The following is a 224,249-nucleotide window of genomic DNA, read 5'->3' on the forward strand; positions in this document are numbered from 1 at the left end:
TCCCAGTTCTACATCGACCTCGCGTCGGGCCCGTTCTACGGGTTCAACCGGCCGGGCGCGGAGGTCTCCCAGGGGCTGATCGACAACTGGTGGCGGCAGGGGATGACGGGCGCGGCGAACGCCCACTACGAGTGCATCAAGGCCTTCTCGGAGACCGACTTCACCGAGGACCTGAAGAAGATCGAGGTGCCGGTGCTGGTCATGCACGGCACGGACGACCAGATCGTGCCGTACGACGACTCGGCTCCGCTGACGGTGAAGCTGCTGAAGAACGGCACGCTGAAGAGCTACGAGGGCTACCCGCACGGCATGCTGACGGTCCATCCCGACGTGCTCGGCCCGGACATCCTGGAGTGGCTCACGTCGTAGCGGGCGGCGGGGTGTTCGTAAGGCGGCGGCCCGTCTCCCCCGGCATCCCCGGCGACCGGGCGATCTCCTGCCGGGCCGCCTCGATGATCCCCAGCACGGCCGCCGCCGCCGCGTCCGGGTCACGGGCCTCGACGGCCCGTACGACGGCCCGGTGACCCGGCAGCGAGGCCTCCACCGCGCCCGGGGTCTGCGTACTGATGTCGAAGCTGTGCCGCAACGCGATCTCCACGGCGCGCCCGAGGGAGCCGAGGAGCCGGTTGCCGCCGGCGTCCAGCAGGGCCCGGTGGAAGGCGATGTCGGCCTCGACGTAGCCGCCGCGCGCGGGTGACGCCGCCGCGGACTCCATCGCGGCCAGGGCGTCGTGCAGGGCGCGTACGTCGTCGGGGCCGGCCCGTTCGGCGGCGAGGCGGGCCGCCTCGGGCTCGACGATGCGGCGCAGCTCGCCCGTGTCCCGCAGCAGGGCCGCCGCGTCCCCGGCCTGTTTCCAGCGCAGGACGTCGGGGTCCAGGTGGTTCCAGTGGTCCGGGGGCAGCACGCGGGTGCCGGTGCGCGGCCGTACCCGCAGCATGCCCTTGGCCACCAGCGACTTGACCGCCTCCCGCAGCACTCCGCGGCTGACGCCGATCTCCGAGGCGAGGGCGTCCTCGACCGGCAGCGGAGCGCCCGGCTGCCACGCGCCGGCCACGATGCGCCGCCCGAGTTCGTCGGCCACGCGCTGTTGCATGGTCGGGAAGTTCGTGTCGATCTCCGTCCACCCCCTGGACGCCATTCATCGAATCATTTAATGATTGAGGTCCAGGGTAGCGGGGTCCGCGCTCGGCCACGCCCCATCCGCGCCGCGGACGACGCCGGAGCCACGGGAGTGTGCGTATGACCGACCGCCGGAACACCGACCGCCGCAGTCAGGCCTGGTTCGGCGCGCGGGGACGCAGTGGCATGCTGTACCGCTCGTGGATGCGCAACCAGGGCTTCGGGCACGAGGTGTTCGACGGGCGCCCCGTCATCGGCATCGCGACCAGCGCCTCCGAACTCGCCCCGTGCAACGCGCATTTGACGCGCGTCGCGGAGGCCGTGAAGCGCGGGGTGTGGCAGGCGGGCGGTCTTCCGCTGCAGTTCCCGACCATGGCGACCGGCGAGACGCTGATGCGCCCCACCGCCATGCTGTACCGCAACCTCATGGCGATGGAGGTCGAGGAGCTGATCCGGGCCAACCCGCTCGACGGGGTGGTGCTGCTGTCCGGCTGCGACAAGACGACCCCCGCCATGCTGATGGGCGCCGCGAGTGTCGACCTGCCCGCGGTGATGGTGACCGGCGGGCCGATGCTCAACGGCAAGTACCGCGGCCAGGACGTGGGTTCGGGCACCCATGTGTGGAAGTTCGAGGAGGACCTGAAGACCGGCCGGATGACCGAGGAGGAGTGCTTCTTCGCCGAGGGGTGCATGGCCCGCTCCGCCGGTCACTGCATGACGATGGGCACCGCCTCGACGATGGCGTGCGTGGCCGAGGCGCTCGGCATGCAGCTTCCGGGCTCGGCGGCCTGGCCGGCGGTCGACTCGCGGCGGATGGAGACCGCGCAGGCGGCGGGGCGGCGCATCGTCGACATGGTGGAGGAGGAACTGCGGCCCTCGCGGATCCTCACGCGGGAGGCGTTCGAGAACGCGATCCGGGTCAACGCGGCCATCGGCGGCTCCACCAACGCCGTCATCCATCTCACCGCCCTCGCCGGACGCGTGGGCGTCGAACTGGACCTGGACGACTTCGACACGCTGGTCCGTGAGGTGCCGACGCTGGTGAACCTGATGCCGAGCGGCACCTACCTGATGGAGGACTTCTGTTACGCGGGCGGGCTGCCCGCCGTGATGGCCGAACTGCTCGGCGGCGGGCTGCTGCACGGCGGTCCTGTCACGGTCACCGGACGCACCGTCGCCGAGAACACCGCGCGGGCCGAACGGGCCGGCTCCGACGTCATCACCCCGCTCGACGCGCCCTTCCAGCCGGCCGGCACGGGCATCGCCGTCCTGCGCGGCAACCTGTGCCCGGACGGCGCCGTCATCAAGCAGTCCGCCGCGTCACCGCACCTGCTCACCCACCGCGGACCCGCCCGCGTGTTCGACTCCCCCGAGGCGTACCACGCCGTCGCCGACGATCCCGCCCTGGACGTCGACGAGAACACCGTGATCGTCATCCGCAACGCGGGCCCCAAGGGCTACCCGGGGATGCCCGAGGTCTCCAACGTGCCGTTGCCTGCGAAGCTGTTGAAGGCGGGGGTCACGGACATGGTGCGCGTCTGCGACGGCCGGATGAGCGGCACCGGGTACGGGACGGTCGTGCTGCACGTGGCGCCCGAGGCCGCCGTCGGCGGACCCCTCGCGCTGGTGCGCGACGGCGACCCCGTCGTCCTCGACGTCCCCGGCCGCACCCTGCGCCTGGACGTCGACGACGCCGAACTCGCCCGGCGCGGGCAGGAGTGGACACCGCCCGCCGACCGGTACGCGAGTGGCTACACGTGGCTCTACACGCAGCACGTCGAACAGGCCGACCGGGGCGCCGACTTCGGCTTCCTGCGCGGCGGGCGCGGCCACGAGGTCCCCCGGGACTCTCACTGAGCCAAGGCCCCTTCCGCCCTGAGGAGAGCATCGACCGTGGAATCGGCAGCAGCGCGCCCCCGTCCGGTCCTCACCGCCGGCTCCGTCCTGCCGGAGGACGCGGACCGCGCCGCCCTCGTCGCGCGCGTCGACGACCCGGAGGCGGGCGGACCGTGCGTGGCCGCGGTGCGCGGCGAGCACGTCGTCGACCTGACGGCCCTCGCACCCACCGTCTCCGGTCTGCTGGAACGCGACGACGCGGTCCAGGTGGTCCGCGAGGCGGACGGCGGACGCACCTGGCGCCTCGACGCCCTCCTGGCAGCCCCGCCCGGCCGGCGTGACGTGCCGCGTCTGCTCGCCCCGGTCGACCTCCAGGTGATCAAGGCGGCGGGGGTCACGTTCGCGCGGAGCCTGCTGGAACGCGTCATCGAGGAACGCGCGGGCGGCGACCCGGCGCAGGCCGCGCGGGTACGGGAGCGCGTCCTGCGGGTGATGGGCGGCAGGCTCGACGGCATCCGGCCCGGCTCACCGGAGGCGGCCGAGGTGAAGGACCTGCTGGTCGCCGAGGGGTTGTGGTCGCAGTACCTGGAGGTCGGGATCGGGCCGGACCCGGAGGTGTTCACCAAGGCGCCCGTGCTGTCGGCGGTCGGCACCGGCGCGGACATCGGCGTGCTGCGCGCCTCCGTGTGGAACAACCCCGAACCGGAGGCGGTCCTCGTCGTGGACTCACGCGGCCGGGTACGCGGCGCGGCCCTCGGCAACGACGTCAACCTCCGCGACGTCGAGGGCCGCAGCGCCCTGCTGCTGTCCCGCGCCAAGGACAACAACGCGTCCTGCGCGATCGGCCCGTTCGTCCGCCTGCTCGACGACGGCTTCGGCATCGACGCGGTACGCGACCTCGACATCGGCCTGCGGATCGACGGACCGGACGGCTACCTGCTGCGGGGCAGCAGCTCCCTGCGCGAGATCAGCCGGGACGTACTGGAGCTGGTGTCCGCGACGTACGGCGCACACCACCAGTACCCGGACGGCTTCGCCTTGTTCACCGGCACGCTGTTCGCCCCCACGGAGGACCGCAAGGCACCGGGTGAGGGCTTCACCCACGAGTACGGCGACGTCGTCCGGATCTCCAGTCCCCGGCTGGGCGCGCTGGTCAACACGGTGGTCCCGAGCGAGGAGGCGGCACCGTGGACGTTCGGGGTGGGGGCGCTGATGCGGAGCCTTGCCCGGCGGGGGTTGCTGTAGCGCGGGGACGTCAGTGCCGCGTCGGCCGGGCCTTGGCCAGTGCGGCCGTGGCGGTCTGCTCGATCTTCGCGAAGCGGGCCGCGCGGGCCTTGTCGTCGGCCGGCTGCTCGTTCTCCGCGCGCACCCCGGTGCGGCCGTCCACCGTCTCGCGCAGGATGTCGGCGTGGCCGGTGTGGCGGATGGTCTCGCCGAGGACGTGCACCATGACGGCGAACAGGGTCGTGTTCGGACACGGGTCCGCCCACCAGGGCACATGGCCGGGGGTGTCGAGGGCCAGCGCGTCGATCGTCGCGTCCGCGTGGTCCCACGTGCGCCGGTAGAACGCGACGATCTGGTCACGGGTCTCGTCCTCGGCCGCCCAGTGGTCGCTGCCGTCGGAGTCCTGCCACCGGCACAGGGGTTCCGGGGAGGGGCGGTCGAAGACCTCGCCGAAGTATCTGGCCTCGACCGTGGCCACGTGCTTGACCAGGCCGAGGAGGTTCGTCCCGGTGGCCGTCAGGGGGCGGCGGGCGTCGTATTCGGACAGGCCGTCCAGTTTCCAGAGCAGCGCCTCACGGTCCCGCCGCAGTCTCGTGTGCAGGGCGTCCTTCGCGACATCGTCGATCACGCGGCCGAGACTGTCATGGGCCGTACCGTGCCGGTCCGCCGGGTCGCCCTCTGCCGAGGGGGGGCGGGGTGCGCGGCCCCCTGACGTGTGCCGCGCACCCCGCGGTTCAGGCGGTGGCCGGCTTCTGCGCGATCGTGGCGTGCAGGCGCCGTGTGTGGTCGACGTGGCGCTCGGGTCCCGTGAGGACGACCCGGGCGGTCAGGCGCGGATCGGCGCTGGAGGCCGCCGGCCTCAGCTCCAGCGCGCCCGGTTCGACCACACGCCTGCCGTCACGGCCCGTGAAGGAGGCGAGGTCGGCCGGGACCGTGACGGTCAGCCGCCGGGCCTCCCCGGGTTCCAGGGTGACCCGGGTGTAGCCGACGAGGCGCTGCACCGGCTGGACGACCGAGGCGACCGGATCGTGGAGGTAGAGCTGGACGACCTCGGTGCCGGACCGCTCGCCGGTGTTGCGGACGGTGAAGGCGAGGGTGAACTCGCCGTCCGTCGGGGCCTCGTGGGCGTCCACGGTGAGGTCGGTCCAGTCGAACCGCGTGTACGACAGGCCGTGGCCGAAGGGGAACGCGGGGGTCGGGTCGACGTTGGACGCCTCGTTGGCGTGGGCGAGCCGCGCTCCGAGGTAGGTGCCCGGCTGGGAGCCCGGTGCGCGCGGCACGCCGACCGGGAGGCGTCCGGACGGGTTGACCCGGCCACTGAGCACCCCGGCGATCGCATGCGTGCCTTCCTCGCCGGGGAAGAAGGACTGCACGATCGCAGCCGACTCGGTCACCGCGCGCCCGAGCGCGTACGGGCGTCCCGCCAGCAGCACGGTCACCACGGGCGTCCCGGTGTCGAGCAGCGCGTCGAGGAGCTGCTGCTGCGCGCCGGGCAGGTCCAGTGTCCCGGCGTCGCATCCCTCGCCGCTCGTGCCGCGTCCGAACAGGCCGGCGCGGTCGCCCAGCGCCACGACGGTGACGTCGGCCTCGCGTGCCGCCCGTACCGCCTCCTCCAGGCCGGAGAGGTCGCCGTCGTCGACGCCGGTGCCGCGGACGTGGGTGATGCCGGCGTCGGGGAACTCCGCGACGAGCGTCTCGCGCAGGGTGGGCAGGCCGATGCCGAGCGGTGTGCCGGGGTGGCGGACGCCGATGTGCTGGGGGAAGGAGTAGCAGCCCAGCACAGCGGTGGGCTCGTCGGCGTTGGGGCCGATGAGGGCGATGCGGCGGGGCCGGCCGAGCGGCAGGGTGCCGTCGTTGCTCAGCAGCACGACCGCTTCCTCGGCCAGCGCGCGGGCCAGGGCGCGGTTCTCGGGGCTGTCCAGGTCGACATGGCCGCGCAGGGTCTCCGGGTCGTCCGGGTCCGTTCCGTCGAGGGCCGCCGGCACGGGGTTCCAGTCCGGGTCGAGCAGGCCGAGCGCGGCCTTCTGGGTGAGGACGCGGCGCAGGGCGCGGTCGACCAGTTCCTCCGGGACGCGGCCGTCGGCGACGGCCTCGGTGAGCGGTGCGCCGTAGGTCTTGACGTTGGGCAGTTCGACGTCGATGCCCGCGTGGAGCGCGGTGCCGGCGGCGTCCGCCCAGTCGGCCGCGACACCGTGCAGGATCTTCAGGAAGGCGACGGCGAAGTAGTCGGCGACCACCGTGCCGTCGAAGCCCCAGGTGTCCCTCAGCAGTCCGGTGAGCAGGGTCTCGTCGGCCGCGGAGGGCACGCCGTCGGTGTCGGTGTAGGCGTTCATCACGGAGCGGGCGCCGCCCTCGCGGATCGCCATCTCGAACGGCGGCAGCACCACGTCGGCGCGCTCCCGCGGCCCCATCGAGGCGGGCGCGAGATTGCGTCCGGCGCGGGAGGCCGAGTAGCCGGCGAAGTGCTTCAGCGTGGCGACGATCCCGGCGGACTCCAGCCCTTGGACGTAGGCGGTGCCGATGGTGCCGACGAGGTACGGGTCCTCGCCGATGGTCTCCTCGACGCGGCCCCAGCGGGCGTCGCGCACCACGTCAAGGACGGGCGCGAGGCCCTGGTGGACGCCGACGGCGCGCATGTCGCGGCCGATGGCGGCGGCCATGCGCCGTACCAGGCCGGGGTCGAAGGCGGCGCCCCAGGAGAGCGGGACGGGGTAGGCGGTGGCGCCCCAGGCGGCGAAGCCGGCCAGGCACTCGTCGTGCGCGAGGGCGGGGATGCGGAAGCGGTTGGAGGCGGCGATGCGGGCCTGGGTGCGGGCCAGGGAGAGCGCGCCCAGGGCGGGGTCGACCGGGACGGTGCCGAAGGGGCGGGTGAGCTGGCCCAGGCCGGTGGGCAGGAGCGCGTCGAGGTCGACGGCCTCCTCCATGTCGTGCTGGTGCGGGGCCACTTCGCCGCCCTCGTCGGAGGCGCCCACCCACACCCCGGACAGCTGGGCGGTCTTCTCCTGAAGGGTCATGGCGGCGATCAGCGCGTCGACGCGTGCGGCGACGGGGGCGGTCGGGTCGTTCCAGAGGGAGAGGGCGGAGGGGTTCTCCGCGGCCACGTCGGTGTTCACGTTCCTCCTCCGCCCGCCGGGCCCCGGTCCGGGGGCGGGGCGGGCGAACCGGTGGTCGGGTGGAAGTCGGGGCGGGGTCGTACCCGCCGGTGCCGGTGCGGGTCAGCGGCCGAATCCCGCGGTCAGGCCGCTGAGCAGCTGGCGGCGGCCGAAGGCGTACAGCACCAGGACGGGCAGGGTGGTGAGGACGACGGCGGCCAGCACGGCCGGGACGTTGACCCCGTACTGGCCCTGGAAGGTCCACAGGGCGAGCGGCAGGGTCCTGCGGTCCGGGCTCTGGGTGAGGACCAGGGGCAGCAGGAAGCCGTTCCAGATGGTCAGCGCGTTGAAGATGGTCACGGTGAGGAGGGCGGGCCGGGTGAGCGGCGCCGCGAGCCGCCACAGCGTGGTCCATTCGGTGGCGCCGTCCACGCGCATCGAGTCGAACAGTTCCTTCGGCACGTCACGGATGAAGTTGGCGAGGACCAGGACGGACAGCGGGATGGCGAAGGCGATGGACGGGAGGATCAGCGCGGCCAGGCTGTCGTAGAGGTGCAGTTTGATGATGATGAGGTAGACCGGGATGACCGTCGCCTGGAGGGGGATGGCCAGTCCCATGAGGAACAGGCCGTTCATGGCGCGCAGCACGCGCATGCGCCAGCCGCGGACGATGGCGTAGGCCGCCATGAAGGAGACCAGGACCGCCGGTATCACCGCTCCGGCGGTCACGACGACGCTGTTCACGAAGTACCGCAGGAAGTCGGACTCGACGACCATCCGGTAGTTGTCCAGGGTCGGGTCGGCCGACGGTACCAGCGGGTTGCTCGCGTAGTAGCGGCTGCGGTCCTTGAGGCTGGTGATGAGGGTCCAGTAGAGGGGTACGGCGACGACGGCCAGCCAGAGCCAGCCGGCCAGTCCGCCGAGCCAGTTGCGCCGGCGGGCCGCCGGGCGGGAGCGGCGCGGCCCTTCGGGGCGGGTGACCTTCTCGGGCCGTCGGGTCGTGGTGAGCGTGGTGGTCACGTCAGGAGGCCCCCTCGAGTTGGCTCGCCGCGGCGTCCCGGCCTCCGAGGCGGCGCAGCAGCAGGGCGAGGGCGAGGCCGACGAGGACCAGGATGACCGCGATGGCGCTGGCGGGTCCCATGAGGCTGGCCTGGAATCCCCGCTTGTACATGTCCAGTGCGAGGACCCGGGTGGCGTCGCCGGGGCCGCCCTCGGTCAGGACGAAGATGAGGTCGAAGAAGGTCAGCGACCCGACGACCATCAGGGTGGACGAGGTGATGATGGTGTACTTCAGCTGGGGCAGCGTGATGCTGAAGAACTGCCTGACCCGTCCGGCCCCGTCCAACTGCGCTGCTTCGTAGAGGGACTTCGGGATCTGCTGGACGCCGCCCTGGTAGATCAGGGAGTGGAACGGGATGAACTGCCAGGAGACGACGAAGATGACCACGCCGAACGCGAGTCCCGGCCGCCCCAGCCAGTCCTGGCTGAGCGCCTGGATCTTCAGTCCGGCGCCGAGCCCGAAGTTCGGGTCCAGCAGCGCCTCGTAGGCGATGGCGATGGCGGCGGAGCTGAGCATCAGCGGGACGAAGTAGACGACGCCCAGCACCGCGCGGTACCGCTGGCGTCCGGCGAGGAACGTGCCGAGCAGGATGCTGAGCGGTGTCTGCACGGCCCAGGACACGGCCATCACCAGGAACGTCACCCAGAGGGCATGCGGCAGCCCGGGGTCGGTGAGCACCGCACGCCAACTGGTCAGCCCGGTGAGGCGGATGGAGCCGATGCCGTCCCAGGTGGTGAAGCTCAGCGCGAAGACGCCGACCAGCGGTACGACGGCGAACCCGGTGAAGAGCAGCAGCGCCGGCGTCGCCAGCCAGGGCAGGATGCTGCGCTGGGGGCGACGGACGCCCTGCTTGGCGGTGAGCGTGCTCATGCGGCGGTGACCGCGTTGAGGTTGGAGGCGAACTGCTGCGGCGAGATGGACAGTTGGAAGAGCTTGACGATGTTGTCGAGCAGCGTCTCCGCGGCGGTGGGGCTGAGCGCCTGGTCCCAGGACTGCACGAACACCTTGGCCTTGCTGGCGATGTCGTACGTGAACTGCAGGAACTCGGCGTTGTCGGAGGCGGCCAGCAGCTTCTCCGTGCCCAGCCGGATCGGCACCGACCCGTTGCCGATCCACTGTTTCACCTCCTCCTCCTGGAGGATGCCGGTGGCGAAGAAGTCCTTGGCGATCTTCTTCTGCTCGGCGCTCGCCTTGGCGGAGACGGACAGGTACTGCGCGGGGTTGCCGACGGTGTTGCTCAGGTCGCCCTTGCCGCCCTCGACGGCCGGGAAGGTCATGAAGCCGAGCGAGTCGCTGGACACGAAGTCGCCGCCGTCGGCCTGCTGGATGCCGTACGACCAGGCGCCGTGCAGCATCATGGCGGCCCGGCCGGTGTACAGCAGGGCCTGGTCGGCGTTGGAGTCCGCGGTGATGGAGGAGAAGCCCTTCACGAATCCGTCGGCCTTCACCAGGTCCTGGAGCGCCGTGAGCGCCTTCAGGGCGTCGGGGTGCGACCAGGCGTTCTTCTCGCCTTCGATGGCGGCCTGGAACACCTCGGGCCCGCCGATGCGGTCGAACAGGAACTCCAGCCACATCATGTTGGTCCACCGGGACTGCCCGCCGAGCGCGAACGGGGCGATGCCCTTCGCGTTGAACTTCGGGACCAGGGCCATGATGTCGTCCCAGGTCTCGGGCGGCTCCACCTTGACCTGGTCGAACACCCTCTTGTTGTAGTAGAGGACGATCGGCTGCACCGTCTCGCAGGGCATCGCGTAGATCTTGCCGTCGACGGTCGCCGCGCCGAACGAGGACGGGAACAGTCCCTTCCTGACGTCGGGGTTCTCGTCGAACCACGGGGTGAGGTCCTCGACCTGCCCGGCCTCCGCGTAGGCGCGCAGGGTTCCGCCGCCCCAGCCCCAGATGACGGTGGGCGCCTGTCCGGCGCCGATGGCTGTCTTGATCTTCGTCTTGTAGGCGTCGTTCTGGAAGGTCGTGTCCTCGATCTGCGTGTCCGGATGCGCCTTGTTGAAGGCATCGACGGCGCCGGCCCTGACTCCTTCCTGCGGCTGTCCGTTCAGGTACCAGTAGGTGGCGGCACCGCCCTTGCCGGGGCCCGAGGAGCCGCCGCAGGCGGCGAGCGCGGCCGAGACGGGCACGGCGGCCGCCAGGCCGAGAAGGGTACGTCGGGAGAGCGCCATGATTTTCTCCGCACTCGAGAGCCGTCGGCTTCTCGTGAGTCGTGGAAAGGTTTTCGAAAATCACTTCGTCTAGCTCTGTTCGAGCAAGCTAGGTTTCGGGCTGATGCGGTGTCAAGACGCGTGCACGGGCGGTGCGGCACGGGCATGTCCCTTGTGAAACAAGGGTTTGATCGCCCTGGCTCAGGTCGCGCACAATCCGAAACTGTTTCGAAATGATCCGGTGAAAGGCGTTGATGACGCGGCGGCTCCGGACTGTCACACTGTCGGTGCGCTCCGTGCCGGGCCGTCGGGTCCGGCGGTGTTCGACGGTACGGTTGGGCGGATCCGTCCGTGTGACCGGCCGGACCGGCGGGTCACCCCCCGGTGGCCCAACAGCTGAGAGGAACCGATGCGACCGAACGCCCGGCGCACCACCTTGGCGGACATCGCCCAAGCGGCTGGGGTCTCCGTCGCCACCGTGTCCAAGGTGGTCAACGGCCGTGGCGACGTGGCGCCCCACACCCGCGTGCGCGTGCAGGAACTGCTGCACCGGCACGACTACTTGGCGCCGGTGTTCCGCCACAGCGAGGCCGTCGAGAGCCCGACGATCGAGGTGCAGTTCAAGGGAAGCCTCAAGTCGTACGTCGCGGAGGCCCTGGAGGGCATCGTCGACGCGGCCGCCGGGTCGGGGGCGTCGGTGGTGGTGAGCAAGGCGTCCGGCGCCCCGCACTGGGCACGGGACCTGGTGTCGGCCGGCCGCCGCGCCGTCATCGCGGTCACCAGCGTCCACACCGCCGCCCACCTGAAGGAACTGGCGCGCTCGGGGCTGCCGTTGGTGGTGCTGGACCCCTTGCACCTGCCGGACAGCCGGGTGCACAGCGTCGGTGCGACCAACTTCGCCGGGGGCCTGTCCGCGACCCGGCATCTGCTGTCCCTGGGGCACCGCCGGATCGCCTACCTCGGCGGACCCGCCATGGCCGTCTGCAACCAGGCCCGCATGCACGGTTACCGCGCGGCCATGGAGGCCGAGGGCGCCCCGGTGCCGGACGCGTACGTCCGGCCCGGGGAGTTCACGTACGAGACGGGTCTGGCCGGGGCCGCGGCGCTGCTGGACCTGGACGAGCCGCCCACGGCGGTCTTCACGGGCAACGACGAGATCGCCCTCGGCGTCGTCGAGACCGCCCGCGCCCGGAGCCTGCGCGTCCCCGAGGACCTGAGCGTGGTCGGCTTCGACGACACCAGCCTCGCCCAGATGGCCTCGCCGCCCCTCACCACCGTGCGCCAGCCGCTGCGGGAGATGGGGGCCGCCGCGCTGCGCACGGCGCTGCGGCTGGCGAACGGGGAGAAGGCCGAGTCGCATCACATCGAACTGGCCACGGAGCTTGTCGTACGGGCGTCGACGGCGCCGCCGCCCGAGGCCGGGTGATCCCTTCCGGGCACGCCGTCCTGGTCCGTCGGCGTGGCCAGGACGGGTGCCCGCCCGTGGCGAGGGTGCTTGACTGACCCCATGTCATCGACTCTCGGCGTGCCCCGCCCCGATCAGGCCTCCTACATGCTGCGGGCCGCCGCCAGCGACGTGGGCCGTCTGTACAAACGGCAGTTGGTGGACCTGCTGGACGTCCGGGAGGGCCACACGGTCCTGGATGCCGGGTGCGGTCCGGGCACCGATCTGCCGACGCTGGCGGAGCGGGCCGGGGCGACGGGCACGGTGATCGGCGTCGACCGTGACCCGGCCATGCTGGCGCAGGCGCGTGAGCGGACGCGGGGACTGCGCCGGGTGGAGATCCGCGAGGGGGACGTGCTCGATCCGCCCGTCGGTCCCGGCACCGTGGACCGCGCCAAGATCGACCGGGTGCTCATGCACGTCGACGACCCCGCGACGGCCCTGGCTCAGCTGCACCGTGTGACCCGGCCGGGCGCACGCGTCGCCCTGGCCGAGCCCGACTGGGACACGCTGATCGTCGACGCCGAGGATCTGGAGACGAGCCGCGCCTTCACCCGCTACACCACGACGGAAGCGGTCCGCCACGCGACGGTCGGACGCGGTCTCGCACGTCTCGCCGAGCAGGCGGGCTTCGCTGTGGAGACCGTCCTCGCCACGACGCCGGTGTTCCGTGACGTCGAGGAGGCGGACCACACGCTGGGCCTCGGCCGCAACATGGAGGCGGCCATCGCCGCGGGGTACGTCGACCGGGAGCGCGGACGCCGGTGGTTCACGGGCCTGGCGCAGGGGACCTTCTTCGCGTCCTTCACGCTCGTCACGGTGGTCTGCTCGCGCTGATGTCCAGGCGGGACCGCCACGCCCGGTGGCCGGGCGTGGCGGTCCACGACACGGAAGGCTTCAGGGTCCGGTAGTCACCGCGGGCAGGCCACCCCTAGTCTGCCGCTCATGCACCAGCCCCGAAGACGCGACCGGCGGCCGTCCCGCCGGGTGCCGCCGAAGCCGGCCCCGCTCCCGCCCTACCGGCTGCCCGCCGCCGGCGCCGACGTCGTCCTTGTCGGCTTCTTCTCCTCCAGGCAGAGGGACTTCGAGACGGTCATGGCGTCGGCGGCCGCGCAGCTCACCGCGCACGGCGCCCGTGTCGTCACGCGGATCGTGCAACGCCGTGGTGTCTCGGACGGCGGGGCCCGGAACATGAGCCTTCCCTACTCCTCCCGCACTCTGCTGAGTCATGGGAAGGTCCGCGAGGTGGCTCACGCCGCCGATCAGGACGGCGTCGGCGCCGTCGTCTTCACCACTCCCCTGACGGAGCGCCAGCAGCGCACGCTGACCGGCCTGCTCGGACGCCCCGCCGTGAGTCTCGCCGGCCTTCTCCGGTCCGCACAGTCGCCGGCCTCTGGCGGAGGGCGCCGGCGCGGCTGACTCGCCGGCCCGCGGCACGCGCAGCCTCAGCCGAGCCCCCGGTGCGCCGCCCACAACGTCCCGGCGTGGCCGGCCGCTTCGGCGACCAGAGAGGCCAGGGCCGGGTCGTCAGGCACCGGGAACGAGACGTACGCGCCCCGGCCGCCGCCGACCGGGCGGCCGTACGCCTTCACGGCGAGATGGCCGTCCGGGAGGAGGCGGACGTTGAGTGTGGTCAGCCGGAACTCCTGGCCACGCCGTGTGTCCGTCCAGCGAAGCGTCTCGGGGATCGTGACGTTGATGGCCAGAGCGCTCACTTCAAGATCGCTGCTCATGGACGGATGCTCTCACGCGCGTGGCGCGGGGCACAGGTGCGTGCACCGTACGACACCAGCGGAGCGGCGGACGGCCCAGCGTGGCACGACAGGTCACCGCGAGGCGGGAAGACTGGGGAGCTGGAGCGAAAAGACCCGTCTGAAGGGAAGGGTCATGACTGGTTTCCGGGACTTCCTGACACGGTTCCGGCCGGCTGCCTCGCCCGGCCGGGCCGCACCGACGGGCGTCCCCGCCGACCGTTCCGCGGAACTCCGCGCGGAACTCGCACCACCCCTCTCCCTCTTCGAACGGACGGAGGCGGAGGCGCGGAGCGTACGCGAGCAGGCCGCCGAAACCGCCGCGTCACGCCGTCGTGAAGCCGAGCGGCAGGCGGGGGCCGTGGTGGCAGAGGCCCGTGAGGAGGCCCGCCGGGTGCGGGCACGCGCCGCCGAGCAGGTGCTGCGTACGGCCGAGAGCAGAGCGGCCGCGCTGCTCGCCGAAGCGGACCGTGAGGCTGCCGCCGTCCAGGACCGGGCCAGGGACCGGATGCCCGGGCTCGTGGACCGTGCCGTGGCCCTGGTGCTGGAGGATCTCGCGACGGAGCAGACGGCGCCCGCATCCGCGGAGAGTCCCGGGACGCCCGGCCGGGAAGGTCACGAGGAGGGGACTTTGTGATGGGCGCCGGGTGGGTGGCCGGCGTGACCCGGGCCCGCGCCCTGCGGACCAGGTGCCTGGGTCCGGAGGACGTCAAGGAGGTGGCCGGGGCCCGCACGCTCGACGACGCCCTGCGCCGTCTGGCTGCCACTCCTTACCGGGGCGGCCTCGCACCGTCGGCCGGTTCCTCTCCCGCCGAGGCCCAGCGGGCGGTCACGGCGACCCTGCTGTGGCACTTGAGGATCCTCGCCGGCTGGCAGCCCGCGGCCGGCACGGAAGCGGTCCGGGCGCTGGCCGCCGGGTTCGAGATCCGCAACACGGAACGCCATCTGAGCACCCTGGTGGGCGACGCGTCGCCGCCGGGCCCGGACCGTCCCCGCCCCTCCCCCTACCGTCTGGGCGCGCTGGCGATCGCGTGGACGCGGCTCTCCGCCACCCGTACCCCGGCCGAGCTGCGCAACGCGCTGACGGCTTCGTCCTGGGGCGACCCCGGCGGTGACTCCCCTGCCGCGGTCGCCACCGGCATGCGGGTCTCCGCGGCCGTACGGCTCGCCGGTGCCGCGCCCGACGCGGCGCGCTGGGCGGCGGCCCGGCTCGCCCTGCTGGTGGCCCGGGAGGTGTTCGTCGTGGGCCGCCGCCTCCCGGACGTCTCCGCTCACCGGGCCGCGCGCCTGCTCGGGCCCCGTGCGGTGGAGGCGCGCTCGTACGCCGGCTTCCGGCAGGCGCTTCCGGACACCGCGGGATGGCTGCTGGAGGACGTCGGCGAGGCCGCGGATCTGTGGCGGGCCGAAGCACGGTGGTGGGACGCCGTCGAACGGGACGGGCGGGACATGCTGCGCCGTTCCCGGTTCGGTCCCCGGCCGGTCGTGGGAGCCGTGGCCCTGCTGTCGGCCGACGCGTGGCGCACGCGCGGCGCGCTGGAACTGGCCGCCCGCGGCGGCCGAGGAGACCAGCCGGCGGAGGTGCTCGATGTTCCGGGCTGAGTCGGTGGTCCCGGTCCGGATGCGCCGGGTGGCCGTCGTGGCGCCGGAGCCGGCGCTGCGGGAGACCCTGGTGCGGATCGCCGAGGCGGGCTGTGTCGAGATCGACCTGGCCGTCGACGGCGGGCCGGCCGTCCATGGGCCGGCCGCGTCGCGTCTGCAGCGGTTGCGCGCCGGGCCAGGACCGGCCGTGCTCAGCGCCGCGCCGCCCGACCTGGACGCCCTGGAGCGGGAGGGCCGCGCGGATCTGCTGGCGGGTGAGGCACAGCTGGAGGAGCGGCTCGGCGGTGCGGTCCGGCACGGTGCGGTGGCGGCCCTGGCCGGGTGGTGCCCGGAAGCGGAGATGGAGGCGACGGCCGCGCGCATCGCCGGGGCCGGAGGTGCGCTGGTGCCGCTGCCCACCCCCCGCGGTGTCGATCCGCCCACCCTCCTGACCGGCGCGGCGGAGAGACCCCCGGACCGTCGGCCGCGCACCGTGCTCCGCTCCTTCACACCGCTGGTCACCACGTACGGAACCGTTCCCTACGCCGATCTCGACCCCACGTTGCCCGCCGGAATCGCGTACGTGGTGATGTTCGGCCTGATGTTCGGCGACGCGGGGCACGGGCTGCTGCTGGTTGCCCTCGCGCTCGTGTTGCGGGCCGGACGGCCGCGCCGGGCGGCGGCGCTGCGCCCGCTGTGGCCGTTCGTCGCCGCGGCCGGGCTGGCCTCCGCGCTCGCCGGGCTCGCATACGGCGAGTTCTTCGGCCCGACCGGTGTCCTGCCCGTGCTGTGGCTGGCACCGCTGGACGAGCCCACGCGGCTGCTGACCGCCGCCGTGGGGCTCGGCGCCGTACTGCTCGCCCTCGCGTACGGCGCGGGGATCGTCAACCGTCTCCGGGAGGGCGGCCCCGCCGCGGCGCTGTACGCGACGTCCGGCGTCGCCGGGGCGGCGGTCTACCTCGGTCTCGCCGCGCTCGCCGGCTCCGTGTGGCTGGGGCAGGCCGTGTACGGGGTCGTGGGCGCCGCGGTCGTCGCCGTCGGGCTCGCCTTCGCGGGTGTGGGTGTGTACGCGGGCACGGCGGGTGGTGCGGGCGGCGCCGTGCAGACCGGCGTGCAGTTGTTCGACGCGGTGGTGCGGATCGGCTCGAACGTCGTGTCGTTCGCACGGCTGGCGGCCTTCGGGCTCACCCATGCGGCCCTGGGGGCGATCGTCTGGGACGGTACGACCTCGTCGGCGGGCCGGGGTCCGGCGGGCGTCGCCGTGGCAACGCTCGTCTTCCTGCTCGGCAACGCCCTGGCCTTCGCGCTGGAGGCGCTGGTGGCGGGGGTCCAGGCGTTGCGTCTGGAGTTCTACGAGCTGTTCTCCCGGCTCTTCGAGAGTGAGGGCCGCCCCTTCAGACCCTGGCGTCCGCCCGTGCAGCACCTCACGGGCCCGGCCGGTGGGACCGGGGCGTCCGAGGCGCGGGCGACCACCGGACGCGGTCCGGTGAGGAAGGAGGAAGCGTGATCACCTGGCTCCTGGCCCTGCCCGTCCTCGTGGCGGGGTTCGTCGCCGTACGCCTGGTTCTGCGGCGGTCGGGCCGCACGGCGCTGTGGTGGATGGTCGGCGCCGACGCCGTCCTGCTCGTGGCCGCCACCGTGGTGCTGACCCTCGCGGCCGGAGGAGGCTCCGCCCAGGCCGCGACCTCGGCCGCGCAGGACTCCGGCTCGGGCTCCGCGGCGCTGATCGGTGCCGCGATCGCGGTGGCCGCGTCGACGATCGGGGCGGGCATCGCGGTGGCGTACACGGGTGCGGCGGCCCTGGCGGCGCTGAGCGAACGGCCCGAGCTCTTCGGCCGTGCCATGGTCATCGTGGGTCTCGCCGAGGGCATCGCCATCTACGGGCTGGTCGTCGCCGTCATCCTCGTCGGCAGGGCATGACCGTGGGCCGCGTCGCCGCCATCGGTGAGCCGTCCCGGGTGGGCGGCCTGGCCCTGGCCGGAGCGGTGGTGCTCGTCGCCGACGGCCCCGAGGCGGTGCGCCGGGCCTGGCGGGACCTGCCGGAGGGCGTCGACCTGGTGATCCTCACCCCGGCCGCCGCCGAAGCGCTTCGGTCCGGCCCCGCGGCTCCTGCCGGGCGCCGGCCGCTGACCGCCGTGATGCCGCCATGAACCAGGCGCCCGACCGGACGGCGGACGCACTCCACCCGGTGCGGGCGGAGCTGCTGCGGGCCGCCCGCGCCGATGCCGAAGCGCTGCTGGCCCGCACCGGGCAGGAGACGGCCGCCCTGCTGGACCGGGCACGTGCCGAGGCGCGGACCGTCCTGGACGAGGCCCGCCGCCAGGGAGAGGCCGACGGCGCGGACGGCGCCCGCGAGCTCCTTGTCAGGGCCCGGCGGAAGGCCAGGTCCCGCACGCTGGCCGCGCGCCGGGAGTCGTACGACGAACTGCGCCGGGAGGTCACCGCACGGGTCGGCGCCCTGCGCCTGACCGACGGTTACGCCGATCTGCTGGAGCGGCTCGGACATCGCGCCCGTGTCCTCCTCGGCCCCGACGCCGAGGTGACCGGGCATCCCGAGGGGGGCGTGCTGGCCCGGGCGCCGGGGAGACGGGCCGACCTGTCGTTGCCCGCGCTGGCCGAGCGCGCGCTGGACCGGCTCGGAGGAGAGGTGCGGACCCTGTGGGAGACCTGACGGAAGACCTCGGGGGTGCCCGGCGGACGGCCTCCCGGATCCTGCGCGTCACCGGGCCACTGGTCGAGGCGGAGTACACGGAGGGTGTCGCCATGCACGACCTGGTGTCGGTCGGCCCGGCCGAACTGCCCGGCGAGGTCGTGGCGATCAGCGGGGACGTGGTCACGATCCAGGCGTACGAGTACACGGGCGGGCTGGCTCCGGGGCACCCCGCGCTGCCGCAGGGCCGTCCGCTGTCGGTGCGCCTCGGTCCCGGACTGCTCGGCGGCGTCTTCGACGGTCTGCTGCGCCCTCTTTCCGCGGCCGGCGACTGGCTGCTGCCCGGCACGCGCGGCCAGGCGGCCGGGGACAGCACCTCGGCCTTCTCCCCGCTGGTGGCGACAGGCGAGCGAGTGGCCGAGGGCCAGGCGCTCGGGGAGCTCGGCGACGCGGGTCCGGTGCGGCTGAAGGTCCTCGTGCCGCCCGGCCGCGGGGGCACGGTCGAGGAGGTCGCCGGCGCCGGCCGGTACGCCGGAGACGCCGTGGTGGCCGTGGTGGGCGGCACCCCGGTGACGGCCGGCGCTCCGTGGCCGGTGCGCCGGCCGCGCCCCGTGCGCGAACGCGTCGGCAGCCGTGAGGCCTTGCACACCGGGCAGCGGGTGATCGACCTGCTGTTCCCCGTGGCCCGGGGCGGCACGGTGGCGGTGCCGGGCGGTTTCGGCACCGGCAAGACGATGTTGCTTCAGCAGATCGCCAAGTGGTGCGACGCGGACGTCATCGTCTACATCGGCTGCGGGGAGCGCGGCAACGAGATGGCCGACGTCATCAGCGAACTGTCGGAGCTCCGGGATCCGCGCACGGGCGGTCGTCTCGCGGACCGCACCGTGGTGATCGCCAACACCTCCAACATGCCGATGATGGCCCGGGAGGCGAGCGTGTACACGGGCATGACGGTCGCCGAGTACTTCCGGGACATGGGCCTGGACGTGGTCGTCATCGCCGACTCGACCTCCCGGTGGGCGGAGGCGCTGCGCGAGTTCGCCTCCCGTACCGGCGCGCTGCCGTCCGAGGAGGGCTACCCGGCCGGACTGGCGTCCGCCATCGCCGCCTTCTACGAGCGGGCCGCCACCGTGACCACCCTCGGCGGGGACCGCGGCTCGGTGACGGTGATCGGCGCCGTCTCCCCGCCCGGCGGGGACATGACGGAACCGGTGACCGCGTACACGGAACGCTTCGTGCGCTGCCTGTGGAGCCTCGACCGCGACCTCGCCTACGCCCGCCACTACCCGGCGGTCTCCTGGGCGGGGTCCTTCTCCCGGGACGTGCCGGTGCTGGCCGCCGGACACCGGGCGGCCGGTGATCCGGCCTGGGCCGGGCGCCGCGACCGGGTGGGGGCGGTGCTGACGGAGGCCGACCGGCTGGCCGATCTCGTCGACCTGATCGGCATCGCCGCCCTGCCCGCGCGGGAGCGCGTCAGCGTGCTGGCGGGGAGGCTGGTCCGCGAAGGGGTGCTGCAGCAGAGCGCCCTGTCGGAGCGGGACGCGTACTGCGGCCCCGGGAAGACGGCCGCCCTGGCCGACGCCGTTCTCGCGGTCGTCGACCGCTGCCGCGAACTCGTGGACGCGGGCGTCCCGGCGTCCACGGTCGAGGGCATCGACTTCGGTCCGCTGCTGCGCGCCCGCGAGGACACCGGCCCGCACGACGTCGCCGGGGTGGCGGAGCGGCGCGAGGCGATGCTCGCGCGGCTGGGGGACGTACGCCCATGAACCCGTCGGGCGGGATCGAGTACACGACGGTGCGCGAACTGCGCGGGCCGCTCGCGATCGTGGGGGGTGTGTCGGGGATCGGCTGGGACGAGGACGTACGCATCACCCTGGCCTCGGGCGAGGTGCGTCACGGTGTGGTGCTGGACGCCGACCGTGACCTGGCGGTCGTCCAGGTGCTGGAGGGCACGTCGGGCATGGACCCGGCGGGTGTCCGGGCGGCCTTCTCCGGCAGCCCGCTGCGCGTTCCGGTCGGCACGGACTGGCTGGGCCGGGTCTGCAACGGCCGGGGGGAGCCCCTCGACGGCGGCCCGCCGGTGTTCGGATCCCGCCGAGCCGAGGTGAGCGGCGCTCCCGTCAACCCGGTGCGGCGTGAGCCGCCGTCCGATCCGGTGCTGACCGGGGTGGGTGCCGTCGACGCCCTGACGACGCTGGTGCGCGGGCAGAAGCTGCCGGTGTTCTCCGTGGCCGGACTGCCGCACCTGGAACTGGCCGCGCAGATCGCGGCGCAGGCCACCGCCGCCGGTGAAGCGTTCGGCGTCGTCTTCGCGGGCATGGGACTCACCCACGCCGACGCCTCCTTCGTACGCGACGCCCTGGAGGAACGCTCCGCGGCAGGAGAACTGGTCCTGCTGCTGAACACCGCCGACGACCCGGTGATCGAACGGATTCTCACCCCGCGCATCGCGCTCACCGTCGCCGAGCACCTCGCCTTCACCGCGGGGCGGCACGTCCTCGTCGTGATGACCGACATGACGACGTACGCCGAGGCGTTGCGGGAGGTGTCCGCCGCCCGCGGGGAGATCCCCGCGCGTCGCGCCTACCCCGGCTACCTCTACAGCGACCTGGCCTCCCTGTACGAACGCTGCGGGCGCATCCGGGGGCGGCCGGGATCGGTCACCGTGCTGCCGGTGCTCACCATGCCCGCGGGCGACATCACCCATCCCGTGCCCGACCTCACCGGCTACATCACCGAGGGCCAGATCGTGCTCTCGCCCGAGACGCACGCGCGGGGCGTGTATCCGCCGCTGGACGCGCTGTCCTCGCTGTCCCGGCTGATGCGCAAGGGCGCGGGAGCCGGCCGTACCCGTGAGGACCATCTCGACGTCGCGGCCCAGCTGCTGGCCGCGCTCGCCCGGGCCCGGCAGGTCCGTGACCTCGCGGACCTCGTCGGCCGGGCGGCTCTGAGCCCGACCGACCGCCGGTACCTGGACTTCGAGGAGGCGTTCCTACGGGACTTCGCCCACCAGCGCAGCGACGAACCGCGCGACCTGGACACCGCGCTGGACCGCGCCTGGCGGGCCCTGCTCACCCTGCCCCGCGGCCAGCTCTCGATGCTTCCGGCGCGGCTGCTCGACGCCCACGGTGCGAAAGACCTCGACGAGCCTGACGAGGAGGCGCCGTAATGACCCCCGCCCGTCGTACTCCGCCCGGCCGTGCGGGACGGCTTCGTCTGCGGCACAGTCTCGACGTCGCCGAGCGCGGAGCCGACCTGCTGGAGCAGAAGCTGCGCATCCTCCGCGCCGAGCACGAGCGGCTGCTGCGCGCGGAGGCGGCGGCCGGCCAGACCTGGCGGGAACTGCTCTCCGAGGCCGAGACATGGCTGCTCCGGGGGCTGCTGCTGGGTGGGGAACAGGCCCTCGGCTCGGCTGCGGCGGGCATCGCCCCCGCCGAGGTGACGGTCCGCTGGAGCGTCTTCATGGGGGTGCGCCGTCCGGCGTCGGTCTCCGTGTCCGTGCCGCCCCGCCCCGCCACGGCCGCCGCACCCTCCAACACGGCCCTGGTGCATGCCGAGGCCTCCTACGCCGACGCCGTGCGCGCCGCGGCCGAGTACGCCGCCGCTCACGCCGCGGCCGAGTCGGTGGGCGCGGAGGTCGCGGGCACCCGGCACCGGGTCCGTGCCCTGCGCCGCCACTGGATTCCCCGTCTGCGGGAGGAACTTCACCGGGCAGGCCTGGCCCTGGAGCAGTCCGAGCACGAGGACGGCGTCCGCCGGCGCTGGGCCGCGGGCGCCGCCGACCGGCGACCGTCGGCGTGAGCGAACCGGTTCTGGGAGGACCCCGGAGGGTCCTCCCAGGACACGCATGCGGTCAGCGATGTTCTTCAGCGGTGCCGTCCTCGTGGGCGCGCTCCGCCGGCGGGTGTCCTTCCTCCTTCCGTCCGGGTCGAGTGCGCAGCAGGACGACGACGGCGGAGGCGGCCGCGACGGTGGACAGGCCGAGCAGCAGGACGCGGTCGGGGATCGCGCCCGCCCACCGGGAGAGGCGTTCCTCCCAGGCGAACTCCGCGTCCACTCCCATCAGGGACGGCAGGGCGGAGGTGCCGTCGAACGCCAGGAAGAGGACACCGAGCAGGATGAACATCGTGCCGCCGGCCAGGGAGGTGGTGTGCAGCGGTACTCTCCCGAGGTGGATCACCCGGCCGCGCAGCCACTGCCGGCGTCCGAGGTCGTAACGGTCCCACAGGGCGGCGAGGACGAACATCGGTACGGCCATGCCCAGGGCGTAGACGGCCAGCAGCGCGCCGCCCCGCCAGGGGTTGCCGCCCATGGCCGCGACGGTCAGGACGGCGCCGAGGATCGGCCCCGCGCAGAAGCCCGCCAGGCCGTAGACCGAGCCCAGCGCCAGCACGGAGGCCGCGGATCCCGAGCGGCGCCCGCCGGCTGCCTGCTGCAGGCGGCGCGAGCCGAACCCGCGTCCCAGCACCTGGGCCACGCCGAGCGCGATGACCAGCCAGCCGCCCGCCGTCACCAGGGTGTCCCGGTGTCCGTAGAAGAGCCGCCCGGCGAAGGAGCCGGCCACCCCCAGCGGCACCAGGGTGAGGCAGAGTCCGGCGTAGAACAGTGCCGTGCGGCCCAGGAGCCGGGTGCGGCTGGTGAAGGAGTACGCGAAGAAGGCCGGCAGCAGCAGGGCCGAGCAGGGGCTGAGGAGGGCCAGCAGGCCGCCCAGGAAGGCGACCAGCACCCCGGGGTCACTCATCGCCGTCTTCCTGCTGCCGGGCCTGTTCGGCGGCCTCGTCGATGATGCCGGTGAAGACGTCCGTGGGCTGGGCGCCGAGCACCGGCCGTCCGTTGATCAGGAACGCGGGCGTACTGGTGACCCCGATGCCGTAGCCCTCCTCGCTGTCCCGGGTGACCGCCTGGTGGGCGGCCTCGGAGGCCATGTCCTTCTCGAACCGTGCGAGGTCCTCGACGCCGGCCTTCCGGGCCATGGCGAGGAGGTTGTCCTCGCTGAAGTCGCCCGCGTTGCGCCGGCGCGGCTCGGCGTAGGCCTCGTCGTGGAACTGCCAGAAGCGGTTCTGCTGTCCGGCCGCCCAGCCGGCTCGTGCGGCCTGGTCGGACTCGGCGCCGAAGACGGGGAAGTTGCGCCACTCGATGCGCAGGATGCCCTTGTCGACGTAGTCGCGGACCAGGTCCGGCTTGGTCTCGCGGGCGAACCGGCCGCAGAAGGGGCACTGGAAGTCGGAGTACTCGATCAGCACGACGGGCGCGTCCGGGCTGCCGAGGGCGAGCGGATCGTCGGCGTCCCGGCGGGCCAGGGTGAGCAGCTCCGGGTTCGCCGGTTCCTGTGCCTCGGGGGTCGACACCGTGGCGGGGGCGGCCGTACCGGCGGTGCCGCGACCGAGGGCGAAGGCGAGGACGGCGGTCACGACGGCGGTGGCCAGCGCGATCACGGCGAGGACGCGTCGGGTGCGGCCAGGTCGTGGCCGCCGGGTTCGGGAAGACGCGGAGGGTGTGGAAGTTCCGGGCATGGTGGTGCTCCGAGGGGTGAGAAAGAGTGAGCAGAGCGTGTGTACGCGGGGGCGGCGAAAGGCTCAGCGGCGGACGGGCACGGGGCACGCGTCGGCCGTGGAGAGCCTGCGCAGGGCCGCCTCGGCCAGCAGGACGAGGGAGACGACGGCCACCAGCGGTTGCAGCGGGGCCCAGTAGGTGAGCGCTCCGGAGGCGCCCAGCAGGACCAGGACGAGCTTGTTGCAGACGGGGCAGCCCACCGCCAGCAGTGACAGCAGGCCGCCGGCCGACCCGAGCCGGCCGACGGTCTTCGCGGACGGATCGTCGCGGTCCGCCGGGGCTCGGGAGCCGCGCGGCCGTGCGACGAAGGTGGCCAGGACGAGTCCGGCGAGCACCGCGGTGGCGGCGAGCACGGGGTAGTTCCACCACTGGACGGGGACGTAACGGGAGAACAGGGGCGAGGGCACCACCGCGGTGGGTACGCCCACCAGCACCGTGGTCACTGCGGCTCCGGCTGTGGCGGCGGCCCACTGCGGGGACTGCCAGGCGGCCAGCGTCGCTCCCGCCCGGCGCAAGGACCGGGAGGAGGGCATGAGAAGGACTCCGTTTCGCTGAGGAGGTGAAGGGACACGGCACGCGGGCCGGTCTAGATCCTCAGGACGGAGAGCTGTACCAGGGCGGAAGCAGGAGGCGCGGCCCTCGGCCAGGCGCCCGCGGGGTCGGGGTCTGCCGGCGCGGCCGGTGTCCGGTTCTGCTCGCGTTCCGGTGCCGGCAGCGGCACGGACGGGCGGGAGCCGTCGTGGGTGGAGGCGGCGTCGGGGGTGGCCTGCTTGCCGCAGTGCCCGCGGCCCGACGACGCGGAGTCGGCCGTCTCATGGAAGGCAACGGCTTCCACGACATCGAGACTGCCCTGCTCCGCAGCGGTCCGGCCGGCGAGGGGTCCTGCTGCGGGCCGTACGTCGGCTGCGGCGGAGGCCGGTTCGGCGCGGACGGGTTCCGCCGCGGACTGCCCGGCCGCACACAGGGACGAGACCAGCACGGCGACCAGCACCAGCACGCAACGCAGCACGGAACCCGCTCTGTGGTGCGAAGAAGGCACTGTCATCGTGAGAGCTCCGTGACGCGACACCGCTGACGGGAGCCCACGATAGGGCATACGGGCAGGGGTATGCGCCTGCGGGTCGCGAAGCCCCCGGACGACCGGCCGACGACACTTCTCGCGTGAGGCGCATCACAATCGGATACCCCCCGGGGCATAAACCCGATCCTGTTACGGTTGAGCTCAGGCATACCCCCCAGGGTATTTCTGAAGGCAAGTGAGCAGGAGTTCCCCGCATGGTTCCCGAGATCGGCCAGCAGCGGTTCGCCGAGGCGCAGGCGGCAGGCGCCCTCGTCGTCGACGTCCGTAACAGCGGCGAGTACCGGGCCGGACACGTCCCCGGCGCCCGCTCGGCACCGCTTCCCAACCTCCCCCTGATCCTCAGCGAGCTGCCCAAGGACCGTCCGGTCTACGTGATCTGCCAGAGCGGCGGCCGCAGCGCGCAGGCGACCTCCCTGCTCCGCGACTTGGGCTACGACGCCCACAGCGTCAGCGGCGGCACCGCCGCATGGATCGACGCCGGCCGCCCCGCCGCCACCGGCGACGAGCCCGGCGCCCCCACCGCCCCCGCCACCTCCGAGGAGACGCGATGATCACCGTTCTGCCCGTCGAGACCCCCGGCCTGGGGGACCGCACCTACCTCGCGCACGACGGTTCCGTGGCGCTGGTGGTCGACCCCCAGCGCGACTACGACCGCGTCACCGCACTGGCCGACGCCGCCGGAGTGCGGATCACCCACGTGTTCGAGACGCACATCCACAACGACTACGTCACCGGCGGCCTGGCCCTCGCCCGCGAGGTGGGCGCCCAGTACCTGGTGAACGCCGACGACGAGGTCTCCTACGAGCGGACCCCGGTCCGCGACGACCAGGTGATCGAGGTCGGCGACACCATGCGGGTGCGGGCGATCCACACGCCCGGCCACACCCACACCCACCTGTCCTACGCGCTGGAGGCGGGCGGCGAGCAGATCGCGGTGTTCACCGGCGGCTCCCTGCTGTACGGCACCACCGGGCGGCCGGACCTGCTCGGCCCGGACCACACCGACACCCTGGTGCGGGCCCAGTGGCGCTCCGCCCACCGGCTGGCCGAGGAACTGCCGGACGAGACGGCCGTCTACCCCACCCACGGGTTCGGCTCGTTCTGCTCCGCGACCCAGGCCTCCGGTCTGTCCAGCACCATCGGCGAGGAGAAGCGCACCAACACCGCGCTGACCGCCGACGAGGAGGCCTACGTCCAGCAGCTCCTGGCCGGCCTGGACGCCTACCCGGCCTACTACGCCCACATGGGCCCGGCCAACTCCGGCGGCCCCGGCAAGCCGGACCTGTCCGCGCCGTCCGTGGCGGACCCGGCCGAGCTGCGGCGCAGGATCGAGGACGGCGAGTGGGTGGTCGACCTGCGCGACCGCACCGCCTTCGCCGCCGGGCACCTCGCCGGCAGCCTCAACTTCGGCCTGGACGGACAGTTCGTCACCTACCTGGGCTGGCTGATCCCGTGGGGCACCCCGCTCACCCTGCTCGGCGAGACCGCCGACGACGTGGCCGAGGCCCAGCGCGAACTGGTCCGCATCGGCATCGACCGCCCGGCCGCCATGGCCACCGGGAGCCCCGACGACTGGGCCGGCGGCGAGCCCCTGGCCTCCTACGAGCGGGCCGGCTTCGGCGACCTGAAGGCCGCCCTCGGGAGTGACGACCTCGTCGTCCTGGACGTGCGCCGCAACCAGGAGCGCGCCGAGGCGCACATCCCGGGCTCGGTGCACATCCCCGTCCACGAGGTGCCGGGCCGCCTCGAGGAGATCCCCGCGGGCCGCGTCTGGGTGCACTGCGCCGGCGGCTACCGCGCCGGAGTCGTCGCCGCGCTGCTCCACGCCCGCGGCCGTGACGTCGTCGCCGTCGACGACAGCTTCGACCACGCCCTCGACCTGGGGCTGGGCCTCCTCGCCTCCGACACCCCCGAAACCCCCGACACTCACGACAACCGACAGGAGATCAACGCGTGACCACCCCCACCACTCCCCGCAGCCTGACCATCGACGACCTGCGCACCCGGCTCGACTCGGCCAACCCGCCCCGGCTGCTCGACGTCCGTTCCCCGGCCGAGTTCGAGGGCGCTCACATTCCCGGCTCCTATAACGTCCCGCTCGACACCCTGCGCGAACACCGCGAGGAGCTGACGAAGCACCTGGACACCGACGTGGTGCTGGTCTGCCGCTCCGGCCAGCGGGCCGGCCAGGCCGAACGCGCCCTCGCCGAGGCCGGGCTCCCCGGTCTCGCGGTTCTGTCGGGCGGTATGACGGCCTGGGAGAAGTCCGGCGCCCCGACCAACTACGGTCAGGAGCGCTGGGACACGGAGCGCCAGGTCCGCCTGGTCGCCGGCTCGCTGGTGCTGGTCGGCGCAGTCGGCAGCTTCTTCGTACCCGGTATGCAGGCGCTGTCCGCGTTCGTCGGCGGCGGGCTGGCCTTCGCCGCCATCAGCAACACCTGTGCCATGGGCGTGATGCTGTCGAAGATGCCGTGGAACCGCACCCCGTCCTTCGACCCGCGCAAGGCCGTCGCCCAGCTCGCCGACGGCAGGTGACGGTCATGACGCTGACGCTCGTCCTGGTTCTCGCGCTGCTGGTCGGCGTCTCCCTCGGGCTGCTCGGGGGAGGCGGGTCGATCCTGACCGTCCCGCTGCTGGTCTACGTCGCGGGCATGGACGCCAAGGAGGCCATCGCCACCTCCCTGTTCGTCGTCGGCGTCACCTCCGCCGTGGGCATGATCAACCATGCCCGCGGCGGACGGGTCCGCTGGCGCACGGGCGTCCTGTTCGGAGCGGCCGGCATGGCCGGCGCCTACACCGGCGGGCTCATCGGCGGCCACATTCCCGACGTCGTCCTGCTGATCGCCTTCGCGGTCATGATGATCGTCACCGCCGCCGCCATGCTGCGGGGCCGCAAGAACGCCGGCCCCGACCGGGCGCACCAGCAGCTTCCGGTGGGGCGGATCCTGCTGGACGGCGCGGCCGTCGGCCTGGCCACCGGTCTGGTCGGCGCGGGCGGCGGCTTTCTCGTCGTCCCCGCCCTGGCCCTGCTGGGCGGGCTGCCGATGCCGGTGGCCATCGGCACCTCCCTGCTGGTCATCGCGATGAAGTCCGCCGCGGGCTTCGCCGGCTACCTGTCGAGCGTCCAGATCGACTGGACCCTGACCCTGGCCGTCACCGGGTTCGCCGTCGTCGGCAGCTTCGCCGGAGCGCGGCTGGCCGGGCGCGTCCCCGCCCACGTCCTCTCCCGGCTCTTCGCCTGGTTCGTGCTGGCCATGGGCACCTTCGTCCTGGTCCAGCAGGCCCCCGCCCACATAGCGGTCCCGATCCTGGCGGCCGTCGCCTCGCTCGGCGCCGGTGCGGGCGTCTGCTACGGCTTCGTCGCCCGCTGTCCGCTGCGACGCGCCGTCCACCGGGTCTAGCGCGCGCCCGGCCTCCCCTCTGCCCCGGTGCTCCGCCCTTCGGTGCGCCGGGGCAGCGGCATGCCGTGCCGCCCGGGGAATGCCCCGACCCGGTCCGGCGTTCTTTACCCCAGGGGGTATCAAAGGCCGTCAGTCCGGCTACTCCGGCACATCGGAAGGAATCGCATCATGAGCACCGTCGCACTCACCGCCGCCGACTTCGAGAGCACGGTCACCGGCAACGACATCGTCCTCGTCGACTTCTGGGCCGCCTGGTGCGGACCGTGCCGGATGTTCGCCCCCGTCTACGAGAAGGCCTCCGAGGCGCACTCCGACATCGTCTTCGGCAAGGTCGACACCGAGGCCGAGCGGGAGCTGGCCGCCGCGGCGGACATCACCTCGATCCCCACGCTGATGGCCTTCCGCGACGGCATCCTGGTCTTCTCCCAGCCCGGCGCCCTGCCGCCGCAGGCGCTGGACCAGTTGATCACCGCGGTGCGCGGGCTCGACATGGCCGAGGTCCGCGCCTCTCTCGCCACCCGGAGCCCCGGTCGGTGACCGCGCCCGGTCCCGGACCGGCTTCGCGAAAGGAAGAACCCATGGTCCAGCTCCCCGCCGACCAGGTGCGGTCGGCCGCCAACCGGCTCAAGCGCGCACAGGGCCAGCTCGCCGGCGTCGTGCGCATGCTGGAAGAAGGACGTGACTGCGAGGAGGTCGTCACCCAGCTCGCCGCGGTCAACCGCGCGCTGGACCGGGCCGGTTTCGCCATCGTCGCCAGCGGCCTCAAGGAGTGCCTGAGCCAGGAGGGCGGGGCCGACAGCCTCGACACCCAGAAGATGGAGAAGCTCTTCCTCTCCCTCTCGTGACCCTCCGGCCCGGGCGGGTCAGCTGCTCAGGAGAGGGCGGCGAGGGCGGCGTCCAGGCGGGCGGTGGCTTCCTCGGCGACGGGCCCGAGGGCGTCGAGACCCGTGAGGGTGACCATGGTGCCCGGGTCGAGGGCCTGGACGAGCATGTGGTCGCCGTCGCGGCGGACGACGACGTTGCACGGCAGAAGCAGACCGATCGAGCGGTCGGCCTCCAGAGCCCGGTGGGCGAGGGGCGGGTTGCAGGCGCCCAGGATCAGGTACTCCTCCATGTCGTGGTCGAGCTTGGCCTTGAGGGTGGCCGTCACGTCGATCTCGGTGAGAACGCCGAATCCCTGGTCGGCCAGGGCCCGGCGGACGGCCGCGACGGCGGTGTCGAAGTCGGTGGTGGCCAGGCGGACGGTGAGGTCGTAGGACACGGTGCGCTGCTCCTTCGGTGCGGAATACCTGATTCCCTTGATACCCCTCCGGGTACCCGTCGCCAGGGAAGCGATACCGGACGGGGCGTCCGGCCCAATGGAATACCCCCCTAGGTATTACTGCTAGGGTGGGTGGGTCGCCCGATACCCCCCGGGGTACACCGTCTCATGTATGAGGAGCCGTAGTCGTGTTCTTCGTCGACACCCTGGAGTTCGAGGGCCTGGGCAACCGCAGCTATCTGGTCGGCGGACCCCGTGCGGCGGTGGCCGTCGATCCGCCGCGTGACGTCGACCAGGTGATCGCCGCCGCGGCGAAGCGTGGTGTGCGCATCGCGTATGTGGCGGAGACCCATGTGCACAACGACTACATCACTGGCGGACCGGAGCTCGCCCGGATCACCGGCGCCTCCTACCTGGTGCCGGCCGCGGCCCATGTGTCCTTCGCCCGCACCCCGGTCGCCGACGGCGACACCGTGACGGTGGACGAGGGCCTGGTGCTCCGCGCGCTCGCCACTCCCGGACACACCCCGCACCACACCTCCTACGTCCTGAAAGAGGACGGGCGCGGTGCGGCGGCGTTCACCGGCGGGTCGCTGCTGATCGGCACCGTGGGCCGGCCCGATCTGGTCGAGCCCCGGCTGACCGAGGAGCTGGCGCGTGCCCAGCACGCCTCCGCGCACCGGCTGGCCGACGAGCTGGACGACGAGGTGCCGGTGCTGCCCACCCACGGCTTCGGCAGCTTCTGCTCCTCCTCGCAGGCCGAGGGGGACGCGACCACGATCGGCCGGGAGCGCACGGCCAACGACGCGCTGACCCTGGACGTGGACACCTTCGTCGCCGAGATGCTCGCGGGGCTGGACGACGTGCCCGCGTACTACGCGCACATGGGTCCTGCCAACGCCGCGGGCCCCGCGCCGGTCGACCTCACCCCGCCGGGGCGCGCGGACGCCGGGGAGATCGCCGCCCGGCTGGCCGCGGGTGAGTGGGTGGTGGACCTGCGCAGCCGCACGGCCTTCGCCGAGGGGCATGTGGCCGGGTCGTTCAACTTCGAGGGCGACGGCAAGCTCGCCACCTACCTGGCCTGGCTGATCCCGTGGGGCAAGCCCGTCACCCTGCTCGCCGACACCCCGGAGCGGATCGCCGACGCGCAGCGGGAGCTGGCCCGGGTCGGCATCGACCGCCCGGCCGCCGCCGCCACCGGCGACCCGGCCGCCTGGATCCGCGAGGGCGAGCGGCTCGCCTCCTTCCCGCGGGCCCGCTTCGCCGACCTGGCCGAGGTGCGCGGGCGCGGCGAGGAGGTGGTGGTGCTGGACGTGCGCCGCGACTCCGAACGCGCCGCGGGACACGTGGAGGGGGCGGTGCACGTCCCGGTCCACGAGCTGTACGGCCGTCTCGACGAGGTGCCGTCCGGAACCGTGTGGGTGCACTGCGCGGGCGGGATGCGCGCGGCGATCGCCGCCTCCCTGCTGGACGCCGCCGGACGAGCCGTCGTCGCGGTCGACGACGGCTTCGACGCCGCCCGCGAGGCGGGCCTGACCGTGACCCGCCCCTGATCAACCGTCCGCTCACCCCAGCCAAGGGCACCACCATGTTCCTCTTCCGCCGCGGCACCGGCCGCCTCACTCCCGACCAGGCCCGCAGCCGCACCGACGACGGCACCGCCGTGCTGCTCGACGTCCGTGAGACACCGGAGTGGAAGGCCGGGCACGCACCCGGCGCCGTCCACCTGCCCCTGACCCGGCTGCTGGCCGGGGCCGCCCTGCCACCAAACGCCCAGGGCCGGCCGGTGGTGGCGATCTGCCGCTCCGGGCACCGCTCGCAGCAGGCAGCGAAACTCCTGGCCTCCCGCGGCGTCGACGCCGTCGACGTCACCGGCGGCATGAACGCCTGGGCGAAGGCCGGACTGCCGGTCGTCGACGAGCGCGGACAGGGCGGCCGGATCGCGTGAGCGCACTGGTCCTGGCCCTGATCGCGGGGGCCGTGGTCGGCCTGGCACTCGGCGCGCTCGGCGGCGGCGGCAGCGTCCTGGCCGTTCCCGCCCTGATCTACCTGCTCGGCTTCTCCCCCGCCGCGGCCACCACCGGCAGCCTCGTCATCGTCACCGTGACCTCGCTGACCGCGCTGTACGCCCATGCCCGCGCGGGAAACGTACGGTGGAGAGCCGGCGCGGCGTTCGCCGCCGCGGGCCTGCTGCCGGCCGCGCTGGCGGGAGCCGCCGCCGGACACCTGCCCCAGGCCGTCCTCACCCTCGCCTTCGCGGTGGTCGCGGCCGTCGCCGCACTGAGGATGCTCCGGCCCGCCGATCCGGCCGGCGGGGAGCCCCGATCGGTTCGGCCGGGCAGGGCCGCCGCGGCGGGGGCGGGACTGGGCGCGCTGACCGGACTGCTGGGCGTGGGCGGCGGTTTCCTCGCCGTGCCGGCCCTGGTCACCGTCCTGGGCTTCGAGATGCGGGCCGCCGTCGGCACCAGTCTGCTGGTCATCACGGCCAACTCCCTGGCCTCGCTCGCCACCCGCTCGGGGGCCGCGATCTCCCTCGACTGGGCGGTGATCGGCCCCTTCATCGCGGCCGCCGTCCTGGGCGCGTGGGACGGCAAACGCCTCGCCGCGAAGGTCTCAGGACCCGGCCTGCAGCGCGTCTTCGCGGTGGCCCTGCTGGCCGTGGCCGCCTTCATGCTCGCCGACGCGGTGACATGAGCCGGTGCTCAGGCCGGAGCCGGTGCTCAGGCCAGCGACAGGAACAGCTTCTCCAGGCGGGCGCGCATCACGTCCCGGTCCCCGTTCACCTGTCCGCCCTCCGCCATGCAGTGCTGCAGCCCCGTCGCGATGATCGCGAAACCGGCCCGGTCCAGCGCCCGGGAGACCGCCGCGAGCTGCGTGATCACGTCCTCGCAGTCGCGCCCCTCCTCGATCATCCGGATGATCCCCGCGATCTGGCCCTGCGCCCGCCGCAACCGGTTGAGTACGCTCTTCAGCTCTTCGGCCGCCATGTCCAGTTCCACGCATCCTCCTCCATCAATACCCCTTGGGGTATTCTAGTCCCTTCGGCGCTTCTTCCGGACGAAGAGACGAAAAGCCACCTCACGCACATGAGCACCCACCATGGTCGTCGGTTCCGTCCAGCCCGCCGAGCCGTTGAAAACCTACGCCGTCGGTGCGCCGTGACCACCGCCGGTCTCACGGAACGGACCGGCCACACCCATGTCACCGTCCTCGGCGACGGCCGCCCCACCCCCGCTGAACGACCAACCTGCCCCACCGCGCCCGGCGGCTGCGGGGCCGCGGGCTGCGTCCTTCGGACCTCACGGAGGGCCGGCCAGCCCTCGCGCGGTGGCCGCGCAGCGGCTATGCCGGAAGGAGGCGAGGGATGCGCTCAGGTAGGCGACCAGGGAGCACAGGATGTCCGAGAAGCGATCATGCCGACGAACGGGAGCCGGACTGCTCCCCTTCGTGACAGCGTCCGCAGCGCTGGCGTTCTACACGCTGCGGTGCCGGCCGAGGCTGCTCACCTGGGGTGCGACGCAGGATGAGATCGCCCGCGCGTACCCCGGCGACGAGCTGGTGCCCGACCCCGACGGCACCTCGACGATGGCCACCGACCTTCCGGCACCCCCGGAGCAGGTCTGGCCCTGGCTGGCGCAGATGGGGTACGACCGCGGAGGCTGGTACAGCTGGGACCTGCTGGACCACTACGGACACCCCAGCGCGGACCGCATCGTGCCCGAGTGGCAGAAGCTGGAGGAGGGCCAACGCCTCAAGGCCTCTCGTGACGGTACGTACTGGTTCACCGTGGCGCTGCTGGAGCCGGACCGGACCCTGGTGCTTCGCTCGGGTCTGGACCTCTCCGGAGGGCGGTCCTTCGACCCGCTGACCGAGCCCTTGCCGCAGGCGCGGCTGGACGGGATCTGGGCGTTCCACCTGCGGCCCGCGCCCTTCGGTGAGACGCGTCTGGTGGTCCGCACACGCGGTCGGGGCCGTCCCCGGTGGCTCACGCGGCCTTTCGACCTGACGCTCGGCGAACCCGCGCACTTCATCATGCAGACCCGCCAGTTCCACAACCTGCGCACCCGGGTCGGCAGGGAGACATGACCCGGGAGTACCGGGCCTCGCGCCATCCCGTCCGTGTACCCGCATGGCCCTGTGAGGCGGGCCGTAAGCCCCATGGCACCAGGACGTCACCGGGGTGAGTCTGGAGGGAGCGAGAACGCTTTGGACTCAGGAGGCACAGTGGGTGGTTTGGTGATCGTCGGCGTGGACGGGTCGGCGTCGAGTCTCGCCGCGGTGGAGGCGGCCGCGCGGGAGGCCCGGCTGCGGACGGCCGCCCTGAAGGTGGTGCACGCCTTCCTGTGGCCCGCCATGCATGTTCCCCTGGGCCCGTCGCCTCTGGGGCCGCCGGAGGGCGGGATGCAGAACATGGTCGACCGTCTGGTGGCGGAGGCGGTGGAGCGTGCCCGGGCCGCGGCGCCGGAGGTGGAGGTGTCGCACGCCGTGGTGACGGGAGAGCCGTTGACGGTGCTGGAGGCGCAGTCGCGTGCCGCCGATCTGGTGGTCGTCGGATCCCGGGGGATGGGCGGGTTCGTCGGGCTCATGGTGGGTTCGACGGCGGTGCATCTCGCGGCGCACGCGCGCTGCCCCGTGCTCGTCGTGCGCGAAGAGGCCCCCGTGGACGGTCCCGTCGTCGTGGGCGTCGACGGCTCCCCCGCCGGGGACAAGGCGGTGGAATTCGCCTTCCAGGAGGCCGAGCTGCACGGGAGCACCCTGATCGCGCTGCACGCCTGGACCACGTGGAACGCGCCGCTGCCCGCCCCCCAGGATCCGACCGAGCCGTACGCGAACCCGGCCGAGGCGCTCGGCCAGGAGGAGAAGCGTCTGCTGTCGGAGGCACTGGCCGGGCACCGGGAACGGCACCCGGATGTCGCCGTGGAGCACGAGACGGTGCACGGTCCCACCCGCGAGGCACTGATCGAGGCGAGCCGGACCGCCCGGCTGGTGGTGGTCGGGGCACGGGGACGCGGCGGCTTCTCCGGGCTGCTGCTCGGATCGGTCAGCCAGGCCCTGCTGCATCACGCGCACTGTCCGGTCGCCGTGGTGCGGGGAACGGCCGCCCGTCACTGACGACGGCCGCCCGTCGCGAACCGCTGACCGGTGAGGAACGCCATGATCCACGCCAACCCCGCCGACGACACCCGCCGGGCCGGCTCGCGGAAGCCGGCGCCGGGGCCCGCCACGGAACCGGCGGGACCGTCCTGGCTCGAACCCGTCCTCCTGGCCGTCACGGCCGCGTCGCTCCTCTCGGGGGGCATCCTCTGGCTGCTGGGCCACGGCGACGCCGCCGATCTGTGCTGGGCGCTGGGCACGGCGTTCGCCGTCGTGCCCGCGACCGGCTGGGTGGTGGCCGCGCTGCGGCGCGGCCACGCGGGAGTGGACCTCATCGCGGTCCTGGCCCTCGGCGGCACCCTGGCCGTCGGCGAGTATCTCGCCGGGGCCCTGATCGGTCTGATGCTGGCCACCGGGCGCGCGCTGGAGGCCGCCGCGCAGCGGCGCGCGTCCCACGATCTGCGGGCGCTGCTCGCGCACACGCCCCGCACCGCCCGTCGGCGCACCGGGACCGAGGTCCGCCCGGTTCCCGTCTCCGAGGTCGCCGTGGGGGATCTCCTCGTCGTCGGCGCGGGCGAGGTCGTCCCCGTCGACGGGCAGGTGGCGGGCCCGGCGGCCGTCCTGGACGAGTCGGTGCTCACGGGCGAGTCGGCACCGGTGGAACGGAAGCCCGGGCAGCCGGTGCGCAGCGGCGTCGTGAACGCGGGCGGGGCCTTCGACCTGCGGGCCACGGCGACCGAGCAGGACAGCACCTACGCCGGGATCGTGCGCCTCGCCCGGCAGGCCGGCGCGGAGGCGGCCCCCGTCGTCCGCCTGGCCGACCGCTACGCGGCCTGGTTCCTGCCCCTCTCGGTGGCGGTGGCGGGGCTGGCCTGGCTGCTGAGCGGCTCCGCGGTGCGGGCCGTGGCGGTGCTGGTGGTCGCCACCCCCTGCCCGCTGCTGCTCGCCGCCCCGGTGGCGATCGTCTCCGGTCTGTCCCGGGCGTCCCGGCTGGGTGTGGTGGTCCGGGACGGCGGCGCGCTGGAGCGCCTGGGGCGGGCCCGCACGCTGCTCCTCGACAAGACCGGCACCCTCACCGGCGGACGCCCGCGCGTGGTCGACGTGACCGCGGCCCCCGGCTGGAAACCCGCCGAGGTGCTGCGGCTGGCGGCCACGGTGGACCAGTACTCGCCGCACGTCCTGGCCCACGCCATCGTCGACGCGGCCCGTGAGCGCGGGCTGGAGCCGTCGATGGCGACGGATGTGTCGGAGGAGGCCGGCCGGGGCGCGTACGGCGTGGTCGACGGGCGCAGGACGGCCGTGGGCCGTCTGGAGCCCACCACGGTGGTCCCGGAATGGGCGCGGGCCGCGGAGAACCGGGCGGTGCTGGACGGCGCCGCCGTCGCCTGGCTCACCGTCGACGGCGTTCCCGCGGGAGCCGTCATGCTGCGTGATCCTCTGCGCCACGACGCGCCACGCGCCCTGAGGCGGCTGCGCTCGGCCGGCATCGACCGGATCGTGATGCTCACCGGCGACCGGCCCGAACCCGCCCGCGAGATCGCCGCCGTGCTGGGCCTCGACGGCGTGCGGGCCGAACTGACCCCGGCCGACAAGGTGGCCGCGGTCCGCGCGGAACGTGGGCGTGCCGTCACCGTCATGGTCGGCGACGGGGTGAACGACGCGCCCGCGCTCGCCGCCGCGGACGTCGGCGTGGCGATGGGCGCGCGGGGTTCCACCGCCTCCTCCGAGGCCGCGGACATCGTCCTGACCACCGACCGTGTGGACCGGCTGGCGGACGCCACGTCGATCGCCGTGCGGTCGCGCCGTATCGCCGTGCAGAGCGCCTTGGGCGGCATGCTGCTGTCGCTGGTGGCCATGGGCGCGGCCGCCGTGGGGCTGCTGCCCCCGGCCGTCGGCGCGCTGCTTCAGGAGGGCATCGACGTGGCGGTCATCCTCAACGCACTGCGCGCCCTGCGCGTGGGCCAGGGCGCCCGGCCGGCCCTCGAACCCGCGGCCGAGGCCCTGATCCACCGCTTCGCGGCCGAGCACGAGGATCTGCAGGACGTGCTGCAGGCCGTGCGTGACGCCGCGGCCCGGCTCTCGGAGCCCGGCGGGGACGGGCAGGCCCTGGAGTCGGTGCGCGAGGTGAACCGGCTGCTCACCGAGCGGCTGCTGCCGCACGAGTCCGCTGAGGAACACGAGCTCTATCCGGCTCTCGAACCGGTGCTCGGCGGGCCGGAGGCGACGGCGACCATGAGCCGCGCCCACGCCGAGATCGAGCGGCTCGCCGGGCGGGTGGCCGCCCACCTGTCGCTCGCCGACGCACAGGGCGCGCTGGAGCCGGAGCAGCTCGAGGACCTGCGTGCCTGTCTCTACGGTCTGCACACCGTGCTGCGGCTGCATTTTACGCAGGAGGAGGAGAACTACTTCTCCCTCGCTCCCTGACCGCGCCGTCAGCCGCTCTTCAGCTCGCGGCCGATTCCCGCGGCCCATGACTCGATCCGGCCGAAGTCGCGGAAGTCCCCGCCCTTTCCGTCGCGCAGGATCATCCGGGCGACCCAGCCCTTCGCGCCCTCGCGCAGACAGCCGCCGAACGTGACGTGGTCCCGCGCGTCGAGGCGGACCACGGCCTTCTGCACCCAGGGCACGGGCGGTATGTCCCGCTCCGCCGCGGAGGCGTCGAGCGGCCCGCTGCTGAAGAGCCACAGCGGACGGCCGGCCAGCTCCTTGCCGTGGCGGCGGACGAACCGGCGGGCGTCCCGGTGCCAGCGGCCGGCGTACAGTCCGCCGCCGACCACGACCGCGTCGTAGGACGCGGCACTCGCGACGGACCCGGCAGCCCGCGCCTCGGCCGTGAGCCCTTCCTCGCGCAGGACTCCGGCGACGGCCTCGGCGATCTCCGCCGTCGATCCGTTCGTCGTCCCGTAGGCGACCAGCACCTTCTTCGCCATGGCGGTCCGCCTCCTTCCACGGCCCCACGCGACAGCGGCCGGCGCTCCCTATCATGGCGCGCGGCCGGTCCGTCGGCAGCCGGAGCGCGCCCCGGTCTCTTCCTCCTTCTCCCCGCCGGACCGTGCGGACATCTGACGCGCCCCTGTTCAGACCCGTTGCGGAACGACGGCGACCGGGCACTGGGCGTGGTGCAGCAGAGTGTGCGCGACCCTGCCGAGCTGGAGACCGTGACGGCCGTGCCGCCGCATGGCTCCGACGACGACCAGGTCGGCGCCGGCCGACGCCTCCAGCAGGACCTGGCGGGGAGGGCCTTCGACCGGTGTGCGGGTCACGTCGACGTCCGGGTGTTCCCGCACCGCCTGGAGCAACGCCTCGTCGAGGTTGGCCGACGCGCGTTCCTCGTGCGCGGACGTGCCGTCGGCCGCGGTCCGGGGGCCCTCGTGCCCGGGAGCCGGGCGGCGCCAGGCGCGCACGGCGTGCAGGGCCGAGCCGCCCACCGCGGCCTCGCGGAAGGCGAACCGCACGGTCTCCAGGCAGTGGGGCAGGTCACCGACCCCGACCACCACGCGTCCGAAGACCCCCTGACGGTTTCGCTCCCCGCCACGGACCACGACGACCGGGCATGTCGCGCGGGCGGCCACGCCGAGCCCGACCGACCCCAGCGTCAGCCCGGCCAGCTCGCCGCGCCCCCGGGAGCCCACGACCAGCGACCATGCCTCGTGCCCGGCCGACAGCAGTGCCGACACCGGGTCCTCGGGGAGCACGTCGCCGGACACCTTCACCTCCGGACGGCGCAACCGGGCACGCTCCAGTGCGGAGGCGACGATGTGCTGGGCGAGGACGTCACCGGCGGGGCGCTCCCGTGCGAAGGACGGGACCCTGCCTTCGTACCGTTCCCACAGTGAGGCATGGACCAGCCGCAGAGGCAGCTCGTGCCGCGCCGCCTCCTCCACCGCCCAGTCCAGGGCCGCGAGGCTGGGATCGGAGCCGTCGACCCCCACCACCAGCGGAAGTTCCATGGCCGCCACCCGCCTTCCTCTGCCGCCGCTCACAAGACGCTTCGCACACAACCGTCGCACCGCCCTCGGCCCGCCGCGACCTCCGCACGGCTTCCGTGGGTCCCGCCCGGCCGGCCCGGTCCGGTGCACCGCCCCGCCCGTGCCGCCGTGGGCGAGGGCATCGATACTGGGGTCACGGCATCGGTGGAGTCGTGCGGTGACGCGGGCGGTCGTGGAGTCACCGGAGTCCTAAGGGACCGGCCGGCTTGCGGGCCTCCCCTCGGCGAGCCGTCCGTCGGCGGACCCACCACAAGGAGGTGCCCCCCCATGGACGTCCTCGTCGGTTACGCGACCGCCCACGGATCCACCCGGACGATCGCGGCGCGGATCGCCTCCGTGCTGAGCCGTGCGGGGCTGACGGCCGAGGCCAGGCCCATGGAGGAGGTCGAGGACGCCGGCGCGTACCGCGCGTTCGTCCTCGGCAGCGCCGTGCACGGACAAAGCTGGCTCCCCCTGGCCCGGCAGTTCGTACGGGACAACCTTGATGTGCTCGGCGCCCGGCCCGTGTGGATCTTCAGCGTGGGGATGCCCGCGGCACTGCGCGGGCCGTGGCGACGTCTGGCTCCCCTGGAACTGCCCACCGTCGAGCACGGGCTGCCGTCGAATTTGGGGCACCGCGGTCACCGCCTGTTCTCCGGGACCATCGGGCGCGACCAGCTCCCCCGCTCCGGACGCGTGTTCTTCCGCCTGGTGGGCGGACGCTTCGGCGACTTCCGGGACTGGGCGGCCGTCGACGACTGGGCGGCCGGCATAGCCGGTGAACTCCGCCCCGCTCCCTGACGCCTCCCTGACACCCGCGTGACGCCGCACAGGTCGTCGTTCGCGTCGGCCTTCTTGAGTCGCCGATGCCGGCGGGCGGCCCGACAATTGCCGTATGGCCCGGCACAGCGCACACGCGAACGATCCGGCGACCCTGACGGTCAAGGGGCGGGACGTCAGGCTGCGCACCATCGGCTTCGTGCTGCTGGCCGGCCTGGCCATCTGGTTCATCGCCGCCAACACGAAGTCGGTCACCATCAGGCTGTGGGTCCCCACCGTCACGCTCCCGCTGTGGAGCGTCCTCACGGTCACGCTTCTCGCGGGCATGATCCTCGGTCTGCTCGTCGCCCACCGGCGCTCCCGCCGCTAGCGGCCCGCGGCGGAGGCGCCCGTCTTCAGCGGTTCAGTAGTGGGGTACGACGGCCACGGGGCAGACCGCCTGCTGGATCACGGCGTGGGTCACCGGGCCGGTACGCGCGATGCTGAGACGGTCGGTGAGCCGGTGTCCGACGACCAGCAGCTCCGCTCCGGACGCCGCCTTCAGCAAGGCGTCGGAGGGTTTGCCGTCCACCACCGTCCGGTGGACCTCGACATCGGCGTACTTGTCGCCCCACACCTGCGTCACGGCGGTGAGGAACTGCAGCCACTCCTCGGCCCGCTCCGGATCGCCAACCAGACCGATCTCTCCCGGGCCCAGGGTGAGGGGGTCGGGAGCGCGCCAGGCGTGCAGGACGCTCAGCCGCGCGTGACGCGCCCGGGCCGCCTCGAAGGCGAACTCGATCACCTCGTCGCACGGTTCCGTGACATCGACGCCGAGGACCACGTCCCGCCGGCCGCTGGGGGCCGCTTCCTGGGTCTCCCCCGCCGTGTCGTCGGCCCGTACGAGGACGACGGGTCCGGTGGCCCTCGCCACGACCTCGCGCGCGACCGACCCCACCAGCAGTCCGGTGATGCGGCCCAGCCCGCGCGAGCCCAGCACCAGCGGCTCGGCGTCGGCCGACGCCTTCACCAGGGCGGCGGAGGCAGGCCCCTCGACCTGCTCGTCGTACACCCGCACGTCGGGGCAGGCCGCGCGCACACGTTCCTCCGCCTGTCGCAGCAGACGCCGCGCCCGGTGCCGCCCGGCCGCGTCGGTGATCTCCGCCTCCCCCGGGCGCGGGTGCCAGTTGCGCACATGCAGCAGCCGCAGCGGCCGTCCGCGGAGAACGGCCTCACGAGCCGCCCACTCGGCGGCGGCGAGGCTCTCGGGGGAACCGTCGATCCCGACGGCAACAGGTGCAAGCATCACGCCCACCTCCAGAAGACCTTCCCTCTGTATCAGCGTCACGCGGGAGCGGTGTCCCGTACAGGGGCCGCCGGGTCCACCCGCGGGGATTTCCGGAGGCCCTGTCGGCACCGTGGCCGGGGCCCTTCGGCCCTACGGCCGGCGGACGGGCGGAGGTGTCATGGAAGGGAACCGAGGGCCAAGAAGACACGGAGAAGCGGAGTGAGACCGCGCACCGTGCAATGAGGATCCGCAAGAAGCGGGCGGCCCTCGGTTCCCTCCCGGCCGACGTGCGACCGGCTCCGTGCTCCGCGACCCTGGAAGGCGAGGGCGGCGCCGCGAGGAGCACCTATGGACTGGGAAACGATCCACAAGGACACCGCACCCGTGGTCCCGCCCCGTCTCACCGACTACGAAGAAGCCCGGGCGGCGTTCACCTGGGACCGGGCGCGCGGCGCGCTGGCCGGGCTGCCGGGCGGCGGGCTCAACATCGCGCACGAGGCGGTGGACCGGCACGCGGTGTCCGGGCGGGCGGACAAGGTCGCGCTGCGGTGCATCGCGAGGGACGACGCCGTCACCGACGCGAACGTACCGGTGTGCGTATCGACGACGCGGACACGCCACAGCTCACCACGCTGTCCGGAAGCGCCGACTTCCTCGTCGCCCACGCCCCGTGAGCGCTGTCGCCGTCGCCCCGGCGCGGACCGGGTGACCGGTCACGAGGAGGGTTCCGGCAGCTCGCGGTGGAGCACGACCTCGAGGACACCGGTGTCCGGTCCGTGCGAGACGACCTCGTAGGCGTCCTTCACGCGCTCGAGGGGGAACCGGTGGGTGACGAGCGGGGAGACCGTGAGGCGTCCGTAGGCCAGCAGGTCGAGGAGCCAGGGCGTGGAGGAGGTGTCGACCTGGCCGGTGCTGATCGTGACGTTCTTGCACCACAGGGCCTCGAGATGGAGGGTGACGGGCTTGCCGTGCATGCCGACGCCGGCGATGTGCCCGCCCGCGCGCACCACGCGGGTCGCCAGGAGGAAACCGTCCGGATCGCCCGTGGCCTCGATGACGACGTCGGCGCCGGGCCCGTCGGAGAGCTCGGCGACCATCTGCCCGGGGAGTTCGGCGGCATGGGCGCCCATACGGGCGGCGTACGCCAGTCGGGACGGCGACAGGTCCACCGCGACGATCCGCCGGGGCGAGTACAGACGGGCCAGGGCCACTGCGGCCAGGCCCACAGGACCCGCGCCCACCACGACGACGGTGTCCCCCGGGCCCACGTGTCCGTTGCGCACCCCGACCTCGTAGGCGGTCGGGAGGAGCTCGGCGAGCAGGACCGCCTCGTCGAGCGGGAGGTACAGGGGCCGGCGGTGCGTGGAGGAGTCGGCGAAGGGAACACGGACGAACTCGGCCTGCGTGCCGTTGATCTCCCGGCCGAGGATCCATCCGCCGCCGCCCCGGCACTGTCCGTACATGGCGTCGTGGCAGGACGGGCAGTGCCCGCATGCCGACACCGACGACACGATCACCTGGTGTCCGGCACGCCGGGTGCGCACGGCCCGGCCGACCTCCACCACCTCGCCGACGGCTTCGTGACCGAGGACCGTCCCCGGCGTCACCTCGGGAAGGTCGCCCCGCAGGATGTGCAGGTCGCTGCCGCAGACGGTGGTCGCGTCGACGCGCACGATCGCGTCGGTGTCCTCCTCGATCACGGGATCGGGAACCGTGTCCCACGACGTCCGCCCGGGACCGTGGTAGACCAGTCCGCGCATGGCCGCTCCCTCGCTCGGCGTCCCCTCTCCACCGTCACCCCCCGGGGACCGCCGGGCAACACGGCGCCTCGCGTTCCCCTGGCGTCACGAGGCGATCACGCGGACCGCCGTGACCTTGTACTCGGGACAGGAGGTGACGGTGTCCGCGTGGCCGGAGGTGAGGCGGTTGACCCCGCTCGCCGGGAAGTGGAAGGAACAGAAGACCTGTCCGGGCGCGGTCTGTTCGCCGATGCGGGCGACGAGCCGGGCCCGGCCGTGCCGGCTCTCCAGGGTGACCGGCTCGCCGTCGCGTACGGCGTACCGGTGGGCGTCGTCGGGGTGGAGGTCGAGGAGGTCGACGGGGTCGAGGACGATGTTCGCGCCGCGTCGGGTCATGCTGCCGGAGTTGTAGTGCGCCCAGCGCCGTCCGGTGACCAGGATGAGCGGATAGTCGTCGTCGGGGTGCTCACCGGGCGGCAGATAGGGGGCTGCGGCCAGGTGGGCGCGGCCGTCGGCGGTGGCGAACCGGTCCTGGTAGAGCTTCGTCTCACCAGGGCGGCCGGGATCCCGGCAGGGCCACGGAACGGCGCCTTCCCGGTCCAGCCGGTCATGGGACACCCCGGCGAAGACGGGGGCGAGGCGGCCGCACTCGGCCAGGGCGGCGGCCGGTGTGGGGCAGCCGAGGCCGGCGCCCATGGCCGACGCGACGGCGTGCACGACGTCGAAGTCGCTGCGGGCCTCCCCCGGCGGGGGCACGGCGGGGCGCACCCGCTGGAACCGGCGGTCGAAGTTGACGAAGGTGCCGTCCTTCTCCAGCCAGGACGCGACGGGCAGCACCACGTCGGCACGGCGGGCGGTCTCGGACAGGAACAGTTCGCTGCACACGACGAGCGGGCACGCGTCCAGGGCCGCGGCCACCTCGTTGGCGTCGGGATCGGTGGCGCACACGTCCTCCCCGATGACCCACAGCGCCCGCAGCTCTCCCGTCCGCGCGGCGGCGAACATCTCCGGGATGCGCAGACCGGGCCGCCCGGGCACCGGGACGCCCCACACCGCCTCGGCGCGGGCCCGTGCCGTCGGGTCGACCACCTTGCCGTAGCCGGGCAGGAGGTCGGGGAGCGCGCCCATGTCGGAGGCGCCCTGGACGTTGTTCTGACCCCGCAGGGGGTTGACCCCGTACCCCCGGCCGGTGCCGACGGCGCCGCGCAGGATCGCCAGATTGGCCAGGGACCGCACCCCGTCGGTGCCGTGCAGGTGCTCGGTGACCCCCAGGCCGTAGACGATCGCGGGGCACTCGGCCTCGCCGTACAGCCGGGCGGCGGTGACGAGGTCGGCGGCGGGGACACCGGTGATGTCCGCGACCCGGTCCGGCGGGTAGTCGGCCAGCAGCTCGGTGAGCCGGTCCAGTCCGGTGGCCCGCTCGCGCAGGAACTCCTCGTCGGTGAGCCCTTCGGCGAGCAGGACGTGCGCGAGTCCGTGGAACAGCGCCACATTGGTGCCGGGGCGGGGTCGCAGGTGCACATCGGCGTGCTCGGCGAGGCCCACGGCGCGCGGATCGGCGACCACCAGCCCGGCCCCGCGCAGCACGCTGCGGAGCAGCCGTGCCCCGACCACCGGGTGGGCCTCGACCGGGTTGGCCCCCACCACCAGCAGACAGTCGGACCGTTCGACGTCGTCGAAGCCGTCGGTGCCGCCGGACAGGCCGAAGGACGCGGTCAGGCCGGCCGCGGACGGCGAGTGGCACAGGCGAGAGCAGTTGTCGACGTTGTTGGTGCCGATGACGGTCCGCATGAACTTCTGGACGAGGTAGTTCTCCTCGTTGGTGGCACGGGCGGAGGAGATCGCCGCCACGGCGTCCGGGCCGCCGTCCGCGAGGGCCGCGCGCAGCCCGCGGGCGACATGACCGAGCGCCTCCTCCCAGCCGACGGGCTCCAGGCGGCCACCACGCCTCAGGAACGGCCGGGTGAGCCGTTCGGGAGAAGTGAGAAATCCGTGGGTGAAGCGGCCTTTGACGCAGGCGTGCCCCTGGTTGACCGGGCCGTCGCGGGCCGGGAGTACGGCTGTGACCTCGCCGCCTGCCGTGACGACGTCCAGGGTGCAGCCGACGCCGCAGTATCCGCAGGTGGTGCGGGTGGCGGGCGGCCGGTGGGCGGAGGTGGTCCCGCGTGCCGGGCCGGGTTCGGCGAGCGCACCGGTGGGGCAGGTGTCGACACAACCGCCGCACGCCACGCAGTCGGACTCGGCCCAGGGCCCGCCGGTGCCGGGGGCGACCACGGTGTCGGCGCCCCGGCCGGCCAGGGTCAGGGCGAAGGTGCCCTGCACGTCGGCGCACATGCGGACGCACCGGCCGCAGGCGATGCACAGGTCCCGGTCCAGCCGGACGTAGGGGTGGGAGTCGTCCCCGCCCCGGCCGCCGGCGCCCTGCGCCGTGTCGGGGGCGACTCCCGACGACCGGCAGACCTCGGCCAGTTCACTGGGGTTGTCGTCGGAGAGGGCACGGGGCGGCAGGGCCGAGACGATGACCTCCACCGCCTCCCGGCGCAGCCGCCGTAGCTCGTCGGTGCCGGTCTCGACCTGTACACCGGGGTCGGCCGGGGTCACACAGGCCGCCACGGTCCGTCCGTCGGCGGCCACGAGGCAGGTACGGCAGGATCCGGCCGGGGAGATCCGGTCGTCGGAGCACAGCGAGGGCAGATCGATCCCGGCCGCCTTCACCGCCGCGAGCAGGGAGGCCCCGTCGGGCACGGTGACGCCCGTGCCGTCGACGCGGATCTCGACTCCGGTCATGGTCCCCATCCCGCCAGTCGGTCGCCGTAGACGCGGGCGAGGCTGTGCACGGCGGGCGGGATGCGCCGTCCGAACGCACACAGACTCGCCTCGGCCAGGACATGTGCGAGCCGCTTCCACTCGTCGCCGGGACCGGTGCCGGCGCCGGCCAGTTCCAGGCCTCGGCCCGAGCCCACCCGGCAGGGGGAGCACGCGCCGCAGCTCTCCGCCGCCGCGAACTCCCACACGTGCCGGAGCAGGTCCTGCGGCGCGACGTGCTGGTCGAAGGCGACCAGCCCGGCATGGCCAAGGGCGGCGCCGCGGGCCGCCAGGCCGGCCGTGGTGAGCGGCACGTCCAGTGCGTCGGGGGCCAGGAACCCGCCGAGGGGGCCGCCCACCTGGACGGCGGTCAGCTCACTGCCCTCCTTCAGCCCACCGCCCAGGTCGGTGACGATGCGCGCCAGCGAGGCGCCCAGCTCCACCTCGTACACCCCCGGCCGGGCGAACCGCTCCGAGAGACAGACCAGTTTCGTGCCGGTCTCCTCCGGCGTTCCGCGCCGGGCATGGGCTTCTCCGCCCCGGGCGACGATCCAGGGGACGGCCGCGAGGGTCTCCACGTTGTTCACCACGGTCGGCTCGTCCCACAGCCCGCGGGCGGTCGGGTAGGGCGGGCGCGGCCGGGCGCAGCCCCGGTCCCCTTCCAGACTCGCGATCAACGCGGTCTCCTCACCGGCCACGTACGATCCGGCGCCCTCGACCACCCCGACGTCCAGGGTGGTGTCCGTGCCGTGCACGCGGGGGCCGAAGTGCCCGTCGGCGTAGGCTTCCGCGGCCGCTTCCCGCATCCGTGCCAGCGCCTGCGGATACTCGGAACGGACCAGCACCACCGCCCGGCGGGCGCCGCAGGCGAAGCAGGCCAGCGCGAGCCCTTCGAGCACCCGCCGCGGGTCGGCCTCCATCAGCAGCCGGTCGGCGTACGACCCGGGGTCCCCCTCGTCGCCGTTGGCCACCACCACGGTGCCGGGCGTCCGGCCGGCCGCCTCCCACTTCGCCGCCACCCGGAAGCCCGCTCCCCCACGTCCGCGCAGCCCGGAGGCGGCGACCTCCCGCCGGACCCGGGCGGGGTCGCCGGCCGTCACGATCCGCGGCCACACCTGCCACGCCGGTTCACCGGCGACCGCACCCGCCAGCAGCACGGGGTCGCCGGTGTCGTCGGCCACCGGGATCCGAGGAGCGGTGGGCGGCTCGCGCCCTGCCAGCTGTCCGGGGAGCGAGGGCCCCGTGCAGGGCGTGGCCCCGTCCAGCGCGGCGGGGCCGGCGTAGCAGTACCCCAGGCAGCGGACGGCCTGCAGCGAGGTCCCGCCGTCCGGTGAGACGGCGCCCGCGGTGACGCCCAGTTCCTGCTCGACCTGGGTGACGTGCCGTCCCGCCTGCGCGGCGAAGCACGCCGTCGCCGTGCAGACCCGCACATGGCGACGGCCGTGGGGGGCGCGGAGGTCGGCGTAGTAGGCGGCAGGTCCGAGTGCTGCGGCTGCGGGGAGGCGCAGACCGGCGGCGACGGCCGGGGCCCAGCTCCCGGGGTCGGCCGTCGTGCCCTTCCTGACCTGGGCCAGACGTTCGACCAGCCGCTCACCGGCTTTCCCGCGTCGTTCCGAGAGGGCTCGGAACGCGTCGAAACGGCCGGTGGGACGCATGACAGCCATGTCTTCATCGTGGCGGCAGTGACACGGCACCACAATCCGGGCCCGGCGCCGCGTCCCGGGACCCGTCCGGAACCACGACGACGGGGCAGGCGGAGTGGTGCAGCAGTCCGTGAGCGACCCGGCCGAGCTGCAGCCCGACGTGTCCGTCCCCACGTCGTGCGCCGACGACCAGCAGGTCCGCCCGGTACGAGGCCTCCAGGAGGACCCCGCGGGCGTATCCCTCTACGGTGCGCCGGTACACGCGGAGGTCCGACGGGACGTGGCGCAGCGCCGTGTCGAGTTCCTCGGCCGCGCGCTTCTCGTGGAGGCGGGCGGACTCACCGTACGCCAGGGGGTGGTCGGCGGACTCACGCACGGGGCACCGCCAGGCCCGTACGGCCTCGAGAGCCACCCCTCGTCGCCGCGCCTCCTCGACGGCGAAGCGCACGGCCGCCGATGCCTCGACGTCCTCGCCCACCCCGACGACGACACGGCCGTGCACCGGCGGCGCCGCCTGGTTGTCATGGCTGCCGCGCAGCACGACCACCGGGCAGTCGGCGTGGGCGGCGACGGCCAGGCTGACGGAGCCGAGCAGCAGCTCGGCGAGCCCGCTGCGGCCACGCGTGCCCACGACCAGCGCGGCAGCGTCGCGTCCCTCGCGCACCAGGGCGTGCTCCGGTTCCTCCGGCACCACGTCGGCGGTGACCCGCAGGCCGGGGTGACGGGCACGGGCACGCCGGGCACCGGCGTCGGCGATCTCCCGTGGCGTCGGCGGCCCGGACGGACGGCCGACGTCCCGGGCGAGCGCGGCCCCCTCGTACCGGTCCCACAGGAAGGCGTACACCACCCGCAGCGACACCTCGCGCAGCACTGCCTCGTCAGCCGCCCAGTCGACGGCGCGCAGGCTCGGCTCCGAGCCGTCCACGCCCACGACCATGAACTCGCCGGCGTCTCGTCCTGCCGCTGCGTCCATGATCCTCAGTCCTTCGTGGGGCGCGGTGCGCCGGGGATCAGTGCGGCGAGGCGATGTGCTCGGAGACCGAGACGACGCCGTCCACACTCCGGCACAGCCTCTCGATGACGGGAATCAGCATCTTGATGTCGACAGACCCGCCGAGAGTCACCCGTCCCTCGTGCACCTCTACCGTGACCTGTTCGGCTGCGGGGCCCAGCGTCCGCCGGAGAACGTCTCCCGTGATCTCGTCCTGGATGGCGTCGTCGCGGCGCAGAAAGATCCGGAGGAGATCGCTCCGGCTGACGATGCCCTGGAGCCGGTCGGTCTCGTCCACCACGGGCAGCCGCTTGACGTCCTGCACCGCCATGAGACGGGCCGCCTCGACCACGGTCCACTCGGGTCGCGCGCACACGGCGGGGGCCGACATGAGTTCCTCGGCGCGTGTCCCCTCGGCCTTGGCCCGCTCCCAGGCCTCGAGGTGCGGGATCGGCGTCCGCCCTGACGGGTCGGGCTGGGAGGACGACTTGCGCAACAGATCCGCCTCGGACACCACGCCCATGGGCCGGTCCAGCTCGTCCACCACCGGCACCGCGGTGACGTCGTTGTCTCTCAGCAGCTCGACGATCTCCTTGAAGGGCATGTCACGCCGCGCCCGGACCACGTTGCGGCTCATCAGCTCTGCGACCGTGCGGTGCTGCATGGTGTCGCCTCCCTGGTCAGCCCTGCGGACACGTCTCGCGTCACAGCCTCATTGTGAGGAGACGGCGGCCTCCGCGCGACTCCGGCCGTGCCGTCGCGGAGGCTCGGCCGCGCGCCCGCCCCACGGCGGGATGACGCGAGGCAATTTACGAAGAATAATTCGCGTATTTCTTGACGGGTAAGGCGGAGGCGAGTGACGCTTGAGTCATCCCCCGACACCACCGGCACTTCCCGAAGGGGGCCGCCGTGCTCCATCAGCCCCTCACTCACCCCGCGATCCCTGCCGACCGGGTCTCACCGGTTCCTCCGCCACGTCCGGTGACCGCTCTTCTGACGGACTCGGTCCAGGACGTCGCCGTCATCGACACCGCTCTGCGACTGGCCGTCCCGCTCCGGGCGCCGCTGCTGCTCGTCGCCGTCCTGCCGCACGCCCGCCCATCGGTCACCGCCGAGGCGGACGCGTGTGCAGCCCGTGCGGTGGTGGGCAGGGTGCTGCCCAGGGTGCGGCGGGCCGGCCTGGACCACATCCCCGTCGTCCACCGCGTCGCGCCGCGCGGCACCCGGCTGCGGGCGGCGGGCGCGGTACTCGACGTCGCCGCCCGCCACTTGTCCTCGGTGCTGGTGGCCGCCGCCCGGGGACCGGCCGGACTGGACGCCCACCTCCTGGCCGAGGCCTCCGCCCTGCGGTGCGGCCCGTTCGTGCACACCGCCGCGCCGACGGCCTGGACTCCGTCCGCAACCCAGCGGTACCGCCCCGGCGCGAAGGACCGGCCGACAGCCCCCACTGGGGAGGCTTGAGGGGCATCCGCACCGCAGAATCACCGTTATGAGTAGATTCTGGTCGGTCCGGAGACCGTCCCCGGCCTCGGGCCGGCAGGCCCCTCAGGTGAGCCGCTCACCGCAGCCGGCCCGCATGCTGGCTCTGGCCACGGCCGGCTTCATGACCGGCTTCTGGGCGTGGGCTCTGCTGGGACCGCTCGGCCCGACGCTCCGTGAGGACCTGGGCCTCAGCTCGTTCCAGCAGTCCCTGGTGGTGGCCGTGCCGGTCGTCGTCGGCTCGCTCGGCCGGATCCCGGTCGGAGCACTGACCGACCGCGTGGGGGCCCGCCGGATGTTCCCCCTCGTCTGCGCCCTCACCATCCTGCCCGTGCTCTACCTGGGGCATCTGGCCGACTCCTTCGCCGAGTTCCTCATCGGCGGCTTCTTCCTCGGGCTGGGCGGCACCACGTTCGCCGTCGGCGTCCCGTTCGTCAACGCCTGGTACCCGCCCGAACGGCGCGGCCTGGCGCTCGGCATCTTCGGCGTCGGGACGGGCGGCACCGCCGTCTCGGCGTTCACCACCGTCCAGCTGGCCGACGCCGTCGACCGGAGTTTCCCCTTCACCCTCGTCGCGGGCATCCTGGCCGTCTACGCCGTCACCGCCCACTTCCTCCTGCGCGACCACCCGGCACGCGCCGTCCCGGGCGGCTCGCTCCTCGCCCGCACCACCGCCACCATGCGGATGCCCACCGCCTGGCAGCTGGCCTTCCTCTACGCCGTGGGGTTCGGCGGGTTCGTGGCCTTCAGCGTCTACCTTCCCACCTATCTCACCACCGCCTACGATCTCGGGCGTTCCGACGCCTCCCTGCGCACCGCCGGCTTCGTCGTCCTCGCGGTCGCCGCACGCCCGGTGGGCGGCTGGCTCTCCGACCGGTTCCATCCCACACCCGTACTCATCGGGGCGTACGCCGCCATCACCGCGCTCGCGCTCCTCGCCTCCCTCCAACTCGCGCTGATGCCCTTCGGCACCCTGGCCTTCCTCGGCATGGCCGCGGCCCTGGGAACCGCCTCGGGCGCCGTGTTCGCCCTGGTCGCCCGCGTCGTGCCCGCCGGCCAGGTCGGATCGGTCACCGGTCTGGTCGGCGCCGCCGGCGGACTGGGCGGCTTCTTCCCGCCTCTGGTCATGGGCGCGGTGTACAGCGTCTCCGACGACTACACCTGGGGATATCTGCTCCTGGCCCTCATCGCCGCCGCCGCGTGTGCCTTCACCGCGACCGTGATCCGGCACCATGCCCTGCCTCCGGACGTACGCGGGCGAGGCGCCTGACACCAGGTGCGAGCCGGAAGCGGCCGGCCTCGCGACGGCCGCGCGTCAGCTGCGTGCGGGAGCTCGGACACTGCGGCGCCGGGCGGACGGAACGGCTCTCGGCGGGAGGACCCCGGCCCGGGTTGCACGGCGGCTATTTGCGGCGATCGTGGAGTCATGCGGCCGCCGGCGAGGTGCCCTGACGAGGCGAGACGAGGAGGACTGCGGTGCCTGAGACCCCCCACATCGTCAGCGATGTGATGACGCAGACGGTCGTGGCCGTCGGACGCGACGCGCCCTTCAAGGAGATCGTGCAGACCATGGAGAGCTGGAAGGTCAGTGCCATGCCGGTCCTGGAGGGCGAAGGACGTGTCGTCGGCGTCGTCTCCGAGGCCGACCTGCTGCCCAAGGAGGAGTTCCGCGAGAGCGACCCGAGCCTCTTCGAGCAACGCCGGCGCCTGTCCGACGTCGCCAAGGCCGGGGCGGTGACGGCGGAGGAGCTCATGAGCACACCCGCCATCGCGGTCCACGCCGACGCCACCCTGGCGCAGGCGGCCAGGATCATGGCCGTCCGGCACGTCAAGCGGCTGCCCGTGGTCGACGACATCGGCATGCTCCAGGGCATCGTCAGCCGAGCCGACCTGCTGAAGGTCTTCCTGCGGCCGGACGAGGAGATCGAGGAGGAGGTGCGCCGCACCGTGGTGTCCTACCTCTTCCCGGCCGTCAGCCACGCCATCCACGTGAACGTGCACGAGGGAGTCGTCACGCTCCGCGGGCACATCCATGACACCTCGCTCATCTCGGTCGCCGTACGCCTCGTGCGCGCCGTGGAAGGCGTCGTGGACGTCGTGCCGCAGCTCACCGGTGAGTCAGCCGGCCGGGACGGGCCCGGGTCACCCCAGTGACCGTGGGCGAGGACGGCCGCCGGCCGGCGGATCAGGGCTGGATGTCGAGGACGTCCGACACCGGGCGGCGCGGCGTGCTCGGTCCTCCGGGGCCGTACCCCAGGCGCAGCAGCATCTGGGCGCAGCCCGTCCCGGACACCGGATCGCGCAACGGCCAGCGCAGGTCGCTCCATTCGATGGGCTGGGTGGCGAAGGAACTGGACAGGCCCTCGAGGGTGGCCAGCAGCAGGACGCGCTCCATGGCCTGACCGGCGCGGAGCCAGTCTTCCGTGTGGTCGTTGCCCGTGCTGATGAGGGCCAGTTGAGGAGTGTTCTCGAAGTCCGCGGCGTCACGGCCCGCCACCCTCCGGAGACCCTCGAAGTCGCGCATGGGGGCCCTGCCCCCACGCTTGCGCGGACCGAAGGCGTAGAGCGGGACTCCGTCGTCGGCGGTGTCCGCCGACGGGGCGTCGGTACGCGTCCAGCGCGCAAGGTCCTGATCGCTCCCGGGGTCGGTGATGTTGCGTGCCTCGGCCTCCTGGATCAGTTCCAGCACCTCCCGCAGATGCCATGAGGCCGGGAAGCTCAGCACCGCTCCCTCGACGCGAGCGGCTGCGCCCAGGGCCTCCCGCACGCGCTGGGGGATCTCCCTCTCCTCGAACGGGAAGCGACTGCTGTGCCGCCGGCGGATCGCGGGATACAGCGCGCCGAGTCCGCTCTCGTCGGCCGCGGCGCCGGTCAGCCGCACTCGGGCGAGCAGCGTCCGGTCGGTGGGGTCCGGCAGCAGCCGGGTCTCCGGGGACCAGCCGTCGTGGGCCGCGGCGACCCGCAGGTTCAGCAGGGCGGCGCCGCAGCCGAGGTGGAGGGCGCGTGCGCCGGGGTCGGAGTGCGGCATGCCGCGCTCGAGGTCGGCGTGGAGGTCGAACGTGCGGCTGTGCCGGAAGTAGCGGAACAGCCAGGGCTGCGCGTTGTGCATCGACGGGGCGGCGGCAGCGGCGTGGACCAGGGCCGTCACCTCCGCGTCGGCCGGTGCCTGTCGGCTCACGGGAACCTCCCTCGCGCGTCGGCGGCCTCCGGCCGCCTACTGGTCGGCCGGGGTGATGCGCCGGCCCGTGAGACGCGTGGGCCGGATCGACACCCACATCTCGCGTGCGCCGCCCGCCCAGGGGTCGGTGTGTGCCCGGTGGGCGAGCCTACGCACGGCGTCGGGCTCCGTGACGACGTTCGCGGGGCCGACCGCGAGCACGCTCCAGCCCTGGCTCATCGCTTCGTCCACGTGATCGACCTCGAAGGCGACCTCGGTTCCGACAGCCGCCGCGGGCACGGAGTCGGGCGTGGTCCGGAAGACGATCGCGTCCTCCACGGTCTCGTAGTTGACCGGAACGACCGCGGGACGGCCGTCGGGCGTCGACACCGCGATGCGCCCCACGCCGTGCGTGGACAGCAGGCGCCGGCATTCCTCCGGGCGGAGGTCCCGCAGCTGCGGTCGCAGCAGGGCGTGTCCCTGACCGGGTGGCAGGTCGACGCCTGACCCGCGCAGGGCCGTGACGGTGGTGCCCAGCGCGTCGGCCAGCCTGAAAAGAGTCGCCATGGTCGGATCGGCCGACCGTTCCTCCAGGTACGCCAGGTACTCCGGCGACATCCGGGCGCGGCGGGCCGTCTCCTCCCGGCTGAGCCCGCGCCTCCGGCGTTCGACGGCCACGCGCCGGCCGATGTCACCGGGGCCGGGCGTCCCGGCCGGCCGAGGAGCCGCGGACACGGCCTCCGCCTCGCCCGTGTCCGGCGGGGAGGACTCGCGGGCGGACCGCCCGTGCTCCAGGTGCTTGATGTGTGCGTCGGGCCCGGGGGACACGAGCGTCACGTCGTCCGTGTCCGACCAGCGCACGTCGTACGGGGGTGTCCCGTCCTCGTGGTGGAGTCCGACGATCTCGCCGTCGCGCCTGGCCGCGCCGGTCCTCCGGCTTTCGATGACGAGCCGGTCGCCGAGGTGAGCTCGCATGATCGCCGCCCTCTCCTCAGAATGATGCTGTATCCAACGTGCCACGCGGGACACGTCACCGCACGGGACGGCCGGCGGACGCAACCCCGGCTCAGCCGGTGTTCACGATGCGCGGCGCCTCGATGTCGCGCTCGGCGGTGTTCAGCAACCGCCGGGCGAGGTTCTCCACGGCCCGGCCCGCGGCCAGCTCGTCGCCGATCTCGGGCACGTAGGCGTCCGCCGGGTGGCAGTGCGCGGTGCCGCGGCCGGTGAGCGCCGTGGTGCCGGTGTCCAGCACCACGTGTGCCCGCGTGGTGCCGTCGTCGTCCTCGAAGAGGTGGAGTCGCATGGTCCACTCCGTCGTGTGCGGCATCGCTGTCCTCCTCAACGTGCGGCCCCCGAAGGCGGCAGGCCGGTGCACCGCTTCCGGGCCCCTCCGGTCCACGATGCGCCGGGGAGGGGATTGGGGTACTCCTCGTAGGAGGAGCCCGCTGCGCCCGGCATGCCGGCGACGTCCGGACCATCCACCCGTCGGGGACGCGTCCACTCTCGTCCCCGTCATTGCCAGCTTCGTACGAGACGGAGGCCGCCGCCATGCAACCAGTCGTCACCGTGGGCCTGGACGGGTCACCGGAGAGTCTTGCCGCTGCTCGCTGGGCCGCCGACGAGGCCGAGAAGCGCAAGCTCACCCTCCGTCTGATGCACGCCTGGCCGCTCCTGGCTCCGGAACCGACCCACGTCCCCTCCGAAGTCGACCAGAACTACTGGGCGAAGCGTCTCGTCCACACGGCCCAGGCGGAACTCCAGGCGCGTCATCCGGGCCTGTCCGTCGTCGGGAACCTGGTCGCCGACGACGCCCAGAACGCGCTGCTCCAAGCAGCGACGGAGTCCGAGATGCTCGTGCTCGGTTCGCGAGGGCTGGAGCCCGTCCAGAGTTACTTCCTCGGCGATGTGAGCATGCCCGTCGTGGCACGGGCGGAGCGTCCGGTAGTACTGGTCCGCGGCCCGAGCGACGGGGAAGGGGCGGCACCGGCACCCGCGGAGCGCGTGGTCGTGGCCCTGAAATTGCACGGTTCGTCCGACGACCTGCTCGACTTCGCCTTCCACAGCGCTGCCGCCAGAGGCGTTCCCCTCCAGGCCGTCCACGGCCGGAGCGTGCCACTCCACGCACGCGTTCCCTGGGGCGTGGACCACCACGTCACCGAGGAGATCACGGGGGACGCGCAGAAGGAACTGGGCAAGGCGCTTCGCCCCTGGCGCGAGAAGTACCCGCAGGTGGACGTGGTCGAGGGCATCCGTCTCGACAGCCCTGCGAAGGCCGTCGTCCGAGCCGCCGAAGGCGCCGCGCTGCTCGTCGTCGGCCGACGCGAACACCGTCCGGGCCTGGCGCCCCACCTGGGTCCCGTGGCTCAGGCGGCCATTCATCACGGGCGCTGTCCCGTCGCTGTGGTTCCGCACGCCTGAGCCCTGCAACCGCGGGGGGCCGGCGGGATCGGCCCCCCAGGTCTCGCGCGGGGCGAGCAGGTGGTGCGGGGAGCGTAGGTTCGTCCTGCGCGGTTCACTGGAACGCCGCGTGGATCTCCTGTTCGGTCGCGGAATGGGACACCAGCAGGAGCTCGTCCCCCGCTCGCAGGCGGATCGCCGGATCGGGCACGGTGGGCTGTCCGTCACGGACGATCGTCGCGACCACCGTCCCTTCCGGGAGGCCGACCTCGCCGAGGGCCCGGCCCACCGCCCTGGACCGGGGCGTGATGGCGGTTTCGATGACGTCGACGCCGGCCTTGCTGAGCCGCAGCAGGGCGACCGTGTCGGTGGCCCCGGTGGCCTCCTCGATGAGGGAGATCAGCGGGGTGGCGGCGGGTACGGCGACGTCGACGCCCCAGCGCGCGTCGAACAGCCAGGCGTTGTCGGCGTCGTTGACGCGGGCGGCCACGCGGGGCACCGAGAACTGCCGTTTGGCGAGCAGGCTGATGACGAGGTTGTCCTCGTCGTCCCCGGTGGTGGCGATGACCACGTCGGTGGTCAGCGCACCGGCGTGTTCCAGGAGGGCGGGTTCGCACGCGTCCCCCGCGACCAGCAGCACGCCGGGGAGGCGGCCCTGGAGTTCGGCCACGCGGTCGTCGTCGCTGTCGATCAGGGTGACCTCGTTGCGGGCCGCGGAGAGCACCTGGGCGATCTGGGTGCCGAGGCGTCCCGCGCCGGCGATGAGCACGTTCACGTCCCCAGCTCCTTGTCGAGGAAGCCGCGCAGCCGGCCGAGCGCGGTGGCGGCGACGGCGAAGGTCACCAGGTCGCCCGCGCGTGCGGGCGTGCTGTGCGCGGGGACCAGGGAGCGACCGGCACGGGTGACCTCGACGACGCGTATCTCGCCGTCCACGTCGAACTCCGTCAGCCGCCGCCCGATGAGGTAGTCGGGTACCTCGGAACGGACGAGCAGCGTCTCTCCGTTGCCGAAGCTGAGTTCGGGGCTCAGGTGGCGGTGCAGCAGCATCTGGTGGATCTGGTGCACGGTCCAGCGGACGCTGGCGATCGTGGGGATGCCGAGTTCGCGGTAGATGTCGGCACGCCGGGGATCGTAGATGCGGGCGAGGACGATCGGCACCCGGTAGGTCTCCTTCGCCGTCCGCGCGCAGACGATGTTGCTGTTGTCCCCGGAGGTGACGGCCACGAAGGCGTCCGCGTGCTCGATCCCGGCGGCCCTGAGCACCGCGCGGCTGAAGCCGTTGCCCTCGTGGAAGCGGATGCGCGGGCTGTCGGGCAGCCGCCGGGCCGCCTGGCCACGCCGGTCGACGACCTGCACGTCGTGTCCTTCCGCGGCGAGCAGGCCGGCGAGGGTGGAGCCGACCCGTCCGCAGCCGACGACGATCACCTTCACCGTGGGTCTCCTTTCCCGCGGGCGGCGCGGCGCAGCCACCCCTTGCGGGCCTCGTCCGCGAGGAGGGGCAGGGTGCCGAGCCCGGCCAGGACCGCCCAGTCGGCGGCGTCGAGCGGGGCGGTGTTGAAGACGGCCTGCAGGGGCGGCGCATAGCTGATCGCGACCATGAAGGCGACACCGAACCCGCCTGCTGCCAGCAGGGCGGGATTGGACAGCAGACCTGCTTTCAGGATGCTCTGACGATCGGTGCGCACCGCCAGGGACACGAAGAACTGGCTGAGCACGATCCCTCCCTGGGCCAGCGTGACGGCCTCCCGGTAGACGGGGTGGTCCTCCGTGAAGTCGTCGAACGGGATGCCGGCGGAGTGAATGTGCCAGAAGAACACGGCGCACACTCCGAGCGCCTGGATGCCGCCGAGGAAGAGGATGCGTCCCACGACGGAGGCCGAGAACAGCCGCTCGCGCCGGGAGCGGGGCGGGCTGTCCATCACGTCGGGCTCGGGCCGTTCCGCGCCCAGCGCCAGGGCCGGCATCACGTCCGAGCCCAGGTCGATCGCCAGGATCTGCACCGCGCTGATGGGCACCAGCGGGAATCCCGCGAACGTCGCCGCCAGGACCGGGCCGAGCTCGCCGATGTTGCTGCTGAAGACGTAGATCAAGAACTTGCGGATGTTCCGGTACACGGACCTGCCGAGCCGCACCGCCGCCGCGATGGACGCGAACGAGTCGTCCAACAGCACCATCGAGGCCGCCTCCCGGGCGACATCGGTGCCCGAAGCGCCCATCGCCACGCCGATGTCCGCGTGCTTGAGCGCGGGGGCGTCGTTGGCTCCGTCGCCGGTGACCGCCACCACCTCGCCCCGGCGCTGGAAGGCGGTGACCACGCGCATCTTGTGCTCGGGGCTGACCCGGCACAGCAGCAGGTCCGAGGGTTCGGCGAGAAGGGAGTCGAGCGCTTCGTCGTCCATCGCGTCGAGCCGGGCGCCCGTCACCACCACCGGATCGGGCCGCCGTACGATGCCCACCCGGCGGGCCACGGCCTCCGCGGTCAGCGGGTGGTCGCCGGTGACCATGACGACCCGGATGCCGGCCCGGCGGCAGGCGGCGACCGCGTCGGTGACCTCCGGACGCGGCGGGTCCAGCATGCCGACCAGTCCCAGCAGCGTCAGCGCCGACTCGGCCTCCTCCTGCACCGGGCGTGGCCCGTCCAGCTCCCGGCGTGCGACGGCCAGCACCCGCAGCCCTTGCGACGCCAGCGCGTCACCCGCCGCGGCCACCGCCGCCCGGTCCTCCCCGGTCAGCCGCCGATGCCGCCCGTCCCACTCCACGTCGGTGCACCGCGCCAGCAGCTCTCCGGGCGCTCCCTTGACGCACGCCTGGTAGCCGTCGCCGGTCTTGTGCACCGTGGTCATCAGCTTGCGGTCCGAGTCGAAGGGGAACTCCGTCACCCTCGGTGCCGCCGCCTCCTCCGCGCCCAGATCCAGACCGGCCTTGTCGGCGACGACGAGCAGGGCACCCTCGGTGGTGTCGCCGAGCACGCGCCAGTGCTCCCGGGGCCCGGTGGGTGCAACGAGCCGGGCGTTGCTGCACAGGCCCGCCACCCGCAAGAGCTCGCGCACCGGCGCGGCGTCGGCGACCTCGCCGCTCGGCTCGTACCCCACACCGGTCACGGGGTGCGGCGCGCCTCCCGCCCACACCTGGGTGACGGTCATCTCCGCCTGGGTGAGCGTCCCGGTCTTGTCGGTGCACACGACCGTGGTCGACCCCAGGGCCTCCACCGCCAGCAACTGCTTGATCAGGGCATGGCGGCGTGCCATCCTCCGCACGCCGATCGCCAACGACACCGACAGCGTCGCGGGCAGTCCTTCCGGCACCAGCGCCACCATCACCCCCAGCGCGAACACGAAGAGGGTCACCACGGACTCCCCGGTGGGCAGCCGCACGGCGAACATCAGGGCACCGATCGCCAGGGCGGCCCCCGCCACCCGCCGCGCCATGGAAGCCACCTGGAGCTGCAGGGGCGTCTTCTGCCGCGGTGCGGCGGCGGCCAGCCGGTAGATGCGCCCGAACTCGGTCGCCTCGCCGGTGGCGAACACCACGGCGCGTCCGGAGCCGGCGACGACGTCGGTCCCCATGAACACGCAGTTGCGGGCCTCCACCAGCGGTCCGGCGGCCACCGGGTCGGCCGTGCGGTCCACCGCGTTGCTCTCCCCGGTCAGCGGCGCGTTGTTCACGGACAGCTCGTGGGCCTCGAGGACCCGGCAGTCCGCCGACACGGCGTCCCCGGCCTCCAGCACCACCACGTCACCCGGCACCAGCTCCCGGGTGGGCAGCTCCAGCCGTTCACCGCCGCGCAGCACACGGCAGGTGTGCGGCACCATCGCCTCCAGGGCCTGGGCCGTTCGCTCGGCCGAGTACTCCTGGGCGAAGCCGATGGCGGCGTTCAGGACGACGACGCCCAGGATCGCCACCGCGAGCCGGAAGGTGTCGACGTCACGCGACTCCTGAAGCGCGTACGCCAGGAAGGTGATCCCCGAGGCGATGATCAGCACCACGGCGAAGAGATCCGTGAACTGCGCACCCAGCTGCCGCCACACGGCGCGGCGCCCCGCGCGCGGCAGTTCGTTGGCCCCGTACTTCTCCAGCCCGTCCCGTGCCTGAGCCGCCGGCAGGCCGCGCCGTGAGGTTCCCAGCGCGGAGAAGACCTCACCGGCGGGGAGTTGCGACACCGCGGAACGCGTGCCGGAACCGGACGTGGTGCCGACCGCCTCGCCCTTCCTTCCGCCCGTCACCGGTGGGTCCGTACTCGCGTGGCCGCCGCTCATGACCGGCGGCGTTGTCTCGTCGTGCGACGGGCCGGCCGGCAGCGACCGGTACGTCCGGGAGGCCGGTCCCGGGCCGTTCGCTGCCTCACGCCGGGACCGTGATGACGGGACAGCCGGCGTGGTGCAGTACTCCCTGGCTGACCGAGCCCAGCAGCATGCCGGTGAACCCTCCGCGCCCCCTGGTTCCCACGACCAGGCCCAGGGCGTGTTCCGAGGCTTCCGCCAGGACCTGCACCGGGTGCCCGCGGACGACCTCGTGGTGCAGTTCCACGTCCGGGTACGTCGCGGTGCGGCCCGCGACGGTCTCCGAGAGCACCCGGCGGCACTCCCGGACCGCTGCGTCCTCGTCGAGGACACCGAGGAGCGGCGGATGCCACACGTACAGGGCCCGCAGGTGCGCTCCGCGCAGGGCCGCCTCCTCGAACGCCACGTCCACCGCCGCGGCCGCGTGCGGGCTGCCGTCGACGCCGACCACGAAGTAGGCGGGCTGCTGGGTGACGTGCTCCGGTTCCGGCACCACCGCGACCGGGCAGGGGGCGTGGGCGGTGAGCGGGAGGATCACGGAGGAGGAGGACATCTCGCGCCGTCTGCTCAGATGCCAGGAGCCCACCACGACCAGGGCGGCGCCGCGAGCCTCCTGGCGCAGGACCCACGCCGGCTCTCCCTCCGCCAGCAGCGTCGACACCTCCACCTCCGGATGCCGGGACCGGACAAAGGCGACGGCCTCCTCGAGCACCTGATCACCCAGCTCGTGCAGCGCCTGGTTCCACTCCTCCCAGGACGGCCGCGTCTCCCCCGACCGGTACCCGCCGGTCGGCACGCCCTGGGCGTGGACGAGCCGCAGCGGCAGGCGCCGTCGGTCCGCCTCGTCGGCGGCCCAGGCGAGGGCCAGCCGCTTCGAGGGGTCCGGGTCGACGCCCACCACGATCGGCCGACGCCCGTCCGCACCAGCCATGGCACCTCCCGCGATCTCCCGCCATCTGTCCGTTCCCCCGTGCTTCCAGCCTCTCCCGTGCCGCCGGGTGCCGCCACGCCACGGCTCTCCCCAGCCTGCGCTCGCGTACCCCCGGCCGGGTAGGAGCCGAACGGCCCATCGGTCCTGGACCATCCAGCCCCAGAGCGCCGCCTCGGGCAGAGGGACGATGCAGGTGAAGGCAGGAAAGTCCCGGGGGCCGTCGGGCCCACGGCCGCCGACAAGCCGGAGCAGGTGAGTGGCGATGATGTTCTGGTACGACCACGACGTCAGTGGATGGGGCTGGTTCGCGATGTCGGCCGGCATGATCCTGTTCTGGGCACTGATCATCACCGTTGTCGTGCTGCTCGTCCGTGCTCTCAACAGCCCTCACGAGCACACCCACACCCCCGTCGCGCCCACGCCCGAGGACATCCTCCGGGAGCGGCTGGCCCGTGGGGAGATCAACGAGGAGGAGTACCGGCGGCGCCTGAACGCACTGCACGCCGGCCCTGCCGCCAAAACCTGAAACCCGCTGTGATCGCCGTCCCGGGCGGGCGGACCTGCCGGGCCGGGAGCGTGGCCGGACAATGGAAGAACCATGGTCGGGGCTGTGGCCTGCTGCGGCGGACGCCGTCGCGCACGACGTGCCCGCGAACGGCCCGGCCGGTCTCTCCCGCATCACCCGGCACGGGAGAGGCGAGAGGAAGGCGGTCGTCATGACCAGCATCACTCACCGCATCGCCACCCTGTTCCGGATCAAGGCCGACAAGGCGCTGGACCGGGCCGAAGACCCGCGTGAAGTCCTGGACTACTCCTACGAGCAGCAGCTTCAGATGCTGCAGAGGGTGCGACGTGGCGTGGCCGATGTGTCGACCAGCCGCAAGCGCGTCGAGCTGCAGGTGAACCAGTTGCAGCAGTCCACGGGCAAGCTCCAGGACCAGGCGCAGCAGGCGCTCGCGGCCGGCCGTGAGGACCTGGCCCGTGAGGCGCTCACCCGCCGGACGGCCGTGGTCTCACAGATCACCGATATGCGGGAGCAGCAGACATCCTTGCAGGCACAGGAGGAGAAGCTGACCCTGGCCGCACAGCGCCTGCAGGCGAAGGTCGACTCGTTCCGCACCCGCAAGGAGACGATCAAGGCCACCTACACCGCGGCGGAGGCTCAGACCAGGATCACCGAGGCGGTCACCGGCATCGGCGAGGAGCTGGGTGACGTGGGCCTGGCCACGCAGCGCGCCCAGGACAAGACGGAGCAGATGCAGGCCCGCGCCGGTGCGCTGGACGAGCTGATCGCCTCCGGGGCGCTGGAGGACGCCACTCTGCCGGCCGGGCGTGACGACATCCAGGCCGAGCTCGAGCGTGTGAGCGCCGGTCAGGACGTGGAGATCGAACTGGCCCGCATGAAGGCACAGCTCCCGGCCGCCTCCACAGCCGCGGCAGTGGAGGGTCCGCAGGCCCCGAAGAACCCGACGGACCAGGAGGCGACCTCATGATCATGCGGATTCTCGGCGAGGGCCAGTACGAGGTCACCGACGAGCACCTGAACCGGCTGAACGAGCTGGACACCGTCCTGCAGTCGGCTGCCGACGCGGGCGACGAGGCGGCGTTCACCACCGCCCTGTCGGCCCTGCTGGACGCGGTACGCAGTCTGGGCACGCCCCTGCCGGACGAGCGGATCACGCCGTCCGACCTGGTGCTGCCCGACGCGGACACCAGCCTCGCCCAGGTACGGGCACTGCTGTCCGACGAGGGTCTGATCCCGGGGTGAGGGCACGATGCGCAGCCGTTTCGAGCCCGACCGGCAGCTGACCGCCCGGATGGCGGTCACGATGTTCCTGCTCGGGCTGGTGTACGTGGCGTTCATCGCCGCGCTGATCGTGTTGCTCAAGTCCGTCGTCCTGGTGGTCGTCATCGCCGCCGGGCTGCTGCTGGCCCAGTTCTGGTTCTCCGACCGGATCGCCCTGTACGCGATGCACGGCCGCCTCGTCACGGCCGAGGAAGAACCCCGACTGCACGGCGTGATCGACCGGCTGTGCGCCGCCGCGGACATGCCCAAACCCCAGGTGGCCGTCTCCGGGATGGACATGCCGAACGCGTTCGCCACCGGTCGCAACGCCGACCACGCCGTCGTCTGCGTCACCACCGGGCTCCAGCGCCGCCTGACGACCGAGGAGCTCGAAGGCGTCCTCGCCCACGAGCTCTCCCATGTCGCGCACCGTGACGTGGCGGTGATCACCATCGCCTCGTTCCTGGGCGTGCTCGCCGGGCTCATCGTCCGCTTCGCCTTCTACTCGCAGCTGTTCGGCGGGGCCCGGCGCGACCAGAACACCGCGGCGCTGCTCGCCCTGGTGATGGCGGTCTCCGCCCTCGTCTACGCGCTCAGCTTCCTGCTCATCCGGGCGCTGTCGCGCTACCGCGAACTGGCCGCCGACCGCGCCGCGGCCCTGCTGACCGCGAAGCCCTCCGCCCTGGCCTCGGCTCTCACCAAGGTCAGCGGCGACGTCGCCCGTATCCCCACCCAGGACCTGCGCACCGCCCAGGCGTTCAACGCGTTCTTCTTCACCCCCGCCCTCGGTCCTGGCACGGCGGTGGCCAACCTGTTCTCCACCCACCCCAGCCTCGAACGCCGCATCGAAGCCCTCGCGGAGATCTCCGCCGAGCTGGGCGAACCGGGCAGCCGGACGCCATGAGAAGGAGCTGAAACCGTGGGTTTCCTGGATTCCCTGCTCGGCCGGTCCAGGCCGGTCAAGCCCGACCTGGACCAGCTCTTCGGCCTGCCCTCCGCGGCGATCACGCTGCAAGCGGCCATCGGCTTCACCCCGGCCGGTGCGGGCTCGGTGTGCTTCGCCTCCATCGAGGGCGGAGCGTTCGCCCAGGTCCAGCAGGAGGTACGGGCCCTGCTGGACGCCGACTCCGAACGATCCGGAATGCCCGTGGAGTTCAGCCGTGACGACTACGGGTACTCATGGCTGCTCTCCCGCCGCGACCCCGACAGCTTGCCGGCTCTGGTGAGCGACCTGCACGCGGTGAACACCGCCCTGCAGGACAGCGGCTTCGGACCCCAGCTCCTGTGCTCCCTGGTCTCCTTCCGCGACGCCGAGCTGCGCCCCCTGGCACTGGTCTACCTCTACAAGCGCGGCACCTTCTACCCCTTCGCTCCACTGCCCGGCCAGAAACGCGACAACCCGCTGGAACTCCAGGTCAAGGCAGTGGTCAAGGACGACCTGCGCATCGAGCAGGACCTGAGGCGCTGGTTCCCGCTGTGGGGCGCCCCCGGCCTGTGACGGGGCCGCGACGTCATCCGCATCCGGGGAGGTGCCCCCTGGAAGCAGTCGTCGCCCGTCAGGACGACGGCAGTCCTGCCCCCCCCGGGTCAGCGCGCCCTCCCCCGCGGCTTCAAGGGTGCGTTCGGCAGCTCCGGCGCCGGCAGGGGAGACCCGTCGTACCCCTGCACCTCGCCGAAGCGTGATCCCTTCGTCCAGTCCTCGCGAGCTTGTGCGATCTCGTCATGCGACCGTCCGATGAAGTTCCACCACAACACGCCTCATTACGGCGTCTCCGCAGGTGAAAGCCACATCGACGCGGCCGAGGGCTCAAGGTCAACCTGGGCTGTCGACGTTGAACAGCCAACAGCCCTCGCTACCTGGCCAGCCGTCACTTCCGGGTGATTCGCCACCCACACAAGGGCCTTCTGGCCGCGCAGCAGAGCCTGCTGCTTCTGGGTAACGACGAAAAGCCCAGCAGCGCAGAGGCAAAGACATAGGGCAGTCGAGACGCTGACGAGGTCGCCCTACAGCGACGCCGTAACGGCGTTCATTGCCCCCATCGCGAAGAGGACGGGGGCAGCGTATCGAAGGCATCCGAAATGGGTCAGGGGAATCTCCTAAAGGGCTGGGCCACCAACTGGCGGCCGATAAATCGGAGGTGTGCAGATTGCCATCTGGATGCGCTCTATTCCAGTCCTGTTCCGAGGATTCCTGTCTGCCGAGAGCGATGCCGACTGTTGCCCGTTTTCGCCTACCGTCTGAGGCGATCGCCATGTTCGCCACGTACGTCTCCCTGGCGGTCTGTGAACGTTCCCGAGGCCCGGGGGCGGGCGGCAGGATCGCGGACCTCTGCAGGCCGCTGGCGAGCGGGGAGTATCTCTCGGATCGTGGACCAGGCGCACGGAACCGCAGGGCGCCTTGGGCGGCGGTGGGCGGCGTCCCGCGACAACGTGGATCCCCGCGTACTTCCGGCTCTACCTGACTGTAACTCGCAGGTCCTCGCCCCGATCTCACTAAAACGACGTCACGCAATCGCTGCCCCTCCTCGCCAAGGTCCCGTCCGTTGCGGGCCTGGTCGGGCGGCCGCGTCGGCGGCCGGACGTGGTGCTCGGCGACCGCGGCTACGACCACGACAAGTACCGTCGGCTCGTGTGGGCTCTGGGCATCAAGCCGGTGATCGCCCGACGCGGCACCCCTCATGGTTCGGGGCTCGGAGTGCACCGGTGGGTCGTCGAACGCACCCTCGCCTGGCTGCACGGCTTCCGGCGCCTACGCGTCCGCTGGGAACGGCGCGACGACATCCACGAAGCCTTCCTCGGCCTCGCGACCTGCCTGATCACCCACCGGCACGTCCAACGCCTTTGTTAGGACCTCTAAGAGAGCGTCACCGTGAAGCCCCGGGAAGTTGCAAACTCGCAGGTCAGCACAGCTCATGCAACGATCCACGCAGGTCAGCGCATTGAGGGCGACGACTTCAAGAAGATCTCCTCACTCTCGGAGCATGAGGAACCGGGCTACCACCGCTGCCTATAACCCACCAACGCACCTGACCGACACGCTTAACAAGTAGTACAGCGCCTCTGGTATGCACGTAGGCCGTTCGATGATCTCCAGCGTGCATCCCCAAGCCCTTGTGCCAGCCTCGCTCAGCGCCCCCGCACTCGTGCAGCGCGCTCTTTCCTTTCCGCCGTTCGCAGCAGCTCCTCTTGCTGAGCACGACCCGCTTCGGCGACGGCAGCGAGAGCCGGGACGCGAATGGAGAGGTCTGTGAAGTAGTCGATGAGATGTTGGTGTCTGGCCGAATCCTCTCCCCACCATGAGTCGACCCATGCGACGTCGGCCGCGATGTGTGCGGCGGGTACGCCGTGGTCGAGGAGAAGTGGTCCGAGGCTTTCCAGTGTTTCGTTCCGCTGGCCCGCGAGGGCTTCGAGAAGCTTGTCGGGAGTGACCACATCATCCCTGATGAGCTGCTCTGCCAGGTTGCGGTCGGCGCCTACAAGCTGGACAAGTGGGCTGTGGCCGATGCGTGGAAGGTCGACACAGCGGACGGTAAGGCGATAGCGATGGCTTCGTGGAAGGCGGTCCAAGTGCAGGTCACACCCGTGGGGCTCGGGCGCAGCGAAGTAGCCCTGCTCGGCCATTTCGTCGAGGCGCGCGGTGTACCACGTTTCCAGCAGATCGGGGTCGTGCTCGGCAAGGTGGGCAAGGAGTTGGCCGGCACGCCACTCGTCGTGCTGGGGTAGATCCTCGGGGCGGATGCGGCGTACGGCATCACACCAGGTTGCTCGCCATGCGTCCGGTAGTGAGGGGCCGTGGGGTTGTCCGATGGCGAAAATGACCGCCGTGCTGCCGGCGACGACAGCGTCCGGGTGGCGCAGGAGACGGTGCAGTACCTCGTGCGGCTCGTCGCGGAGGAAGATCGAGTCGAGCAGCCAGGCGTCTTCGGCGCGCATCTTCGCGACCACGAGCTGGGCAGCAGTGTCGTCTGTACCTCGTCCGAGGACGGTGGAGATGACGCCGGTTCTGAAGCGGGGATCATCCAGCGCAGAGGTGAGGACCTCAGCAGACAACGTGTCGGGGGAAGTCGTGAGCCATCGGCTCAGTGCGGCTCGGTAAATCGGCGGGCTGGCAGCTGCCGTTGCCGCTGCGTGCCAGGCGGCGGGGTCGGTGAGGTGCGGCACCATGTGGTCGGCGACCCAGGTGCCGCCTCCGTGGTCTCCCGCGAGCTCGGATTGCTCGGCCAAGGCGATGAATCGCGCGACTCCGGCGGTTGGGCCGAGGGCAGCAATCCTATGGGCGAGAGATTCCACTGCGCGGACGCTGCCTGGGGCGGTTTCGTCCTGGTGGCCCGTGGCGTCCCGACGACTCCAGCCGATGAAGGACTGCATATCTGGATCGATGTCCAGTGCCGGGAGGTTGCTTCCTTCGTCGCCGGTCCGCGCGTATGCGGCGTTGAGCATGCGTCGAGCACGGAGAGCGAGGCCGGGAGAGGCCTGGAGCAGATGATGCAGGGTAGCCAGCATGCGAGTTCCTCCCTTCGCTCCCTGGTTCTTCTGTTCCCTGCTCGGTTCGCTGTTGTGGGGAACGAACCCTGCACCGAGCCGTACCCATGAGGCGGCCAGGTCCAGCAGAGGAACAACCGCGGCGGGGGCGCTGTTCAGGCCGTCCTGTCGTTCGGTTTCCTCGATCACGGGCGCCACCTGGTCCCACAAGGAGATGAGACGGGCCAGGTTTTCGGCACTTTCCACGCCCCGGGCGAGTGTGACCGTGTTGGGACTACCGGGGTCAGTCCAAGTCCCAGACGTTTCGGCGGAGAAGATGCTTGCGAGCACCTCGGTGGCTACACCCCAGTCAGCTGGAGAGCGGTGAGTACGCAGCCACTCAAGGACGGGCCTCAACAGCAGCCCTCGAACCTCGAACACGGTCCCGAAGTCCGGGTCGATCGTTTTGGCCACGTCGTCGAGCACACGCAGTGGGTGCTGTGGAGTGGAGTGGCGCGGGCGCTCGTCGCCCACGGCAAGGTCGAGCAGAGCGGTTATGGCTTCAGGCAATAGATACTGCGTCGCCGACTGTGCGAGCTGCCGAGCAGCTGCGTCAGCTTGCCGGTCCGTGATGGTGGCGTTCATTGGCTCGTCACGCGGGGCCGCGAGGATCACATGCGCCTGGGTGACCGCGAACTGTGCAGCCTCTCGGTCCAGACGGGCGTATTCGGACACCAACGAGAGGGTGCCGGTGTCCCACTCGGTCGGTGCGGGCAAGGCTCGCACCCAGTTCTCGACTGCCGTCCGAGCGTCCGAGGAGACTGAGACGCGGGCTGCGGAGATAGCGGCGGAGACGAGGTCGCGGCTCCTGGTGGGGAAGGCGTCGCAGAGAGTGGACCACGGCCTGTTTGCCGGACGTGTGAAGAACCACCGGGCAATCAGTGGCGCGCGCAGGGCTGGTTGCAGCCGCCAGAAGTCGTGCACCGTCTCCACGAGGCCGTGGCGCGCAAGGCGCTCCATCAGGCCGGACATTCTGGCCGGCGGCTCGCCGACGAGCGGCGCAAGCGCGTATAGCGTCTCGCTTGAAGCCCCTCCCAGGGCCGCTACACAAGCCAAAACGTCGACGGCTGTCTCGGTCTCGGTGATACGGCGGAGATGGCGCTCTACGTTGGCCAAGTGTGCTGCGCCGTTGGCTACCTGGCCTCCCCCACCCGTTGTGAACAGCTGGCACAAGGTGACGGCCCACCCCGGTCGTCCAGCCGCCTGGTCGAGAACTGCCGCCCGGGCCCGGTACCCAGTGACGCCCAGAGAGGTGACCAGGGCGTTCATGTCGGATCGCTCCAACAGGTCAATGTCAAGGCGGACAGCGCCGGGCAGGGCCGCCGTCACCTCGTCTGCTCTGTCGGGCCAGGTGGTCGCGACGATGGCGAAAGCATGTTCCGCACTGTGGCGCGCCCGCCGCAGCACACGCATCTCGTCGAAACGAGTGTGGGCATCGTCCACGACCACGGCGGCAGGGCAAGAAGTCAGTAGCTCGTCCAGGATGCGGTCCGCTTGTGCCTGTTCTAGGTAGGCGACCTTGCCTGTGAGCTCAACGGTGAGCCGGGTTTTCCCCACACCCGGCACGCCGGCCAGCACGACATCCCGGCCGCTGGTAATGGCGTCGTCGAGCTTGGCCAGATCCGCCTCTCGGCCAATGAGATCGGTGTGCTCAGCGCCGTCTTCCGGCAGCTCCAGCGGCCGATCAAGCAGGGCCTCCAGCTCTCCTCTGACGCCGAGGAGGTGGAACCTCCACATCGGCTCCTTGGACAAGCGCGAAGCGAACCAGTCCCGGGCATAGATGTGCGGCGCGGGGAGGCCACGATCTGCACACAACCGGTCCAAGGAGGCGCGCCTGGTAGCGTCGACAGGCTGTGAGCAGGCCATCACAATCAGATCGGCTTGCACGCCCTCTTCACTCATACGACGAAGGCCCGTGCGCAGGTTCGCCACAGGATCACCCGTAGTCACGAGCAGACGCCCACGGGCGTCCGCGTCCTGAGGTCCCCATGGAAAGTAGATGTCGGCGTCGCGACCGAAGTCATGCCCACCCTCGACCGCGGACAGGCCCGGATACTGTGATTGCAGGAGCGCACAGGCGCAACGCTCGAACTCCGTTGGATGGATGGCTTGTTCATCCATCGCCCGGCGCACGCGTGCAATGAGATCCATGATTATTCATGCTACGCGCACTGACGTCCGTACACCCCATCCGGCGGTGACCCCAGGCCTGAAGGAAGATCGCTCCAGGCATGCATGGGAACGGCCCAGGCAAGCACACGCCGAGGCGAGATCTTTCCACGCGGTCTGACGGCTGCAACGCCACTTGCAAGGCACACCGGCTCTGGTCGCGGACGCACGCAGACCTTACGCCGACGTCCCGGCATCGCCAGCTCCTGGACGGGTTCCAAGCGCCCTTTCCACGGCAGATACCGCTTCGGCCAGGCTCCGAAAGACCTGAGTGCTTCGCCCGAGCCGTCTCGCCCCCCGCGCCAGTGGCTCACGCATCTGCCGCTCACAGACGACGAAGTCGGCATAGCCGGCCGCGCAGGAGAGATAGACCATGTCGATCACGTCATTCGGCTTCCACGTGGTGCCCCGGTTGAGGTGACGTTCATGGAGCATCTCCCGGAAGAGGCCCAGAGCCGGAAAGGAGGCCATCTTCTGGACGGGCTGAGAGCCTGTGCCCCAGTCCTTCAGCTGCTCTGGCGTCATTCCTGCGGCGAAGGATTCCTCGGCCACCTTGTTCCGCAGGTCGCTGAGGAGCCATGCGTCGATCGCCTTGCGCTTCTGCTGAGCATCGCCGCTTTGGGTGTCCAGCCAGTCACTGAACTTCTGGTTCGTCTCCGTCCAGCCACGCTCAGGACCACGCTCCCCACCTTCCGAGTCCAGCATGGTGTCGATCAAACTCACGGCAGAAACAAGCGCCTCGTACTGGAACGCCGCCATCGGTGGAAAATCCGCCGGCGCCGAAGCGGGAACGAAGCCTCTCGCGGCCGAATGAATCGAGTTCGGCTCCAGCGTCACGACCGGCGCCATCACCTCAGACTGCCCGAGCTCCGCACGGAACATCAGACGGATTTCATCCCGCCACACCTGCAGCGGATCCCGCAACTGCCAGCCCCTGCTGAACTCAAGAATGGACAGGCCTAGACGATAGCGCCCCTCCGCGTTCGACCACTTGGTCGTCTCGTAATAGTGCCCTGACGAAGCAGGCAGGATGATCTTGCGCTCGGCTGACCACTGCGCAAGCCGAAGAGCCGCGACTCGATCATCCGCCGTCCCGCTCCGCTGCCCGCTCATCGCATCGCTTACGAGGCGCCATTTGTTCTGATCCAGATAGACGACGAGCCGTCCGGCCAACTGGTCGGCTCGGTCAAACCGGGGGAGCTCGAACACGATGCTGTCGCCCTTGAGAGTCTCCACAACCAAGCCTTCGAAAGTCGGCGGGTAGGAGACCCGAGACAGCAGACTTGTCGGTTCGAACAAACGGCCAGGCAGCGGCAGCCGCGCCTCTTTGCCGTCGGACCTGACCAATACGAGGGCGTCCGAACCACGATCGGCCGTGATCATCACGATGGGCAACTCGTTTGGGCTCTCCATCCGCTCATGATGCACAAGCAGCGGCGCCAAGGACACGGCGGTCCGATGATCGGCACTGCCTCGGGGTGCGGGCTGGGCATGCCAGATCGCCTGCACGACCACCAGGCGAGGAAGCCGTTGCCCCCAGAGACGTGCCTGATGAACCGTCAGTAAAGCTAGCAAAAGGTCAGCATTCAGCTGACCAGACCTGCTCGCACACGAGCACACCCTGGAAGCACACCCGCTGACTGCGCGACTACGGGAGGGTCTGCGATACGCCCCCTCCCGCAGTCGCGGCGACAGCCACAGGCATAGCCGGGCGTCCCTCGTCCCTCCATCGACTCGACAGAGAAACCGGAGGTCAGCGGCGCGCAGGGTTCTTGCGCGGGGCGATCCGGGCGTTGGGGAGGGCGGGGGCGGGGAGGCGGTCGCCGGGGTAGCCGTCGACCTTTCCGAAGCGGTCGGAGGCCTTCTCCCACTCCTCGCGGGCCTCGGCGATGTCCTCGTGGCTGCGGCCGATGAAGTTCCACCACATGATGATCTCCTCGCCGAAAGGCGGACCGCCGAGGAGGATCGTGCGGGCCGGGTCGGACCCCCGGTTGGTGAGGGTGAGGGCGGTGCGGCCCGGAGCCGTGTACCCCAGGGCCGCTCGTTCCACCGGTGTGTCCTCGACGAGGACGTCGCCGGTGTCGACGAGCACCCCGTGTTCGAAGGCGGGGTCGACGTCCAGCACGAGCCTCGCGCCCGGGAAGACCGTGAGTTCCGCGCCCAGCAGCGGCGTGAACGTGCGGACCGGTGACGTCGCGCCCGCGAGGGTGCCGAGGAAGACGCGGGCCTCGCCGCCGTTCAGGGCGACCGGGTGCGGGACGTGGTGCTGGAAGTCCCGCTCCGTGCCGCGGTGTTCGTCGGGCAGCGCCACCCACAGCTGGACCCCGTGCAGGATCGTCGTGTCCGGCGTCGAGACCTCCGAGTGGGCGATACCGTGGCCGCCGGTCATCAGATTCAGCTCGCCGGGACGGACGTAGGCGTGGCTGCCCAAGCTGTCGCGGTGCTCGATCTCCCCGCTGAACAGCCAGCTCACCATCTGCAGACCCGTGTGCGGGTGCGGGGGGACGTTCATGCCGCCGGTGCGGGCGACGTCCTCGGGACCGTAGTGGTCGGCGAAGCACCAGGCGCCGATGAGCGACCGGGCCCGCTGCGGCAGGGTGCGCCGCACCCGCATCGCGCGCGGGCCGCCGAGCGGCACGTCACGGGCCCCGAGGATCTCGAGCTCGGCCGGACGGTCCGCCTCGGTCCCGCCGCCGCACCTCATCTCCGCCGGTCGTGTCTCCGTGTTGCTCATGCCGGTGCCTCCCACCGAGGACGTTCGACCTTCAAGGAAGTTCGATATTCAACATTCTCCGCACGGACGACTATAGGCCGCCGGGCGCCGCCACGCCCGCGGAAGAGCCCCGGAGACCGGAACCGCCCCGCCGTTCACGCCTCGGCCGGCACCGGCCTGCGCAGCAGATAGCCCGCCGCCGAGATCACCAGCGCCGCCATGCAGGCGATGAAGACCAGCCCCGCGTTCTCCAGCCCCAGCGGTTCCGTCAGCAGGCCCACCCCGATGACCGGGACCGAGATGCCGGCGTACGCCACCACGAACAGCGACGAGATCACCGCCGCCCGCCGGTCCGGAGGGGACGCCCGGCTCACCGCGGTCAGCGCCCCGCGGAACGCCAGCCCCTGGCCCACGCCGCCGACGAGCGCGCTCGGCACCACCAGCGCCAGTGAGTCCCGGTGCAGGGCGCCCGCCAGCAGGGCGAGGCCCGCGAGCAGGCCGGCGCAGCCCAGCGGGAGGGACCGGCGCACCCCCACGCGGCCGACCGCCGTCTGTCCGGCGATGGAGGCGAAGAACGCCGTCGCGACGACCGCGCCGCTCACCGCGTGGTCGGTCACGCCGAGGTACCGCGCGAGGAAGGCGGGGCTGACGGAGGTGAACACCCCGAACAGGGCGAAACCCACGAACGCGGCGGCCGCCGCCGGCCCGAACACCGCCCGCACATGCGCGGGCACGCCGGGGCGCTGCGGCCGTACGGTGCGCAGCGGGCGCAGGTCCCCTACGGTCTCCGGCAGCCCGAGCAGCACCGCCACCGAGCAGGCGACCAGGGTCAGGTGGACGGCGTACGGCAGGTGGAGCGGCCAGGGGGCGTACTCGGCGAGGACTCCGGCGAGCAGGGGGCCGCAGCCGAGGCCGCCCATGTTGACGGCCGTGGCGACGAACGTGGCACGGGAGGCCCGGCCGGGCGGGGCCGACTCCATGACGTAGGCCGTGGCGGCTCCGGTGAACAGGCCGGCCGACAGGCCCGACAGGAGCCGTCCGGCGTACAGCCAGGCGATGTCGGCGGCCAGCAGGAAGCAGACGGCGCTCCCGGCCGCGCAGGCCAGGCCCCAGAGCAGGACCGGGCGTCTGCCGACGGCGTCGGAGGCGTTGCCCGCGAGCAGCAGGGCCGCGATCACCGCGAAGGCGTACACCGCGTACACGACGGTGACCGTCAGCTCGGAGAAGCCGAACTTCTCCTGGTAGAGCGGGTACAGCGGGGTCGGCAGCGTGGTGCCGGTCATGCACACCGCGAACACGGCGCCGCCGAGCAGGCACGCGCGCCATCCGGGCCGGTCTCCGGTCATGCCCCGACGCCGGCCCCGGAACGGCCGGCGGCCCGCCTCGGCACTCCGACGGCGAGGCCGTCCGGGAAGCGGGCCGCCGCCGTGATCACTCGAACACAATTTTGCATGCCGTGCATTTTTGCATAGCATGCACACCATGACGGGGAACGACGCCGCGGGCGGCGGGCTGCGGGAGCGCAAGAAGCGCGCCACGCGCGCCGCGCTCGCGGAGGCGGCGGTGCGGCTGGCCGCCGAGCACGGGGCGGACCAGGTGACGGTCGAGGCGATCAGCGCCGCGGCCGGTGTGTCCGTGCGGACCTTCTTCAACTACTTCGACTCGCGCGACGACGCGTTCGTCGTCGTGGACGCGGACGCCAGCGGGCGCGTACGGCGGGCGTTCCTCGCCGCACCGCCCGGGCTTCCGCCGCTGGAGGCGCTGCGCGAGGCGCTCGCCGCCGAGCTGAGGGAGGCGGAGCGGCAGCACGAGCTGTGGAGCCTGCACGCACGCGTGCTGCGCTCCGCCCCGCATCTCCTCGTGCGCAACCTCGGCGCGCAGATGGCCGACGAGTCGGGGCTCGCCGAGGCGATCGCCCGGCGGATCCGCGCCGGGGGCGACCCGGACGCCGCCGGCGCCCCGCCCGAGGACGACGCGGACCGCACCGCTCCTGAGCTGTACCCGCGGCTGCTCGCCGCGGTCGCCGGCACGGCGGTGCGGGTGAGCGTGCAGCACTGGTGCGAACGGCCGGACGAGGTGTCCTTCGCCGGCGTGTTCCGCGAGGTGTTCGACCTGCTCGCCGCCGGTCTGCCGGCCCCGGCCCGGTAGGCGCCGGACCGTTCGGGGCGCCGGACCCCACGGCACACCGGCCCCTCCCCTCCCCCACTTCACGTCCGCCCCTTCCGGGGCGTGATCCCGCTTGTCCCACCGATCCGTGAGAGAGACGACCGTGACCGCACCACAGGCGCCCGACGCGGCGCCGCCCACCGCCATGACCAACCGGCAGATACTCCAGGCCATGTCCGGGCTGATGGCCGGTATGTTCGTGGCGATCCTGGCGGGCACCGTCGTGGCCAACGCGCTGCCGACGATCATCGCCGACCTGGGGGCGAGCCAGTCCTCGTACACCTGGGTCGTCACCGCGGAACTGCTGGCCATGACGGCGACCGTGCCGCTCTGGGGCAAGCTGTCCGACCTGTTCGACAAGAAGCTGCTGCTCCAGCTGTCGCTGGGTATGTTCGTCGTGGGCTCGCTGCTGGCGGGCTTCTCCCACGGTGTCGAACTGCTCATCTTCAGCCGTGTCGTGCAGGGCGTCGGCGCGGGCGGTCTGACCGCGCTGGCCCAGGTCGTCATGGCGGCGATCATCCCGCCCCGCCGGCTCGGCAAGTACGCCGGCATCTTCGGCGCCGTGTTCGCCATCGGCACCGTCGCAGGACCGCTGGTCGGCGGTGTGCTGGTGGACACCTCCTGGCTGGGCTGGCGCTGGTGCTTCTTCATCGGCGTGCCGTTCGCGCTGCTCGCCATCGCGCTGCTGCAGCGCACCCTGCGTCTGCCAGCGGTGGTCCGCCGTGAGGCGAAGATCGACTTCCTGGGCGCCTTCCTGATCGTGGCGGGCGTCTGCGCCCTGCTGATCTGGGTGACCCTGGCGGGCAACGAGTTCGACTGGGCCTCCTGGCAGACCGCCGCGCTCACCGGCGCCGGTGTGCTGCTGCTGGTCGCCGCGGTGTTCGTCGAGGCGCGGACGGCCGAGCCGGTCATCCCGCTGGACATCTTCCGCAACCGCACCGTCACGCTCACCACGGTCGCCAGCCTGCTGGTCGGCGTCGCCATGTTCGGCGGCACCGTGTTCCTCTCCCAGTACTTCCAGGTGTCCCTCGGCAAGTCGCCCACCGTGGCGGGTCTGATGAGCCTGCCGATGATCTTCGGTCTGCTGGTCTCGTCGACCGTCGCGGGCCAGCTCATCAGCAAGACCGGCGTGTGGAAGCGCTACCTGGTGGCGGGCGCGGTCGTCATGACCGCCGGTCTGGGCCTGCTGTCCACGATCGACGCGGACACCTCCTTCACCCTGCTCAGCGTCTACATGGCGGTGCTCGGCATCGGCGTCGGCATGCTGATGCAGAACCTGGTGCTGGCCGCGCAGAACGACGTCCCGGCCGGCGAGCTGGGCGCCGCGACCTCCGTGCTGTCCTTCTTCCGCAGCATGGGCGGCACCATCGGCACCAGCGTCCTGGGCGCCATCCTCGCCAACCGGGTCGCGTCCGAGATGACCAAGGGTCTGGACGCCGCGGGCATCCCCTCGGGCGGCGAGGGCGGCGGCAGCGGGGAGGGCAGCGTCCCCGACATGTCCACCCTGCCCGAGCCGGTGCGGCAGATCGTCGAGCATGCCTACGGCGTCGCCACCGCCGACCTGTTCCTCATCGCCACGCCGTGCGCGCTGCTGGCGCTGCTCACCGTGGTGTTCATCAAGGAGAAGCCGCTGAAGACGACCAGTGGCATGGAGCGCCTCGCCGAGGAGGCCGGCGCCGCGACGGACAGGGACAGGACCGTCGTCGGGAGCTGAACCCCGTCTCGCACGGGGCGAGCGCCCCACGGCCCGTACGGGCCGTGGGGCGCTCGCCCGTTTCCGGCAGGGCGGCTCACTGACCGAGGGGCGGTTCCTCACGGCGGGAGCTGTACGTTCCGGTGAGGGCGGTGCGGTCCACCGGGGCGGTACGGTCCTCGGGGGCGGTACGGTCCGCCACGAGGCGCGCCCGGCCGGACCGCCCGGGCGGTCCGTCCCGTCCGGTGCGGGGCACTGCCGCCCGCGCACGGGCCAGGACCGGGCCTCGCGGGGAACGGAGGCCGTCGAGGCGGTCCCGTCCTTCACGCCACCGGTCCGTGCCGCCGCGTGGGCTGCGGCACGGACCCGGCGACGCGAAGCGGCACGGACCCGGCGACGCGAAGCGGCACGGACCCGGCGACGCGACGCGGCCCGGACGCGCGGACACGGCGGGCGCCGGAGCCAGGGCGCGAAGGCGCCGCCGCACCCGCCGCCGGAGGCCCGTCCGGAGCCTTGTCATCGCCCGGTCACGGCGTGTATAACGTTGTAAAACTTGAGCCCAGCGGCTCGGCACACGACTCAAGGTGACGGTTCCGCATCCGCACCGGCCACCGCGTCGGGCCGCTCACGAAGGGATTGCCGTGCGGGTCAGCCTCAAGGACGTCGCCGCGCACGCGGGGGTCTCCATCAAGACCGTCTCGAACGTGGTGAACAACTACCAGCACGTCACACCGGCCATGCGCGAGCGCGTCCAGCGGTCCATCGACGCGCTCGGCTACCAGCCGAACCTCGCCGCGCGCCACCTCCGCAAAGGCCGCACGGGCATCATCGCGCTCGCGCTGCCCGAGCTGGGCAACCCGTACTTCGCCGAGCTGACCGCCTCCGTCATCGACGCGGCCTCCCAGCACGACTACATCGTGCTGCTCGACCACACCGGCGGCTCGCGCGACCAGGAGCTGCTGGTGAGCCAGGGCTTCCGGGCCCGGGTCATCGACGGACTGATCCTCAGCCCCATCGAACTGCGGACCGAGGACCTGCGCGACCGCGACCAGGACGTGCCGCTGGTGCTGCTCGGCGAGCGGGACTACGACCTGCCGTACGACCACATCGCGATCGACAACGTGGCCGCCGCCCGTGACGCCGTGCGGCACCTGATCGAGCTGGGGCGCCGGGAGGTGGCGTTCATCGGCGCCCGGCGCGACCGCAGCGAGCCGGCCCAGCTCCGTGTCCGGGGCTGGCGCGAGGAGCTGACGGCGGCGGGACTGCCCGCCGACGAGGGGCTGGTCGCGGCCGTCGACGGCTGGGGGCACGCCGACGGGGCGCGGGCGATGAGGCACATCCTGGACAGCGGTCGCCGGCCGGACGCGGTGTTCGCCTACAACGACCCGATGGCGATCGGCGCGATGAGGGTGCTGCACGAGCGGGGGCTGCGGGTCCCCGAGGACATCGCCGTGGTCGGCTTCGACGACGTGATCGAGGGCCGCTTCGGCGCGGTGACCCTCACATCGGTGTCACCGGACAAGGCCGCGATCGGCCGCCTGGCGGTGGAATCGGTCCTGGCCCGCCTGGGCGACAACGCGCCCGCACCGCGCCGCATCTGGGCGGACTACCAACTGGTCGAGCGGGAGAGCACGTCGGGGCGTCCAGGCGCGGCCACGCCCTGACGCGTCCGGCGCGCCACGCCGGCAGCCCCGGAATCGGATCACAGTACGCGCTTACCGCGGGCGCGCGCTTCCGCGCGCCCGCAACTCCCTTCGAGGCGCCCCCTCCTCACCTTGTGCGCGAGGGGTTTACAGCCCTCTTCCAACGATGTAAAACCTCCTTGGCGGCGCACCGGACGCCGTTGTGCACAGGGGGAGCAGCTCCACCATGCGCGTCCTTCAGGCTCCCCAGTTCCCTTTCAGCGTCACCCGGATCGGGGTCACCATGCAGCGCACCACTCACCGTTCCCTTCTCCTCGCCCGTCCCGTGCTCGTGGCCTTGGCCGCCGCCGTGGCCCTCACCGCGACGTCCTGCGCCAAGTCGGAGGACGACGCGGCGGACGGCAAGAAGTCCACGGCCGCCACCGACGCAGGCCAGAAGGTGGCCGAGCCGAAGCCGGGCAGCAAGACCTGCGCCATCGACGCCTACGGCGGCAAGAAGATCGATCTGAAGGACGCCACGGTCGGCTTCTCCCAGTCGGAGAAGGAGGCCAACCCCTTCCGCATCGCCGAGACGCAGTCCATCAAGGACGAGGCGGCCAAGAGAGGCGTCAAGCTGCTCACGGCCAACGCCCAGTCGCAGTTCTCCAAGCAGATCAGCGATGTGCAGGACCTGCTCGCCAAGGGCGCCGACCTGCTGGTGATCGCCCCGCTGAACTCCGACGGCTGGGACCCGGTCCTCCAGGCCGCCGCGGCCAAGAAGGTCCCGATCGTCACCATCGACCGGAAGATCAACGCCACCGCCTGCAAGGACTACGTGTCCTTCATCGCCTCGGACTTCGTGGAGCAGGGGCGGCGCGCCGCCGACCAGATGATCGAGGCCACCGGCGGCAAGGGCGAGGTCGCGATCCTGCTGGGCTCGGCGGGCAACAACGTCACCACCGAGCGCACCAAGGGCTTCAAGGAGCGGGTCGCCGAGAAGGCCCCCGGCCTGAAGGTGGTGTTCGAGCAGACCGGCGACTTCACCCGCGAGAAGGGCCAGCAGGTCACCGAGCAGCTCATCCAGTCGAAGCCCGGCATCAAGGGCATCTACGCGGAGAACGACGAGATGGGCCTGGGCGCGGTGGCCGCGCTGAAGGGCGCGGGCAAGAAGGCCGGCGACGTCAAGATCGTCACGGTGGACGGCACCCGCAACGCCGTCCAGGGCGTCGTGGACGGCTGGATCAGCGGTGTCATCGAGTCCAACCCGCGGTTCGGACCGCTGGCGTTCCAGACGCTCGACGACTTCACCCAGGGCAAGGAAGTCCCCCAGGACATCATCATCCAGGACAGCGCCTACGACAGCGACAACGCCCAGCAGGACCTCGGCAAGGCCTACTGATCCCGTCGCGGGGGCCCGCGCCACGCCGGGCCCCCTGTCCGTCCGTCACCCTTTCCCATCCTGGAGGCACAGGTGGCTCCCCCCGCCGAAGTCCTCGCCGTCCGCGGACTGAGCAAGACGTTCCCCGGCGTCCGGGCCCTGGACGACGTGGACCTGACCCTGCACGCCGGTGAGGTCCACGCCCTGATCGGCGAGAACGGCGCCGGCAAGTCGACGCTCATCAAGCTCCTCACCGGGGTGTACCGGCCCGACGCCGGTGACATCGTTTTCCAGGGCCGGCCGGTCTCCTTCGCCACCCCGCTGGAGGCGCAGAAGGCCGGCTTCTCGACGATCTACCAAGAGGTCAACCTCATCCCGCTGCTCAGCGTGGCGCGCAATCTGTTCCTGGGCCGCGAGCCCCGGAACCGTTTCGGTCTGCTCGACTTCGCCCACATGCACCGCGAGGCCGAGGAGACGCTGCGCGGTTACGGCGTCCGCGTCGACGTACGGCGGCCGCTGCGCAGTCTCGGCGTGGGCGCGCAGCAGATGGTCGCGCTGGCCCGTGCCGTGGCGAGCGAGGCGCGGATCGTCATCATGGACGAGCCGACGTCGTCGCTCGAACCGCGGGAGGTCGAGACGCTGTTCTCGGTCATCCGCCGGCTGCGCGACGAGGGCATCGCCGTCGTCTACGTCAGCCACCGCCTGGACGAGCTGTACGCCGTGTGCGACACGGTGACCGTGCTGCGTGACGGCCGGCGCGTCCACCACGGCAGACTCGCCGACCTGGACCGGCTGTCCCTGGTGTCCACGATGCTGGGCCGGGAGCTGGGCGAGGTGCGGTCGGAGGGGCTGACGAAGTTCACCGGCGACCACCACGCCACCGACAGCCGGCCGGTGCTTCAGGCCACGGACCTGACGGTCCCCCACCAGCTGCACGGCGTGTCGGTCAGCATCCGGCCCGGCGAGGTGGTCGGGCTCGGCGGGCTGCTCGGCTCCGGGCGCACCGAGACGGCGAAGGCCATCTCCGGTGCGCTGCCGACGAGTTCGGGCCGAGTCGTGGTGGCGGGGACGCCCCTGCGCGGGGGGTCCACGCCGGCCGCCATCCGGGCGGGCGTGAGTCTGCTGCCGGAGGACCGCAAGAGCGAGGGCATCGTGCCCGGACTGTCGGTCCGGGAGAACATCTCGCTGGCCGTCCTCCCCCGGCTCTCCCGCTTCGGGCTGGTGTCCGAGGCGCGCGTCGACAGCATCGTGAACACGTTCATCGAGCGGCTGCGCATCAAGGCGTCCTCGCCCCAGCAGAAGGTCGGCGAACTGTCCGGCGGCAACCAGCAGAAGGTGCTGCTCGCCCGCTGGCTGGCGATGAACCCGAAGGTGCTGCTGCTGGACGAGCCCACCCGGGGCATCGACGTCGGCGCCAAGGCCGAGGTGCAGAAGCTCGTGGACGAACTGGCCGCGGACGGCCTGGGCGTCCTGCTCATCTCCTCCGACCTGGAGGAACTGATCGAAGGGTCCGACCGCGTGGTCGTACTGAAGGACGGTGCCGTCGTCGGCGAGCTGACCGGCGACGAGGTCACCGAGGACAAGCTGATGCGGACCATCGCCGGGGACGCCCCGGCACGGGACGCGGTCGAGGGGGCGGCCACCGATGGCTGAAGCCGCTCTGAAGACCGTCCCGCTGGACAAGGCGCGCGCCCTGCAGTGGCTCCAGACGTACGGCGTGTACGCCGGCGTGGCGCTGCTGCTGGTCGTCAACATCGTCATCACCCCGCACTTCCTGTCCGCGGAGAACTTCCGCACCCAGGCCGTGCAGGTGGCGCCCGTCATCATCGTCGCGCTGGGCATGGCCCTGGTCATCGGCACCGAGGGCGTCGACCTGTCGGTGGGCGCCGTGATGGCGCTCGCGGCCTCGGTGACCGCCCTCTACCTGGGCTACGGACTGGTGCCGGCGCTGCTCGTGGTGGCGCTGTTCGCCGCCGGCGTGGGCCTCGCCAACGGGGCGCTGGTGGCGCTGGTCGGGGTGCAGCCCATCGTGGCGACGCTGGCCCTCATGGTGGGCGGGCGGGGCCTGGCGCTGGTGCTGCTGCCGCAGCTCGAGGACCTGCGCAACCCGCAGCTCGCCTCGCTCGGTTCCGGCGACGTGCTGGGGATTCCGTACCTGATCCTGATCGCGGCCGTGCTGGCGCTGCTGGTGGCGTTCACGGTGCGCCGCACCACGTTCGGACGGCAGCTCCTCGCCATCGGCGACAGCCGTCCCGCGGCGCAGCTCGCCGGCCTGCCGGTGCGCCGCGTGCTGATCGTGGTGTACGTGGTGTCCGCGCTGCTCGCCGCCGTGGCGGGCGTGCTCGCCACGGCCCGGCTGCAGGCCAGCGACCCGACGTCGCTGGGCAACCTGATGGAGCTGTCCGCGATCACCGCCGTCGTGGTCGGCGGCACGCCGCTCACCGGCGGCCGGGTCAACATCGCCGGGACGGTGGCGGGCGCGGTCCTCATCCAGCTGCTCACCGCCACCCTCATCAAGCACGATCTGCCGCCGTCGTGGACGCAGATCGCGCAGGCCGTAGTGATCGTGGCCGCGGTCTACGCGGCGCGGGGACGGGGGAAGCGATGACCGTCACGAAGACACAGGCGCCGGTGAGCGCGGACGACGGCACGCAGGCGGCGGGCGCCGAGCCCGTGGGGCCGGCGCGGTCCGAGCGGCTGAGCGCCCTGGTGCAGCAGCACGGCGCGCTGGCGGTGCTGGTCATCGTCTCGCTGGTGGCGACGTTCAGCTTCGACTCGTTCGCGACCGGCGACAACGTCAGCAACATGGCGACGAGTTCGGCGTTCCTCGCGATCGTCGCGCTCGGCATGACGTTCGTGATCATCACCGGCGGCATCGACCTGTCGGTGGGCTCGCTGTTCGCGCTGGGCGGGGTGCTGGCGGCCTGGGGTTCCCGGCACGGGACGCTGGTGGCGCTGCTGCTGCCGCTGGTGGTGTGCGGGGCGGTCGGCGTGGTCAACGGGCTGCTGGTGGCCCGGTCACGGCTGGCGCCGTTCATCGTCACCCTGGCGGCCATGCTGGGCGCCCGGGGTCTGATGCTGGCGATCACCGACGAGGGCGCGAACACCTACCTCATCGGCAAGGGCTCGTTCCTCGCCGAGCTGGGACAGGGCACCACGCTCGGTCTCGGCAACCCGGTGTGGATCACGCTGGCGCTGTTCGTCGCCGGGGCGGTCGTGCTCCGCCGCACCCGGTTCGGCCAGCACGTGTACGCGGTCGGCGGGAACGAGGACGCGGCGGCGCTGATGGGCGCCCCGGTGGCCCGTACCAAGATCCTCGTCTACACGCTGTCCGGGGTGCTGGCCGGCCTCGCCGGGGCGCTGAACGCCGCATGGCTCGCATCCGGGGTGACCATCCTCGGCAACGGCATGGAGCTGGAGGCGATCTCCGCCGTGGTCATCGGCGGCACCCTGCTCACCGGCGGGCTCGGCTACGTCAGCGGGTCGCTGGTCGGGGTGCTGCTGCTGAAGGTGATCCAGAACGTCATCAACCAGATCGGCTCCCTGGACTCCTCCTACCAGCAGGTCGTCAGCGGCGCCTTCCTCGCCGTGGTGGTCGTCGCCCAGACGTGGCTGGGCCGCCGACGGCAACTCCTGTAGACCCCGGACGCGGCGGCGGGACGCCCTGGCTCCCGTCGCCGCGTCCGGTACGGCGGCCGGTCACGCTCCTCGCGCAGCCGGCCGCTTCTCGCACGCGCACGTCTCCCACCCCCACTTCCCGAGGAGTGACGATGCGTAGAGCACTCGCACCCGTCCCGCCCGCCGGCCACAGACGCCGGTGGACGGCGACCGTCCTGGCGGTGGCGGCCCTGCTGGCCGCCACCGCCCTCACCGTTCCCGGCGCCGCGACCGCGGCGCCGGCGGCGTGGGCGCCGAAACCCGCCCCGATGACCACCCCATGGACCGGCCAGGTCCCGGTCGACAACCCGCTGCCCGAGTATCCGCGCCCGCAGCTCACCCGCCCCGACTGGGCGAATCTGAACGGCATCTGGGACTTCGCCGTGACCTCGGCGGACGCCGGCCGGCCCGCCGCGTTCCCGGAGCAGATCCGGGTGCCGTTCGTCGCCGAGTCGGCGCTCTCCGGCATCCAGCGCCGCATCACCCCGAACGACAAGCTCTGGTACAAGCGCGCCTTCGTGGTGCCGTCCGGCTGGGACGGCCGGCGCGTCCAGCTCCACTTCGGCGCGAGCGACTGGCGCACCACCGTGTGGGTCAACGACCGGCAGGCCGGGACGACCCACGACGGCGGCTACGACGCCTTCTCGTACGACATCACCGATCTGCTGAACCGGGGCGGCGCCAACACGATCGTCGTCTCCGTGTGGGACCCCACCCAGACCGGCGGCCAGGCGGTCGGCAAGCAGCGGCTGAACGACGTCCAGCCCCATCCGGGCGGAGGCATCTTCTACACGGCCGCCTCCGGCATCTGGCAGACGGTGTGGCTGGAGCCCACGGCGGCGGCCCACATCACCCGCCTCGACATGGTGCCCGATCCGGTGAACAACCGGCTCAAGGTCACCGTGCGGGGAGCCGGGACGAGCGGCCACCAGACCCGCGTGACCGTCTCCACGGGCGGCGCCACCGTCGGCACGGCCACCGGTCCGGCCGACACGGAGTTCACCGTCCCGGTGCCGAACGCCCGCCGCTGGACGCCCGACGACCCGTTCCTCTACGACGTGCGCGCCGACCTGCTGTCCGGCTCCACGGCGGTCGACTCCGTGGGCAGCTACACCGGCATGCGCACGATCGGACTGGCCCGCGTGGACGGTGTGCCGCGGCCCGTGCTCAACGGGCAGTTCGTGTTCCAGACGGGCACCCTGGACCAGGGCTACTGGCCGGACGGCATCTACACCGCGCCGACCGACGCGGCCCTGCGGTTCGACCTGCAGAAGCACAAGGACCTCGGCTTCAACATGGTGCGCAAACACATCAAGGTGGAGCCGCAGCGCTGGTTCTACTGGGCGGACCGGCTCGGTCTGCTGGTGTGGCAGGACATGCCGTCCATGGAGCGCACGCCCGACGCGGCGGGGCGTGCCCAGTGGGAGACCGAGTACCGGCGCGTCATCGACCAGCACCGCAGCTCCCCGTCGCTGGTCATGTGGGTCGACCAGAACGAGGGCTGGGGCCAGTACGACCAGGCGCGGATCGCGAACGAGGTGAAGGCGTACGACCCGTCGCGGCTGGTGGACAACATGAGCGGGGTGAACTGCTGCGGTGCCGTCGACGGCGGCAACGGCGACGTCGTCGACCACCACGTGTACGTGGGCCCCGGCACCACCGTGCCCGACGCGAACCGGGCCGCGGTGCTCGGCGAGTACGGCGGGCTGGGCTTCAAGGTGGCCGGTCACGAGTGGTACCCGGGCGGCGGTTTCAGCTACGAGGATCAGCCGTCCCCCGCCCATCTGGACAACCGGCTCGTCGGGCTCCTGGACGGCATCCGCGAGGTGCGCCTCCCGCGGGGCCTGTCCGCCGCCGTCTACACGGAGATCACCGACGTGGAGAACGAGGCGAACGGGCTGCTCACCTACGACCGTCAGGTGGTCAAGGTCGACGAGGCGCGGGTCCGGGCGGCCAACCGGGCGCTGATCGACGCCTCCCGCTCGCCGTCCGCCCCGGTGACGCTGCCCACGGGCCAGTTCCGTTCCCTGCGCGTCACCACCCCCGGCTACACGGACCGCTATGTGCGGCACAAGGACGGCGCCGTGTTCACCGAGGTGGTGAACGGCGGCAGCGAGGCGCTGCTGAAGGCCGACGCCACCTGGCGGATCGTCCCCGGCCTGGCGGACGCCTCCTGTTCCTCGTTCGAGTCGCGCAACTACCCGGGCGAGTACCTGCGGCACCGCGACTCCCGGGTGTACAAGGAGGGCGGCAGCGGCGACCTGTTCCGCGCGGACGCCACCTTCTGTCCGGTGCGGGGCGCGAACGGCGGGGTGAGGCTGTCCGCGTACAACTTCCCCGGGCAGTATCTGCGCCACTACGGCGCAGAGTTGTGGCTGGCGGTGCCGGGCGGCACGCGCGCCTACGACTCCCCCGCCCTGTTCGCCGAGGACACCACCTGGGCGGTGGAGGCGCCCTGGACACCCTGAGCGGTGTGTGACGGCAAGGCGAGAGGGGGCGGACGCCGTGGCGTCCGCCCCCTCGTCGCGGAAGGTGTTACGGCTTCTCCGCCTCGTGGAGGGCGGTCACCTCCTCGGCGGTGAGCGCCTTGTCGTAGGCGTGCACCTCGTCGACGGAGCCGTTCCAGAAGTCGGTGTCGTCACCGTTCCACTTGGCGCGGCCCACCGCGAGGGGGCCGGAGCCGACGTAGTTGGGGCCGCCGGTGACGGTCGCCGCCTTCGTGCCGTCGACGTACAGGGTGATCTGGTTGGTGGCGCCGTCACGCACGCCCACCAGGTGGTACCAGCGCCCGAGTTCGGGCCGGGTCTCCAGGCGGGCCCGCCTGCCGTCGGGGGTGCTGAAGGCGAACGCGCCCTGCCCGTACTGGAGGTAGAACGGGCTGGCCTGGCGCCGGCCGTCCTGGCTGACGGCGGTGGCGTAGTTGCCGGGCAGCGCGTCGAGGGTGACCCAGGCGGAGACGGTGTAGCTGCCGGTGGTGTCGAGGACCGGACCGTCCGTCTGGGCGAACTGGGTCTGCCCGTCGAACTTCAGCGCGCTGCCGCTGACTCCGGTGGTCCAGGTGGCGCCCCCGGTGAGCGTCAGCGCCTTGCCGTTCGGACCCTCGTCCTCGGCCGTGGTGCCGGTGCCCTCGTCGAGGGACCAGTGGCCGCCGCCCTTGAGCTGCTCCCGCTGACCGGCGGAGGCGCCGGCGGCGATCACCTTGAGGTTGATCTCCCGCACCTGCTTCGGGTCGACCTTGATCTCCCTGCGGTCGTACGTGTAGAGGCCGTTGAGCTCGTTCTCCAGGTCGGTGATCTGCGTGTACACGGAGCCGGACAGCTCCGCGGCCGCCTGGTCGAGGTAGAACCTCTCGGTGTTCTCGACGTACTTGCGGGTCAGCGCCTCCTTGCTGTCCACGCCGCTGTAGATGACGGTGGGCGGGCCGGGCCACATGTGCCCCGGGGCGCGGAGGGTGAACCCGCCGTGCTCGCCGTCCATCGCCGCGCGGTGGTCGGGGAAGGGCGGGTCCTCGTTGTTGTAGTCGTGGTGGTCGATGATGTCGCCCGTGCCGGAGTCGCCCTTGCTGTTGCAGCAGTTGACCCCGCTGTGGGCGTTGACGACGCGGGACGGGTCGGCGGCCTTGACGGCGTCGGTGAGCCTGCCGGTCTCCTCCCGGTCCCACTCGCCCCAGCCCTCGTTGAAGACGATCCAGCCGATGACGGAGGGCGAGCTGTGGTGCTGGCGCATCATCTCCCGGCCCTGCTCGACGAAGGCCTGCCGGCCCTTCGCGCTGGTCAGGTTGCCGGAGACGAAGTCCTGCCAGACCAGCAGGCCCAGCCGGTCCGCGTGGTAGAACCAGCGCGGCGACTCCACCTTGATGTGCTTGCGGACCGCGTTGAAGCCGAGCCGCTTGTGCGCCTTCAGGTCGAATGCCAGGGCGTCGTCGCTGGGCGCGGTGTAGAGCCCGTCGGGCCAGAAGCCCTGGTCCAGGGTGGCGAGGGAGAACACGGGCTTGCCGTTGAGGACGAGCTTCTTGTAGCCGCCCACGTCCTCGATGCCGATCTTCCGCATGCCGAAGTAGCTGTCGACCGTGTCGGTGGACCGGCCGTCCTTCAGCGTGACGTCGAGGTCGTAGAGGTACGGGTCGTCCGGGCTCCACAGGTGCTGGCGGGCGACCGGCAGCCTCAGCTGCTCGTTGGCCGGACCGGTCACCTTGCCGACGACCCTGCCGCGGTGGTCGCGGGCCACGGCCTCGACGCGCGCCGTGGCGGACGCGCCGGCGGACTCGACGGTCACCGCCAGGGTCCTGGTGTCGATGTCCGGCGTCGTGACGACGTTGTCGATGGACGTCTCGGCGACGGGCTCCATCCAGACGGTCTGCCAGATGCCGGAGGACTGGGTGTACCAGATGCCGCCGGGGCTGGTGGACTGCTTGCCCACCGGCTGGTCGGGGCCGCCGGTGTCGGTGACCGCGACGACGATCTCCTGGGGGCCCTTGCTCTTCAGCGCGTCGGTGATGTCGGCGCTGAACGCGTTGTAGCCGCCGGTGTGTTCGGCGACCTTCCTGCCGTTGACCCAGACGCGGGCCTCGTAGTCGACGGCGCCGAAGTTCAGCTTGAGCCGGTTCTTGCCGCTCTTGCCGGTCTTCCAGCTCTTCGGCACCTCCACCAGCTTGCGGTAGAACATGTGGTCCTCGTGCCGCTCGATCCCGGAGAGCAGCGACTCCGCCGGGAACGGCACGATGATCTTCTCGTTCAGGTTCTTGCCGAAGACGGGCTGCTCCCCCGCCTTCGCACCGCTGAACTGCCAGGGCCCGTTGAGGTTCTTCCAGTGCGTGCGGACCTGCTGCGGGCGCGGGTACTCGGGCAGCGGGTTGTTCGTGTTCACCTTGTCGCCCCACGGGGTGGTGAGGCGGTGGGTGGACACGTTCTCGGCGTAGCGGGCGATGCGGGGCACGGCCTCGCCGCCGGCCGTGAGGCCGCCCTCGCCGTCGTAGACGACGCGGACCGTCTGGGCCTTCTGGATCGCCTCGGAGAGGGTGACCTGGAGGGAGTTCCGGTCGCCGGGGACCGCCTTCACCGAGGTGATCGGCATGGCGGTGGTGTCGGCCTCGACCTCGAGGTGCTCGGCCACCTGCGCGAGGTCGCTCACCGGGCCGTCGAAGCGGGCGCGCAGGGTGCGGCCGTCGCGGCCCACGGTCAGCTCGACCGGGTAGACCTCGAAGTCGGCGGGCGGGGTGAACGCCGTCATCGGCACGAGCTGCTTGGCGAGCGTCGGCGTGGACCAGCGCAGGTACATGTTCGACCCGCCGAAGTCCTGGAACATCTCCAGGCGGAAGTCGTACGTCCTGCCCGCGGTCAGCTTCACCGGGGCGCTGGTCTGCTCCCGGTCCCAGTCGGGCTCCCAGTGGTCGATGACCGGTTCGCCGTCGATGTAGAGGCGGAAGCCGTTGTCGCCGATGGCGTGGAAGGTGTAGTCGTCGGTCGCCGGGGCCTCGATCTGGCCGGTCCAGCGGGCGGTGGTGTGCTCCGTCCGGCCGGTCAGCTCCTCGAACGTGCTGGTGAGACCCGCGAAGTTGATCTGCGGCTCGAGCTGGGCGCCGCCGAGTTCGGCGAAGTCCCGGGCGCCCGGCGCGGACATGCGGAAGTACTCGCCCTTCAGCCCGTGCACCGTGACGTCGGCGTCCGCGGCCCGGGCGGCGGAGGCGCCGCCGGCCGCCGCCGGTGCGGCGGCCGTCGCGGCGGGCGCCAGGGCGCCCGTGGACAGGGCCAGCGCCGTCACGGTCAGCACGGCCCACCATCTGGATCTCGGGCGGGTGAGTTGTCTGGTCATCGAACCTTTCCTCGCGCTGGGTGCATGGGGCCACGGCGGAACGAGGGCGCGGCCGTCCACTCCGCCGACAGTTCTTCCAACGTTGGAAATCCGGTGTGCAGCGGAATGACAACACGCTGCGCGACGGCTGTCCAGGCTTTGCGCGGAGGTGACTGTGCGTCAACGGAGGTTCGGAGTACCGATGGTGGCCGCCCCCCGGCAAGGGCGGCCACAGTCCGGGTCAGTCGCCCGCGTCGGCGAACGGGCCGTCGGCCGCGAAGGCGTGGGCGGCGAACCGCTGCCCGATGAGCCGGTGAGCGGCCGCGTCCGGGTGGAGGCCGTCGGGCAGCGGGAGTTCGGCGTGGTCCGCCTCGCCGTACAGGACGCGCCCGTCGAGGTGGTGGAGGTTCGGGTCCTCCTTGGCGCGCGCCGCCACGACCCGTTCCAGTTCCTCGCGTACGACGTTCAGCGTCAGCTTGCCCTCGGCCCGCTCCTCCGGGTCGCCGGAGGCGGTGAACGCCAGCTTCCCCTCGGCGAGCCGGCGGAGGTCGAACGCCGTGGGGCCGGGCGTGTCCTCGTGCATGGGGCACAGGATCGGCGAGACGACCAGCAGCGGGGTGTCGGGGTGGCCGTCGCGGATGGTGTCGAGGAAGCCGTGCACGGCGGGGCCGAACGCGCGCAGCCGCATCAGGTCGGTGTTGACCAGGTTGATGCCGATCTTGAGGCTGATCAGGTCGGCCGGCGTGTCGCGCAGGGTGCGGGCGACGAACGGGTCCAGCAGGGCGCTGCCGCCGAAGCCGAGGTTCACCAGTTCCACCCCGCCCGCGGCCGCGGCGAGCGCCGGCCAGATGGTGGTCGGGCCCGCGGCGTCGGAGCCGTGGCTGATGGAGCTGCCGTGGTGCAGCCAGGTGCGGCGTCCGGAGGCGGGCGCGGGCTCCACCGGGGCATCGGTGCGCAGCGCGACGAGCGCGGTGAGCTCGTTGTACGGCAGCCAGATCTCCACGGTCTTGCCGGTTCCGGGCAGGCCGTCGAAGCGGACGGCGCCCGCCGGTCCGGAGCTCATCTCGGCCGTGCCGGTGGACATGTCGACGGTGACCGTGTTGCCGCCGGTCGCGGACGCCTGCCCGGCCGGCCGGCCGTCGACGAGCAGGTCGTACAGGCCCTCGGGGCGGGGCGGGGCGCCGACGTAGACGCGCTTGGTGGGGACGGTCTCCAGTTCGACCACGGTGGCGCGGGTGCGGAAGACCAGGCGGACGCCGGAGGGCTGGGACTCGGCCATGGCGAGCTGCCCGTCGGCGCACTGGGCGCGCGCCCACGCCGGCAGGCGGTGCGGCAGCAGTCCGTCGGGGGTCTCCTCCAGTTCGAGGGCGCCGCGTACGAGGTCGGGGGTGACGGGGGTGGTGTGGGTGACGTGGGGCGCGGAGGGCATGTCTCGGTCCGTCTTTCGGGGGTCGTGGGGGGGGGCGTGAGGGGGCGCCCGCGGGTCAGGGCGCGGGCGGCCAGGTGCGCAGGAGGGCGTCCAGCGCGTCGAGGACGCGGGACCAGGTCTCCTCCGTGTCGGGGGCGCTGTGGCTGAAGCCGCCGCCCATCTCGATGCTGACGTAGCCGTGGAAGACGCTGCCGAGCAGGCGGACGGCGTGGGTCTGGTCCGGTTCGTCGAGGTCGTAACCGCGCAGCAGCGCGCGGGTCATCCTCGCGTGCCGTACGCCGGCACTGGCCGCGGCGGTCTCCGGGTCGAGCCGGAACTGCGCGGCCGCGTACCGGCCCGGGTGCTCGCGCGCGTAGTCGCGGTAGACGTTCGCCAGGGCGACCAGGGCGTCCTTTCCGGCCCGTCCGGCCAGCGCGTCGGCGGCGCGGTCGGCGAGTTCCTCCAGGGCGAGGAGGGCGATGCGGGTCTTGAGGTCGTGCGAGTTCTTCACGTGCGAGTAGAGGCTCGCCACCTTGACGTCGAAACGCCGGGCGAGCTCCGAGACGGTCACCTGCTCGAAGCCCACCTCGTCGGCGAGTTCCGCGCCCGCTCTGGTCAGGCGTTCGGTGGTGAGTCCTACGCGCGGAGCCATGGCCGTCCTTCCGTTCAGCTACAGCGAGTGTGCCCGAGCCTAAAGGCTTTAGGCAAAAGACGGAGGGGTGAAGCTGCTCACACGGCGGATGCGGGCCGTCGAGGGCTGATCGCGCAGTCGCCCGGCGCCCGGTCGGGGCGCCTCGGCGATCGGCGTTTCGGCCAACACGCTCCGCGCTCCCGGGCCCTGCGCCCAAGGACGCGTACCCCGGCCGCCGTGTGCCGCACGGAAAGGACGTCGTCCGAACACGTGTGTTCGATACCGGCGCCCGTCTCGTTGAGTCTCGTGCCGTCGCCCTCCACCCCTCTGACCAGCAGGGAGAAGTGCCGTGACCCGACCGACCACCCGTGCCGTCCCATCCCCGCCTCCCGCCGAGATCACGTTCTCCGGCCACCAGTCCGTGAACCCGCTCGGCCAGGCCGGCTTCCGCGCCCTGTGCGCCCAGCTCCCCTCGGTGCTGCGGCGGATCTGCGTCATGGCGTGGCGGATCGACCGCCGGGCCGTGCTCCTGCTCCTCGTCTGCCAGCTGCTGACCGGGGTGTCGGCGGCCGCCCTGCTCACCGCGACGGCCCGGGCCATGGGCCCGCTGCTGGGTTCCGGCGCGGCCGGCGACCGGCTGCGCGACGCGCTGCCCGCGCTGGTCGTCGTCGCGGCGGCGAGCGCCGTCGCCCGCGCGTCGGCCGCGCTGGCCTCCTACGCCGAGCGGCGCATCACGCCGCGGCTGACCACGGAGACCGACTGCGCGCTGGTCGAGGCCGTGTGCCGGGTGGAGGCCGAGGCGTACGCCGTGGACGGTTTCGCCGACCGCCAGGAGGCCGCGGAGATGGGCGTCATGCGCACGCACGTGATGGTGATGGACGCCCAGCGCTTCATGGCGGCGCTCATCAGGATGGTCACCGCCTGCGGCGTCCTGTCGGTGCTCAACCCGCTGATGCTGCCTCTGCTCCTGCTGGCCGTCGCCCCGGCCGGCGCAGGCGCCGTCCTCACCGCGCGCGTCGACTACGAGATCCACTACGCGAACATCGCCGACCGCGCCGTGCGCGGCATGACGCGCTGGTGGGCGACCACGCCGAAGTACGCCGACGAGGTCCGCGCCAACGGCATGACGGACTACATCCTGTACTGGTACCGCGCCCTGTCCGAGCGGGTGGACGAGCGGTCGCTGTCGGCGGCCCCGCGGACCCTGCGGATCGCCCTGCTGTCGTCCCTCGCCGGAGGCGCGTTCCTGGTGCTGACCTGGGCCGCGCTCGCGTGGCTCACGGCCACCGGGCGCATCGCCCCGAGCGTCGCCGCCACGGCCGTGATCGCCGTGCAGACGACCCTGGCCGCGCTGTCCCAGGTCGTGATGAACGGCGCGGCGGTCTTCCACACCAGCCTGTACCTCAGCGACATGCAGGCGTTCCTCGACGACGCCGCGGCGCGCGCTCCCCGGCGGGGGCGGAAGGAGGTCGCGTCCCCGGTGCGGGAGATCCGCCTGGAAGAGGTCACCTACCGCTACCCGGGCAAGGAGCGGCCGGCCGTGGACGGCGTGTCGCTGACGCTGCGGCGCGGTGAGATCCTCGCCGTGGTCGGCGTGAACGGGTCCGGGAAGAGCACCCTGACCCGCCTGGTCACCGGCATCCACCTCGCGGACAAGGGCCGGGTCACCTGGGACGGCGTCGACCTCGCCGGCGCCGACCCGGCGTCGGTGTGGCGGTGCACCGGCCTGGTGCCGCAGATCTTCGCCCAGTGGCCGCTGCGGGTGCGGGAGAACGTGACGCTCGGGCAGCCGCGCGGCGCGGACGACGACGAGGTGTGGGAGGCGGTCGACGCCGTCGGGATGCGGGACGCCGTGGAGGGCCTGTCCGCCGGCCTCGACACACTGCTCGCCCGGGAGATCTTCGGCGGCGCCGAGCTGTCCGGCGGCCAGTGGCAGCGGCTGGCCTGCTCAAGGGCGCTGTACCGGCGGCCGCCGCTGCTGATCCTCGACGAGCCGACGTCGCAGATGGACCCGCGCGGGGAGCACGGCATCTTCGAGCGGATCAAGGCGATCGCGGGCGACCGCATCACGATCGTGGTCACCCACCGGCTGGAGAACACGAAGATCGCCGACCACATCGTCGTCCTGGAGCAGGGCCGCATCACCGAGCACGGCACGTACGACGACCTCGTGCACGCCGGAGGCACCTTCGCCGACCTGCTGAGGCTGTCTCAGGACCGGTGAGCGAGCCCGGTAGGGGCCCCATCGCGATCAGGTGTCGCCCGCGTCCGTCGCCGGCGCGTCCTCGCGCAGTACCGGTGCGCTGCGCACCAGGCGCAGGGCCGTGGTCAGCAGGAGGCCCCCGACGACGTTGCCGAGGACGGCCCAGCCCAGCCAGGCCAGCCAGTCGGCGTATCCGTAGGACGTGCGGCCGGCGTGCAGGCCGCCGAACGCGATGAGGGAGTCCAGGACCGAGTGCCACAGGCCGAGTCCGGCCAGGACGAACGCGGCGGACACCGACGCGGTGATCTTCCCGGTCATGGACTCGGTGCCGTGGTGCATCCGCGTCATGAGGGTGATGACGCCGCCGCCCAGCACGGCGAGGCAGAAGGTGCCCAGGCTGTACCCGCCGTCGACGAACCGCGCGCCCGCCTCGGCCGCAGTGGAACGCAGCTCCGGGAAGGCCCGCATCACGATCCACATGAACGCCCAGCCGCCCGCCAGGTTCATCACCAGGACCGTCACCCACAGGCGCGCCAGGTCGAGCCAGGTGGCCGCGCCGGCGATCACGGTGCTGACGGGGACGAGGAAGCCCTCGGTGAACAGTTCGCTGTGACCGAGCAGCAGGGCGATCAGCCCCACGGAGAAGGCCAGCCCGGCCAGGAGGTCGCTGCCGGTCTCGTGCTTGACGAACAGCAGCGTCATGACGCCCACGCTCACCTCGATGCCGCCCAGCAGCGCGGTGGCCACCAGCGACGCCCAGGTGCGGTGCAGACGCGGCCGGCCCTCGGCGACGATCCGTTCCGCCGCCTCGGCGACGCGCCGCTCCCCCGGGCCTGCCATGACCTGGTCGTCAGGCTCCATGACGGCCTCCCCCGGCCGGCTTCCCAGGGTGGGCGGCCACAAACCGGCACCATGACCCCGGCCGGTCTCGTGGTCCCCCGGCATGGCTCAGTGCGTTGCGGGGGACATACGATGCCGTCATGATCCACCCTTCGGATGACCCTCGGCGACGGGCGATACTCAGCGGTTCGGAGTTCGAGGAGCGGATCGGCTACGCCCGTGCCGTGGTCGACGGCGACCGGGTGCACGTGTCCGGCACCACGGGCTTCGACTACACCACCATGACGATCTCCGACGACGTCGTGGAGCAGGCCGAGCAGTGCCTGCGCACCATCGGCGCCGCGCTGGCGGAGGCCGGGTGCACGTTCGCCGATGTGGTCCGGGTGCGCTATCTGCTGCCGGACCGGGCGGACTTCGAGCCGTGCTGGCCGGTGCTGCGCCGGTGTTTTGGCGAGGTGCGGCCGGCCGCGACGATGATGGTCTGCGGTCTCGCCGATCCACGGATGAAGATCGAGATCGAGGTGGACGCCCGGCGGCCGGCCACCGCCGGCTGACCCGCCCGGCCCCGTCAGCCCTCCGTCGGGGTCAGCAGCACGAAGTCCGCCTTGAAGGGGTCGAGACACAGGGCCATCCGGCCGACGCCCTCGGCGTCCACGGGGCCCATCTGCACGGTGCCGCCGTTCCCGCGGACCTGGGCGACGGCCGCGTCGCAGTCGGCGACCGCGAAGACCGGGTGCCAGTAGGGCCGCCCGCCGGCCAGGGACAGGGCGTCCTCGCCGACCTCCAGCAGGCCGCCGTGCATCCGCTCGTCGGGCAGGCCGGCCGGGGTGATCATCGTGTACGTGCCCTCGCCACCCGGCATCGGCATGTCGGTGAACCGCCAGCCGAAGACGTCGCCGTAGAACCGCCGCGCCGCGGCCGCGTCGCTGGTGTACAGCTCGGTCCAGCACAGGGAGCCGGGCGCGTCGACCAGGTCGACGCCCTTGCTCTCGCCGGGCTGCCACACCGCGAACTGGCCGCCCAGCGGGTCGCTGTACTGGGCCATCCGCCCCCACTGCTCGATGTCCATCGGCGCCACGCGCACGGTACCGCCGCCCGCCTCGACGGCCCGGGTCGTGGCGTCCGCGTCGGAGACCGTGTAGTAGATCATCCAGGCGGGCCGGGCGCCCTCCTCGGTGAGCTTGCCGAGGCCGGCGACCATCTTGCCGTCCTTGCGGAACATGCCGCCCTCGACGCCCTCGCCCATCGGCTCGAGGTCCCAGCCGAGGACGGAGCCGTAGAAGGAGGCGGCGGCCGGGACGTCGGGGGCGCCGAGGTCGAGCATGCAGGGCGAGCCGGGTGCGAAGTCAGTGGTGATCACCGTGAGGTCCTTTCGGAGACTCCGTTCGGTCTCAGCGTGCCACCGGGCCGCCCGGCGCGCCCTCCGGCTTCGCCGTCCGGGGGTCCCGGACGGCGAAGCGCCTCGCACGTGTGCCTACGCCTCCCGCTCCGCCGTGCGTGTGGTGAACGGCAGGACCAGCCGCGAGGGGTGGGCGGCGTCGCGGTAGATCTTGTGGGTGACGGGGCGGCCGACCGGCAGGTGGAAGGCGTCCGGCGGGAGCAGCGCGTTGTGCGCGTCGGCGAGCGGCTCGTTGTTGGACAGCTCCGCGACCAGCTTGTGGCCCGGCAGGAACGTCGCCGCGAACGGGTACACCCGCAGCACGTACTCCTCGACCTTCCCCGGCTCGACCGGCACCGCACGGGTGTGCGGGTGGTAGGGGTCGCCCTCGGTGGTGCGCTCCTCGTCCAGCTCGCGGTGCGAGGCCTTGAGGTAGGCCGTGGTGATCAGCTGCCGTGTGCCGCCGGGGGCCTCGTCCCACAGGCGGAGGATGAAGTTGGTGTCGGGCTGGTCGATCTCCGCGAAGAGGTGCGCCGCGCCCTGGCCGATCATCTCGGTGGGCTCGGTGAACGGCTCGGTGCTCCAGCTGAGGATCTCCACCGTGTCGGTGACCGTCAGCGGCGCCTGGTAGAAGCCGTCGGGGGCGGCGTGCTCGGCGGTCATCGGCTCGGGCTCGAAGGACAGCTTGTGGCGCGGGCGGAGGTGGAGCGGTCGGTGCTCGACCGGCTTCGGCGGCCACTGGGCGCCGGTGACGTACTGCCGGGTGCCCTCGACGTGGACGGTGACCGCGGGCTCGTCCATGACCCCGTTGTCGACGCCCTTGATCCAGTACTCGTACCAGCGGAACATCTTGTCGTGCTCCTCGACGAAGGGGCGCGACTGCATGGGCGGGTAGGGGCCGATGTCCAGCTTCTTCGGGCCCTTGAGGCGGTTGAACAGCTCGATGGTGCCGTCGATGGTCCAGCCGCGGCCCTGGTCGATCTGGAGCCAGACCGGGATGTCGATGTTCGGGGCGAGGGTGACCGGGTTGCGCTCCTCGTACCACTCGCCGTCGACCTCGTTCATGACGATGTCGAACCAGGCCTCGTGGTTCTTGGGGTAGGTGAGGACATGGACGAGGTTGGGCCAGGCGGCGACGTCCGGGTCCTTCAGCCGCTCCTCGACCCGCTTCTTGATCTCCTCGGGCGGATACGTCTCCAGCATGCGGGACTTGACGCCGTCGGTGAACGCCCAGCCGGAGTCGCCGCCGCGGCCCTCGCGGGCGGCGCGCGGCATGAACCACATGACGCCGCCGTGGTACGTCGTCTCGTAGAAGTCGTAGTGGCCGCCGCTGACGAAGATCGCCTTGAGGGACGGCGGGCGCTCGGCCGCGGCCAGGACCTGCATGGAGCCGAAGTAGGAGATGCCGATCATGCCGACGTTGCCGTCGCACCACGGCTGCGCGGCGACCCACTCGATGAAGTCGTACGCGTCCTGGCCGAGGGAGACGCCGCCGGCGTTGTAGTTGCCGATGTGCTCGCCCTCGGAGTGGCCCGAGCCCCGCAGGTCGCCGATGACGTGGACGTAGCCCTCCTGGACCACCCGGGCGATGTCGCCGGCCTCGATGCAGCCGTCCCACATGGGGCTGGGCCGGCGCTGCGGCGGGGTGGTCAGGGCGAGCGCCTGGAGCTCCTTGCCGTACGGACTGAGGGCCACCAGCGCGGGGCGCGGGGTGTCGTGGTCGGGGCCGCTGTAGGCGTCCGCCGCGAGGGTGACGCCGTCGCGCATCGGCACCCGGAGATCCTTGCGGACGGTGATGGACCGCTCGCCCGCGCGGATCGTACGAAGGTCGGTCATGGGGGGTGCTCCTGTCACACGTGCTGTTCGTGATGCCTGCGGTAGCCGGCCAGGGAGGTGAAGAACGGCGACGGCTCGAGCGTGGGGTCGCCGGTGTAGCCGAGTTCCCCGGCGACGGACGCGAACGGCGAGTACGGCGAGTCCGTCTCCTCCGGCCCGGCCTCCAGGCAGCGGCAGGCGGCGCCGGCGACCCGGTCCTCGATCTCCAGGCTCTGGGTGACGGCCTCCCGTGCCTCCGCCTCGTCGAGTTCCACGCCGTACGGGGTGCCGTCGGCGCGGCGGTAGGGGTGCCCCAGGTAGAGATTGCGGGGGCGGACCACGTCCCGCAGCCGGACGAGGCTCTCGCGGTAGGCGACCGGGTCGGTGTAGCCGGGAAAGCCGTTGGCGGCGCCGTGGACCTGGACGGCGTCGCCGGTGAACACCGCCCGCTGCCCGTCGACGACGTAGGCGACCGATCCCGGGGTGTGGCCCGGGACCGCGTGCACCGACACGGTGACGCCGCCGCCGAGGGAGAGCGTCTCCCCGCCCTTCACGAGCAGGGTCGGCTCCATCTCGCCGGAGGTGACGGCGTCCGCGGCCGCCGTCACCTTGGCCTCGCCCTCCGGGTCGTTCAGGTACCGCCCGCGTCCGGCGAGGTACTCCTCGACATGGGCCCGGCGCGAGCGCAGCAGGGGCGCGTCCGCCTCGTGGATCACCACCTGCGCGCGCCGGCCGGTGAGTTCCCACAGGGCGTGGGCCCCGCCGACGTGGTCGATGTGCCCGTGCGTCAGCAGGATCCAGCGGACGTCCTCGATGCGGCGCCCGATCGCCTCGAGGGCGGGCGCCATGCCCTCCGCGGGTGAGGAGGCGATGCCCGTGTCGACGATCGCCGGTTCGGGCGCGTCGACGAAGAAGCTGTACAGGCCGAACCGTCCCCAGGGCGAGACCAGCGGGTGGACGGCGACCGCGTCGTGCGTCATGGTGTTCCGTTCCTCTTTCCGGCCGGCGGTCAGCGACGGTTCAGGAAGTCGCGCGTCTCCCCGAAGACCCGGTGGTACTCGGGGATCCAGGAGAAGTGCTGGACGAAGCCGTGGCCCGCGCCCGGGTAGCGGCTGACGGTGGCCGCGACGCCGGCCGCGCGCAGCCGCTCGCCGTACAGCTCGCCCTCGTCGCGCAGCGGGTCGTGCTCGGCGGTGACGACGAGCGCGGGCGGGAGGCCGCTCAGGTCGGTCCGCTTGATGGGTGAGACCAGCGGGTCGGCGGGGTCGGCGCCGCTGTCCAGGTAGAAGGCGTTGAAGGGCTTCAGGCCGGCCGTCTCCAGGCCGTAGCCGGTCGCGTTCTCCCGCAGGGACGGGTAGCGGTCGGCGTCGAAGTCCAGGTCCAGGGACGGGTAGTAGAGGATCTGGTGGGTGATGCGGTCGAAGCCGTCGTCGTGGGCCCTGGCGGCGACGGCGGCGGCGAAGGTGCCGCCGGAGCTGTCGCCGGCGACGGCGAGGGTGGCGCCGTCCCAGTCCAGGCCGGAGTCCTCGCCGGCGGCCCAGCGCACGGCCGCGTAGCAGTCGTCGAGGCCGGCCGGGAAGGCCGCCTCGGGCGCCAGGCGGTAGCCGACGGAGACGACCCTGAGCCCGGTCTCCTGGGCCAGGGAGCGCGCGACGTGGTCGTGCGTCTCCAGGCTGCCGAGGAAGAACGCGCCGCCGTGGAAGTAGACCAGCAGGCCGTAGGTGTCGGCCTCGGCGGGGGTGTAGACGCGGACGGGGACCTCGCCCGCGTCCGTCTTCGCCGTCACGTCCTGGACCGCGTGCAGCGGGAGGCGCTCCTCGACGGGCGGGAGGTGCGCCTCGTCGGCGGCGCGCATCGCGACCGGGTCGAGGGGCCCCTCGGGCGGGGCGGGCAGGGCCGCCAGGAACTCGGCGATCTCGGGATGCAGTGTCACGGGGTCACTCCTGTCCGGCGGTGGCGGGCCTCTGGCCCGGGAACACCTCGTCGATCTCGTCCTCCGTCCAGCCCTGGCGGGAGATGCGCTGGAGCTCGTCGGTCACCGGCTTGCGGGTGGCCTGGTACAGCGCGAGGGCCTCCTTGACGGAGCCCGCCTCGCGCAGGGCGTCGGCGAGCGCGCCGCCGTCCTCGATGGCCGAGTTGGCGCCCTGCCCCTGGTGGTGGAGCATCGAGTGGGCCGCGTCGCCGACCAGGACGACGGAGTCGGAGTGCCAGGTGCCGACGGGGTCGATGTCGTACACGGCGCGGATGTTGACGGTGTCCATGTCGAGGTCGCGGGTGATGTTCACCAGCCGCTCGTCGAAGCCCTCGACCGTGCGGAGCAGGTCCTCCTTGGTGACCTCGGGCGCCCAGGTGCCGTCCGGGTGGAGGGCGGTGATGCCGAAGGAGACCTGGCCGCGGTGGCGCAGCGGCAGCAGGTAGATCTTGGTGCCGCGGCCGATGTACATGCGCAGGTTGTCGTCGACGACCATGCCGTGGGCGTCGTCGACGGAGATCACCGTGCGGTAGGCGTGCTCGCCGGCGAAGACCGGGGCCTTCTGGCTGAACAGCTGGTGGCGGACGACGGACCTGATGCCGTCGGCGCCCACGACCAGGTCCGCCTCGGCCGCGGCGCCGTTGGCGAAGGTGAGCGCGACGGAGTCGCCTCGGTCCTCGATCGTCTCCAGCTTGTGCCCCAGGTGCACCATGCCCTCGGGGAGGACGCCCATGAGGGCGTCGATGAAGTCGCCGCGGTGGATCAGGTGGGTGTGGGTCTGCTCGCCGGCGGCGGGCCACGCCTCCTTCATGATGGGGTCGCCGGTGGCGGTGAGGATCTCGAAGTAGTCGCTGGGGGAAGTCACTTCGGCGATCGCGTCGAAGACGCCCCACTCGCGGAAGCGGTTCATGGTGGCGGGGCGCAGGCCGATGCCGGCGCCGACCTCGCGGATCCGGCTCGCCTGCTCGTAGACGTCGACGCGGGCGCCGAGGAGGCTGAGGGCCTTGGCCGCGGCGGCGCCGCCGTAACCGGCGCCTATGACGGCGATCTTGAGGTTCTGGAGGTCCGAGAGCTGCATCGTTGGTCTCTCTACTTCTGAAGGGTCAGGAAGGTGGCAGGGTTGTCGACGAAGATCGTCTTGATGGCGGTCTCGTCGAGACCGGCGGCGCGGAGGTCCGGGATGAGGTCCTCGAAGATGTAGTTGACGGTGTGGCCCTTGACGCCGGGCCAGCCGAGCGGGGAGCAGTTGGCGTCGGCGGAGGCGAGGACCTGGCCCAGGCGGCGGCCGCCGTCGATGAAGCGCAGGAAGTGGTCGAGGCGTTCCTTGCGGGGGCGGGCCCAGAACGGCGGGTCGGGCAGTTCGGTCTCGTAGCCGAAGGTGTCGAACCCGATGCGCCCGCCCTTCTCGGCGATCCAGACGTCGCGCGTCTTCTCGGCGTTGACCCCGTCGTCGACGTGCCCGAACAGCACGCGGTGCAGGGGCAGTCTCTCCTCCTCGAAGATCGTGATGGCGTTCTCGGCGTCGATCGCGAGGTGGGTGAGGACGGGGGCGCCCGTGGTGAGGGCGGCGCGGGCGGCGGCGCGGTAGATGCGCTTGTCCAGCCCGGTCATCCGGCCGCCGCGGCTGACGCCGACCTTGATGACGCCGGCGAGGCTGCCCGTGGTGCCGATGCCGACGGTGATCTCGTGGACGAACTGCCGCGTCAGGTAGTCGACGTCGGCGTTCGCGAAGTGCGGCAGGGCGGTGTCGCCGCCGACGAAGCCGGTGCAGGCGACGATGTGCACGCCGGTCTTCGCGGACAGGGACTTGTAGTGGTCGACGTCGCGGCCGTTGCAGATGCCGGTGGCGTCGACGAAGGTGCCGCCGCCCAGTTCGTGGAAGCGGCGCAGCTTGGGGACCGTCTCCTCGTAGCGCTGCTCGGGGGTCTTCCACCACGTGGTGTCCAGTTCGGAGCCGGGCATGCCGTACCCGATGTGCTCGTGGACCGCGACGAGGCCCAGTTCCTCGGCCGGGACGGGACCCAGGACCGTGTTCACTCTCGACACAACACTCACCTTTGAGAAAGAGATTCGATGGTCGTATCCGCCGGCGTGCTCAGCGCACCGACAGCAGGTCCCGCGGGTTGTCCACGAGAATCCGCCGTACGTCGTCCTCGCCGAGGCCCTTGTCCTCCAGGAGCGGGACGAAGTCGGTCAGGAGGCGGCTGTACGGGGTGTCGTTGCCCGGGTGTCCCTTGGCGACGCCGGTGGCGCCGGCCGAGAGCAGGACGCGTCCGGTGAGGCCGGCCTCCGCCAGCTCCGCGACGAGGGCGACGCGTTCGGCGTCGGTGAGGTGCTCGTCGTCCTCGGTGCCGACGTGGTCGAGCACGACGTACGCGCCGCGGCGGGCCACCTCCAGGGGGGCGCCGGCGGCGACGGCGTCCTTGCGGTCGAGGCCGCCGACGACGATCCGGTCGGCGGGGAGCTTCTCGTCCAGGACCACGTCGAGGTCGTGCAGGGCGTCCTTGCCGTGGCGGAGGGAGACGGGGACTCCGGTGGTCAGCGCGGCGCGGGCGGCGCCGCGGAAGAGGCTCTCGTCGGTGGCGGTCATGCCCGTGCGGGTGGCGGCGGTGGCCACCAGCCCCGCGGCGCCGCGCCGTTCGACGCGCGGGACGACCATGCCCTCGGTGACCTCCCGGGCGAAGAGGTCGGCGAACTTGTCGGCCGGCCACGGCGTGGGCGGGTTGGTCTGCGGGGTGAGGAAGTAGCCGCCGAGCATCTCCTCGGGTCCCTGGCCGGTGGAGGCGACGATGTGCACGCCCGTGGTGCGGGCGAGGGTCTCGTACAGCCGGACGTCGCGGCCGTGGAACATGCCGGTGCTGTCGACGATCGTGCCGCCGCCGTGGGCGCGGAAGTCCGTCAGCTTCGCGGCGAGGATCTCGAAGATCTCGGCGCGGTCGAGGGTGATGTCGTAGGCGTGCTCGGCGCCCGGCACCACCGAGAGCAGCGCCTCGTGGACCGAGACGACGCCCAGCTCATCGGCAGGCACCGGGCCCAGGACGGTGTTCACGGTGGTGCTCTCGACGCTCATGCGCATGCCTCACAGGTCGGTGTGGGGTGCGTCCTCGCACCCTGTGGCTGTCGTCACGGTAGCCATTCGCTTTACATGACGTCAATGAAGCGAACACCACGAAAAAACAATGTGCTACGGGTTGCGCGGGAGTCGCCGCACCCCTTCACCGGGGCGGCACGGAGCGGCATCATGCACGGCGTGCATGGAACGGCATGCGAAGCATTCACTTGTTCGATGCGGGGCCGGACATTTCACTGAGGGCATGAGCACCCCACCCACCTCGGACGTCGATCTCTTCGCCGACGACGTCGTTCTCGACCCGTATCCCGTCTTCGCCGGCCTGCGGGAACAGGGCCCCGTCGTCCACCTCCCGCGCAACGACGTGTACGCGCTCACGCGGTACGACGTCGTCCGCGACGCACTGGCCGACTGGGAGTCGTTCTCCTCGGCCTCGATCGCATTCAATCCGATGGCGAACGAGGCGCTGACCGGCACCTCACTCGCGTCCGACCCGCCCGTGCACACCCAGCTGCGCGCCACGCTGACCGAGAACCTCTCCCCCAGGGCACTGCGCGGCCTCAAGGGGCAGATCGCCGAGAAGGCCGACGCCCTCGTCGCCGATCTCGTCGCGAAGGGCTCGTTCGAGGCGATCGACGCGCTCGCCCGCGCCTTCCCGCTGGAGGTGGTCGCCGACCTGATCGGCTTCACCGGCGAGGTGCGCGCCAACATGCTGCGCTGGGGCCAGGCCGCCATGGAGGTCCTCGGCCCGCTCAACCAGCGCACCGCGGAGAACTTCCCGGTCGCCGGCGAGCTGTACGCCTGGTGCTCCCAGGTGAAGGCGGAGGACCTCGCGGAGGGCTCCGTGGGCTGGGGCATCTTCGACGCGGAGGCGCGCGGCGACATCCCGCCGGACACCGCCGGGCACATCATCCACCAGTACCTGGGGGCCGGGGTCGACACGACCATCGCGGCGATCGGCAACATCGTCGCCCTGTTCGCCCGCCACCCCGACCAGCTCGCCCTGGTCCGCCAGGACCCGACGCTGGTGCCGGCCGCCTTCAACGAGGTGCTGCGCTACTGGGCGCCCGTCCACGCCTGGGGCCGGCGCGCCACCAAGGACGTCACCGTCGCGGGCGCCGACATCCCGGCGGGCGCGCAGGTCGCGGTCCTCTTCGGCGCCGGCAACCGCGACCCCCGTCACTACGCCGACCCGGACGCGTTCCTCGTCGAGCGCAACCCGGTCGACCATCTGTCGTTCGGCTACGGCCCGCACGGCTGCGCGGGACAGGGACTGGCCCGTCTGGAGGCGCACGCCGTGATCGACGCGCTCGCCCGGCGGGTCGACCGCCTGATCGCCGGACCCGAGGTCCGTGTCCCGAGCAACACCACCCGGAGCATCGACAAGCTCCCCGTCCTGGAGGTGATCCCCGCATGAGGATCGTTCTCGACCGCCCCCGCTGCGAGGGCCACGGACTCTGCGAGGAGGCCGCACCGCAGCTGATGCACCTCGACGACGAGGGCGAACTCGTCCTGCACCGCGAGGAGATCGACGAGGCGGACGCCGCCGCCGCGAACGCCGCCGCCCGGGTGTGCCCGGTCGCCGCGCTGAGGATCGCGTGAGCACCGCGGCCCCGTCGCGCGTGGTCGTCGTCGGCAACGGCATCGCCGGGCTCACCGCGGCGGACACCCTCCGCGAGGCCGGCTTCGACGGTGAGCTGACCGTCGTCGGCGACGAACCGCACCCCGCGTACAGCAGGCCCGCACTGTCCAAGGCACTGCTGCTCGGCGACGACGGCCTGTCGTCGCACGCACTGCCGCCGCCGGGGCACGGCGCGACGGAACTGCTCGGGGTGCGGGCCACCGGCCTCGACTGCGAGCGCCGGCTGGTCACGCTCGACGACGGCACGGCCCTGCCGTACGACCGGGTGGTGCTGGCCACCGGCTCGCGGGCGCGGCGGCTGTCGTCGCTGCCCGGAGAGCTGACGCTGCGCGGGCTGGACGACGCGCTGGCGCTGCGGGCCCGGCTGGCGGACAAGCCGTCCGTGGTCGTGGTGGGCGGCGGCCCGCTCGGCATGGAGATCGCGTCCGGCTGTCTGGCGGCCGGCTGCGCGGTCACCCTCGTCACCCAGGGACCGCCGCTGATCCTCCAGCTCGGCCCGTATCTCGCCGACGTGTTCGCGCGAGCCGCGCGGGAGCGCGGGCTGACCGTGGTGGACACGGTCGCGGCCCGGCTGGAGGGCGGCGAGGGGGGCACGCCCCGGGTGGTCCTCGCGGAGGGCGGCGTCCTGGAGGCGGAGGTGGTCCTCACCGCCGCCGGGGACGTGCCCAACACGGAGTGGCTGGCCGGGTCGGGGCTTCCGGCCGGCGGGCCCCTGCCGGTCGACGGGCGTGGCCTGGTGCGCCCCGACGTGGCGGCCGTCGGCGACCTCACGGCGTTCCCCACGGCGCGGGGCGTGCGGCGGGTACCGCTGTGGAGCAGCGCGATCGAGCAGGCGAAGACCGCGGCCCGCGCGCTCCTCCGGGGCACGGAGGTTCCGCCGCTGGACCTCCAGCCGTACTTCTGGACGGAGCAGTTCGGGCTCACCCTCAAGGCGGTCGGCGATCTGCCGGTGGAGGGCGAACCCGAGTACGTCGACGGGCGGCCGGGCGGCGGACCCGCGCTGATGCGCTGGTCGCGGGAGGACGGCAGCGCCGCGGCCGTGGCGCTCGACCACCGCATCCCGATCCCCCGACTGCGCCGGATGACGAAGGCTGCCGCGTAGGGTTCACCGCATGAGCACGGAGGAACGGGGCATCACCGGTTCGGGTCTGGACCGGCTGGCATCGGTCAACCTCAACCTGCTGGTGCCCCTCCTCGCCCTGCTCGAGGAACGCTCGGTGACCCGCGCGGCCGAACGCGTCGGCCTCTCCCAGCCGGCCATGAGCCACGCCCTGACCCGGATGCGCCGGATGCTGGGCGACGAACTCGTCGTGCGGCAGGGCAGCGGCGTCACCCTCACCCCGCGCGCCGTGGAACTCCTCGAACCGCTGCGCGCCGCCCTCCAGCAGACCGCGCGCGTGGTGAACCTGCCGCACTTCGACCCGGCCACCGACCGCCGGGTCATCACCGTCGCCATGACCACCAGCACGGCGTTCGTCGTCGGCCCCCGGCTCGCCCGGCTGCTGGCCGAACGCGCCCCGCACGCCACCCTGCGCGTGCGGACCTTCACCGTGCCGACCGAGGCGACCTTCGTCGAACAGGGCGTGGACGTGGTGCTGCTGTCCGAGGGGCACCACGCGCCGCATCCGCGCGAGCGGCTCTACGACGACCGCCTCGTGGTGGTCGCCTCCCCCGACAGCCCGCCGGAAGCCGACGCGCTCACCCTGATCAGCACCCAGCCGCACATCGTGGTGGACACCCGGCGGCGGGTCTTCCCCTACGCGGAGCTGGAGGAGCGGGGCATCCCCTACCGGGTGGGCCTGCTCAGCTCCGACTACCTGCTGGTGCCGTTCCTCGTCGCCCGGGCCGGCGGCGTCGCCCTGCTGCGGCACCAGGTCGCCACGGCCATGCGGGAGCTGTCCGACCTGCGCATCGAGGAGTTCCCCTTCCCGCTGCCGGGGCTGGGGATCGACATGGTGTGGAACCCGCGCCTGGCCGACCAGCCGTTCCTGGAATGGCTGCGGGAGCTTCTGCTCGACGTCGCGGCCGGCCTGTGAAGGACCCAGCGGCGGCCGGTCAGTTGAGCAGGCGCACCCAGCTGGCGGCCAGCTCCTCGATCATCTGCTCGCGGCTGATCTTCCAGTCGGAGCCCTGCCAGTGCTGGGCGACGTAGTCCAGCTCGGCCATCGCGAGGACGCCCCGGAAATGCCGCTGGTGCGGCTCGAGACGGCCGGCCGCGGTGAGTCCGTCCTCGATGTCGGCGATGGCCTCTTCCAGCCAGCGCTCGACCAGGTCGGGCAGGTCCGGGTCGACCACGGCTGCGTCCCGGCCGATGCGGATGATCGGGCGGACGGCCGGCCACAGCTCGACGGTCCGGCGCAGCCACGCCGTGATCGCCTCCTGCGTGCCCTCGGCGACGGTCTCGACGAGGTCGCGGGCCGTGGAGCCGTGCTCCGGGGAGCGGACGCGCTGCAGCGTCTCGTTGAGCTGCTCGTCGATGAGCGCCCGCATCAGGTCGCTGCGGGAGGGGAAGTACGCGTAGAACGTGACGCGGGTGGTGCCCGCGGCGGTCGCGATGTCGTCGACCGTGGTGGCGGCGTAGCCCTTCGTCTTGAACAGCTCGAGTCCGGACTCGAGCAGCAGACGACGGGTCATCTGCTTCTGTGCCTCACGAAGGTTCGCCATGCGGGGATCCTAACGCGGTCCCGCACGGCGGACATACGCGCTGCACGTGTTCCGGCCTGGGCGTACAGCCGGGGCGGGGAGGGTCATCCCCGCAGGTCGACGCCGAGACGGTCGCGCAGCTCGGCGAGGGAGACACCGTACGTCTCCAGCGCCTTCACGCCGTCGGGGCCGGGCTCGAAGACGCCGTGGTCGGTGTAGACACGCCGGACGCAGGCCTGCCCGGTGAGCGGGTAGGTGCAGGCGGGGACGAGCTTGGGAGCGCCGTCCCGGGTGAACAGCTTCATCATCACCAGCACCTGCTTCGCGCCGACCGCGAGGTCCATGGCGCCGCCCACGGCGGGGATGGCGTCGGGGTCGCCGGTGTGCCAGTTGGCCAGGTCGCCGTGGACGGACACCTGGAAGGCGCCGAGGACGCACACGTCGAGGTGGCCGCCGCGCATCATGGCGAAGGAGTCGGCGTGGTGGAAGTAGGCCGCCCCGGGCAGTTCGGTGACCGGGACCTTGCCGGCGTTGGTGAGGTCGGCGTCGATGTCGTCGCCGGTCGCCGCCGGGCCCATGCCCAGCATGCCGTTCTCGGTGTGCAGCACGATCCCGGCGTCCGGCGACAGGTGCTCGGCGATGCGGGTCGGCTGGCCGATGCCGAGGTTGACGTAGGAGCCGGCCGGGATGTCGCGGGCGATGCGGGCGGCGAGTTCGTCGGTGGTGAGCGGGGCGCGGTCGGCACGCTCCAGCACGGAGGACGTCATCAGCGGGCCCCTTCCACGGTGAGTCGGCGGGCCTCGGCCCGCACCAGGCGGTCGACGTAGATGCCCGGGGTGACCACGGCCTCCGGGTCGATCTGCCCCGGCGCCACGATCTCGGTGACCTGCGCGACGACCGTGGCGGCCGCGGTGGCCATCACGGGGCCGAAGTTCCGGGCGGTCTTGCGGTAGACGAGGTTGCCCAGGGTGTCGGCGCGGTGCGCGGAGATCAGCGCCACGTCGCCCTTGACCGGGTACTCCAGGACGTAGGAGCGCCCGTCGATCTCGCGGGTCTCCTTGCCCTCGGCGAGCGGGGTGCCCACGCCGACGGGGCTGTAGAAGGCGCCGATGCCGGCGCCGCCCGCCCGTATCCGCTCGGCCAGGGTGCCCTGCGGGACGACCTCCAGCTCGACGCGTCCGGCCCGGTACAGCTCGTCGAAGACGTAGGAGTCGCTCTGCCGGGGGAAGGAGCAGATCACCTTGCGCACCCGGCCCGCCTTGAGCAGCGCGGCCAGGCCCACGTCGCCGTTGCCGGCGTTGTTGGAGACCACGGTCAGGTCGCCGGCGCCCTGCCGGATGAGGGCGTCGATGAGGTCGAACGGCATGCCGGCCAGTCCGAACCCCCCGACCAGCACCGTGGAGCCGTCCTCGACGCCGGCCACGGCCTCGTCGGTCGTGGCGGCGATGGTCGTCGTCATCCCTGGCTCACCTCGTCGGTCACGTTCTCCAGGACCACGGCGAGGGCCTGGCCCACGCCGATGCAGACGGCGGCCACGCCCCAGCGCTGCCTCCGCTCGCGGAGCACCGTGGCGAGGGTGCCGAGGAGCCGGCCGCCTGAGGCGCCGAGCGGGTGGCCGAGCGCGATGGCGCCGCCGCGCGTGTTGACGATCTCCGGGTCGACGCCCCAGGTGTCCACGCAGGCGAGCGACTGTACCGCGAAGGCCTCGTTGAGTTCGACGGCCCCGACGTCGCCCCAGCCGATGCCGGCCCGGCGCAGCGCCTTCTCGGCCGCCCGCACCGGGGCGTACCCGAACTCCCGCGGCTCGACGGCGTGCACGCCGCGTCCGGCGACGCGGGCGAGCGGCGCGAGGCCGATCCGGCCGGCGGCCGCCTCGGTGCCGAGGAGTACGGCGGACGCGCCGTCGCTCAGCGGGGAGGCGTTGCCGGCCGTGATGGTGCCGTCCGGACGGAACGACGGCGTGAGCGCCGCCAGCTTGTCCGCACTGGTGCCGGGGCGGATGCCCTCGTCCCGGGTCAGGCCCTCGACGGGCAGCACCAGGTCGTCGTAGAAGCCCTCGTCCCAGGCGGCCGCGGCCAGCCGGTGCGAGCGGACCGCGAACGCGTCCTGCCGTTCGCGGGAGATGGCGAACTTCTCCTGGAGGAGTTCGTTGCACTCGCCGAGGGAGACCGTCCACTCCTCCGGCATCGCCGGGTTGACCAGGCGCCAGCCGAGGGTGGTGGAGACGGCGGTGACGTCGCGGGCGGGGAACGCGCGGTCCGGCTTGGGCAGCACCCAGGGCGCGCGGGTCATGGACTCCACTCCCCCGGCGACGACGACGTCCGCGTCGCCGGACTCCAGGGTGCGCGAGCCGATGATCGCCGCGTCCAGACTCGAGCCGCACAGCCGGTTCACCGTCGTCGCGGGCACGCTCACCGGAAGTCCGGCGAGCAGCACGGCCATGCGGCCGACGTTGCGGTTGTCCTCGCCGGCGCCGTTGGCGTTGCCCCACACCACGTCGCCGACGTCGGCGGGGTCGAGGCCGGGCGCACGGTCGAGCAGTCCCTTCAGCGCGGTGGCGGCGAGGTCGTCGGGGCGTACGCCCGCGAGACCTCCGCCGAAGCGGCCGAAGGGGGTGCGGACGGCGGCGTAGGGGTGGGCGTCGCTCATGCCGTGCCCCTGGCGGGGACGGGCTCGCCGACGTCGGCGGAGTCCAGGGGGATCGGGGTGAACATCTCCGGTTCCTGGTCGGGGGTGAGCGCGGTGGGGCCGTACAGCCAGTCGGTGAAGGAGTAGTCGTAGGTGTCGCGGGCGCGGAGCAGGGCGTTGCGCTGCTCGCGGGCGAGGCCGTCGAGGTGCCACAGCTCGCCCCACTTCCGGGAGGTGGTGAGCACCCGGCGGCAGTGTTCGGGGCGGACGGCCTCGTAGGCGGCGAGCGCGGCGGTCCAGTCGACGGTGCCGTCCTCGGCGCGGTTGCGGGCGACGTGCTCGCCCAGCACCCAGCCGTCCTCGATCGCCATGATCGCTCCCTGGGCGATGTACTGCAGCGGCGGGTGCGCGGAGTCGCCGAGCAGGGCGATGCGGCCGTGCACCCACGTCATGACCGGGTCGCGGTCGAACATCCGCCACCACTTGTCGCGCCACATGAACGGCAGGCCGTCACGGACGAAGTCGCAGGCGCCGGCGAAGGCGGCGTCCACTTCGTCGGGGGTGCCCCAGTCGTCCTGCCCGGCCAGTGCCTTGGGCGACTCGAACACGGCGACCTGGTTGAGCATCTCGCCGCCGCGCAGACCGTAGTGGACGAAGTGGCAGCGTGGTCCGATGTACACGACGACCTCGCTGAGGTCCACGGACCGCACCCGGGGCTGCTCGGCGGGGACGGTGCCGCGGTAGGCGACGTACGCCGAGGAGACGGGCCGGTCGTCGACGAGGAGCTTGCGGGCGGCCGAGTGCAGGCCGTCCGCGGCGATCACCAGGCCGGCCTCGTGGGTCTCCCCGGAGGCGAGGGTCACGCGGGCCCCGCCGTCGGTGTTCTCGTACGCGGTCACCGTGGCGTCGTTGACCAGCTCCACCCCGGCGCGCTCGCAGGCGCGCAGCAGCAGGCCGTGCAGGTCGCTGCGGTGGATGACCAGGTACGGACAGCCGTACCGCTCCTCCAGGTGGCGCAGGTCGAGCCGGGTCAGCTCGGAGCCGTCGACGGCGTCGCGCATGACCATGGCGTCCGGGACGACGCCGAGGCTCTTGGCCTCGTCCAGGAGGCCGTAGTCGTCGAGGATGCGGGTGCAGTTGGGGGCGAGCTGGATGCCGGCGCCGACCTCGCCGAAGGCGGGGGCGCTCTCCAGCAGGCGGACGGTCTGGCCCTGACGGGTCAGGGAGAAGGCGACGCCGAGGCCGCCGATGCCGCCGCCGACGACGAGCACATCAGGGTGGGACATGGCACTCACTTCTTTACAGCCAGGGGCCGAGCTGGGGGGCGTCGGCGAGGGTGTGGGGGCGGCCGGCCAGCCAGGCGGCGACCTCGGGCAGCGGGCCCTCGGGCAGCGGGCCCTCGGGCAGCTCGTCCAGGCCGCGCCTGCCGCGGATCTCGGCGACCAGGGCGGTGAGGAAGCCCTTGGGCAGGTCGGCGAAGGTGACGACGCCGGTGCCGAGGTCGACGGCGTGGACGCACACCTCGCGGGCCCGCATCCACGGCAGCTCGGTGGCGGGCACGGTGCGGCCCTGAGCGGTGACGACCTGGTGCCGCCACTGCTCGCCGGTGAGTCCGTCCAGGCCCGCCGCGAGCTTCCGCGCGGAGTCCGCCAGCCAGGAACGCAGCTCGTCGGCCGTCAGGGCGGGGCCCTTGGCGATGCCGGCGGCGCGCTCCTCGGCGGAGGCGTACATAGGGGTCTCCTCGCCGGTGGCCGCCCAGCGCACCAGGTTGCCGAGGGCGTCGGCGTTGGCGGCGACGTGCGCCGCCAGGTGCTTGCGGGTCCAGCCGGGCAGCACGCTGGGCGCGGAGAAGGCGTCCTCGCCGAGGCCGGCGACGGCGTCGAGCATCAGCTCGGTGCCGGTGCGGGCCCAGGCGCGGGCGTCGGCGAGGGTGCGGGCGGGCGCGGTCATCCCGCGACCACCTTGTTGACGCAGGCGCCCAGGCCGGTGATCTCGGTGACCACGGTCTGGCCGGGGAGCAGGAACACCTTGGGGTCGCGGGCGTTGCCCACGCCGGCCGGGGTGCCGGTGGCGATGATGTCGCCCGGGTTGAGGGTGATCACGGTGGAGATGTACCGGACCAGGAAGACCGGATCGAAGAGCAGGGTGCCGGTGTCGTCCTGCTGCATGACCTCGCCGTCGACGGTCGTGGTGACCTGGAGCGCGGGGCGGACCCCGCCGACCTCGTCGGGGGTGACGACGTAGGGGCCGACCGGGGTGGTGGCCTCCCAGATCTTGCCCTGGGTCCACTCGACGGTGCGGAACTGCCAGTCGCGCAGCGAGATGTCGTTCATGACGGTGAAGCCGGCGATGGCGTCGGCGGCCTGCTGCTCGTCGGCGCGGCGCACCCGCTTGCCGACGACGACGGCGAGTTCGACCTCCCAGTCGAGGGCGTCGGTCTCGTCGGGCTTGACGATGTCGTCGCCGGCGCCGATCAGGGTCTCAGGGAACTTCGGGAAGAGGGTCGGGTGGCTGGGCAGGTCCCGGCCCATCTCCTTGATGTGGTTGGTGTAGTTGTGGCCGACGCAGACCACCTTGGAAGGGCTGGGGACGACCGGCGCGAAGTCGGCGCCCTCGACCGGGTAGGCGGTGCCGGACGCGCCGGCCGCCTGGTTCCGCCAGTCGTCCTGGGCGAACAGTTCGCCCAGGTCGGAGTACCCGAGGTCGACGAGGCTCCCGCCGTCGAGGCGTACCGCGCGGGTGCCGTCGGCGGTGCGGAGGGTGGCGAGCTTCATGTCAGGCGTCCTTCTGGGTGCGGGCGAGCTTGAGCGCCTCGAAGACGGGCGCGTCGGAGAAGCGGAACAGGTCGAGGGCGCCGGAGTCGGAGTCGGAGCCACCGGCCTCGGACTTCGCGGAGAAGGGCTCCCAGGACGGGACGACGAACAGGTCGCCGCGGGTCACCGTCCAGGACTTCCCGCCGACGGTGACCGTGCCGGAGCCGTCGAAGACCTGGTAGACGGACGAGCCGGTCTCGCGCACCGGCGCGGTCTCGGCGCCGCGGGCGACGCGGTGGAACTCGGCGCGGATGGTGGGCAGGACGTCGGAGCCGTCGTGCGGATCGGTGTAGCGCACCGCGGCGTGGCCGGGCTCGACGGTGCCGCCGAAGCCTTCCTTCTCCAGCAGCAGCTGGTCGCGCAGGGCGGCGTTCGTGTACTCCCACTTGTAGGACAGCAGGGGGCTGCCGGGCGTGGTGGGCGTGGCCGACAGGGGGCGCAGGCCCGGGTGGCCCCACAGCCGCTCGGAGCGGGAGCGCTCGGGCGTGATGCGCTCGGCGTCGCTGATCTCGTCGCGGCCGAACTCGAAGAACTGCGCCTCGGTGACGTACTGGAAGGGGATGTCCAGGCCGTCGATCCAGGCCATCGGCTCGGTGGTGGCGTTGTGGTGGGCGTGCCAGTTCCAGCCGGCCTGCGGCAGGAAGTCGCCGCGGTTCATCGGCACCGGGTCGCCGCCGACGACCGTCCATACGCCCGAGCCCTCGACGACGAAGCGGAAGGCTTGCTGGGTGTGGCGGTGCTCCGGGGCGTCCTCGCCCGGCATCAGGTACTGGATGGCGGCCCACAGCGTCGGGGTGGCGAAGGGCCGTCCGCCGAGGGAGGGGTTGGCCAGGGCGATGGCGCGGCGCTCGCCGCCGCGGCCGACGGGAACCAGGTCGCCGGCGCGCGCGGCCAGCTCGCGCAGCGTCTCCCAGCGCCACAGGTGCGGCACGGCACGGGAGCGGGGATGGGCGGGCATCAGGTCGCCGATCTCGGTCCACAGCGGGACGAGCAGCTCCTGTTCGAAGCCCCGGTACAGCTCTTCGAGCGCCGGGGTGACCTCGGGCTGCCCCGCCGCGGCGACTGCCTGGAGCCGGACCGGGGAACCCGTTGCGGTGTCTTGGGCGATGGAGGACTGAGTCACGGCACACAGACTGCTCGGTGTCTTCAGAGAGAACATGGAGATTCTGGAGAGCAGAATCGCGAGGAAGCAGCACCATGGACAAGCCGCTCAAGACGCCGCCGCCGTACCCCATCGCCAGCGTGGACCACGCGCTGCGGGCGGCGACCATCCTGCAGATGGAGGGCGGTGCGACCGTCTCGGAGATCGCCGAGCGGCTGGGCGTGGCCCGGTCCACCGCGCACCGGCTGCTGGCGATGCTGGTCTACCGGGACTTCGCCGTGCAGGGCGAGGACCGCACCTACCGGGCGGGGCCGGTGCTGGAGCTCGCCGCCCACTCCCAGTCGCTGGTGTCACGGCTGCGCGCGGCGGCGCTGCCGCATCTGCGCCGGGTGGTGGACCTGCTGGACGAGACGGCGAACCTGATCGTGCGCACCGGGGACACCGCGCGGTTCATCGCCGGCGTGGAGTGCGGGCAGGCGCTGCGGGTCGGCTCCCGCGAGGGCATGGTGTTCCCGGCCCACCGCACGACGGCCGGGCTGCTGCTGCTCGCGGACCTCACCGACGAGGAGCTGGACGAGGTGTACGCCGAGGAGCGCTACCGGGAGCGCCCGGCCGAGCGTCCCGATCTGGGACGGCTGCGGGAGGAGCTGCGGCGGCTGCGGCGCAACGGGTTCGCGGTGAACCAGGAGCGCTCGGAGCGCGGCCTGGTGGCCGTGGGCGTGCCGGTGCGCGACCGGGACGGGACGGCACTGGCCGGCCTGTCGGTGTCGATGCCGGGCGTGCGGTACGACCCGCACCGGCTGCGGCCGCTGGTCGCGACGCTGGACGCCGCCGCGCGCGCCCTCGAACGGGATCTGGCCACGCGGGACTGAGCGGCACGCGCCCGCACCCGCGCCGCTCCCACCCCCGGCCCCACTCGCTCGACAGTCTGGACGATGCTCATACAGCGAGACGTTTCACTGTTGATTGCGCATATTTCATTGACGTGACGTAAAGCGAATGTCATTCTCCCGGCATCGCGTCCGTTTCGCGTCGTGTTCGTCTCCCCCACCGCGAACCCCGGACCGACCATCCACGCTCTCCGGGCTCCCGCTCGCTCACGGGACGCCGTCTTTCCCAGCCAGGGAGAAATCAGCAATGACGCTCGACAACGGGACGACGACGTCCCACGGCCCCACCGCGGGGGCCGCCCGGAACCCGGGCTACGCGGGAACACTGGCTGCCGCCTGCGCCGCGGTGTTCGTGGCGCAGGTCGCGAACGCCCTGCCCGTCTCGCTGAACGGGCTCTTCCAGGAGGACCTCCAGACGCGCGGGTCCCAACTCACCTGGATCACCGCCGCGTTCATGATCGCCGTGGTCTGCTTCGAGTTCACCTTCGGTGTCCTCGGCGACCTCTTCGGCCGGCGCAGGCTCGTCATGGCCGGTACCGCCCTCGTCGTCGCCGGCAGCACGGTGGCCGCCCTGGCCCCCACCGTGCAGGTGCTGTGGGTGGGCGCCGCGCTCAACGGTCTGGGAGCGGGCGCCATGTTCCCCGGCTCCCTCACCTCGATCACCGCCGTCACCCGGACCGCGAAGGAACGGGCGAGTTCGGTGGCGCTGTGGAGCGGCTTCCTGTCCGCCGGCGCCGCCGTGTCACCGCTGATCGGCGGCATGTTCGCCAAGATCGGCTCCTGGCGCGGCTCCTTCTGGGTGCTGGTCGTCCTCGCCGTGGTCAGCATGGCGCTCACCGCGCTGCTCGCCACCGAGTCCAAGGCGCCCGAGGGCCGCAGGCTGGACGTCCCCGGTCAGATCACCTTCGCCATCGGCCTGATCCTGGTGCTGTACGGCGCCGTGGAGGGCCCGGAGTCGGGCTGGACCACGCTCCCCGTGATGCTCGCCTTCGCCCTCGGCGGTGTGTTCCTCGCCGGGTTCGTGCTGGTCGAACTGGGCGCCGACTCCCCGATCTTCGACCTCAAGCTGTTCCGCAACCGGGCCTTCACCGTGTCGTCGGTCGTCGCGGTCATCGGCATGCTGGCCTTCCTCGGCGCCTGCTTCTCCACGAGCATGTGGCTCGGCCCGGTGCAGCACCAGGACCCGATCCGTGTGGCGATCCCGTTCCTGCTGCTCCAGGGCCCCGCCTTCGTGCTCATCCCGCTGGTCTCCCAGCTGCTGCACAAGGTCGCCCCGGGCTGGCTGCTGACCTCGGGCTTCGCGCTGATGGCGGCCGGCAGCCTGCTGTTCACCGGGCTGGACGTCACCGACACCTCCCTCATCCCGTTCCTGCTGCCCTCCGCCCTGATCGGCATCGGTTTCGCGCTGACCGTCAGCTCGGTGACCGCCGTCGCCCTCAACAGCGTGCCGCCGCAGCTCGCGGGCATGGCCAGCGCCACCACCAACATGCTGCGCGACCTCGGCTTCGCGCTCGGCCCGGTCGTCGTGGGCGCGGTCGCCCTCAGCGGCGCCGGGTCGGCCTTCGCCGAGAGCCTGGCCGGCACCGGTCTCCCGGTCGCCCACGCGCAGGCCGCCGCGGAGATCGGACGCGAGGGCGGTCCGATCGCGGTGAACAGCCTGCCCGAGGGCGTCCCGGGCTCCGCCGCCCACGACCTGGCCCTTCAGGCGCTGGGCAGCGGCTTCTCCACCGCCTACCTGGTGTGCGGCATCGCGGCGGCGGCCGCCGCGCTGCTCACCGCCTTCGGCATGATCGGCATCCGCGCCCGCGGCGGCTCGGCCGAGGCGGACTCGCTCGACGCGGTGACCTCCGGCCGGGCGTCCGGCCGGCAGCCCGCGGCACGGTAGGCGCCCCCACAGGGGTGTGGCCGGGTCCCCGTGGGCCCGGCCACACCCGTGTGCTCACCCGTGGCGTGTCAGCTCAGCGGTGTGATGCTGATGTTGCGGTACCGCACCGCGTTGCCGTGGTCCTGCAGCCGGACGGCCGCGGCCGCCGGGCCCTCGGGGGCGCCGCCGCCGGTGGGGCCGTCCACGGCCACGTCGTCGTGGACCTTCTTCCCGTTCCACACCACCGTGATCCGCGCGTCGGACGTCTTGTTGCCCTCGGCGTCGTAGCGCGCGGCGCGGAAGACGACGTCGTACGACTGCCACGTCTCCGGCGGCCGGGCGGCGTTCACGTCGGGCGCCTTCTTCTGGTAGATCGCGCCCGCCTCGTCGGTGGCGAGGGTGGTGTCGCCGTAGGAGTCCAGGATCTGGATCTCGTAGCGGTCCTGGAGGTAGACGCCGCTGTTGGCGCGGTCCTGGCCGGTGACGTCCGGGGGCAGCTTCGGCAGCCGGTACTCGATGTGCAGCCGGAAGTCGTCGTAGCTGTCCTTGGTGCGGATGTCACCGCAGCAGACCTCGGCGGCCCCGCCGTCGACCGGCCACTGCACCGGGCGTCCGTCGGTGTGCTGCCAGCGGTCGAGGTTCCGGCCGTCGAACAGGGTGACCGGGGCGCCGTGCCGGTCGACGGTGAGGAGGTCCAGGTTGACGTGCCCGGTGTCGCCCTCGTCGACCCGGTAGGCGACGGTGTTGTGCCCGGCGCGCAGCCGTACCGTCTCCCGCTGGGTGGACCAGGTGTCCCAGTCGCCGGTGCTGCGCAGCCCGGTCTGCTTGATCTTGCGTCCGTTGACGTACAGGGAGACGGACTTGGTGCCCTGGAAGGGGTTCGGACCGTTGGAGTAGCGCAGGCCCACGTCGTAGGAGCCGGTCCGGTCCACGGTGACGTCGAAGGTGGTGGTGGCACCCTGGGTGCCGTACCGGTCGACGAAGCCGCTGCCGGAGTAGCCGCGGTGGTCGGTGTTGATGCCGGCCGCCCCGGTGAGGGTGGCCTCCTCCGCCTCGTACACCGGGCCGGGTGCGGGTTCGGCGCCCGGGAGGGCGTTGAGGGTGTACCAGGCCTCGGTGCTCCACAGGGTCTCGCCGGACGCGGAGCTGAACGGACGCGGGGAGCGCAGGTGCACCACGCGGCCGGGCTTGAGGCCGTCGATGGCCAGGGTGACCTTCCTGCGGTCGGCGGACAGCTGCGCCGAGGTCACCTCGAGGGTCTCCTCGGCGATCTTGGGACCGCCGTAGTCGCGGGTCGGGGTGTAGCGCCACTGCTCGGCCCGGTAGTGGCTCACCAGGTCCTCGGCGGTCTCCTGCGACAGGGGCTGGGTGTACTCGACCTCGAAGCCGCCCTTGCGCACCCGCATGGCCTGGATGTCGAAGGTGTTGCCGCCGTTGGGCGTGAGCTTCTGCAGGCCGAACTTGAGCTTGCCCTCCTGGCCCCAGTTGCCGTCGGCGCCCAGACCGCCCACGTAGATCGCGCCGTCGGGGCCCATGCTGATGCGGTTCACGCCCGCTTCGAGGCCCTGGGTGAAGCGGAACACGGCTCCCTGGTACTGGCCCTTGACCTTCTCCAGGTAGGCACGCTGGAGCCCGCCGTAGGTGACGTCGCCGAACAGCATCTGCCCCTTGAAGCGCCCCTTGGTCAGATGAAGGGGCGTGCTGGGCGAGTTGGCGATCTCGTTCTGCGGCAGCCACAGCACCGGCTGGGTCACCGGTTCCTTGTCGAAGGGGCCGGCGGGGTTGGTGTAGTGGTTGAAGAAGCGGTCCTGCTGGACGTGGACCAGCTTGGACGCGGGCAGCCAGCCGCCCTGGTTGTCGGTGACGAACATGCCGCCCCCGGGCCCCCAGCCGATGCCGTTGGGCGTGCGCAGCCCGCCGGCCAGGTAACTGACCTTCCCCGTCTTCTTGTTCACCTTGACGGTGACGCCCCGGCCGGGCGCGGGCTGCGGGTCGCTGGTGGCGCCGCCGTAGTCGATGGCGACGGACAGGTTCAGGTAGAAGTACCCCTTGTCGTAGAGGAGTCCGAAGGCGAACTCGTGGAAGTTGCCGCCGTACGGCCAGGTGGCGACGGTCCGGGACCGGTCGAGGGAGCCGTCGCCGTCGCTGTCGCGCAGCTCGGTCAGCTCGTGCTTCTGCGAGACGTAGACAGCGTTGTCAACGACCTTCAGTCCCATGGGCTCCTTGAGCCCGCCCGCGATCTTCGTGGCCGTGACCTTGTCCGGGCCGGTGTTCCCGGTGGCGTGGTCGAGGACGTAGATCTCGCCGGCCGTGTTGTCGGTGCCTCCCCAGGTGCTCACCAGCAGCCGGCCGTCGGGGAGCCAGTCCATGCCGGTGACCTGCGGTTCGAAGCCCTCGGGACGCAGGTCGGTGAGGGTGTGGTCGGGGCGTACGGCGTTCAGCGGCAGGCCGTCGCCGGGCGAGTCGGTGATGCCCTCGCACTCCTTGCGGCCCGGCGCGGTCACCCGCACCACGCCGGCGTCGGTGCTCAGCGCCTCGTTCGGCACGGTCGTGAAGGCGTCGGCGCCCGGCGGGCGCCAGGCCAGGGTGAGCTGCTGGCCGCCGCCGCGCTCGAAGTGGTCGATGCGCAACGCGTGCATGCCCTCGGTGAGTTCGACGGTGCCGTCCTTGGGTTCGGCGCCGTGCAGCCCGTCGTGGTCGATCACCACCTGGCCGTCGATCAGCAGCCGGGAGCCGTCGTCGCTGGTCAGCCGGAAGGTGTACGCACCGGCGGCCGGGACGTGGACGTTGCCGGTGACCTGGCTGACGAAGTTGTCGGCGAACCCGCCGAAGTCGTCGGCCGCGCTGAAGTCGACGACCGGGGCCAGCCGGTCGACGTTGGGTGTCTGGCCGGGCTTGAGGGTGCAGATCTTCTCGAGCGGGACCTGCACGTCGAACACGCGGAGCGTGACGCCCGGTTCCTGGGGCGGTACGTCGGCCTGGGCGGCGGCGCCCGGCCGGGCCGAGGCGAGGGGCGACCCCCACACGCCGCCGGCCAGGAAGGCGCCGACGAGCAGGCCGGTGAGTGATCTTCGGACATGCCGGTACAGCCGTGCGTCCATGCTGCTGCCTCCTGCTGGGTCGACCGGAGGGCCGGACAACTCCGGTGGGGAATACGCGTTTTCGCGAGTACGCCAACGGTTGCGCCGACACGCTAGGAGACTTCTGCTCAACTCGTCCATACTTTGTCATCGACGAGTTCAAAGTTCTTCACGCGGACAACGAAGAGGCGGGTCCCGGGGGTTGCCGGGACCCGCCTCTTCCGGAACGCCGGACGGCCGGGGCGTGTCTAGGGCTTGCGGGCCAGGCCGCCGTGCTCGGCGATGACCTGCGGCTCCGGCGCGTCCTCGTCCGGACGCCACTGCTGCACGGACACCACACCCGGCTCCACCAGTTCGAGTCCGTCGAAGAAGGAGGTGATCTCCTTCACCGTCCGCAGGTTGTACGGCACCGCGCCGCTGGAGTTGTACGCCTCCTGCGCGCGCTCGAAGACCGGGTCGATGCCGCGCGAACCGTCGTTGACCGACAGGAAGCTGCCGGACGGCAGGGCGGCCATCAGCCGGTCGACGACCGAGCGTGCCTCGTCGTAATCGGCGATGTGGCCGAGGATGTTGCTGAGAATCAGCGCGGTGGGACGCGAGAGGTCCAGGGTGCGGCTCGCGGCCTCCAGGATGCGCTCGGGCTCCCGGACGTTCGCGTCGACGTACGCCGTCGCGCCCTCGGGCGTGGAGTAGAGCAGCGCGCGGGCGTGGGCCAGGACCATCGGGTCGTTGTCGACGTAGACGATCCGGGACTCCGGGGCGATCCGCTGGGCGACCTGGTGGGTGTTGTCGGCCGTGGGGAGGCCGGTGCCGATGTCGAGGAACTGACGTATGCCCTGCTCACCGGCGAGGTACGTGATGTTGCGGCGCAGGAAGGCGCGGCTGCTGCGGGCGATGGTGACGATGCCGGGGAAGACGGCGGTGTAGGCGTCGCCGGCCTCCTCGTCGACGGGGTAGTTGTCCTTCCCTCCCAGCCAGTAGTTCCAGATGCGGGCCGAGTGCGGCACCGAGGTGTCGATCTTCTGCTGTGCGGATCCGGGCGTCGTCGCGGGGTCGGTCATGAGTGCCGTCCGTACTGTTCCGAGAGCTGTTGTCGCCGCTCAATCTACGGTCCCACAGCTCGCCTGCGCAGGCTTGTCCGAAGGCCGCCGGGCGTGCGTACGGGGCCGCACGTCGCGCTCGACGGCGGCCCCGTGGACGGCATATGCCGAGGGCATGACCCACCCGCTGATCGGGCGGCTTGGATCAGGCGAGTTCGGCCAGGAGGTCGCCGCCCTCCACCTGCTGGATGCGGTTGATCGCCAGCCGGGACACCGTGCCGGACTTCGGGGCCGTGATGGCCGCCTCCATCTTCATCGCCTCGATGGTCGCCAGCGTGGCGCCGGCCTCCACCTGGTCCCCCTCGGCGACGGCGAGGGTCACCACACCGGCGAAGGGCGCCGCCACATGGCCCGGGTTGGCGCGGTCGGCCTTCTCGGTGACCGGCACGTCGGAGGCCGCGGCGCGGTCGCGGACCTGGATCGGCCGCAGCTGGCCGTTCAGCGTGGCCATCACCGTGCGCATGCCGCGCTCGTCCGCGTCGCCGATCGCCTGGAGCTCGATCAGCAGCCGGACGCCCGGGTCGAGGTCGACGCCGTACTCCTTCCCCGGGCGCAGCCCGTAGAAGAAGTCCTTGCTGTCCAGGACGCTGGTGTCGCCGAACGACTGGCGGTGCGTCTCGAACTCGCGGGTCGGGCCGGGGAACAGCAGCCGGTTGAGCGTCGGGCGCCGGTCCTTGGCCAGGCCCTCCCGGTCCTCGGCGGACAGCTCCGGCGCCGGCTTGGGCTCCGCGCGCCCGCGCAGCGCCTTCGTGCGGAAGGGCTCGGGCCAGCCGCCGGGCGGGGTGCCCAGCTCGCCGCGCAGGAAGCCGACGACCGAGTCGGGGATGTCGAAGCGGTCGGGCTTCTCCTCGAACTCGCGCGGGTCCACGCCCGCGCCGACCAGGTGCAGGGCGAGGTCGCCGACCACCTTGGACGACGGGGTGACCTTCACCAGCCGCCCCAGCATCCGGTCGGCGGCCGCGTACATCGCCTCGATGTCCTCGAAACGGTCGCCGAGGCCCAGCGCGATCGCCTGCGTGCGCAGGTTGGAGAGCTGGCCGCCGGGGATCTCGTGGTGGTAGACGCGCCCGGTCGGGGAGGCCAGACCCGCCTCGAACGGCGCGTAGACCTTGCGGACGCTCTCCCAGTACGGCTCCAGGTCGCCGACCGCCTGGAGATCCAGGCCGGTGGGCCGCTCGGAGTGGTCGGTGGCGGCGACCAGCGCCGACAGCGAGGGCTGCGAGGTCGTGCCTGCCATCGAGGCCACCGCGCCGTCCACCGCGTCCGCGCCCGCCTGGACCGCGGCGAGGTAGGTGGCGAGCTGCCCGCCCGCGGTGTCGTGGGTGTGCAGGTGCACCGGCAGGTCGAACTCACGGCGCAGCGCCGACACCAGTGTCGCCGCCGCGGGCGCCCGCAGCAGGCCCGCCATGTCCTTCACTGCCAGCACGTGCGCGCCCGCCTCGACGATCTGCTCGGCCAGGCGCAGGTAGTAGTCCAGCGTGTAGAGCCGCTCCGACGGGTCGGACAGGTCGGCGGTGTAGCACAGGGCCACCTCCGCCACGGACGTGCCGGTCGCGCGGACGGCGTCGATGGCCGGCCGCATCTGGGAGACGTCGTTGAGCGCGTCGAAGATGCGGAAGACGTCGACGCCGGTGGCCGCCGCCTCCTGCACGAACGCGTCGGTCACCTCCGTCGGGTACGGCGTGTAGCCCACGGTGTTGCGGCCGCGCAGCAGCATCTGGAGGCAGATGTTCGGCACGGCCTCGCGCAGGGCGGCGAGCCGCTCCCACGGGTCCTCGGCGAGGAAGCGCAGCGCGACGTCGTAGGTGGCGCCGCCCCAGCACTCCAGGGACAGCAGCCCGGGCAGGGTGTGCGCCACCACCGGGGCGACGGCGAGCAGGTCCTTGGTGCGGACCCGGGTGGCGAGCAGCGACTGGTGGGCGTCGCGGAAGGTGGTGTCGGTGACGCCGATGGTCGGCGACGCGCGCAGCCAGCGGGCGAAGCCCTCGGGGCCCAGCTCGGCGAGGCGCTGCCGGGAGCCGGCCGGCGGCTCCCCCGCGGGCACCTCGGGCAGCTTGGTCAGCGGGTCGATCAGCTCCGGCCGCTCGCCGTGCGGCTTGTTCACGGTGACGTCGGCAAGGTAGGTGAGCAGCTTGGTGCCGCGGTCGGCGGAGTGCCGGGCCGTGAGCAGCTCCGGGCGCTGCTCGATGAACGAGGTGGTGACCCGCCCGGCCTGGAAGTCGGGGTCGTCCAGCACGGCCTGAAGGAAGGGGATGTTGGTGGCGACGCCGCGGATGCGGAACTCGGCCACCGCGCGCCGGGCGCGGCCCACCGCGGCGGTGAAGTCACGTCCCCGGCAGGTCAGTTTGACCAGCATGGAGTCGAAGTGGGCGCTGATCTCCGTGCCGGCGTGGGTGGTTCCGCCGTCGAGGCGGATGCCGGAGCCGCCGGGCGAGCGGTACGCGCTGATCCGGCCGGTGTCCGGGCGGAAGCCGTTGGCCGGGTCCTCGGTGGTGATGCGGCACTGCAGCGCCGCGCCGCGCAGGGTGATCGACTCCTGCGACAGTCCGAGGTCGGCGAGCGACTCGCCGGCGGCGATGCGCAGCTGGGCCTGCACCAGGTCGACGTCGGTGACCTCCTCGGTGACCGTGTGCTCGACCTGGATGCGCGGGTTCATCTCGATGAAGACGTGATGGCCGTCGCGGTCGAGGAGGAACTCCACGGTGCCGGCGTTGCGGTAGCCGATGTGCCGGGCGAACCGCACGGCGTCCGCGCAGATCCGGTCGCGCAGCTCCGGGTCGAGGTTGGGCGCCGGGGCGAGCTCGATCACCTTCTGGTGGCGGCGCTGCACGGAGCAGTCCCGCTCGAAGAGGTGGATGACCTCGCCCTGACCGTCGGCGAGGATCTGCACCTCGATGTGGCGGGGCTCGACGACGGCCTTCTCCAGGAACACGGTGGGGTCGCCGAACGCGGAGGCGGCCTCCCGGGACGCGGCCTCGACGGCTTCCCGCAGCTGGGCGGGGTCCTCCACACGGCGCATGCCCCGGCCGCCGCCTCCCGCGACCGCCTTCACGAACACGGGGAAACCGATCGCGTCGGCGGCGCGCACGAGTTCGTCGACGTCGGTGGAGGGCGCGGAGGATCCGAGGACGGGGACGCCCGCCTCCCGGGCCGCGGCCACGGCGCGCGCCTTGTTCCCGGTCAGCTCCAGGATGCGGGCGTCGGGGCCGACGAAGGTGATGCCCGCGTCCGCGCAGGCCTTGGCCAGCTCGGGGTTCTCCGACAGGAATCCGTAGCCCGGGTAGACGGCGTCGGCGCCGGCCCGGCGCGCCGCGCGCACGATCTCCTCGACGGACAGATAGGCCCGGACCGGGTGTCCCGGTGCGCCGATCTCGTAGGCCTCGTCGGCCTTCAGACGGTGCAGCGAGTTGCGGTCCTCGTACGGGAAGACGGCAACGGTGCGCGCACCGAGTTCGTAGCCCGCGCGGAACGCCCGGATCGCGATCTCGCCGCGGTTGGCGACGAGCACCTTGCGGAACATGGTCGGTCCCTTCAGCCTGCCGGTGACGATCACCATCGTGTCCGCGGCAGGGGCGATACGCCATGTGAGCCGGGCCACTCGTTCCGGCGCGCCGGGGACAGGGGGCCGCCATACCGGGACGTACGGGGGTACGGGTCGCAGACGTACGGGGCCACAGAGGGAACGTTTCCCCTGTGGCCCCGGCGCCCGGTAGGCGCGCGCGTGCGTGCCGTGTGCTACTCGGTGACCTTGAGCAGCTTGTTGGGCGTGCCGGTGGTGGGGTTGCTGATCGCGTCGGCGGTGGCGCCGTCGGTCAGCGCCTCGGCGACGGCTGCCGGGTCGGCGTCGGGGTGTGCCGCCAGGTGGACGGCGGCGGCGCCGGCCACGTGCGGGGAGGCCATCGAGGTGCCGGAGATGGTCTTGGTGCCGGTGTCGCTGTCGTTCCAGGCCGAGGTGATGCCGGAGCCGGGCGCGTACAGGTCGACGGACTCGCCGAAGTTGGAGAAGTCCGACTGGGCGTCGTCCTCGGTGCTGGAGGCGACGGTGAGCGCCTCGGGCACACGGGCGGGCGAGCCCTGGCCGGCGTCGGCGGACTCGTTGCCGGCGGCGACCGCGAAGGTGACGCCGGAGGCTATGGCCCTCTGCACGGCCGCGTCGAGCGCCGGGTCGGCGGCGCCGCCGAGGCTCATGTTGGCGACGGACGGGCCCTTGTGGTTCTCGGTGACCCAGTCGATGCCGGCGACGACCTGCTCGGTCGTGCCGGAGCCGTTGTCGTCGAGGACTCTCACGGCGACCACCTTGGCCTTCTTGGCCACGCCGTGGCCGGCGCCCGCGATGGTGGCGGCGACGTGCGTGCCGTGGCCGTTGCCGTCGTCGGCGCTGTCGTCGTTGTCGACGGCGTCGTAGCCGTGGCTGGCGCGCCCTTCGAAGTCCTTGTGCGTGATCCGCACGCCGGTGTCGATGACGTACGCGGTGACGCCCTCGCCCGCCTGGTCGGGGTAGGTGTACTTGCTGTCGCCCGCGGTGTCCTGCTGGTCGATGCGGTCCAGGCCCCAGGAGGGCGGGTTGTCCTGCGTCGCGGTGGTGCGGTACGTGCGGTTGGCGACCACGGCGCCGACGGCCGGGTCGGCCGCGAGGCGCTTCGCCTCGGTCGCGCTGAGGCCGTCGGCGGAGAAGCCCTCCAGGGCCGCGCCGTACGACCGGCTGAGCGTGCCGCCGTACTCCTGGGCCAGTTCCCGCTTGTCGGCGGACGTCGTCTCCTCGTCGAGGAGGACGATGTAGCTGCCCTTGACGGCGCCTGCGGCGCCGAGGCCGTGGACCGTGCCCTCGGCCGGCTGGGCCTGGGCGGACGAAGCCCCGAGCAGGGCTGCCGTGCTCGCGGCGGTCACCGCCCAGGCGGCGGCGGTGACTTTCAGTGCGACGGTGCGCATCCGTTGCGTCATGAAGAGGGGTCTCCTCGTCAGGGTGGTGTGGGGGGTTGGCCTCCGGCGTGACGAGACGCGGAGGCTGACGAGAAGACTGACTATGTGTCGCGTTCAGATCAATGGTGGCCGGGGACGGCGGACGTCGCGGTACGGCCGATCTCCACAACGTCCGCCCAAGTCCGAGCCAACCGATCCGTGAAACCCGAGCTGAGCGGGGTACTTGAACGCGCCAACCAGCGCGTGGGCGAGATTCGTGACCATCCCGTCACCCGATCCTCACGGGACGGGCGTTTCACGCCCGTGGGTCAGGGGACCGCCGGTCAGCGGAACAGGCCGGCGTGACGCCGGGCCCAGTCGGCGAAGGGGCGCGGCGGACGGCCGAGGACGTCCTCGACGCCGAGGCCGGTGCGCAGTTCGTCCCCGGTGGGCTCGCCCAGGATGCCGAGCGTGGTCCCGACGACCTCCTCGGGCATGAACCGCAGCATCTGCTCCCGGGCCTCGCCGCGGGGCAGGTCCACGAACCGCACCGGCTCGCCGAGCGCCGCCCCGATCGCCCCGGCCTGCTCGCGCGGGGTGACGAGGGCCGGGCCGGTCAGCTCGATCACCCGGCCGCCCGGTCCGCCGTCGCGCAGGACCGTGGCGGCGACCTCGGCGATGTCCGCCGGATCGATCAGCGGCAGCCCCACGTCGCCGAACGGCGCGGCGACCGTCCGCGCCGACCGCACGGCGCCCGCCCATGCCAGGGAGTTGGAGTGGAAGCCCCCCGGACGCAGGATCGTCCAGTGCGCGTCCGACTCCCGTACGGCGTCTTCGACGGCGCGCGCCACCACGCCGTGCGACACCGAACCCGGTCGGGTGGCGACGCCCTGTGAGGACAGCAGCACGATGCGGGTGACGCCGGCGGCCTTGGCCGTGGCGACGATCTCCCGCGGGTCGATCAGATGCGCGGAGGCGCCGCCGCTCTGCAGGAACAGCGCGTCGGCCCCGTCGAACGCCTCGCGCAGACTGCCGGCGTCGGTCAGGTCGGCGCGCACCTGCCGTACGCCGTCCGGCACGTGGTCCGCCGTGATCCCCCTCGACGTCGCCGTCACCCGCGCGCCGTCCGCCGCGAGGGAACGCACCAGTTCCCGGCCGACGTTCCCCGTTGCCCCGGTCACCACAAACATGAACAACTCCCCTGTTGTCTCGGTGTGGTGGGGACGCTAACAGCCTGAATATAGTAGGTACCTAGAGGATAGTGACTTCCCCGAAGGGGTGTGCATGGCCGGACCGAAGCAGGCGGCGACCACGGGGAGCGAGCCCGCGTTCGCCTGTCCCGTCAGCCCGGTGGTGGACATCGTGTTCAGCCGCTGGACCACGCCGGTGCTGTGGGCGCTGCACGCGTACGGACGGCAGCGGTTCGTCGAGCTGGAGCGGCGCATCGGCACGATCACGCCGAAGGTGCTGACCCAGCGGCTGCGGCAGCTGGAGCGGGACGGACTGGTGGTGCGCACGTACCACCCCGAGGTGCCGCCCCGGGTGGAGTACGAGATCAGCGAGCTGGGCCTCAGCCTGGCGCCGCTCTTCGCGCATCTCAGCGAGTGGGGTGCGGCCCATCTGGGCCAAGTCGAGGAGGCACGGCGGGCGTACGACGCGGACCCTGCCCGTCGGTGAGACGTCGGTGAGACGTCGGTGCGGCGCGCCTGGCGGGCCGTCAGGCCTGGCCGGTCTCGAAGCGGGTGATGCGGCCGTCGTCGTCGACGGTGAAGGACCAGGTGGTGCGCATCTCGCCGTAGGTGTCGTTGGTGTAGCGGGCGATGAGGCGGCGGCCGCCGTCCGACTCGTTCTCGACCTCCATGTGACCGTGGGAGGAGAAGATCTCCCGGTCGGTCCAGTCGGCGAGGTCCCGTTCGGTGCCGTCGTCCGCCATGGTGGCCCCGGGCGCCAGCAGGGCCCTGAAGCCCTCCCGGTCGTGGTTGTTGACGGCCGTGACGAAGGCGCGTACGGCCGGGTCGCTGAGGCGGGTGGTCTGAATGGTCATGCCTGTCAGGTTCGTACCGGTGCCGGGCCCCCGCCACCCGCGTCACCCGTTCGGCGTCGGCGACGGGCCGGGCCCGCGGCGGCGGTGCGACGGTGGTCGGGCCCGACCACCGTTCACGGGGAGACGACGTGACCTGTTACGACCGACGCGATCTGGGACTGCTGCTGCTCCGGCTGGGAACCGGCGGGGTGCTCGCGGCGCACGGTACGCAGAAGCTGTTCGGCTGGTTCGGCGGGGGCGGCATCGAGGGCACCGGCCAGTTCATGGACTCCATCGGGTACGCGCCCGGCAAGGTCAGCGCCACGGCGGCCGGTGTCGCGGAGACCGGCGGCGGGCTGCTGCTGGCGCTCGGCCTCGCCACCCCGGCGGCGGGTGCGGCCGCCGCCGGGGCGATGGCGGGCGCGTCGGCCGTGCACGCGCCCAACGGCTTCTTCAACCAGGAGGGCGGGTTCGAGTACGCGGCGTCGCTGGGGATGACGGCGGCGGGGCTCGCCGTCACCGGGCCGGGACGGCTCTCCCTCGACCATCTGCTCCGGCACGCCGTCGACCGGGGCTGGATGGTCCCGGCTGCCCTCGGGGTGACGGCGGCGGCCACGGCGATGGCGGTGGGGGCGCGGACCCGGCGGCTGCGGAAGGCGCGGGAGGGGCAGCAGGGGACGCTGTTCGAGTAGCGGAGGGCTGTCAGTGGGCTGTGCGAGGCTCCTCGCTCATGAGCGAGCACGAGGATGTGGACCTCTGGCGGTCCGTCGAGGAGTTGCACGGGTGGCTGGACGCGAACCGGGTCGTCGACGGGCCGGACGAGGTTCTGCTGCGGATTCTGAAGCTGTCGGAGGAGGTGGGCGAGGTCGCCCAGGCGGTGGTGGGGGCGACGGGGCAGAATCCGCGGAAGGGGGTGACGCATACGTGGGACGACGTGAGTGCGGAGTTGTGTGACGTCGCCGTCACCGCTCTTGTGGCGTTGCGGACGCTTACGCCTGAGGCGCGGGATGTTTTTGCGGGGCATCTTCGGCGGGTTCGTGAGCGGTCGCTGGGGGCGGGGTGACGGCCCGGCGGGCGGGTGCGGGTTGTCCTGGGCTGGTCGCGCAGTTCCCCGCGCCCCTGAGGGGGTCGGCCGTGACGCCTGCTTGCAGGTGTCGGCTCTCCGCCGGGGGGTCGCGCAGTTCCCCGCGCCCCTGAGGGGGTCGGCCGTGACGCCTGCTTGGAGGTGCCGGCTGTCCGCCGGGGGGTCGCGCAGTTCCCCGCGTCCCTAAGGGGTCTGGCGGCGGGCGTTCTCGAGGAAGTGGAGGACTGCTGCCACGCGGCGGTCCGTGCGGTCCGTGGGGGGCAGGTCGAGCTTGGCGAAGATGCTGCGGATGTGCTTGTGCACGGCCCCGTCGCTGACCACGAGGCGTTCCGCGATGGCCGCGTTGCCCAGGCCTTCCGCCATCAGCGCGAGCACGTCCCGCTCGCGAGGGCTCAGCCGCTCCAGGCGGGTGTCGGGCCTGCTGCGGGTGAGCAGCTGGGCGACGACCTCCGGGTCGATCGCGGTGCCGCCGTCCGCCACCCGGTGCAGCGCCTCCAGGAACTCCTCGACCCTCCCCACCCGCTCCTTCAGCAGATAGCCGAGCCGGGCGCTGCCCTGCGCGAGCAGGTCGGTGGCGAAGGCCTGCTCGACGTAGGCGGACAGCACGAGCACCGCGAGGCCGGGCAACCGCCGCCGCGCTTCCACGGCGGCGGTGATCCCCTCGTCGGTGTGGGTGGGCGGCATCCGTACGTCGACGATGGCGACGTCCGGCCGTTCCGCGTCGACGGCGTCGAGGAAGGCGCCGGGCTCCTCGGCCGTCGCCACCACGTCCAGGGACTCGGCGCGCAGCAGCAGCGCCAGCCCCTCGCGCAGCAGGGCGTCGTCCTCGGCGATCACGATCCGCATGGCAGGGTCACCTTCAGGGTGGTGGGGCCGCCGGGAGGGCTGGCCAGCTCCAGTGTTCCGTCGTGGGCCTCGACACGGCGTCGGATGCCGGTGAGCCCGGTCCCGCCGTGCTCGCCGGCACCGCCGTGGCCGTCGTCGCGGACCTCCACGTGCAGCAGCCCGTCGGCCACGCGGACGGCGACCCGCGCCTCGCCCGCGCCGCTGTGCCGGGCGATGTTGGTGAGGGCCTCGGCGACCGCGAAGTACGCCGTCGCCTCGACCGCCGCCGGGCACCGCGCGGGCAGGTCGGCATAGACCCGGCACGGCACCGGGCAGCCGGCCGCGAGCGCGGTGAGCGCGTCGGGCAGGCTGCGGTCGGCCAGGACCGGCGGGAGGATGCCGCGCACGACCGCCCGCAGTTCGGTGAGCGCCTGCTCGGCGGCGTCCTGGGCGCGGTCCAGCAGGGCCGCGGCCTCCTTCGGGTCGCGGGCCAGGGCACGGCGGGCGGCGCCGAGCAGCACGGTGACGGCGACGACGCGGTTCTGCGTGCCGTCGTGCAACGCCCGCTCCACGCGACGGAGTTCGGTGACGTGGGCGTCCAGGGCGGCGGCGCGGGTGGCGGTCAGCTCCGCGACCCGCAGGACCAGGTCGGTGCCCGGGTCGGGGCTGAGCAGGCGGCGTCCGGGCCAGGTCTGGAGCCGGGTGAGGGCGGGCGCGCACAGCAGGGTGACGCCGACCAGGGCCACGCCGATCGCGCTGACGGCGAGGGCGCCGGGCCAGTCACGGACGGTCCACCAGCCCACGGCGGACGTGGCCTCGCTCTCGGGCAGGAAGGTCCAGTACAGCGGGAAGGTGACGTCGTGGGCCGCGCTCAGCGGCAGCGTCGCCCCGACGAGACCGAGGAACAGGCCGAGGAACGCGTGCGTGACCACCCAGCGGACCTCCCGGCGGACGGTGCGGTCGGCGAGCATCGCCCGCAGCCCGTCGGGCGGCGGCGCCGGGCCGACGATCTCCGGGCCCCAGCGGGAGAGCCTGCCGCGTTCCCGGTCGGCGACCGCGCGCACCGCGTGCAGGGCGGACGGCAGCAGCCACAGGCCCACGCCGACGACGCAGGCCGCCGTGGTGAGGGCCAGCCACAGCGTGGCGAGCAGGGCGAGCAGGGCGGTGCCCAGTCCCCCGATCAGGTGCTCCAGCGCGTCCAGCGCGGTCCGGGCACGGACGGCCACCGCCCGGCGCCGCCCCGGCCGTACGCCCGCCGGGCGGTCGTGGGTCACCACCATCCGCACCTCCCAGGCACGGAGGATAGAACGCCGCCCCGCCGCCCCGCCCGGCCGCCCGCCCTGCGGACGCCCGGGGCCGGGGCCCATTGCCCGGGCGCGGGCACGGGAGCGGGAGGGCGCGCCGGAGGCGGCGGGTTTGCCCGGGTAGGCGCCCGCGCGAGACCTGGCCGGTGCGCCGGAGCCGGCGAACGCGCCAGACCTGTCCGGCGCGCCGGAGCAGACGGGCACGCGGACGGCGGCAGGGGTGCCAGAGCCGACAGACGCGCCGGAACCAACGGGCGCGCGAGAGCCGGCCGCCGTGCCAGAACCGGCAGGCCCGCCAGAGCCGACAGACACCCCGGCACCGGCCGACATGCCGGAACCGGCGGGCGTGCCAGAACCAGCAGGCGCGCCGGAACCAACGGGCACGCGAGAGCCGGCCGCCGTGCCAGAACCAGCAGGCCCGCCAGAGCCGACAGACACCCCGGCACCGGCCGACATGCCGGAACCGGCTGGCGCGCGAGAACCGGCCGCCGCGCCGGAACCGGCGGGCGCGTCTGTGCTGTCAGGCGTGGTCACTCGCGGACGCCCATGCCCTCGACCGGCGCCGTGCGCAGGATGCGGCCGACCGGGACCATCGTGGCGAGCAGGGCCAGCGCCGCCGTGCCGCCGAGGAGGGCCGCCCAGCCGGCGGCCGGGACGTGGGGCACGGTGGCTCCGGTGACCGCGCGGACGATCGTGGTGAGGGTGACGCCGGCGATCACGGTGCCGATCAGCAGCGCCACGCCCAGCAGGCCGGCCTGTTCGGCGTGGACCATCCGCTTCACCTGGCCGCGGGTGACGCCGACCAGGCGGAGCAGGGCCAGCTCCCGGGTGCGGGCGAGCGCGGCCATGACCAGGGTGTTGGCCGCGGCCAGCACCGCGTAGCCGACCAGGACGCCGACGAGCATCTTGTTGAGCCAGCCGCTCACCGCGACGTCCTCGGCGAGTTCGCCGGTCAGGCGGGCGGTGTCGACCACCTGACCGCCCGGGTGACGGCGGGCCAGCTCGGCGAGGGCACGCTCGGCGCCCGCGTCCGGGGCGGTGCGGATCAGCACCCGGTCGTCGAGCCCGGTGACGGTGTGCCCGTCGAGGGTCCGCCGGTGCAGGGTGACGTCGCCGAAGCCCCAGCCGCGCTCGTAGAGGGCGACGACGCGCAGGGTGACGGGCGTGCCGTCGCCGAGCCACAGCCGCGCCCTGTCCCCCAGCCGCCAGCCCGCCGCGTCCGCGCGTGCGGTGGAGACGGCCACGGTGTCCTCGCGCAGGGCGTCGAGACTGCCGGAGCGGACCCGCAGGTCCAGGGTGCGGTCCGCGCCCAGCGGATCGATGCCCTGCGCGGGCACCGTCTGCGGTTCGAGCCGGTCGGGCACGACCACGGAGGTGCGGCGCACGCCGGTCGCGGCGACCACCCCGGGGACGCGGCGCGCCTCGGCCGCGGCGGAGGCGGGCAGTCCGGCGCCGGAGGTGAGCGCGTGCTGGGCGAGGACGCCCTCACGGCTCTGCACCACCGTCTGCCGCTCCAGGTTGTCCTGGAGGAACCACACCGTGCCGCCGAGGCCCACGGACAGCACGAGCGCCGTGAGCACGGCGACCATGCCGCGGGCGTTGGCGCGCAGGTTGGCGGCGGCGAGGTAGCCGCTGCTGCCCCACACGGCGCGCAGCGCGGGCTCGAGCAGCCGGGCCGCGGCCTGGTTGATCCAGGGCGCGAGCAGGGCGACGCCCAGGACGAACAGATAGAGCATGCCCATGGCGGCGCCGAGCGCGGTCTGCCCGTCGGTGGCGCCGGTGAGCCCGGTCAGCGAGACGGCGCCGCCGAGACAGGCGAGTCCGGAGATCAGGCGCACCCTGCCGCCGGTGGCGGGTTCCACGGCCGCCTCGCCGAGCGCCTCGGTGGGCCGGATGCGGGTGACGCGCAGCGCGGCGGTCCAGGCGGAGAGCAGCGCCACGACGGCGACGGTCACGACGACGGCCGCGGCGGACAGGGCGCCGCCCCGGACGGCGAAGTCGTCCGGGAGGAAGCCGCGGGAGACGAGCGCGTCGCGGACCAGGCGGACGGCGAGCAGCCCGGAAGGGGCGCCCACGGCGCCGGCGAGCAGGGCGAGCAGCCCGACCTCGGCGAGGAGCATCGACCGGACCTGGCCGGGGGTGGCGGCGACGGCCCGCAGCAGGGCGAGGTCGCGGCGCCGGTGCCGTACGGACAGTCCGACGGTGCCGGCGACGACGAAGCCGACGACGGCCGCCGCGTATCCGGCGAACGCGGCCCCGGCGCCGAGGGTGAGGGAGCGGGCGGCGGCGCTCTCGGGCTCGGCGGCGAGCCCGCGGTCGTCGCCGGTGTACGCGGTGGCGCCGGCGGCGTCCGCGATCCGGCGGACCCCGGCGAGGACGGCGTCCCGGTCGGCGTCCGGCGCCGTGAGCACGCCGACGGCGTCGTAGCGGCCGGGGTGCGGGTCGAGGGCGGCGGCGTGCGCGTCGGTGAAGAACACCGCCGCGCGCCCGCCCGGCGTGCCGTCCGCGTCGACCACGCCGCTCACCCGGTAGGCGTGGCTCACCCCGCCGGTGACCACCTCGGTGGTGGTGCCGGGTGTGAGGCCCGTGGAGCCGGCGAGCCGGGCGTCGACGGCGATCTCCCGGTCGGAGCGCGGCGGCTGTCCGGACACCAGGCGGTACGGAGCGAGGGCGGTGCTCGACCAGCCGTGGCCCGTGGCGGGCAGCTCGGGAGCCGCGGTCGTGGTGACGACGAGCCGCCGGTCGCCGACCGCGCGCTCGACGCCGGGCACGTCGGCCAGTTCACCGGCCAGTTCCGCGGGGACGCTGCCCCGCTCGGGCAGGAGGACGGTGGTGCGCTCGGTCTCGCCGAGCACCGTCGGCCCGTCGACGGTCAGGTCGCGGTCGGCGATCACGGCGAGGGCCGCGCCGTAGCGGTGCGGGTCGCCCTGGTGCCGCCATCCGGACTCGACGAGCAGGGCGCAGGTCATGAGGACGGCGACGCCCGCGGCGAGCGCGACGAACGTGGCGAGGAAGCCGCCCTTGTGGTGGCGCAGCGTCTGCGCCGCGAGCCGGAGCACCCGTCAGCCCTCCCGGCTCGCGACGGGCTGCCGGTGGCCCGGCAGGGCGAGTTGTTCGGCGATCCGCTCGGCACCGGAGCGTTCCATGTCCCGGACGATCCGCCCGTCGGCCAGGATCAGGACGCGGTCGGCGTAGGAGGCGGCGACCGGGTCGTGGGTGACCATGACGACGGTCTGCCCGTATGCGTCGACCGCCGACCGCAGCAGGTCCAGGACGGCCGCCGCGGACCGGGTGTCGAGCGCGCCGGTGGGTTCGTCGCAGAAGATCACCTCGGGGCGGGTGACCAGCGCCCTGGCGATGGCGACGCGCTGCTGCTGGCCGCCGGAGAGCTGGGCGGGCCGGTGCCGCAGCCGCTCGCCGAGGCCGACCCGCCCGACGACCTCGTCGACCCAGGCGGGGTCGGGGCGCAGGCCCGCGAGCCGGGACGGCAGCAGGATGTTCTGCTCCACGTTCAGCGCGCCCACCAGGTTGAACGCCTGAAAGACGAAGCCGACGCGGGCGCGCCGGAGTTCGGTGAGCTTCTTCTCGGACAGGGACGACAGGTCGGTGGCGCCGATCCGCACCCGCCCGGAGTCCGGCCGGTCGAGTCCGGCCGCGCAGTGCAGCAGGGTGCTCTTGCCGGATCCGGAAGGTCCCATCACGGCGGTCGCCGTGCCGCGCGGGAACTCGGCGCTCACGTCGTCGAGCGCCACGACGGGCTGTTCGCCGCCGTACGTCCTGCGCACGCGCTCGAGGGCGACGGCGCTGCCGTCCGGGATCAGGGGCATGGTCGGGGGCCTTCCGGGTGCGGTTCCTCGGGACCCTCCCGACGCTAGGGCGGCGGCGGGCCGCCGCCCATGCAGCCAGCGACCGGCTTGTGGTGGTGCAGGCGCTACCTGACGCGTGCGCCGTCCGGGCGGAGCGCGGGCCGCCGGTGATCGAGTGGTGTCCGGTGAGGGGCGCGCGTACGGTCGAACGGTGGACTCCCGGAAGGGGGACCCGATATGACCAGCAGTCCGCGACCGGCCTCCACACAGGACGTCGCGCGGGACGGCCGCGGCGGCGGCAACGCGATGGCCCTGTTCGTCATCGCCTCGTGCCAGCTGATGGTGGTGCTGGACATCACCATCGTGAACATCGCGCTGCCGCACATCCAGCGCTCCCTGGACTTCTCGACCGCCAGTCTGTCGTGGGTGGTCAACGCCTACACCCTCACGTTCGGCGGGCTGTTGCTGCTGGGCGGCAGGGCCGGTGACATCCTCGGCAGACGGCGGGTGTTCATCTTCGGCGTGCTGTTGTTCGTGCTGGCGTCCCTGCTGGGCGGGCTCGCGCAGAACGCGGGTCAGCTGCTCGCCGCCCGTGCGCTGCAGGGCGTGGGCGGCGCGATCGCCTCCCCGACGTCGCTGGCGCTGATCAGCACGACCTTCCGCGAGGGGCCGGAACGCAACCGCGCGTTCGGGGTGTTCGCGGCGGTCTCGGCGGGCGGCGGCGCGATCGGGCTGCTGGCCGGCGGCATGCTCGTCGAGTGGCTGAACTGGCGGTGGGTGCTGTTCGTCAACGTGCCCATCGGCCTGCTCATCGCCCTCGCCACCCCGCGGTACATCAAGGAGTCCGAGCGCCATCCGGGCCGCTTCGACGTGACCGGCGCGCTGACCTCCACGGCCGGCATGGTGCTCTTGGTGTACGGCTTCATCCGGGCCGCGCAGGACGGCTGGCGGGACCCGCTGACGCTGGCGTCGTTCGCGGCGGCGGTGGTCGTGCTGGTGACGTTCGTGCTGCTGGAACGGCGGTCGCCGCAGCCGATCACACCGCTGCACATGTTCGCGGACCGCAACAGAGCGGGCACGTACGGCATCATGCTGTGCCTGGCCGCCGCGATGTTCGGCATGTTCTTCTTCCTGACCCTGTTCGTGCAGAACGTCCTGGGCTTCAGCCCCCTCCAGGCGGGCCTCGCCTTCCTGCCGGTGAGCGCGGTCATCGCGGTCGGCGCCGGGCTGGCCTCGCGGTTCCTGCCGGTGTACGGGCCGAAGCCGTTCATGGTGGCGGGCGGTCTCTTCGCGGCCGCGGGCCTGGCGTGGCTGACCCTGACCGATGTGCACTCCACCTACGCGGGCAGCGTGCTCGGTCCGATGCTGGTGTTCAGCTTCGGCATGGGCATGGAGTTCGTGTCGCTGACCTTGATGGCGCTGTCCAACGTGCCCGTGCCGGAGACGGGCGCCGCCTCCGGTCTGCTCAACACCACGCAGCAGGTGGGCGGCTCGCTCGGCCTGTCGATCCTGGTGACGATCTACGGCACGGCCAGCACGAACGAGGCCGAGAAGCAGGTGACGCGGTTCCTGCAGCAGGCGACCCCGGCCGAGCGGCTGGAGTTCCGGCGCACGGGGGAACTCCCCGGGGAGTGGGGCGCCCAGGTCCTCACCGCCGGCGTGTCCGCCGCGTTCGTCATGGCGGCCGTTTTCGCCGGGCTCGCCGCCCTGATCGCGATGGTGGCGATCCAGGTCCGTCCGTCGGACCTGGAACGTCTCCAGGGCGGCGGTCCGGGTGGCCCGCCGGGGTGAGGAGGCCGGTTCAGCGGCCTTCGCGGGGCAGCCGCAGGTCGGCGACGACCGGCCGGTGGTCCGACGCGTCGGTGGCGTGCGTGCGGGCGCCGGTCACGGTGATCCCGTGCGAGACGGTGATCAGGTCGATGCGCTTGTGCGGTGCGATCGCCGGGTAGGTGGGGCCGGCGTCCGGCGCCGCGTCGCGCAGGGTGTGCCACAGGGGCGCCAACTCGGGTGCGGACGGCTCGGCGTTGAAGTCGCCGACCAGAATCTTCGGCCCCCGGTCGTCCGCGAGGACGTCGAGCATGTCGCCCACCTGCGCGGCGCGGATCGACGGGTCGGCGCGGTAGTCCAGGTGCGTGGAGTAGACGTGGGTGCGTACGCCCTTGACGCGGATCACGATCTCGGCGAAGCCGGGCGCCGGGGCGGGCACCGGGTCGGGGGTCTGGGTGGAGAGCCGGGTGATCTCGTGGTTCTCGGCGTGCAGCACGGGGTGGCGGCTGAGCACGGCCACGCCGTACTGCCGGCGCTCGCCGCCCTCGCCGGCCGGGTCGAGGTCGTAGATGGGCGCGAAGAAGACCCGCATACGGAGCTTCTCGGCGAGGGCGCGGGCCTCGTCCGCGAAGGCGCTGCGCTCGCCCCAGTGGACGTCGACCTCCTGCAGCCCGATGACGTCGGCACGCAGGTCGCGCAGGGCGGCGGCGGTGCGGTCGAGGTCGAAGACCTGGTCCTCCCCCGCGCCCGCGTGGATGTTGTACGTGGCCACGCGGAGCGGCACGGCGGGGGCGCGGGAGCCGGACGGGGAGGCGCCCTCCGCCGCTGTGGCCGGGGCCGCGGTGAGCGACAGGACGGCGGCGAGGAGGGCTGCGGCGACACGGGCGGTGCGGGCGGGACGTCTGAGTCCTGGCGGCATGCCTTCTCCTGTGTGCGGATGCGGTGGTGACGCACGGTCAGTGCGTCACCACCGCATGGAAGCACAGGCGGGGCCGGCGGCCGGGCGCCTTGGCCGTTCCTTTTCCCGCCGGCCCGCTCCCGGTCACCGCGGCTCATGGCGGCGCGTCGGCCGCGGTGACCGTGCGGACGAGCGCGAGCACGGTGTCGGTGGTGTGCTCCAGGTGGCTGCGGCCGTCGGGCCGGCGGGAGTGCGGGCTGATGTAGCTGCGGCGGCCCAGGTGGGTGGCGGGGTCCAGGCGGTGCACGGTGATCTTCCCGGCGCGGCGCGCCCGGTTCCAGCCGCTGCCCCGCAGCAGCGGCCACCGCTGCGGGAAGAGCCAGGCGCCGACCCGTTCGATCCGGTCGTGGGCGCTGGTGAGCTGGTGGAGGTGCAGGGCGCGGGTGAGGTCGTTGGCGCCGTTGTGGAAGCCGCCGAGCGTGATCAGCAGCAGCGGGGCGCCGAGCTGGGCGTGGAGTTCCGCGACCGCTCCGGTGGCGACCTGCGCGCCGCCGCTGTAGCTGAGCAGCACGACGGGGACACCGCTGTCCGGCCGGTAGCCGGCGCGCCGGAGCTGGCCGGCGGTCTGGGCGCCGACGGCACGGTTGTAGAGGGGGCGGTAGCGGCGGTCGGCGGCGACGAAGATCTGCATGACGTTGTGCAGGAACAGCAGCAGCCCGGCGTGCCGGCGGATCCGCACCCACACCGGCCGGTCGGCGAGCGGGGCGGCCAGCGGTGAGTACGGCTGCACCTGTCCCAGCACCCGCAGGTCCGGCGCGGCGGCGATCAGCGCCTTGACGAGCTGTCCGCCGTCGCGGGTGTCCGTGAAGCGCCGCTTGCCGATGCCGTCCAGGTAGACCAGGTAGGCGGCCGGCGGGCGGTCGGGGCCGGCGCCCCGGGCGTAGGGCACGCCGGGCGGGAGATCGGCGCCGGGGCTGCGCCAGCCGGCGGTGTAGAGCATCACCTCGTAGCGGGCGAGCAGCGCCTCGACGAGGAGGACCGGGCCCAGCACGAGGGCGACGAGCGGGAACCAGGTCATGCCGCCGCCCTCCGGGTCCGCGTGGTGCCGATCCGTCCGACGAGGCGCCGTACGGCCTCGACGGCCGCGGCGAGGCCGACCCCGGCGGCGGCCACGCAGGCCGCGGCGGACCAGCCGCCCACGCCGCTCGCGGCGGCGACCGGCCCGGCCAGTCCGGCGCCGACCCCGGTCAGCAGCATCAGGTGCAGCGCGGGGCCGAGCAGCGGGAAGGCGATGACGGCGCCGAGCAGCATCGGGGCGACCTGTCCGGCGGTCCAGCCGGGCGCGGCCCCGGACGCGGTGGCGTGCGGCAGCAGCTCGGCGAGGGTGTACGCGGTCAGCGGCCACAGGGCGATGACGGCGCTCTCGACGGCGGTGCCGGTGAGCAGCAGCCCGGCCACGACGGGCGGCGACACCCGGGGGCGGCGGGCGACGAGGGGCAGGATGCGCCCGGCCGCTTCGGACAGCCCGGCGAGCAGCACGAGGGCGACGACGACGGAGGGCATGCTTCAGTGCTCCCGCTTCTCGTGGGGTCCGGTGCGGCGCAGGAGAGCCTCGATCTCGTCGGCCGCGCGGAGGTGTCCGCCCGCCTGCCGCTGGGCGGTCCGCAGGGCGCCGGCCGCCTCTCGGAAGCGGGGCTCGGTGAGCAGTCGTCGGGCAAGGGCGTGCACGGCGGCCTCGGTGGCGGCCTCGGGGCGGACGGTCAGCCCGGCGCCGAGTTCCGTGACCCTGCGCGCCACCTGGGGCTGGTCGGCCCCCTGCGGTACGACCAGCACGGGCACGCCCGCGTACAGCGCCTCGTTGACGCTGTTCATGCCCCCGTGCGTCACGAACAGCGCGGCGCGCTCCAGCAGTTCGGGCTGCGGGACGAACCGGCGGGCGAGCACGTTGTCCGGGAGCGCGCCGAGCGCGGCGGGGTCGGTGTGTCCGGTGGCGACGACGACGGTGCCGCCGAGCGGCGCCAGGGCGGCGGCGAAGGCGCGCAGCGCCGACGGTCCGGCGTCGAACACCGTGCCCAGGGAGACGTACAGCACCGGCGGCCGCAGGAGGCCGAAGGGGAACGACGGGTCGTGCGGCCGGGCGCCGACGCTGGGGCCGACGAACCGGTACGTCCGGTCGAAGGAGGCGGCCTCGGGCTGGAAGGCGCGGGAGGTGAAGACCAGGTTGAGCGGCTGACGCGCGTTCACCAGGTCGACCAGGGGCAGCCCGCGGGTGCGGTGGCGGCGGGCGAGCAGCAGGCGCGCGCGGACGTAGCCGAGGAGGCTGCGGGGCCGTGTGACCGCCTCGGCCAGCAGTGTCCAGGAGGCGCGGGCGGGGCTGGGGACCCGGCGGCCGAACGCCATGGTGGTGAACAACGACACGGCGGGCACGCCGAGTTCGGCCGCGGTGACCGGCCCCCAGGGGCACGCGGCGCCGTGCACGACCACGTCGGGCCGGGCGCGCCGCAGGTCGGCCAGCACGGCCGGCAGCGTCTCCAGGGCGGTGCGGGCGAGCTGTTCCAGCAGGGTGACGGGCGTCGGCGGACCGGCGAGCGGCGGACCGTCCCCGGGGTAGCGGTGCACGGTGGCGCCGGCGGCGGCCACGTCCGGCTCGAACGCGGCGGTGGTGTGGTAGGTGACGGTGTGCCCGCGGCGCACCAGCTCGGCGACGACGGGCAGCGTCGGGTTGATGTGGCCGCGCAGGGCGACGTTGACGAACGCGACGGTGCTCACCGTACGGCCCCCGTGGCGGAGGCGGGGCGGCGCCGCGTCAGGCCGCACCCTCTGCTGTCGGTCACGGCCCCTGGCGGTGCTGTCACGGGCCGGGGAAGGTCGTGCGGACCCGAGCCACTCATCGTTCGTCCTCTCCTGTCACTCGGTCGACGCGGTCGCGTTCCCCTCACCGACCGCACAGCCCTCCGGTCTGTGACAGGGCGGGCTCTCAACGGCCGGGGATGTAACGAGCGTCACTCCACCCCCTGTCACCCGGGAACGGCGGCCAGGGTCCGTGCCCGGTACGGACGGGAGGGCTGATCCGCGGGGCCCGGGCGACCCGCTGTACGGTGCGCGTAGGGGCCGTGGGCCCGTCCGGCTCCCGGACGCGCACGGTGGAGGCCGCTTGTAGCATGGTGAGCGCGGAGCCGGAAGGGGCGACCATGGACGCTCGGGACGCATCCGATGCCCTGGACCGGGCGACGGACGATTTCCTCGCGGCCCGTCCGCAGCTGTTCGGGATCGCGTACCGGGTGCTCGGCAGTGCCGCGGAGGCGGAGGACGTCCTCCAGGAGACCTGGGTGCGGTGGCAGAACACCGACCGCTCCGGCGTCAGGGAACCGGCCGCCTTCCTCACCACGATCACCGCGCGCCTCGCCGTCAACGTCGCGCAGTCCGCGCGCGTACGGCGCGAGTCGTACGTCGGACCGTGGCTGCCCGAGCCCGTCGACACCCGGCACGACCCGCAGCTGGGCGCCGAACGCGCCGAGGCGCTGGAGATGGCGGTGCTGCTCCTGTTGGAGAAGCTCAACCCGGTGGAACGGGCGGCGTACGTGCTGCGGGAGGCGTTCGACTACCCGTACAAGCAGGTCGCGGAGATCCTCGAGACGAGCGAGGCGAACACCCGGCAGCTGGTGAGCCGCGCCCGCAAGCATCTGTCGGCCGAGCGGAAGGAGCCGGTCAGCCCGGCCGATCACCGGCGGCTGCTCGAGGTGTTCCTGGCGGCGGCGCAGAACGGCGACATGCGGGTGCTGGAGAACGTCCTGGCCGCCGACGTGGTCAGTTATGCCGACGGCGGCGGCATCCGCGGCGCCTCGCGCGTCCCGGTGGTCGGACGGCTGCGCGTCTCCAAGTACCTGGCCGCCTTCGCGCCGCGCTTCTGGCCGCCGGCCGAGACCCGGTGGGTGGAGGCGAACGGGAACCCCGCCGTCCTTGTCACGGCCGGCGGGAACCCGGTGGCGCTGCTGTCGGTCGACGCGTCCCGGGACGGCATCCACCGCGTCATGTGGGTGATGAACCCGCAGAAGCTGTCGCCGTACGTGGCGTCCCTGACCGCCTGACGGCCCGGTTCCGGCACCCGGCCCCGGCGGCCGCGCTGCCCGGTGCAGCGGCTGACCACGGGGGAGGTGACGGTGCCGACCGAGCCGACGGTGGTCACGGCGGTCCGGCGGAGGCGTCCGCGCGGGGTCGCCCGCCCCGCGCGGGGAGCGCATGCTGGGAGGTACCCGCGCGGCGTCGAGGTGTCACAACCCGAGCGGCCGTCCGGTCGTGGTCGGTGAGTCACCTCGACGATCGGAGCAATCGTGGCTGCCACCGAACAACTTCTCTCCACCACGGTGCTGGTCATCGGCACCGGCGGGGCCGGCCTGCGGGCGTCCGTCGAACTGGCCGAGGCCGGTGTCGACGTCCTCGCCGTCGGCAAGCGCCCCAAGAACGACGCGCACACCTCCCTCGCCGCCGGCGGCATCAACGCGGCCCTGGCCACGATGGATCCCGAGGACAGCTGGCAGCAGCACGCGGCGGACACGCTCAAGGAGAGCTACCTGCTGGGCGACCCCCGCACCACCGAGATCGTCACCCGCGGCGCCGCCCGGGGCATCGACGACCTGGAGCGCTACGGCATGGCCTTCGCGCGGGAGCAGGACGGCCGTATCTCGCAGCGCTTCTTCGGCGCGCACAAGTTCCGCCGTACCGCCTTCGCCGGCGACTACACGGGCCTGGAGATCCAGCGCACCCTCGTCCGGCGCGCGGAACAGCTGCGGATACCGGTGCTGGAGGGTGTGTACATCACGCGGATCCTCACCCACGAAGGCGCGGTGTTCGGGGCGTACGGCTTCGATCTGAAGGACGGCACGCGCTACCGGGTGCACGCGGACGCGGTGATCCTGGCGGCGGGCGGGCACACCCGGATCTGGCGGCGCACGTCGTCGCGGCGGGACGAGAACACCGGGGACTCCTTCCGGCTCGCCGTGGAGGCGGGGGCGCGGCTGCGCGACCCGGAGCTGGTGCAGTTCCACCCGTCGGGGATCATCGAGCCGGAGAACGCGGCCGGCACCCTCGTCAGTGAGGCCGCGCGCGGCGAGGGCGGCATCCTGCGCAACGCCCTCGGCGAGCGGTACATGAGCCGCTACGACCCCGAGCGCATGGAGCTGTCCACCCGCGACCGGGTCGCCCTGGCCTCCTACACGGAGATCAAGGAGGGCCGCGGCACGGAGAAGGGCGGGGTGTGGCTGGACGTCTCCCACCTGCCCCGGCAGACGATCATGAACCGGCTCCCCCGGGTGTACCAGACGCTGCTGGACCTTCAGATGCTGGACATCACCCGCGACCCGATCGAGGTCGCGCCCACGGCGCACTACTCGATGGGCGGGGTGTGGGTGCGCCCGGAGGACCACAGCACCGACGTGCGCGGCCTGTACGCGATCGGCGAGGCGTCCAGCGGCCTGCACGGCGCCAACCGGCTCGGCGGGAACAGCCTCATCGAGCTGCTGGTGTACGGCCGTATCACCGGCCGGGCGGCCGCCGCGTACGCCGAGTCGCTGACCGCGCAGCCCCGTTCGGCCGCGGCCGTCGCACAGGCGCGGGCGGAGGTGGACGGGCTGCTCGCGGCGGACGGTCCGGAGAACGTCCGCGCCCTGCAGCGCGCCGTCCGGAACACGATGACGGAACACGCCGGCGTCGTCCGCGACGAGGAGGGGCTGCGCACCGGACTGGCCGAACTCGGCGCGATCGAGAAGCGGATGGAGGACGTCGGGGTCCACCCGGACATCGCCGGCTTCCAGGATCTCGCCCACGCCTTCGACCTCAAGGCGGCGGTGCTGGCCGCGCGGGCCACGCTCGAGGCGGCGCTGGAGCGGCGGGAGACGCGCGGCTGTCACAACCGCGGCGACTACCCGGACATGGATGAGGAACTGCGGGTCAACCTCGTGTGGTCGCCGGCGACCGGCATCACCCGGGAGAGCATCCCGCCGGTTCCCGAGGAGATCGCCTCCTTGATGGAGGAGATGCCGACGGACGGCAGGTTGCAGGAGTGAGCGCGCAGGCGCACGCCCCCACCCATCCATCCACACCATGAAGGGAATCCAGTCATGAAGGTCGTAGTGATCGGCGGCACCGGGCTCATCGGCTCGAAGGTCGTCACCCAGCTCCGGGCCGAGGGCCACGAGGCGGTGCCGGCCGCGCCCAACACCGGCGTCAACACCCTGACCGGTGAGGGCCTGGCCGAGGTCCTGGACGGCGCGTCGGTCGTCGTCGACGTGTCGAACTCGCCGTCGTTCGCGGACGACGCCGTCATGGAGTTCTTCCGCACGTCGACCACCAACCTCCTCAAGGCGGAGTCGGACGCCGGCGTGGCCCACCATGTCGCCCTGTCCGTGGTCGGGACGGACCGGCTCCAGGAGAGCGGCTACTTCCGCGCCAAGCAGGCGCAGGAGGACCTGATCCGGGACTCCGGCATGCCGTACTCCATCGTGCACGCCACGCAGTTCTTCGAGTTCATGAAGGGACTGGCGGACCTGTCGACCGTCGACGGCACGGTGCGGGTGCCTCCGGCGAAGTTCCAGCCGATGGCCTCGGACGACGTGGCCGCGGCGGTGTGCCGCACGGCGGTCGCCTCCCCGCTCGACGGCATGGTCGAGGTCGGCGGCCCCGAGGCCCTCTTCCTGGAGGACCCCCTCCGCACGGCGCTCTCCGCCGCGGGCGACCCGCGCGAGGTGGTGACGGATCCCGAGGCGGGCTACTCGGGCGCCCCGGTGGACGAGTCGACGCTCCTCCCGGGCCCGGACGCGGAGCTCGCGACCACGCGGTACGCGGACTGGCTGGCCGCCCAGCAGCGGTGACGCGCCCCGGAGCCGTGGCCCTCGCCCGCGGGCGGGGGCCACGGGCTGCCTGTGCTATGAACGGGCGATGCGACTGACGACCGAGAAGACCGGTGCGCGCCCGTGGGACGAGGCGCACCTGAAGGAGCTCTTCGGCGAGGGGTTCCCGGAGTTCGTCACGGCCGACCGGCTGGTGAAGAACTACATAGGCCGGGTGCGGGAGTTCTTCGCCGACCTGGACCTCATGCTGGTGGACGAGGACGGCGTGCCGGTGGCGTCGGGGTGGGGTGTCCCGGTCCGCTGGGACGGCCGTCCCGAGTCCCTGCCGTCGGGCTACACCGAGGCGCTCGTCCGCGCCGTGGAGGGCCATGAGCAGGGCGTCGCACCGGACACCCTGGTGATCTGCGGGGCGGTCGTCACCCCGTCGCTGAAGGGCCGCGGGCTGGCGGGACAGACGCTCATGTCACTGCGTGCGGCGGCGAAGGACGCGGGCTGGGAGCGGGTGATCGCCCCGGTCCGCCCGACGGCCAAGGCACGGTACCCGCTGACCCCGATCGAGACCTACATGCGCTGGACCCGCGAGGACGGCTCGCCCCTCGACCCGTGGATCCGCACGCATCGACGCCTGGGCGCCACGGTGGTGTCGGCCGCACCGGCGTCCCAGACCATGACCGGCACGGTCGCGGAGTGGGAGCGCTGGACGGGCCTGGCCTTCCCGGAGACGGGCGACTACGTGATCCCCGAGGGCCTCACCCTGCTGCACGTCGACCGGGAGTCGGACGAGGGCGTGTACAGGGAGCCGAACGTGTGGATGCGGCACTGCTGACGTCGTTCGCACGGGGCGACGGCCCGGACGGGTGAGGGACCACCCGTCCGGGCCGCGCCGTTCGGTGCTGTGCAGTGCCGCGCTGTGTGGCTCAGCCGAAGTCCACGTCGCTGCACATCAGGTAGGCCTGGTCGAGGTGCGAGGCCTGCCAGATGGTGAAGACGATGTGGTGTCCGGAGTAGCCGGAGGTCTGCACCGGGAAGGTGATGTCCTTCGCCGGGGCGAAGCGGCCGGTCTGGGTGATGAAGTCCAGGTCGTCCCAGCCGAGGGCCTCGGTCTTCGGGTCGAAGCCCTGCTTGCTCACGTAGACCTTGAAGTAGTCCGCGCCGTGCGACGCCTGGTCGTACAGGTGGATGGTGAAGTTGTCACCGACGGGCGTCGTCTTCCACGGACCCGGTTTGTTGAGGCTCTCGAAGTTCGGGTGGTTGTTGCTGCAGAGCTTGCCGTTCGGGATCCGCGCCTCGAACTGGCCGCCGAGGCCGTCCTGGAGCATGCTCATCCAGTTCCACATGGTGTTGGGGTTGGCCTGGTAGGCCTGCCAACACATGGGATCCTCCTGCGCCATGGCGGGGTTCATGTGGTCGCTGCCCCACTCCTCCCAGCAGTGGTACGCACGGGAGGGGGGACCGACGACGGAACCGTGCGCCTGGGCGGTGCCGGAGAACGTCAGCGCGCCGGCCACCACGGCGAACAGCATCAGGAACGCCTGGAAGAGACGGCGCCCGGCCGGCCGGGAAGTACCGGCGGATAAACGCGAGTTGTGCATGGGGGGATGACTCCAATCCTGTGGGTGAAACGTGATGGGAGCGCTCCCAAAGGTAGAAGGTGCGCGTGCAGGTTTCGTGGAGCGAAAGAAATGGTTTCGGGGAGACGTTCGGTTGGATTCAGCGGTTAACACGGCCGACATGAATGATCTGCACACTGGGGAACCACAATGTGCCTGGCCAGGCCGCCGGCTTTGCGGCGTCGAAACATTCGACCGCCTTCCGGTCGACGCCCGGCGTGCGACGTGCGGTGCCGCCGGCCCGGGGTGGGGCGGCGGCACCGCGTGCACAGTGATCCGCTACTGCTTCACGGAAGCCGCCGCCGCCGTCACCACGCGCGTGACCTCGTGGGGATGCGAGACAGCCGCCGCGTGTGACGCCTGGACCTCCGTCACCTGCGCACCGGCGCGCTCCGCCATGTAACGCTGCGCGGTTGCCGGGATGTTCAGGTCCTCCGTGGCGACCACGGCCCAGGACGGCAGCGTCCGCCATCCCGGCTCGGGGGCCGGCTCCTCCAGTGCCGCGCCGGTCACCGGCCGCTGGGTGACGGCCATCAGCCGGGCCACGCCCTCCGGGACGTCCGCTGCGAACTGGTGCGGGAACCTCGCCCGGTCGATGGTGAACTCCACCCCCGGCGCCCCGCCCGGCAACGTGACCGGCACCGGGTGCAGTGCCTCGCCGAGGCTGCTGCCCGGGAAGCGCGCCGCCAGGTCGAGCGCGCTCTCGCCCTTGTCCGGGATGAACGCGGCGACGTACACCAGCGCCCGCACGTTGTCCGCGCCCACCGCCGCGGCGGTGATGACCGAGCCGCCGTAGGAGTGGCCGACGAGGACGACCGGTCCCTCGATGCCGGCGAGGACTTCACGGACGTACGCCGCGTCGCTGCTCAGTCCGCGCAGGGGGTTCGCGGCGGCCACCACGGGGTGGCCCTCGTCCAGCAGTTCGCGTGCCACGTCGTTCCAGCTGGTCGAGTCGGCGAAGGCGCCGTGGACGAGGACCACGGTGGGCTTGGGAGAGCGGGAACGGTGGAACATGGCCGGTCCTTTCGTCGGAAGGCGGTGCCGCCGGGGTGGCGGAACGCCGTCGCCTTTCGCTTCGTTGACCGGGCCGCGGACCCGTATGTGACAGAAGGGGGCGAACGGAACGGCGTGTCATGGACGCTCCGGCCTGCCGCGAGCGCGGGAACGGCACCGGGCCGGAGGTCAGACCTTCTCCGTGACGCGCTCCTCCGTCGCCACCGGGGCGGGAGAGGCCGGCGCCGGTGCGTCGGGTGCCACGTTCAGCTCCGCGAGCATCGTCTTCGTGAAGCCGAACCAGTACGTCGCCACGAAGCCCGCCACATAGCCGACGAGCAGGCCGGCCGCGTAGACGGCGATCGTCTGCGCCAGGCCGTGGCTGCCGTCGAGGAGGGGGAACAGCGCCCAGCCGGAGGGGCCGATCGCCGTGGAGCCCACGTCCGTGCCGAGCTGGTTGAACAGGCCGACGAACGCGCCGCCGAAGGCGCCGCCCGCGCAGGCGGTGACGAACGGGCGGCCGAGGGGCAGGGAGACGCCATAGATCAGCGGCTCGCCGACCCCCAGGAAGCCCGGCCACAGCGCGGACTTGATCGTCGTGCGGATCGAGGTGTTGCGGGGCAGCCGGAGGTAGATCGCGAGGGCCGCGCCGACCTGGCCCGCGCCCGCCATGGCGAGGATCGGCAGCAGCACCGTGAAGCCCGCGCCCTCGATCAGCGTGGTGTGGATGGGGATGAGTGCCTGATGCAGGCCCAGCATGACCAGCGGGAGGAACAGACCGCCGAGAAGGAGACCGGCGCCCGCGCCGCCGTGCGCGAGCAGCCAGTCCGCGGCGTCGCCGATCCAGGACGACACCTCACCGGCCAGGAACATCAGTCCGAACAGCGTCGCCAGGCCGGAGACCAGCACGGTGACGGTGGGCGTGACCAGCACGTCGACGGACTCCGGGACCCAGCGGCGGCACCGCTTCTCCACGTAGACGCCGAGGCAGGCCGCGGCGAGCGCGCCGAGCACACCGCCCTGGCCGGGCGAGAGGTGCTGGCCGAACGCCTCGACGTCGGCCACCTTGGCGTAGACGATGATCGACGCGACGGCGCCGCCGAGGATCGGGGTGCCGCCGAACTCCTTGGCCGTGTTGTAGCCGACGAAGACGGCGATCAGCGCCATGAAGCCGGAGGCGATGGCGGCGAGGGCCGGGGTGAGGCCGGGCAGCCGGCCGAGGTTGACCAGCAGGCCGTTGAGGCCGGCGATGATGCCGCAGCCGATGAGCGCGGGGATGAGCGGCACGAAGATGTTCGCGATGCGCCGCAGGAACAGCTTGAACGGGGTGGCGTTCCTCGCCTTCCGCTCCGCCCGGAGCGCCGCGCCCTGCGCCGCCAGCTCCTCGGCGGTCACGGGGTCGGACCCGCCCGCGGGGGCGGCGGGAGCGGCGGGCTCCTCCGGGGCGCCGGCCCGCTCCGCCGCGACCAGGGCCTCGAACTCCGGGGTGACACGGGCGACGGCGCCCGGGCCCAGCACGATCTGGTAGGTGTCGTCCTCGACGACCCCCATGACCGCGGGCAGTGCCGTGAGTGCCTCCTCCTGGACGAGGAACCGGTCGCGCAGGCCCAGCCGGAGCCGGGTCATGCAGTGGGCCACCGACGTCACGTTCGCCGCGCCTCCGACCAGGGGGAGGATGGCGGCAGCAGTGGCGCGATGCTTGTTCTCTTCGCTCATGGTGCGGTCATGCCTTGCTGTGAGGTGGGGCAGGCCGCGTCAGGCGGCTGCGGCGAAATTTACTTTCGGTTGATCACTTGAGTGTGAAAGATATTTTCAGCCATCGCGCGCGTCAAGGGTCGTCGCGCAAAGGTCCGATCACGACTTCGGCGGGACCCCCGGTGACGTGCGTCACCTCATACCGGGGCATGCCCGTGACCGTGTAGAAGGGACCGGTGAACAGCACCGGACACCTCACCTCAGAGCGCCCCGAGCGCGCCCGCCCCACACCGCACAGCCTGACGGGGGTCGGCGTCGCCGTCCTCGACGACTCCGGCCGCGTCCTCCTCGGACTCGGCCACGACGGCCGCTGGGAGCTGCCGGGCGGCAAGGTGGACCCGGGCGAGAGCTTCGAGACGGCGGCGGCGCGGGAGCTGGCGGAGGAGACTGGGCTGTCGGTGCCGGCCACGGCCGTACGGGTGCTGGCGGTCGTGGTGGACGGTCTGCGCGGGCTCACCCGGGTGACGGCCGCCGCGGTCACCGAGGGGGCGGAGGGCACACCCGGGGTGACGGAACCGGACAAGATCGTGCGCTGGGAGTGGTTCGCGCGGGACGCGGTGCCGTCCGCGCTGTTCGGCCCGTCGGCGTCGGTGCTGGACTGCGTGTGGCCGGAGACGGCGCCGCGTGGGGCGGCGGAGACGCACCACTACCCGGTCCGCCCGGCCGGCTGAGGGCAACGCCGTTTCCGCCACGCCGTGTTGAAGGCCGGGGCGGCGGGGTGCCGCTGCACTACGATGCAGACGTTGCCGCCCCGGCCTTGCGCGACTCCGTCAACTGCCCTGTGTGACGGGGAAGTTGAAGTGATCCCGGCCGCAGGCGCCTGTTCCTTCCCCACACTCAGGAAAGAAGCGGATGCGGATCAAAGACGCGAGCGTCGCGCTCGTCGGTTCCACCCTGGTCGTCACGCTGGCGGCGTCCCCCGCCCTCGCCGGCACCACCACACCCTCCTTGCCGGCGCCCGACGTCGCCGCCGTGGCCGCGGTGCACCGGACGGCGCTGTCCCAGGGCGCGCCCGGCGCGCTGACCCGGATCGACGAGGGGCCGCGGAGCTACCACGTCGCCACCGGTGAGGCCGACACCGCCGCCCACACGCCGATGGACACCGGGCGGCGGTTCCGTGTGGGCAGCGTCAGCAAGACCTTCACCACGGTGGTGCTGCTGCAGCTCGTCGCCGAGGGCACGATCGACCTCGACGCGCCGGCCAACCGCTACCTGCCCGAGCCGCTGCCCGACGAGCGCATCACGGTCCGTCACCTGCTGAGCCACCGCAGCGGGCTGTACGACTACACCAACGACATGTTCTACAACACCGTCCCCGGCTTCGAGGCGGTGCGGAACAAGGTCTTCAGCTACCAGGAGCTGCTCGACCTGTCGACGGCGAAGCCGCTGAACAACGCGCCGGGCGCCGCGTACAGCTACTCCAACACCAACTTCGTCGCGCTGGGCGCGATCATCGAGCAGGTGACGGGCACGCCCGTCGCCACGCACTACGGGCAGCGCATCTTCACGCCGCTGCGGCTGAAGAACACGTCGTACGTCCACCCGCGGACCACCCTCTCCGGGACGTACGCGCGCGGTTACCTCCGGCAGGACGACACCACGCTGCCGCTGGTGGACTCCACCGAGCAGACCGTCTCCTGGGCGCAGTCCGCGGGCGCGGTCATCTCGAACGCCAAGGACCTGAACCGGTTCTTCTCCGCGCTGCTCTCGGGGAAGCTGCTGCCCGAGGAGCAGCTGCGGGAGATGACCACCATGGTCCCGGTCACCGCGGACGGCAAGCAGTCGTACGGTCTGGGACTGCGCGGGCGGACGCTGTCCTGCGGCACCACGGTGTACGGGCACACCGGCACCGTGCAGGGCTACTACACGTACGCCTTCACCACGAGCGACGGCCGGCGCAGCATGGCGTCGCTCGCCAACACCTCCAACAACGGCACGGTGAACACCACGCTCGGCGCGACGCTGGACGCGTCCTTCTGCGGCACCGACCCGGCCGCCGCGGTGCGGCGGGCCGCCGCCTCCACCCAGCGGTTCACGGAGGACATCGCGCCGCAGATCGCGCGGGACTGATCCGAGGGGCTGACGTGCGCGGGTCCCGGCCGGGCGCCGTCCGGCCGGGACCCGCGGCTGTCAGCGGCCGTTGCTGTCGTGCCGCAGGCGGTCCCGGGCCTCCGTGGCGATCACCGCGGCCTGGATACGGCGCTCCACGCCGAGTTTGGCGAGCAGGCGGGAGATGTGGTTCTTCACCGTCTTCTCGGCGAGGTAGAGCCGCTGGCCGATCTGGCGGTTGGTGAGCCCCTCGCCGATCAGCTCGAGGATCTCCCTCTCCCGCTCGGTGAGGCCGGGCAGGACGTCCGGCTCCTGCTGCTCCTTCCGCGGGCCGCCGCGCAGGCGCTGCATCAGCTTGGCGGTGGCGCTCGGGTCGAGCAGCGACTGGCCGCGCGCGACCGTGCGGACGGCCTCGACGAGGTCGGAGCCGCGGATCTGCTTGAGGACGTAGCCGGACGCGCCGGCCATGATCGAGTCCAGCAGGGCCTCCTCGTCGTCGAACGAGGTGAGCATCAGACACACCAGGTCCGGCATCCGGGAGCGCAGTTCCCGGCACACGGTCACGCCGTCGCCGTCGGGCAGCCGGACGTCGAGGACCGCGACGCGCGGGCGCAGGGCGGGGACGCGCACCAGGGCCTGCTCGACGGTGGCGGCCTCGCCGACCACCGTGATGTCCGGCTCGTCGTTCAGCAGGTCGTGCACCCCGCGCCGGACGACTTCGTGGTCGTCCAGGAGGAAGACCTGGATCGGACCGTCGGGGCCGGGCTGTTCGCCGTCCGCCATCGAATGCTCCTTGTGTGCGCGTGGCGTGTTCCACCAGGATCCTCGCCCGTCCCCGGCCGGCCTGCCAGGGCCGTTCGGCCCTGATCGCCCACGGGGTCGGCCGGCCCCCGGCCCGCTCGTGTGCGTGTCTGCGGCACGGACGCGCGCTCCGGGCGCTATCCCGCCAGCCTCGCCCCGGCCGACGGCCGGGGCAACCCCCTGCGGACGCCGCGGCCGCGGGATTCAGCCGGAGGGCCGACACCCGGCCGCACCCGGGCGCGCGTGCAGCACACGGGCGGACGCAGGGGCAGCCCCCGGCACGCGGAGGACCCACGCCGGCTCCCCCCGGCGTGCGGCCGGACATGACCGGCTCCGGCGTGCCGGCGGCGCGACCCGGGGCGCCCCGGCCCGCCGGCTGCCGGACCAGGCCCGGCGTTGCGCGGGCGGCCGCGGACACAGGGTTCGGCCGGACGGCCGAAGCCGGACCGCGTCCGGGCACGAGAGCCGCGCGCGCCCGGGCGTCGGACCACCGTGGCCGCCCGGCCACCAAGCTCAGTGGGCACCAGCCGGCATCACCGGACCCACGCCCGGTGACCCGACGCCGTACGGCGGGCGCACCCCGCCTCACCCACCCGCGGCCCCGCCACACAGCCCGCTCACAACCAACCCCTCCTCGCCGCCTGCCAGGCAAGCTGCATGCGGGTGGTCGCGCCCGCCAGTTCCATCAGGCGTTGGATGCGGCGTTGGACCGTGCGGCGGCTGAGGCCCATCTGGGTGGCCACCGCCTTGTCCACCACGCCGGCGACCAGGAGGGCGAGGATGCGGCGGTCCGTGGCGCCGAGCGGGTCGGGGGGACCGGCCGCGTCCGTGCCGACGACGACGCCGGCGTGGTCGACGTCGAGCGGGACCGCGTCCTCCCAGTACCGCTCGAAGAGCGCGACCAGCGCGGCCAGCAGGTTGCTGTCGCGCACCAGCGCGGAGGTGGGTTCCTCGGGGCTGCCGTCGGGGCCGCCCGGCACCAGCGGGCAGATCGCGATGGCGCGGTCCGCGACCGCGAGGCGCAGCGGGAGATGCGGCACGGCGCGCGCCATCTCGCCCGCCCTGACGCCCTCGACAACGTTATCCACGGCGCCCTCGTCGTCGAAGAACGCCTTCTCGTACAGCGCCCGGTAGCGCACGCCCCTGGCCAGCGCGTCGAACTCGGCGCGGTTGCTGCCGGACGGCATGGCCACGTACTGGGCCTTGCAGAACCACAGCATCTCGTCCCGGGCGCCGTCCTGGATCTGGCGCAGGTGCTGGCGCAGCGCCTCCGCGCCGGTGATGACCTCGATGAGCTGGCCGAGGTCCTGGCGGCGCACGGTCTCGCGGTAGGACTCCAGCAGCGCGGTCGCCTCGGCGCGGGCCAGGTCGAGTGCGTCGGCGCGGCGTTTGATGCGGGGCAGCAGGGCCACGTCGGGCGGGGTGGGGCGGTACTGGCGGGGCAGTCCGTCGCTCTGGCTGACCAGGTTCTTCGCGGCCAGCGCGTCCAGCACCTGCCGGGTGTGCCCGGGCTCCAGCCCGGACCGGTCGGCGACCTCGCGGGCGGTGGCCCGGCCCATCGTCACCAGCAGGCGGTAGACGGTCTCCTCGGTACCGGTGACCCCGGCGGCCTCCAACGTCACGGCGCCCTCCCCGCACGACGGTCTTCAATCGCCTGAACGTTGAATACCGTACAACATTCGGCGGGGGAGCGGGCCGTCGTGTCCCGCTCCCCCGCCGTCCGCTCAGCCGCGGTGCCCGTACGCCCGGGTCACGGTCTGCCGGACCGAGGCGCCGCTCGCGTCCCGCGCGGTGACGCGCAGGGTCACACAGGCGTCGCCGCGGACCCCGGTCGGCCGGGTGACGGTGGCCGTGAAGGTGTCGCCCCTCCCGGCGCGCACCGGCGCCCGCACGAAGTGCCGGCCGTCGTCGTAGGAGACCTCGACCGTGGTGCGCACCCCGCGCGGCGCGGGGAGCCCGTCCTGGTGGCGGACCGTCAGCCGCAGGGTGTGGGTGCGGCCGGGTCCGACGGTGTTGCGCAGATCGGCCGGTGCGGCGTGGTCGACCTGGAGCAGCGGCAGCCGGGCCTGGCCGGTGACCGTGCCGGACGGGAACGTCCAGGTCGTGTCGGTCGCCGTGGCGTACGCCCACTCCGCGGAGTCGCGGGCGGTGCGCAGCCGCAGCCGGTACTCGGCGTCTCCGCCCGGCACCTCGACGTCGCGCCAGGCGTCGGCGAGGTCGGCCAGCTTCCGGCCGTCGCGGTAGAGCTGCGCCTCGGCCGTCTCCGGCGCCGCCGCCCGTCCGCCGATGCCCGTGTCGCCGCCGGGGGCGAGCCGGGACCAGTGGCCGGTGGCCGAGTCGGTGAACTCGGGGATCCGCAGCCGCAGTACGTCGCCGTCGCGGACGCTCGCGGGCACGCCCCCGCGCGGGATGGCGGGCCGGACCACGGCGCCCTGCCAGCGCTCGGTGACCTGCTCACCGGCGCGGTAGGTGCGGGGCGTGTCCCGGAGCCCGGTGTTCAGCGGCGAGTCGACGTCGCCGACCGTCCGGTGGTGCACGATGTGCTCCCACTCGGTGGTGCCGGAGGTGACGTACTCGGTGCGGGTGAACGCGGTGGGGACGTGGCGGGTGTACTGGAGCCAGGTGAACTCCTGGTACGGACGGCGGGCGAACCGCTGCTCGGCGGCCCACTCCACGCCGCCGCTGTCCGGGTACGCGGACCGCACCACGGCGCTGTTGCGCTCCGACACCGTGTGCACCACGCGGTCGGGAACGCGTCCCTCGCTGATCTGCATGACGTCGTACAGGTAGGGGCTGCGGGCGGTGCCGCCGAAGGCGACGGTGGTGGTGCGCCGTGCGAGGCGGTTCAGCAGGCCGGCGCCCTCGTCGGAGCCGACGCGCACGACGGGCACCTTCCAGCGCTCCCCGTGGGGTGTCCAGCGGGTCCAGCCGTTGGTGTCGAAGTGGACGACCAGCACCGCGCGGACGCCGGCCGCGGCGGCGCGTTCGGCGAGCCGCGGCCCGGCGATGCCCTGTTCGTCCGTGACGACGGCGAGCCGGCCGCGCGCCCCGCGGAAGTCGGGTGCGTCCGCGGCGCCCGCATTCACGGCCCGGAGCCTTTCGCCCCGCTGGTCGAACAGCGGTGACTCGGGCATGTAGGAGGCGTCGAGGTCCGCGCCGCCGATCACGCCGGCTTCGAGGAGCGGGGCGGCCAGCTGCCAGCGGGAGGCGAACTCGAAGGTGCCTTCGGTGACCTGAGGGGTGGGGCTGACGTAGAGCGCCACGGCGCTGTCGAAGTACATCGTGCCGTCGATCCAGGCGTGCCCGTCGATCTCCCGGTACGTCTGGTAGCTGAGGACGCCGCTCTGTTCGGCGGGCCTCGGTGTGCGGATCTCGACCTTCACCGTCCTGCGCGGGTCGACCACGACGGTGGTGTCCTTGGTGACCTTGATCTCGGGCAGGACGACCTGGCGGAGCACCTCACCGTCGTCCGTCCGCTCGATGCCGCCGGAGGTGAGCTGGTAGGTGCCCTCCTCGACCTCGGCGACGGCGTTGTCCCGGTCGGTGTAGCCGACGAAGCCCTCCGCGCCCCAGATCATCGGCAGGGCGTCGACGCGGTTGCCGTCGTTGTCGTAGGAGACGACCTTGAGCCGGTGCACGGGGCCGCGGACGACCAGGCTGAGCGTGGTGTGCACGGTGACCGAGCCGTCGGCTGCGGTGGCCGTCAGATGGCCGTAGTAGGCGCCCCGTTCGGCGCGGGCCGCGTCGACGGTCAGCGGCAGGTCGGCGGTGCCGCCGGCCGGGACGGTGACGGTCCGCGCGGCGGGGGTCAGCACCCCTTCGGCGAGCTCCCGGCCGCCGCTGGTGGCCAGCGCGGCCCGCGCGTCGAGGGTGACGTCCCGGCCGGAGACGTTGGTGTAGCGGACGGTGTGCGCGCTGGTGCCGGTGTCGTCGCTGGTGTACGTGCCGAGGGCGAGGCCGGCGGTGGCGAGGACCGGGGTGCGGCTCGCCGCGGCGACGTCGACGCGGCCGCCGCCCTGTTCGGTGACCCGCTGCCCCTCGATCAGGCGTGCGGTGCTGGTCAGGGCGTCCTTGAGACGGCTCGCGGTCCAGTCGGGGTGCTGCTGGGCGAGCAGCGCGGCGGCGCCCGCCACGTGCGGGGCGGCCATCGACGTTCCGGAGGCGGCCACGTGGGAGGGGTCGACGACCTGGCCCATCGTCGTACCGGCCGCGCGGGCGGCCACGATGCCGACGCCGGGCGCGGTCACGTCGGGCTTGACGGCGTCGTCGCCGGCCCGGGGGCCGCGGCTGGAGAAGTCCGCGAGGGAGTCGTCGCGGCCCACCGCGCCGACCGTGAGGGCGGCGTCCGCGGCGGCGGGAGAACCGATCGTGCCCTGGGCCGGTCCCGCGTTGCCCGCGGCGACGACGAACAACGCGCCGGAGGACGCGGAGAGTTCGTTCAGGGCGCGGCTCATCGGGTCGGTGCCGTCGCTGGGGGCGTCCGAGCCCAGCGACAGGTTGACCACGTCGGCGCCGCGCGCGACGGCCCACTCCATGCCGTCGACGACCTGCGACGCGGTGCCGAAGCCGTCGTCGCCGAGGACTTTGCCGACCAGCAGGTCCGCAGCCGGCGCCACGCCCTTGCGGGCGCCGCCGGAGGCCGCGCCGGAGCCGCCGACGATCGAGGCGACGTGGGTGCCGTGCCCGAAGGCGTCGCCGGTGCCGGAGCTGCCGGAGAAGTCCTGTGCCTCGCTGATGCGTCCGGCCAGGTCCGGATGGGTGGCGTCGACGCCGGTGTCCAGCACGGCGACCTTGACGTCCTCGCCCCGGTGGCCGGTCTTCCAGACCTCCGGGGCGCCGATCTGCGCGGTGCTGCGGTCCAGTGCGGCCCGCACCCTGCCGTCCAGCCACACGGACGGCACGGCGGCGGCGCGGGCGGCGCCGCCGGCGGCGGGGGCGGGGGCGAGGCGCTTCCAGAAGGTGCCGAGGTCGCCCGCGGGGACGCGGACGGCGTGCGCGTCGATGGTCTCCAGGCGGCGGACCCGCGTGCCCTCGGCGGCCAGGCCGGTGAGGCGGCGCAGCGAGGTGTCCGGCACGCCCGCGCCGTCGGCGACGATCAGCGGCAGGGTGTCGGTGTGCGCCTCGTCATAGCCCTGGGCGATGAGCGCGGTCACGTCGAACAGGCCGCGGTCCAGCCGTCCGGCGGTGACGAGTCCGGCCGCGTCGGACGGGAGGACCGTGAGGTGTCCGTCCTCCTCGACGGTGCGGAAGAGGAGGTGCCGCCTGCCCTCCCCCGGTGTCACCGAGGCGGTGCGGCGGCCGGTCACGTCCGTGCGGACGGTGACCCGGTCGCCGGTGATCAGGCGCACGGTGGCGCCGCTGCCGGCCGCCGGCGCGGCGGCCCGTGCCGGGGTGCCGGCCGCGGCCGGACCGGCCGCGATCGGTGTCACGGCGCCCGCGGACAGGGTCAGCCCCGCCGCGACGGCGGCCGCGATGCGCATCCGTTGTCTCACTCCTGTGCCCTTCGTCGTACGCGTCGTGCGACACGTCCCGTCCTTCTGCTGTTCACCCGGCCCGCGGTGCCGTGGGTGCTGCACAGGCTCGGTCGCCGGCGCGGGCCGTGTCACCGTTTCGCCGTGGCACAGGTGGGACATGGCGCAACGGCGACACCGGCGCGGCAAGGCGCGGGCGACGGCGGGAGGTTCGCGGGCGGGGCGCCCGCCGCGGTCCGACACCCTCCGTGTGAACTTCTCGTAAGGAATGTCAAGTGCCACCGGCACCAGGCGTGTTGCCCACGGGAGACTGATACGATCAACGGACTTTCAGCAGGCTGGCGACGCGTCATGAACGCGTACGGGGGACAGTCTCTAAGGCCCCATCGCTGAGGAGTTGAGGTTGTGTCCCGCCGTGGGTCCGCGCCGCTCGTCGGCCCGGACCGGTCTTCCGCGTGCGCCGGCATTCTCGTGCTTCCGACGCGATGCGACTTGAAGAGAGTCTCATGACGTCATTGATCAAGGATCCGCTGCTGTGGATCCTGCTGGTGGTGCTCGCCGCTGCGGTCCTCGCAGTGCTGCGGGCCCGGAGAACCAATCTGGCGCTCCGAAGAACGAGGAAGGATCTGGAGGCACGCCTGGGCCAGACCCAGGGTCGGATCGGGCAACTGGAAGCCCACATCGACACGCTGGACACCCGGCACCGGGGTGAGCTGGCCGATGTGCGGGCGGACGCCGAGTCGGCGACCAAGGCCGTGCTCAAGTCGGCCATGGGCACACTCCAGTCGCTCGCCGAGGAGCAGCAACTGCTCCTGGACCAACTGCTGAAGAAGTACGGCAACGACAGCGAGGTGCTGGCCGACCTGATGTCGGTGGACCACACCGGCAGCCAGTTCGGCCGCCGGGCCAAGGGCATCTCGGTGCTCTGCGGCGGCTGGCTCGGCCGCCGCGAGGGGGCGGCGACCGTCTACGACGTCACCCGCAGCGCCCAGGGCCGCATCAAGGACTTCAACCGGGTGAGCATCCACGCCCAGGCCAGCGTGGCCGTGGTCGGCAAGGCGGTCGAGCCGGTGGCCGTGGTGCTGGCGGAGCTGCTGGACAACGCGACGACCTACAGCGCGCCGGGCACCCCGGTGGAGGTCAACATCCAGGCCGTGCCCACGGGTGTGTGCTTCATCGTGGACGACGCCGGTCTGGGCATGGACCAGGAGACCAAGGACCGTGCGGCGGCCCTGCTGTCCGCCGACGGCCCGGTCGACATCACCGGTCTCGGCGACCCGCCCCGGTTCGGCTTCGCGGTGTGCGGCATGCTCGCCAACCGCTACGGCTTCCACGTCTCCGTCGGCTCGGTCTCGCCGTACGGCGGTGTGCGCGCGGTGATCCGGGTGCCGGAGAGCCTCCTCTCGGCCGACGTGGTCGCGCCCGCCGAGCCGGAGCAGCAGGAGCCTGTCGAGGCGGGACAGGAGGACGCTCCGCAGCGCCTGGCGCCGGTGCCCGTGGGCCCGTCGCGCGTGGTGGGCACGACGTCCGGCGGGCTGCCCAAGCGGCGGCGCCGTCAGGGCCCCATCGCGGTGGTGCCGTCCCCGCCGGACCCGGCCGCCCTCGAAGAGGAGACCTCCGAGTCGTCCGGCGAGGTCACCGCGTCGCGCCTGGGGGCGTTCGCACGCGGCACCCAGCTCGGACGGACCACGAACACCACGGAAGGACCTGACCACCAGTGAAGACCGACCTGTCGTGGGTGCTGAACGACGTGCTCGAGGTGCGCGGCGCCCGCCACGCGATCCTCGTCTCGGGCGACGGCCTGCTGCTCCAGCGTTCGGACGACATCTCGCGCGACGACGCGGAGACCAACGCGGCCGCGATGAGCTCCATGCAGTCGCTGAGCCGGGCGGTCGCCGGTTTCGTCGGCGCCGGGCACGGCATCTGGAAGCAGACGCTGCTGGAGTACGACGGTGGCTGGATCTTCCTCATCGCGGCCGGGCAGGGCTCCTACCTGGCGGTCTCGGCGGCGGTGGACGTCGACATGGAGGCCATGTCGTTCCGTATGCAGAAGACGGTGACGGCGCTGAACAAGGCCATGAGCGTGGCGCCCCGCTCGGACAACGGTGTCGGCTGATGACGGGTCCCGGCGAGGAATCACCCGTCACCAGTGACTTCGTCCGCTCCTACGTCATCACCGGCGGCCGGAGCCTGCCGTCCTCGGACGAACTGGCGCTGCACACCCTCGTCACGCTGGCCCCCGGGCGGACGCTGCCGCTCGGGGCCGGCCCCGAGGTGAGGGCGATCTGGGAGCTGTGCTCGGGTGGCTACCTGTCGGTCGCCGAGGTGGCCGGCCACCTCGGCCTGCCCGTCGGGGTGGCCCGGCTGCTGCTCACCGATTTATCGGAACAGGGGCATCTGCTCCGCCGGGCCGAGCCGCCCCGGGCCCAGAACGTTGACAGAGCGACCCTCGAGAAGGTTCTGAATGGACTCCAATCCCTCATCGGCTGAGACGGCCCAGAAGTCCATCTACGTCTCCAGCGCGGTGACCAACGCCGCAAAGATCCTCGTCGTCGGGCACTTCGCCGTGGGCAAGACGACCTTCATCGGTTCGCTGTCGGAGATCACGCCGCTGCGCACCGAGGAGAAGATGACCCAGGCGTCGGAGCACGTCGACGACCTCAGGGGGGTCACCGGCAAGACCACCACCACGGTCGCCCTGGACTTCGGCCGTCTCACCCTCAGCGACGACCTGGTGCTGTACCTCTTCGGCACGCCGGGGCAGCAGCGGTTCATGCAGCTCTGGGAGGACATGGCACGCGGGGCGCTGGGGGCACTGCTGCTGGTCGACCCGACGCGGCTGGAGGAGACCTTCCCGGTCATCGACCTCATCGAGGGCTACGGCCTGGAGTACGCCATCGCCGTCAACTGCTTCGACTCCGCCCCCGTGTACGAGGAGGCGGAGGTGCGTGAGGCGCTCGACCTGCTGCCGGACACCCCGGTCGTCCACTGCGATGCCCGGGACCAGCAGTCGTCCGCGAAGGCGCTGATCGCGCTGGTGCGGCACCTGCTCGACCGCACGTCCTGACCTCCTCGCGTCCGCCCGGCCCGGGGGCCGGGGGCCTCGGCCTTCCGACCCCCGGCTCCCGGTCACCGGATCACGGTCCCCGGTCCACGGTTCACTAAGGAAGACCTCATGGAATCCCACTCCCCGTCCGCGTCGGGTGCGGGCAGATGCCCCATGCACGACGCCGGCTTCGCCACCGATCCGCACCAGGTCTACGACCGGTTGCGGGAGCAGGCCCCGGCCGGTCCGGTCGAGCTGGCCCCCGGTGTGGACGCCACGCTGGTCGTCGGGCACGAGATGGCGCTGCGGGTGCTGCAGAACACGGAGCTGTTCGCCCGCGACGCCCGCCGCTGGAAGGACCTGAACGAGGGCCGTATCGCCCTGGACAGCCCGGTGCTGCCGATGATGGCGTACCGGCCGAGCTGTCTGTTCACCGACGGCGCGGTGCACCTGCGGCTGCGCAAGGCCGTGGTGGACAGTCTGGCGCGGCTCAACACCACGCGGATCCGGCGTGACGTCGAGCCGATCGCCGACTACCTGATCGACCGGTTCAGCGAGCTGGGCCGGGCCGACCTGCTGGGCGACTACGCCAAGCTGCTGCCGCTGCTGCTGTTCAACAAGCTGTTCGGCTGCCCGGCCGAGATCGGCGACACCGTCACCGCCGCCGTGTCGGCGATCTTCGACGGCCAGGACGCGGTGCGCGCCAACGAGGAACTGACCGCGGCCCTCATGGAGTTGATCGCGCTCAAGCGCCGCAGGCCGGACGACGACGTCACCTCGTGGCTGATCCAGCACCCCGCCGGGCTCACCGACGAGGAACTCAAGGACCAGCTGGTGCTGTTGATGGGCGCCGGCATCGAGCCGGAGCGGAACCTCATCGGCAGTTCGCTGATGCTGCTGCTGTCCGGGACGGGTGTCCGGGACAGCGGCATGCTGATCGAGGAGGCGCTGGACCACGTGCTGTGGAACCAGACGCCGATAGCCAACTACGCCACGCACTACCCGGTGCGGGACGTGGACCTGGGCGGCCATGTGGCCGAGGCGAACACCCCGGTGGTCATCTCCTTCGCGGGCGCCAACGCCGACCCGGCGCTGGAGGAGGCCCGCCGCGCGCACAGCAAGGGCGCCCATCTGGCGTGGGGCGCGGGCCCGCACGCCTGTCCCGCGAAGGACCCGGCGCAGGTCATCGCGACCACCGCGATCGAGCGGCTGCTCAACGCGCTGCCCGATCTGACGCTCGCCGTGCCGGAGAAGGAACTGGAGTGGCGGCCGGGGCCGTTCCACCGCGCGCTGGTGTCGCTGCCCGTGACGTTCAGCCGCACGCCGGCCACCCGGACGGCCACCACCCTGCGCGAGCGGGTCGCCGCGATGCCCGAGGCGGAGCGGCCGGCGTCCCTTCCGTCGTCCCAGCCGGCCCGCCAGGCCCCGACGCGCAGGAAGGGGTTCTGGAGCAGCTTCCTGGACGTCTTCCGTGTCTGACACAACCACGGCTACGGAAAAGGAAGTTGGCAAGGCCTCGGCATGTGACAGGTGCAACACTCAACGACACATGACATACAAGGTCGGAAGGGTAGGTTCCGTCGGTAACGGTAGCGTCCAGCCGAAGGAGCACCACGTGACCGCCGTTGGCGACATAAGCGGCCCCACCATCAGTGACCGCCGAGCCGTCATATCCCTTCTCCGCCATCTTCGTTCGCCGGAGGGACAGGCCGACCCCCTGCCCGTCTGGGAAGGGCTGCGCTCCCTGGGTGACGTGGTACGCGCCCCCTGGGGCGCCTACTTCGTCACCTCGTTCGAGGCATGCAGCCAGGTCCTGCGCTCCAGGAACTGGCTGGTGCCGGACTTCGCCTGGCAGGAGCGGCAGCCCGACCCGCGGCGCTGGCAGGAGCTCGCCACCCAGGAGCTCACGGGCACCCTGTCCCGTATCAACGCCCCGTCGCACACCTGCCAGCGCCGCGCGCTCGGCAACCCCTTCGACCGCTCCACCCTGGAGGGCCTGCGTCCGGCGATCGCCCGCATCGTCACCGGGCTGCTGGACGACCTGGAGGAGCGCCTGCGGGCGGACGGGGAGGCCGACTTCGTGCAGACGGTCGCCGAACTGCTCCCCGTCCGCACGGTCGGCGAGTGGCTGGGCATCCCCGAGGAGCACCACGCGCACATCCTGGACTTCGCCCACCGGCAGGCGTACGCGCAGGAACTCTTCCCGACCAAGGAGCAGCTGGCGCAGGCGGGGCAGGCCACGCTGGAGATGCGGGCCTTCTTCGGCGAGCTGATCCGCGAGCGGCGGGCGCACCCTGGCAACGATGTCCTCACCGGCTGGATCCACCACTGGGACGCCCACTTCGCGGACGACCCGGAGGCCGCGGCGCGGGTGATCTACCACCTGACCATGTTCATCACCATCGCCTCGCTGGAGACCAGCGCGGTGCTGCTGACGAACGCGGTGCGCTTCGCGACGGAGGAGCCCGCCCGCGCGGAGTGGCTGCGGGCGCACCCGGAGCACATCGACGACCTGATCGAGGAGACGCTGCGCTACGACCCGCCGGTGTGGCTCAACTCCCATGTGGCCGCCGACGACACGGTCCTGGCCGGCACCCCGCTCGCCAAGGACACCACCGTGCACATCCTGTACGGGGCGGCGGCCCACGACCCGCGGCGCAACCCGGACCCGCACGTCTTCGACATCCTGCGCGACGGCGGTCACATCACGTTCGGCAGCGGCCCGCACTACTGCCTCGGCGCCCCCCTCGCCCGGTTCGAGGCGCGGGAGGCGGTCGCGCGGGTCCTGGAACGCTTCCCCACGCTCCGCCCGGCCGGACCGCCCTCCTACGACAACTCCCGTCTCGTCTTCCGCCGCATCACGTCCCTGAAGGTGACCGTATGACCGCATCGCCCCTCGCCGCACTCCCCGCCGAACAGGTGCTCAAGACCGTCCGCACCTACCGGCAGGGGCCCCTGCTCACGGTCGAACTGCACCTTCCCGAGGAGGGGAACGCGGTCGGCGACGCCATGCTGGACGACCTCCTCACCGTCCTGGACCAGCAGGACCCCGGGGTACGGGTCCTGGTGCTGTCGGCGGCGGGGGACGCGTTCTGCCTCGGCGGTGACCGGCGCGAGTTCCCTCAGCACCTGGACGCCGATCCCACCGGCGACGGGATCCGCGTCTCCGGCAAGAAGGCGCTGCGGGTGTGCGAGGCCCTCACCGCCAATCCCGCCGTCACCATCGCCCGGGTCCAGGGCAGGGCGGTCGGCGCGGGCGTGGGTCTGCTGCTCGCCTGCGACCTCAGGGTGGGAGTGGACACGGCCACCTTCCGGCTGCCCGAGCTGGCCCTGGGGGTGCCGCCCGCGTGGGGCGGGCTGCTCCCCCGGCTGATCAGCGAGGTGGGGGTGGCGCGCGTGCGGGAACTGATCCTCACGGCGCGGGTCTTCGACGCCCAGGAGGCCCTGGGTCTGTCGGTGCTGCACAAGGTGGTGCCGGCGGACGCGCTCGACGACGCGGTGATGGCGTGGGCGAAGCCCGTGCTGCGGCGTCCGGCGTCGGCGGTGCGGGTCACCAAGGCGATGCTCGATGCCCTCTCCGCCCCGACCCGGCTCGCCGACGTGTCCCTGTTCGACCCGGAACTGCTGACGGCGGTCCTCACCGGCCGGCGCGCGGCGGGCGACGGGCGCTGATCCGGGCACACACGGCGGCATCCGCCTCGGCGGGTGCCGCCGTGGTCGTGCGCGCGTGCGGGGAAAAGCCGTTGCGCCGGGCGGGCCGCCGCCCGACGCTTGGTGCCCATGCCCACCTCGATGCGGCCGGCGACCCCGGCCGACGCCGTCGCCGTCACCGCGCTGATGAACCAGGTCGACGAGCTGGAGATCGGCCGTCCCGAGACCGATCCGCACACCGTGCTGGCCGACCTGGAGCACCCCGGCACCGACCTGGAGCGGGACTCCTGGCTGGTGGAGGCCGGCGGACAACTCCTGGCCTTCGGCCTGTTGTGGGACCCGTCGGGCGGTGAGCGCATCGACGTGGACCTCTACGCGCTGCCCTCCCACCGGGCGGAAACGGACCGGATCCTGGCCGCCATGGAGGCCAGGGCGCCGGCGAAGGCCCGGGCCAACGGGGCCACGCGGGCCGTGGTGCATCTGCACCTCAACGCGGCGCCCACCCTCGACACCGGGCTGCTGAAGGAGCGGGGCTGGCGGGTGGTCCGCCGCTACCACGTGCTGCACCGCCCCCTCGACCCCGCGCGGGACCCGCTCCCGGAGCCTCCCGCCGGTGTCCGCGTACGCGGCTGCGTCACCGAGGAGGACCGGGTCCGGGTCCACGCGCTGTACCAGGAGTCCTTCGCCGGGCACTTCGGCTTCCAGCCGCGCTCCTACGAGATGTGGCTGCACGATCTCGGCGTCCGGGGGCTGGACTGGAACCTGGTGTGGATCGTCACCGCCGACGGCCTGGGCGACTGCGGTTTCCTCATCGCGCGCGACGACCGCGAGGCGATGGGGTGGATCCGCAGCGTCGGCGTCCTGCCCGCCGCCCGCGGCCGGGGTCTGGGCGGTTTCCTGCTGCGCCACGCGTTCGGCGCCTTCGCCGCGCGCGGCCGGGACACGGTGGGGCTCGGCGTGGACACGCGCAACGCCACCGGTGCGCCCCGCCTGTACGAGCGGCACGGGCTCACCCTCCACTACGCGGTCGACACCTGGGAGACGGTGGTGCGGTGACCGCGGGCCGGTGAGACCGTTCAGGCCACCGCGAGTCCCTCGACGGGGCCGGACAGCGCGGCCTTGAAGTGCCGGGTCACCTCGTCGGCGAGCACCTCGTTCCCGCCCTTGAGGAGGGCCTCCACCACCTGGGCGGCGACGTCACGCGGGTCGTTCTTCGGGACGTCCAGGGCGCGCACCATGTCGGTGTCGGTGTAGCCGAGGTGGACGCCGACGACCTGGGTGCCCTGGTCCGCGAGCTCGTGGCGCAGCGAGTTGGTGAGCGACCACAGGGCGGCCTTGCTCACGCCGTACGCGCCCGCGCCGGAGGCCCACGACAGCACCGAGTGCACGTTCACCACCGCTCCCCCGCCCCTGCGGGCGAGCACCGGGGCGAAGGCCTGGGTGACGCGCAGGGCGCCCAGGACGTTGATGTCGAGGAGGTGCGCGACGTCGGCCACGTCGTTGCGCAGCAGGCCGTTGGGGATCGTCGCCCCCGCGTTGTTGACCACGATGTCGACGTCCGGCGCCTGCTCCGCCAGCCGGGCCACGGACGCCTCGTCGGTGACCTCCAGGGCCAGCGGCACCAGCCGCGGGTCCGTCTCCGGCTCGGGGCGGCGCGCGGTGACGTACACCGTCCCGGCGCCGGCCTCCAGCAGCGCGGCGGCGAGCGCCTTGCCCAGACCTCGCTGGCCGCCGGTCACCAGCACCCGGGCTCCCTTGATCTCGGTCATGATCCCTGCTCCTCGTATCGGTGCGACACCATGTCGCGACGTAAGTGAAAGCATTTTGCTTATGTCGCCAGAGTGCGCCGGGATCACGACAGAGTCAAGTACAATTGACCTATGTCTTGGCCGTCGACCGAGCGCTACCTCATCCGCCCCGCCCCGGGCGGCCTCGCTCTGGTGCAGGAACTCCTCAACACCCGCGCCATCCCGCCGTACGGCGAGGACGTGCTCGCCGACGAGGAGAGCGGCGGCCGGTGGCTGCGGGAGGTGACCACCGCGTCGGCCGAGGCCCAGGGCTGGCCGGGCCCCTCCGGGGAGCCGCGCGCCGGGGACCTGGAGCGGGTGAGGGCGCTGCGGGAGCGGCTCGCCGCCCTGGTGAGCGGCGAGGCGGAGCCGGTCCGGGCGCCCACCGACGTCTCCCTGCGGCCGGGCCTGGACGAGGAGGGCCGGGTGGCCCTGGTACCGGTCGGAAGCCCCGGCGCGTGGCTGGAGGCGTCCGTGTGGGCCCAGGTCCTGCTCGCGCAGACGGACGGCACCTGGCAGCGGCTCAAGCTGTGCCGGGAGCCGGCCTGCCGGTCCGCGTTCTACGACCGCTCGCGCAACAACAGCGGCGTCTGGCACGACGTCCGCCGGTGCGGGAACGCCGCCAATCTCCGGGCGTCCCGGGCCCGCCGCAGGCAACGGGCCGGCGAGGCGCCCGCCGGGGAGTGACCCGGCGGGGACGATCACGCCGTCTGCGAGAATGGACGGTGTTCGCAGGGCACCGGGGGGTGCCCGTCGTCGGCCCAGGAGCGTGCACGGTGTCGCCACAGCAGGGAGACCGCCCGTCCGGGCAGGGCGGCGGACGGCCCCGGCGGCACGACCGGACGGCACCCCGCGCGGACCGCGAGCCCGCCGTCGTGAAGCGCGAGGATCTGCGCGCCGACTGCTCGGCCTGCTTCGGGCTGTGCTGCGTGGCCCTGCCGTTCGCCCGCTCCGCCGACTTCGCGCGGGACAAGCCCGCCGGACGGCCGTGCGGCCATCTGCGGGACGACTTCGGCTGCGGCATCCACGCCCGGCTGCGCGACGAGGGCTACCGGGGCTGCACCGTCTTCGACTGCTTCGGCGCCGGGCAGAAGGTCTCGCAGGTCACCTTCGGCGGCGCCGACTGGCGGCGGGATCCGGAATCGGCGTCCGCGATGTTCGCGGTGTTCCCGGTCATGCGGCAGCTGCACGAACTGCTCGCGTACACCGCCGAGGCGCTGGATCTTCCGGCGGCCCGTCCCGTCCACCGCGAGCTGCGCCGGGCGCTTGCGCGGATCGAGAAGCTGACCCGGGGCGACGCCGAGTCGGTCGCCGCGCTCGACGTGAACGCGCTGCGCGGGGAGGTCAACCCGCTGCTGCTGCGGGCCAGTGAGCTGACGCGGGCCCGGCTGCCGGGCCGCAGGAGGGACCACCGCGGCGCCGACCTGATGGGCGCGCGGCTGTCCGGGGCGGATCTGCGCGGGGCGAGTCTGCGCGGCGCGCTGCTCGTCGGCGCCGACCTCACGGGGGCGGACCTGCGCGGCGCGGACCTGGTCGGCGCCGATCTGCGCGGCGCGGACCTGTCCGGTGCCGATCTCACCGGCGCCCTGTTCCTCACCCAGGCGCAGCTGAACGCGGCGCGCGGCGACGCGGCGACCACGCTGCCGCCGTCGCTGGGACGCCCCGCCCACTGGGCGCGTGAGGGATCAGCCGGCGGCGTTGTCGACGCGTAGCCGCCCCGCTCCCGTGTGCCCCACTCGATGCGCATCTGGTCCCGCTCGGCGCGCACATGCAGGTCCCCGGGCAGCCAGTCACCCATCTGGCCGACGTTCGCATTGGTGCACCGCCTCGGTCGGTCACGGGCGTCCGGGGCCGGCCCACGGGGGCGGGCGACGGCCCCGGTACACGGGTCATTCGTTGCCGAAGACGGCCTTCTGCACCTCGTTGGGACCGTCGAACCGCTTGGTCCCGGTCTCCGACAGCTTCTTCACGAGGCCGTCGTCGGCGCCGTTGCTCCTCGCGACCGAGACGAGATCGTCCTTGGCGGCGGGGTACTCGGCGCCCTTGAGCGCCTTCTGCAGGTCGATCGGGCTGAGGTCGGCCATGGCGAGCCTCCCGTGGTGCTTCCGGCGCGGCGGGTCCGCGCGAGGACGGGCCGGGTACCCGGCGCCCGGCGAGCCGATTCAGCTCTCCTCGCAGGTCCGGCTCCCGGCACACGGGTACCGATGACTTTTCGCGTGCGCCCCCGTCTACCTCGCACACGCCCCGCACGGGGCCCGGCACGAGAGACGAGGATCCCGCCATGAGCGACGGCTGCTCCTACACCCTGACCCGCACCCTGGACGCCCCCGCCGCCACGGTCTTCCAGGCCTGGACCACGCCCGACGCGTACGCCCGCTGGGCGTACGCCGCGCCCGGCTCGGTCCAGATGGACGTACGGCCGGGAGGCGTCTGGAAGGCCGCCATGGTCACGCCCGACGGCACCGAGGTCCCGCTCACCGGGACCTACCTGGACGTCGACGAGAACCGCCTGCTGGTCGTCGGCATGGACGTGCCCGGGCGCGCCGAGCCCTCCGTGATGACGGTGGAGCTGGACGGGGACGGGCCGGCGACCCGGATCGAGCTGCGGCAGACCTGCGACACCGAGGAGGAGCGGGACATGGCCGAGCAGGGCAGCACCATGCTGCTGGACAGCCTGACCCGGTTCCTCGCGGAGGGTCCCACGGGCTGACGGACTCGCGTGGTCGCCGACGCCCACCGGTGCGACGCTGGGGTGGTCAGGTTCCCGACGAACAGCCTGGAGGGAGTCCGATGGGACGGGACGTCCCGGCGCTCACCTTCACCCGCGAGGACCGCCGCCGCTACCGGATCAAGATGCAGCAGTGCCTCGACGCGCTCGCGCAGATGCTGCGCGAGTCGCGTTTCGAGGCCGAGCGGCCCCAGGTGGGGCTCGAGATCGAGCTGAACCTGGTCGACGACCGGGCCGAGCCCGCGATGCGCAACACCGACGCCCTGGAGGCGATCGCGGACCCGGCCTGGGACACCGAGCTGGGCCGGTTCAACCTCGAGATCAACATCGCGCCCCGGCGGCTCACCGAGGGCGGTCCCGACGCGTGGGAGTCCGAGATCCGCTCCGCCCTGAACCACGCGGAGCAGCGCGCCCGTTCCATCGGCACGCATCTGATCATGACGGGCATCCTCCCCACCCTGCGCCACGAGGACGTCGGGGAGGGCGCCCTGTCGGAGAACCCGCGCTACCGGCTGCTCAACGACCAGATCTTCGCGGCGCGCGGCGAGGACCTGCACATCGAGGTGACCGGCATCGACCGGCTGCGCACCTACGCGGACACCATCACCCCGGAGGCCGCCTGCACCAGCACGCAGTTCCACCTCCAGGTCGACCCGGAGGACTTCGCGGCGTACTGGAACGCGGCCCAGGCGATCGCCGGGGTGCAGGTGGCCCTCGCGGCCAACTCGCCCTTCCTGTTCGGCAAGGAACTCTGGCACGAGACGCGGATCCCGCTGTTCGAGCAGGCCACCGACACCCGCCCCCAGGAGATCAAGGTGCAGGGGGTGCGGCCCCGGGTGTGGTTCGGGGAGCGGTGGATCACCAGCGTGTTCGACCTCTTCGAGGAGAACCTGCGCTACTTCCCCGCCCTGCTCCCCCTGTGCGACGACCAGGACCCCGCGGAGACCCTGCTGCGGGGCGACATCCCGGACCTCGGCGAGCTGACGCTGCACAACGGCACCATCTACCGCTGGAACCGCCCGGTGTACGCCGTCTCCCGCGACAAGCCGCACGTCCGCGTGGAGAACCGGGTGCTGCCGGCCGGCCCGACCGTCGCGGACACGCTGGCCAACGGCGCCTTCTACTACGGACTCACCCGCGCACTGGTGGAGGAGGACCGGCCGGTGTGGTCGCGGATGTCCTTCTCCGCCGCCGAGGACAACCTGCGCACGGCGGCCCGGTACGGCATCGACGCGCGGCTGTACTGGCCCGGGATGGGCGAGGTGCCGGCGGCCGAGCTGGTCCTGCGGCGGCTGCTGCCGCTGGCGCACCGGGGCCTGGAGCTCTCCGGCATGGACGACGCGTGGCGGGAGCCGCTGCTCGGCATCATCGAGCAGCGCTGTGTGACGGGACGCAACGGCGCGGTGTGGCAGAAGGAGATGTTCCACCACATCGACGCGACCGCGCACTGCGGGCGGCACGAGGCGCTGCGCCGCATGACGCAGCAGTACATCGACTACATGCACCTGAACGCGCCCGTGCACACCTGGCCCGTGGAGTGAGGCGGGCCGTCCCGTGCGCTCAGCCGCCGGCACGCCCCAGGATGTCCGTCACCTCCCGCCGCACCACGTCCCGCGCCTCTCCGGGCAGGCGGCCCAGGGCCGTGCCTTCCAGGGCGTCGAGCACCCGGCCCGGGTCCGCCGTCGCGGGGACGCTCCCGCTGACGACGTCGTCGCCGTCCCGTACGGCGGTGAACAGCCGCCGCCCGCCGTCCTGCTCGGCGTGCACGGCGGTGGCGACCACCAGCGGCGGCGGGCCGCCCACGTCTCCGGGCGCCTTGCGATAGGCGCTGACGAGGGGGCGGCGCCAGCGGATGCCCAGCATCAGGGGGCGCTTGGCCACCACCTCCGCCAGTTCGGCCTCGTACGTGCCGTCCCCGTCCATGACGGTCGCCCGGGCGTCCAGGACCAGCGCCGGGGGCAGCAGACAGCGCAGGGTGCTGCCCACGATGTTGCCGCCGACGGTGGCCGTCCGGCGCACGGCTCCGGTGCCGATGGAGGCGGCCGCACGGCGCAGCACCTCCGGCACGCGCTCGTCGATCTGGTGCAGCAGCACGGCGGCCCCCAGGGTCTCCCCGTCCACCACGGTGGCCTCGGGCAGCCGGCGCAGGGACATCGCCTGTTCCGGGAAGCCGTCGCGCTGCCACTGGGCCCACACGAGTGTGGCCCCGCCGACGGGCACCGCGCCCTCGGCCAGACACCGCCGGGCTTCGGACAGGGACGTGGGCAGACGCAGCAACACGGCGATCGACCTGCTTTCCTCGGCGGAGGGTCCAACAGGGGCGGAACGTACGGCACTTGACGGGGAGGGGAGGACCGGCACCGCATTCTCCGCAGCCCCCCGGGGGCGCGTACAGGGCTCACGCGCGAGGGGCGTGCTCCGATCCGGGACACCTTGCGCTCGGCCGTGTGTGTGCCCCATGGTTGACGCGCGTCACACGGCTCGTTGCCCACCTCGATCTCTCGTACCGGAAGCGGAGACCGCATGCTGAAACGCGCACTGAGACTCGTGCTGTCCGTTGTCATGCTCATGGCTGGATTGGCGGCGGGTTCCCTGGCCACCGCCGGGACCGCGCACGCCGACGGCTGCTACACGTGGAACCGCACCCTGTCCCAGGGTGCGTCCGGCGCCGACGTCACCCAGCTCCAGATCCGGCTGAGCGGCTACCCCGGCTACGGCGCCGTGCTGGCCGTCGACGGCGAGTTCGGTCCGGCCACCACCGCCGCCCTCAAGCGCTTCCAGTCCGCCTACGGCCTCGCCGCCGACGGCGTGGCCGGTCCCAACACCTTCAGCAAGCTGTACGCCCTCCAGGACGACGACTGCACTCCGGTCCACTTCGACTACTCCGAACTGAACCGCTGCAACTCGACCTGGTCGGGCGGCGCGGTGAGCGCCGCGACGGCGAAGGCGAACGCCCTGCGCACCATGTGGAAGCTGGAGGCGCTGCGGCACGCGCTCGGCGACCAGCCGATCCGGGTCACCAGCGGCTTCCGCTCCCAGTCCTGCAACAGCGCGGTGGGCGGCGCGAGCAACAGCCGCCATCTCTACGGCGACGCGGCCGACCTCGGCGCCGGGTCGCACTCGCTGTGCACCCTGGCCAAGCAGGCCCGCAACCACGGCTTCAACGGGATCCTCGGCCCCGGCTACCCGGGCCACAACGACCACACGCACGTCGACCACCGAAGCAGCCGCTACTGGTCGGCCCCGACCTGCGGCATCTGACGCCCGCGCGCACGCCTGGAAGACGCCGAGGGGGTCCCGCGCGGGACCCCCTCACCGTCGAGTGCGCCGTGATCACGGGCGACCGGACTGGGCCCGCCGTTCCCGCCACAGGGCCGTGCCGGTCGCGAGGGCGCCCAGGCCCTCCCAGGCCGCGACGCCGAGGAACGCCTCCGGCGCCCTGCCGGCGACCACGGCGACCGTGAACACCGTGCAGGTCAGCAGCCGGAACGGCACCGTCCAGCGGAAGAACGCCCGCCAGTCGGCGAGCGCGGCCAGGACGTAGTACACGCCCATGTTGAGCGCCGCCATCGACGACGCCGTCACGAACGCGGACGTGTGGTCACCGCTCCCCCGCTCACCCGGCGCCGTCAGTCCCAGCAGCGACAGCTGGGCGTCCGGCGAGAGCAGTCCCACGGCGCCGAGCGCGGCGGCGAGCACGCCGAACACGGCCATGGTCCAGCCCGAGGACGAGCGGGGCAGGGTCACGGGCTCAGCCCACCGTCCACTTCTGGTTCGCGGTGCCCGCGCAGGTCCAGATCTGCAGCCGGGTGCCGTTGGCGGAGTTGTTGCCGGTCACGTCCAGGCACTTGTCGGCCTGGGGGTTGACGATGTCACGGGCGGCGGTGACCACCCAGCGCTGGGCGGCCGTGCCGTTGCAGTCCCACAGCTGCACGGGCGTGCCGTCGGCCGTGCCGCCCGAGGCCACGTCCAGGCACTTGCCCAGCGCCCGGATCGTACCGTCGGAACCGACCGTCCAGCGCTGCGCGGCGGTGCCGTTGCAGTCGTAGAGCTGGACGGGGGTGCCGTTGACGGTGTCGGCCCCCGCGACGTCCACGCACTTGCCGGCGAGGCCGCGGATCGCGCCGCCGGTCGAGGTGTCACCGGTCGTCACCGTCACGTGGTCGACGAGGAGTTGCTGCGGGAAGACGGTGGAGCCGTCCGGGTCGCCGGGCCAGTAGCCGCCGACCGCCAGGTTGAGGATGAGGAAGAACGGCTTGTTGAACACCCACTGCCGGCCGCCCAGGTCGGCGGGCGTGCGGGTCTGGTAGACGTTGCCGTCCACGGACCAGGTGATGCGGTCCGGCGCCCAGTCGACGGCGAAGGTGTGGAAGGCGTCCGCGAAGGCCTGTCCGCCGGGGAGCGTGTAGGCCGCGCCGATGCCGCCGGACCCGAAGTAGCCGGGGCCGTGGATCGTGCCGTGCACGGTGGACGGCTCGAAGCCGACGTTCTCCATGATGTCGATCTCGCCCGAGTCCGGCCAGTTGACCGGGGTGCCGAGCATCCAGAACGCGGGCCACATGCCCTGCCCGCGCGGGATCTTCATCCGCGCCTCGATGTGCCCGTACTGCGCGGTGAACGTGCCGGAGGTGTTGAGCCGGGCCGAGGTGTACTGGCAGGTGCCGTACCAGCACTGGTAGTTGGCCGGGTTCTCCTTGCGGGCGGTGATGACCAGATGGCCCTGGCCGTCGAGCGCCGCGTTGTTGTTCCCCGCGGTGTAGTACTGCCGTTCGTGGTTGTTGACGTTGTCGCCGGTCTCGATGCGCCACTTCGACGAGTCGACCGCCGCGCCGGCGGGCCCGTCGAAGGTGTCCGAGAAGACGACGGCCGCGGCGGAGACGTCCGAGGCGGGTGCGGTGGAGCGGGCGGGTTCCGCCTGCGCGGTCGTGCCGGCCACGCCGGAGGCGAGGAGCGCGGCGGACAGGGCGGCGACCAGCCATCCGCGGCGCGTGCGCGGAGAGGACATGGCTCTCCCTTCCGTACGGCGGCCCGTGGGGACGGGCGCGCCGACCGTGGTGGGGGGTGAAGGTTCAACCACTTGATTCAAGATGTGAGATAAGAAGGCGTCAACCCCCTGGTACAGACCAGGAATTCACATCGGGCCGGACCCCCGCCCTCCGGGAAGGAGATCAGGCCGTGGTGCCCCAGGAGGTGCGGTGGGCGCAGTTCGGGTCGTGCTCGGTCGCGCACGACGTCCACCAGCGCTCGCAGCACGCCGCCTCCACCTCGGCCCGGGCCACCGCCGCGGCGGCCGCGTCCCGCCATGCCGCCCGGCGCCCCTCACGCTCCCGCAGCACGGCCACGGCCCGCCGTTCGTCGGCGATGACGGTCTCACGGACGACGCCCAGCACGGGCGCGAGGGAGGCGGCGGCCATGGCGAGGGTGGTCCAGGCGGGCACCGCACCCCAGGTGCGTACGGTGCAGAAGGCGAGCCAGAGGGCGACGGCGATGTACATGACGGTGAGTACCCGGCTGCCCCTGCTCATGCTCGTCTCCCCTGCGGTCCGTCGTCCGACGGACATCTGATGCCCCGGAAGCGCCCGCGCATGACACCGAGTTGGCGCGGACGCCGATGCGGGCCGGTCCGGCCGACGGGGGTGCGCTAGATTTTGCTCGCCCTTGACCGCGATCATTCACGATCCCTCACCCCTACGGAGCCGGCGCACCCATGAACGACATCGTCAACGGACTCGGCCGGGCCGGCGCCTACGGCGCACTCGGCCTGGTCCTTCTGGTCCTCGGCATCTTCCTGGTCGACCTGCTGCTGCCCGGCAGGCTCGGCCGGCAGATCTGGCAGGAGCGCAACCGCAACGCGGCCGTGGTGCTCAGCTCCTCGCTGCTCGGCATCGGCGGCATCGTGTTCACCTCGATCTGGACGACCTACGACGACTTCGGCAAGGGCCTGGTCTCCACGGCGGCGTTCGGCGTGCTGGGGCTGGTGATGATGGCCGTGGCGTTCTTCGTGATCGACCTGGTCACCCCCGGACGGCTGGGGGCCACGCTGGTGGAGGCCGAGCCCCACCCGGCGGTCTGGGTGACCGCCTCCTGCAACATCGCGGTGTCCGCCGTCATCTCCGCGTCCATAGCCTGACGGCTCCTCGGAACGCCCCGACGTCCGCGCGTCACCGCGCGGGCGTCGCGGCGGGCGGACGGTGTGCGCGCCGGGTCGGCCGCCGGCGAAGTTGTCTCTTTCAAAGCGTTACCGGAAAGTACACAGCGTCGTTCGCCTGCGCCGACGCGCACGGCCGGACGTCGAGACAGCACGTCCGGACCGACAGGGGGCCGCAGCTTTCGCCCTCCGACGCCGCGGCGGCCGTCAGGCCACCCGGCGCCGCTCCGGGGCGACCGCCGGGCGGGCGGGCGCCTGGGGGACACGGGCGGCCGTACGGACGCGGTACGTCGTGCGGTTGGGGTCGACGACCGGCTCGCCGAGCGTGATCCGGCCGCTCGCCTGCAGCTCGTCGCACTCGGCGGTGGGCAGCGCGGCGTAGCAGCCGCCGGTGCCCGTGGCCGGGTCGATCGGCCGCCAGTAGCTGTACCGGCGGCGGCCGCTCGCGAACACGGTGACATACGTCGGGGTGCGCGGGTCCGCGATGATGCGCAGCACGTCGGCCGTGGTCCCGGGCGACGCGGGCGCGGCGGCCGGGGACGGGACGGCGGCCGCCCGGGCGCGCCGTCTGCGGACGGTCGGCAGGTCGACGAGGGTGGTCGAGCGGTCGACGGTGGCAAGCATCTGAAGGACCTTTCCGGAGCCGGACACGAGACCGTCTACCCAGCACCGCGCCGGAGTTGATCTCCTTTTCCGATCATTGTGCAACCTCACACCGACAACGCGCGACGGTTTTCGGACGTTCCCGGTCGACGTGTCGACATGACGACCGTGACGAGCCGTCAGTCGCCGGCGAGCGGGTCGTGTCCCCAGTTCATCAGCGAGTGCCGCCAGCGCGTGTCGGTGACGTCGCCGGACGGGCGCTGTGCGAGGTGGCGGTGGATGTAGCCGACGACCTTGCGCATATGGGCGTAGTCGTCCTCCGTGAGGTCGGCGCGCCGGGTCCGCAGCAGTTCGACGATGCGCCGTCCCGAGGCGTGCCCGGTCGACTCGCCGCCGTCCTTGTGCTGCCCCGCGCTTCGCGACTCGTCGGTCCCGAGCCACTTCTCCAGGTCGCCGGGGGTCATGGTGACCAGCTTCCGGAACTCGTTCCAGGTCTCCTCGTCGTCCGCCGCCACGGCGCTCACTTCTTCTTCTTGAGCGCGGACGGCTTGTGGACCGCGGTCTTCCCGGACTTGTCGCTGCGCACCTCGTACTGGGGCTCCTCCTCGGAGGCCGCGACGGTGCGTCCGGCCGCCTCGGTCCGCTCGGTGATCTTCTGCTCGACCTCGCCCGTCGTCTCGCTGCCGTGGCTGCTCCAGGCGACGTGGTCGCCCTTGTGAAGGTCCTCCCCGGACTTCTTGCCGTCCTTCGCCATCTCCGGCGCCTCCTTCGTGTGGACCGTCGGGCCGCTCTCCACCCTGGTGGCAACGGCGGCCGCGCGCATCTCGGGCGGACAGCCGTCCGGGCCGGCCCCCGTGGAGGGGACCGGCCCGGACAGGTGGATCAGCGCGCCGGGGGGACCGGGCGGGTGGTGCGGATCAGACGAGGTCGAACCGGTCGAGGTTCATGACCTTGTCCCAGGCCTTGACGAAGTCCCGGACGAACTTCTCCCTGGCGTCGTCGCTCGCGTAGACCTCGGCGAGGGCGCGCAGCTCGGAGTTCGAGCCGAACACCAGGTCGGCGCGGGAGCCGGTCCACTTGACCTCACCGGTGGCGGCGTCGCGGCCCTCGAACGCGGTCTGGTCCTCGGACGTCGACTTCCAGGTGATGCCCAGGTCGAGCAGGTTGACGAAGAAGTCGTTGGTGAGGACGCCCGGCGTCTCGGTGAGCACGCCCTGCGGGGACTGCTGGTGGGTGGCGCCGAGGGCGCGCAGGCCGCCGACGAGCACCGTCATCTCGGGGGCGCTCAGGTCGAGCAGGTTGGCCTTGTCGACCAGCAGGTACTCGGCCTGGAGCCGGTTGGCCTTGCCCAGGTAGTTGCGGAAGCCGTCGGCGGTCGGCTCGAGCGCGGCGAACGACTCCACGTCCGTCTGCTCCTGCGTCGCGTCGACGCGGCCCGGGGTGAAGGGCACCTCGATGTCGAAGCCGGCGTCCTTGGCGGCCTTCTCCACGGCGGCGACACCGCCGAGCACCACCAGGTCGGCGAAGGAGACCCGCTTGCCGCCGGTCTGCCCGGCGTTGAACGCCTCCTGGACGCCCTCCAGGGCGCGGACGACACCGGCGAGGCGGTCGGGGTCGTTGGCCTCCCAGCCGCGCTGCGGCTCCAGGCGGATGCGGCCGCCGTTGGCGCCGCCGCGCTTGTCGCTGGCGCGGAAGGAGGAGGCCGCGGCCCACGCCGTGGACACCAGGTCGGACACGGACACGCCGGTGGCGAGGATGCGCTCCTTGAGGGAGGCGATGTCGGCGGCGTCGACGAGCTCGTGGGTGCGCTCCGGCAGCGGGTCCTGCCACAGCAGCGTCTCCTGCGGGACCTCGGGACCGAGGTAGAGGGACTTCGGGCCCAGGTCGCGGTGGGTGAGCTTGTACCAGGCGCGGGCGAAGGCGTCGGCGAACTCGTCCGGGTTCTCGTAGAACCGGCGGGAGATCGGCCCGTAGATCGGGTCGAAGCGCAGCGACAGGTCGGTGGTGAGCATCGTCGGCAGATGCTTCTTCGACGGGTCGTGCGCGTCGGGGATGACGGGCTCGGCGTTCTTGGCGACCCACTGCTTGGCGCCGGCCGGGGACTCGGTCAGCTCGTACTCGTACTCGAACAGGTTCTTGAAGAACCCGTTGCTCCACCGGGTCGGCGTGGCGGTCCAGGTGACCTCCAGGCCGGAGGTGATGGTGTCGCCGCCCTTGCCGGTGCCGTAGGTGTTCCGCCAGCCCAGGCCCTGCTCCTCCAGCGTGGCGGCCTCCGGGTCGGGGCCGACGTGGTCGGCGGGGCCGGCGCCGTGGGTCTTGCCGAAGGTGTGGCCGCCGGCGATCAGCGCGACGGTCTCCTCGTCGTTCATCGCCATCCGGCGGAACGTCTCACGGATGTCGCGGGCCGCGGCGATCGGGTCCGGATTGCCGTTGGGGCCCTCGGGATTGACGTAGATGAGGCCCATCTGGACGGCGCCGAGCGGGTTCTCCAGCTCGCGGTCGCCGGAGTAGCGCTTGTCGTCCAGCCAGGTGGTCTCGGGACCCCAGTAGACGTCCTCCTCCGGCTCCCACACGTCCTCACGGCCGCCGGCGAAGCCGAAGGGCTCGAAGCCCATCGTCTCCAGGGCGACGTTGCCCGCGAGGATCATCAGGTCGGCCCAGGACAGGCTCTGGCCGTACTTCTTCTTCACCGGCCACAGCAGGCGGCGGGCCTTGTCGAGGTTGGCGTTGTCCGGCCAGCTGTTGAGCGGGGCGAACCGCTGCTGGCCGGCGCCGGCGCCGCCGCGGCCGTCGCTGATGCGGTAGGTGCCGGCGCTGTGCCAGGCCATGCGGACGATCAGCGGGCCGTAGTGGCCGAAGTCGGCGGGCCACCAGTCCTGGGAGGTGGTGAGCACCTCGGCGATGTCCCGCTTCACCGCCGGAAGGTCGAGGGACTGGAACGCCGCCGCGTAGTCGAAGTCCTCACCGAGCGGGTTCGTGGCCGGCGAGTTCTTCGCGAGGATCTTCAGGTTCAGACGGTCGGGCCACCACTGACGGTTGCCGCCGCCCTGGGTGGGGTGCGGCGCGCGACCGTGCGCCACCGGGCAGCCCCCTGCTTCCTCCGCCTTGGGTTCGGTGACGATCGCGTCATGGTTCTCGGTCATGGGAGTCCTTCCGGGCGACAAATGTTCGCGCAGTTCAGGCACTGCGGGAGGTGGAGCATCCGGGGCACCGGCCCCAGTAGACGACTTCGGCCTCGTCGACCTCGAAGCCGTGACCGTCGGACGCGGTCAGGCAGGGCGCCTCGCCGACCGCGCAGTCGACGTCGGCCACGACGCCGCAGGAACGGCACACCAGATGGTGGTGGTTGTCCCCGACGCGGCCCTCGTAGAGGGCGGCGCCGCCCGCCGGTGCGATGCGCCGCACCAGGCCCGCGGCGCTCAGCGCGTTCAGTCCCTCGTACACCGCCTGCAGGGACACATGCCCTATGCGCCGGCGCACCTCGGCGGCGACGGTCTCGACGTCGAGATGGCCGCCCTGGCGGACGGTGTCGAGGAGCGCGACGCGGGCGGCGGTCACGCGGAGCCCCGCACCGCGCAACTCCTCGGCGGTGGTCGACGGCCGGGATGCGGTCATGGACCTGAAGTTACCGCCGAAGACGCGAACAATTCCAGAGAACGAACGGATCCATTCTTGGGGCGTGTCCGGTAACGGCGGGTGGCTCCCGGGTTGCGCACGGCACCGGGTACGGAACGCCGTCCGTCCGGCCGGTCCGGGCGTGACCGGAGGCTCAGTGCAGGACGCCGAGCGCCCCCGGAAGGATTCTCGCCGTGACGGGCAGGGTCGCGTCGACCTCTCCGTCCGTGCCGTACGGGATCGCCCGGTCGGCCTCGACGCGTATCTCGCGGCCGCGCAGTACGCGCACCTGGGGGCGGTGCACGTGGGCGCCGGTGCGCAGTTCGTTCATCAGGGCGAAGAACAGCAGGCGGGGCGCGTGGCGGATCATGACGACATCGAGGAGGCCGTCGTCCAGCCGGGCGTCCGGGGCGATGAGACGGCCGGATCCGTAGGTGCCCGAGTTGGCCGCGACCACGGTGTAGCCCGTGTGGGTGTGTTCCGCGCCGTCGACGGTGACCCGGTAGCGGGCCGGGCGCCAGGTGGTGACGGCCCGCAGGCCGCCCGCGTAGTAGGACGCCGAACCCCGGAGCAGGCGGGAGCGGTTGGCGTGCCGGTTGGCGAGGGCGTCCACCCCGGCGTAGACGCTGCCGAGCACGACGACGCGGTCGTGCGTGGCCGAGGTGACCTCGATCGTGTCGACGGGGCGCGGTTCGGCGCGCAGCAGGAGGCCGGCCAGGGACTCCGGGTCCCGGGGCAGGCCGAGCGCCCGGGCGAAGTCGTTGCCCCGGCCGGCCGGGACCAGGCCGAGCGTGGCGCCGGTGCCGCTGAGGGCGCCGCCGACACAGCCGGCCATGCCGTCCCCGCCGACGGCCAGCACGGTGCGGCCCGCCCTGCCGGCGGCGACCGCGAGCTCCCTGGCGTGCGCCAGACTCCGGCTGTACTCGGTCACCAGCTCCGCACCCGCCTCACGCAGATGCCGGGCGACGGCGAGCAACGCGGCCGCGGAACCGGCCGCGCCCGCGGTGGGGTTGACGACGGCGGTGAACTGTCGCATCGGGATGCCTCCGGGGTACGGGCCGAGGGGTGGGGTGGATGTGCGGGGCGCCTGGGCGGGGGCAGTGAGCAGGGGTCCGGTCCGTCAGTCGGAGGGCAGCAGCACGCCCGGGTTCAGTACGCCCCCCGGGTCCAGTCGGCTCTTCACCGCGCGGAGCGCCTCCGCGCCGAGGGGGCCGACCTCGCGGAGGTACCAATCGCGGTGGTCCGTGCCCACGCCGTGGTGGTGGCTGATGGTGCCGCCCGCGGCGAGGATCGCCTCGTTGGCGGCGTGCTTGGCGCGCGTCCAGTGGGCCACGGGGTCCTCGCCCTGGGCGGAGACCACCGTGAAGTAGAGGGACGCGCCGTTCTCGTAGACGTGGGAGATGTGGCACATCACCAGCGGCGGGGTCCCGGCGTCGGTGAGGGTGGCGGTGAGCGCGTCACGGACGGCCGTGTACAGCCCGGGGAGGCCGGACCAGAACGTCGCCGTCTCCAGCGTCTCGGCGAAGGCTCCGGCGTCGAGAAGCGCGTCCCGCAGATAGGGCGCCGCGTAGCGGCCGTGGGCCCAGCGCCGTCCCGGCTCCTCGCCGAGCGGGGTGCCGCCGCACTCCCGCAGGACGGCGGAGGCCCGCTCGCGCCGGTACGCCGTGTCCTCCTCGGTGCCCTCGTACCCGGCGACGGCGGTGCAGCCGTCGGCCTTGAGCTCGCCGGAGCCGATCGCCTCGGGGTGGGCGAGGCCGACGAGGGTCTCGGTCTCGTCGGACAGACGCAGCACGGTGGGCCGGGGTCCGTCCTGGGCGAGCCGGCGCAGGGCGGCGGTCCCCGCGTCGAAGGTGGAAAAGCTCCAGCCCTCGTAGACGCGGGTCCGCGGCACGGGCCGGACGCGCACGGTCACCGAGGTGATGACGCCGAAGGCGCCCTCCGAGCCGAGGACGAGCTGGCGCAGGTCGGGGCCGGCCGCCGAGCGCGGGGCGCGGCCGGTGTCGAGCGTGCCCTCGGGGGTGGCGAGGGTGAGGGAGAGGACCATCTCGTCGAAGCGCCCGTACCCGGCGGACGCCTGGCCGCTGGAGCGGGTCGCGGCGAAGCCGCCGATGGTGGCCCATTCGTAGGACTGCGGGAAGTGCCCGAGGGTGAAGCCGTGTCCGGCGAGGAGCGCCTCGGCCTGCGGGGCCCGCAGGCCGGGCTGCAGGGTGGCGGTGCGGGAGACCGGGTCGAGGTCGAGCAGGCGGTTCATGCGCCGCAGGTCGAGGGCGACGAACGTGCCGCGCGACTGCGGGGCGAGACCGCCGACGACGGAGGTGCCGCCGCCGAACGGGACGACCGCCAGGCCGTGTTCGGCGCACAGACGGAGCACGGCCCGCACCTCGTCGTGCGTGGCGGGCAGCAGCACGGCCGCGGGGAGCGCGGCGGCGAGGTCGCCGCCGCGCATGCGCAGCAGGTCGGGGGTGGACTTGCCGCGGGTGTGCCGCACGCGGGTCCCGGCGTCGGTGCGGACGTGGTCCTCGTCGCCCAGCGCGGCGGTCAGGGCGCGGCGCTCCTCGGGGGCGAGCGGGCTCGCGGGGACGGTCAGGTCCTCGAGGGCGACGGTCGCCGTCTCGCGCGGCTTGACGCCGAGCAGGTCGCGCAGCAGCCCCGTCACCGCGTCGGGCAGCGGGGCCGCCCGCTCCGGGTCGCCCCAGCCGCTCCAGAGCATGTCCATGTCTGTCGTCCTCACGGGTTCGTCCTGACGGGTCGGAAGAGAGCGATGCCGTCGCCCGACGGCCTCACGTGGCGTTACACTGTGACACATGACGCCTATTCGTCACAACGGCTCGGCAGGTTCGGACAACGACGCGGTGCTCGACGCGGTACGCGACTGCGTGCTCGCCGTCGGGGTCCGCCGCACCACGCTCACCGACGTGGCCCGCCGCGCCGGTGTCTCCCGTATGACGCTGTACCGGCGCTGGCCGGACGTGCGGTCACTGGTCGGCGACCTGATGACGCGGGAGTGGATCGGGGTGGCCACCGGGGCCATGCCCGTGCGCAGACCCGGCATGACCGCGCGGGAGCTGCTCACCGAGGGACTCGTGGACGCGGTGCGGGACTTCGTCGCCCACCCGCTCTTCCGCAAGATCCTCGACGTCGACCCCGAACTGCTCCTCCCCTACGTGCTGGACCGCCGCGGCGCGAGCCAGGAGGCCCTCCTCGGACTGCTGGCCGACGTGCTGCGCGAAGGGCACACCGACGGCTCGGTGCGCCGCGCGCCCGTCGAACGGCAGGCGCGCTCGGTGCTCCTGATCGTGCAGTCCTTCACCCTGTCCCTGCGGACCATGACCGACGAGGACGACCCCGAGCTGTCCGCCGAGGCGTTCCTCGGCGAGCTGCGCGGCATTCTGGAGAGGACCCTCACGCCATGACCCCCCTCAGCGGCTCGTCCCTGTCCGCCGCCCGGCGCGCCCGCGAACTGACCGACGCGGTGAACGGCGACACCGTGGACGTACTGGTCGTCGGACTCGGCGTGACCGGCGCGGGCGCCGCCCTGGACGCCGCGGCGCGCGGACTGCGGGTGGTGGCGGTCGACGCCCACGACCTGGCGTTCGGCACCTCCCGCTTCAGCAGCAAGCTGGTCCACGGCGGGCTGCGCTACCTGGCCTCCGGCCGCCTCGACGTCGCCCACGAGAGCGCGGTGGAGCGCGGGATCCTGATGGAGCGCACGGCGCCCCATCTGGTCCACGCCCAGCCGTTCGTCCTGCCGCTCACCCCGCTGGTGTCGCGCGGGCAGGCCGCCCTCGCGCGGGCCGGGTTCCATGCCGGGGACACGCTGCGGCTCGCCGCGCACACGGCCCGGGCCACGCTCCCGGCGCCGCGCCGGCTGTCCGTGGTGGAGACCCGCCATCTCGCGCCCGCGCTGCGGCTGGACGGGCTGCGCGGCGGTCTGCTGTCGTGGGACGGCCGGCTCACCGACGACGCCCGGCTGGTGACCGCACTGGCCCGTACGGCAGCCGCGCGCGGCGCGCGGGTCCTCACCCGCGTCCGGGCGCTGGAGCTGACCGGGACCGGCGCCCTGGTCCGCGACGAACGGACCGGCGAGGAGGGCGAGATCCGCGCCCGTGCGGTGATCAACGCCGCCGGGGTGTGGGCGGGCGGCCTCGTCGACGGGGTCCGCATCCGCCCCTCCCGCGGCACGCACCTGGTGCTGCGCCCGGAGAGCCTCGGCCCGCTCACCGCCGGACTGCACATCCCCGTCCCCGGGGAGACCAACCGCTTCGTGCTGGTGCTCCCCCAGGACGACGGCCGGGTCTACGTCGGCCTCACGGACGAGCCCGTGGACGGAGACATCCCCGACGTCACCGAGCCCCCGGAGACGGACATCGGCTTCCTCCTGGACGTCCTCTGCTCGGTCCTGCACGTGCCGGTGCACCGCGACGACGTGGTGGGCGCGTTCGCCGGGCTGCGGCCCCTGCTGGACACCACGCCGGACCACGCGGACGCGCCGCCCAGGACCGCCGACGTCTCCCGGCGGCACGCCGTGCTGACCTCGCCGGAGGGCGTCGTCACGGTCGTCGGCGGCAAGCTGACCACGTACCGGCGGATGGCCGAGGACGCCGTCGACGCGGCCGTACGGCTCCGGGGCCTGGCCGCCGGTCCGTCCCGCACCGCGTCGCTGCCCCTGGTGGGCGCGGCGGCGCCGCACGTCCTCGCCGGGCTGGCCGCGCCCCGCCGCCTGGTGCGGCGCCACGGCACCGAGGCGCCGGCGGTCCTGGCGCTCGCCGGGCGTGACCCCCGCCTCGCCGAGCCGGTGCTGCCCGGGTATCCGGTCACGGCGGCCGAGGTGCTGTGGGCGGTGCGCCACGAGGGCGCGCTGGACGAGGAGGACGTCCTGGACCGCCGCACCCGTATCGGTCTGGTCCCGGCCGACCGGACGGCGGCGCTGGACGCGGTGCGCGCGCTCCTGGACGCCGCGGCGGCGAGCGGCTGACGCGGTCAGCGTGCGTGGACGCCGACCTCGTGCAGCGAGTAGCCGTACCCGGTCCCGCGTTTCAGGCCGACGACGCGCACGTACCGGGCCTCGACGGGGGTGAACACCGCCGTGTCCAGCCCGCCGTCGCCCGCTGTCGTGGACCACACGGTGCGCCAGTCCGTGCCGTCGGCGGACACGTCGACGCGGTACGCACTCCCGTACGCGCGTTCCCAGTCGAGGGTGACGCGTCCGACCCGGTGGACGGCGCCGAGGTCGAGGCGCAGCCACTGGTCGTCGCTCCGGTCGCTGGTCCACCGGGTGCCCTGGTCCCCGTCGGCGGCCCGGGCGGGGGCGTAGCTGGTGAACGGGTTCCACTCGCTGGAGGAGGCCGTCGCCCGGGCGCCCAGGGCGAGGTTCGCCGCCGGGCGGTGGCGTTCGGTCGCGCCCCAGGTGGTGAGGTAGGACTCGGCGCCGCGGAAGAGGTCGTCCACGACGTGCTGTCCGCCGACGCGCCGGATGTCCTCGATCCAGTCGGGCACCAGGCCGTAGTGCGCGGCTCCGTCGGTGTTGAGGTCCCAGGTGCGCTGCCCGGTGGTCTGCCGGTCGAGGAGGGAGCCGCCGTCGACGCTGCGGTAGGGGTAGGTGACGGGGTCGGGCACGTCAGCGCCGCGCGGGGCGGGCCAGCCGCCGACGCCGTTCATGTCGGTGCCGAAGCCGTAGCCGACGCCGTAGGCGTCCCGCAGCCGCTCGGTGCGGCCGGCCTCGGTGACGAACTGCTCGGAGCCGTTCATGTACTGGGCGGTGAACCCGCCGAGCCGGTAGACGCGTTCGGTCCAGTTCAGGTCCATCCAGCTGTGCGAGGACAGGACGCCCGGGTAGGACGCGGACTCGAAGAGGTCGAGGACCCGGCCGGCGGCCTTGACGCTCATGTGGTCGATCTCGAGCATCATTCCGCGCTGCATCATGCCGCGCACCGCGTACTCGCCCAGCCCGGTCAGCCCCCGCACGTTGCACCGGGCGTCCGCGTCGTACGACGGGACCTCCACGCCTGCCGGGAGGTGCTTCTCGGCCTCGGGGGCGGAGGCGAGGCCGATGGGGTTGTCGTGCTGTGGGCCGGTGCAGGTCTCGGTCCGCCAGAAGGTGCCGGTGGACAGGAACTGCCCGACGTTGACGGCGGTGCCGAGCGCCCCGGAGTCGAAGCGCACGCCGCACAGAGCGTTGTCGAACTTGTGGCACAGGAACATGCTGCGCACGCCCAGGTCGTACAGCTCGTCGAGGCCCGCGTCGATGTCGTCCCGGTCGCACTGGGCGACGTCCAGGATCATCTTGCAGCCGAAGGGTTCCGACGTCTCGACGCCCAGCACCACGGCCAGCTTGCCCTGCTCGATCACCTCACGTGCCTGCGCGCTGTCGGTGACGACGCGGAACCAGCCCTTGCCCGGCCCGCCGTACATGGCGTCGATGTAGTCCTGCATCCGGTAGGTCAGCCGGGCCTGGAGGCGGATGGAGGTCATCTCGTCGCAGCCGCGGTCCTTGAAGAAGTACACCGAGCAGATCACGCCGTTGGTGACGAGGTCGTTCACCAGCACGCGCTGGCCGCCGCGCCAGGCGCGCTCGATCCAGGCGTAGTAGTTCTGCTGGTGGGTCAGCGAGTCGTGGGCGGGCCAGTCGGCGAAGGTGGGCCAGCCGTCCGGGTCGTGGCGGCCGTCGCCTCCGTTGGTGAGGAAGTCGAAGACGGCGAGGGAGCCGTCGGGATAGTGCTCGGGGCAGTCCTTGAGCGCGTCGGCGATGCCCTCCTCGGAGAACGCCTTGCCGCAGATGAGCCGGCCTCCGAAGGCCTCGTTGGACATGATGTGGTTGTGCGCGTCGACGAAACCGCGCACCCGCCCGGCGGCGTCGGTGCCCTTGAACGGCTCGCCGGTGACCCCGATCCGGGAGTCCGGCGCGGGCCGGGCGACCGGCTCCCACCAGTCGCCGCCGGCGGCGGAGCTGGACGTGGGCGTGAGCACGGCGGCCAGGACGAGAAGGAGCAGCGTCACGATCCCGGCGTGTCGTCCGGCGCGAGAGGTGGTCACCGGCGGTCCCTCCGTCGACGGAGCCGTCATGACGACTATTGTCATGAACTCTGCAAACCCCTCGGGGAGCATCGCTACTCGCGCGTACGCCGTCAAGAGTGCGCGCACACCGGAGTCCGCCCCGTCCCCGCCGTCCAGCACGCGCAGGGTCAACCCCGCTCGTAGTGGAGCGAGATGGAACGCAGGACGTCGGCGGACGACACGTCGGTGCGGCCCTCGTCGTGGATCTCGGCGAGCTGGACGAAGGCGAAGGTGAGCGCGGAGGTGATCTGCACGATGGCCGGCCCGAGCTTCCCGGTGACGATCTGGGCCACCTCGCGCGCACTGGCGTCGGCCGGGAGCTGGATGCGCGGCAGCATCTCCTCCAGCAGCCCGGCGACCGCACTGTCGGCGGTCACGTCGGCGTCCGGGTCGGCGCGCAGACGGCGCCGCATCTCCAGGGCCTCCGTGAGGATGCCGACGCTCCGCTGCATGATCTCGCGCTGCTCCATGCGGCCAGCCTTCACACCGACTGGCCCGGCCAAACGCGTTCTGCCTATCATCCTGGTGAATGTTGCTTTCATATGGTTTGTCCCTGCCGGGGGTGGACCCGGAGTGTCCCCGCCCGAGTGAGTGATCCATGTCCCGCACCGGTTCCAAGGACCACGGCGACGAGCTGCTGACCAGGCTCGGGACGCTGACGGCCCAGGCGCGTGCGGCGGCGGAGGTGCAGCGCTCGCGCGTGGAGCTGGCCGTCGCCCTGCAGCGCGGGATGCTGCCGAGGGGACTGCCCACCGGTGACGGCGTACGGCTCGCGGTGCGGTACGTGCCCGCCAACCAGGGCCTCAACGTGGGCGGCGACTGGTACGACGCGTTCACCATGCCCGACGGCCGGATCGGCCTGTCGATCGGCGACGTGCAGGGGCACAACATCGAGGCGGCCGCCTTCATGGGTCAGGTGCGGGTCGGGCTGCGGGCGCTCGCCTCCGTGGACAGCGACCCGGGCGAGCTCCTGGCGCGGACGAACGAGCTGCTGCTGACGCTGGGCGGGGACCTGTTCGCGACCTGCACCTTCATGCGGCTCGACCCGGAGACCCGGCTGCTGGAGAGCGCCCGCGCCGGCCATCTGCCGTGCGTGTGGGCCACGGCGGACGGGCGGTCCGGCGTGACTCAGGACGAGGGCGGTCCCCCGCTGGGCGTGCAGTCCGGCGCGGTGTACCCGGTGACCCGCTACCGGCTGGACAGCGGCGGAGTGTTCGTGATGGTCACCGACGGGGTGGTGGAGGGCCCGTCGATGCGTCTGGACGAGGGGCTGGACCAGGTGTCGCGGCTCGCGGGGATCGCGGCGGTCGCGCGCATGGACGTGGACGCGCTCGCCGCCGCCGTGATCAAGGGAGCGGCCGAGGTGGGCCACGACGACGACGCGGCGGTCCTGGTGATCGGGCACGACGAGCGGGCCGGTCAGCCATAGGGCCGACAGCGCCGCGCCTCTCGCCTCGCCGTCGGGGCCGCCTCGGTGTCTGATGGCAGGTGTGGTGGCTCGCCAGGATCTTCGTGCACCGGCCGTCTACGTGCTGCAGACGCTGGCCGTCGCCGCCTGCTCCTACGCCGGGGGCCGGCTCGGGCTGCTGTACGAACTGCGGGTCGACGGCTCGGTGGTGTCGCCCATCTGGCCGCCGACCGGGATCGCCGTCGCGGCCCTGCTGCTCCTCGGACCGCGCGTCTGGCCGGGCATCACCCTGGGCGCGATGCTGGTGATCGTCCACCTCACCTCGCTGAGCCCGGTCTCGCTGGGCCTGCTGTTCGGCAGCACCGCGGCGCCGCTGTGCGCGTACCTGCTGCTGCACTGGGACGGGTTCCGTACCGACCTCGGCCGGTTACGGGACTGCCTCAGCCTGGTGTTCCTCGGCGGCTTCGCCGCGATGCTGGTCAGCTCCACGATCGGGGCGGTGCTGCTGGTCGTCTCGGGCGACCTGCCGGCCGGGCGCTTCTGGTCGGTGTGGCTGCCCTGGTGGGTGGGCGACGCGATGGGGGTGCTGCTGATCGCCCCGGTGCTGCTGCTCCTGCCCCGGGTGCGCTCCCCCGTGCACTGGTCGCGCTGGAAGGAGGCGGTGGCGCTGGCCGCCGTCACGGGCGTCCTGATGCCGATCGTCACACACAGCCCCGCCAGTCTGCTGTTCTCCGTCTACCCGCTGCTGATCTGGGCGGCCCTGCGGTTCGAGCTGCCCGGCAGCATGCTGTGCGCCCTGTACGCCTCCGTCCTGGCCACCGGGGCGGCGACCGCGCGGGCGGGCCCCTTCGAGGGGCTGTCGGACATGCAGATCATGATCAATCTGCATGCCTTCAACGCGGCGTCGGCCCTGACGGCCCTTCTGCTGTCGGCCGTGGTCACCGAGCAGCACAACACCCGGCGCTCGGTGGAGCAGGCGTGCCAGGAACTGGTGGAGGTGCTGGAGCATCTGACGGGGGGCGAGTCCGCCCCGCACGCACGGCCGCAGCGGGAGACGGACCCCGGCGCGGGCTGAGCGGGTGGGACGGACCGGCCGCACACGCGGGCCCGCCGCGGGGCGCGCAATGCGACCGGCGGCTGATGCAGGCGTTCACCGGCGAGCACACTCCTCCGCGCCGGGCGACGCCCTTCCACGACCCCGGGTGCCGCCCGGCGTCGTCACTCGCGCAGGGACGCGGCGTCGCCCATGACGACCACCGGGTGCAGCGCGGGGTCGAGGGCGAGCAGCAGGTCCCGCATGTGCTGCTTCGTCAGGCTCACGCAGCCCTGGGTGGGGCCGTCGTGGTCGACGTGCAGCCAGATGCCGCCGCCCCGGTCGGCGCCCAGCGGCCGGGTCAGGTCCAGCGGGGACGTGCCGGGTTCGCGGTTGTAGTCGATGGCGACGACGTAGTCGAAGGACCCCTCCAGCGGCTCCCCCTCGAATCCGGTGCCGCTGACGGCGAAGCCGTCCGACCGGTCGTAGGGCAGCCGGGTGCCGGGGTCGGGGAGCAGTCCGCCGGCGTCGGAGAGGCTGTAGACCCCGATGGGCGAGCGCAGGTCTCCGGCCCAGTGGTCGTCGGTCCAGCCGCGGAGCGCGTTGCGGGCGGGCCACACCGGGCCGGCCTCCCAGCCGGTGCCGGTGTGGCGGTACAGCACGGCCACGGAGTGGTTGGCGTTCCGGTCGCGTCCGGTGACCACGACCACCTGGCGGGCGTCGCCCGGGATCCAGGCCCGGGTGCGGGGGCCGAGGCCGGGGATCACCGCGGTGGCCTCGGTGGCCGGACGGCCCTGCGCGGTGCCGGCCGCTCCGGGCGCGCCGGCCGCGGGGGCGGTCGCGGACGGGTGCTCGCGCGCGGTGCTGCCGGTGGCGGCGGGGTCGTCGCGGGCGCCGGTGCCGCTGCCCGCCCCGCACCCGGTGAGGACGGCGAGGACGACGAGGACGACGGCCCGCAGCCACACCCCGGTACGGAGACGGACGGGCCCGGCGGACGGCCGCCGGGCGGCGCCGGACACGGCGCGGGGCGCACGGTCCGGGCAGTCGATCGATGAAGCCATGGACTCAGCGTGACTTCGTCTTCCCGCAATCGCCTCGGCTCCCCGCGCGCGTCCGCGCGAAGTCCCCCGTCTGCGCCGCCCGCGACCGGTGCCGCCCGCAGCGGGGCGCCCCCTGGCAAGGGGCCGTACGGGTGACGGGCCCGCACCCTCACGTGGGGTGCGGGCCCGCCGGACGGAGCAGTCCGCGTGTGAACGCCTACCGGTTGATCACGAAGGACGAGCCGGGTTCGATCAGCACATCGCCTTCCGCCGATCCGGTGACGGTGACGTTCGTCAGGGTGGCGCTGCCCCGGGCCCCGCCCATGGCGAGGATGCCGGAGCCGTTGTTGGACCTGCTGATGGTCACGTCCGAGATCCGCACGTCCGGCATGGCGCCGCCGCCGGCCTTGAACTGGATGCCGTCGTACGTCGAGTCGTGGATGTCGGTGTCGCGGATGACCACGCCGGGGATGTCGAGGCCCTGGGCGAACAGGGTGATGGCGCCGAACTCCTGGTCCTCGTTCCAGAAGGCGCCGCCGGTGCGGTACAGCCCGTTGCCGGCGATGAGGGTCTGCCCGGAGAACGGCGTGGGGTCGTGGTCGGTGGCCAGCATGATGCCCGGATAGTTCATGGTGTCGTACACGAGGTTGTTCTCGACCGTGTTGCCGTGGCCGCCGTAGATGGCGATGCCGTTGGCGCGCCAGGGCAGTTGCACGGTGTTGTTGCGGAAGTGGTTGTCGTGGCCGGTGTCGGCCGCCGGGTTCTTGACGTGCTTGCTGGACCACACGGCGAGGGCGTCGTCGCCGGTGTTGCGGAACGACGAGTTCTGCACGGTGGAGTCATGGCTGCCGTTGGTGAGGTTGATGCCGTCCGCGTAGGTGTTGCGGATCCGCATGCCGGTGAACTCCAGTCCGTCGGCCGGGTTCCACAGGTCGGGGATGTTGGAGTGGTCGCGGCCCACCCAGACGCCGACGTTGGCGTGCTCGATCCACACGTTGCTGATCCTGGTGTTCTTGCCGAAGCGCCCGTTGAGGCCGACGCCTCCCTCGGCGCCGCCGTCGCCGCCGCGGATGGTGCCGGAGCCGAAGATGGCGAGGTCGGAGATCCTCGTGTTGTCGTCGATGTCGAAGCCGAAGTTGCCCTCGTGCGGGTGGTTGATGCCGCCCGCCTGGTGCGGGGGCGTGAGGGTGTGGAGCTGGGAGTGCCACATGCCGGCGCCCCGGACGGTGACGTCACGGATGCCGACCTGGTTGAACTCGCCGCGGTCGAGCGGGTCGTCGGTGAGGATCTTCTGCTCCTGCCGCCACTGCCCGGCCGGGATCCACACGCAGTCGATCTCGCCCCGCTGGTCGGCCGTCACGGCCCGCTGGATAGCGGTGGTGTCGTCGATGCCGTCGTTGGGGACGGCGCCGTACTCGGTGACGGACACGCACCCGGCGGGCTTCTCGGCGGGCGGGGCCACCTGCTCCAGGTCGATCAGGTCGACGACGTAGAAGGCGGCGCTGTCGTCGGCGTCACGCTGGAGCCGGAACGTGGTGCCCGCCGGGTAGGTGCCGTCGAGCAGCGCGTGGGACTCGTCGAACAGGCGGCGCGCGTCGGCCTGGGGGGTGTTGGTGAGTCCTTCGGGCTGGTCGGTGGTGCCGTAGAGCCAGCTGTGCTTGGAGCTGAGGCCCAGCTTCCGCACGAACGTCCCGTCGGCGTAGAGGCTGAGGGTGGCCTCGGTGCCCCCGCCTCCCGGGGCGTCGGGGATGGAGTTGCGCACGACGATCGAGTTGGTGGCGGTGGTGGAGGTGAACTCCACGTACTGGCCGGTGGAGTCGAGCCGGACGGACTCACGGCCGGAGGACTCGGTGGCGAAGTTGGTGTGGCCGAAGGTGCGCTTCGGGTCGGCGGTCAGCAGGGTGCCCCGGTAGGCGCCGTCCTCCGCCTCGTACTCGGTGTACGGGACGGCGGCGCCGCGGCCGACGACGATCGAGCGGCTGAGGACGTTGTTGTTCTCGTCGGTCTCGGTGACCGTGCCGGTGGCGTCCGCGGTGGCGGTGAGGACGGCGGGGCCGGCGGCGGCGGTCCAGGTGCCGGCGATCGCGACCTCGGCGGTGGCGCCGGCGGCGATCGTCCCGGTGGACCCGTCGAGGGTGCGTCCGGCCACGGTGAGCCGGGTGACCGAGCCGGCGGGGGCGGTTGAGGTGCCCCGGTTGTGCACGGAGACGGTGAAGGACACCGGCGTGCCGACGGCGGGCGTCGCCGGGGCGGTGCGGATGCCGGTGACCTCCAGGTCGGGGCCGGGGCTCTGTGCGACGGTCAGCCGGTCCGTGGCGGTCCGGCTGTTGTTGGTCTCGTCCAGCTCGGGGACGGTGTCGGTGGGGTCGGCCACGGCGGACACGGTGTAACTGCCCCTGGCCCGCGTGCCCGCGTGCACGGACACGGTGGCGGAGGCACCCGGGGCGAGCGCGCCGACGGGGGCGCTGCCCACGACGGTGCCCTCCAGGCTGACGCTCAGGGTCGCGGCGGCGGACGGCGCGGTGCCGGCGTTGCGCACGGTCGCGCGGACGGTGACCGGGTCCGTCTCGGTGGGGGCGGCGGGGGTCCAGTCGAGGGTGGTGACGGTCAGGTCGGGGTTGGGTGCGGCCGTGCCCCGGACCTCCAGCTCGGCGACCTGGGCGCCGTAGCCCGCCGAGTTGTGACTGAATCTCAGCTGTACGTCGGCGACGCGTCCGGTGACGGGAACGGTGACGGTGTTGCCGTTCCCGGCCGGGTCGAAGGTGTGGTCGGCGCGGGCCTTCAGTGTGGTGTACGCGCTCGACGAGCGGTCGCGTCCGAGGATCTCGATGCTCTGGGTGCGCCGCTCCCATGCCGCGTCCGGGTTCAGCTTGACGACGACGGCGGTGACGTCCGCCTCGGCGCCGAGGCGGACGGTGAGCGTGGCGGGGTGACCGGCCGACTCCCAGTAGGTGTCGATGCGCCCGTCGTTGGCGTGGGCTGCCACGAAGGAGTGAATCGTGGAGGACGCCTCGACCGGTCTGCCGAGCGCCAGATCGGTCCCGTCGGCCGGCGGCTGACCCGGTCCCTCTCCCCCGTCCTCGCCGTACACCTCGACCGCGGACAGCTGGGCGGCGTTCCAGCCGGTGTTGGCGGTGAGGCGGATCCGGAGATGGCGTACGTCGCGGGCCGGGAAGGTGAGCGTGACGGTGTTGGCCCGGTCGGGGTCGAAGCGGTGGGCGGCCGAGGCGGACAGCGCGGTGAACGACGAGCCGTCGGTGCCGCCCTCCACGGTGAGGGTCTGGGTGCGTGCCTCCCAGGCGGCCGGCAGCTTCAGCACGACTTCGTCGACGCGGACCGTGCCGCCCAGGTCGATGCGCACGGACTGCGGGAAGAGGCCCAAGGGGCCTTCCCAGTAGCTGAGTTGACTGCCGTCGGTCAGATGGGCGGCGGGGTGGTCGGGATGGGACCCGGTGACCGTGACGCTTCTGCCGAGCGCCAGGTCGGGTCCGCGGACCGCCTTCGCGGCGGCGCCGGCCGTACCGGGTGAGAGACCGGCGGCGAGCAGACCGGCCAGCAGCAGGCCGGTGATCGTGCGCAGGCCGAAACGCGTGCGTCTCATGAGGTCCTCTTCCACGGCGGGTGACTGCGGGCATGCGGCCACCCGGGCAGCCCGGTGCCCCTGCCGTGGATTGCCGACGCCCGATGCGATATTTGCGGCACGTCGTTCATTTCTTGCGGCTCTCGCTTTGAAGTTTCCGGCTTGTGCCTCACTTGTCAATGGCGGGGACACAGCGTCCGGGAGGGAACGGGGACACCTCACGCACCACGGGCGTCAACCGCGCACCTCTCCGGGAGGACGCGAAGGAGAAACGGTCAACCCCGCCCGGCCGTACCATGACTGGCCACCGGCAGACCCCAGGACGAAAGGACACCCATATGTCCGACCACTCGACCGTCGCCACCGATCTCACGTCGCAGTACGTCGCCCAGGTCGCGAACGACCTCGAGCGCAACGCCAAGGAGCAGGAACGGGTCGGCGCCGAGATCGACGGACTGCGGCAGCAGTTGGCCGCGCTTCAGCGGGACCACGCCCTGCTGGTGAAGATGCAGCAGGCACTGGACCTGGCGGCGGACACCTCCGAAGGGACCGCGGACGCCTCCGGGGACACCGCGGTCGCCGAACCCGCCGCGGCCACCGAGCCCTCGGAGAAGGACGGCGCCGCCGAGCCGGCCGAGGAGACCGCCGTGTCCGGTCACGCGACCGTGCCCGCGCCGCGCAGCCGCGGTGGCGTCAAGTCCGGTGCGGCGAAGCCGAAACGGGAGCGGAAGAAGGTGACGGCGGGCGGTGCGGGCAAGGCCGCGGGTGCGGCCAGGACCGGCGGTGCGGCCAGAACCACGGGCGCGGCGAAGCCCGCCGGACCGGCGAAGTCCGCCGGCGCCAGGTCCGCGCGCAAGCCCGCCACCCCGAAGCCCGCGGGGAAAGCGGCGGCGGTGAAGACGGCGCGCAAGGCGCCGGCGAAGGCCGCGGAGCCCGCCCAGGGCGACGCGCCGAAGCTGGTCGACCTGGTCCGCCGGCATCTGGACGAGCAGAAGGAGCCGCGCTCGGCGGCGGAGGTCGCCACGGCACTGGGCCAGGCGCATCCCGGACGCACCATCAAGGTCACGGTGGTCCGCTCCACCCTGGAGGGTCTGGTCGCGCGCAACCAGGCCCAGCGCAGCAAGCAGGGCACCTCGGTGTTCTACACCGCGCCCGACGGCTCCACGCCGGCCCCGGAACGCGCGGCGGACGCACAGTCCTGAGGCCGGCCGGGCGCGTTCACGGGCGCGTGTGGCACACCTCCACCGGCCCGAACGCGACGCGGGTGCGGGAGCCGTCCTCCGCCCAGGTCACCTCCACGGTCCCGTCGTCGACGCGCACGTCGGTCACCGCCCGCTCCAGGGACGGGGCGTCAGGACCGGCGGTGAGACACGCCAGGGCGAGATGGACGGTGGTGCCCCCGCAACCGCCGGTGAGGCGGGGCACGCGGGCCCAGGAGGTCCAGGCGGTGCCCTGCGGCGCGGGGACCGCCTCCGGGACCGGGTCGTCCCAGCCGTACAGGCCGTGCAGGGCGGAGTCCACCGGCTCCTCCGGGCCGGTGGCCCAGCCGGTGAGGGTGACCCGCGATCCGGGCGGCGCCCCCACCACGCGGTGTACCCGCAGTTCCAGGCCGCCGTGCGCGACGGTGACGCTCTCGACCGTCAGCCCCGGCACCATCGGCGGGCCCGCGACGAAGACGGGCCGGTGCCAGGAGGCGGCCCAGCCCCAGCCGTCGCCGTGCCCCGCGCCCAGGGGGTGGACCCGCCGGCGCACACTGGGCCGCCCGGCCGCCTCCACCGACAGGTGGTTGTCGGCGACGTTCGCCGGGGCGGTGGGCCCGGTGCGGGTGGAGTACGCCAGGCGGCCGTAGTGCGGGTCGTCGTCGGCCGCGGACTCGCCCTCGTGCGGCCGCACATGGTCGCTGCCGTGGTTGTGCAGCCGTACGGTGCCGTCGGCGCGGGTGGCCTGGAGGAGCAGGCCGGGTCCGGGCAGGGACAGCACCCGGTCGGCCTCCTCCACCGGGGCGGGTTCCTCGGTGTCGGTCCACAGGGCGTGGCCGGCGGGGGCGAGCAGCGCGACGAACGCCTTCGACGCCCAGTACGGCGACGCGGGACCGGAGTACTCCTGGAGGCTCGCCTCGTGCGGGCCGTACCAGCCGAGGGACAGCAGCCCGTCGGAGGTGAGCGCGCCCCGGTCCAGGAAGTGGCGCAGGCTGCCGCTGGCGATGCGGCGGGAGGCGCCCGGCGTCAGCGGGGTGTGGCCGGTGACCGCGCCCAGCGACACGGCGGCGGAGGCGGCGAAGCGGTACGTCAGGGAGCGGCCGTGGTGGAGCGGGGCGCCGTCCGCGCCGAACATCAGGGAGAAGCCGTCGAGGTGGGCGCGGAGGCGTCCGCCGTGGTGGGCGAGGGCGTCGGCGTCGCCGGCGAGGTGGGCGTCGAGGACCGGGTACAGGTGCAGGGCCCAGCCGTTGTAGTGGTCGAAGGCGCGTCCGTCGCCGTCGGCGTACCAGCCGTCGCCGCGGTACCAGCTCTCCAGCAGGTCCAGCGCCCGCTCCCGGGCGGCGGCCGTCTCGGCGTCGCCCCGGCCGGCGGACTCCAGGAAACCGGCGACGGTGTACGGGAAGAGGTACCAGTTGTTGGGCGCGGGGGTGTGCCGCAGCGCGCCCCGCAGCCACTCCTCGGCGCGGTCCTGCACCTCGGTGCCGAGCCTGTCCCACAGCCAGGGCGCGGTGAGCCGCAGGCCGAGCGCGACGGACGCGGACTCGACCATGGGCTGGCCCTGGACGTCGAAGTCGAGGATCAGGGGCCAGGACTCGGTGTCGTCGCGGCCGGGGGTGCGGGTGCCGGCGGCGAGTCCGTCGGCGTACCGCTCCAGCAGGTGGCCGGGGTCGTCGCCGCCGGCGCCCGCGACGCGGAAGGCGGCGGCGAGGAACGTCCGGGCGTAGCCCTCCAGTCCGTCGGAGCGCACCCCCGACCGGGAGGGGCGGCCGGGCAGGTGGAGCAGGGCGCTGCCGGGGGTGGCCCAGCGCCAGGCGGCCGTGAGCAGTCCGTCCGCCACCGCCTCCCAGTGGGCCCGGGTGTAGCCGGTGCGGGGACTGATGTCGTGGTCGTCGGCGGGCAGTTCGAACGGGACGCTCATGCGAGGAAGGCCAGCCTTTCGCGTCGGACGGGGTGCAGGAAGCCCTCTCCGGAGGCCCAGCGGGCGACCTCCAAGAGGGCGGTGTCGGCGAGCCTGCGCCACTCGTTGCCCTGCGAGCCGGCGAGGTGCGGGGTGAGGAGCACGTGGTCGCAGTCCCACAACGGGTGGTCGGGCGGGAGGACTTCCGGGTCGGTCACGTCGAGCACGGCGCGGATGCGGCCGGCGAGGGCGGCGTCGGTGAGCGCGTCCTGGTCGAGGACCGCGCCGCGGGCGGTGTTGATGAGCACGGCGCCGGGCCGCATGGAGCCGATCAGTTCGCGGGAGACCAGTCCGCGGGTCTCGGGCAGCAGCGGGGTGTGCACGCTGACGGTGTCGCTCAGCCGGAACAGCTCCGTGAGTCCGACCGCGCGCACGCCGAGCCGGTCCGCCTCGGCGTCGTCGACGTAGGGGTCGTGCAGCAGCACGTCGAGGTCGTGCGGGCGCAGCAGGTCGATCACCCGGCGGCCGATGAGGGACGCGGAGAGGATGCCGACGGTGCGGCGGTGGTTGCCGACCGTGCGGGGGGTGTGCAGCCAGTCGGCGCGGGTGCGGGCGGCGCGGTAGGCGCGGGCGCTCTCCAGGACCCGTTTGCCGGTGAGGAGGATCATCGCGAGGGTGTACTCGGCGACGGGGACGGCGTTGGCCGCGGCGGCGGAGGACACCTCGACGCCGCGGTCCCAGCAGGCGTCGGTGACATGGCCGCGGACGCTGCCGGCGGTGTGGACGACGGCCCGCAGCCGGGGCGCCGCCCGCAGCACGTCGTCGTCCAGGGGCGGGCAGCCCCAGCCGGTGACGAGCAGCTCGCGGTCGGCGAGCACGGCGCGGGCGGCGGGGGTGGTGAAGTCCTCCAGCACCGTCGGGGCGAGGTCGCACAGGGCGTCGAGGGCGGCGCGCGACTCGGGGTCGAGGACGGCGGAGGCGACGTCCTGGGACATGGCGAGGGCGGCGCGGGGACGGGGGCCGGGCGTGGGCTCGGTCATGTGGTGCGGCAACTCCTTGCGTGGGCGTTCACTTCACGGCGCCGGCGGTCAGACCGCTGCGCCAGAAGCGCTGGAGCAGGACGAAGGCGAGGATCAGCGGCACCACGGCGAGCAGCGATCCCATGACGACCACGGGGTAGTACTCGGGTGAGACCGACGCGGAGCTGTTCCACGCGTACAGGCCGAGGCTGACCGGGTACAGGTCCTGGTCGGAGAGCATCACCATGGGCAGGAAGAAGTTGTTCCAGATGGCGGTGAGCTGGAACAGGAAGACGGTCACCAGTCCGGGGCCGAGCATCCGCAGCGCGACCCGCGCGTACAGGGTGAGTTCGCCGGCGCCGTCGATGCGGGCGGCCTCCAGCACCTCGTCGGGGACGTAGCCCTGGCTGAAGATACGGCCGAGGTAGACGCCGAACGGGTTGAACAGGACGGGGACGAACACCGCCCAGAAGGTGTTGACCAGCCCGGCCTCGGAGGCCATCAGGTACAGCGGCAGGGCGAGCACGGTCTGCGGCACCATGACGGCGGCGAGGACCAGGCCGAACAGCTTCTCCTTGTGCCGGAAGCGGTACTTGTCGAAGGCGTAGCCGCAGGCGACGCTCACCAGCGCGCCGACCGCGGCGCCGAGCACCGCGTACAGCAGGCTGTTGACGTACCAGCGTCCGTACAGGCCGCCGTCCATGGCGAACAGGTCGGAGAGGTTCTGCCCGAAGGAGAAGTCGGTCAGGGAGAGCAGGGCGCTGCCGAACAGGGCGTCGCGGTTCTTGGCCGCGGCGAGCACCAGCCACAGCACGGGCAGCAGGGTGTAGAGCACGGAGATCGCGACGACGGCGTTGACGGTGGCCCGGCCCAGCAGGCGGGGGCGCACCAGGGTGGAGCCGGTGGCGCTCATCGGGCCTCCTCGGCGGTGGAGTTGCGGCTGGTGAGGCGGGTGACGCCGTAGGACAGGGCGACGGTGCACAGCAGCAGGACGACCGATGCGGCCGCGGCGAGGCTGTAGTTGTTGCGGGTGAAGGCCGCGTCGTAGATGTACATGCTGGGCGAGAAACGGGAGTTGATCATCGGGGAGGACTGGCTGAGCAGCATCGGCTCGGTGAACAGCTGCAGCGCCCAGATGAGGGTGAACAGGGCGACCATCACGATGGAGGCCCGCACCAGCGGCGTCTTCACCTGGAGCGCGGTGCGCACGGGTCCCGCCCCGTCGACCACGGCGGCCTCGGTCACCTCGCGGGGCACGGCCTGGAGGGCGGCGTAGAAGACCACCATGTTGTAGCCGAGGTTGCTCCACAGGGCGATGTTGACGATGGACGGCAGGACAGTGTGCACGCCGAGGAAGTCGATCGTGATGTCGGCGCGGGCGAACAGGTCGACGACCGGGCTGATGCCGGGCGTGTAGAGGTACAGCCAGATCAGGGCGGCGATGATGCCGGGGACGGCGTGCGGCAGGAACAGCCCGAGCTGGGCGAAGGAGCGCAGGCGCACCACGCCGGAGTCGAGCAGCAGGGCGAGCAGGAGCGCGCCGGCCACCATGAGCGGGATGTAGATCAGGCAGTACAGGGCGACGGTGCCGAGTCCGCCGAGGAAGGTGGGGTCGGTGAGGACGGCGGCGTAGCTGCGCAGTCCGACGAAGACGGTGCGTTCGGGACCGAAGCCCAGTCCTGGCTGGTCGTCGCTGTAGAAGCTGAGGTAGGCGGCGGTGCCGACGGGGATCAGGAAGACGGTGGTCAGCAGCAGGAAGAAGGGGGCCATCAGCACGCCGGCGGCGCCCAGCCTGCGGCGCCGGGCGGTGCGGCGGGCGCGGGCGGAGGGGGCGGCGGTGCGCGGGGCGGGGACCCGCACGGTGTGCTCGGTCGTCGCGGTCATGAGGGGTGTCACCTGCCTTTCGGGCGGCTCAGGTGCTGTGCTGGGTGGTCGACAGGCCGAGGGCCCTGAGGTCGGGCATGGTGCCGTCCTGGGCGGCGCGCACCGCGTCGAGGAGCGTGCCGCGGCCCGCGGGGACCCGCGCGAAGGAGTCCTGCATGACCCGGCCGGTGGCGGTCATCCGCGGGCCCCAGACCCAGCCGTCGCGGATCTTCTCCGCCTCCTGCTCGAAGAGGGTGTAGATGTCCTGGCCGCCGTAGTAGGAGCGGTCGAAGGCGTCCCGGCCGACGGCGACGAGGGCGGAGGCCGCCGGGTACTGGCTGCTGGTGCCGCTGGACAGGCGGGCGCGCAGGGCGTCGGGGTGGGAGACCTGCCAGGCGATGAACTCCATCGCGGCCTCGGGGTTCTCGCTGTCCTTGGTGACGGCGAAGGTGGAGCCGCCGTGGGTGCCGACGGCGGGGCGGGCGGTGTCCCACTGGGGCAGCGGGGCGATGCGCCACTGGCCCTTCTGGGCGGGGCGGGCGTTCATCTGCGCGCCGGCGTCCCAGGCGCCGCTGAGCCGGGTGAGGACGAGTCCGCCGCCGATCTGGGCGTCGGACTGTCTGCTCTCGACGGCGTTCATGAACACGTCGTCCCGGTCGACGAGGTTTTGCCAGTACGCGGCGACGCGGCGGGTGGGAGCGTCGGCGAGGGAGACGTTCCAGGCGCCGTCGCGGGTGTCGAACCACTGGGCGCCCGCCTGCCAGGAGTAGGCGGCGAACTGGGTGGCGCCGTCGGTGGGGAACAGCACGAGCCGCCGTTCGGGCGCCTTGCGGTGCACGACGCGGGCGAGGTCCGCGAACTCGTCCCAGGTGCCCGGCACATGGAGGCCGTAACGGTCGAACAGGTCGGCGCGGTAGTGCATCACCATCGGTTCGACGTCGAGGGGGACGCTGAACACCCGCCCCTGGAAGGTGGTCAGGCCGAACGCCTGCGGCAGCAGTCTCGCCCGCAGCCGGTCGTCGACCAGGTCGGTGATGTCGAGGGCGACGCCGTCGATGGCGAACCCCGGCACCTGCGGGTATTCGATCGTGGCGACGTCGGGGGCGTTGCCCGCGCGGGCGGCGTTGCTGAGTTTGGCGTAACCGCCCTGGCCCCCGGAGGGGATCTGCTGGAAGTCGACCTGGATGCGGTCGTGGGTGCGGTTGAAGGCGTCGACCACCTCCTGGCTGCCGCGCAGGGCGGACCAGAAGGTGATGCGTACGGGCTTCTTCGCACCGGTGGTGCTGCTGCCTGATGGGGCGTCGTCCGCGCCCCCGCTGCAGGCGCCGAGGGCTCCTGCAAGCGGCGCGGCGGCCATCGCGGCGAGCACGGATCGACGGCGGTGTCGACCGGGCATGGCGCCTCCCGCGGCTCCTGGCGTGTCGGGGACACGGCTGTTCGGGACACGGGAATCGTCGAGGCTCGACCGCCAAACGGTCAATAGATCGATCAGAAGAAAATGAAACGTTCAAACGCTCATTGTGAGGGGTGGTGATCAGAGCGGTCGCGTGGAGCCGCGCACGGACAGAAAGGGCAGCAGCTCCACCCGGCGCACGGGGGCGTGCCCGCCCGCCTCGGAGTCCAGCCGTTCGAGCAGCAGTTCGGCGGCGGCCCGTCCGACGTCCGCCTTGGGCGGGGCGACGGCGGTGAGCGGGGTCGTCCCCAGTCCGGCCACCACGTCGTCGTAGGCCACGACCGAGCAGTCCTCCGGCACCCGCACGCCGTGGTCCGCGAGCCGCTGCACCAGCATCAGCGCGTCGACGTCACCGTGCAGCACCGCCGCAGTGGCCCCCGTCCTTCTCAGCACCTCGTGCAGTTCGGCGGTCTCCTCCGGGGCGTACGGGCCCTCCTGGCCGGCCTCGGGCGCGCTCAGCGTCCACGCCCACGCCTTGACGAGCGGGTGCGCCTCGGCGATCCGCGCGCACGCCGACCGCAGGGTGCGCGCGGTGGGGCTGTCGTCGCGGGTGGCGAACACGATCCGCCGGTGGCCGAGGCCGACCAGGTGCTCCACGGCCAGGTGGGCGCCGTAGGCGTGGTCGGAGCAGACGGAGTCCATGGCATGCAGCGCGGTGCCCGCCCCGGGGCGCCGCTCCATCAGCACGGCGGGCACCTCCAGCGCGGCGAGCCAGGGGCGGTCGGCCTCCTCGTCGGCGAGGGTGCGCCAGCGCGGGGCGAGCAGCAGCCCGGCGGCGCCGTCCTCCAGCGCCCGTTCCACCAGAGGCCGTTCGGCGCCCGCGACCTGGGGCGCGATGTGCAGCGCGATGCGCTTGCCGGACGCCTCCAGCACCGAGCGGGCGCCGTGCAGGGACTCGTACAGGTAGGTGTGGCGCTCCGGCACGACGACGGCCACGGTGCCGCCGTCCGGCGGGTGCGGCGCGGGGATGTCGCGGGCGGCGAGGGTGGAGCGCACGACCCCGTGCCCGCGGCGCAGCCGGCCCTCCTGCGCCAGCTCCTCCACGTCCCGCCGCACGGTCACCACGGACACCTCGAGTTCGGCGGCGAGATCACTCACCCGCGCGGAACCCCGGGACTCCACGGCGGCGAGGATCCGCTGCCTCCTGACCTCGACCGGCTCGCGCATGAGGCCCCTCCCGCGACGGAATGTTCGTTTGAGCGATACGGGCATCATAACGATCGCTCTTGTCGGCGTCTGCGGATGCCGTCCCGCTCACGCGGAGGGGTTCAGCTCGGGCGGGTGCCGATGGTCATGCCCGGGCGGCGGCGGTGGACCGTGAGGTAGGTCAGACCGTCGGGGCCCGCCGCCAGGGAGCGGGTGGAGCCGTGGGGGAGCCAGGTCAGGGTGCCGGCGGGCAGGGGGTGGTCGCCGTCCGGGGCGGTGAGGGTGCCGTCGCCGGCGAGGACCAGCAGGAGGACGTCGAGATCGGGCTCGCGGTGGGTGTCCACCCGGTGGCCGGGCGGCAGACGGACGACGTTGGCGTCGAGCTGGCGGCCGGACTCGGCGAGCCGCCACAGCGCGCCGGCGGTTCCTTCGCCGGCGGCAGCGGCCAGTGCGGCCGTGTCGCAGAGGATCCGGGGCAGAGGTGCCTCGCCGTCCGGTGTGCCGGTGTGCTCCGACGTCATGGATCGCCGCCGTCCGTCCCCGAGAGCCCGGCCGCGCCGGGTGTCACGCGCTCGCTGTCCGGCAGGAACCTAACACGCGGCCGGGGGCAGGGCGGCCAGCCAGTCCGTGAGGAGGCGGTTGGTGTCCTCGGGCCGTTCCTGCTGCACCCAGTGCCCGCAGCCCTTCAGGATGTGCGAGGACACCAGGCCGGGCAGGGTGACCGGGAAGGCGTCGATCGCGTCGGCCATCCATGTGGTGGAGGCGTCGAGCTCCCCGCCGATGAACAGCGACGGCTGGGTGACCGGCGCCCCGTCGTACGCGGCGAGGTCCTCCCAGTCCCGGTCCATCGCGCGGTAGCGGGCCAGCGCCCCGCTCACCCCGGTCCGCTCGAACTCCCCGGCGAACACGTCGAGTTCGCTTTCGCCGAGCCACGTGGGGAGCCGGTCCGCCGGGAACCGTTCGCGCAGGGTCCCGCCCGGTCCGGTGAAGTACGGCGAGGGCGCGCCGGGCCCCGGCATGGTGTCGGCGGACAGGGCCGCGTAGAACCCGGCGAGCCAGCCGCGGACATCGGGCTCGATCTCGGCCTCGGCGCGGCCCGGCTCCTGGAAGTACGACACGTAGAACTCCTCGTCGCCGCCCATCGACGCGAAGACGGTGCTGGGCCGCGGGCCGCCGCGCGGGGCGTAGGGCACGCTGAGCGTCGCCACCGCGCGGAAGACGTCCGGCCGGAGCAGGGCGGCGTTCGAGGCGACGGACGAGCCCCAGTCGTGGCCGACGACGACGGCGGTCCGCTCCCCCAGCGCCTCGACCACCGCGACGGCGTCGTCCACGAGCTCCCGTACGCGGTACGCGTCCGTGGCGGCGGGCCGGGAGGAGCGGCCGTAGCCGCGCACGTCCACGGCCACCGCCCGGTAGCCGGCCGCCGCCAGGGCGGGCAGCTGGTGGCGCCAGGAGTACCAGCCCTCGGGGAAGCCGTGCACGAGCAGCACCAGCGGGCCGCTGCCCTGCTCCACCAGGTGCACCCGGCCCGCGGGCGAGGGGACGAGACGGTGGACGAGGGGTCCCTGAGGGAGGGGTGACGTCGGTACCGGCACGGCTGCTCCAGAGTTGCTCGGGGTGCGGGCTCCGGGACCGCCGGCGCGGTCGCGGAGATCGCCGCTGGTCCGCCGAGCATGCGCCGTCATGGAGCGGCACGGCGAGCGATGTTGCCGGTTCCGCAAACCCGGTGAGGTGCCGGCGACGCCCGGCGCCCCGCGCTCCTTGAGGGTGCCGGTCGAACAGCCCGCCCAGGGGCGCGGGGAACTGCGCGAACGGCCCCCGCCGGCCCGCAGCCGCATCTGCCCCGCACCGTGTGCCGGTCCCCCGTTTCGCCGTTTCCGCGCTGTGCAATGATCCTGACGGGCCCGGGGGTGCGCGTGCGCCGTGGTGGCGCCGGCGGGCTCCGGACACGAGAGGAACGGACGGACGTGACCGCGCAGGGGCCGGACGACGGCGGGACGCCGCAGGATCGGGAGGACGGCGTGCCGTCCCTGCCCGACGACGTCTGGCAGCGGTTCCTCATGGACAGCGAGCAGGCCATCCGTACGTCCGCCCCCAGGGAGCCGTCCGCGCTGCAGCGGGCGGCGGGACGCTCCCCACGGCCCGCACGGCCGTCGCGCCCGCCCCGTCACGACACCCCGGACGCCGTCGGCGACCTGTGGCAGCCGGACGACCCGTGGGAGGGGCCTGCCTGGCGGGACCTCGACGGTCGGGCCCGGCTGCGCCGGATCGGGCGCGTCGTGGGGACGGCCGTCGCGATCGCGCTGGCCCTGGGCGCCTGGTCCCAGCTCTCCACGGGCGCCGGCACCCCGGCCGAGGGGCCCGGCGACACCGTGCTCCAGCAGTCCGAGGAGGCCCCGGTGACGCTGCCCTCGGGGACGTCCGTGCCGGCCGGGCTCACCACCCCGTCGGCCACGGAGATCCAGGCCGGCTGACCGTCCGTTCAGCCGCCCAGCGCCGTCAGGACGACCCCCTTCGCCTCCTCCTGCACCCGGCGCAGATGCTCCGGACCCTGGAACGACTCGGCGTAGATCTTGTACACGTCCTCCGTGCCCGACGGGCGGGCCGCGAACCAGGCGCTCTCCGTGGTCACCTTGATGCCGCCGATGGACGCGCCGTTGCCGGGCGCCTCGGTGAGCACGGCGGTGACCGGCTCCCCCGCCAGGGTGTCCGCGGTGACCTGGGCCGGGGAGAGCTTCGCCAGGCGTGCCTTCTCCTCCCGGGTCGCCGGGGCGTCGATCCGCTCGTAGGCGGGTTCGCCGAAGCGCGCGGTCAGTTCGGCGTAGTGCTGCGACGGCGTCCTGCCGGTGACCGCGGTGATCTCGGAGGCGAGCAGCGCGAGGATGATGCCGTCCTTGTCGGTGGTCCACACCGAGCCGTCGCGGCGCAGGAAGGACGCCCCGGCCGACTCCTCGCCGCCGAAGCCGAGGGTGCCGTCGACCAGTCCGTCCACGAACCACTTGAAGCCGACGGGCACTTCGACCAGCTCGCGCTTCAGGTCGGCGGCGACCCGGTCGATCATCGCCGACGACACCAGGGTCTTGCCGATGCCCGCAGCCGACGGCCACTGCTCACGGTGCGCGTACAAGTGCCCGATCGCGACGGCGAGATAGTGGTTGGGGTTCATCAGGCCGGCGTCCGGGGTGACGATGCCGTGCCGGTCGGCGTCGGCGTCGTTGCCGGTCGCGATGTCGAAGCGGTCGCGCTGCCCGATGAGGGACGCCATCGCGTACGGCGACGAGCAGTCCATGCGGATCTTGCCGTCCCAGTCGAGCGTCATGAACCGCCAGGTGGGGTCGGTGAGCGGATTGACCACCGTGAGGTCGAGTCGGTGCTCCTCGGCGATGCGGCCCCAGTAGGCGACGGACGCCCCGCCCAGCGGGTCGGCGCCGATGCGGACGCCGGCCGCGCGGATCGCGTCCAGGTCCAGGACGCTCGGCAGGTCGGCGACGTACGTGCCGAGGAAGTCGTAGCGGCCGGTGTTCGGCGCGGCGAGGGCGCGGGCGTACGGGATGCGGCGGACGTCCTTGAGGCCGCCGCGGATGATCTCGTTGGCGCGCTCCTGGATCCAGCCGGTGGCGTCCGAGCCGGCGGGGCCGCCGCTGGGCGGGTTGTACTTGAACCCGCCGTCGGCGGGCGGGTTGTGGGACGGGGTGACGACGACGCCGTCGGCGAGTCCCGTGCCGCGGCCCCGGTTGTGGGTGAGCACGGCGTGCGAGACGGCCGGGGTGGGCGTGTAGCCGTCGGCGCTGTCGATCAGCACCGTCACGCCGTTGGCGGCGAACACCTCCAGGGCGGTGACCCGTGCCGGTTCGGAGAGGGCGTGGGTGTCCGCGCCGAGGAAGAGCGGCCCGTCGGTGCCCTGCGCTGCGCGGTACTCGCAGATGGCCTGGCTGGTCGCGGCGATGTGGTCCTCGGTGAACGCGGCCGCCAGTGACGAGCCGCGGTGCCCCGAGGTGCCGAACGCGACGCGCTGCCCCGGGTCGTCCAGGTCCGGGTGGAGCGCGTAGTACGCCGTGACCAGCCGAGCGACGTCGACGAGATCCTCGGGGCCGGCCGGACCGCCCGCTCGCTCGTGCTGCATGTGCCCACTCCTCCGCAAAAGGTCGGTTGTCACGCTTGCGGAGACATCTTTCCCCGCCGGGGCGTCGCCGCGCGAGTGGGCTCGGTCCGCCCCGGCCCCTTCGGCGTCAGATGCGTCCGCCGGTCATCCGGGTCAGGGGGCCGTGGCCCTGGCGTTCCGCGCGGCGGCCCACCGCGTAGGAGGCGGCGGTCAGCGCGGTCAGTCCGGCGGCGGCGCCCGCGGCGACCAGCCGGCGGTTGGCGATGACCGTCCAGGCGGTCTTCGCGCCCGCGGCGACCTGCCCGGAGGCGGTGACGACGGCGCGGCGGCCGGCCTCCACGCCCTTGACGGCGGACTGGGCGGCGCCGTTCGCCGCGCGCGCGGCGCGTTCGGCGCCGGACGTGGCGGCCGACGCGGCGTCACCGGCCTTGCCCGCGGCGCCGTTGGCGGCGCTCTTCGCGGACTCGGCCGCCTTGCCGGTGGCCTTGTCGGCGGTCGCGGCGGCCTTGGACGCCGTGGACCCGGCGGTCGAGGTCTTCCGGTTGGCGTTCTTGTTCTGTTCGGTCATGGACACCGGTTTGCCGCAGTGCCGGTCGGCAAACACATCCGGTCACGAGGCGCCGCTCACGGTCGTGGGCCGTCAACCGGCCGGAGACGACGCGGGCTTGAGATTGCCGACCGGGACCGGGCTGTCCCGGGCTTCCGGGGGTACAAGGAGGACGGCACACACACGCCGACGCCTACCGAGAGGAGTCGCCATGCCCGGCATGGTGGAGCGCATCAAGCAGTTCGCCCGGAGTCCGCAGGGGCGCCGCACGGCCGAGCAGGTGCGGCGGGCCGCGGCCGATCCCCGGCGGCGGGCGCAGGCCCAGCGGCTGCTGGGACGGCTGCGCGGCGGCCGGCGCTGAGCCGGCCCCGGCCCTGACGTCCTCCGCGCCCCCGTGCGGGGTGCAGGCAGATGACCGGAAGGGACTTCATGAACGAATCGTCGGTCCGCACCGTGGGCTGGGCCCGCTCCCTGCCGATGGGCCAGGGGGTGAAGGCGGCCCGTGACTGGGCACAGGAGCACCTCGCCTCCCTGGGGTGGGACGAGAGTGCGCCCGAGACGGTCCACTCCGTGCTGCTCACGGTGTCGGAGCTGGTCACCAACGCGCATGTGCACGCCGGTACCGACGCGCAGCTGGTGATGTCGTGGGACACCCGCTGCCTGCACATCTCCGTGCACGACGGGTCCGCCGCCCTGCCCACGCCGCGCGAGCCGAGCGAGGAGCGGCTCGGGGGGCGCGGCATGCTCCTGGTCGACGTCCTCGCCGACACCTGGGAGGCCCGGCCCTGCCCGCACGGCAAGACGGTCACCGCCTGCTTCCGCGCGCCGGAGGCCGTCACCTCGATGTGATCACCCCGGTGGGAGACGCGGACCCGGCCCGGCCTACGATCGGTCGGGCCGACCCCCGCAAGGAGCCCCGCACGGTGACCGCCGTCCTGCCCCCGTACCCCGCCACGCCCGCCCTGCCGGCCCCGCGCCGGCTGACCCGCACCGAGGACGGTGAACGGCTGCACGCCCTGCTGTGGACCGCGGGCCCCGGGCGCCGGACGATCAGCAGCGCGGTGCTGGGCGGCGGCATCGGCCCGCGGGCGTGGATCCTCAACGCGCAGGTGGCGCACGGTTACCGGCGCACCGACCCCGAGCGGCACCTCGCCTCCCTCGCCGCGGACGCCGGCGTGCACGGTCCGGGCGTGGGTCTGATGACGGCGGCCGACGTGTCGGCGTACGCGCACGCGCGCGACGCGGGCGTGGAGGCGTTCGTCACAGCGGGCGTGGACGTGCGCGGCTGGGCGGCGCGGCCCGGTGAGGGCGCGGAGGGCGCCCCGGACCCGGGCACGATCAACGTCGTGGTGGCCGTTCCGGCCGCGCTGACCGACGCGGCGCTGGTGAACGCGGTGGCGACGGCCACGGAGGCGAAGGTCCAGGCGCTGGTGGAGAGCGGCTACGACTGTTCCGGCACCCCGACCGACGCGGTCTGCGTCGTCGCCGACGCCCCCGCCCCGCACCGGGAGACGCACGCGTTCGCCGGGCCGCGGTCGCTGTGGGGGGCGCGGCTCGCGCGCGCCGTGCACCGGGCCGTGCGGGACGCCGTGAGACATGAAACACCTGCTCCGGGGTATTGAGCGCCTTATGGACCGCCTTGCCGACCAGGCAGGTTGCTTCGCGGGCATGGATGGGGGAGCGTTGCCGCCGTACCTGCTCATGCCGACGAGAGAGGGGGTGGGTGCGCGGCGCGCACCCCGTTCGTGATCTCTTCCCCCGGTTCCAGCGCCGATCCGTGCGATGCGCGCGACGGATCCGTCCCCGCCTGGGACGACGCGCCCTGCCCCGTTCTGGTGCTGGACTCACGCGGCCGGATCGCCGGCCGCAACCGTGCCGCCCGCCGCCTCACCGCGTCCTCCCCCGGCTCCGACGTCCCGCCGTCGTGGCTGGCCGAGGCGCACCGGCGTCATGTCGCCGGAACTCCCGACCCGACTCCGGGCACGCCGGCCGGGACCTTCGGCAGCCGCTCCTACGAGGCCCGGCCCTCCCCCACCCGGGACGGCCATGTGGCCTGGTGGCTGTTCGACCGCACCGACCTCGCACAGGCTCATGAGACCGTGCGGGAGACCCGTGAACGGGCCGACGCCGCCTCCCGCCTCTTCAGCACCCTGCTGTCGTCCCTGAACGTGCCGCGCTGCGCGGAGGTCGCCGCCCGGATGGCGACCGACCACCTCGCCGAGGCCGCCGTGCTGATCACTCCGCCGACCGGGCACCGGTACGCCGTCACCCACGCCCTGCGCGGCCGGCGCGTGGTGCAGGAGACGCGGCAGATCGACCCGCTCACCGTTCCCGGGCTCGACGAGGCCCTGCGCGGCTTCCCGCCGGTGCCGGCCCGCTGGATCAACCCGGACGCCATCCCGGACTGGGTGATCCCCGAGGGCTTCTCCGGGCCGGTGGGTTCTGTGCTGGTCACGCCGCTGCCCGGGCACGGGGTGCCCGCGGGCGCGCTGATCCTGCTGCGCTCGGACACCGAGAAGGGGTTCTCGCCGGAGGAGGAGGTGTTCGCCCGGCTGTTCGCCTCCCGCGCGGGCACCGCCCTGTCGGCGGCGCGCCTGTACAGCGAGCAGACGGCCATCACCGCCACCCTGATGCGGGAGCTGCTGCCGCCGCCGCTGAGCCGTGTGCACGGCGTCGACTACGCGGGCCGCTACCGCACCGCCCTGGACCACGAGCGGGTCGGCGGCGACTTCTACGACGTCCACCCCGGCCCCGACGAGTCCGCCGAGACGTTCGTCGCGCTGGGCGACGTGGCCGGCAAGGGACTGGACGCGGCGGTGCTCACCGGCAAGATCCGCAACACGCTGCACGCGCTGCTGCCGCTCGCCTCCGACCACCTCCGGGTGCTGCGCATGCTCAACGGCGCCCTGCTCACCTCCCACCACGCCCGGTTCGCCACCCTGGTGCTGGCCTCGGTGAAGCGCCAGGACGGCGGTGCGGTACGGCTGCGGCTCACCAGCGCCGGGCATCTGCCGCCGCTGGTGGTGCGCGCGGACGGCCGGGTCGAGGAGATGCCCACGCAGGGCACCCTGGTGGGCGCGCTGCCCGAGGTGACCGCACGTACCGTGGAAACGGTCCTCGCGCCGGGCGACACCTGCCTGCTCTACACCGACGGCATCACCGAGGCCCGCGGCGGCCCCCTGGGCGACGAGCTGTTCGGCGAGGAGCGGCTGCGGCAGGCCCTCGAGGGATGCGGCGGCATGCCGGGCGAGGCGCTGGTGGAACACGTACAGATGCTGGCCGCGCAGTGGCTGGAGCCGGGGAGCCGCCACGACGACATGGCCGTCGTGGCCATCACCGCTCCGCGGGGCGGCACCTCGGCGGGCGACCGCGCACCGGCCGGCGCCGGCGGACGAGCACGGAGGAAGGCATGAGCGGACCCCGGGCCTCGGCCGGCGAACTCGGCGAGGCGCTGTGGGAGGCGGTGATCGACGGCGACGAGTACGACGCCGTCGACGTGGTCCGCGGCGCGCTGACGGACGGCTGGCAGGAGGAGGACCTGCTGCTGGACGTGGTCGCGGCGGTGCAGGCGCGGATCGGCCTGGAGTGGGCCGCCGACCGCATCACCGTCGCCCAGGAGCACGCGGCGACGGCGATCAACGAGCGGGTGATCACCGCCCTGGTGCACCACCGCTCCGGTACGCGCCCCGCCGGCCACCGGGGCCGGGTCACGGTGAGCTGCGTCGACGGCGAATGGCACGCGTTCCCCGCGCGGCTGGTCGCCGAGACGCTGCGGCTGCGCGGCTGGCAGGTCGACTACCTCGGCGCCCAGACGCCGACCCCGCACCTGGTCGCGCACCAGCACCACACCAACTCCGACGCCGTGCTGCTCTCCGGTTCGATCCCCACGCACCTGCCGCGGGCGCACACCGCGATCACCGCCTGCCGCTCCGTGGGCGTGCCGGTGGTGGCGGGTGGCCGGGCGTTCGGCGTGGACGGGCGGTACGCGCGCACCCTGGGCGCCGACGCGTGGGCGCCGGACGCGCGGGGCGCCGCGGCCGTGCTGGAGGCCGGGCTCGCGAGACCGACGGGCGTCCGGCAGGCCGTCGACGACCTGCCGCATCTGGCCGACCAGGAGTACAGCATGGTCGTCCAGGCGCGCGGCCGGCTGGTCAAGGAGACGCTGGCGGAGCTGGAACGGCGCTTCCCGCCGATGCGGGAGTACAGCGACGCGCAGCGCGAGCGCACGGCCGAGGACCTGGCGCATGTCGTCGACTTCCTGGCGACCGCCCTCTACGTCGACGCCGTCGAGGTGTTCACCGACTTCCTGGGCTGGACGGCCGACGTGCTGTCCGCGCGCAACGTGCCGCCGCACTCCCTGGTGACCGGCCTGGACATCCTCGCCGACCATCTGCGGGACTTCCCGCGCGCCCTCGCCACGGTCCGCGCCGGCGCCGCCCATCTGACGGGCAGGACCGACCCGGCGGTCACGGACACGGTGGTCTGACAGGGGGCGCTCCGGCTCGCTCCTGCGCCCCCCTTCACGTCACCCCCGGCGTCCCGCCGCCCCCGCCAGCCCGCGCAGCAGCGCGCTGCGGCCGCGGTCCGGGACGGTCCAGAGGGGCTGGCCCCGGACGCCCCAGCGTTCCAGCAGGGCGTTCGCGGCGAGGAAGCCGGTGGTCGCCGCGCGTTCCATCAGGGCGACCGGCAGGGACGTACGGACCAGGTCGCCCGCCACCATCAGGCCCGGGTCGGGCGTGCGGACCGTGGGCCGGTCCTGGTAGCCGCCCACCGGGAAGAGAGGGCAGTCGGTGCCCCACTCGTGGCGGGCGTCGACGATGCCCGCCTTCCGGGTCTCCGGGTGGACGTGGTGCAACTGGTCGAGCAGCCGCTTCTGTTCGACCTCCGGGGACGCCTCCGGGGGCAGGGCGTAGGCGTGCAGTTCGACGACGGAGCCGCCGGTGCGGGCGGCCCAGCGGGCGGCCTCGTCCTCGTACCGTTCGAGGACGCTGACGTTGTCGAGGGTGCCGTAGCCGCTGGTGCCGAGGAAGCCGGGCCGTTCGGGGGCCACGGGGCGGTCCAGCCAGAGGCGGGAGACCAGGAACGGCGGGGCGTTGCGCAGCCGCGCGATCCGCTCCCGCCAGGGTGGGTCGCCGAGCCGGACGGAGCGGTCGACGAGGGCGCGCAGTCCGACGGCGTCCAGGGCGAGCACCACGGTGTCGTGGCGGCGCTCGTCCCGGTCGGTGGCGATCTCGTACCCGCCGTCGTCCAGGGGTTCGACGTGCTCGACGGGGGTGGAGGTGCGCAGGTCCGCGCCGTGCCGCTCGAGCAGGGCGGCGAGCGGCTCCCACAGGGCCGCGGGGAAGGGCGCGGCCGGCACGTCGAAGAGCAGGCCCTCGGAGGAGCCGAGGAAGTAGATGTGGAACATCAGCGCCATCTCGGCCGCCGACAGAAGGCGCGGGTCGGCGAAGAAGCTGCGGGAGAACACCTCGAACGCCAGATGCCGGGCGCTCTCCGGGAAGCGGACCGCGTCGAGGAAGTCGTGCGCGCTGACCGCGTCGAGGCGTTCGTAGATCTCGGGCACGCGGACGTCGAGCAGCGGCAGGGCGGCCGCCGCGTTCATCCGGGGCAGGTCGCGCAGCGGGAAGGACGGGCTGAGCGCGGCGAAGCCGAGCGCGCTCCACGGCGGGGTGCGGGGCACGTGCCGGAAGCTGTCGTGCATGCCGTCGCGGTGCCGCAGCGGGTAGTCGGGCAGCGGGGTGAGGCGTTCCAGGGCGGGGTCGGTGCGCCGGAGCAGGCCGCGCAGGTTGTAGTACTGCCGGAAGAAGGCGTGGAAGCCGCGGCTCATCGTCGCGGGCGTGCCGTCGGCCAGGTCGACGGGCCAGCCTCCGACGCGTCCGCCGAGGTAGGGGCGGGCTTCGTAGAGGGTGACGTCGACGCCGCGTTCGGCGAGGGCGGTGGCGGCGGCCAGTCCGGCGATGCCGCCGCCGACGACGGCGGTGCTGGGCCTGCGGTCGCCGTCGACGCGGGGCGCGCCGGGCGGGGGCAGGACCACGCGGGCGCGGCGGTCGCGGCCGCGGCGGGCGGCGGCCGGGCGGGGCGGTCGGGTCATCGCGCGGTCTCCGTCGTGGTGGGGCGGCGCCCGGTGAAGGTGTGGGTGATGCCGGTCTGCCAGCCGGGCAGCGGCAGGCGGCGCACGCTGTCGAAGCCGTTGGTGCGCAGCCGGTCCGCGAACCGGTCGGCGGTGTCGAACTCGACGACGCTGCGCCACAGATGGCGGTACAGGTCGCCGTCCCCGAGCAGGGTCGCCACGGGCTGGACGACGCCCCGGCAGACCAGGGTCCACACGGCGCGGTCGGTGCGGCGGCCGCCGAGGGTGTACTCGTGCACGGCGAGGCGTCCGCCGGGGGCGAGCAGGCCGTGCACGGTGCGCAGCACGGCGTCGGGGTCGGTGACGTTGCGGAACAAGTAGGCGGCGAACACCGCGTCGAAGGGACCGGCCACCCCGGCCTCGGCGAGCCGCTCGGCGGGTGCGTGGGTGAATGTGACGTTCGGCGGCCAGGTCTTGGCGGCGGCCCTCTCCAGCATGCCGGCGGAGGCGTCCACGGCGGTGATGTCGGCGCTGGGCAGCACCTCGGCGAGCGCGGCGGTGGAGGCGCCGGTGCCGCAGCCGAGGTCGAGCACGCGCAGCCCCTCGCCGCCGCGGGGCAGGCCGAGGCGGCGTGCGGAGCGGCGCAGATGGGCGTGGTATCCGGGGTTGGCGGCCACGAGGGTGTCGTAGCTTCGGGCGGCGTGGTCGAAGGCGGCGGCGAGGTGCTCGTCGCGCAGGAGGGTCATGGGGTCTCCGGGGTGGCAGGGGCGGGGCACGACAGGGGGTCAGGGGCCTTCGTAGGGGCGGCGGGGCAGGCCGGGCAGTTCGAGGGCGGAGCGGAGCATCGGGCCGACCGGCGCGTGCAGGCCGACGGCGAGGTCCTCGTGCAGGCGGGTGTCGCCGTCGAGGAACCGCAGCAGCCGCCGCATGGGGACGCGGTCGAACAGACGGCAGAACAGGGCGGGTCCGTCGGCACGCCCGCCGGCCAGGGCGCGCAGCAGCACGGCGTCCATGGCCCGGGAGCGGGCCGAGTGGGCGGGCGGCGGCTCCGGGCGGCGCCCCTGGCGGAGGGCGTCGGCGACGGCGCGGGTCTGGCGCTGGAGGCCGGCGAAGGTGTAGCCGGTGGAGGGGCGGGTGGCGCCGCCCGCCGCGCCGATGCGGAACACGGACCGGCCGGTCCGGCGGGGCATCTCCGCGTCGGTCATCGGGATGACGCCCGTCTCGGTGGACAGCACCTCGAGGTCGCCCAGCCGGAGCACGTCGTCGGTGTAGTGGCGTACGGCGGCCTCGTAGGCGTCGGAGGTGAGGGGGCGGGGGGAGAACTCGGTGTACTCCACCAGGGCGTCGTGCCGGCCGAGGGGCAGGACGTAGCCGAAGGACAGGCCGTCGGCGGGCTGCGGGGTGCGGAAGTCCATCAGCTCGGCGGTGGCGGGGGCGAAGGCGGGCCGGGCGGTGCGCACGAACCAGCCGTGGAAGTGCTGGAGCAGCGTGGTGCGGGCCGCGGGCAGGCTGCCGGGCGGGCGGGAGTCGAACACCCAGCGGGCGCGTACGACGCGGGCGTTCCCGTCGCCGTCGCGCAGCCGCACCAGCGCTCCCCCGGGTACGTCCTCCACGGCGTCGACGGTGCCCTCGACGCGCCGCACCCCGTCGTGGCCTGCCAGGTCGCGGGCGACAAGGTACTCGAAGTCGTCGGAGCGGATCATCTTGTAGCGCAGCGGCGCGATGTCCCCGTGGATGGGGCGGCCGGCCCGGTCGCGGACCCGCAGCCGCCGCCAGGACGCGGTGACGGCGGCGTCGAAGCGGCCGGGGCCCGCCTCCCAGAAGCACCAGGTGCGGCGCGGTGGCCGCAGCGGTCCGGGGGGCGCCTCCACCAGGGCGACGGACGGCACCCGGCGCCCGCTGCCGGGACCGGCCAGCCGGTGGGCGAGGGACAGTCCGGCCGCCCCGGCCCCGACGATCGCGACGTCCGCCTCCAGCACGCCGGCACCACCCTCCTCGGTACGACGCCGTGCGGATGCGCACGGCGCTGTGTTTTCGTCCGTGTGCCCGGTCGGATCCGGGTCACTCTGACGTGAGACGACGGGCGCGACCGGGAAGGCATGCGCCGGTCGTCCGGCGTACCGGAGCGATGCGCATGCCGACGAGAGGAAGACACCGGATGCTCCCGATTGGGGCCAAGAGACACCGCGCGACGATGCGGTCGCGCGCGCCGCGCCCGGCCCGTCCGCCGGGACCCACCGTCCGGGTGCGGTCCGTCCGCGTGACGGCGGGGACGGCGAACGGCGGTACGGCGGGGCGCCGTGTGCCATGCGGGCGTACGGCCGGAGCGGGGTCCGGGCGGTGACCCGGACCGTTCCGGGGCGCACGGACCATGTCGTCGTCGTGGGGGCCGGGCTCGCCGGTCTGTCGGCGGCGCTGCACCTGCTGGGCGCGGGCCGGCGCGTCACCGTGGTCGAGCGCGACGAGCTGCCGGGCGGGCGCGCCGGGCGCATGGAGATCGACGGGTACCGGATCGACACCGGGCCCACCGTGCTGACCATGCCCGACCTGGCGGACGAGCCGTTCGCCGCGGTCGGGGACAGCCTGCGCGAGCGGGTGGAGCTGGTGCCGCTGCACCCCGCCTACCGGGCGCGGTTCGCCGACGGCAGCAGCCTCGACGTGCACACCGGGGCCGAGGCGATGGCCGCCGAGGTGGAGCGGTTCGCCGGGGCCCGGGAGGCGGCGGGCTACCTGCGGATGCGTGACTGGCTGGAGCGGCTGTACCGGGCGCAGATGCGCCGGTTCATCGACGCCAATTTCGACTCGCCGCTCGGTCTGCTCCATCCGGACCTGGCGCGGCTGGCGGCGCTCGGCGGCTTCGGCCGGCTGGACGCGCGCATCGGCGGCTTCCTGCACGACGAGCGGCTTCGCCGGGTGTTCTCCTTCCAGGCGCTGTACGCGGGCGTCCCGCCGGCGCGGGCGCTGGCCGCGTACGCGGTGATCGCGTACATGGACACGGTCGCCGGGGTGTACTTCCCGCGCGGCGGGATGCACGCGCTGCCGCGGGCGATGGCGGACGCCGCCGCCGACGCGGGCGCCGACCTGCGGTTCGGGCGGGAGGTGACCCGGCTGGAGCGTTCCGGCGGCCGGGTCACGGCGGTGGTGGCGGGCGACGAACGGATCCCCTGCGACGCGGTCGTCCTCACCCCCGACCTGCCGGTCGCCTACCGGATGCTCGGCGGGGCGCCCCGGCGCCCGGTGCGGCTGAAGCACTCGCCGTCCGCGGTGGTGCTGCACCTGGGCACCGACCGGACCTGGCCCGAACTGGCGCACCACACCCTCTCCTTCGGCGCGGCGTGGCGCGGCACGTTCGACGAGCTCACCCGTGCCGGGCGGCTGATGAGCGACCCGTCGCTGCTGATCACCCGGCCCACCGCCACCGACCCGTCGCTCGCGCCCCCGGGACGCCATCTGCACTACGTGCTCGCGCCCTGCCCGAACACCGACATCGGGCCGGGCGCGGCCGAGTGGGCGGACCTGGCGCCGCGCTACCGGGACTCGGTGCTGCGGACTCTGGAGGAGCGCGGCCTGACCGGGCTGGCCTCCGCGATCGAGACGGAGTGCGTGGTCACGCCCGCCGACTGGGCCGCGCAGGGGCACGCGGCCGGTACGCCGTTCGCCACCGCCCACACCTTCGCCCAGACGGGCCCCTTCCGGCCCCGCAATCTGGTGCGCTCCGCCGAGAACGCGGTGCTGGCCGGCTGCGGCACCACGCCCGGCGTCGGCGTGCCGACCGTGCTGCTGTCCGGGAAGCTGGCAGCGCGGCGCATCACCGGCGCGCGCGGCCCCTCCGGAGGCGCGTCGCTCTCGTCCTCCGCCTCGTCTTCCGCCCAGGAGGCCCTGCATGACCGAGCGTGAACTGGACGCGGCGGGCGTCACCGATCCCGCGCTCCGCGAGGCGTACCGCCACTGCCGCCGGCTCAACGCCCGGCACGGCCGGACGTACTTCCTCGCCACCCGGCTGCTGCCCGTGGAGCGGCGGCCGGCCGTGCACGCCCTGTACGGCTTCGCCCGCTGGGCGGACGACATCGTCGACGCGCTCGGCACGGGCCCGGACACCGCCCGCCGGGACGCCGAACTGGCGGCCCTGGAGAGGGAGCTGGAGAAGGGGCTGCGGGACGGGGAGAGCGCCGAGCCGGTGGTGCGGGCCCTCGCCGACACGGCGCGGCGCTACCGCATCGACCACGCCCACTTCGCCGACTTCATGACCGCCATGCGCTCCGACCTGGTGGTCACCGACTACGCCGACTACGCGGCCCTGCGCCGGTACATGCACGGGTCGGCGGCCGTGATCGGGCTGCAGATGCTGCCCGTCCTCGGCACGGTCGCCGACCGGGAGACGGCCGCCCCGCACGCGGCGGCCCTCGGCGTCGCCTTCCAGCTGACCAACTTCCTGCGTGACGTGGGCGAGGACCTGGACCGCGGGCGGGTGTACCTGCCCGCCGACCTGCTCGCCGCGCACGGCGTCGACCGGGAACGGCTGCGCTGGAGCCGGGACACCGGCCGTCGCGACCCGCGCATCACCTCGGCGCTGCGCGCCTTCGAACGGCTGACGCGGGGCGTGTACCGGCAGGCGGCGCCGGGCCTCGCGATGCTCGAACCGGTGTCCCGCCCCTGCATCCGCACCGCGTTCGTCCTGTACGGCGGGATCCTGGACGCGGTGGCGGAGGACGGGTACGCGGTGCTGCACCGGCGGGCGGTGGTACCGCGCAGGCGGCGCGCCGTGGTCGCCGCGGACGGGCTGGTCCGGGTGGCCTCGGCCCGGCTGCGCGCCGGCTCGGCCGCCGCCCGGCGACCGGACGGCGTTCCGCCGACGGGTGCGGAGCCGGTGGAGCCGCGGATGGTCGAGGAGGTCGCGTGATGGCGGGTGACGGACGCGGGCGCCGGCGGCTGCCGCTCTCCCTGCGCCGCGACGCGGTGGCGTGGGAACGGCAGCGCCCCACCTGGCGGGACGCCAGGCCCGCCCTGATCGCGGGCGCGCTGAAGCGGGCGCAGGCACGCCCGTCGGGCAACTGGTACGTCGTGGGCGCCTCCCGCGACGTCGGCGGCGGCCGCCCGCTGGGCCGGACGGTCGCGGGACAGGAAGTGGTGGTCTGGCGCGATACGGGCGGCCGCGTGGTCGCGGGGCCGGGCGTCTGCCCGCACCTGGGCGCACCGCTGCGGGACAGCCCGGTGCGCTGCGGCACCCTCGTCTGCCACTGGCACGGACTGTCCCTGGACGGCGGGCCGTTCGCCGGCTGGGAGCCGTTCCCCGCGTACGACGACGGGGTGCTGGTGTGGGTGCGGCTGGACGCGGTGGGCGGCGAGGAACCGCTCGACGCGCCCGTGGTGCCGCGCCGCCCGGTCCCGGCGCGCGCCCTGTCGGCGGTGTACGCGGGGGTCGGCGTCTGCGAGCCGGAGGACGTCGTGGCGAACCGGCTCGACCCCTGGCACGGGGCCTGGTTCCACCCGTACTCGTTCGTCGACCTCACGGTGGCGGACGCGCCGGACGGCTCCGACGGTCCGGCGGCCGCGGACGAGGACGCGTTCGCGGTGGACGTGTCCTTCAAGGTGGCGGGCCGTCTGGTGGTGCCGGTGCGGGCGGTGTTCACGGCTCCCGAGCCGCGGACGGTCGTCATGCACATCACCGAGGGCGAGGGGGTCGGCTCCGTGGTCGAGACCCACGCGACCCCCCTGGGCCCGGACGTGTCGGGCCGGCCGCGCACGGCGGTGATCGAGGCGGTGGTCGCGGCGTCGGACCGCCGCGGCTTCGCCCTCGCCCGGGCCGCGGCGCCTCTGCTCCGCCCCCTGGTCCGGGCCGCCTCCGGCCGCCTCTGGCGCGACGACCTGGCCTACGCGGAACGCCGCTGGGCGCTCCGTTCGACGGGCCGGTTCCCGGGGGCGTAGACGCCGGCCCGCCCGGCGGGGACGCCGGGCGGGCCGTGGACGGACCGGGCTTTACGCCAGAGGTGACGTCATCGCGTCGCCGCCTCCGCGTCCGCGGCGCCGCCTCCGCCGAGGAGGCCGGTGTGGGTCAGCGAAGCGCGGGCCTCCAGGCGAGGGAGGTAGTGGCGGGTCGCCCTGGTGACCACCGCCGGCAGGGCGGCCCGTACCGGCTGGGCCAGGCGGAGCCAGCGGGGGTGGTAGACCGCCGTGCTGCGGCGTTCGACCGCCAGGGCGAGGCGGGACGCGGCGCGGTCCACCGCGTACACGTCCCGCACCGGCCACGGCATGTGCCCGCGCAGCTCCCGCATCACGGTGTGGCGGTCGGCGTCCTCGATCAGGTCGGTGCCGATCCAGGTCAGGTAGCCGAGGCCGACGGCCACGCCGAGATGGGCGACCTCCGCGCGCAGGGAGTGGGCGAAGGCCTCCACGCCCGCCTTGGAGGCGCAGTACGCGCTCATCATCGGGGCGGCGCCGATGGCGGCCAGCGAGGCGATCTGGAGGTGGTAGCCCTTGGTCGCCGTGAGGTCGGGCAGGAACGCGCGGGCGGTGTTCGCGCTGCCGGTGAGGTTGACGTCGACGATCCTCCGCCACTGCGCCGGGTCGGAGTCGGCGAACGGCCCGGCGTCCGCCACGGCCGCGTTGGCGACGACCACGGACGGCGTGCCGAGCCCGGTCCGGACCGCGTCCGCCGCACGCGCCAGCGCCGCGTCGTCGGTGACGTCGGCCTCGTGGGCGAGGGCGGGCACGGGCAGCTCGTCGGCGAGCTGTCGCAGCCGCTCCCCCTCGTGGCCGAGCAGCGCCACCCGCATGCCCCGTCCGGCGAGTTCCCGGGCGAGGGCGGCGCCGATGCCGCGCGCGGCCCCGGTGACCACGGCGGTGCGTCCGCTCAGCGGGCGGCCGCTCATCCGTCGTCCCCGCCGGTGATCCGCGGGTCGGTGTCGGGGCGTGCGGTGTGGTGCGGGTGGCCCGCGGTCCTGCGGGCCTCCTTCATCTCCGCCTCGTAGAGGTGGTCGCGGCCGTCGGCCAGCTCCTCCACCGCGGCCTGCTCCAGCTCCCGGAAGGGCCGGTAGTACGTGCTGTCGTACGCCTCGACGATCTGGAACGTCCAGTGGCCGGGGATGACGTTGCGGCCCAGCACCTGGGTGCGGACGGTCTCCGCCCAGTCCGGGTGTCCGGCCTTGTGCAGCAGTTCCACGGCCCGGTCCAGCTCCAGGTCGGCGGTGCCGGTGAGCTGGTGGAAGCTGTACAGATGGCCGCGGGCCCGTTCGGTGGTCTCCAGCGCCTTCGACAGGGATCCCAGTGCCTCGACCGTCTCGTCGCTGACGCCTTCGGGCCGCCGGTGCCGGCGGTCGGGGCCGTCCTCGGGCTGTCCGTTCCGTTCGTCGTGTCCGCTCATCGTCTCGCCTCCTTCTGTGGTCGGCCGTCCGTCCGGCGGGTGACCGGGGACGGGGTCATGCGGGCCGCCCGCCCCGGTCGGGCTGCCGGTGTCCGGTGCGGTCGCGGTGGGCCAGCAGCCGCTGGGCGGCGGCCAGGGCGGGCGCGAAGGACGGGCGCAGCGCGGCCCGCGCGGCGTTGGCGCCGGGCGCGCCGTGCACGCCGCCGCCCGGGTGGGCGCCGGCGGACGCCAGGTACAGGCCCTTGACGGGGGTCTCGGGCCGTCCGGTGCCGGGGGCGGGCCGGAAGAACAGCTGCTGGTGCATGGCGGTGGTGCCGCCGTTGATGGCACCGCCGTGCAGGTTGCGGTCGAGGGACTGCAGCGTGGGCGGGGCGAGGATCCGCCGGGCCCGGACGCGGTCGCGGAAGCCGGGCGCGAAGCGCTCCACGTGGGCTTCGACGCGGTCGGCCATGCGTTCCTGCTCGTCCTTGTCCCAGGAGCCGGTGAGCCCGTCGCCGCCCGCGTCCCCGGCGACCCGGTGCGGGACGTGGGTGTAGGCCCAGGCGGACTCGGTGCCCTGCGGGGAGCGGGTCGGGTCGGAGGTGGTCATCTGCCCGAACAGGGAGAACGGGCGGTCGGGCACCTGTCCCATGGCGAGCTGGGCGGCGAAGCGGGTGAGTTCGTCGAGCCCGTCGGCGAGATGCACGGTCCCGGCGCCGGCGGCCTGCTCGCACCGCCACGGCACGGGGCCGTCCAGCGCCCAGTCGACCTTGAAGGTCGCGAAGTCCCACTGGAAGCGCTCCAGGTCGGACAGCAGTTGCCGGGGCAGGTCCTCGGGGGCGACGAGCTCCCCGTAGAGGGCCGGCACGGACACGTCGGCGAGGACGGCGCGCCGGGCGGGGACGGTCTCCCCGTCGGCGAGACGTACGGCGACCGCCCGCCCGTCGCGGACGACGACACGCTCGACGTGCCGGCCGCACCGCACCACACCCCCGCGTGACTCGAGGCGCCGCACGAGAGCGCCGGTGAGCGCGCCCGCGCCGCCGACCGGCACGGGGAAGCCGTAGGTCTGTCCGAGCATGGACATCAGCCAGCCGAAGCCGCCGCTGCCGGCGGCCTCGGGCGCGAGATCGGCGTGCAGGGCGTTGCCCGCGAGCAGCAGCCCGCCGCCCGCGCCGCGGAACTCCTCCTCCGCCATGCGCCGCACCGGCAGCACAAGGGTCCGCGCCATGCGCAGCCCGCCGGTGCCGCGCAGCCGTACGGCGAGCCGCAGCCCGGAGCGGACCGGCGGGAACGGCGTGAACAGGGCGTCCAGCAGGTCGGGGCGCAGCCTCTCCCACAGGGCGTGCAGCCGGCGCCAGGCGTCGCCGTCCCCGGGTGCGAAGGCGTCGAGGGAGTCCGCGGTGACGCCGACGTCGCGGTCCAGGACCGCGCAGCGGCCGTCGCTCAGCGGGTGGGCGACGACGTGCGGGGCGTGGCTCCAGCGCAGCCCGTGGTCCTCCAGGGCGAGCCCGGACACGACCGGGGACGCGGCGGCGAGCGGGTAGAAGGAGCTGCACAGGTCGCTGGCGAAGTCGGGGTGGACGCCGTGGTCGTGGCGCACGGCGCCGCCGGGGTCGGGCTGTTCCTCCAGGACCTGCACGCTCCAGCCGGCGTCGGCGAGCAGATTCGCCGCGACCAGGCCGTTGGGCCCGGCCCCGATGACGACGGCGTCAGCCACGGGCGCCTCCCGCGTCGGGCTCCGGCGCCACGACCTGGCCGAGCGGCCGGCGCTCCTCCGCCTCGGCGGCCTCGCTCTCGACGAGGTGCGCGAGCCGGGCGAGCATGGCCCGGTGGCGGATGTGGATGAGCGCCTCGACGGCCACGTTGTGCACCAGGCCGCCCGCGCCGCGCAGGGGATGCTCGTCGACCTTGACGAAGCACTGGTCGCCCCACGGCCGCAGCTCGATGGCGACGCGCGCGGTGCCCAGCGGCCCGGCCTTGGCCTCGAGTTCGAGCAGCTCGCCGGGGACGACGTGCCGGACGACGGACTCGTTCCGCAGCGTCAGCGGCCCGAGGCGCACCTCGAAGCCGATCGCGGAGCCGAGCTGGGGCCAGTGGCCGCGCACCGGCGTCGAGGAGGACGTGCCCACCACCCAGTCCGCGTAGCGGGTGCCGTCCTCCAGCACGGCCCACACGGACCGCGGGTCGGAGCGGATCAAGCGATGACGAACCGCCACTGTTGCCTCCTGTGTCCCTGAGCACCACCGGTCAGCTCTGAGTGCCCCGTCCGGCCGCCGTCAACCGGGAGGCGCCGCCGGTCGGGTCAGGCGGCGGGGCGGGTGGGGGCCAGCGCCCAGCGGATGCCGGCGGTGACGGCCGTCCCGAGCGGGCGGACGCACAGGCCCTCGGCGGGCAGGCGGGGCACCCGGAGCTCCCGGGACGCCCAGGGCGGCAGCAGCGACACCGCGTTCGCAGCGAGGACGCCGTACGGCAGCCGGGCGAGCAGCGGCACGGGCGGGTCGAGCAGCAGGAACCGGGCGGTGGCCAGGGCGTCCGGGGTGGCGTGCAGCTCGTCGCGGTAGGCGGCGAGCCGCTCGGCGAGCTGGGCCCGGTTCACGGGCGGGTCGGGGACGCCGAGGGCGGTGGCGATGCGCGCCATGTCGGCGACGTACCCGTCGCAGCCGGCGTCGTCCAGGGGGCGGGCGCCGTAGCGCTGGTGGGCGCGCAGGAACATGTCGACCTCGGCGACGTGCACCCAGCACAGCAGGTGCGGGTCGGAGGCCCGGTACTCCCGGCCGTCGGGCGCGGTGCCGCGGACCGTGCCGTGGACGGCGCGCACCCGGTCGACGGCCCGCTGGGCGCTGTCGGCGGTGCCGTACGTGGTGACGGCGAGGAAGGTGCTGGTCCGCTGGAGCCGGCCCCAGGGGTCGCCACGGAAGCCGGAGTGGGCGGCGACGGCGGCCATGGCGAGCGGGTGGAGCGACTGGAGGAGCAGGGCGGACAGACCGCCGATGAACATCGACGCGTCGCCGTGCACCCGGCGCACCGGGCGCTCGGGGCCGAACCAGCGGGGGCCCGGGGTGCCGTGGATGCGGGCGCGGTTGTCGGGCCCGTCCGGTCCGGCCACCCGCGAGAAGATGGCGTGGCCGATGCGGCCGCGCAGCGCCGAGGCGGGTTCGGCGATCCGTTTCATGCCCGTGGCGCCTCCTTCCGTCGGCGAGGACGGCCGGTGTCCTACGGCTACGTCTGCCCCGGTGCCCGCTCCCGTACCCCCCGTCCGGGGCGGAACGGTCAGGGGACGTCGCCCCGCCACTCGTACACCCGGTCGCCGGCCGCGCGGGGCGCGTACACCGCGCGGCCGCCGGGGCCGTAGCGGCCTATCTCGGTGGGCAGGCCCACGCCGTGCCGCCGCTCCGCCGGGCCGTGGTCGGTGACGTCCAGCAGCAGCCCGTCCAGCGGGCCGCCGGACAGCTCCGCGTACACCCGCCCCTCGCGCGGACCCGGGTCGTCGTGGTCCGCCCCGTACACCCTGCCGCGCATGAACTCCGTCTCGTCCATACCGGCAGGGTGGCATCCCCCACTGACAACGGCCCGCTACGCCGGTTCCTCCCGCACGGCCCCTGCCCACGGCGCCGACGCCCGCCCCTGGCTCCACGCCAGCAGCCCGTCCCCGTCGACGCAGACGATCCCGCACCGCTCGGCGTACTCCAGCGCCGGAACGGTGAACTCCCCGGTGGTGACGACGACGGCGACGTCGGCCTCGTGGACGGTGAAGCAGGTGCCGCCGAACCGCTGGAGGTCCTGCGAGCCGACCTTGTTGTCCTCGCCGTAGCGCTTGCACTGGACGACGAGGCGGCGGCCGTCGGGGGTCAGGGCCGTCACGTCGGCGCCGAGGTCGCCCGCGCCGCCCACCACCTGGACCTGCGTGCAGCCGTCCCGGACGCAGAGTTCCGCGGTGGCGGCCTCGAACTCGTCCGGTGTCAGGGCCTCGTGGTCGATGCCCTGGGCCACGGGCAGCGGTGAGGTGACCTCGTCGGGCGGACCGGCCTGGGCGGGGATGGTGAGCGGGGCCGGCGGCGGGGTGTCCAGGGCGTCGAGGGCGGTGGAGGTGCCCCGGGCCAGCGCGCGCCCGGCCTGCCGGGCGATCCGCGCCGCCGACAGGCGCCGCCTGCGGCGGCCGCGGGCCACGGCGACGGCGAGGACCAGGCAGAGCAGCACGACGGCCCACTCCGGGCGCCGTTGCACCGCCCCGGCCAGCGCGCGTACCGCCAGGCCCCCGGTGACCAGCGCCGCGGCGAGCAGGCCGAAGAACATGGCGGTGGAGCGCAGGTCGAAGCGCCGGCCGGGGCGCAGCACACGGGTACGACGCTCGGGCATGGTCACCGTGGTGACTCCTCTCTCTGGTCTCTCTGGCCGAAGATCACGTACGCCGTCTGCCCCCGATCGGCGCGATCACCGAATACGGGGTGGGCGGCCTGTTTTCGTTCCGGGCGGGAAAGAGGCGACCCGTGAGGGATGCCACGATGGTCGGGAACACGGCCGGACGGAGGAGAAGACGGACATGGACTGGCGGCTTTTCGCTCAGCGCATGGCGTCGATGGCCCGGGATCTGCTCGCGGAGCACACGCTCGACGCGACGCTGGAGCAGATCTCGCGCTCGGCGGTGGAGCTCGTGGACGGCTGCGACGCCTCGGGCATCCTCGTCCTCAGCGAGGGCCGGGTGCGGTCGCTGGCGCCGACGGACCAGTTCGTCACCGACAGCGACATGCTGCAGGGCGAGCTGCGCGAGGGGCCGTGCTTCGACGCGGCCCGGCCCGACCGCCCGGAGCGGGTCTTCCGCATCCCCGATCTGACGGCGCCCCCGGAGCGCTGGCCGCACTTCGTGCCCCGGGCCCGGGAGCTCGGGGTGGGCAGCATGATGGGCTTCCTCCTGTACACGCGGGAGGAGGAGCTGGGCGCCCTGAACATGTACTCGCGCAAGCCGGGGATGTTCACCGAGGACAGCGAGACGGCGGGCTGGCTGCTGGCGTCGCACGCGGCGGTCGCCTTCGCCACCGCCCGCACCGACGAGCAGATGCAGGAGGCCATCACCACGCGCCATCTGATCGGCGAGGCGATGGGCATCCTGATGGGCCGGCACCACGTCACGGAGGACCAGGCGTTCGATCTGCTGCGCACCCGGTCGCAGCGCACCAACACCAAGCTGCGGGACGTGGCGCGGGAGATCTGCGAGTCGGGCGGCGCGGAGCGCTGACCGCCCGGCTCGTCGGACGGCGCGCGCTCAGCGGGCGGCGGCGCCGGTCCAGGTGTGGGCGACGTCGATCACGAGACGCCCGTCGAGCTGCAGCACGCGGAACGGCAGCCGTCCGCGCACCCCGAGGCCGAGCTGGGTGTCGCCCTCGAAGCTGCCGGCGAACCGCGCGTCGCGGAACGTGCGGTACCCGGTGAGGTCGACGCCCGGCAGGGGGCGTCCGGAGCGCGCCGGATAGGTGGCCGCGCCCGTGTCGGGGTCGTACGCGGGCGCGGTGACGCGGACCTCGAGGATCGCGCCGCCGGAGACGGGGATGTGCCGTCCCGAGCCGTCCTGGTGCAGCCGGTCGACGTAGCGGACGGAGTAGCCGAGGTCGCCGCGCGCGGCGCCGGGCACGTCGACGACCATGCGGTCGTAGCAGTCGTTCCGGCCGGTGCGGACGTTCCGCACGGACTCGGACGTGGCGGCGGTGGCCGCCTTGCCGGTGCTGCCCCAGCCGGTGGGGCAGGCCGTGGCCGCGGCGGAGGCCGCCGGAGGGGCGGCCACGGCCGGAACCGCCGCCGTCACCAGCGTGGCGCCGAGCAGCACCGCCGTCGCACAGATTGTTCTTGCTTGAATCATTTTCGGCCCCTAGGACGACAACGTTCTGATATCGGGTGAGACGACCGGGATGACCCGATGGTTGCGGTCCGTTCGGCCGGTCGCCGTACCGGCGCGCATGGCACATGCTGGTGGGGAGCGGACGAACGTCCCGTTCCGTGCGCACCGGGAGGGCGTCACATGGGTGGTGCAGCCGCCGCACCGCGCGGGGAGCGGCCGGCGGGCCTGCCCGTACCCGACGCGGAGGAGGGCCGGACCGGGCGCGGCGAGGCCCGTGTCGAGGACGCGCTCGCGGACGCCGTGGTGAAGGCCGTGCGGGACACCGGAGGGTACGGCGGGGCGGTGTACCTGCGTTCGCGGGACCGCAGGTCGCTGGTGCTCTGCGTGATGTCCGGCGTGCCCCGCTCGCTGCTGAAGCCGTGGTGGCGGATCCCGGTGAGCGGCGCGCTGCCGATGTGCGAGACGTTCCGCAGCGGCGAGACCCAGTACCTGCCCGACGACCGGGCGACGATGCTGCGCTTCCCGCAGTTCACGGCCGCCCTGCCGTACTCGTTCGCGCACGCCTACCAGCCGGTGCGGGTCGGCGGCGAGACCGTGGGCGTCCTCACGGTGCTGCGCTCCTCCTCCCGGGAGCCGGCCGGTGAGGAGGAGGTGCGCGAAGGGCTGCGCCGGGCCGGGCGGGACATGGAGGAGCGCCTCGCCGAGTACGCCCGAGGTCTGCCGGGCCGCACCGACGCGGACGCGGTGGCGTACGGCATCGAGTACGACGACCAGCCGGTCAGCGTGCGGCTGCCGACGCCGCCCGCGCAGGCGGTCGCGATCGGGATGATCGAGTGGGACCTGGCCGGCGACCGCTGGTCGGGGGACGACGACGCGCTGGAGCTGCTGGGGGTGTCCCGCGAGGAGTTCGGCGGCACCATGGCCGCGGTCGAGGAGCGGGTGTCACCGGACGACCTGTACGAGCTGCGGGCGGCCCGGCGGGACGCGGAGGACACCGGGCAGATCCGGGGCCGCCACTTCCGGGTGCTGGAGGAGCCGCGGGACGAGGGCGAGAGGGTCCACTACCGGCCGGTGGAGCTCTGGGGGCACGTGGTGCGCGCGAGGTCCTCCGACCGGCTGCTGGTGGGCGCGCTGATCGACGTGGCGGGCGGCGTCACCGCGGCGGAGGCCGCCGAGCGGCTGCCCGACGGGCTGTTCTCCCTGGACCAGGACGGCAGAGTCATCTACGCCAACCGCCGCTGCCAGGACCTGCTCGGCTCCGACCTGGAGCGGCTGCTCGGCCATTACCCCTGGGAGGTGCTGACCTGGCTGCGCGACCCCGCGTACGAGGACCGCTACCGGGCGGCGATGCTGACGCAGCAGCCGGTGTCGTACCTGGTGCACACGCCGGACGGCGTGTGGCTGGGCTTCGTGCTCTACCCGGGTGTGCACGGGCTGACCGGGCGGGTCTTCCGCACCGCCGCCCCCGCGGGCGCGGAGCCGGGGCGGGCCCTGCCGCCGTCCTCGCAGGCGGCGGCCCCGCCGGCCGAGCTGGTCACCACCGCCCGCGCGGGGGCGCTGTACCACGTGGTGCAGATGGCCAGCGTGCTCACCGAGTCCGTCACCGTGCGCGACGTGTGCCGGGCCGTGTCCGAGCAGCTGCTGCCGG

203 protein-coding genes and 2 pseudogenes (2 of these 205 running past the window's edge) are annotated in these 224,249 nt (G+C 73.1%); 95 read left to right on the top strand and 110 right to left on the bottom strand.

Annotated features, from left to right (window positions below; all coding sequences use genetic code 11):
* On the top strand, window positions 1–369 hold the 3' portion of the coding sequence (locus ACP7TJ_RS00840; RefSeq protein ID WP_427761693.1) for an alpha/beta fold hydrolase. 462 nt of this gene lie to the left of the window's left edge; 369 of the gene's 831 nt are visible here — the last part of the coding sequence; its start codon lies off the left edge, out of view; the stop codon is at window positions 367–369.
* Here the strand turns inward: ACP7TJ_RS00840 and ACP7TJ_RS00845 are convergent.
* Window positions 359–1,138, bottom strand: coding sequence for a FadR/GntR family transcriptional regulator (locus ACP7TJ_RS00845; RefSeq protein WP_367548485.1), 780 nt, complete (start codon window positions 1,136–1,138; stop codon window positions 359–361). The genes ACP7TJ_RS00840 and ACP7TJ_RS00845 overlap by 11 nt on opposite strands.
* 101 nt (window positions 1,139–1,239) lie before the next feature.
* On the opposite strand from ACP7TJ_RS00845, the gene ACP7TJ_RS00850 reads away from it, so the two are divergent.
* Both ACP7TJ_RS00850 and ACP7TJ_RS00855 read left to right on the top strand, forming a co-directional pair.
* A complete protein-coding gene (locus ACP7TJ_RS00850) occupies window positions 1,240–2,976 on the top strand; it encodes an IlvD/Edd family dehydratase (RefSeq protein WP_266394379.1) in 1,737 nt (578 codons plus the stop codon).
* Window positions 2,977–3,012: 36 nt separating this feature from the next.
* Window positions 3,013–4,200, top strand: a complete 1,188-nt coding sequence (locus ACP7TJ_RS00855; protein WP_266394382.1) for a fumarylacetoacetate hydrolase family protein — start codon at window positions 3,013–3,015, stop codon at window positions 4,198–4,200.
* 10 nt (window positions 4,201–4,210) lie between these two features.
* Here the strand turns inward: ACP7TJ_RS00855 and ACP7TJ_RS00860 are convergent, their stop codons facing one another.
* The 5 genes from ACP7TJ_RS00860 to ACP7TJ_RS00880 all read right to left on the bottom strand — a co-directional run bounded on the left by ACP7TJ_RS00860 (window position 4,211) and on the right by ACP7TJ_RS00880 (window position 10,508).
* On the bottom strand, window positions 4,211–4,807 hold the full coding sequence (locus ACP7TJ_RS00860; protein WP_367548487.1) for a DinB family protein: 597 nt from the start codon (window positions 4,805–4,807) through the stop codon (window positions 4,211–4,213).
* A 106-nt stretch (window positions 4,808–4,913) separates the two neighbouring features.
* Window positions 4,914–7,292, bottom strand: a complete 2,379-nt coding sequence (locus tag ACP7TJ_RS00865; RefSeq protein ID WP_427761696.1) for a glycoside hydrolase family 3 N-terminal domain-containing protein — start codon at window positions 7,290–7,292, stop codon at window positions 4,914–4,916.
* A 102-nt stretch (window positions 7,293–7,394) separates the two neighbouring features.
* Entirely contained in the window at window positions 7,395–8,291 is an 897-nt protein-coding gene (locus tag ACP7TJ_RS00870) for a carbohydrate ABC transporter permease (RefSeq protein ID WP_387622956.1), read from the bottom strand.
* A 1-nt stretch (window position 8,292) separates the two neighbouring features.
* Window positions 8,293–9,201 carry a carbohydrate ABC transporter permease gene (locus ACP7TJ_RS00875; RefSeq protein ID WP_367462108.1) on the bottom strand — a complete coding sequence of 303 codons (909 nt, stop codon included), beginning with the start codon at window positions 9,199–9,201 and terminating at the stop codon, window positions 8,293–8,295.
* Window positions 9,198–10,508 carry an extracellular solute-binding protein gene (locus ACP7TJ_RS00880; RefSeq protein WP_093769686.1) on the bottom strand — a complete coding sequence of 437 codons (1,311 nt, stop codon included), beginning with the start codon at window positions 10,506–10,508 and terminating at the stop codon, window positions 9,198–9,200. Before ACP7TJ_RS00880 ends, ACP7TJ_RS00875 begins: the two co-directional genes overlap by 4 nt.
* A 388-nt stretch (window positions 10,509–10,896) precedes the next feature.
* On the opposite strand from ACP7TJ_RS00880, the gene ACP7TJ_RS00885 reads away from it, so the two are divergent.
* The 3 genes from ACP7TJ_RS00885 (at window position 10,897) to ACP7TJ_RS00895 (ending at window position 13,350) form a co-directional block, all read left to right on the top strand.
* The gene (locus ACP7TJ_RS00885) at window positions 10,897–11,913 is read left to right on the top strand and encodes a LacI family DNA-binding transcriptional regulator (protein ID WP_427761700.1); all 1,017 of its coding nucleotides are present in this window, start codon (window positions 10,897–10,899) and stop codon (window positions 11,911–11,913) included.
* An 81-nt stretch (window positions 11,914–11,994) separates the two neighbouring features.
* Window positions 11,995–12,768 carry a methyltransferase domain-containing protein gene (locus tag ACP7TJ_RS00890; protein WP_093769688.1) on the top strand — a complete coding sequence of 258 codons (774 nt, stop codon included), beginning with the start codon at window positions 11,995–11,997 and terminating at the stop codon, window positions 12,766–12,768.
* Window positions 12,769–12,876: 108 nt separating this feature from the next.
* Window positions 12,877–13,350: a hypothetical protein gene (locus ACP7TJ_RS00895; RefSeq protein WP_427761702.1), complete on the top strand. Its 474-nt coding sequence runs from the start codon at window positions 12,877–12,879 to the stop codon at window positions 13,348–13,350.
* Between the two features lie 26 nt (window positions 13,351–13,376).
* Here ACP7TJ_RS00895 and ACP7TJ_RS00900 read toward each other — a convergent pair whose 3' ends face one another.
* The gene (locus tag ACP7TJ_RS00900) at window positions 13,377–13,664 is read right to left on the bottom strand and encodes a hypothetical protein (RefSeq protein WP_189909254.1); all 288 of its coding nucleotides are present in this window, start codon (window positions 13,662–13,664) and stop codon (window positions 13,377–13,379) included.
* 154 nt (window positions 13,665–13,818) lie between these two features.
* Between ACP7TJ_RS00900 and ACP7TJ_RS00905 the strand changes: the two genes are divergently transcribed.
* The 9 genes from ACP7TJ_RS00905 to ACP7TJ_RS00945 are packed head-to-tail and all read left to right on the top strand — an operon-like array spanning window position 13,819 to window position 21,711.
* The gene (locus tag ACP7TJ_RS00905; RefSeq protein ID WP_427761704.1) at window positions 13,819–14,319 is read left to right on the top strand and encodes a hypothetical protein; all 501 of its coding nucleotides are present in this window, start codon (window positions 13,819–13,821) and stop codon (window positions 14,317–14,319) included.
* Window positions 14,319–15,281 (top strand): V-type ATPase subunit, encoded by a 963-nt coding sequence (locus tag ACP7TJ_RS00910; RefSeq protein WP_427761706.1) that lies wholly within the window; start codon window positions 14,319–14,321, stop codon window positions 15,279–15,281. The genes ACP7TJ_RS00905 and ACP7TJ_RS00910 overlap by 1 nt, the downstream gene beginning before the upstream one ends.
* Window positions 15,268–16,767: a V-type ATPase 116kDa subunit family protein gene (locus ACP7TJ_RS00915; protein ID WP_427761708.1), complete on the top strand. Its 1,500-nt coding sequence runs from the start codon at window positions 15,268–15,270 to the stop codon at window positions 16,765–16,767. The genes ACP7TJ_RS00910 and ACP7TJ_RS00915 overlap by 14 nt, the downstream gene beginning before the upstream one ends.
* Window positions 16,764–17,180, top strand: a complete 417-nt coding sequence (locus tag ACP7TJ_RS00920; RefSeq protein ID WP_093769692.1) for an ATP synthase subunit C — start codon at window positions 16,764–16,766, stop codon at window positions 17,178–17,180. The genes ACP7TJ_RS00915 and ACP7TJ_RS00920 overlap by 4 nt, the downstream gene beginning before the upstream one ends.
* Window positions 17,177–17,410, top strand: a complete 234-nt coding sequence (locus ACP7TJ_RS00925; protein ID WP_093769693.1) for a hypothetical protein — start codon at window positions 17,177–17,179, stop codon at window positions 17,408–17,410. The genes ACP7TJ_RS00920 and ACP7TJ_RS00925 overlap by 4 nt, the downstream gene beginning before the upstream one ends.
* Window positions 17,407–17,931 (top strand): hypothetical protein, encoded by a 525-nt coding sequence (locus ACP7TJ_RS00930; protein WP_427761711.1) that lies wholly within the window; start codon window positions 17,407–17,409, stop codon window positions 17,929–17,931. The genes ACP7TJ_RS00925 and ACP7TJ_RS00930 overlap by 4 nt, the downstream gene beginning before the upstream one ends.
* Complete coding sequence (locus tag ACP7TJ_RS00935) at window positions 17,919–19,676, top strand: V-type ATP synthase subunit A (protein ID WP_367453059.1); 1,758 nt, start codon at window positions 17,919–17,921, stop codon at window positions 19,674–19,676. Before ACP7TJ_RS00930 ends, ACP7TJ_RS00935 begins: the two co-directional genes overlap by 13 nt.
* Window positions 19,673–21,079, top strand: a complete 1,407-nt coding sequence (locus tag ACP7TJ_RS00940; protein WP_266394418.1) for a V-type ATP synthase subunit B — start codon at window positions 19,673–19,675, stop codon at window positions 21,077–21,079. The genes ACP7TJ_RS00935 and ACP7TJ_RS00940 overlap by 4 nt, the downstream gene beginning before the upstream one ends.
* Window positions 21,079–21,711 (top strand): V-type ATP synthase subunit D, encoded by a 633-nt coding sequence (locus ACP7TJ_RS00945; RefSeq protein ID WP_380874236.1) that lies wholly within the window; start codon window positions 21,079–21,081, stop codon window positions 21,709–21,711. The genes ACP7TJ_RS00940 and ACP7TJ_RS00945 overlap by 1 nt, the downstream gene beginning before the upstream one ends.
* A 52-nt stretch (window positions 21,712–21,763) precedes the next feature.
* Here the strand turns inward: ACP7TJ_RS00945 and ACP7TJ_RS00950 are convergent, their stop codons facing one another.
* The 4 genes from ACP7TJ_RS00950 to ACP7TJ_RS00965 form a co-directional block, all read right to left on the bottom strand.
* A complete protein-coding gene (locus tag ACP7TJ_RS00950; RefSeq protein WP_427761714.1) occupies window positions 21,764–22,651 on the bottom strand; it encodes a cytochrome c biogenesis CcdA family protein in 888 nt (295 codons plus the stop codon).
* Window positions 22,644–23,423: a DsbA family protein gene (locus tag ACP7TJ_RS00955; RefSeq protein ID WP_386002148.1), complete on the bottom strand. Its 780-nt coding sequence runs from the start codon at window positions 23,421–23,423 to the stop codon at window positions 22,644–22,646. Before ACP7TJ_RS00955 ends, ACP7TJ_RS00950 begins: the two co-directional genes overlap by 8 nt.
* 63 nt (window positions 23,424–23,486) lie before the next feature.
* Window positions 23,487–23,996, bottom strand: a complete 510-nt coding sequence (locus tag ACP7TJ_RS00960) for a hypothetical protein (RefSeq protein ID WP_427761717.1) — start codon at window positions 23,994–23,996, stop codon at window positions 23,487–23,489.
* A gap of 53 nt (window positions 23,997–24,049) precedes the next feature.
* The gene (locus ACP7TJ_RS00965; protein WP_427761719.1) at window positions 24,050–24,508 is read right to left on the bottom strand and encodes a hypothetical protein; all 459 of its coding nucleotides are present in this window, start codon (window positions 24,506–24,508) and stop codon (window positions 24,050–24,052) included.
* A gap of 230 nt (window positions 24,509–24,738) precedes the next feature.
* On the opposite strand from ACP7TJ_RS00965, the gene ACP7TJ_RS00970 reads away from it, so the two are divergent.
* The 6 genes from ACP7TJ_RS00970 (at window position 24,739) to ACP7TJ_RS00995 (ending at window position 28,790) form a co-directional block, all read left to right on the top strand.
* Entirely contained in the window at window positions 24,739–25,095 is a 357-nt protein-coding gene (locus tag ACP7TJ_RS00970; RefSeq protein ID WP_167744182.1) for a rhodanese-like domain-containing protein, read from the top strand.
* Window positions 25,092–26,501: a rhodanese-like domain-containing protein gene (locus ACP7TJ_RS00975; RefSeq protein WP_370162348.1), complete on the top strand. Its 1,410-nt coding sequence runs from the start codon at window positions 25,092–25,094 to the stop codon at window positions 26,499–26,501. The genes ACP7TJ_RS00970 and ACP7TJ_RS00975 overlap by 4 nt, the downstream gene beginning before the upstream one ends.
* The gene (locus ACP7TJ_RS00980; protein ID WP_427761722.1) at window positions 26,498–27,079 is read left to right on the top strand and encodes a rhodanese-like domain-containing protein; all 582 of its coding nucleotides are present in this window, start codon (window positions 26,498–26,500) and stop codon (window positions 27,077–27,079) included. The genes ACP7TJ_RS00975 and ACP7TJ_RS00980 overlap by 4 nt, the downstream gene beginning before the upstream one ends.
* 5 nt (window positions 27,080–27,084) lie before the next feature.
* Window positions 27,085–27,945: a sulfite exporter TauE/SafE family protein gene (locus ACP7TJ_RS00985; protein ID WP_380883666.1), complete on the top strand. Its 861-nt coding sequence runs from the start codon at window positions 27,085–27,087 to the stop codon at window positions 27,943–27,945.
* A gap of 168 nt (window positions 27,946–28,113) precedes the next feature.
* Window positions 28,114–28,482 carry a thioredoxin gene (trxA, locus tag ACP7TJ_RS00990; protein ID WP_167744185.1) on the top strand — a complete coding sequence of 123 codons (369 nt, stop codon included), beginning with the start codon at window positions 28,114–28,116 and terminating at the stop codon, window positions 28,480–28,482.
* A gap of 41 nt (window positions 28,483–28,523) precedes the next feature.
* The gene (locus ACP7TJ_RS00995) at window positions 28,524–28,790 is read left to right on the top strand and encodes a metal-sensitive transcriptional regulator (protein ID WP_037938242.1); all 267 of its coding nucleotides are present in this window, start codon (window positions 28,524–28,526) and stop codon (window positions 28,788–28,790) included.
* Window positions 28,791–28,816: 26 nt separating this feature from the next.
* Here the strand turns inward: ACP7TJ_RS00995 and ACP7TJ_RS01000 are convergent, their stop codons facing one another.
* Window positions 28,817–29,206 carry a DUF302 domain-containing protein gene (locus tag ACP7TJ_RS01000; protein WP_367453075.1) on the bottom strand — a complete coding sequence of 130 codons (390 nt, stop codon included), beginning with the start codon at window positions 29,204–29,206 and terminating at the stop codon, window positions 28,817–28,819.
* Window positions 29,207–29,394: 188 nt separating this feature from the next.
* On the opposite strand from ACP7TJ_RS01000, the gene ACP7TJ_RS01005 reads away from it, so the two are divergent.
* Genes ACP7TJ_RS01005 through ACP7TJ_RS01015 form a run of 3 tightly spaced genes read left to right on the top strand, consistent with a single transcriptional unit; the run spans window position 29,395 to window position 31,900 of the window.
* Window positions 29,395–30,759, top strand: coding sequence for an MBL fold metallo-hydrolase (locus tag ACP7TJ_RS01005; RefSeq protein WP_427761725.1), 1,365 nt, complete (start codon window positions 29,395–29,397; stop codon window positions 30,757–30,759).
* A gap of 35 nt (window positions 30,760–30,794) precedes the next feature.
* Window positions 30,795–31,154, top strand: coding sequence for a rhodanese-like domain-containing protein (locus ACP7TJ_RS01010; protein WP_367453077.1), 360 nt, complete (start codon window positions 30,795–30,797; stop codon window positions 31,152–31,154).
* The gene (locus ACP7TJ_RS01015; RefSeq protein ID WP_427761728.1) at window positions 31,151–31,900 is read left to right on the top strand and encodes a sulfite exporter TauE/SafE family protein; all 750 of its coding nucleotides are present in this window, start codon (window positions 31,151–31,153) and stop codon (window positions 31,898–31,900) included. The genes ACP7TJ_RS01010 and ACP7TJ_RS01015 overlap by 4 nt, the downstream gene beginning before the upstream one ends.
* 26 nt (window positions 31,901–31,926) lie before the next feature.
* Here the strand turns inward: ACP7TJ_RS01015 and ACP7TJ_RS01020 are convergent, their stop codons facing one another.
* Window positions 31,927–32,205, bottom strand: a complete 279-nt coding sequence (locus ACP7TJ_RS01020; RefSeq protein WP_093769705.1) for a metal-sensitive transcriptional regulator — start codon at window positions 32,203–32,205, stop codon at window positions 31,927–31,929.
* A 448-nt stretch (window positions 32,206–32,653) separates the two neighbouring features.
* On the opposite strand from ACP7TJ_RS01020, the gene ACP7TJ_RS01025 reads away from it, so the two are divergent.
* The 3 genes from ACP7TJ_RS01025 (at window position 32,654) to ACP7TJ_RS01035 (ending at window position 36,724) form a co-directional block, all read left to right on the top strand.
* A complete protein-coding gene (locus ACP7TJ_RS01025) occupies window positions 32,654–33,292 on the top strand; it encodes a hypothetical protein (RefSeq protein WP_404715477.1) in 639 nt (212 codons plus the stop codon).
* A gap of 138 nt (window positions 33,293–33,430) precedes the next feature.
* On the top strand, window positions 33,431–34,318 hold the full coding sequence (locus ACP7TJ_RS01030; RefSeq protein WP_167744192.1) for a universal stress protein: 888 nt from the start codon (window positions 33,431–33,433) through the stop codon (window positions 34,316–34,318).
* Window positions 34,319–34,360: 42 nt separating this feature from the next.
* Complete coding sequence (locus ACP7TJ_RS01035) at window positions 34,361–36,724, top strand: heavy metal translocating P-type ATPase (protein WP_404715476.1); 2,364 nt, start codon at window positions 34,361–34,363, stop codon at window positions 36,722–36,724.
* Between the two features lie 8 nt (window positions 36,725–36,732).
* Here ACP7TJ_RS01035 and ACP7TJ_RS01040 read toward each other — a convergent pair whose 3' ends face one another.
* The gene (locus ACP7TJ_RS01040; protein WP_093769710.1) at window positions 36,733–37,230 is read right to left on the bottom strand and encodes a flavodoxin domain-containing protein; all 498 of its coding nucleotides are present in this window, start codon (window positions 37,228–37,230) and stop codon (window positions 36,733–36,735) included.
* A 147-nt stretch (window positions 37,231–37,377) separates the two neighbouring features.
* Window positions 37,378–38,250 (bottom strand): universal stress protein, encoded by an 873-nt coding sequence (locus tag ACP7TJ_RS01045; RefSeq protein ID WP_093769921.1) that lies wholly within the window; start codon window positions 38,248–38,250, stop codon window positions 37,378–37,380.
* Between the two features lie 306 nt (window positions 38,251–38,556).
* On the opposite strand from ACP7TJ_RS01045, the gene ACP7TJ_RS01050 reads away from it, so the two are divergent.
* Together ACP7TJ_RS01050 and ACP7TJ_RS01055 are read left to right on the top strand one after the other, a co-directional pair.
* The gene (locus ACP7TJ_RS01050) at window positions 38,557–39,069 is read left to right on the top strand and encodes a flavodoxin domain-containing protein (RefSeq protein ID WP_385997569.1); all 513 of its coding nucleotides are present in this window, start codon (window positions 38,557–38,559) and stop codon (window positions 39,067–39,069) included.
* 94 nt (window positions 39,070–39,163) lie between these two features.
* The gene (locus ACP7TJ_RS01055; RefSeq protein WP_244353927.1) at window positions 39,164–39,418 is read left to right on the top strand and encodes a LapA family protein; all 255 of its coding nucleotides are present in this window, start codon (window positions 39,164–39,166) and stop codon (window positions 39,416–39,418) included.
* 33 nt (window positions 39,419–39,451) lie between these two features.
* Here ACP7TJ_RS01055 and ACP7TJ_RS01060 read toward each other — a convergent pair whose 3' ends face one another.
* The 6 genes from ACP7TJ_RS01060 to ACP7TJ_RS01085 all read right to left on the bottom strand — a co-directional run bounded on the left by ACP7TJ_RS01060 (window position 39,452) and on the right by ACP7TJ_RS01085 (window position 48,157).
* Window positions 39,452–40,333 (bottom strand): universal stress protein, encoded by an 882-nt coding sequence (locus ACP7TJ_RS01060; RefSeq protein ID WP_427761733.1) that lies wholly within the window; start codon window positions 40,331–40,333, stop codon window positions 39,452–39,454.
* Between the two features lie 695 nt (window positions 40,334–41,028).
* On the bottom strand, window positions 41,029–42,075 hold the full coding sequence (locus tag ACP7TJ_RS01065; protein WP_167744199.1) for an alcohol dehydrogenase catalytic domain-containing protein: 1,047 nt from the start codon (window positions 42,073–42,075) through the stop codon (window positions 41,029–41,031).
* Window positions 42,076–42,159: 84 nt separating this feature from the next.
* Entirely contained in the window at window positions 42,160–44,841 is a 2,682-nt protein-coding gene (gene fdhF, locus ACP7TJ_RS01070) for a formate dehydrogenase subunit alpha (RefSeq protein WP_427761735.1), read from the bottom strand.
* A complete protein-coding gene (locus tag ACP7TJ_RS01075) occupies window positions 44,838–46,523 on the bottom strand; it encodes an NAD(P)H-dependent oxidoreductase subunit E (RefSeq protein WP_427761737.1) in 1,686 nt (561 codons plus the stop codon). Before ACP7TJ_RS01075 ends, fdhF begins: the two co-directional genes overlap by 4 nt.
* A 4-nt stretch (window positions 46,524–46,527) precedes the next feature.
* Window positions 46,528–47,475 carry a universal stress protein gene (locus tag ACP7TJ_RS01080; RefSeq protein WP_401543192.1) on the bottom strand — a complete coding sequence of 316 codons (948 nt, stop codon included), beginning with the start codon at window positions 47,473–47,475 and terminating at the stop codon, window positions 46,528–46,530.
* Window positions 47,476–47,512: 37 nt separating this feature from the next.
* The gene (locus tag ACP7TJ_RS01085) at window positions 47,513–48,157 is read right to left on the bottom strand and encodes a CBS domain-containing protein (protein WP_093769719.1); all 645 of its coding nucleotides are present in this window, start codon (window positions 48,155–48,157) and stop codon (window positions 47,513–47,515) included.
* A gap of 317 nt (window positions 48,158–48,474) precedes the next feature.
* Between ACP7TJ_RS01085 and ACP7TJ_RS01090 the strand changes: the two genes are divergently transcribed.
* The 3 genes from ACP7TJ_RS01090 (at window position 48,475) to ACP7TJ_RS01100 (ending at window position 51,126) form a co-directional block, all read left to right on the top strand.
* Window positions 48,475–48,954, top strand: a complete 480-nt coding sequence (locus ACP7TJ_RS01090) for a universal stress protein (protein ID WP_427761740.1) — start codon at window positions 48,475–48,477, stop codon at window positions 48,952–48,954.
* 115 nt (window positions 48,955–49,069) lie between these two features.
* Window positions 49,070–50,242, top strand: coding sequence for an MFS transporter (locus ACP7TJ_RS01095; RefSeq protein ID WP_427767247.1), 1,173 nt, complete (start codon window positions 49,070–49,072; stop codon window positions 50,240–50,242).
* Window positions 50,243–50,448: 206 nt separating this feature from the next.
* Window positions 50,449–51,126: a CBS domain-containing protein gene (locus tag ACP7TJ_RS01100; protein ID WP_093769721.1), complete on the top strand. Its 678-nt coding sequence runs from the start codon at window positions 50,449–50,451 to the stop codon at window positions 51,124–51,126.
* 31 nt (window positions 51,127–51,157) lie between these two features.
* On the opposite strand, the gene ACP7TJ_RS01105 is transcribed toward ACP7TJ_RS01100, so the two are convergent.
* The 3 genes from ACP7TJ_RS01105 to ACP7TJ_RS01115 form a co-directional block, all read right to left on the bottom strand.
* The gene (locus ACP7TJ_RS01105; protein WP_246531913.1) at window positions 51,158–52,150 is read right to left on the bottom strand and encodes an Acg family FMN-binding oxidoreductase; all 993 of its coding nucleotides are present in this window, start codon (window positions 52,148–52,150) and stop codon (window positions 51,158–51,160) included.
* A gap of 36 nt (window positions 52,151–52,186) precedes the next feature.
* Complete coding sequence (locus tag ACP7TJ_RS01110; protein WP_387584858.1) at window positions 52,187–53,104, bottom strand: DUF1918 domain-containing protein; 918 nt, start codon at window positions 53,102–53,104, stop codon at window positions 52,187–52,189.
* Window positions 53,105–53,195: 91 nt separating this feature from the next.
* Window positions 53,196–53,456 (bottom strand): DUF1876 domain-containing protein, encoded by a 261-nt coding sequence (locus ACP7TJ_RS01115; RefSeq protein WP_266543945.1) that lies wholly within the window; start codon window positions 53,454–53,456, stop codon window positions 53,196–53,198.
* 221 nt (window positions 53,457–53,677) lie between these two features.
* Here ACP7TJ_RS01115 and ACP7TJ_RS01120 point away from each other — a divergent pair, with 221 nt between their 5' ends.
* Window positions 53,678–54,547: a universal stress protein gene (locus tag ACP7TJ_RS01120; RefSeq protein ID WP_093769724.1), complete on the top strand. Its 870-nt coding sequence runs from the start codon at window positions 53,678–53,680 to the stop codon at window positions 54,545–54,547.
* Between the two features lie 94 nt (window positions 54,548–54,641).
* Here the strand turns inward: ACP7TJ_RS01120 and ACP7TJ_RS01125 are convergent, their stop codons facing one another.
* The 4 genes from ACP7TJ_RS01125 to ACP7TJ_RS01140 form a co-directional block, all read right to left on the bottom strand.
* A complete protein-coding gene (locus ACP7TJ_RS01125) occupies window positions 54,642–55,301 on the bottom strand; it encodes a potassium channel family protein (protein ID WP_167744207.1) in 660 nt (219 codons plus the stop codon).
* Window positions 55,298–55,957 (bottom strand): potassium channel family protein, encoded by a 660-nt coding sequence (locus ACP7TJ_RS01130; protein WP_093769726.1) that lies wholly within the window; start codon window positions 55,955–55,957, stop codon window positions 55,298–55,300. The genes ACP7TJ_RS01125 and ACP7TJ_RS01130 overlap by 4 nt, the downstream gene beginning before the upstream one ends.
* On the bottom strand, window positions 55,954–58,749 hold the full coding sequence (locus ACP7TJ_RS01135) for a cation-translocating P-type ATPase (RefSeq protein WP_427761744.1): 2,796 nt from the start codon (window positions 58,747–58,749) through the stop codon (window positions 55,954–55,956). The genes ACP7TJ_RS01130 and ACP7TJ_RS01135 overlap by 4 nt, the downstream gene beginning before the upstream one ends.
* A gap of 118 nt (window positions 58,750–58,867) precedes the next feature.
* On the bottom strand, window positions 58,868–59,737 hold the full coding sequence (locus ACP7TJ_RS01140; protein WP_167744209.1) for a universal stress protein: 870 nt from the start codon (window positions 59,735–59,737) through the stop codon (window positions 58,868–58,870).
* A gap of 262 nt (window positions 59,738–59,999) precedes the next feature.
* Between ACP7TJ_RS01140 and ACP7TJ_RS01145 the strand changes: the two genes are divergently transcribed.
* The 5 genes from ACP7TJ_RS01145 (at window position 60,000) to pspAB (ending at window position 63,021) form a co-directional block, all read left to right on the top strand.
* Window positions 60,000–60,263 (top strand): SHOCT domain-containing protein, encoded by a 264-nt coding sequence (locus ACP7TJ_RS01145; RefSeq protein WP_176710970.1) that lies wholly within the window; start codon window positions 60,000–60,002, stop codon window positions 60,261–60,263.
* 190 nt (window positions 60,264–60,453) lie between these two features.
* Entirely contained in the window at window positions 60,454–61,230 is a 777-nt protein-coding gene (locus ACP7TJ_RS01150) for a PspA/IM30 family protein (protein WP_189909219.1), read from the top strand.
* Complete coding sequence (gene pspAA, locus ACP7TJ_RS01155; RefSeq protein ID WP_266543960.1) at window positions 61,227–61,505, top strand: PspA-associated protein PspAA; 279 nt, start codon at window positions 61,227–61,229, stop codon at window positions 61,503–61,505. The genes ACP7TJ_RS01150 and pspAA overlap by 4 nt, the downstream gene beginning before the upstream one ends.
* A gap of 7 nt (window positions 61,506–61,512) precedes the next feature.
* A complete protein-coding gene (gene htpX / locus ACP7TJ_RS01160) occupies window positions 61,513–62,427 on the top strand; it encodes a zinc metalloprotease HtpX (protein ID WP_093769731.1) in 915 nt (304 codons plus the stop codon).
* Window positions 62,428–62,442: 15 nt separating this feature from the next.
* Window positions 62,443–63,021, top strand: coding sequence for a PspA-associated protein PspAB (gene pspAB, locus ACP7TJ_RS01165; RefSeq protein WP_167744212.1), 579 nt, complete (start codon window positions 62,443–62,445; stop codon window positions 63,019–63,021).
* Window positions 63,022–63,110: 89 nt separating this feature from the next.
* Here pspAB and ACP7TJ_RS01170 read toward each other — a convergent pair.
* Window positions 63,111–63,278, bottom strand: a pseudogene (locus ACP7TJ_RS01170) (pirin family protein); the annotation flags it as partial.
* Between the two features lie 742 nt (window positions 63,279–64,020).
* On the opposite strand from ACP7TJ_RS01170, the pseudogene ACP7TJ_RS01175 reads away from it, so the two are divergent.
* Window positions 64,021–64,371, top strand: a pseudogene (locus tag ACP7TJ_RS01175) (transposase); the annotation flags it as partial.
* Window positions 64,372–64,649: 278 nt separating this feature from the next.
* Here the strand turns inward: ACP7TJ_RS01175 and ACP7TJ_RS01180 are convergent.
* The 4 genes from ACP7TJ_RS01180 to ACP7TJ_RS01195 all read right to left on the bottom strand — a co-directional run bounded on the left by ACP7TJ_RS01180 (window position 64,650) and on the right by ACP7TJ_RS01195 (window position 72,272).
* The gene (locus tag ACP7TJ_RS01180) at window positions 64,650–68,195 is read right to left on the bottom strand and encodes a hypothetical protein (RefSeq protein ID WP_093769733.1); all 3,546 of its coding nucleotides are present in this window, start codon (window positions 68,193–68,195) and stop codon (window positions 64,650–64,652) included.
* 195 nt (window positions 68,196–68,390) lie between these two features.
* Window positions 68,391–69,722: a hypothetical protein gene (locus tag ACP7TJ_RS01185; protein ID WP_427761748.1), complete on the bottom strand. Its 1,332-nt coding sequence runs from the start codon at window positions 69,720–69,722 to the stop codon at window positions 68,391–68,393.
* 244 nt (window positions 69,723–69,966) lie between these two features.
* Window positions 69,967–70,947 carry a pirin family protein gene (locus ACP7TJ_RS01190; RefSeq protein WP_427761750.1) on the bottom strand — a complete coding sequence of 327 codons (981 nt, stop codon included), beginning with the start codon at window positions 70,945–70,947 and terminating at the stop codon, window positions 69,967–69,969.
* Between the two features lie 134 nt (window positions 70,948–71,081).
* Entirely contained in the window at window positions 71,082–72,272 is a 1,191-nt protein-coding gene (locus tag ACP7TJ_RS01195; RefSeq protein WP_401407812.1) for an MFS transporter, read from the bottom strand.
* Between the two features lie 127 nt (window positions 72,273–72,399).
* Here ACP7TJ_RS01195 and ACP7TJ_RS01200 point away from each other — a divergent pair, with 127 nt between their 5' ends.
* The 8 genes from ACP7TJ_RS01200 to ACP7TJ_RS01235 all read left to right on the top strand — a co-directional run bounded on the left by ACP7TJ_RS01200 (window position 72,400) and on the right by ACP7TJ_RS01235 (window position 83,910).
* Window positions 72,400–73,074: a TetR/AcrR family transcriptional regulator gene (locus ACP7TJ_RS01200; RefSeq protein ID WP_403162836.1), complete on the top strand. Its 675-nt coding sequence runs from the start codon at window positions 72,400–72,402 to the stop codon at window positions 73,072–73,074.
* Window positions 73,075–73,195: 121 nt separating this feature from the next.
* Entirely contained in the window at window positions 73,196–74,806 is a 1,611-nt protein-coding gene (locus ACP7TJ_RS01205; RefSeq protein ID WP_403434728.1) for an MDR family MFS transporter, read from the top strand.
* Window positions 74,807–75,426: 620 nt separating this feature from the next.
* Window positions 75,427–76,449, top strand: coding sequence for a LacI family DNA-binding transcriptional regulator (locus ACP7TJ_RS01210; protein WP_427761753.1), 1,023 nt, complete (start codon window positions 75,427–75,429; stop codon window positions 76,447–76,449).
* A 262-nt stretch (window positions 76,450–76,711) separates the two neighbouring features.
* Window positions 76,712–77,806, top strand: a complete 1,095-nt coding sequence (locus ACP7TJ_RS01215) for an ABC transporter substrate-binding protein (protein ID WP_427767250.1) — start codon at window positions 76,712–76,714, stop codon at window positions 77,804–77,806.
* A gap of 72 nt (window positions 77,807–77,878) precedes the next feature.
* Window positions 77,879–79,438: a sugar ABC transporter ATP-binding protein gene (locus ACP7TJ_RS01220; RefSeq protein WP_427761755.1), complete on the top strand. Its 1,560-nt coding sequence runs from the start codon at window positions 77,879–77,881 to the stop codon at window positions 79,436–79,438.
* Complete coding sequence (locus ACP7TJ_RS01225; RefSeq protein ID WP_167744216.1) at window positions 79,431–80,393, top strand: ABC transporter permease; 963 nt, start codon at window positions 79,431–79,433, stop codon at window positions 80,391–80,393. Before ACP7TJ_RS01220 ends, ACP7TJ_RS01225 begins: the two co-directional genes overlap by 8 nt.
* Window positions 80,390–81,424 (top strand): ABC transporter permease, encoded by a 1,035-nt coding sequence (locus ACP7TJ_RS01230; RefSeq protein WP_228920597.1) that lies wholly within the window; start codon window positions 80,390–80,392, stop codon window positions 81,422–81,424. Before ACP7TJ_RS01225 ends, ACP7TJ_RS01230 begins: the two co-directional genes overlap by 4 nt.
* Window positions 81,425–81,555: 131 nt before the next feature.
* Window positions 81,556–83,910 (top strand): AbfB domain-containing protein, encoded by a 2,355-nt coding sequence (locus tag ACP7TJ_RS01235; protein WP_427761758.1) that lies wholly within the window; start codon window positions 81,556–81,558, stop codon window positions 83,908–83,910.
* Window positions 83,911–83,977: 67 nt separating this feature from the next.
* Here ACP7TJ_RS01235 and ACP7TJ_RS01240 read toward each other — a convergent pair whose 3' ends face one another.
* The 3 genes from ACP7TJ_RS01240 to ACP7TJ_RS01250 all read right to left on the bottom strand — a co-directional run bounded on the left by ACP7TJ_RS01240 (window position 83,978) and on the right by ACP7TJ_RS01250 (window position 89,292).
* Entirely contained in the window at window positions 83,978–87,253 is a 3,276-nt protein-coding gene (locus ACP7TJ_RS01240) for a LamG-like jellyroll fold domain-containing protein (RefSeq protein WP_427761759.1), read from the bottom strand.
* A gap of 220 nt (window positions 87,254–87,473) precedes the next feature.
* On the bottom strand, window positions 87,474–88,661 hold the full coding sequence (locus ACP7TJ_RS01245) for a GDSL-type esterase/lipase family protein (RefSeq protein WP_367548521.1): 1,188 nt from the start codon (window positions 88,659–88,661) through the stop codon (window positions 87,474–87,476).
* A gap of 55 nt (window positions 88,662–88,716) precedes the next feature.
* Window positions 88,717–89,292: a TetR/AcrR family transcriptional regulator gene (locus tag ACP7TJ_RS01250; RefSeq protein WP_093769745.1), complete on the bottom strand. Its 576-nt coding sequence runs from the start codon at window positions 89,290–89,292 to the stop codon at window positions 88,717–88,719.
* Between the two features lie 328 nt (window positions 89,293–89,620).
* On the opposite strand from ACP7TJ_RS01250, the gene ACP7TJ_RS01255 reads away from it, so the two are divergent.
* Window positions 89,621–91,495, top strand: coding sequence for an ABC transporter ATP-binding protein (locus tag ACP7TJ_RS01255; protein WP_427761762.1), 1,875 nt, complete (start codon window positions 89,621–89,623; stop codon window positions 91,493–91,495).
* A gap of 27 nt (window positions 91,496–91,522) precedes the next feature.
* Here the strand turns inward: ACP7TJ_RS01255 and ACP7TJ_RS01260 are convergent, their stop codons facing one another.
* Complete coding sequence (locus ACP7TJ_RS01260; protein ID WP_427761764.1) at window positions 91,523–92,335, bottom strand: formate/nitrite transporter family protein; 813 nt, start codon at window positions 92,333–92,335, stop codon at window positions 91,523–91,525.
* 119 nt (window positions 92,336–92,454) lie between these two features.
* On the opposite strand from ACP7TJ_RS01260, the gene ACP7TJ_RS01265 reads away from it, so the two are divergent.
* Entirely contained in the window at window positions 92,455–92,868 is a 414-nt protein-coding gene (locus ACP7TJ_RS01265; protein ID WP_367424432.1) for a RidA family protein, read from the top strand.
* Between the two features lie 14 nt (window positions 92,869–92,882).
* Here ACP7TJ_RS01265 and ACP7TJ_RS01270 read toward each other — a convergent pair whose 3' ends face one another.
* The 7 genes from ACP7TJ_RS01270 to ACP7TJ_RS01300 all read right to left on the bottom strand — a co-directional run bounded on the left by ACP7TJ_RS01270 (window position 92,883) and on the right by ACP7TJ_RS01300 (window position 100,549).
* A complete protein-coding gene (locus ACP7TJ_RS01270) occupies window positions 92,883–93,674 on the bottom strand; it encodes a VOC family protein (RefSeq protein WP_093769749.1) in 792 nt (263 codons plus the stop codon).
* Between the two features lie 114 nt (window positions 93,675–93,788).
* A complete protein-coding gene (locus ACP7TJ_RS01275) occupies window positions 93,789–95,528 on the bottom strand; it encodes a CocE/NonD family hydrolase (RefSeq protein ID WP_427761767.1) in 1,740 nt (579 codons plus the stop codon).
* Window positions 95,529–95,542: 14 nt separating this feature from the next.
* Window positions 95,543–96,487 carry an MBL fold metallo-hydrolase gene (locus tag ACP7TJ_RS01280; RefSeq protein ID WP_427761768.1) on the bottom strand — a complete coding sequence of 315 codons (945 nt, stop codon included), beginning with the start codon at window positions 96,485–96,487 and terminating at the stop codon, window positions 95,543–95,545.
* 29 nt (window positions 96,488–96,516) lie between these two features.
* Window positions 96,517–97,440: an alpha/beta hydrolase gene (locus ACP7TJ_RS01285; RefSeq protein ID WP_167744226.1), complete on the bottom strand. Its 924-nt coding sequence runs from the start codon at window positions 97,438–97,440 to the stop codon at window positions 96,517–96,519.
* A gap of 4 nt (window positions 97,441–97,444) precedes the next feature.
* Window positions 97,445–98,557, bottom strand: coding sequence for an FAD-dependent oxidoreductase (locus ACP7TJ_RS01290; RefSeq protein WP_427761771.1), 1,113 nt, complete (start codon window positions 98,555–98,557; stop codon window positions 97,445–97,447).
* Window positions 98,558–98,568: 11 nt separating this feature from the next.
* Window positions 98,569–99,525 carry a phosphotriesterase gene (locus ACP7TJ_RS01295; RefSeq protein ID WP_427761773.1) on the bottom strand — a complete coding sequence of 319 codons (957 nt, stop codon included), beginning with the start codon at window positions 99,523–99,525 and terminating at the stop codon, window positions 98,569–98,571.
* Between the two features lie 49 nt (window positions 99,526–99,574).
* On the bottom strand, window positions 99,575–100,549 hold the full coding sequence (locus ACP7TJ_RS01300) for a phosphotriesterase (RefSeq protein WP_427761775.1): 975 nt from the start codon (window positions 100,547–100,549) through the stop codon (window positions 99,575–99,577).
* A 244-nt stretch (window positions 100,550–100,793) separates the two neighbouring features.
* On the opposite strand from ACP7TJ_RS01300, the gene ACP7TJ_RS01305 reads away from it, so the two are divergent.
* Genes ACP7TJ_RS01305 through ACP7TJ_RS01320 form a run of 4 tightly spaced genes read left to right on the top strand, consistent with a single transcriptional unit; the run spans window position 100,794 to window position 104,227 of the window.
* Window positions 100,794–101,966, top strand: a complete 1,173-nt coding sequence (locus ACP7TJ_RS01305) for a cytochrome P450 (protein ID WP_427761777.1) — start codon at window positions 100,794–100,796, stop codon at window positions 101,964–101,966.
* The gene (locus tag ACP7TJ_RS01310) at window positions 101,963–102,151 is read left to right on the top strand and encodes a ferredoxin (protein ID WP_093769756.1); all 189 of its coding nucleotides are present in this window, start codon (window positions 101,963–101,965) and stop codon (window positions 102,149–102,151) included. Before ACP7TJ_RS01305 ends, ACP7TJ_RS01310 begins: the two co-directional genes overlap by 4 nt.
* On the top strand, window positions 102,148–103,293 hold the full coding sequence (locus ACP7TJ_RS01315) for an NAD(P)/FAD-dependent oxidoreductase (protein ID WP_427761779.1): 1,146 nt from the start codon (window positions 102,148–102,150) through the stop codon (window positions 103,291–103,293). The genes ACP7TJ_RS01310 and ACP7TJ_RS01315 overlap by 4 nt, the downstream gene beginning before the upstream one ends.
* 10 nt (window positions 103,294–103,303) lie before the next feature.
* Entirely contained in the window at window positions 103,304–104,227 is a 924-nt protein-coding gene (locus ACP7TJ_RS01320) for a LysR family transcriptional regulator (RefSeq protein WP_167744232.1), read from the top strand.
* A 19-nt stretch (window positions 104,228–104,246) separates the two neighbouring features.
* Here the strand turns inward: ACP7TJ_RS01320 and ACP7TJ_RS01325 are convergent, their stop codons facing one another.
* The 8 genes from ACP7TJ_RS01325 to ACP7TJ_RS01360 form a co-directional block, all read right to left on the bottom strand.
* Window positions 104,247–104,855 (bottom strand): TetR/AcrR family transcriptional regulator, encoded by a 609-nt coding sequence (locus ACP7TJ_RS01325; RefSeq protein WP_266394598.1) that lies wholly within the window; start codon window positions 104,853–104,855, stop codon window positions 104,247–104,249.
* Window positions 104,856–104,938: 83 nt separating this feature from the next.
* A complete protein-coding gene (locus ACP7TJ_RS01330) occupies window positions 104,939–105,601 on the bottom strand; it encodes a 3-oxoacid CoA-transferase subunit B (protein WP_189909200.1) in 663 nt (220 codons plus the stop codon).
* Entirely contained in the window at window positions 105,601–106,293 is a 693-nt protein-coding gene (locus tag ACP7TJ_RS01335) for a 3-oxoacid CoA-transferase subunit A (protein WP_189909199.1), read from the bottom strand. Before ACP7TJ_RS01335 ends, ACP7TJ_RS01330 begins: the two co-directional genes overlap by 1 nt.
* Window positions 106,290–107,483, bottom strand: coding sequence for a thiolase family protein (locus ACP7TJ_RS01340; RefSeq protein WP_427761783.1), 1,194 nt, complete (start codon window positions 107,481–107,483; stop codon window positions 106,290–106,292). The genes ACP7TJ_RS01335 and ACP7TJ_RS01340 overlap by 4 nt, the downstream gene beginning before the upstream one ends.
* Window positions 107,480–108,733, bottom strand: a complete 1,254-nt coding sequence (locus tag ACP7TJ_RS01345; protein ID WP_427767253.1) for an FAD-dependent oxidoreductase — start codon at window positions 108,731–108,733, stop codon at window positions 107,480–107,482. The genes ACP7TJ_RS01340 and ACP7TJ_RS01345 overlap by 4 nt, the downstream gene beginning before the upstream one ends.
* Before the next feature lie 28 nt (window positions 108,734–108,761).
* A complete protein-coding gene (locus tag ACP7TJ_RS01350; RefSeq protein ID WP_427761785.1) occupies window positions 108,762–109,412 on the bottom strand; it encodes a maleylpyruvate isomerase N-terminal domain-containing protein in 651 nt (216 codons plus the stop codon).
* The gene (locus ACP7TJ_RS01355; protein WP_427761787.1) at window positions 109,409–110,236 is read right to left on the bottom strand and encodes a fumarylacetoacetate hydrolase family protein; all 828 of its coding nucleotides are present in this window, start codon (window positions 110,234–110,236) and stop codon (window positions 109,409–109,411) included. The genes ACP7TJ_RS01350 and ACP7TJ_RS01355 overlap by 4 nt, the downstream gene beginning before the upstream one ends.
* Before the next feature lies 1 nt (window position 110,237).
* On the bottom strand, window positions 110,238–111,398 hold the full coding sequence (locus ACP7TJ_RS01360; protein WP_367495216.1) for a cupin domain-containing protein: 1,161 nt from the start codon (window positions 111,396–111,398) through the stop codon (window positions 110,238–110,240).
* A gap of 74 nt (window positions 111,399–111,472) precedes the next feature.
* Between ACP7TJ_RS01360 and ACP7TJ_RS01365 the strand changes: the two genes are divergently transcribed.
* Complete coding sequence (locus ACP7TJ_RS01365) at window positions 111,473–112,249, top strand: IclR family transcriptional regulator (RefSeq protein ID WP_427761789.1); 777 nt, start codon at window positions 111,473–111,475, stop codon at window positions 112,247–112,249.
* A 265-nt stretch (window positions 112,250–112,514) separates the two neighbouring features.
* The gene (locus ACP7TJ_RS01370; protein ID WP_427761791.1) at window positions 112,515–114,152 is read left to right on the top strand and encodes an MFS transporter; all 1,638 of its coding nucleotides are present in this window, start codon (window positions 112,515–112,517) and stop codon (window positions 114,150–114,152) included.
* Between the two features lie 68 nt (window positions 114,153–114,220).
* Here the strand turns inward: ACP7TJ_RS01370 and ACP7TJ_RS01375 are convergent, their stop codons facing one another.
* The 5 genes from ACP7TJ_RS01375 to ACP7TJ_RS01395 all read right to left on the bottom strand — a co-directional run bounded on the left by ACP7TJ_RS01375 (window position 114,221) and on the right by ACP7TJ_RS01395 (window position 124,400).
* Window positions 114,221–117,232, bottom strand: coding sequence for a family 16 glycoside hydrolase (locus ACP7TJ_RS01375; protein ID WP_427761793.1), 3,012 nt, complete (start codon window positions 117,230–117,232; stop codon window positions 114,221–114,223).
* Between the two features lie 227 nt (window positions 117,233–117,459).
* Complete coding sequence (locus ACP7TJ_RS01380) at window positions 117,460–118,272, bottom strand: SAM-dependent methyltransferase (RefSeq protein ID WP_167744241.1); 813 nt, start codon at window positions 118,270–118,272, stop codon at window positions 117,460–117,462.
* Between the two features lie 184 nt (window positions 118,273–118,456).
* The gene (locus tag ACP7TJ_RS01385; RefSeq protein ID WP_189909431.1) at window positions 118,457–121,831 is read right to left on the bottom strand and encodes a pyruvate carboxylase; all 3,375 of its coding nucleotides are present in this window, start codon (window positions 121,829–121,831) and stop codon (window positions 118,457–118,459) included.
* Window positions 121,832–122,046: 215 nt separating this feature from the next.
* Window positions 122,047–123,252 carry a S8 family serine peptidase gene (locus ACP7TJ_RS01390; RefSeq protein ID WP_427761796.1) on the bottom strand — a complete coding sequence of 402 codons (1,206 nt, stop codon included), beginning with the start codon at window positions 123,250–123,252 and terminating at the stop codon, window positions 122,047–122,049.
* A 302-nt stretch (window positions 123,253–123,554) separates the two neighbouring features.
* Window positions 123,555–124,400, bottom strand: a complete 846-nt coding sequence (locus tag ACP7TJ_RS01395; protein WP_189909191.1) for an SDR family oxidoreductase — start codon at window positions 124,398–124,400, stop codon at window positions 123,555–123,557.
* A gap of 94 nt (window positions 124,401–124,494) precedes the next feature.
* Here ACP7TJ_RS01395 and ACP7TJ_RS01400 point away from each other — a divergent pair, with 94 nt between their 5' ends.
* Entirely contained in the window at window positions 124,495–124,887 is a 393-nt protein-coding gene (locus tag ACP7TJ_RS01400) for a winged helix-turn-helix transcriptional regulator (protein ID WP_093769773.1), read from the top strand.
* A gap of 40 nt (window positions 124,888–124,927) precedes the next feature.
* Here ACP7TJ_RS01400 and ACP7TJ_RS01405 read toward each other — a convergent pair whose 3' ends face one another.
* Entirely contained in the window at window positions 124,928–125,254 is a 327-nt protein-coding gene (locus tag ACP7TJ_RS01405) for a nuclear transport factor 2 family protein (protein WP_427761798.1), read from the bottom strand.
* Window positions 125,255–125,382: 128 nt separating this feature from the next.
* On the opposite strand from ACP7TJ_RS01405, the gene ACP7TJ_RS01410 reads away from it, so the two are divergent.
* Window positions 125,383–125,925 (top strand): DoxX family protein, encoded by a 543-nt coding sequence (locus ACP7TJ_RS01410; protein ID WP_427761800.1) that lies wholly within the window; start codon window positions 125,383–125,385, stop codon window positions 125,923–125,925.
* Between the two features lie 38 nt (window positions 125,926–125,963).
* Window positions 125,964–126,296, top strand: coding sequence for a MazG-like family protein (locus ACP7TJ_RS01415; protein WP_102640844.1), 333 nt, complete (start codon window positions 125,964–125,966; stop codon window positions 126,294–126,296).
* A 204-nt stretch (window positions 126,297–126,500) separates the two neighbouring features.
* On the opposite strand, the gene ACP7TJ_RS01420 is transcribed toward ACP7TJ_RS01415, so the two are convergent.
* The 4 genes from ACP7TJ_RS01420 to ACP7TJ_RS01435 form a co-directional block, all read right to left on the bottom strand.
* Window positions 126,501–127,163, bottom strand: coding sequence for a response regulator (locus tag ACP7TJ_RS01420; RefSeq protein WP_228920580.1), 663 nt, complete (start codon window positions 127,161–127,163; stop codon window positions 126,501–126,503).
* A complete protein-coding gene (locus ACP7TJ_RS01425; protein ID WP_427761801.1) occupies window positions 127,151–128,422 on the bottom strand; it encodes a sensor histidine kinase in 1,272 nt (423 codons plus the stop codon). The genes ACP7TJ_RS01420 and ACP7TJ_RS01425 overlap by 13 nt, the downstream gene beginning before the upstream one ends.
* Before the next feature lie 554 nt (window positions 128,423–128,976).
* Entirely contained in the window at window positions 128,977–131,505 is a 2,529-nt protein-coding gene (locus ACP7TJ_RS01430) for an FtsX-like permease family protein (protein ID WP_427761803.1), read from the bottom strand.
* A 3-nt stretch (window positions 131,506–131,508) separates the two neighbouring features.
* Entirely contained in the window at window positions 131,509–132,273 is a 765-nt protein-coding gene (locus ACP7TJ_RS01435; RefSeq protein ID WP_093769780.1) for an ABC transporter ATP-binding protein, read from the bottom strand.
* Window positions 132,274–132,489: 216 nt separating this feature from the next.
* Between ACP7TJ_RS01435 and ACP7TJ_RS01440 the strand changes: the two genes are divergently transcribed.
* Complete coding sequence (locus ACP7TJ_RS01440) at window positions 132,490–134,043, top strand: MFS transporter (RefSeq protein WP_093769781.1); 1,554 nt, start codon at window positions 132,490–132,492, stop codon at window positions 134,041–134,043.
* Between the two features lie 10 nt (window positions 134,044–134,053).
* Here ACP7TJ_RS01440 and ACP7TJ_RS01445 read toward each other — a convergent pair whose 3' ends face one another.
* From ACP7TJ_RS01445 to ACP7TJ_RS01460, 4 genes are all read right to left on the bottom strand, one after another.
* On the bottom strand, window positions 134,054–134,938 hold the full coding sequence (locus ACP7TJ_RS01445; protein ID WP_266394638.1) for an endonuclease/exonuclease/phosphatase family protein: 885 nt from the start codon (window positions 134,936–134,938) through the stop codon (window positions 134,054–134,056).
* 133 nt (window positions 134,939–135,071) lie between these two features.
* Complete coding sequence (locus ACP7TJ_RS01450; RefSeq protein ID WP_376725200.1) at window positions 135,072–135,995, bottom strand: hypothetical protein; 924 nt, start codon at window positions 135,993–135,995, stop codon at window positions 135,072–135,074.
* Window positions 135,992–136,480 (bottom strand): hypothetical protein, encoded by a 489-nt coding sequence (locus ACP7TJ_RS01455; protein WP_320583737.1) that lies wholly within the window; start codon window positions 136,478–136,480, stop codon window positions 135,992–135,994. The genes ACP7TJ_RS01450 and ACP7TJ_RS01455 overlap by 4 nt, the downstream gene beginning before the upstream one ends.
* 3 nt (window positions 136,481–136,483) lie before the next feature.
* The gene (locus tag ACP7TJ_RS01460) at window positions 136,484–137,686 is read right to left on the bottom strand and encodes a macrolide family glycosyltransferase (RefSeq protein ID WP_266394643.1); all 1,203 of its coding nucleotides are present in this window, start codon (window positions 137,684–137,686) and stop codon (window positions 136,484–136,486) included.
* 422 nt (window positions 137,687–138,108) lie between these two features.
* Here ACP7TJ_RS01460 and ACP7TJ_RS01465 point away from each other — a divergent pair, with 422 nt between their 5' ends.
* From ACP7TJ_RS01465 to ACP7TJ_RS01480, 4 genes are all read left to right on the top strand, one after another.
* Window positions 138,109–139,005 carry an RNA polymerase sigma-70 factor gene (locus ACP7TJ_RS01465; protein ID WP_093769786.1) on the top strand — a complete coding sequence of 299 codons (897 nt, stop codon included), beginning with the start codon at window positions 138,109–138,111 and terminating at the stop codon, window positions 139,003–139,005.
* 243 nt (window positions 139,006–139,248) lie between these two features.
* The gene (locus ACP7TJ_RS01470) at window positions 139,249–140,979 is read left to right on the top strand and encodes an L-aspartate oxidase (protein ID WP_189909185.1); all 1,731 of its coding nucleotides are present in this window, start codon (window positions 139,249–139,251) and stop codon (window positions 140,977–140,979) included.
* Window positions 140,980–141,033: 54 nt separating this feature from the next.
* Window positions 141,034–141,783, top strand: coding sequence for an SDR family oxidoreductase (locus ACP7TJ_RS01475; protein ID WP_093769788.1), 750 nt, complete (start codon window positions 141,034–141,036; stop codon window positions 141,781–141,783).
* Window positions 141,784–141,850: 67 nt separating this feature from the next.
* Window positions 141,851–142,588, top strand: coding sequence for a hypothetical protein (locus ACP7TJ_RS01480; protein ID WP_167744255.1), 738 nt, complete (start codon window positions 141,851–141,853; stop codon window positions 142,586–142,588).
* Between the two features lie 91 nt (window positions 142,589–142,679).
* On the opposite strand, the gene ACP7TJ_RS01485 is transcribed toward ACP7TJ_RS01480, so the two are convergent.
* The 3 genes from ACP7TJ_RS01485 to ACP7TJ_RS01495 form a co-directional block, all read right to left on the bottom strand.
* Window positions 142,680–143,285 carry a lytic polysaccharide monooxygenase auxiliary activity family 9 protein gene (locus ACP7TJ_RS01485; RefSeq protein WP_093769790.1) on the bottom strand — a complete coding sequence of 202 codons (606 nt, stop codon included), beginning with the start codon at window positions 143,283–143,285 and terminating at the stop codon, window positions 142,680–142,682.
* A 366-nt stretch (window positions 143,286–143,651) separates the two neighbouring features.
* Window positions 143,652–144,386 carry an alpha/beta fold hydrolase gene (locus ACP7TJ_RS01490; RefSeq protein ID WP_427761809.1) on the bottom strand — a complete coding sequence of 245 codons (735 nt, stop codon included), beginning with the start codon at window positions 144,384–144,386 and terminating at the stop codon, window positions 143,652–143,654.
* Window positions 144,387–144,554: 168 nt separating this feature from the next.
* Window positions 144,555–146,081: a PTS transporter subunit EIIC gene (locus ACP7TJ_RS01495; RefSeq protein ID WP_403162904.1), complete on the bottom strand. Its 1,527-nt coding sequence runs from the start codon at window positions 146,079–146,081 to the stop codon at window positions 144,555–144,557.
* A 215-nt stretch (window positions 146,082–146,296) separates the two neighbouring features.
* Here ACP7TJ_RS01495 and ACP7TJ_RS01500 point away from each other — a divergent pair, with 215 nt between their 5' ends.
* Both ACP7TJ_RS01500 and ACP7TJ_RS01505 read left to right on the top strand, forming a co-directional pair.
* On the top strand, window positions 146,297–146,791 hold the full coding sequence (locus ACP7TJ_RS01500; protein WP_318296006.1) for a nucleotide triphosphate diphosphatase NUDT15: 495 nt from the start codon (window positions 146,297–146,299) through the stop codon (window positions 146,789–146,791).
* Window positions 146,792–146,972: 181 nt separating this feature from the next.
* Window positions 146,973–148,190, top strand: a complete 1,218-nt coding sequence (locus tag ACP7TJ_RS01505; RefSeq protein WP_193458311.1) for a serine hydrolase domain-containing protein — start codon at window positions 146,973–146,975, stop codon at window positions 148,188–148,190.
* A gap of 60 nt (window positions 148,191–148,250) precedes the next feature.
* On the opposite strand, the gene ACP7TJ_RS01510 is transcribed toward ACP7TJ_RS01505, so the two are convergent.
* From ACP7TJ_RS01510 to ACP7TJ_RS01520, 3 genes are all read right to left on the bottom strand, one after another.
* Window positions 148,251–148,952 carry a response regulator gene (locus ACP7TJ_RS01510; RefSeq protein WP_093769795.1) on the bottom strand — a complete coding sequence of 234 codons (702 nt, stop codon included), beginning with the start codon at window positions 148,950–148,952 and terminating at the stop codon, window positions 148,251–148,253.
* 635 nt (window positions 148,953–149,587) lie between these two features.
* The gene (locus tag ACP7TJ_RS01515) at window positions 149,588–150,592 is read right to left on the bottom strand and encodes a helix-turn-helix transcriptional regulator (RefSeq protein WP_093769796.1); all 1,005 of its coding nucleotides are present in this window, start codon (window positions 150,590–150,592) and stop codon (window positions 149,588–149,590) included.
* A gap of 102 nt (window positions 150,593–150,694) precedes the next feature.
* Entirely contained in the window at window positions 150,695–154,450 is a 3,756-nt protein-coding gene (locus ACP7TJ_RS01520) for a S8 family serine peptidase (protein ID WP_427761813.1), read from the bottom strand.
* A 497-nt stretch (window positions 154,451–154,947) separates the two neighbouring features.
* Here ACP7TJ_RS01520 and ACP7TJ_RS01525 point away from each other — a divergent pair, with 497 nt between their 5' ends.
* The 8 genes from ACP7TJ_RS01525 (at window position 154,948) to ACP7TJ_RS01560 (ending at window position 162,194) form a co-directional block, all read left to right on the top strand.
* Entirely contained in the window at window positions 154,948–156,162 is a 1,215-nt protein-coding gene (locus ACP7TJ_RS01525; protein WP_176710974.1) for an ATP-binding protein, read from the top strand.
* Entirely contained in the window at window positions 156,159–156,557 is a 399-nt protein-coding gene (locus ACP7TJ_RS01530; protein ID WP_019525692.1) for a roadblock/LC7 domain-containing protein, read from the top strand. The genes ACP7TJ_RS01525 and ACP7TJ_RS01530 overlap by 4 nt, the downstream gene beginning before the upstream one ends.
* Window positions 156,557–156,931: a DUF742 domain-containing protein gene (locus tag ACP7TJ_RS01535; RefSeq protein ID WP_093769798.1), complete on the top strand. Its 375-nt coding sequence runs from the start codon at window positions 156,557–156,559 to the stop codon at window positions 156,929–156,931. The genes ACP7TJ_RS01530 and ACP7TJ_RS01535 overlap by 1 nt, the downstream gene beginning before the upstream one ends.
* Window positions 156,906–157,508 carry a GTP-binding protein gene (locus ACP7TJ_RS01540; RefSeq protein ID WP_093769799.1) on the top strand — a complete coding sequence of 201 codons (603 nt, stop codon included), beginning with the start codon at window positions 156,906–156,908 and terminating at the stop codon, window positions 157,506–157,508. Before ACP7TJ_RS01535 ends, ACP7TJ_RS01540 begins: the two co-directional genes overlap by 26 nt.
* Window positions 157,509–157,616: 108 nt before the next feature.
* Window positions 157,617–158,966 carry a cytochrome P450 gene (locus tag ACP7TJ_RS01545; protein ID WP_176710975.1) on the top strand — a complete coding sequence of 450 codons (1,350 nt, stop codon included), beginning with the start codon at window positions 157,617–157,619 and terminating at the stop codon, window positions 158,964–158,966.
* Window positions 158,967–159,102: 136 nt separating this feature from the next.
* Entirely contained in the window at window positions 159,103–160,371 is a 1,269-nt protein-coding gene (locus ACP7TJ_RS01550) for a cytochrome P450 (protein WP_189911539.1), read from the top strand.
* Entirely contained in the window at window positions 160,368–161,159 is a 792-nt protein-coding gene (locus ACP7TJ_RS01555) for an enoyl-CoA hydratase/isomerase family protein (protein ID WP_367489673.1), read from the top strand. Before ACP7TJ_RS01550 ends, ACP7TJ_RS01555 begins: the two co-directional genes overlap by 4 nt.
* A gap of 108 nt (window positions 161,160–161,267) precedes the next feature.
* Window positions 161,268–162,194: a GNAT family N-acetyltransferase gene (locus ACP7TJ_RS01560; protein ID WP_093769803.1), complete on the top strand. Its 927-nt coding sequence runs from the start codon at window positions 161,268–161,270 to the stop codon at window positions 162,192–162,194.
* Window positions 162,195–162,214: 20 nt separating this feature from the next.
* Here ACP7TJ_RS01560 and ACP7TJ_RS01565 read toward each other — a convergent pair whose 3' ends face one another.
* The gene (locus tag ACP7TJ_RS01565) at window positions 162,215–162,907 is read right to left on the bottom strand and encodes an SDR family oxidoreductase (protein ID WP_167744262.1); all 693 of its coding nucleotides are present in this window, start codon (window positions 162,905–162,907) and stop codon (window positions 162,215–162,217) included.
* 111 nt (window positions 162,908–163,018) lie between these two features.
* Between ACP7TJ_RS01565 and ACP7TJ_RS01570 the strand changes: the two genes are divergently transcribed.
* Window positions 163,019–163,612 (top strand): CGNR zinc finger domain-containing protein, encoded by a 594-nt coding sequence (locus ACP7TJ_RS01570; RefSeq protein ID WP_093769805.1) that lies wholly within the window; start codon window positions 163,019–163,021, stop codon window positions 163,610–163,612.
* An 89-nt stretch (window positions 163,613–163,701) separates the two neighbouring features.
* Window positions 163,702–164,637, top strand: a complete 936-nt coding sequence (locus ACP7TJ_RS01575; RefSeq protein ID WP_387622796.1) for a pentapeptide repeat-containing protein — start codon at window positions 163,702–163,704, stop codon at window positions 164,635–164,637.
* Between the two features lie 177 nt (window positions 164,638–164,814).
* Here ACP7TJ_RS01575 and ACP7TJ_RS01580 read toward each other — a convergent pair whose 3' ends face one another.
* Complete coding sequence (locus ACP7TJ_RS01580; protein WP_093769807.1) at window positions 164,815–165,009, bottom strand: DUF2795 domain-containing protein; 195 nt, start codon at window positions 165,007–165,009, stop codon at window positions 164,815–164,817.
* Between the two features lie 197 nt (window positions 165,010–165,206).
* On the opposite strand from ACP7TJ_RS01580, the gene ACP7TJ_RS01585 reads away from it, so the two are divergent.
* Both ACP7TJ_RS01585 and ACP7TJ_RS01590 read left to right on the top strand, forming a co-directional pair.
* Window positions 165,207–165,635 carry an SRPBCC family protein gene (locus tag ACP7TJ_RS01585; protein ID WP_266394673.1) on the top strand — a complete coding sequence of 143 codons (429 nt, stop codon included), beginning with the start codon at window positions 165,207–165,209 and terminating at the stop codon, window positions 165,633–165,635.
* Window positions 165,636–165,715: 80 nt separating this feature from the next.
* Complete coding sequence (locus ACP7TJ_RS01590; RefSeq protein WP_093769809.1) at window positions 165,716–167,194, top strand: glutamate-cysteine ligase family protein; 1,479 nt, start codon at window positions 165,716–165,718, stop codon at window positions 167,192–167,194.
* A gap of 19 nt (window positions 167,195–167,213) precedes the next feature.
* On the opposite strand, the gene ACP7TJ_RS01595 is transcribed toward ACP7TJ_RS01590, so the two are convergent.
* Window positions 167,214–167,933, bottom strand: a complete 720-nt coding sequence (locus ACP7TJ_RS01595; RefSeq protein ID WP_427761821.1) for an FAD binding domain-containing protein — start codon at window positions 167,931–167,933, stop codon at window positions 167,214–167,216.
* A gap of 243 nt (window positions 167,934–168,176) precedes the next feature.
* Here ACP7TJ_RS01595 and ACP7TJ_RS01600 point away from each other — a divergent pair, with 243 nt between their 5' ends.
* Complete coding sequence (locus tag ACP7TJ_RS01600; protein ID WP_427761822.1) at window positions 168,177–168,914, top strand: D-Ala-D-Ala carboxypeptidase family metallohydrolase; 738 nt, start codon at window positions 168,177–168,179, stop codon at window positions 168,912–168,914.
* Between the two features lie 72 nt (window positions 168,915–168,986).
* Here ACP7TJ_RS01600 and ACP7TJ_RS01605 read toward each other — a convergent pair whose 3' ends face one another.
* The 3 genes from ACP7TJ_RS01605 to ACP7TJ_RS01615 form a co-directional block, all read right to left on the bottom strand.
* Window positions 168,987–169,367, bottom strand: a complete 381-nt coding sequence (locus ACP7TJ_RS01605) for a hypothetical protein (RefSeq protein ID WP_266551402.1) — start codon at window positions 169,365–169,367, stop codon at window positions 168,987–168,989.
* Window positions 169,368–169,404: 37 nt separating this feature from the next.
* Window positions 169,405–170,658, bottom strand: a complete 1,254-nt coding sequence (locus ACP7TJ_RS01610; RefSeq protein WP_427761824.1) for a lectin — start codon at window positions 170,656–170,658, stop codon at window positions 169,405–169,407.
* A 163-nt stretch (window positions 170,659–170,821) separates the two neighbouring features.
* Window positions 170,822–171,178, bottom strand: coding sequence for a hypothetical protein (locus tag ACP7TJ_RS01615; RefSeq protein WP_093769812.1), 357 nt, complete (start codon window positions 171,176–171,178; stop codon window positions 170,822–170,824).
* A gap of 182 nt (window positions 171,179–171,360) precedes the next feature.
* Between ACP7TJ_RS01615 and ACP7TJ_RS01620 the strand changes: the two genes are divergently transcribed.
* A complete protein-coding gene (locus tag ACP7TJ_RS01620; RefSeq protein WP_093769813.1) occupies window positions 171,361–171,783 on the top strand; it encodes a DUF350 domain-containing protein in 423 nt (140 codons plus the stop codon).
* Between the two features lie 225 nt (window positions 171,784–172,008).
* Here the strand turns inward: ACP7TJ_RS01620 and ACP7TJ_RS01625 are convergent, their stop codons facing one another.
* The 7 genes from ACP7TJ_RS01625 to ACP7TJ_RS01655 all read right to left on the bottom strand — a co-directional run bounded on the left by ACP7TJ_RS01625 (window position 172,009) and on the right by ACP7TJ_RS01655 (window position 178,735).
* On the bottom strand, window positions 172,009–172,425 hold the full coding sequence (locus ACP7TJ_RS01625) for a hypothetical protein (protein ID WP_189911548.1): 417 nt from the start codon (window positions 172,423–172,425) through the stop codon (window positions 172,009–172,011).
* A gap of 158 nt (window positions 172,426–172,583) precedes the next feature.
* The gene (locus tag ACP7TJ_RS01630) at window positions 172,584–172,928 is read right to left on the bottom strand and encodes a DUF3140 domain-containing protein (RefSeq protein WP_266544075.1); all 345 of its coding nucleotides are present in this window, start codon (window positions 172,926–172,928) and stop codon (window positions 172,584–172,586) included.
* Complete coding sequence (locus tag ACP7TJ_RS01635) at window positions 172,925–173,158, bottom strand: DUF2945 domain-containing protein (RefSeq protein ID WP_093769935.1); 234 nt, start codon at window positions 173,156–173,158, stop codon at window positions 172,925–172,927. The genes ACP7TJ_RS01630 and ACP7TJ_RS01635 overlap by 4 nt, the downstream gene beginning before the upstream one ends.
* 163 nt (window positions 173,159–173,321) lie before the next feature.
* A complete protein-coding gene (katG, locus tag ACP7TJ_RS01640; RefSeq protein ID WP_189911550.1) occupies window positions 173,322–175,547 on the bottom strand; it encodes a catalase/peroxidase HPI in 2,226 nt (741 codons plus the stop codon).
* Between the two features lie 34 nt (window positions 175,548–175,581).
* Window positions 175,582–176,019, bottom strand: coding sequence for a Fur family transcriptional regulator (locus ACP7TJ_RS01645; protein ID WP_387622787.1), 438 nt, complete (start codon window positions 176,017–176,019; stop codon window positions 175,582–175,584).
* A 154-nt stretch (window positions 176,020–176,173) separates the two neighbouring features.
* Window positions 176,174–177,055: a diacylglycerol/lipid kinase family protein gene (locus ACP7TJ_RS01650; RefSeq protein WP_266544081.1), complete on the bottom strand. Its 882-nt coding sequence runs from the start codon at window positions 177,053–177,055 to the stop codon at window positions 176,174–176,176.
* Between the two features lie 84 nt (window positions 177,056–177,139).
* Window positions 177,140–178,735 carry an FAD-binding oxidoreductase gene (locus ACP7TJ_RS01655; RefSeq protein ID WP_427761828.1) on the bottom strand — a complete coding sequence of 532 codons (1,596 nt, stop codon included), beginning with the start codon at window positions 178,733–178,735 and terminating at the stop codon, window positions 177,140–177,142.
* Between the two features lie 88 nt (window positions 178,736–178,823).
* Here ACP7TJ_RS01655 and ACP7TJ_RS01660 point away from each other — a divergent pair, with 88 nt between their 5' ends.
* Together ACP7TJ_RS01660 and ACP7TJ_RS01665 are read left to right on the top strand one after the other, a co-directional pair.
* Window positions 178,824–179,432, top strand: a complete 609-nt coding sequence (locus ACP7TJ_RS01660; protein WP_176710976.1) for a TetR/AcrR family transcriptional regulator — start codon at window positions 178,824–178,826, stop codon at window positions 179,430–179,432.
* Window positions 179,429–180,994, top strand: coding sequence for a glycerol-3-phosphate dehydrogenase/oxidase (locus ACP7TJ_RS01665; RefSeq protein ID WP_093769820.1), 1,566 nt, complete (start codon window positions 179,429–179,431; stop codon window positions 180,992–180,994). The genes ACP7TJ_RS01660 and ACP7TJ_RS01665 overlap by 4 nt, the downstream gene beginning before the upstream one ends.
* Before the next feature lie 5 nt (window positions 180,995–180,999).
* Here ACP7TJ_RS01665 and ACP7TJ_RS01670 read toward each other — a convergent pair whose 3' ends face one another.
* Window positions 181,000–183,051 carry a discoidin domain-containing protein gene (locus ACP7TJ_RS01670; RefSeq protein ID WP_427761830.1) on the bottom strand — a complete coding sequence of 684 codons (2,052 nt, stop codon included), beginning with the start codon at window positions 183,049–183,051 and terminating at the stop codon, window positions 181,000–181,002.
* Between the two features lie 149 nt (window positions 183,052–183,200).
* Entirely contained in the window at window positions 183,201–183,542 is a 342-nt protein-coding gene (locus ACP7TJ_RS01675; protein ID WP_093769821.1) for a hypothetical protein, read from the bottom strand.
* Window positions 183,543–183,670: 128 nt separating this feature from the next.
* Here ACP7TJ_RS01675 and ACP7TJ_RS01680 point away from each other — a divergent pair, with 128 nt between their 5' ends.
* Both ACP7TJ_RS01680 and ACP7TJ_RS01685 read left to right on the top strand, forming a co-directional pair.
* A complete protein-coding gene (locus tag ACP7TJ_RS01680) occupies window positions 183,671–184,501 on the top strand; it encodes a PP2C family protein-serine/threonine phosphatase (protein WP_093769822.1) in 831 nt (276 codons plus the stop codon).
* Between the two features lie 61 nt (window positions 184,502–184,562).
* Entirely contained in the window at window positions 184,563–185,555 is a 993-nt protein-coding gene (locus ACP7TJ_RS01685) for an MASE1 domain-containing protein (RefSeq protein ID WP_189911555.1), read from the top strand.
* 143 nt (window positions 185,556–185,698) lie between these two features.
* Here the strand turns inward: ACP7TJ_RS01685 and ACP7TJ_RS01690 are convergent, their stop codons facing one another.
* Both ACP7TJ_RS01690 and ACP7TJ_RS01695 read right to left on the bottom strand, forming a co-directional pair.
* A complete protein-coding gene (locus tag ACP7TJ_RS01690) occupies window positions 185,699–186,574 on the bottom strand; it encodes a hypothetical protein (protein WP_266544098.1) in 876 nt (291 codons plus the stop codon).
* A gap of 196 nt (window positions 186,575–186,770) precedes the next feature.
* Window positions 186,771–190,154, bottom strand: coding sequence for a CARDB domain-containing protein (locus ACP7TJ_RS01695; RefSeq protein WP_427761834.1), 3,384 nt, complete (start codon window positions 190,152–190,154; stop codon window positions 186,771–186,773).
* A gap of 317 nt (window positions 190,155–190,471) precedes the next feature.
* Here ACP7TJ_RS01695 and ACP7TJ_RS01700 point away from each other — a divergent pair, with 317 nt between their 5' ends.
* A complete protein-coding gene (locus tag ACP7TJ_RS01700) occupies window positions 190,472–191,335 on the top strand; it encodes a hypothetical protein (protein ID WP_266544104.1) in 864 nt (287 codons plus the stop codon).
* Window positions 191,336–191,351: 16 nt separating this feature from the next.
* On the opposite strand, the gene ACP7TJ_RS01705 is transcribed toward ACP7TJ_RS01700, so the two are convergent.
* The 8 genes from ACP7TJ_RS01705 to ACP7TJ_RS01740 all read right to left on the bottom strand — a co-directional run bounded on the left by ACP7TJ_RS01705 (window position 191,352) and on the right by ACP7TJ_RS01740 (window position 200,305).
* Window positions 191,352–193,250 (bottom strand): DUF2264 domain-containing protein, encoded by a 1,899-nt coding sequence (locus tag ACP7TJ_RS01705; RefSeq protein WP_427761836.1) that lies wholly within the window; start codon window positions 193,248–193,250, stop codon window positions 191,352–191,354.
* Entirely contained in the window at window positions 193,247–194,269 is a 1,023-nt protein-coding gene (locus ACP7TJ_RS01710) for a hydroxyacid dehydrogenase (RefSeq protein ID WP_401543325.1), read from the bottom strand. Before ACP7TJ_RS01710 ends, ACP7TJ_RS01705 begins: the two co-directional genes overlap by 4 nt.
* A 28-nt stretch (window positions 194,270–194,297) precedes the next feature.
* Window positions 194,298–195,161, bottom strand: a complete 864-nt coding sequence (locus ACP7TJ_RS01715) for a carbohydrate ABC transporter permease (RefSeq protein ID WP_093769829.1) — start codon at window positions 195,159–195,161, stop codon at window positions 194,298–194,300.
* Complete coding sequence (locus ACP7TJ_RS01720) at window positions 195,158–196,132, bottom strand: carbohydrate ABC transporter permease (protein WP_189911559.1); 975 nt, start codon at window positions 196,130–196,132, stop codon at window positions 195,158–195,160. Before ACP7TJ_RS01720 ends, ACP7TJ_RS01715 begins: the two co-directional genes overlap by 4 nt.
* 28 nt (window positions 196,133–196,160) lie before the next feature.
* Window positions 196,161–197,507 (bottom strand): ABC transporter substrate-binding protein, encoded by a 1,347-nt coding sequence (locus tag ACP7TJ_RS01725; protein WP_427761839.1) that lies wholly within the window; start codon window positions 197,505–197,507, stop codon window positions 196,161–196,163.
* A 138-nt stretch (window positions 197,508–197,645) separates the two neighbouring features.
* Window positions 197,646–198,731 carry a substrate-binding domain-containing protein gene (locus tag ACP7TJ_RS01730; protein ID WP_427761841.1) on the bottom strand — a complete coding sequence of 362 codons (1,086 nt, stop codon included), beginning with the start codon at window positions 198,729–198,731 and terminating at the stop codon, window positions 197,646–197,648.
* 101 nt (window positions 198,732–198,832) lie between these two features.
* Window positions 198,833–199,231, bottom strand: coding sequence for an AraC family ligand binding domain-containing protein (locus ACP7TJ_RS01735; RefSeq protein ID WP_093769832.1), 399 nt, complete (start codon window positions 199,229–199,231; stop codon window positions 198,833–198,835).
* Window positions 199,232–199,300: 69 nt separating this feature from the next.
* Window positions 199,301–200,305, bottom strand: a complete 1,005-nt coding sequence (locus tag ACP7TJ_RS01740) for an alpha/beta fold hydrolase (protein ID WP_167744283.1) — start codon at window positions 200,303–200,305, stop codon at window positions 199,301–199,303.
* Window positions 200,306–200,677: 372 nt separating this feature from the next.
* Between ACP7TJ_RS01740 and ACP7TJ_RS01745 the strand changes: the two genes are divergently transcribed.
* Window positions 200,678–201,184, top strand: coding sequence for a hypothetical protein (locus ACP7TJ_RS01745; RefSeq protein ID WP_376725215.1), 507 nt, complete (start codon window positions 200,678–200,680; stop codon window positions 201,182–201,184).
* 8 nt (window positions 201,185–201,192) lie between these two features.
* On the opposite strand, the gene pgm is transcribed toward ACP7TJ_RS01745, so the two are convergent.
* Both pgm and ACP7TJ_RS01755 read right to left on the bottom strand, forming a co-directional pair.
* Window positions 201,193–202,833, bottom strand: a complete 1,641-nt coding sequence (pgm, locus tag ACP7TJ_RS01750) for a phosphoglucomutase (alpha-D-glucose-1,6-bisphosphate-dependent) (protein ID WP_376725216.1) — start codon at window positions 202,831–202,833, stop codon at window positions 201,193–201,195.
* A 106-nt stretch (window positions 202,834–202,939) separates the two neighbouring features.
* Window positions 202,940–203,380 (bottom strand): hypothetical protein, encoded by a 441-nt coding sequence (locus ACP7TJ_RS01755; RefSeq protein ID WP_093769835.1) that lies wholly within the window; start codon window positions 203,378–203,380, stop codon window positions 202,940–202,942.
* Window positions 203,381–203,570: 190 nt separating this feature from the next.
* On the opposite strand from ACP7TJ_RS01755, the gene ACP7TJ_RS01760 reads away from it, so the two are divergent.
* The 5 genes from ACP7TJ_RS01760 (at window position 203,571) to ACP7TJ_RS01780 (ending at window position 207,845) form a co-directional block, all read left to right on the top strand.
* Window positions 203,571–203,720, top strand: a complete 150-nt coding sequence (locus ACP7TJ_RS01760; RefSeq protein WP_019525643.1) for a hypothetical protein — start codon at window positions 203,571–203,573, stop codon at window positions 203,718–203,720.
* A 68-nt stretch (window positions 203,721–203,788) separates the two neighbouring features.
* Window positions 203,789–204,208 (top strand): ATP-binding protein, encoded by a 420-nt coding sequence (locus ACP7TJ_RS01765; protein ID WP_093769937.1) that lies wholly within the window; start codon window positions 203,789–203,791, stop codon window positions 204,206–204,208.
* 74 nt (window positions 204,209–204,282) lie between these two features.
* Window positions 204,283–204,981, top strand: coding sequence for an adenosylcobinamide amidohydrolase (locus ACP7TJ_RS01770; protein ID WP_266394713.1), 699 nt, complete (start codon window positions 204,283–204,285; stop codon window positions 204,979–204,981).
* 213 nt (window positions 204,982–205,194) lie between these two features.
* Entirely contained in the window at window positions 205,195–206,772 is a 1,578-nt protein-coding gene (locus ACP7TJ_RS01775; protein WP_387584971.1) for a PP2C family protein-serine/threonine phosphatase, read from the top strand.
* Window positions 206,769–207,845, top strand: coding sequence for a cobalamin B12-binding domain-containing protein (locus ACP7TJ_RS01780; RefSeq protein ID WP_427761846.1), 1,077 nt, complete (start codon window positions 206,769–206,771; stop codon window positions 207,843–207,845). Before ACP7TJ_RS01775 ends, ACP7TJ_RS01780 begins: the two co-directional genes overlap by 4 nt.
* Window positions 207,846–207,884: 39 nt before the next feature.
* On the opposite strand, the gene ACP7TJ_RS01785 is transcribed toward ACP7TJ_RS01780, so the two are convergent.
* Genes ACP7TJ_RS01785 through ACP7TJ_RS01795 form a run of 3 tightly spaced genes read right to left on the bottom strand, consistent with a single transcriptional unit; the run spans window position 207,885 to window position 211,408 of the window.
* Window positions 207,885–209,450: an FAD-dependent oxidoreductase gene (locus tag ACP7TJ_RS01785; RefSeq protein ID WP_427761848.1), complete on the bottom strand. Its 1,566-nt coding sequence runs from the start codon at window positions 209,448–209,450 to the stop codon at window positions 207,885–207,887.
* On the bottom strand, window positions 209,447–210,175 hold the full coding sequence (locus ACP7TJ_RS01790) for a class I SAM-dependent methyltransferase (protein ID WP_093769838.1): 729 nt from the start codon (window positions 210,173–210,175) through the stop codon (window positions 209,447–209,449). Before ACP7TJ_RS01790 ends, ACP7TJ_RS01785 begins: the two co-directional genes overlap by 4 nt.
* A gap of 39 nt (window positions 210,176–210,214) precedes the next feature.
* A complete protein-coding gene (locus ACP7TJ_RS01795) occupies window positions 210,215–211,408 on the bottom strand; it encodes a lycopene cyclase family protein (RefSeq protein WP_427761850.1) in 1,194 nt (397 codons plus the stop codon).
* A 361-nt stretch (window positions 211,409–211,769) separates the two neighbouring features.
* Between ACP7TJ_RS01795 and ACP7TJ_RS01800 the strand changes: the two genes are divergently transcribed.
* The 3 genes from ACP7TJ_RS01800 to ACP7TJ_RS01810 are packed head-to-tail and all read left to right on the top strand — an operon-like array spanning window position 211,770 to window position 215,354.
* Complete coding sequence (locus ACP7TJ_RS01800) at window positions 211,770–213,326, top strand: phytoene desaturase (RefSeq protein ID WP_093769940.1); 1,557 nt, start codon at window positions 211,770–211,772, stop codon at window positions 213,324–213,326.
* Complete coding sequence (locus ACP7TJ_RS01805) at window positions 213,313–214,329, top strand: phytoene/squalene synthase family protein (protein ID WP_266544128.1); 1,017 nt, start codon at window positions 213,313–213,315, stop codon at window positions 214,327–214,329. Before ACP7TJ_RS01800 ends, ACP7TJ_RS01805 begins: the two co-directional genes overlap by 14 nt.
* On the top strand, window positions 214,329–215,354 hold the full coding sequence (locus ACP7TJ_RS01810) for a DUF5914 domain-containing protein (RefSeq protein ID WP_093769841.1): 1,026 nt from the start codon (window positions 214,329–214,331) through the stop codon (window positions 215,352–215,354). Before ACP7TJ_RS01805 ends, ACP7TJ_RS01810 begins: the two co-directional genes overlap by 1 nt.
* Before the next feature lie 68 nt (window positions 215,355–215,422).
* On the opposite strand, the gene ACP7TJ_RS01815 is transcribed toward ACP7TJ_RS01810, so the two are convergent.
* From ACP7TJ_RS01815 to ACP7TJ_RS01845, 7 genes are all read right to left on the bottom strand, one after another.
* Window positions 215,423–216,298 (bottom strand): SDR family oxidoreductase, encoded by an 876-nt coding sequence (locus ACP7TJ_RS01815; RefSeq protein ID WP_266394722.1) that lies wholly within the window; start codon window positions 216,296–216,298, stop codon window positions 215,423–215,425.
* Window positions 216,295–216,789 carry a hypothetical protein gene (locus ACP7TJ_RS01820; protein WP_093769843.1) on the bottom strand — a complete coding sequence of 165 codons (495 nt, stop codon included), beginning with the start codon at window positions 216,787–216,789 and terminating at the stop codon, window positions 216,295–216,297. Before ACP7TJ_RS01820 ends, ACP7TJ_RS01815 begins: the two co-directional genes overlap by 4 nt.
* A gap of 55 nt (window positions 216,790–216,844) precedes the next feature.
* Window positions 216,845–218,488 carry a phytoene desaturase family protein gene (locus ACP7TJ_RS01825; RefSeq protein ID WP_266394724.1) on the bottom strand — a complete coding sequence of 548 codons (1,644 nt, stop codon included), beginning with the start codon at window positions 218,486–218,488 and terminating at the stop codon, window positions 216,845–216,847.
* Window positions 218,481–218,987, bottom strand: coding sequence for an SRPBCC family protein (locus ACP7TJ_RS01830; protein WP_246532146.1), 507 nt, complete (start codon window positions 218,985–218,987; stop codon window positions 218,481–218,483). The genes ACP7TJ_RS01825 and ACP7TJ_RS01830 overlap by 8 nt, the downstream gene beginning before the upstream one ends.
* 86 nt (window positions 218,988–219,073) lie before the next feature.
* Entirely contained in the window at window positions 219,074–219,943 is an 870-nt protein-coding gene (locus tag ACP7TJ_RS01835) for an oxygenase MpaB family protein (RefSeq protein WP_167744294.1), read from the bottom strand.
* Window positions 219,944–220,041: 98 nt separating this feature from the next.
* A complete protein-coding gene (locus ACP7TJ_RS01840; protein WP_093769847.1) occupies window positions 220,042–220,308 on the bottom strand; it encodes a hypothetical protein in 267 nt (88 codons plus the stop codon).
* 36 nt (window positions 220,309–220,344) lie between these two features.
* Complete coding sequence (locus tag ACP7TJ_RS01845; RefSeq protein WP_427761855.1) at window positions 220,345–221,133, bottom strand: restriction endonuclease; 789 nt, start codon at window positions 221,131–221,133, stop codon at window positions 220,345–220,347.
* 178 nt (window positions 221,134–221,311) lie between these two features.
* Here ACP7TJ_RS01845 and ACP7TJ_RS01850 point away from each other — a divergent pair, with 178 nt between their 5' ends.
* A complete protein-coding gene (locus tag ACP7TJ_RS01850) occupies window positions 221,312–222,004 on the top strand; it encodes a GAF and ANTAR domain-containing protein (RefSeq protein WP_167744295.1) in 693 nt (230 codons plus the stop codon).
* Window positions 222,005–222,031: 27 nt separating this feature from the next.
* On the opposite strand, the gene ACP7TJ_RS01855 is transcribed toward ACP7TJ_RS01850, so the two are convergent.
* Complete coding sequence (locus tag ACP7TJ_RS01855; RefSeq protein ID WP_189911577.1) at window positions 222,032–222,622, bottom strand: AMIN-like domain-containing (lipo)protein; 591 nt, start codon at window positions 222,620–222,622, stop codon at window positions 222,032–222,034.
* Between the two features lie 159 nt (window positions 222,623–222,781).
* On the opposite strand from ACP7TJ_RS01855, the gene ACP7TJ_RS01860 reads away from it, so the two are divergent.
* Window positions 222,782–224,249, top strand: the 5' portion of a protein-coding gene (locus ACP7TJ_RS01860) for a SpoIIE family protein phosphatase (RefSeq protein WP_427761858.1). The gene runs 1,109 nt beyond the window's last position; the window shows 1,468 of its 2,577 coding nt (coding positions 1–1,468); its start codon is at window positions 222,782–222,784; the stop codon falls past the right edge of the window.

The sequence above is a fragment of the Streptomyces sp. DSM 41931 genome (genome assembly GCF_050271085.1).
GTDB classification, from domain to species: Bacteria; Actinomycetota; Actinomycetes; order Streptomycetales; family Streptomycetaceae; genus Streptomyces; species Streptomyces albogriseolus.

Coding starts and splice junctions, on each gene's coding strand:
- ACP7TJ_RS00845 (WP_367548485.1), bottom strand. CDS start 1,138: ATGGCGTCCAGGGGGTGGACGGAGATCGACACGAACTTCCCGACCATG.
- ACP7TJ_RS00850 (WP_266394379.1), top strand. CDS start 1,240: ATGACCGACCGCCGGAACACCGACCGCCGCAGTCAGGCCTGGTTCGGC.
- ACP7TJ_RS00875 (WP_367462108.1), bottom strand. CDS start 9,201: ATGAGCACGCTCACCGCCAAGCAGGGCGTCCGTCGCCCCCAGCGCAGC.
- ACP7TJ_RS00880 (WP_093769686.1), bottom strand. CDS start 10,508: ATGGCGCTCTCCCGACGTACCCTTCTCGGCCTGGCGGCCGCCGTGCCC.
- ACP7TJ_RS00885 (WP_427761700.1), top strand. CDS start 10,897: ATGCGACCGAACGCCCGGCGCACCACCTTGGCGGACATCGCCCAAGCG.
- ACP7TJ_RS00890 (WP_093769688.1), top strand. CDS start 11,995: ATGTCATCGACTCTCGGCGTGCCCCGCCCCGATCAGGCCTCCTACATG.
- ACP7TJ_RS00895 (WP_427761702.1), top strand. CDS start 12,877: ATGCACCAGCCCCGAAGACGCGACCGGCGGCCGTCCCGCCGGGTGCCG.
- ACP7TJ_RS00900 (WP_189909254.1), bottom strand. CDS start 13,664: ATGAGCAGCGATCTTGAAGTGAGCGCTCTGGCCATCAACGTCACGATC.
- ACP7TJ_RS00905 (WP_427761704.1), top strand. CDS start 13,819: ATGACTGGTTTCCGGGACTTCCTGACACGGTTCCGGCCGGCTGCCTCG.
- ACP7TJ_RS00910 (WP_427761706.1), top strand. CDS start 14,319: ATGGGCGCCGGGTGGGTGGCCGGCGTGACCCGGGCCCGCGCCCTGCGG.
- ACP7TJ_RS00915 (WP_427761708.1), top strand. CDS start 15,268: ATGTTCCGGGCTGAGTCGGTGGTCCCGGTCCGGATGCGCCGGGTGGCC.
- ACP7TJ_RS00925 (WP_093769693.1), top strand. CDS start 17,177: ATGACCGTGGGCCGCGTCGCCGCCATCGGTGAGCCGTCCCGGGTGGGC.
- ACP7TJ_RS00930 (WP_427761711.1), top strand. CDS start 17,407: ATGAACCAGGCGCCCGACCGGACGGCGGACGCACTCCACCCGGTGCGG.
- ACP7TJ_RS00940 (WP_266394418.1), top strand. CDS start 19,673: ATGAACCCGTCGGGCGGGATCGAGTACACGACGGTGCGCGAACTGCGC.
- ACP7TJ_RS00945 (WP_380874236.1), top strand. CDS start 21,079: ATGACCCCCGCCCGTCGTACTCCGCCCGGCCGTGCGGGACGGCTTCGT.
- ACP7TJ_RS00950 (WP_427761714.1), bottom strand. CDS start 22,651: ATGAGTGACCCCGGGGTGCTGGTCGCCTTCCTGGGCGGCCTGCTGGCC.
- ACP7TJ_RS00955 (WP_386002148.1), bottom strand. CDS start 23,423: ATGCCCGGAACTTCCACACCCTCCGCGTCTTCCCGAACCCGGCGGCCA.
- ACP7TJ_RS00960 (WP_427761717.1), bottom strand. CDS start 23,996: ATGCCCTCCTCCCGGTCCTTGCGCCGGGCGGGAGCGACGCTGGCCGCC.
- ACP7TJ_RS00965 (WP_427761719.1), bottom strand. CDS start 24,508: ATGACAGTGCCTTCTTCGCACCACAGAGCGGGTTCCGTGCTGCGTTGC.
- ACP7TJ_RS00970 (WP_167744182.1), top strand. CDS start 24,739: ATGGTTCCCGAGATCGGCCAGCAGCGGTTCGCCGAGGCGCAGGCGGCA.
- ACP7TJ_RS00975 (WP_370162348.1), top strand. CDS start 25,092: ATGATCACCGTTCTGCCCGTCGAGACCCCCGGCCTGGGGGACCGCACC.
- ACP7TJ_RS00985 (WP_380883666.1), top strand. CDS start 27,085: ATGACGCTGACGCTCGTCCTGGTTCTCGCGCTGCTGGTCGGCGTCTCC.
- trxA (WP_167744185.1), top strand. CDS start 28,114: ATGAGCACCGTCGCACTCACCGCCGCCGACTTCGAGAGCACGGTCACC.
- ACP7TJ_RS00995 (WP_037938242.1), top strand. CDS start 28,524: ATGGTCCAGCTCCCCGCCGACCAGGTGCGGTCGGCCGCCAACCGGCTC.
- ACP7TJ_RS01010 (WP_367453077.1), top strand. CDS start 30,795: ATGTTCCTCTTCCGCCGCGGCACCGGCCGCCTCACTCCCGACCAGGCC.
- ACP7TJ_RS01035 (WP_404715476.1), top strand. CDS start 34,361: ATGATCCACGCCAACCCCGCCGACGACACCCGCCGGGCCGGCTCGCGG.
- ACP7TJ_RS01040 (WP_093769710.1), bottom strand. CDS start 37,230: ATGGCGAAGAAGGTGCTGGTCGCCTACGGGACGACGAACGGATCGACG.
- ACP7TJ_RS01045 (WP_093769921.1), bottom strand. CDS start 38,250: ATGGAACTTCCGCTGGTGGTGGGGGTCGACGGCTCCGATCCCAGCCTC.
- ACP7TJ_RS01050 (WP_385997569.1), top strand. CDS start 38,557: ATGGACGTCCTCGTCGGTTACGCGACCGCCCACGGATCCACCCGGACG.
- ACP7TJ_RS01055 (WP_244353927.1), top strand. CDS start 39,164: ATGGCCCGGCACAGCGCACACGCGAACGATCCGGCGACCCTGACGGTC.
- ACP7TJ_RS01060 (WP_427761733.1), bottom strand. CDS start 40,333: ATGCTTGCACCTGTTGCCGTCGGGATCGACGGTTCCCCCGAGAGCCTC.
- ACP7TJ_RS01065 (WP_167744199.1), bottom strand. CDS start 42,075: ATGCGCGGACTGGTCTACCACGGTCCCGGGCGGACGTCGTGGGACACG.
- fdhF (WP_427761735.1), bottom strand. CDS start 44,841: ATGACCGGAGTCGAGATCCGCGTCGACGGCACGGGCGTCACCGTGCCC.
- ACP7TJ_RS01075 (WP_427761737.1), bottom strand. CDS start 46,523: ATGGCTGTCATGCGTCCCACCGGCCGTTTCGACGCGTTCCGAGCCCTC.
- ACP7TJ_RS01080 (WP_401543192.1), bottom strand. CDS start 47,475: ATGGACGCAGCGGCAGGACGAGACGCCGGCGAGTTCATGGTCGTGGGC.
- ACP7TJ_RS01085 (WP_093769719.1), bottom strand. CDS start 48,157: ATGCAGCACCGCACGGTCGCAGAGCTGATGAGCCGCAACGTGGTCCGG.
- ACP7TJ_RS01095 (WP_427767247.1), top strand. CDS start 49,070: ATGCTGGCTCTGGCCACGGCCGGCTTCATGACCGGCTTCTGGGCGTGG.
- ACP7TJ_RS01110 (WP_387584858.1), bottom strand. CDS start 53,104: ATGCGAGCTCACCTCGGCGACCGGCTCGTCATCGAAAGCCGGAGGACC.
- ACP7TJ_RS01115 (WP_266543945.1), bottom strand. CDS start 53,456: ATGCCGCACACGACGGAGTGGACCATGCGACTCCACCTCTTCGAGGAC.
- ACP7TJ_RS01120 (WP_093769724.1), top strand. CDS start 53,678: ATGCAACCAGTCGTCACCGTGGGCCTGGACGGGTCACCGGAGAGTCTT.
- ACP7TJ_RS01140 (WP_167744209.1), bottom strand. CDS start 59,737: ATGGCTGGTGCGGACGGGCGTCGGCCGATCGTGGTGGGCGTCGACCCG.
- ACP7TJ_RS01145 (WP_176710970.1), top strand. CDS start 60,000: ATGATGTTCTGGTACGACCACGACGTCAGTGGATGGGGCTGGTTCGCG.
- ACP7TJ_RS01150 (WP_189909219.1), top strand. CDS start 60,454: ATGACCAGCATCACTCACCGCATCGCCACCCTGTTCCGGATCAAGGCC.
- pspAA (WP_266543960.1), top strand. CDS start 61,227: ATGATCATGCGGATTCTCGGCGAGGGCCAGTACGAGGTCACCGACGAG.
- htpX (WP_093769731.1), top strand. CDS start 61,513: ATGCGCAGCCGTTTCGAGCCCGACCGGCAGCTGACCGCCCGGATGGCG.
- ACP7TJ_RS01180 (WP_093769733.1), bottom strand. CDS start 68,195: ATGGATCTCATTGCACGCGTGCGCCGGGCGATGGATGAACAAGCCATC.
- ACP7TJ_RS01190 (WP_427761750.1), bottom strand. CDS start 70,947: ATGAGCAACACGGAGACACGACCGGCGGAGATGAGGTGCGGCGGCGGG.
- ACP7TJ_RS01195 (WP_401407812.1), bottom strand. CDS start 72,272: ATGACCGGAGACCGGCCCGGATGGCGCGCGTGCCTGCTCGGCGGCGCC.
- ACP7TJ_RS01200 (WP_403162836.1), top strand. CDS start 72,400: ATGCACACCATGACGGGGAACGACGCCGCGGGCGGCGGGCTGCGGGAG.
- ACP7TJ_RS01215 (WP_427767250.1), top strand. CDS start 76,712: ATGCAGCGCACCACTCACCGTTCCCTTCTCCTCGCCCGTCCCGTGCTC.
- ACP7TJ_RS01225 (WP_167744216.1), top strand. CDS start 79,431: ATGGCTGAAGCCGCTCTGAAGACCGTCCCGCTGGACAAGGCGCGCGCC.
- ACP7TJ_RS01230 (WP_228920597.1), top strand. CDS start 80,390: ATGACCGTCACGAAGACACAGGCGCCGGTGAGCGCGGACGACGGCACG.
- ACP7TJ_RS01235 (WP_427761758.1), top strand. CDS start 81,556: ATGCGTAGAGCACTCGCACCCGTCCCGCCCGCCGGCCACAGACGCCGG.
- ACP7TJ_RS01240 (WP_427761759.1), bottom strand. CDS start 87,253: ATGACCAGACAACTCACCCGCCCGAGATCCAGATGGTGGGCCGTGCTG.
- ACP7TJ_RS01245 (WP_367548521.1), bottom strand. CDS start 88,661: ATGCCCTCCGCGCCCCACGTCACCCACACCACCCCCGTCACCCCCGAC.
- ACP7TJ_RS01250 (WP_093769745.1), bottom strand. CDS start 89,292: ATGGCTCCGCGCGTAGGACTCACCACCGAACGCCTGACCAGAGCGGGC.
- ACP7TJ_RS01260 (WP_427761764.1), bottom strand. CDS start 92,335: ATGGAGCCTGACGACCAGGTCATGGCAGGCCCGGGGGAGCGGCGCGTC.
- ACP7TJ_RS01265 (WP_367424432.1), top strand. CDS start 92,455: ATGATCCACCCTTCGGATGACCCTCGGCGACGGGCGATACTCAGCGGT.
- ACP7TJ_RS01275 (WP_427761767.1), bottom strand. CDS start 95,528: ATGACCGACCTTCGTACGATCCGCGCGGGCGAGCGGTCCATCACCGTC.
- ACP7TJ_RS01280 (WP_427761768.1), bottom strand. CDS start 96,487: ATGACGCACGACGCGGTCGCCGTCCACCCGCTGGTCTCGCCCTGGGGA.
- ACP7TJ_RS01290 (WP_427761771.1), bottom strand. CDS start 98,557: ATGCAGCTCTCGGACCTCCAGAACCTCAAGATCGCCGTCATAGGCGCC.
- ACP7TJ_RS01300 (WP_427761775.1), bottom strand. CDS start 100,549: ATGAGCGTCGAGAGCACCACCGTGAACACCGTCCTGGGCCCGGTGCCT.
- ACP7TJ_RS01305 (WP_427761777.1), top strand. CDS start 100,794: ATGAGCACCCCACCCACCTCGGACGTCGATCTCTTCGCCGACGACGTC.
- ACP7TJ_RS01310 (WP_093769756.1), top strand. CDS start 101,963: ATGAGGATCGTTCTCGACCGCCCCCGCTGCGAGGGCCACGGACTCTGC.
- ACP7TJ_RS01320 (WP_167744232.1), top strand. CDS start 103,304: ATGAGCACGGAGGAACGGGGCATCACCGGTTCGGGTCTGGACCGGCTG.
- ACP7TJ_RS01325 (WP_266394598.1), bottom strand. CDS start 104,855: ATGGCGAACCTTCGTGAGGCACAGAAGCAGATGACCCGTCGTCTGCTG.
- ACP7TJ_RS01330 (WP_189909200.1), bottom strand. CDS start 105,601: ATGACGTCCTCCGTGCTGGAGCGTGCCGACCGCGCCCCGCTCACCACC.
- ACP7TJ_RS01335 (WP_189909199.1), bottom strand. CDS start 106,293: ATGACGACGACCATCGCCGCCACGACCGACGAGGCCGTGGCCGGCGTC.
- ACP7TJ_RS01340 (WP_427761783.1), bottom strand. CDS start 107,483: ATGAGCGACGCCCACCCCTACGCCGCCGTCCGCACCCCCTTCGGCCGC.
- ACP7TJ_RS01350 (WP_427761785.1), bottom strand. CDS start 109,412: ATGACCGCGCCCGCCCGCACCCTCGCCGACGCCCGCGCCTGGGCCCGC.
- ACP7TJ_RS01355 (WP_427761787.1), bottom strand. CDS start 110,236: ATGAAGCTCGCCACCCTCCGCACCGCCGACGGCACCCGCGCGGTACGC.
- ACP7TJ_RS01365 (WP_427761789.1), top strand. CDS start 111,473: ATGGACAAGCCGCTCAAGACGCCGCCGCCGTACCCCATCGCCAGCGTG.
- ACP7TJ_RS01370 (WP_427761791.1), top strand. CDS start 112,515: ATGACGCTCGACAACGGGACGACGACGTCCCACGGCCCCACCGCGGGG.
- ACP7TJ_RS01375 (WP_427761793.1), bottom strand. CDS start 117,232: ATGGACGCACGGCTGTACCGGCATGTCCGAAGATCACTCACCGGCCTG.
- ACP7TJ_RS01380 (WP_167744241.1), bottom strand. CDS start 118,272: ATGACCGACCCCGCGACGACGCCCGGATCCGCACAGCAGAAGATCGAC.
- ACP7TJ_RS01385 (WP_189909431.1), bottom strand. CDS start 121,831: ATGTTCCGCAAGGTGCTCGTCGCCAACCGCGGCGAGATCGCGATCCGG.
- ACP7TJ_RS01390 (WP_427761796.1), bottom strand. CDS start 123,252: ATGACGCAACGGATGCGCACCGTCGCACTGAAAGTCACCGCCGCCGCC.
- ACP7TJ_RS01395 (WP_189909191.1), bottom strand. CDS start 124,400: ATGTTTGTGGTGACCGGGGCAACGGGGAACGTCGGCCGGGAACTGGTG.
- ACP7TJ_RS01400 (WP_093769773.1), top strand. CDS start 124,495: ATGGCCGGACCGAAGCAGGCGGCGACCACGGGGAGCGAGCCCGCGTTC.
- ACP7TJ_RS01405 (WP_427761798.1), bottom strand. CDS start 125,254: ATGACCATTCAGACCACCCGCCTCAGCGACCCGGCCGTACGCGCCTTC.
- ACP7TJ_RS01415 (WP_102640844.1), top strand. CDS start 125,964: ATGAGCGAGCACGAGGATGTGGACCTCTGGCGGTCCGTCGAGGAGTTG.
- ACP7TJ_RS01420 (WP_228920580.1), bottom strand. CDS start 127,163: ATGCGGATCGTGATCGCCGAGGACGACGCCCTGCTGCGCGAGGGGCTG.
- ACP7TJ_RS01425 (WP_427761801.1), bottom strand. CDS start 128,422: ATGGTGGTGACCCACGACCGCCCGGCGGGCGTACGGCCGGGGCGGCGC.
- ACP7TJ_RS01435 (WP_093769780.1), bottom strand. CDS start 132,273: ATGCCCCTGATCCCGGACGGCAGCGCCGTCGCCCTCGAGCGCGTGCGC.
- ACP7TJ_RS01440 (WP_093769781.1), top strand. CDS start 132,490: ATGACCAGCAGTCCGCGACCGGCCTCCACACAGGACGTCGCGCGGGAC.
- ACP7TJ_RS01445 (WP_266394638.1), bottom strand. CDS start 134,938: ATGCCGCCAGGACTCAGACGTCCCGCCCGCACCGCCCGTGTCGCCGCA.
- ACP7TJ_RS01450 (WP_376725200.1), bottom strand. CDS start 135,995: ATGACCTGGTTCCCGCTCGTCGCCCTCGTGCTGGGCCCGGTCCTCCTC.
- ACP7TJ_RS01455 (WP_320583737.1), bottom strand. CDS start 136,480: ATGCCCTCCGTCGTCGTCGCCCTCGTGCTGCTCGCCGGGCTGTCCGAA.
- ACP7TJ_RS01465 (WP_093769786.1), top strand. CDS start 138,109: ATGGACGCTCGGGACGCATCCGATGCCCTGGACCGGGCGACGGACGAT.
- ACP7TJ_RS01475 (WP_093769788.1), top strand. CDS start 141,034: ATGAAGGTCGTAGTGATCGGCGGCACCGGGCTCATCGGCTCGAAGGTC.
- ACP7TJ_RS01480 (WP_167744255.1), top strand. CDS start 141,851: ATGCGACTGACGACCGAGAAGACCGGTGCGCGCCCGTGGGACGAGGCG.
- ACP7TJ_RS01485 (WP_093769790.1), bottom strand. CDS start 143,285: ATGCTGTTCGCCGTGGTGGCCGGCGCGCTGACGTTCTCCGGCACCGCC.
- ACP7TJ_RS01490 (WP_427761809.1), bottom strand. CDS start 144,386: ATGTTCCACCGTTCCCGCTCTCCCAAGCCCACCGTGGTCCTCGTCCAC.
- ACP7TJ_RS01495 (WP_403162904.1), bottom strand. CDS start 146,081: ATGAGCGAAGAGAACAAGCATCGCGCCACTGCTGCCGCCATCCTCCCC.
- ACP7TJ_RS01505 (WP_193458311.1), top strand. CDS start 146,973: ATGCGGATCAAAGACGCGAGCGTCGCGCTCGTCGGTTCCACCCTGGTC.
- ACP7TJ_RS01510 (WP_093769795.1), bottom strand. CDS start 148,952: ATGGCGGACGGCGAACAGCCCGGCCCCGACGGTCCGATCCAGGTCTTC.
- ACP7TJ_RS01520 (WP_427761813.1), bottom strand. CDS start 154,450: ATGCGCATCGCGGCCGCCGTCGCGGCGGGGCTGACCCTGTCCGCGGGC.
- ACP7TJ_RS01525 (WP_176710974.1), top strand. CDS start 154,948: ATGACGTCATTGATCAAGGATCCGCTGCTGTGGATCCTGCTGGTGGTG.
- ACP7TJ_RS01535 (WP_093769798.1), top strand. CDS start 156,557: ATGACGGGTCCCGGCGAGGAATCACCCGTCACCAGTGACTTCGTCCGC.
- ACP7TJ_RS01540 (WP_093769799.1), top strand. CDS start 156,906: ATGGACTCCAATCCCTCATCGGCTGAGACGGCCCAGAAGTCCATCTAC.
- ACP7TJ_RS01545 (WP_176710975.1), top strand. CDS start 157,617: ATGGAATCCCACTCCCCGTCCGCGTCGGGTGCGGGCAGATGCCCCATG.
- ACP7TJ_RS01555 (WP_367489673.1), top strand. CDS start 160,368: ATGACCGCATCGCCCCTCGCCGCACTCCCCGCCGAACAGGTGCTCAAG.
- ACP7TJ_RS01560 (WP_093769803.1), top strand. CDS start 161,268: ATGCCCACCTCGATGCGGCCGGCGACCCCGGCCGACGCCGTCGCCGTC.
- ACP7TJ_RS01565 (WP_167744262.1), bottom strand. CDS start 162,907: ATGACCGAGATCAAGGGAGCCCGGGTGCTGGTGACCGGCGGCCAGCGA.
- ACP7TJ_RS01570 (WP_093769805.1), top strand. CDS start 163,019: ATGTCTTGGCCGTCGACCGAGCGCTACCTCATCCGCCCCGCCCCGGGC.
- ACP7TJ_RS01580 (WP_093769807.1), bottom strand. CDS start 165,009: ATGGCCGACCTCAGCCCGATCGACCTGCAGAAGGCGCTCAAGGGCGCC.
- ACP7TJ_RS01585 (WP_266394673.1), top strand. CDS start 165,207: ATGAGCGACGGCTGCTCCTACACCCTGACCCGCACCCTGGACGCCCCC.
- ACP7TJ_RS01590 (WP_093769809.1), top strand. CDS start 165,716: ATGGGACGGGACGTCCCGGCGCTCACCTTCACCCGCGAGGACCGCCGC.
- ACP7TJ_RS01600 (WP_427761822.1), top strand. CDS start 168,177: ATGCTGAAACGCGCACTGAGACTCGTGCTGTCCGTTGTCATGCTCATG.
- ACP7TJ_RS01605 (WP_266551402.1), bottom strand. CDS start 169,367: ATGGCCGTGTTCGGCGTGCTCGCCGCCGCGCTCGGCGCCGTGGGACTG.
- ACP7TJ_RS01610 (WP_427761824.1), bottom strand. CDS start 170,658: ATGTCCTCTCCGCGCACGCGCCGCGGATGGCTGGTCGCCGCCCTGTCC.
- ACP7TJ_RS01615 (WP_093769812.1), bottom strand. CDS start 171,178: ATGAGCAGGGGCAGCCGGGTACTCACCGTCATGTACATCGCCGTCGCC.
- ACP7TJ_RS01620 (WP_093769813.1), top strand. CDS start 171,361: ATGAACGACATCGTCAACGGACTCGGCCGGGCCGGCGCCTACGGCGCA.
- ACP7TJ_RS01625 (WP_189911548.1), bottom strand. CDS start 172,425: ATGCTTGCCACCGTCGACCGCTCGACCACCCTCGTCGACCTGCCGACC.
- ACP7TJ_RS01635 (WP_093769935.1), bottom strand. CDS start 173,158: ATGGCGAAGGACGGCAAGAAGTCCGGGGAGGACCTTCACAAGGGCGAC.
- katG (WP_189911550.1), bottom strand. CDS start 175,547: ATGACCGAGAACCATGACGCGATCGTCACCGAACCCAAGGCGGAGGAA.
- ACP7TJ_RS01645 (WP_387622787.1), bottom strand. CDS start 176,019: ATGACCGCATCCCGGCCGTCGACCACCGCCGAGGAGTTGCGCGGTGCG.
- ACP7TJ_RS01650 (WP_266544081.1), bottom strand. CDS start 177,055: ATGCGACAGTTCACCGCCGTCGTCAACCCCACCGCGGGCGCGGCCGGT.
- ACP7TJ_RS01655 (WP_427761828.1), bottom strand. CDS start 178,735: ATGGACATGCTCTGGAGCGGCTGGGGCGACCCGGAGCGGGCGGCCCCG.
- ACP7TJ_RS01660 (WP_176710976.1), top strand. CDS start 178,824: ATGACGCCTATTCGTCACAACGGCTCGGCAGGTTCGGACAACGACGCG.
- ACP7TJ_RS01665 (WP_093769820.1), top strand. CDS start 179,429: ATGACCCCCCTCAGCGGCTCGTCCCTGTCCGCCGCCCGGCGCGCCCGC.
- ACP7TJ_RS01675 (WP_093769821.1), bottom strand. CDS start 183,542: ATGGAGCAGCGCGAGATCATGCAGCGGAGCGTCGGCATCCTCACGGAG.
- ACP7TJ_RS01680 (WP_093769822.1), top strand. CDS start 183,671: ATGTCCCGCACCGGTTCCAAGGACCACGGCGACGAGCTGCTGACCAGG.
- ACP7TJ_RS01690 (WP_266544098.1), bottom strand. CDS start 186,574: ATGGCTTCATCGATCGACTGCCCGGACCGTGCGCCCCGCGCCGTGTCC.
- ACP7TJ_RS01695 (WP_427761834.1), bottom strand. CDS start 190,154: ATGAGACGCACGCGTTTCGGCCTGCGCACGATCACCGGCCTGCTGCTG.
- ACP7TJ_RS01700 (WP_266544104.1), top strand. CDS start 190,472: ATGTCCGACCACTCGACCGTCGCCACCGATCTCACGTCGCAGTACGTC.
- ACP7TJ_RS01705 (WP_427761836.1), bottom strand. CDS start 193,250: ATGAGCGTCCCGTTCGAACTGCCCGCCGACGACCACGACATCAGTCCC.
- ACP7TJ_RS01710 (WP_401543325.1), bottom strand. CDS start 194,269: ATGACCGAGCCCACGCCCGGCCCCCGTCCCCGCGCCGCCCTCGCCATG.
- ACP7TJ_RS01715 (WP_093769829.1), bottom strand. CDS start 195,161: ATGAGCGCCACCGGCTCCACCCTGGTGCGCCCCCGCCTGCTGGGCCGG.
- ACP7TJ_RS01720 (WP_189911559.1), bottom strand. CDS start 196,132: ATGACCGCGACGACCGAGCACACCGTGCGGGTCCCCGCCCCGCGCACC.
- ACP7TJ_RS01725 (WP_427761839.1), bottom strand. CDS start 197,507: ATGCCCGGTCGACACCGCCGTCGATCCGTGCTCGCCGCGATGGCCGCC.
- ACP7TJ_RS01730 (WP_427761841.1), bottom strand. CDS start 198,731: ATGCGCGAGCCGGTCGAGGTCAGGAGGCAGCGGATCCTCGCCGCCGTG.
- ACP7TJ_RS01735 (WP_093769832.1), bottom strand. CDS start 199,231: ATGACGTCGGAGCACACCGGCACACCGGACGGCGAGGCACCTCTGCCC.
- pgm (WP_376725216.1), bottom strand. CDS start 202,833: ATGCAGCACGAGCGAGCGGGCGGTCCGGCCGGCCCCGAGGATCTCGTC.
- ACP7TJ_RS01755 (WP_093769835.1), bottom strand. CDS start 203,380: ATGACCGAACAGAACAAGAACGCCAACCGGAAGACCTCGACCGCCGGG.
- ACP7TJ_RS01760 (WP_019525643.1), top strand. CDS start 203,571: ATGCCCGGCATGGTGGAGCGCATCAAGCAGTTCGCCCGGAGTCCGCAG.
- ACP7TJ_RS01765 (WP_093769937.1), top strand. CDS start 203,789: ATGAACGAATCGTCGGTCCGCACCGTGGGCTGGGCCCGCTCCCTGCCG.
- ACP7TJ_RS01780 (WP_427761846.1), top strand. CDS start 206,769: ATGAGCGGACCCCGGGCCTCGGCCGGCGAACTCGGCGAGGCGCTGTGG.
- ACP7TJ_RS01785 (WP_427761848.1), bottom strand. CDS start 209,450: ATGACCCGACCGCCCCGCCCGGCCGCCGCCCGCCGCGGCCGCGACCGC.
- ACP7TJ_RS01790 (WP_093769838.1), bottom strand. CDS start 210,175: ATGACCCTCCTGCGCGACGAGCACCTCGCCGCCGCCTTCGACCACGCC.
- ACP7TJ_RS01805 (WP_266544128.1), top strand. CDS start 213,313: ATGACCGAGCGTGAACTGGACGCGGCGGGCGTCACCGATCCCGCGCTC.
- ACP7TJ_RS01810 (WP_093769841.1), top strand. CDS start 214,329: ATGGCGGGTGACGGACGCGGGCGCCGGCGGCTGCCGCTCTCCCTGCGC.
- ACP7TJ_RS01815 (WP_266394722.1), bottom strand. CDS start 216,298: ATGAGCGGCCGCCCGCTGAGCGGACGCACCGCCGTGGTCACCGGGGCC.
- ACP7TJ_RS01820 (WP_093769843.1), bottom strand. CDS start 216,789: ATGAGCGGACACGACGAACGGAACGGACAGCCCGAGGACGGCCCCGAC.
- ACP7TJ_RS01835 (WP_167744294.1), bottom strand. CDS start 219,943: ATGAAACGGATCGCCGAACCCGCCTCGGCGCTGCGCGGCCGCATCGGC.
- ACP7TJ_RS01840 (WP_093769847.1), bottom strand. CDS start 220,308: ATGGACGAGACGGAGTTCATGCGCGGCAGGGTGTACGGGGCGGACCAC.
- ACP7TJ_RS01850 (WP_167744295.1), top strand. CDS start 221,312: ATGGACTGGCGGCTTTTCGCTCAGCGCATGGCGTCGATGGCCCGGGAT.
- ACP7TJ_RS01855 (WP_189911577.1), bottom strand. CDS start 222,622: ATGATTCAAGCAAGAACAATCTGTGCGACGGCGGTGCTGCTCGGCGCC.